The sequence below is a fragment of the Plantactinospora sp. CA-294935 genome, from assembly GCF_050936445.1.
Classification (GTDB): Bacteria; Actinomycetota; Actinomycetes; order Mycobacteriales; family Micromonosporaceae; genus Plantactinospora.
Genome location: NZ_JBNJMU010000001.1, coordinates 3,468,975 through 3,694,954 on the forward strand (window position 1 = coordinate 3,468,975; position 225,980 = coordinate 3,694,954).

Genomic DNA, 225,980 nt, shown 5'->3' on the forward strand with positions numbered 1-225,980 from the left:
GTTGCGCTGGGTCGCCAGCCGGAACGCGTACCGGTCGGCCCGGTGCGCCGCCGCGTGGTCGCCGACCCGGGCGTACGCCAGGCTGGAGAGCCGGGCGTGCTCGGCCGCGCCCAGCGTCTCGGCCGAGACCTGCACCGTCTCCAGCCGGGCCAGCGCCTCGGCCGGTCGACCGGCGGCGATGGCCAGGCACGCCCCGCCGAGCTGCCGCATGTCCCGGGTACGCGCGCTGTCCCCGCCGTTGCCGAGCAGCCAGTCGGGATCGAGTTCCGGTACGGCCGACCCGCCGGTGGCGGCGCCGAGGGCGGCCTGCCGGGCGAGCGCGTACCCGTACGCCGCCCGGCTGCTCGGCCGCAACTGGCCCGCGGTGCCGGCCCCGACGAACCGTTCCAGGTCTCCGCCGACGTCCCGGAGCACCCGCAGGCAGCCGTCGCTGTCCCCGTGGTGGTCCAGCGCGACCGCGTTGCGCAGCCGGATGCCGGGCGCGGCGAAGGTCTCCTCGGGAATGCCGGTGGCCAGCCCCAGATGGCGGGCCCGCTCGATGGCGCCGAGCGCGTAGCCGTGGAAGCCGAGGTAGGAGTAGGCCATCGCCAGGTCGTGCCAGCCCCAGGCGGTCTCCCGGTCGGGTTCGTGCACCGAACCGAGCGCCCGGGCGCCCCGGACCAGGTGGGTGACGCAGCGGTCCAGCGCGCCCTGGTTGTGCGCGGCCAGCGCGGCCAGCGCGTGCAGGTGCCCGTGCAGGTACGGCTCGGGCAGGTCCCGGGCGGCGTCGAAGGCCTGCTCCACCGCCCGGGTGTACTCCGCGGTACGGCCCAGGTTGAGGATCGCGGAGAGCCGCTGGAGCAACGCGTCGGCCCGGGAGTACGGGTCGTCGGTGGTGCTGATCACCTGCTCGAAGATCAGACAGGCCTCGGCGGATCGGCTGCTCTCCATGAGCGAACGGGCGTGTCTCAACTCCTCGGCCCGGTCACCGACCCGGTCGAGCCAACTCACGCACAACCTCCATCGCTTCGCCAGTCAGCCCCCGCTGAGCCGAGGAGCCGACCGGTCGCCCGGAGGCACGGTGCCCTCCGGGACGCTCGACCGGTCTGAGCATCCAGTCGATCCGGGGTGGAAACGCGCCCGCAACGCAATGATTCCCGGCCGACGTTTCATGATTATGTCGTGACGCGTATTCCCCGGCATCCCCACGAAGCGACAGAACGGACCCGACCATCGGTCGCGATCGCGGCCGCGACGTCCGCGCTGGCCCGGGCCGGCGTCGGGCCGGCCCGGACCGAGGCGGAACTTCTGTTGGCGTACGTCCTCGGCGTGTCGCGCGGTGCGCTGGCCGTGGCCGACCCGCTCACCGGCGAGCAACGGGACCGGCTGGCGGAGCTGGTCGAGCGGCGTACCCGGCACGAACCGCTACAGCACCTGCTCGGCTCGGCGGCGTTCCGGTATCTGGAGCTGGCGGTCGGCCCGGGAGTCTTCGTCCCCCGACCGGAGACGGAACTGCTGGCCGGTTGGGGCGTGGAGCAGGCCCGGCGGGTCGGGGCGGCGGGCGGCGGCGCCGACCCGGGCGGCGGCGGGCCGCTGGTGGTCGACCTGTGCAGCGGCAGCGGTGCGATCGCGCTCTCGGTCGCCGAGGAGGTGCCCGAGGCCCGGGTGGTCGCGGTCGAGCGGTCGGCGGCGGCGCTGGACTGGCTGCGCCGCAACGCCGCCGAGCGGGCCGGTGCCGGCGACCGGCCGATCGAGGTGGTGGCCGGGGATGTGGCCGACCCGGAGCTGCTGGCCGGGTACGCCGGCCGGGTGGACGTGCTGCTCTGCAATCCGCCGTACGTGCCGGACGGCACCCCTGTACCGCCGGACGTGGCCGGGCACGACCCGGCGGAGGCGGTCTTCGGCGGCCCGGACGGGCTGGCGGTGATCCGGTTGGTGCTGGACCGGGCTGCCCGGCTGTTGCGCCCGGGCGGGGCGTTCGGCGTCGAGCACGACGACACGCACGGCACCGCGGTCCCGGACCTGCTGCGCGCCGACGGCCGATTCGGCGACATCACGGACCATCCGGACCTCGTCGGACGGCCCCGGTTCGCCACCGCCCGCCGGGCCGACGCCCGCCGGTAACCGGCCGGAAGTCCCCGTGCCACGGTGGGCGCTCCGGCGTGGCAGACTGGCTCCTCGTGATGCTCTACGACTGCCGGTCACTGGCGGACCGTGACCGAGGCGTCGCCGCGGCCGTCGAGGCGGTCAAGAACGGCGAACTGGTCGTGATCCCGACCGACACGGTCTACGGGATCGGCGCGGACGCCTTCACCCCCTACGCGGTCAAGGCGCTGCTCAACGCGAAGGGCCGGGACCGGCAGCATCCGCCGCCGGTGCTGGTCGGCTCCCGGCGCACGCTGGACGGGCTGGTCTTCATGCTGCCGAGCACCGCCCGGGACCTGGCCGACGCGTTCTGGCCCGGCGCGCTGACGATCGTGGTCGAGCACTCGCCCAGCCTCCAGTGGGACATCGGCGACACCGGCGGCACCGTGGCGGTACGCATGCCGCTGCACCCGGTCGCCCTGGAGGTGCTCCGGGAGACCGGGCCGATGGCCGTCTCGTCGGCGAACAAGACCGGCCAGCCGGCGGCGGTGACCGCCGAGGAGGCCCGGGAACACCTCGGCTACGCGGTCCGGGCCTACCTGGAAGCGGGGCCGTGTCCGGAGCCGGTGCCGAGCACCATCGTCGATGTCACCGGCGAGGTGCCCCGGGTGCTGCGCCAGGGCGCGATCCCGCTGGAGAAGCTCCGCGACGTCGTACCGGACATTCAGGGCCAGGTGTTCTGAGTGCCGCCGTTCACGGTCCTGCACGTCTGCCTGGGCAACATCTGCCGGTCGCCGATGGCGGAGCGGCTGCTCGCGCTGGCCGTACGGGAACGGCTGGCCCGGCGGGCGGCGGACGCGGACGACGCCGACCGCCTGGTGCACAGCCACAGCGCCGGCACCGGCGGCTGGCACGCGGGTGAGGAGATGAACCCGCCGGCCGCCCGGCAGGTGCGTTCCCGGGGCGGGGACGTGGCGGATTTCGGCGCCCGCAAACTCCGCTCGGAGCACATCGACGCGGCCGACCTGGTGCTGACCGCAACCGCCGACCAGCAGGAGTACGTCGTGGCGCTGCGCCCCGACGCCGCCGACCGCACCTTCGTGCTCGGCGAGTTCGGCCGGCTGCTGCCCACCGTGGACGCCGCGGCCCTGCCTCCGGCCGACCCGAGCGACCCGGACGCGGTCTACGCCCGGGGCACCGCCCTGGTGGCCGCGGTGGCGGCGGCGCGCAGTGGCTCCTCCCCGCTGCCCGGCGACGACCTCGACGACCCGTGGGGCCGGGGCGACCAGTGTTTCAGCCGGGTCGCCGACGAGATCGAGGATGCCGTCCGGCCGCTCGCCGCCGTCCTGCTGCCCTGACCGGAGGAACCGCCGGCGAGGTGGGGAGATCTTCGCCAGGCGTACTCGACCGCCGTCACTCCGGCTTGTGAATCTGGCCCGGTTTGCCTTGAAACGGGTGCAGCGCCCGGAATGAGCCGTCAGGCTGACGGGGTCCCCGACCCGGCAGATTGTCCGGGTCGCGTCAATCGCTGTCTCGCCCGGGAGGTACGGCATGCTCCGGCAGCGGCTGAACCAGCTCTGGACCATGACCCTGGCCGGCATCCTGGCCGGGACGATCCTGGCCGCCGCCGCGCTACCGGCCTCGGTGCTCCTGGCGGTGGGGGTGAAGTCGATCGGCGCCCGCTACGAGGACCTGCCGCAGGACCTGCGTACCCCGCCGACCGCCCAGCGCTCCTACCTCTTCGCGGCCGACGGCCGTACCCCGATCACCTCGTTCTACGACGAGAACCGCACGAACGTGCCGCTGGCCCAGGTGGCCGAGGTGATGCGGCAGGCGACGGTGGCGGCCGAGGACGCCCGGTTCTACTCGCACGGCGGCGTGGACATCAAGGGCGTACTCCGGGCCGTGGTGGCGAACAAGGTGGGTGGCGAGGTGCGGCAGGGCGCCTCGACGCTGACCATGCAGTACGTCCGCAACGTGCTGAAGAGCGACCCCGACCTGACGCCGGAGCAGCGTGCGGAGGCGACCGAGACCAGTGCCGGCCGCAAGCTTCAGGAGATGCGGTACGCGCTCGCGCTGGAGCGCAGGCTCTCCAAGGACGAGATCCTCAGCCGATACCTGAACATCGCCTACTTCGGTGCCGGGGCGTACGGCGTCGCCGCCGCCAGCCAGCGGTACTTCTCCAAGTCGGCCCGGCAGCTGACGCTGGCCGAGGCCGCCCTGCTGGCCGGGTTGCTCCGCTCGCCGGAGACGGACAGCCCGATCGGCGGGGACGCCGACGCCGCCCTGACCCGCCGCGGCTATGTGCTGCGCCAGATGGCCGAGACCGGAGTGATCCCCGCCGAGACCGCCACCCGGGCCCAGTCGGAGCCGATCAGGCTGCGGCCCGGTGCCGAGCCGAACGACTGCGCCGGCATCCCGGACGGGCGCTCCGACTGGGGCTTCTTCTGCGACTACTTCCAGCAGTGGTGGAACGCGAACCCCGCGTTCGGGCTCACCGTCGACGAGCGGCAGCAGACTCTGCGCCGGGGCGGTTACCGGATCACCACCTCGCTCGACCCGGCCATCCAGGCCACCGCGCTGCGGCAGACCCTGACCGTGTACGACTACGCCGACCGCCGGGCCGCGCCGATGGCGGTGGTGCAGCCCGGCACCGGCCGGGTACTCGCGATGGCGGTGAACCGGCACTACCGGCTCGATCCCAACCCGCCGGGGCAGCGCAACTATCCGAACACCGTCAACCAGTTGATCGCCGGTGGCGGCGGCATCGACGGCTACCAGGCCGGGTCGACGTTCAAGATCTTCACCCTGCTCGCCGCGCTGGAGGAGGGGATGCCGCTCAGCTCGGGCTATCTGGCCCCGTCCCGGCTGCTGACCAGCTATCCGATCGACGGGCCGAACGCCTGCGGCGGCTACTGGTGCCCGGCCAACGCCAACCCGGGATGGATGGACGGCTACCGCACCATGTGGACCGGCTTCGGGCGCTCGGTCAACACCTACTTCGTGGCGCTGCAACAGCGGATCGGCGCGGACCGGGCGGTGCGGATGGCCGAGCGGCTGGGCATCGTGTTCCGGGCCGACGACGACGCCCGGCTGGCCACGTACGGGGCGGAGGGCTGGGGGGCGTTCACCCTCGGCGTGGCCGCCACCACCCCGCTGGACCTGGCGAACGCGTACGCGACGCTGGCGGCCGAGGGGAGGTACTGCAAGCCGCTGCCGGTGCTCTCGATCGTCGACTCCACCGGCCGGTCGCTGCCTGCCGCCGCGCCGAGCTGCGGAAAGATGCTCAGGGCGGAGGTGGCCCGGGCGGCGACCGACGCGGCCCGGTGCCCGGTCGGCGCCCAGTCGGCGTACGCCCAGTGCGACGGCGGCAGCGCCCCCGAGGTGGCGAGGATCCTCGGGGACCAGCCGGTGGCCGGCAAGACCGGCAGCGCGGAGGGGTACGCCACGGAGACCTTCGTCGGCTTCACCCCGCAGCTCGCGGCGGCGGCCATCGCCGCCAACCCGGACGACCCGAGCGACGCGGTCGGCCAGCCGGTGCAGCGGAAGGTCATCGAGGCGGTCGCCACCACCCTGGCCACGGCGCTTGCGGGCAAGCCGCGGCAGGACTTCACCCCGCCGGGTCGGGAGATCGCCTTCGGCGACGGCCCGGGCGACCTCGGCCCCACTCCGGCCGGGCCGGGCCCCGATCCGTTCGCCCCGGCGCCCGTCCCGACGCCGCCGGCCCCGGCTCCCACCGCCGTCGTCCCCCGGCCGACGCCACCGCCGCCGGTCCCACCCCGGCCCACTGCCACGGTGCCGGGACCGGTACGCCCGGTGCCGACCCCGTCCGGCCCGGTGGTGGTGCCCTAGCCGGGGAGGCCGTCCCCGGCCGGGTCCCGCGCTGACCCGCCGGTGCGCCGCGGCAGGTCGTCGGGCGGCGTCCCGGGTACCCCCATAGACTCGGACCCGGCCCAATGCCGAGCGCGACGAGAAGGTGCCGGGGTGAGCGAGCTAAGCGAGCGGGCGGGTCGGCTCGGTGCCGGGGAGCCGACGTTCTGGGGGCCGGACTTCGACGAGTTGGCCGGGACCGACCCGGAGATCGCCGAGGTGCTGCTGGACGAACTCGACCGGCTGCGCGGCGGGTTGCAGCTGATCGCCAGTGAGAACCTGACCTCCCCGGCGGTACTGGCGGCGCTCGGCTCCACCCTGACCAACAAGTACGCCGAGGGTTATCCGGGCCGGCGCTACTACGGCGGCTGCGCCGAGGTGGACCGGGCCGAGCAGATCGGCATCGACCGGGCCAAGGCGCTGTTCGGGGCCGAGCACGCCAACCTCCAGCCGCACTCCGGAGCGAGCGCCAACCTGGCCGCGTACGCCGCGTTGGTGCAGCCCGGCGACACGGTGCTGGCGATGGACCTGCCGCACGGCGGCCACCTGACCCACGGCAGCCGGGTCAACTTCTCCGGCAAGTGGTTCGCCCCGGTCGGTTACCAGGTACGCCGGGACACCGAACTGATCGACTACGACGAGGTACGCGAGCTGGCCCTCGCGCACCGGCCCAAGATGATCATCTGTGGTGCCACCGCGTACCCCCGGCTGATCGACTTCGCCCGGTTCCGGGAGATCGCCGACGAGGTCGACGCCTACCTCATGGTGGACGCGGCGCACTTCATCGGGCTGGTCGCCGGCCGGGCGATCCCGTCCCCGGTGCCGTACGCCGACGTGGTCTGCGCCACCACGCACAAGGTGCTGCGCGGGCCGCGGGGCGGCATGATCCTGTGCCGGGAGTCACTCGCCGAGCGGATCGACAAGGCGGTCTTCCCGTTCACCCAGGGCGGACCGTTGATGCATTCCGTGGCGGCCAAGGCGGTGGCGCTGCGCGAAGCGGCGTCTCCGGCCTTCCAGGCGTACGCTGCCCAGGTGGTTTCGAACGCGCAGGCGCTGGCCGCCGCCCTCGCGGCGGAGGGGATGCGCCCGGTCTCCGGTGGCACCGACACTCATCTCGCGCTGATCGACCTGCGCGAGGCCGGGATCACCGGCCGGGACGCCGAGGCGCGCTGCGACGCCGCCGCGATCACCCTGAACAAGAACGCCATCCCGTACGACCCGCAGAAGCCGATGATCGCCTCCGGCATCCGGGTCGGCACCCCGAGCGTCACCACCCAGGGCATGGGCGAGCCGGAGATGCGCCGGATCGGCGAACTGATCTCCCAGGCCGTCCGGACCGACCCGGCCGCGCCCGGCGGTACCGACGCCCTCGCCGCGATCGGCGCGGACGTCGCCGAGCTGGTGGCCGCGTTCCCGGCGTACCCCCGTGGCTGAGCGGGCGGAGCCGGTCGAGGTGGCGGACCGGCCGGCGGAGCCGGAGGTGGCCGCCGCGGGCGGGGCCGGCGGGTCGCCGTCGGCCGACGGGACCGGCACGGCGGACCGGCACTGGCGGCTGGCGCACCTGCCGGTGGTGCTCGGGGCGTCGGCGGGCCTGCTGGTCCTGGCCACCGTGCTCGGTGCCGTGCTGGGCGGCGGGATCGGCGCGGCCGGTGCGGCGGCCGGGGTCGGCCTGGTCACGCTGAGTTATCTGGCCTCCACGCTCGTGATCGCCTGGGCCGACTCGGTCCATCCCACCCTGGTGCTGCCGTTCGGCGTGGCGATGTACGTCGCCAAGTTCAGCGTGATCGGTGTGGTGATGGCCGGGGTCGCCGGCCGGGGCTGGGCCGGGCTGGAGCCGTTCGGCTGGGGAGTCCTCGCCGGGGTGGTGGCCTGGACCGGCGCGAACATCTGGTGGGTGGCCACCGTGCACGCCGTACGGACGCACCGGCCGCCTGAGGCGTGATCCGGGTCACCCGTCTCGGGTCGGACCTGCTCCAAGTCCCGTTGACGGGACGGCACAGGAAACTGTCAGTGATCGGTCATTTTCCCGGTGGCGGAACCGGAGTAGCGTGCCCACAGACGACGCGCCCGCCCAGACGCCCACACAACGAGGTTGTGCGGGGGGTGAGGCACAGCCTCGTATCCCCGGCTGATATCGTTCGGCCGTCATGACCGGTGACCAAACCCCCCAACCCCCCAGCGGCTCGGGCACTCCCGAAGCTGGTGAGGGTTGGACCGCGCTGGCATACCTCATCGGAGGTCTGGCGGTGTGGGGCTGCATCGGTTGGTTGGTCGACCAGTGGCTCGAAACAGGTGGCCTGGCCACCGGGATCGGGTTCCTGCTCGGCGGGGCCGGGGGCGTCTACCTGGTCATCCGCCGACTCGGCACCCCTAGCTAGGGAAGGGACGCGGTGATCGGAAAGTCGATCGTCCTCGCGGAGGACGGCAAGGTTCCGTTTCCACCCAGCGTGGAAGACTTCTTTCTGCCGAGCATCGTGCCGTGGGGCGGGCACAGTGTGTGGTTCACCAAGTTCACCGCACTCATATGGCTAGGTGCCGCCGCCACGATCATTTTCTTCCTGGTTACCTACCGGAAGCCGCAGCTGGTGCCGACCAAGAAGCAGTGGATCGCGGAGTCGATCTACGGTTTCGTCCGGAACAGCATCGCGGTCGACATGATCGGGCATCGGGGCGTGGCGTTCGCGCCGTACCTCGCCACGCTGTTCTGCTTCATCTTCATCAACAACCTGTGGCAGATCATTCCGTTCGTCCAGATCTCGCCGATGTCACACATCGCGTTTCCGGCGCTCCTGGCGATCATCAGTTACGTGATGTTCATCTGGGTGGGCATCCGGCACCACGGTTTCGGAAAGTTCTTCAAGCATTCACTGATGCCGCCGGCGCCGTGGTTCATGCAGCCGCTGCTGATCCCGATCGAACTCTTCTCGACGTTCATCGCCCGGCCGGTGTCGCTGGCGCTGCGGTTGTTCGCCAACCTGTTCGCCGGGCACATCATCCTGCTGGTCTTCACGATGGGCGGCTTCGTGCTGCTGAATTCGGAGTCGTTCTTCCTGAAGCCGATCTCGGTGCTCTCCTGGGCGGTTTCGATCGCGATCACCTTCCTGGAGGCGCTGGTCATCGTCCTGCAGGCCTACATCTTCACCGTGCTGACCGCCAGCTACGTGCAGGGCGCGCTCGCCGACGAACACTGACGCGTACCCGACGAACACCGACCCGCATACAACCGCACACCCGTTGTCGTCCCGCGTGAGTCCTCACGCGTGATTCCAGGAGGAACCAACCAATGTTGTCGTCGACCCTCGCCGCCGTTGAAATCACCGGCAACCTCAGCGCCATCGGCTACGGCCTCGCGGCCATCGGTCCGGGTATCGGTGTCGGCCTGGTCTTCAGCGCCTACATCCAGTCGACCGCCCGGCAGCCGGAGTCGTCCCGGATCACCCTGCCGTACGTCTGGATCGGCTTCGCCGTCATCGAGCTGCTGGCGCTGCTGGGCATCGCCTTCGGTTACGCCTTCAGCGTCTAGCCGTACTCCTCGAACCGGGAGGTTCTGATGCTTTACTGGGCTGCGGAGGGCGTTACCCACAACCCGATCCTGCCGGACTGGCGGGAGATCGTGATCGGGTCGATCGCCTTCGCCATCCTCTGCTTCATGCTGATGAAGTTCGTCTTCCCGCGGATGGAGCAGACCTTCCAGGCTCGGGTGGACGCCATCGAGGGCGGGATCAAGCGCGCCGAGGCCGCCCAGGCCGAGGCCAACCAGCTCCTCGAGCAGTACCGCGCACAGCTCGCCGAGGCGCGGACCGACGCGGCGAAGATCCGCGACGACGCCCGGGCCGACGCCGAGGGCATCCGGCAGGACGTCCTGGCCAAGGCCCGGGAGGAGTCGGACCGGATCATCCAGGCCGGCAAGGACCAGCTCGCCGCCGAGCGGGCCACCATCGTGCGCGAACTGCGCACCGAGGTGGGCACGATCGCGGTCGACCTGGCCAGCCGGATCGTCGGTGAGTCGCTGGCCGACGAGGCGCGGCGCAAGGGCACGGTCGAGCGGTTCCTGACCGACCTGGAAGGCGTCGGCGCCGGCAACGGCTCGGCCAACGGCTCCGCCGTACGGGCGAGCTGATGCAGGCCGCCAGCCGGGAGTCGTACGCCGCCGCACGGCAGCGTCTCGACGCGTACGCCGGCCAGACGGATGCGGAGCGGGTCGCCGCCACCGGTGACGAGATCGGGTCGGTCGCCAGCCTGCTGCGGCGCGAGCCGCGGCTGCGCCGGGCGCTCTCCGACCCGGCACGGGCCGGCGAGGACCGGGCCGCGCTGCTGGAGTCGGTGATCGGCGACAAGGTCGGCACGGACGCCAGGGAGCTGCTCGGCGTGCTGGTCTCCGGCCGCTGGTCGGCGCCGTCCCAGCTACTCGAGGGCACCGAGCGGCTCGGGGTGGAAGCGCTGCTGGCCAGCGCCGACCGGGCCGGCGACCTGGGCGAGGTGGAGGACGAGCTGTTCCGCTTCGGTCAGGTGGTCGCCGCCGACGCGGAGCTGAGCAACACGCTCTCCGACCCGATCGCGCCGGTGGCGCAGCGGGCCGAGCTGACCGGCGCGCTGCTGTCCGGCAAGGCCAGACCGGTGACGATCAAGCTGGTCGAGGTCGCGCTCGCCGGGTTCGGCGGGCGCTCCTTCTCCGGGGCACTGACCCGGCTGGTCGAGCTGGCCGCTGACCGGCGGGACCGTCAGGTGGCGTACGTCACCGTCGCGGCCCCGCTGGCCGAGGAGGAGGAGCTCCGGTTGGGGCACAAGCTCACCGAGCTATACGGTCGAGAGGTCACCGTCAAGCAGACGGTGGATCCGACCGTGCTGGGCGGGCTGCGCGTCCAGATCGGGTCCGATCTCTACGACGGCACGATCCTGCGCCGCCTCACCGACACCAGAAACGCGCTCGCGCGGGGCTGACCACCACCGACGCCTCCGCACAGCGCCGAGAAAGACATCCACGCCGTTCCGGTTAACCGGGCCCTGAATAGAGGAAGAAGAGGATGGCCGAGCTGACCATCTCGTCGGAGGAGATCCGCGGCGCGCTGGAGCGCTACGTCTCCTCCTATTCGCCCGACGTCTCCCGTGAGGAGGTCGGCACCGTCGCCGACGCCGGTGACGGCATCGCCCACGTCGAGGGCCTGCCCTCGACCATGACCAACGAGCTGCTGGAGTTCGAGGACGGCACCCTCGGGCTGGCACTCAACCTCGACGTCCGGGAGATCGGCGTCGTGGTGCTCGGCGACTACGCCGGGATCGAGGAGGGGCAGCGGGTCAAGCGGACCGGCCGGGTCCTCTCGGTGCCGGTCGGCGACGCGTTCCTCGGCCGGGTGGTCAACTCGCTCGGCCAGCCGATCGACGGCCTCGGCGACATCGCCAACGAGGGCTACCGCGAGCTGGAGCTGCAGGCGCCGAACGTGATGGCCCGGCAGAGCGTCAACGAGGCGTTGCAGACCGGCCTCAAGGCCATCGACGCGATGACCGCGATCGGCCGGGGCCAGCGGCAGCTCATCATCGGTGACCGGCGGACCGGCAAGACCACCGTCGCGCTGGACACCATCCTCAACCAGCGGGACAACTGGCGCTCCGGCGACCCGAAGCGGCAGGTCCGCTGCATCTACGTGGCGATCGGCCAGAAGGCCTCCACCATCGCCTCTGTCAAGGGCCTGCTGGAGGAGCAGGGCGCGATGGAATACACCACCATCGTCGCCTCGCCCGCCTCCGACCCGGCCGGCTTCAAGTACATCGCCCCGTACGCCGGCTCGGCCATCGGCCAGCACTGGATGTACGCCGGCAAGCACGTCCTGATCGTCTTCGACGACCTGACCAAGCAGGCCGAGGCGTACCGGGCGGTGTCGCTGCTGCTGCGTCGCCCGCCGGGCCGCGAGGCGTACCCGGGTGACGTCTTCTACCTGCACTCCCGGCTGCTGGAGCGCTGCGCGAAGCTCTCCGACGAGATGGGCGGCGGCTCGATGACCGGTCTGCCGATCATCGAGACCAAGGGCAACGACATCTCCGCGTTCATCCCGACCAACGTGATCTCGATCACCGACGGCCAGATCTTCCTGGAAACCGACCTGTTCAACCAGGGTGTCCGGCCGGCGATCAACGTGGGTACCTCGGTCTCCCGGGTCGGCGGCGCCGCCCAGGTGAAGCCGATGCGGAAGGTGGCCGGCCGGCTCCGGCTGGACCTGGCGCAGTACCGCGAGCTGGAGGCGTTCGCCGCGCTCGCCTCGGACCTGGACAAGGCGTCCCAGGACCAGCTCAGCCGGGGTGCGCGCCTGGTCGAGTTGCTGAAGCAGACCAACTACCAGCCGCTGCCGGTGCACGAGCAGGTGGTCTCGGTCTGGATCGGCACCGAGGGCAAGCTGGACGACGTCCCGATCGGCGAGGTCCGGCGCTTCGAGTCCGAGTTGCTGGAGTTCCTCCGCCACCAGTACAAGCCGACGTTGCAGTCGATCGCGGACAACAACTGGGACGACGACATCATCAACGCCCTGACCGAGGCCGTCGCCCGGTTTAAGCAGATGTTCCTCGGCAAGGAGGACGAGGTGCGGGTCAACGAGGCGCCGGCCGCGCCGATGGAGGGTGAGCAGGACCGCGAGACGGTCACCCGGTACCGCGACGGCGGCGAGTCGGCCCCGGCCGAGAAGCAGTAGGGCTGACCGGTGGCTGCCCAGGTACGCGTTCTTCGTCAACGGATCCGCTCGGCGAAGTCGATGAAGAAGATCACCAAGGCGATGGAGCTCGTCGCGACGAGCCGACTCGCCAAGGCCCAGTCCCGGGTCGCGGCGTCGCTGCCGTACGCCCAGGCCATCACCGGCGTGCTCACCGCGCTGGCGTCCAACGCGGCCATCGACCACCCGCTGCTCACCGCCCGGCCGAAGGTCCGCCGGGCCGGGGTGGTCGTGGTCACCAGCGACCGCGGCCTGGCCGGCGGTTACACCTCCAACGCGATCAAGGCGGCGGAGTCGCTGATCGCCCGGTTGAAGGCCGACGGCAAGGAGCCGGTGCTCTACGTCATCGGCCGCAAGGGTGTCGGCTTCTACCGGTTCCGGCAGCGGAAGGTGGAGGCGAGCTGGACGGGCTTCTCCGAGCAGCCGACCTTCGCCGACGCCAAGCAGGTGGGCGAGACGCTGATCAAGGCGTTCGTCTCCGGCGCGGACGACCTGGAGGGTGGCGATCCGGGGATCGACGGCGTGCTCGGCGTCGACGAACTGCACATCGTCTTCACCGAGTTCAAGTCGCTGATGTCGCAGACCCCGGTGGCCCGGATCATCGGGCCGATGGAGGTCGAGGACCGGCCGCGCTCCGAGGGGCTGCTGCCGGCGTACGAGTTCGAGCCGGAGGCGGACGCGCTGCTGGACGCGCTGCTGCCGAAATACATCAACACGCGGATCTACGCGGCGTTGCTCGAGTCGGCGGCCAGCGAGTCGGCGTCTCGTCGTCGGGCGATGAAGAGCGCGACGGACAACGCCGAGGAAATGATCGAAACCTACACGCGTGAGATGAACTCGGCCCGCCAGGCCGGGATCACCCAGGAGATCAGTGAGATCGTCGGCGGCGCCAACGCGCTGGCCGCGTCGGGAAGTGAAGTGTGATGACTGCTCCTTCAGAGACCAAGACCGCGACGGGCCGCGTGGTCCGGGTCATCGGCCCGGTCGTCGACGCCGAGTTCCCGCGCGACGCCATGCCGGACATCTTCAGCGCCATGCACGTCGACGTGACCCTCTCCGGGGGCACCAAGACCCTGACCCTGGAGGTCGCCCAGCACCTGGGCGACAACATGGTCCGGGCGATCTCGATGCAGCCGACCGACGGTCTGGTCCGGGGCACCGAGGTCCGGGACACCGGTTCCCCGATCACGGTGCCGGTCGGTGACGCGGTCAAGGGCCGGGTCTTCAACACCATCGGCGAGGTGCTCAACCTCAAGGAGGGCGAGACCTTCGAGGCGGCCGACCGGTGGCAGATCCACCGCAAGGCGCCGGCCTTCGCCGACCTGGAGCCGAAGACCGAGATGCTGGAGACCGGCATCAAGGTCATCGACCTGCTCGCCCCGTACGTCAAGGGTGGCAAGATCGGTCTGTTCGGCGGTGCCGGCGTGGGCAAGACGGTGCTCATCCAGGAGATGATCACCCGGGTCGCCAACAACTTCGGTGGTACCTCGGTCTTCGCCGGGGTGGGTGAGCGGACCCGTGAGGGCAACGACCTCATCCACGAGATGACCGAGTCCGGCGTCATCGACAAGACCGCGCTGGTCTACGGCCAGATGGACGAGCCGCCGGGCACCCGGCTCCGGGTGGCGCTCTCCGCGCTGACCATGGCGGAGTACTTCCGGGACGTGAACAAGCAGGAAGTGCTGCTCTTCATCGACAACATCTTCCGGTTCACCCAGGCCGGTTCGGAGGTCTCCACCCTGCTCGGCCGGATGCCGAGCGCGGTGGGCTACCAGCCGACCCTGGCCGACGAGATGGGCGAGCTCCAGGAGCGGATCACCTCGGTCCGGGGCCAGGCGATCACCTCGATGCAGGCGATCTACGTGCCGGCGGACGACTACACCGACCCGGCGCCGGCCACCACCTTCGCCCACCTGGACGCGACCACCAACCTGGAGCGGTCGATCTCCGACAAGGGCATCTACCCGGCGGTGGACCCGCTGGCGTCCTCGTCCCGGATCCTCGCGCCGGAGTTCGTCGGTGCCGAGCACTTCGCGGTCGCCTCCGAGGTGAAGCGGATCCTGCAGCGCTACAAGGACCTGCAGGACATCATCGCCATCCTCGGCATCGAGGAACTCTCCGAGGAGGACAAGCTCACCGTCGGTCGGGCCCGGCGGATCGAGCGGTTCCTCTCGCAGAACACCTACGCCGCCGAGGTCTTCACCGGCATCAAGGGCTCGTACGTGCCGGTCAAGGACACCGTCGAGGCGTTCAAGAAGATCAGCGAGGGTGAGTACGACCACTTCCCCGAGCAGGCCTTCTTCATGTGCGGTGGGCTCGACGACCTGGAGCGCAACGCCCGTGAGCTGATGAAGGACTAGTTCACCGGCGAGGACGCGTACGCCAGCCGCACCGGCAGTCGCCGGTGCGGCTCCGGCGTCTTCACCCGCTGTTCACCTGTACGCTCTGGTCGATTTGCTCGATCTTCATCCGGTTCCGGTGCTTTGGTAACCCGACTTTGCCGGGTACCGTCGTGGGCGGCCCGCAACCCCGGCTGACCGGCACGCCTCTGTCCAGTGGGCCCGTCCTGGTCACGGGGTGCTACGAACGGAGTGTCTGGTGGGTGAAGGCGGCAGCGGCGACGGTCGGTCAGGCGGCAGGACCCACCGGTTGGCCCGGCAGCGGCGGGGCGCCACGTCGGGTCACCCGGCCGCCGACGAGCCTGGCCCGGAGCGGCTGGGTCCCGGGCGGACGGGCTCGGGTCGGCGGCACGGAGGCAGGTCCAGGGCGCCGCGCTGGGCCCGGGTCTGCACCATGCTCGGTGCCCTTCTGGTGCTCGTCAGCGGCGCCGGGCTGGTCGGCTTCGAGGCGGTGCTCGCCCGCTACGAAGGAGCGGTGCAGGAGGCCGACCTCTTCGGCGACGAGGTGGCCGGCGCGGTGCCGGAGAAGAAGTCGGACATCAAGGGCCCGCTGAACGTGCTGCTGGTCGGGATCGACCCGCGGACGCCGGAGTGGGCGCCGTTGGCCGACTCGATCATGGTGCTGCACGTGAACGAGACGCTGGACTCGGCGTACCTCTTCTCGATGCCCCGAGACCTGCTGGTGGATATCCCGGCCTTCGCCAAGGCCGACTACGACGGCGGTACGGAGAAGCTGAACGCCGCGATGGCGCACGGCAGCAAGGTACCTGGCGGGGAGCTGCCGAGCGCGGCCCAGGGCTTCGAGCTGCTCTCCAGGACCGTCTCCGAGGTGACCGGCATCCAGCGGTTCGACGCCGGGGCGATCATCAACTTCAACGGCTTCCAGAAGATCGTCGACGCCATGGGCGGCGTCGACATGTACATCGACACGAACGTCAAGTCGGAGCACCGGCAGCCGAACGGCAAGATGCGCACGCTGAAGCCGGGTGGTGGCGGGTACACCGGGCCGCAGGCGCAGTACACGAAGGGCAACGCCCACCTCAAGGGCTGGCAGGCGCTGGACTACGTCCGGCAGCGGTACGGCCTGCCGAACGGCGACTACGACCGGCAGCGGCACCAGCAGCAGTTCGTCCGGGCCATGGCCGACCAGGCGCTGAGCAAGGACGTGGTGACCAACCCGATCAAGCTGGATTCGGTGCTCCGGGCGGCCGGCGAGTCGCTGATCTTCAACGGTCGCGGTCACGACCTGGTCGACTTCGCCTTCGCGCTGCGCGGGCTCCGGTCGGACTCGATTCAGATGATCAAGTTGCCGGGTGGTGGGGTGACCGAGGGCGGCTCCTACCGGGGCGAGAAGTTCCAGCCGATCGCGGACGAGTTCTTCGCCGCGATCAAGGCCGGCACCGTCGACAGCTTCGTCATCAACAACCCCGAACTACTGAACAAGGCGAAGTAGCCGCTCGGGGCCGGAGCCATCCGGGACGTCCGCGCTGGTGCGGCCGGGTCGCCGGGTACCGGCGGCACAGGCATCAGGATCCATGGCTAGTCTCTGCAACATTTCCGCCCCGTCGGCCCGTCCTTATTGACGGGCGCAAAATTCGCAGGGCGCGACGGATGGAGATGCAGTGAGCGAGGGTGGCAAGGGCGCTGGCCGGTCCACCAGGCGGACGGGTCGGTCGGAACGCGGCCGGGACGGCGGCGTCGGGCTGATCGGCGACGGTGGGGTGGGTGACCTGTCGGGCGGTGGACGGCCGATCATCCAGGGGCGGCGCAAGAAGTCGTCCGTGCCGACCTGGGCCCGGCTCTGCACGATCTTCGGCGCCGTGCTGGTGGTGCTCAGCGGCGGCGTGCTGGTCGGCCTGGAGGCGGTGCTGGCCCGGTTCGAGGGCGCGGTGACCGAGGAGGACCTCTTCGGCGACCAGGCCGCCGGTGCACCGGCCGCGGAGAAGAAGTCGGACATCAAGGGCCCGCTGAACATCCTGCTGGTCGGCATCGACCCGCGGAAGCCGGAGACCCCGCCGCTGGCTGACTCGATCATGGTGCTGCACGTGAACGAGACACTTGACTCGGCGTACCTCTTCTCGATGCCCCGGGACCTGCTGGTCGACATACCCCGGTTCGCCAAGGCCGACTTCCCGGGCGACCGGACGAAGCTGAACGCCGCGATGTCGTACGGCAGCAAGGTGCCCGGCCAGAAGCTGCCGAGCGCGGCCCAGGGCTTCGAACTGCTCTCCCTGACGGTCTCCAAGGTGACCGGGATCAAGCGGTTCGACGCGGGCGCGATCATCAACTTCGGCGGCTTCCTGAAGATCGTCGACGCCATGGGCGGCGTCACGATGTACATCGACCAGAACGTCAAGTCGGAGCACCGCCGCCCGGACGGTACGCACCGGACGCACAAATCCGTCGGGGAAGGCTACGTCGGCCCGCAGGCGCAGTACAAGAAGGGCACCCGGCATCTGGAGGGCTGGCAGGCCCTGGACTACGTCCGGCAGCGGTACCCGGAGAACGGGGTGACCGACGGCGACTACGGCCGGCAGCGGCACCAGCAGCAGTTCGTCCGGGCCATGGCCGACCAGGCGCTGAGCAAGGACGTGGTGACCAACCCGATCAAGCTGGACAAGGTGATCCAGGCGGCCGGCAAGTCGCTGATCTTCAGCGGCCGTGGGCACAAGCTGCTCGACTTCGGCTTCGCGTTGCGCAACCTGAGGTCGGACTCGATCCAGATGATCAAGCTGCCCGGGGGCGGTGTCGGCACCGGCAACAACTACAAGGGCGAGCAGTTCAAGCCGATCGCGCAGGAGTTTTTCGCCGCGATCAAGGCCGGCACGGTCGACAGCTTTGTGATCAATAATCCGGAGTTGCTGAACAAGGTCAAGTGAGCGGTACCGGTCGGAGCCACCCGGCTGGGAGCGGCGGCGGGAGCCGGACTAGACTTTCCACAATCCCGCCGCCGCAGCAAGGAGACAGCGTGGCACAGCTTCAGGTCGAACTCGTCGCCGTCGAGGAAAAGATCTGGACGGGCGAGGCCGAGATGGTCGTCGCACGGACGACCGAGGGTGAGCTCGGAGTGCTGCCGGGACACGCGCCGCTGCTCGGGCAGCTCGCCGAGCCCGGCCAGGTACGCATCAAGTTGGCCGGCGGCGAGCAGTTGACCTACGACGTGGACGGCGGCTTCCTCTCGGTGACCAGCTCAGGGGTAACGGTCCTGGCCGAGAGCGCCAGCCCGGTGACCGAGTCCTCGAGCCGCTGACCCGACACGTCGATGCTGGTCTTGCGTTGGATCGGAATCGGCGTCCTGGTGCTGCTCCTCACGGTTGCGGCACTCTTCGTTCGGCGGGCCCTGATGACCCGTTCCGGCGGCATCATCCGGCTCAGCGTGCGGGTCTCGACGATCCTCGACGGCCGCGGCTGGTCGCCGGGCTTCGCGCGGTTCGCCGAGTCCGAACTCCGCTGGTACCGGATGTTCAGCTTCGCGCTCCGGCCGAAGCGGGTACTCTACCGGCGCGGCCTCGCGGTGGAGCGCCGCCGGCTGCCCGAGGGGCAGGAACGGCTCATCATGCCCGCCGACTGGGTGATCCTGCGATGTGTCAGTCACCAGGCACCCGTGGAGATCGCGATGGCGAAGTCCACGGTCACCGGTTTTCTCTCCTGGCTTGAGTCCGCCCCTCCGGGGGCGGTTTCTCATCTGGTCCTCCGCGACTGAGCCGGATTCGCGGCGAGGCACCCGTCGGCCGGCGGCCGGTCACCGGTCGGTCCGGACACGACTCTGCGCCGGTGACCGGCGAAGTCGACCCTTCCGGCGGTCGCCAACCCGTCGTCGCCCGGCACGACTGCGCCCCGGTCGGCCGGATCGAGCGCGCGGCCGGGGCGGGGAGCGGACGGGAGATCAGGGGCGGCTCGGCTCCGGGCCGCGCGAGGCGGAGCGGGTTCCCGGGCGGACCGGTCCGGGGTGCCGACCGGGTCCGCCGCGCTCCTCGCCGGCCGGTTGCCGGATCGGCCGCCGGCAGTGGTAGACCACCGCGGGCGGCAGGTTGGCCCAGACCGTCCCGCCGACCACGACCTCCTCGAACAGTTCCCGGAGGTTCCGGTGCAGCCGCCGGGCCGGCGGCGACCAGCGGGCGTGCTGGTAGGCGAAGGTGGTGAAGACCCCGTCGTCGGCGAGCGCCGCGACGACGGCGGTGAGGATCTCCCGCTGCTTCTGCGCGCTGAACACGGCCCACGGCAGGCCGCTGACGATCACCTCGGCCGGCGGCAGGTTCCGCTCGGAGAGCAGCCCGGCCAGCGCTCCCGCGTCGGCCTGGAGCACGTCGACCGCCGGATGCTCCCGGGCCAGCCGGTCCGCGAAGGTCGAGTTGACCTCCACGGCGAGGTGTCGGCCCTGACCGGCCAGCCGGCGCTGGATCACCCGGGTGAACGCCCCGGTGCCGGGGCCGAGTTCGACCACCAGCGGCTGCCCGCTCCGGGGGATCGTCGCGGTGATCCGCTCGGCGAGCGGCGTTCCGCTGGGCGCGATGGCACCGACCGCCCGGGGGTCGCGGGCCAACTGGGCCAGAAACGAGATCATCTCGGTGGGCACGGACCGAAGCTAGGCGAACTGATCAATCTCGGATGTCATCCGGTCGGCCGGTGTACCCGGCCACTCGGAGGAGGCGCCGAGACCGGTGGCAGGAGTCGCAGCCGGAGTTGCGGCTCCGTATCGTTGCGGCGTGCGGGTGCGGCGGAGATGGTGGCCAGATGTGCTGATGGGCCTGGTCGGAGGCGCCTTCGGGCTGGCCAAGCTGGGCTGGCCCGTGGTGCGGAGCGAGCCGCTGCCACTGCTGCTGGCGGTGGCCGCCGGGCTGATCCTGGTGGCGGCCCGCCGGTGGCCCTGGCCGGTGCTGCTGGTCGAGTGCCTGCTGCTCAGCGTCGCCAACTGGACCACCCCGCTGGGCGGCGACGTCGCCCAGTTCGGCGCCCTGACCGCGCTCGGGATCATCGCGTACGCCGCGAACTGGCCGGCCACCGCCGTGGCGCTGGGGCTGGTGTACGCGGCGTCGCTGGTCCACCTGATCGGCCCCGACAGCGAGGGGCTGCTTCCCGGGCAGCAGGGGTTCGTCCAGCTCGCCGGCTTCTTCGGGATCTCCGTCGCCCCGGTCGCCCTGGCCCGCTACCTGGGCCGGGTGCGCCGGGTGGCCCAGTCGGCCGAGGAGCGCGCCCGGGAGGTCGAGGCGCAGCAGGAGGTGCAGACCCGGGCGGCCCGGCTGGCCGAGCGGGCGGCGATCGCCCGGGACCTGCACGACATCGTCGCGCACCACGTGGGGGCGATCGCGTTGCAGGCCGGCGCGGCGCAGTACGCGGCCCGGCGTACCGGCCGGGTGGACGACGCGGTGCAGGCGCTGGGGGAGTTGCGGGTCACCGCCGGCCAGGTGCTCGACGAACTGCGGGCGCTGCTGGAGGTGCTGCGCGACCCGGACGCGATCGTGGCGGGCGGACCGCCGATCGAGCCCGAGCAGTTGATCATGGATGCTGAGCAGCGGGTCCGGGCGGCCGGAGTGGCGGTCCGGATGAACCTGGCCGGCGACGTCGGCGAGGCGCCGCTGGTGGTGCGTACCACCGCCGCCCGGGTGGTGCAGGAGGGGCTGACCAACACGCTCAAGCACGCCGGACCGGGCGCGACCGCCTCGGTGGACATCCGGCCGGACGGTACCGGCCTGCTGGTCGAGGTGCTCGACACCGGCCCGGAGCAGCCCCGGCCGTCCCTGCTGCCGCCCTCCGGGCACGGGTTGGCCGGGATGCGGGAACGGGTCCGGCTGCTCGGCGGCACGCTGCTCGCCGGCCCCACCGGCAGCGGTGGCTGGCGGCTCGCCGCGCACCTGCCGATCCGGGAGAAGACGGCGGCGATCTGCGCGAAGCCGGCGACCCGGGCGATCGACGCGGAGCCGACCGGGCGGTCCCGGTGACCGTACGAGTCCTCGTCGTCGACGACCAGGCCCTGGTCCGGGCCGGCGTGACCCTGCTGCTCCGCACCGCCGGCGGGTTCGACATCGTCGGCGAGGCCGGCGACGGGCGGGAGGCGGTCCGGCTGGCCGAGCGGCTCCGCCCGGACGTGGTGCTGATGGACCTGCGGATGCCCCGGATGGACGGCATCGAGGCCACCCGCCGGATCCTCGACCAGCATCCGGCGACCCGGGTACTGGTGCTGACCACCTTCGCCGACGACGCCAACATCTACGGGGCGCTCGGCGCCGGGGCGATCGGCTACCTGGTCAAGGACGGCGCCCCGGAGGACCTGGTGGACGCGGTCGGCCGGGCCGCCCGGGGCGAGCCGCTGCTGGCGCCGGCCGTACTGGCCCGGATCGTGCACCGGGCGTTGCAGGCGCACACCGAGGACACCGAACGCGGCTCCGACGCCGTACGGCCGTCGGGGCACCGGCTGCTCAGCGGCCGGGAGCGCGAGGTGCTGGCCCTGGTCGGCGCCGGGCTCTCCAACGCCGAGATCGCCTCCCGGATGCATTTGGGGGTGACCACCGTCAAGACGCACGTCTCGGCGGCGATGGAGAAGCTCGGGCTGCGCAACCGGGTCCAGGCCGCGGTGGTCGCGCACCGGCTCGGTCTGGTCGACGACGACTTCCGGCCGATCGGCCTGGACGGACCCGGCCGGGACAGCACCACCCGCGACGACAGCAGTCCGGGTACCGTCCCGCCAGCGTTCCGGTGATCCCGACGGGGACTGACGCTAGGGGAGGGCCGCCGTGCACCGGCCAGTCGGCGGAGCCGGTGCGGCCCGCGGCACCACGCCGGCCGGCGGGCGCGTCAGGCACGGTGTAGGGGTGGATCCCAGCTTCGGGCTCGTCGACCGGCTCACCGGCCTGCCGCCGGGCTGGCTGTCCCTGGCCGCCGGGGCTCTGCTCGCCGCCGAGGTGGTCGGGCCGGCCGACCGGCCCGGTGGGGCGGCGGCCTGCCCCGGCGGGCCGGGAGGCGCCCGGCCGGTCAGCCGCCGGGGACGGGGACTGAGGAGGCACAGAGTTCCACCTCGAACCCGGACCCGTCGGTCAGGTAGCCGGCGTAGTTCTCCGGCCCGCCCGCGTACGGGTGGCGGTCGGCGAAGAGCAGCGACCAGCCGTACCCGGGGGCCAGCGCGACCAGCCGGTCCACGGCGGCTGGCGGGCCGGCGTGGAAGGCCAGGTGGTTGAGCCCCGGCGCGAGCCGGTCGTGCCGCCGGGACGACAGCGCGGGGGACTCCTCCAGCACCAGGTAGGTCGGGCCGTGCCGCCAGGAGCGGCCGGCCGGCCAGCTCTGGTACGGCGTCCAGGCCAGCTCGCCGAGGAGCCAGCCCCAGCTCGTGGTGGCCCGGTCGAGGTCCGGTACCCAGATCTCGACGTGGTGCAAGCCGCCAGGCGGGACGGGGGGCCGGTCGGGGATCACCCCGCTCGGCGCGTCGCCGGGACCGGTCGGGTCAGCGCTGGCCACCCGGCGCCCATAGCACATCTCCGGCCGGATTTGCGGTTCTTGCCAGGATGAACAGCAAATCCGAGAGGCGGTTGAGATACTTTGCCGGAAGAGTGCTGGTTCGATCTGGTTCGGAGCTGACCAGGGCCCATGCCGAGCGCTCGGCCCGCCGGGCGATCGTGCGTGCCACGTGCAGCAGGGCTGCTCCCGGAGTGCCGCCGGGCAGGACGAAGGAGTCGAGTTTGGCCAGTCGGGCGTTGTACCGGTCGCACCAGCCCTCCAGCCGCCGTACGTACTCCTCGGTGACCCGCAGCGGCGGGTACGCCGGCTCCGGCTCGACCGGGGTGGCGAGGTCGGCGCCGACGTCGAAGAGGTCGTTCTGGATCGTGCCGAGCACGGTGCGGAGATCCTCGTCGAGCTGCCCGAGGGCCAGCGCCACCCCGATCGCCGCGTTGCACTCGTCGACGTCGGCGTACGCGCCGATCCGCGGGTCGGTCTTGGCGACCTCTTCGTTGTTGCTCAGCCTGGTCGTGCCGGCGTCGCCGGTCCTGGTGTAGATGCGGGTGAGGTGGACGGCCATGACGAACAGCGTACGGACGTCGAGCCCGGCGACGCCGGCCCGGCCCGAGTCGGGAACCGGGCAGGGCTGGCCGGACGGCACCGGGCCGGGTGGGGCGGACGACTCTACGATTTGCGACGTGGACGTGATCAGAGTCAGTGGCGGCGCCCGGCTGGAGGGCCAGGTGCACGTCGTGGGTGCCAAGAATTCCGCGCTGAAACTGATGGCGGCGGCGCTGCTCGCCCCGGGGCGGAGCGTGATCACGAACGTACCCCGGATCACCGACATCGCGATCATGGCCGAGGTGCTGCGCCGGCTCGGCTGTGCGGTGTCGTTCGCCGACGACGAGGGTGAGGGTGCGGCGGGCGGGGACGGCGGCCCGCCCCGGTCCTGTTCGGTGACGATCGACGTGCCGACGGATCCCGGCACCGAGGCCGACTACGACCTGGTACGCCGGCTCCGCGCCTCGATCTGCGTGCTCGGCCCGCTGCTGGCCCGGCGCGGGTACGTCCGGGTGGCGCACCCCGGCGGCGACGCCATCGGCTCGCGCGGGCTGGACATGCACGTGGCCGGGCTGGCCCGGATGGGTGCGGAGATCTCCGGCGAGCACGGCTTCGTCATCGCCTCGGCACCCCGGGGGCTGCACGGCGCGACGATCTGGCTCGACTTCCCCAGCGTCGGCGCCACCGAAAACCTGGTGATGGCGGCGGTACTCGCCCGGGGCGTCACCGAGATCGACAACGCCGCCCGCGAGCCGGAGATCGTGGATATCTGCACCATGCTCACCCAGATGGGTGCCAAGATCGACGGTGCCGGCACTTCCATGCTGCGCATCGAGGGCGTCTCCGAGCTGCGCCCGGTCCGGCACGCCACGGTCGGCGACCGGATCGTCGCCGGCACCTGGGCCTTCGCGGCGGCGATGACCCGGGGCGACGTCACGGTGACCGGCGCGAGCCCGGCCTTCCTGGAGATCGCGCTCGACAAGCTGGTCTCGGCCGGGTGCCTGGTCGAGACCCGGACCGACGCGTTCCGGGTGCAACTGGACCGGCGGCCGTCGGCGGTGGACGTGGTGACCCTGCCGTTCCCGGGCTTCGCCACCGACCTGCTGCCGATGGCGATCGGGCTGGCCTCGGTCAGCGAGGGGGCCTCGCTGGTCACCGAGAACATCTTCGACGGCCGGTTCATGTTCGTGAACGAGATGGCCCGGCTGGGTGCGGACATCAAGACCGACGGGCACCACGCGGTGGTGCGCGGCCGGGAGCGGCTCTCCAGCGCCCCGGTGCGGGCCACCGACATCCGGGCCGGTGCGGGCCTGGTGATCGCCGGACTCTGCGCCGACGGGGTAACCGAGATCTCGCACGTGCACCACGTCGACCGGGGCTATCCGGACTTCATCGCCGACCTGCGGAGCCTGGGGGTCGAGGTGGAGCGGGCGACCGCTCCCGAAGAGCCGGCCTTCACGTTATGACCGGGCGGCGGCCGGCCAGTTCAGGAGGCGGATCGGGACTCCGGGTCCGAGTGCTCCGCGCAGGTGCCGGTCGTCGCGAACCGGCGCAGCGCGTCCGCGAGCTGCCCGAGGTCCAGCCCGTCGAGGTGGTCGACGACGTGCCGCCGGACGCTGGCCAGGTGGGTCGGGTAGGCCGCCTCCAGCCGGGCCAGCCCGGCGTCGGTGAGCACGGCGTTCCAGCCCCGGGCGTCCTCGGCACAGCGGATCCGCTCGATGAAGCCCTGCTGCTCCAGCCGGGTGACGATCCGGGTCATCCCGCTCAGCGAGAGGTCGCAGGCGGTGGCCAGCTCGTTCATCCGCATCCGGCGGTCGGGCGCCTCGGAGAGGTGCATCAGCGCGCCGTACTCGTTGATCGACAGGTGCTGCTCGCGGGTCAGGTCGGCGTCCAGGGCCCGCGGCACGACGATGATCGCCCGGCCCAGTGCCCGGACGACGGCTTCTTCCTCGCTGCTCAACGGAGGCAACGGGGCTGTCATGGAGAACACACTAGCACGGCGATTGCTTGACAAAGCAACTATCGAGTTATTTGCTTGACGCGGCAAGCACATGAGTGCTGCGCAATTCGGAGGGGAAAAACCGGCAATGACCAGAATTGGCATCATCCTGGGCAGCACTCGTCCCGGCCGCAACGGCGAGGCCGTGGCCCGCTGGGTGTACGACATCGCCCGGCAGCGCAGCGACGCCCAGTACGAGTTGGTCGACCTGCTCGACTACAAGCTGCCGCACCTCGACGAGGCGATCCCGCCGAGCATGGGCCAGTACGCGAACCCGCACACCCTGGAGTGGGCCGCCAAGATCGCCTCGTTCGACGGGTTCGTCATCGTGACCCCGGAGTACAACCACTCCACCTCGGGCGCCCTGAAGAACGCCATCGACTTCCTCTTCGCCGAGTGGAACAACAAGGCGGTCGGGTTCGTCAGCTACGGCTCGGTCGGCGGCGCCCGGGCGGTCGAGCACCTGCGCCTGATCGCCGGTGAGCTGATGATGGCCGACGTACGGGCCCAGGTGGCGCTCTCGCTGCACACCGACTTCGAGAACTACAGCGTCTTCACGCCCGGTCCGCACCAGGCGGACGCCCTCGGCGTCGTACTGGACCAGACCGTCGCCTGGAGCACCGCGCTCGCGCCGCTGCGCGCGAGCTGACCCGTCGCGGCCCCCGCGACGACCGCCGTCGGGCCGGCGGTACCCCGGACATGCCCCGGGGTACCGCCGGCCCGAACCTGTTACCGGCGGGTAGCGGTGGTCGGGTCGACCGTTAAGGTGCTCTGCGAGGACACAATCCAGCCGAAGGAGTGAGCACATGGCGGGTCGACTCGCGGTCATCGGGGCCGGTCTGATGGGTTCGGGCATCGCCCAGGTCGCGGCGCGGGCAGGCTGGCAGGTGACCCTGCGCGACCTGGACGACGCCGCCACCCGCCGCGGCCTGTCCGGCATCCGTATGTCGCTGGAGAAGTTCGCGGCCAAGGGCACGATCGAGGCCGACGAGGTCGAGGCGACGCTGCACCGGATCACCCCGACCACCGAGCTGGAGGCGGCGGCCGACGCCGACATCGTGGTCGAGGCGGTCTTCGAGCGGCTGGAGATCAAGCAGGAGGTGTTCCGGGCGCTGGACAAGATCTGTGCCCCCGGCGCGGTGCTGGCCACCAACACCTCGGCCATCCCGGTCACCCAGATCGCGGCGGCCACCGGCCGGCCGGAGTCGGTCGTCGGCACGCACTTCTTCTCACCGGTCCCGATGATGAAGCTCTGCGAACTGGTCCGGGGCTACAAGACCAGCGACGAGACGCTGGCCACCGCCCGGGCGTTCGCCGAGGAGATCGGCAAGACCTGCGTGGTGGTCAACCGGGACATCGCCGGATTCGTCACCACCCGGCTGATCACCGCCCTGGTGATGGAGGCGGTCAAGCTCGTCGAGTCCGGGGTGATCTCGCCGGAGGACCTGGACACCGCCTGCAAGCTCGGCTTCGGGCACGCCATGGGGCCGCTGGCCACCACCGACCTGACCGGCGCCGACGTGCTGCTGCACGCGACGAAGAACATCTACGCCGACACCGCCGACGAGAAGTTCTTCCCACCGGAGCTGCTGCAGCGGATGGTCACCGCCGGTGACCTGGGGCGGAAGACCGGAAAGGGCTTCTACTCGTACTGACCGGGCTGGTGCCCGACCGACCGCGCACCGGATCAGCCGTCGCGGCGGCTGGTCCAGCGGAAGGTGGTCAGGCAGAGCACCAGGCCGACGACGCACCAGAGGCCGAGCACCAGGGCGACCCGGCCCAGTTCGAAGGAGCCGGCCGGCTCCTGGGCGCCGAACGACTCGGGCAGGAAGACCGAGCGCAGGCCCTGGCACATCCACTTCAGCGGGAAGATCGCCGCGACCTGCTGCATCCAGCTCGGCAGGTCGGTGAAGACGAAGAAGACCCCGGAGATGAACTGGAGCACCAGAGCCACCGGGGTCACCGTGGCGGACGCGCCACGCCCGGTGCGGGGCAGCGAGGAGAAGGCGATGCCGCAGAGGGTGCAGGCGGTGATGCCGAGGGCGGAGATCCAGAGCAGGTCGAACCACTTACCGGCGGTCTGCGGCAGGGTGAGGTCGAAGAGCAGCGCAGCGACGGCCAGCAACAGCACGGTCTCGGCGAGGCCGATCACGGCGACCATGACGATCTTGCCGACGAAGTACACCCACTTCGGCATGGGGGTGCCGCGCAGCCGCTTCAGTACGCCACGGTCCCGCTCGATCGGGATCTGGATGGCCAGGCTCTGGAAGCCGACCGTCATCAGCCCGGTGGCGATCATGCCGGTCACGAAGTACTGCGTGAACCGGACCCCGCCGCCGATCTCGCCCTTGAAGATCGACGCGAAGATCAGGATCATCACCACCGGGAAGAGCATGGTGAAGACCACGGACTCGCGGCTGCGCAGGAACTGGCGTACCTCCAGCCGGCCCTGCCGCAGGCCGAGCGCGACCGGCCCGACCCGCCGGGCCGGCGCGGACTCCGGCGGCCTGCCGGCGGTCTCCGGTGCGGTGGTCGAGGTGCTCATCGGTGCCCGATCATCCGTAGGTAGACGTCCTCCAGGGTGGGCCGGGTCACGGTCAGCCCCGGCACCTCGCCGCCGAACCGCGCGGCCAGCTCCGCGACCAGCGCCGTCGGCGTCGCGCTCTCGACGCGTTCCACGGCGCCCTCCGGGGTACGCCAGGAGACCGTGGCCAGCGCCTCCGCCCGGTTGCCGAGTCGGGCCGGAGCGGCCACCTCGACCAGCCGCCCGCCGGTGATCACCGCGACCCGGTCGGCGAGCGCCTCGGCCTCGTCCAGGTAGTGCGTGGTCAGCACGATGGTGGTGCCGGCGGCGGCCAGGTCCCGGATCAGCTCCCAGAACTCGCGCCGGGCCTCCGGGTCGAAGCCGGTGGTCGGCTCGTCCAGGAAGAGCAGCTCGGGTCGGCCCACGATGCCGAGCGCCACGTCCAGCCGGCGCTTCTGCCCGCCGGAGAGGGTGTGGGTCCGCGCCGTCGCCTTGCCGGCCAGCCCGACCCGTTCGATTACCTTGTCCGGATCGTCCGGGTTGGGGTAGAAGCCGGCGAAGTGGTGCACCACCTCGGCCACCGTCAGGTCGTCGAACTCGCCGGTGCCCTGGAGCACGATGCCGACCCGGGACCGCCACTGCCCGTCCGCCCGGTCCGGATCGACGCCGAGCACGCTGACCTCGCCCGCGTCCCGGCGCCGGTATCCCTCCAGGATCTCGATCGTGGTGGTCTTGCCGGCACCGTTCGGGCCGAGCAGGGCGAAGACCTCGCCCCGGGACACGGCCAGGTCGACGCCGTCCACGGCGACCGTCCCGCCGTACGCCTTGCGCAACCCCCGTACGGAGATCGCGAGCTGCTCTGCCATGGGTCAACTATGCGTGACGGACCGGTCGTACCGGTCACCGGGTCGGGCGGCCCGCCGCTCCGTCCGGCGGCGCCGGCGCCGGCGTACCACCCAGACCACGAAGAGCGGCACGACCAGGAGGAAGAGCAGGACCAGCACCGGCAGCAGGATCGCCGACAGCGAGAAGACCACGCTGGTGGCGTCCTCGGCGGTGCTCGCCACCGGGGCACCGAAGCCGGCCGTACCGGCGTTGATCACCGGCCGGGCCGCCGCCTTGACCCCGTGCACGCCGAGCGCGATCAGCACGCCGATCACCACCGGCACCCACTGGTGAGAGCCGAAGAACTCGCCCGGGTCGCTGACCGTGACCGTCTCGGCCCCGGAACCCGCGCCGAAGGCGAGCCCGCCGGCGGTCGGCCGGACCACGGTCTGCACCACGTCGTTGACGTGGTCGACCACCGGCACCTTGTCGGCGACCACCTCGATGGCGAGCAGCACCACCAGGATCGCCAGTACCCAGCCGTTGGAGATCCACTGCCAGCCGCCGGGCAGGTTCACCACGTCGGTGTACCGGGCGAGCAGTCCCATGGTGAGCAGCGGAATGTACGCGTTGAGACCGGCCGATGCCGCGAGGCCGGTTCCGGTGAGGGCTTCCAGCACGGGTACCAGGATGGCACCGACGCGCCAGGACGGCGCGCCCGGCGGTACCGGACCCCTCCGCTACCCTCGTCGGGTGCGGTTGGTGATAGCGCGGTGCTCTGTGGACTACGTCGGACGACTCTCGGCGCACCTGCCGCTGGCGACCCGGTTGCTGATGGTGAAGGCGGACGGGTCGGTCTCGATCCACGCCGACGACCGGGCGTACAAGCCGCTGAACTGGATGAGCCCGCCGTGCCGGCTGGAGGAGGCCCCCGGGGTGTGGCGGGTCGTCAACAAGGCCGGCGAGGAGCTGCGGATCACCCTTGAGGAGATCTTCCAGGACACCTCGTACGAGCTGGGCGTCGACCCGGGGCTGCGCAAGGACGGTGTGGAGGCGCACCTCCAGGAACTGCTGGCCGCCGCCCCCACCGAGCTGGGTGACGGGTTCACGCTGATCCGGCGGGAGTACATGACCGCGATCGGTCCGGTCGACCTGCTCTGCCGGGACGGTGCCGGAGCCACCGTGGCGGTCGAGGTGAAACGGCGCGGTGAGATCGACGGGGTGGAACAGCTCACCCGCTATCTGGAGCTGCTCAACCGCGATCCGCTGCTCGCACCGGTCAGCGGGGTCTTCGCCGCCCAGGAGATCAAGCCGCAGGCCCGGGTGCTCGCCACCGACCGGGGCATCCGGTGCGTGGCGGTGAACTACGACCGGCTGCGCGGCATCGAGAAGGACGAGTTGACGCTCTTCTGACCGGTCAGGCGTGCGGGCCGACGGCCACCTCGCCGAGGGTGAGCCGGGCGGCGCCGTCCAGGATCTCGCCGATCCGCAGCACCTGTTCGTCGAGCTCGCGGAGCTGCCGGCTGCGCAGTTCCACCAGCGACTCCACGGTGACGTCGATCCGCCGGCCGGAGCGGCGGTGGTGCCAGACCCCGGCCACCAGGCCGTCGACCAGCAGCACCGGGTAGTTGCCGGCCTGGCCGCCGGCGAGCGCCCGGGCCGCGGCCGGGCCGGGGAAGACCTCCGTGCGGGGGAAGCAGTTCACCGGGTACGCGTCGAAGTACGGCAGCAGTCGCACCCCGTGCGGCGGCTCGGCCGGCACGTCGGTGTCGCCGGCCGGCACCCAGGCCGGAGAGCCCGCCATGCAGACCTCTTCCAGCTCTCCGCCGAGCGAGTCGAACAGCTCCGCCGCCCATCGCTTCGGCACCGCCAGCCACTGCGCGACGTGTGCCGGGGTGGCCGGTCCGTACGCGTACAGGTAGCGCCGGAGCACCTCGGCGAGGGCGGTACGGCTGTCGGCGGGCCGGAACCCGGGCAGCCACCGGGCCGGGTTCGTGTACGTCACCAGCCGGCCCCGGTTCGGGCCGAAGCACATCGCCCCGCGCCGGGTGGCCAGCGACATCGCCTCGACCCAGCGCGGCCACCAGCCCTGGAACGCCGCCATCGCCGGTTCTCCGGCCCACGGCCCGGTACGCGCGACCACCGCCTCGGTCAGTTCGTCGGTGGTCAGCTCCGCGTCCCGCAGCGCCTCGGCGATCGCCGCGACGACCTGCTCGGCCTGCTCCTCGGTGAGTAGTTGGAGCGGGCGTACCGGCAGCGCCGACAGGGCACCGGTCCAGATCGGCAGGTCGGCCGTGGCCAGCAGGTGCACGGTGAACCGGGGGCCGCGGGTCTTGACCAGGCGGCGCTCGTCCCAGAGTGCCGCCCGTACGTCGAGCCGGCTGGCCCCGGCGGTGCGCAGCCCGATCCCGAGTTCGGCGGCGGAGAGCACCTGGGCGTGCACTCCGCCGAGTCGGGCCACGACCTCGGCCGGGCCGGCTGCGGGCAGCGGCGTCGTCAGGCCCTGCCGGTCCAGGCGTCGGGCGCGGACCTGCGCGAACGAGAGCCGTCGCATCAGCGGAGCCGCGCGGGGCGGGTGTGCGACGGGTGGGTCTGGCAGGTCGTCATGCCGGGCACGCTAGCGGCTGTTCAGGTCAGTTCCTGACACCTGTTCGCCGGCCGTCGCGGCGGGAGGCTGTGGTGAACCCGGTCGCGAAGCTGAAGAAAACTTTCAGGAACATCAATTGACTGTGTGGATTTCCGCCGTAATAATTATCGTCAATATTGATCACCGTCGTTTCCCTTAACCCCCGAAGGGAGGACCGATCATGGTAGCTGTGACCGGAGAGGTGTCCTGGTTCTGTTGCGGCAGCGCCTGGGGTCCGTGCGCGTCGACCGGGCGGGGTGCCTGCGGCACCTGCACCTCCGGCAACTTCCAGCATGCCTGGCCGAACGCCTCGGCCGCCTGCCTCGCGATCACCCGGCCCGACGTATGCGGCACCAGCCTCGCACGCCGGACCTGCGGGTTCGTGCACTACACCACCAACCTCTGCAACGGAGCCCGGGTCGGCACCTCGATCGCCGACTGCGGACCGCAGACCGACCTGTTCTGCGGTGAGCGCGCCTGCTGCGGCTCGTCCTGCGGCACCAACCGGATCATCGACCTGACGCCGGCGGCGTACAGCGCGATCGCCAGCCTGTCCACCGGGCTCCGGCCCTGCTCTGTCGACTCGGTGTAGCGGAGGACTCCACGATGGCGACCACGATGGACCGTCGACGACTGCTCAGCACGGCCGTACTCGGCGGCGCCGGCATCGCCGGAGCCACCGCACTCGGCCCACTCGCCCCGGAGGCCGCCCTGGCCGCCGAACCGGTGAAGGTCTCGCCCGGCGAGCCGGACCCGAACTTCGCCGAGGGCCGGGTCACCTCGATCACCGGCACTGTGGTGCTGCTGGCCGGCTCGGACGGTGCGCTGCACCGGATCCAGGTCACCAACGGCACCAGCATCTGGAAGTTCCAGCCGACCACCTTCGACCGGCTCGAAAAGGGCGACGGCATGTACGTCCGGGGCGTACGGCTGCCCGACGGCACCCTCGCCGCAGACTCGCTCTGGGCCAACATCGTCAACCTGACCGCGCACATCGTCTCGGTGGGCCGCAACGTGCTGCACCTCGACCACCACGGCAGGCGGCTGGTCGGGCACGTCGTACCCGGCACCACCGCCGCGGTCTACAACGGCACCCCGGCCATCTCCGACGTCTCGCTACTCAAGGTCGGCGGGCACGTCCAGGTGATCGGCGCCTGGCACCCCGACACCAACGAGATCAGCATCGCCACGGTCTACGCCGCCAACTGACGGTGCGGGAAGGGTCCCTTCGCCAGCCGGAGGGGCCCTTCCCGACGCCTGGAACGAGAGGAGGGCATCATGCTCCAGTCCCTGGCGGCGCTCCAGTCCCTGCTGGTCGGCGTCGTGTTGATCTGGTCGGCCCGGATCAAGCTCGTCGACCGGCGGGCGGCCGAGCAGGCACGTACCTCTTCGCTCGGCACGCTGCTCGGCGCCGGGCGGGCGGTGCCGGCGTACCGGGTGCTCGGCGGAACCGAACTGCTGCTCGGCGTCCTGCTGGTGCTGCCACCGGCCCCGGTCGCCGAGCCGGTGGCGGCCGCCGCGCTGGCCGCCGGTTTCGTCGGTTATCTCGGGTACGCCCGCCGCGCCGCACCCGGCGCCTCGTGCGGCTGCCTGAGCGCCAAGGCCACCCCGGTCACCGGGCGCGGCATCGCCCGGGCCGGCCTGCTGGTGCTGGCCGGGCTCTTCGGTGTCGCGGCCGGTGGCACGTACTGGCTGCCGGCGCTGACCGGAGCCCCGGCCGCGTCGGCCGGGCTGCTGCTGGCCGAGGCGGCGCTGATCGTCGCGCTGTCGCCGGAGTTCGACGCGCACTGGCTGCTGCCGCTGCGCCGGCTCCGCGCCCGGCTCACCCATCCGCTGCGGGGCGGCTCCGGGGTGCCGCTGCTGGCCAGCGTGCAGCAACTCCAGCTCAGTGCCGCGTACCGGCAGGTCGCCGCACTGCTCACCTCGGACGTGCGGGAACACTGGCTGGAGGAGTCCTGGCGGATGGTCTGCTACTCGGCCCGCTACCAGGGCCGGCCGGCGACGGCGGTCTTCGCCGTACCGGCCGGGGAGGTGGCGCCGGACCGGGTCCGGGTTGCCGTGGTGGACGACTCGACCGGGGCCACCCTGGTCAGCCTGGCCGACCCGGCGTACGCGAGCTGACCCCGCCTCAGCCGCCGGTACGGACCGCGATCAGTGACTTGATCAGCCCGGCCAGCCGTTCGGCCCGGATCTGCGAGTGCGGGAAGTAGTGCCGCATCTGGGACCGGTCCACCAGTTCGGTCCAGAGCACCTGCTGGATCGCCGTCTCCCGGCAGTCCGGCCGGGTGTGTGCCAGCGGCCAGCGGCGGGCCAGCGCGATCCGCAGCCGGACCGGGGTGAACTGCATGCCCGGGGCGATCCAGTGCGGCTCGATCGGAAAGTACCGGTAGGGGGTCTGCACCCAGTGCGCGTCGGCGAGCGCGTGCACCGTCTCGGCGAACCGCAGCCGGCGTTCGTGCCCGCCGACGTGCTCCAGCACCGAGTTGGAGAAGACCAGGTCGTAGCGGCGGCTGGCGATGTGCCGGGGCAGCGCGCAGGCGTCGCCACGGTCCACCTCCGCCCAGTCCGGTACGTCGGCCGGGGCCTCCTCCAGGTTCACCACGTGTACGTGCTTCGGGCGTACTCCGGCCTGTGCCCAGGTGCTCACCCGGCCGCCCAGGTCGATGACGGACATCTGGGCCAGGTCCGGGAACGTCTCCGCGAGCCATCCGGCCCGGCGCGCGCGCCGCCGGCCACCCCAGGAGTTCTCGCTGTCGACCAGGCGGAATCGCAACGCGTGCAGCCCCATTGGGCGAACGGTACCGATGCGGGAGGCGGCCAGGGATGTCCTAGTCGTCCTTTTGTCCCTACGATCGGTCAGTCCAGGGTCACCGCCCGTACAGAATTTTGGCTGCCTTGACGATGCGCTCCACCTGGGCCGGAGTGCGCTCGAAGGTCATCGCCGGCAGCAGCGAGGGTCCGCGTCGTCTGGTCACCGCCTTGCTGCGGGCGAACTCGCGCAGGCCGTCGGCGCCGTGGATCCGGCCGAAGCCGGAGTCGCCGATCCCGCCGAACGGGAGTGTCGGCATCCCGACGAAGGTCAGGGTGGAGTTGATCGCGGTCATCCCGGAGCGCATCCGGCCGGCGATCTCGGCCGCGCGGCGCCGGCCGAAGACGGCGCCGCCGAGGCCGTACCGGACCGCGTTGGCGCGGTGCAGCGCCTCCTCGGCGTCGGTCACCCTGCTGATGGTGAGCGTCGGTCCGAAGGTCTCCTCCCGGACCGCGTCGGCCTCCTCGGGTACGTCGACCAGGATCGTCGGGTGCACGTACGGCGGCTTCACCGCCTCCGGTCCGCCGAGCACCGCCCGCCCGCCCCGGTCGATCGCGTCCTCGATGTGCCGGCGGATCGTGGCGATCTGGTCGGGCATGGTGATCGGGCCGAGGTCGGTGCCGTCGGGGCCGACGGTGAGCCGGCCGGCCTTCGCCACCACCCGTTCCACGAAGGCGTCGTAGACCGGGGCGGTGACGTAGGCGCGTTCGATGCCGATGCAGGTCTGGCCGGCGTTGGTGAGTGCGCCCCAGACGCAGGCTTCGGCGGCGGCGTCCAGGTCGGCGTCGTCGTCGACGATCACCGCGTCCTTGCCGCCGGCCTCGACGACGAGCGGGGTGAGGGTCTCGGCGCAGGCCGCCATCACCAACTTGGCGGTACGGGTGGAGCCGGTGAAGGCGATCTTGTCGACGCCGGACCGGCACAGCGCCGCACCGACGTCACCGAGGCCGTGCACGGCCTGTAACACCGGCTGCTCCGGGACGATCTCGGCGAAGGTGTCGACCAGCCACTGCCCGACCGCCGGGGTGTACTCGCTGGGCTTGAGCAGCACCGCGTTGCCGGCGGCGAGCGCGTAGCCGAAGGCGCCCAGCGGGGTCAGTACCGGATAGTTCCACGGCGCGATCATCCCGACCACGCCGTACGGCCGGTATTCGAGCCGGGCGGAGAACTCGGCCACCACCAGCCGGGACCGCATCCGGCGCGGGCCGAGCACCCGCTTGGCGTTCCGGGCCGCCCAGTCGAGATGGTCGATGGCGCTGAACGCCTCGACCACGGCGTCGGCGACCGGCTTGCCGGTCTCCAGGTGCGACAGCTCGGCGAGTTCGGTGATCCGGTTGGCCAGCAGCGCCCGCCAGCGCAGCAACCGGCTCCGCCGGCCGGCGGAGCCGAGCCCGGCCCACCACTGCGCCGCTTCCCGGGCCCGTGCGACGGCCCGAACGACGGCGTCGGCGTCGGCGACCGGGAACCGCCCCGCCAGCTCCCCGGTGGCCGGATTGGTGGAGACCAGCTCGCCGTCGGAGATTCCGGGTACGCCGGGAGCGTTCACGGTCGTCATGGCGGAAGTCTAGACCCGAAGATTACCCACGGGTAGGCATGCGGATCGCCGGGGCCCGATGTCCCATCGGCCGAACCGGCGAGCCCGGATCCACTCCCCGGCCAGCGCGACTCGAACCGGCAGGACGTGGAACCGGGCGGGGTCGGGTGGAAAGCTAGCCCGGGGGCCGACGTTGCCGCGTCGGTGGGGGGCGAAGCCGGATGGAGAAATCCATGTCCGACCAACTTGATCTGTTGCCGATACTGACCGTGACCAGTGGGCCACTGAGGGGTGCCAGCTTTCGGCTGCGTCCCGGGGTACGCCGGATCGGTCGGGAGGACGGCGTCGACGTACTGCTGGACGATCCCAAGGTCAGCCGCTGGCACGCCACCGTCGAACTCGCCGCCGGCCGGGTGCTGTTGACCGACACCGGGTCGACGAACGGGACCTGGCTCAACGACGAGCGACTCTCCGGACACACCGAGTTGCGGGACGGGGACCGGATCCGGCTCGGCAACCTGGAGCTGCGGTTCTTCGATCCCGGGGCCGCCGCCACCGACCAGTTGGGTACCTTCCGCCGCTTGCTGGCGCCACCCGCGCCAGCCCCGGTTCCCGCCCTGGCGGGCGGCCCGACCCCCCGCGCGCTCGCCGAGCCGACCCAGTTGATGGGTACGCCCGCGCGGAGGTCCCGGCGGATGCTGTTGATGATCGGCGGCTGTGTCGCCCTCGCCGGCGGTATGACCTGGGCCTACCTCGCCTTCCAGTGACCGCGGGCCGCCGGCCGGGGACACCTCGCCGTGCAGACTGTCGAGCTGGGTGCACAGACGGGGCGCCCATTCAGTGGCGTCCAGCCGGTGTCCGGCCTCGGGATATGGCGGGCGGCCACATGTCCGCGAGCGGTGGCGACTGGCATCATCGCTGCGATGGAGATCCGGCGACACGAGATTTCGGCGAACGGCATCCGGCAGCGGGTGCTGGTGGCGGGCCCGGAGGACGGCCGCCCGGTGCTGCTGATCCACGGCAACTGCTCCTCCGCCGACTTCTGGCAGCCGTTGGTCCGGCACCTGCCGACCGACCTCCGGCTGGTCGCCCCCGACCTCCGCGGCTACGGCGGCACCGAGGTCGCCCCGGTGGACGCGACCCGTGGGCTGGGCGTCTTCGCCGACGACGTCGCCGCGCTGCTCGACGGGCCGGCCCTGTTCGGCGCGGCGGGCGCCCGGCCGGTGCTGGTCGGGCACTCGCTGGGCGGGGGAGTGGCGATGCGGCTGCTGGTCGACCACCCCCACCGGGTGGCCGGGCTGCTGCTGGCGGCTCCGGTCTCGCCGTACGGCTTCGGCGGCACCCGGGACCTGGCCGGCACGCCGACCACGCCGGACTTCGCCGGCACCGGGGGCGGCACGGGAAACCAGGACTTCGTCGCCCGGCTGGCCGCCGGTGACCGGAGCGCCGACGAGCGGACCAGCCCGCGTACGGTCCTGCGCACCGCGTACGTCGCCGACCCGGCCAGCCTCGGCGCGGACGAGGAACTGCTGCTCGACTCGGTGCTCTCCACCGCGACCGGCGACGACAACTACCCCGGCACCATGGAGCGCAGCGACAACTGGCCGGGGATGGCGCCGGGGGACCGGGGCGTGCTGAACAGCCTGGCGCCGAAGCACTTCCGGATCGCCGACGAACTGGTCGCGGTGGCGGACAAGCCGCCGATCACCTGGGTACGCGGCGACTCCGACGTGATCGTCTCGGACACCTCCCTTTTCGACCTGGCCCAGCTCGGCGCGCTCGGCGTGCTGCCGGGTTGGCCGGGTGCGCAGGCGTGCCCGCCGCAGCCGATGATCGGGCAGACCCGCGCGGTGCTGGACCGGTACGCGGCGGCGGGCGGCAGTTACCGCGAGATCGTCTTCGCGAACTGCGGCCATTCGCCCAACATCGAGCGCCCCGTCGAGTTCGCCGCCGCCCTGCTGGACCTGCTGTAGGCGGGACCGGTGTCCGGGGCGTGACCGGTGTCCGGGGCGGGACCGGTGTCCGGCTTCCCGGCCGGCGGTACCGGCACCGGGCCGAGGCGCCCGGACGATCCGTGGCAGACTCGCCGCAGGTGACCTAGCGGCCGTTCAGCCGGCCGCCCGGGACAAAGCGGGAGGTCAAGGGGTGGCAGGCGAGACGACCGGTGCCGGCGGCACCATCTCCACCGTCGGCGTCGTCGGACTGGGCACGATGGGCGCCGGCATCGCGGAGGTCTTCGCCCGCGGCGGTCTCCGGGTGGTCGCCGTCGAGATCACCGCCGAGGCGCTCGAACACGGCCGGGCCACCCTCGCCCGCTCGACCGACCGGGCGGTGGAACGGGGCCGGCTGAGCGCCGCCGACCGGGACGGGCTGCTCGGCCGGATCACCTTCGCCGTCGGGCTACCCGCGCTGGCCGAGGTCGACCTGGTGGTCGAGGCGGTACCCGAGCGGCTCGACCTCAAGCGGCGGCTCTTCGCCGACCTGGACCGGATCTGCCGGCCGACCGCGATCCTGGCCAGCAACACCTCCTCGCTGAGCGTCACCGAGATCGCCGTCGCGACCGGCCGGCCGGACCGGGTGGTCGGGATGCACTTCTTCAACCCCGCGCCGGTGATGAAGCTGGTCGAGGTGGTCCGGACCGTGACCACCTCGACCGAGGTGGTCGGCGCGGTGCAGGCGCTCTGCGCCAGGCTGGGCAAGGTCGGGGTGACCATCGGCGACCGGGCCGGTTTCATCGCCAACGCCCTGCTCTTCGGCTACCTCAACCAGGCCGTCGCGATGGTCGAGTCGGGGTACGCCAGCCGTGCGGAGATCGACGCCGCGATGCGGCTCGGCTGCGGGCTGCCGATGGGGCCGCTGGCGCTGCTCGACCTGATCGGCCTGGACACGGCGTACGAGATCCTGGACACCATGTACCGGCGGGGTGGCCGGGACCGGCGGCACGCCCCGGTGCCGCTGCTGCGCCAGATGGTCACGGCGGGACTGCTCGGCCGCAAGTCCGGCCAGGGCTTCTACCGGTACGAGCGGCCCGGTTCGGCCGCCGTCGTACCCGACGGGCAGACCCCGCTGGCGGCGCCGCCCGACGGCGCCCGGCCGGTGCGCAGGGTCGGCGTGGTCGGTACGGCTGACGCCGTCACCGGGCTCGGCGAACTCTTCGGCCAGGCCGGCTACGACGTGCTGGTGGTGTCCCGGGACGCCGGGCGGACCGGCGGGCTGGCCGGGCTGGCCGACGCCGACCTGGTGGTGGAGGCGGTGGCCGACGAGCTTGCGGCCAAGCAGGCTCTCTTCGCCGAGCTGGCCGAGGTCTGCAAGCCGGAGGTGCTGCTCGCCACCACCACCGGCACGCTCCCGGTGATCGACATCGCGATGGCCGCCCGACGGCCGGCCGAGGTGGTCGGGCTGCACCTGATCGATCCGACCCGGGCCGGGGCGGTGGTGGAGATCGTGCGTACCGTCCGGTCTTCGGCGGAGGCGGTCGCCACCGCCCGGGCGGTCTGCGCCGGGTTGGGCCGGACCGGGGTGGTCTGCGGGGACCGGGCCGGGTTCGTGGTGCGGGCGCTGCTCTTCCCGTACCTGAACGACGCGGTGCGGATGCTGGAGGCGTCGTACGCCTCGGTGGACGACATCGACCACGCGATGACGCTCGGCTGCGGCTATCCGGCCGGCCCGTTCGAGGTGCTGGACAGGCTCGGCCCGGAGGTGGTGCTGCGGCTACAGCGGTCGCTCTACCGGGAGTCCCGGGAACCGGGGCTCGCCCCGGCGCCGCTGCTCGAGCAGTTGGTCACCGCCGGCCGGCGGTTCCGCGACCGAGCCGCCGGCTGACCGCTGGCGGCCGTGCCACCGGCCCGGGCGTCAGCGGGCGATCCGCAGGCTGACCGCCGCGTTGCTGGTCCGGCCCGAGTCGGTGAGCCGGTAGACGAACCGGTCGGTGCTGGCCTTGTGGTGCGGGTACGGCCGGTAGATGACGGTACGGCCGGTGGTGACCTGCACCGTGCCGTGTGCCGGACCGGTGACGATGCTGACCCGGGTGCCGTTGGTGGCGAAGTCGTTGGCGAGCACCGGGATCCCGGTCGCCCGGACCGCGCTGACCCGCGGGTTGTCCCGGACAGCCGTCGGTGCCCGCACGAAGGTGCCGGTGCCGGTGCCGATGAAGACGCTCCGCACCCCGGTCACCTCGCTGGTGGTGCGGACGTCGAGGATGCCGTCGCCGTTCACGTCCGCCACCGCCACCGTCCAGAAGTCGTCGCCGTAGGTGTCTCCCTGGAGGTCCACCACCGTTCCGTTGTCCAGCACCACGACCACCCCGGTGAAGTACGTGCCGCATCCCTCCGCGTACGCGAGGGTCACGTCCATCGCGCCGTCGGCGTCGAAGTCGGCGAGCTGGTACTGCGGCCGGCCGGAGCAGTACCGCACCGGGCCGGGCGTCAGGGTGCCGGTGCCGGTGTTGAGGTAGGTGGTGAAACCGTCGCCCTGGTCGGTCCACTCGTAGACGTCCTGCCGGCCGTCGCCGTTGAAGTCGGCCGTGCCGATGTAGCTGGGCTGGGTGATGGTGTCGAAGCCGGCCGAGATCGCGAAGCCGTCCAGCACCAGCAGGGTGTCGTCGATGGACGGCGGCGGCCCGGAGAACCAGGTCACCGCCAGCTCGTTCGCGGCGTCGCTGTCCAGGTCGAGGCCGACGCCCATGTCGGGGCAGTAGAGCGCCGACGTCAGGTAGCGGTAGGACCGGGCCGGGCCGTAGCCGCCGCCGGTTCGGCCGAGCTCGACCTGGACGGCGCAGTCGGAGGTGCCGGGCAGGGTGCCGAGGGCGTTCCGGTCGGCGCGGCCGTCCCCGTTCACGTCCGCGATGATCGGCTCGTCCTGCCAGCCGGCCTGGGCAGCCGGTGCGGCCAATCCGGTGGCGGCCACCATCGCAACGGCGAAGGTGCTGATGCGTCGGCCCCACATGGTGCCTCCTCGGACCTAGTTCCCCCGCCGTGCCTGGATGTTCTCAGCAGGAGATTAGGGTGCACACATCGTCATGTCGCGTGCGCTGACCGTAATCTGACAAGGTGTTTGGCGGGCCTGCCGCGGGGGTAGGAAAGCCGGCCCGGCGGTCCGAGCGACCGCCCCGGAGGCTCACGGAGTGATCCTGATCGACACCGCCGCGTCGCTGGTGCGGCCGTCCTGGCTGATCCGGTAGACGAACCGGTCGACCGGACCGGGATCCGGGCCCGGGCGGTACACGATCACCCGGCCGGCACCGATCTCGACGGTCCCGTTCGCGGGCGCGACGAGCACGCTCAGCCTGGCCCGCCGGCTGGCCCAGTCGTTGTGCAGTACCGAAATCCGGACCGAGCCGCCGGCAACGACCGTGACGACGTCCCGGGTCGCCAGCGGCGACCGGACGAAGGTGCCGTCGCCGGCGGCCAGGAAGGTACGCCGCTCCCCGCTGGGCCGGTGGTACGTCAGCACGTCCGGCACGCCGCTGTGATCGGCGTCCAGGACGTGCATCGTCCAACTCGACCGGTCGCCGGCGTCGCGCTGGAGGTCGACCACCCGGCCGTCGCCGTACACCACCACCACCCCGTGCGAGTCGTCCGCGCAGCCGTCCACGTACGCGATGGCGACGTCGGCGGCGCCGTCGGAGTCGAAGTCGGCGAGGCGAGGGGTCAGCGGGCCGGCGCAGTATCGCACCGGGCCGGGCGTGAGGGTCCCGGCGCCGGTGTTCAGGAAGCTGGCGAAGCCCTCGCCCTGGTCGGTCCAGAGATAGACGTCCCACCGCCGGTCACCGTCGAAGTCGGCCAGCCCGATGAAGTTGAGCTGCCGCAGCGCCGGCAGGGCGGCCACCACCCGGTAGTCCCGCAACACCAGCAGGTCGTGGCCGGACCGACCGGGGTTGCCCTCGTACCACCCCACCACCAATTCCGCCGGCCCGCGGGCGGCGTCCAGGTCGACCGCCACCCCCAGGTCAGGACAGGCGGTCGGGGCGCCGGCGCCGGGGAGCCGGTACTGGTGGCTGCGCACCGGCAGGTAACCGCCCTCCGGCCGGCCCGACTCGACCAGTACGGCGCAGGTGCGGGCCGCGGTGCCGAGCCGGGCGCGGTCGAGCAGGCCGTCGCCGTTCAGGTCGCCGTACAGCGGATCGTTCGGGCCGGCAGCCCCGGCGGGCGGCACCGCCGTGGCCATCGCGAGGATCGTCGCCGTGGCGGTTCCCGCCACGATCGGTCTTCTCCACATGGCGCTCCTCCGTGTGGGTCGAGGGGCCGGACGGCCAGGGCCTGCGCGGCCCGGTCAGTCGGTGATCCTCAGACTGACCGCGGCGTTGCTGGTCCGGCCGTCCTGGGTGAGGCGGTAGACGAACGTGTCGCTCGCGCCGTGCGTCGGGTCCGGGGTGTAGATGATCGTGCGATTCGTGGTGACCTTGACCGTGCCGTGCTGCGGCGGGGTCCAGATGGTCACCCTGGTGCGGTCGGTGGCGTAGTCGTTGGCCAGCACCTGGATGCCGGTCGCCTTGCTGCCGCTGACCGTGGGATAGTCGCGGATCGCCACCGGCGACCGGACGAAGGAGCCGTCGCCGAGGCTGATGAAGGTGCCGATCTCCCCGGTCAACTGGTTGTAGGTGGTCACGTCGACCAGGCCGTCGTGGTTGGCGTCGCCGGTCTCCAGCGTCCAACTCGCGAAGCCCAGCACGTCGGAGTGCAGGTGGAACAGGCTGCCGTCGTCGCGGACCACCACCACGCCGCTGAAATACGCGCCGCAGCCCTCGATGTACGCGATCACCACGTCCATCGCCGCGTTCCGGTTGAAGTCGGCAAGCTGGTGGTGCAGCGGGCCGGAACAGTGCCGGACCGGGCCGGGCACCAGGGTGCCGGCCCCGGTGGCGAGATAGCTGACGAACCCCTCGCCCTGGTCGGTCCACTCGTAGATGTCCTGCCGCCGGTCGCCGTCGAAGTCCGCGGTGCCGATGAAGCTGGGCTGGAAGATGGTGTTGAAGCCGCGGGTCACCCGGAAGTTGTCCAGCACCAGCAGGGTGTTGGGGACGGTCGTCGGCGGCCCGGCGAACCAGGTCACCGCGAGTTCGGCGGCGACGTCCGCGTCCAGGTCGAGCCCCACGCCCATGTCCGCGCAGTTGGGCTCCTCCGCCGGCAGGGTCAGATAGTCGTACGCCTGCGGCGCCGCGAACCCGCCGCCGGCCTGTCCCAGGCTGACCACGACCCGGCAGGTGGTCGCGGCTCCCACGGTGAGATCGAGTACCACCCGGTCCGGTCGGCCGTCACCGTTCACGTCGGCGACGACGGGCTCACCCGGGCCGCCCGCCCAGACGTGCGGCACCCGCATGCCCACGCCACCGGCCGTCGCCATGATCGCCACCGTTATCGCGGCGATCCCTCTACCCCTCATGGCACGCTCCTAAAGGCTCGCCAACCCACCCGGATCGGGCTATCCGCTCCACCGGATGTACACGACCGCGCTGCTGCGGCGGGTGCCCTCGGTGAGTTGGTACGTGAACCGGTCGGTCGCGCCATGGTTCGGCCGGGGTGTGTAGATGATCCGTCCGCGGCTGATGACCCGGGCGGTCCCGTATCTCGGCTGGACGGTGATGCTGACCTCGGCCTGGCTGGTGGCGAAGTCGTTGTCCCGTACGGTGATCGTCACCGCCCGGTTTCCGGTGAGCCGTACGACGTCACTGTTCGCCTTCGGCGACCGGACGAAGTGGCCGCCGCCGGTGCCGATGAAGTAGTCGATCGCCCCGGTCAGCCGGGAGGTGGTGCGGATGTCCGGGAACCGGTCCCCGTTCACGTTGACCACCCGGGTCGTCCAGGTGTCGATTCCGACCGGATCGTGCTGCAACTCCTGCGGCGTGCCGTCGTCGAGCACCACCGCCACCCCGCTGGCGAAGGTCGCCGAGAGACAGCGCTCGACGTAGCTGTTCACCAGGTCGGTCCGGCCGTCCAGGTCGAAGTCGCGTAGGTCGTACTCCAGCGGCCGGGCGCACCATCGCTCAGGGCCGTGCGTCAGCGTGCCGTCGCCGAGGTTGAGGTACGTCTCGATCCCCTGGCCCTGGTCGGTGACCGAGTAGACGTCCTCCCGCCCGTCGCCGTTGAAGTCGGCGGTGCCCAGATAGTAGGGCGCGAAGACCGCCTGGACCAGGCCGAACGACGGCTGGAACGCGGTGTTCAGCACCATCAGGTTGTACGGCACGGTCGGCGGCGGGCCCGGATACCAGGCCACCACCAGTTCCTCGCTCCGGTCCGCGTCGAGGTCCACGGCGACGCCGAGTTCGGGGCAGCGGGTGCCCATCCCGGAGCCGCCCGGGCGGAGATAGACGTACGCCACTGGCGGGCGGTAGTCGCCGGACGCGGTGCCGTACTCGACGATCACCGAGCAGTAGTCGGGCTGGACCAGACCGAGGGTGACCAGGTCGGTGAAGCCGTCGCCGTTGACGTCGCCGAGGACCTGCTCGCCCCGGCCGGCGGCCCAGGCCGGACTCGGCGCGGCGCCCACGACGCCGCCCACGGCGGCCACGACCACCATCACCACCACCATCGCGGTGCGTCTGCGCCACATGGTCCCTCCCTGATGCCTCGACGTTCGACCGGATCAGCTCGGGAACCGGATGGTCACGGTGGCGGTGCTCCGCTTGCCCTCTTCGCTGAGTTGGTAGCTGAAGTGGTCGGTGCGGCCGTGGTCGGCCCGGGGGCGGTAGACGATGCGGCGGTCGGATTGGATCTGGGTGGTGCCGTACCGGGGTGGGGTGGTGACGGTGATGTCGGCGTACCGGCTGGCGTGGTCGTTGCCGAGGACGTCGATGGCGAGGGGTCGGGTTTCGGTGAGGTCGACTCGGTCGGTGTTCGCGTCCGGTGAGGGGACCAGGGTGCCGGGGGCTTCGGTGCCCTGGTTGACGAAGTAGTCGACCTCGTCGGTGCCGTTCTCGGCGGTGCGGACGTCCAGCCAGCGGTCGCCGTCGGCGTCCACCACCCGGGCCGTCCAGGTCGTCCGCCCGACCGGATCGAGTTGCAGTTGCTGGACGGCGCCGCTGTGGTGGATCCGCACCACACCGCTGCTGCCGGTCGTGCCGGGCTCGCAGCCGTCGGTGTAGCTGACCAGCACGCCGTGCACGCCGTCCCGGTTCCAGTCGGTGAGCTGGACGGTCGGGGCGGTCACCGAGCAGTAGCTGATCGGGCCGGGGACGATCGTGGAGCCGTCGACGATCAGGTTGATCACTCCGCCCGGCCCCACCCCGTAGGGGCTCTCCCGGCCGTCCTGGCCGAACCGGCCGGCGCCGATGAACGTCGGACGGGTGATCGGCGAGGTGTAGAAGGTGCTGGGGACGAAGGCCGGCGGCTGGAGCACTATGCGGCTGAAGTCGACGGTGGCCGGCGGGCCACCCGTCCAGCCGATGTAGAGCTCGTCGACCGGGTCGTCGTCGACGTTCAGCGCGACGCCGATGTCCGGGCAGTTGGGCGTGCCGCCGCCGTTGGGGGTGAGGTAGGTGTAGGCGACCGGGGGCAGGTAGACGCCGGACGCGCTGCCGTACTCGACGATGGTCGAACAGAGGTTCGGGGCGATCCGGCCGAGGGTGGCCGAGTCCTGGAGACCGTCGCCGTTGAAGTCGCCGAGCAGTGCCTCGTCGCGCGTCCCGGCCCAGGACTCCGGGCCCGGCAGGGTCAGTGCCACGCCGGTGAGCATGACGGTGGTCAGGGCAAAACACTTGCTCCACATAGTGCTCCCCCTATGTAGTGCTATGGCGGACCAACCCGCATTTGGGACGCTAGACCGAGTTTGCCGGCATTGGCCGGTGCTGACCACGATCCGACACCGGACTGGCATGACGGAACCGCAGCTCAGGGGGTATGTCGTGATCAGCTCGGGAACCGGATGGTCACGGTGGCGGTGCTCCGCTTGCCCTCTTCGCTGAGTTGGTAGCTGAAGTGGTCGGTGCGGCCGTGGTCGGCCCGGGGGCGGTAGACGATGCGGCGGTCGGATTGGATCTGGGTGGTGCCGTACCGGGGTGGGGTGGTGACGGTGATGTCGGCGTACCGGCTGGCGTGGTCGTTGCCGAGGACGTCGATGGCGAGGGGTCGGGTTTCGGTGAGGTCGACTCGGTCGGTGTTCGCGTCCGGTGAGGGGACCAGGGTGCCGGGGGCTTCGGTGCCCTGGTTGACGAAGTAGTCGACCTCGTCGGTGCCGTTCTCGGCGGTGCGGACGTCCAGCCAGCGGTCGCCGTCGGCGTCCACCACCCGGGCCGTCCAGGTCGTCCGCCCGACCGGATCGAGTTGGAGCTGCTGGCTCTCGCCACGATCGCCGATCCGGATCACGCCGCTGCCGCCGTCCTGACAGCCGTCGGTGTACGTGACGATGCTGCTCGCGACCCCGTTCCGGTTGAAGTCGGTGGGCTGCACGACCGGCACGTCCACCGTGCAGAACCCGACCACCCCGGGCCGTACCGTGCTGCCGGAGACGACGAAGCTCTGCACGCCGCCCGGGCCGACGTCGTACGGGCTGAACCGGCCGTCGTCGCCGAAGGTCGCGCTCCCGATGTAACTGGGGCGGGTGATGGGCGAGGTGTGCCGGGCGGCGGGCGTGAAGCCGGGCGTCTGCAACACGATCCGGTTGAAGTCCAGGGCCGGCGGTGCACCCTGGCTCCAAGCGATCCAGAGCTCGTCCGCCGGGTCGTCGTCGAGGTTGGTGGCGACGCCGATGTCCGGGCAGTTCGGGGTGCCGCCGTTGGGCCGCAGGTAGGTGTAGGCGACCGGCGGCTGGTAGACCCCGGCGGCGGTGCCGTACTCGACGATGGTGGAGCAGAGGTCGGGGGCGACGATACCGAGGGTCGCCCGGTCCGGCAGGCCGTCGGCGTTGTAGTCGCCGGCCAGCTCGGCCCCGGGCTGGGCGGCCACCGCGACGGTGGGCGGCATGGCGACGGTCGTACCGGCGACGGCGACGGCGACGGCGACGGCGACGGCGAGGAAGAGTGCTGGCGTTCTGGTCCACATGACGATCTCCGGGTTGCTCTGCTCGGGTCAGTGAACTAGCTCCAGTCGTTGCACCAATCCCTCTGGACCGCACACGGCGCGGCTGGCGTACGCGCGCTTCTCGTCCCCCTTTCCGACCCCTCCGGGCGGCGTCCGGCCGGATCAGCTCGGGAACCGGATGTTCACCGCCGCGCTGCTCCGCTTCTCCTCCCGCCGCAGTTGGTAGCTGAACCGGTCGGTCCGCCCGTGGTCCGGATCCGGCCGGTAGAGGATGCGCCGGTCCGAGAGCACCTGCACGGTGCCGTACCGGGGCGGCACCGTCACCACCACGTCGGTGTCGGCGGCCACGTAGTCGTTGTCGAGTACGTCGATCGCCAGCGGCTTGACGCTGGTCAGGAAGACGGTGTCGGTGTTGGCGTCCGGCCCCTCGACGAAGCTGCCGTCGCCGCGCCCGATGAAGTGGCTGATTTCTCCGGTGGCCAGGTTCTCGGTGCGTACGTCCGGGAACCGGTCGCCGTTGGCGTCCAGGACCCGCGTCCGCCAGGTGGTCGAGCCGGCCGGATCGAGTTTCAGGTGCCGGGTCGTGCCGTCGTCGAGCACCACGACCACCCCGTTGGCCCCGTCGGCGCACCCGTCGGTGTACGCGAGCACCGCGTCCGTCGCCCGGTCCCCGTCCAGGTCTCGGAGCTGGAAGGCCGGGGCGCCCGCCGAACACCATCGTTCCGGGCCGAGCTGACCGACGCCGTTCACGATCACATAGGTGGCGAAGCCGCCGGCCCCCACCGAGTACGCCGTCTGCCGACCGTTGCCGATGAAGTCGGCGGTACCGAGATAGCTCGGAGTGATCGGCGAGCTGAAGGTGAGGATGGTCCGGAGGTTGTCGTCGATCACCAACCGGTTGTAGGTGAGCGAGGGCGGCGCACCGGTGCTCCAGCCGAGCCAGAGTTCGTCACCGGCGTCGCCGTCGGCGTCGAAGCCCACCCCGATGTCCGGGCAGGAGGTGCCGCGACTGTCCCCGGGCCGGGCGTAGACGGTGGCCACCGGCGGCAGGTAGACGCCCGGACTGCTGCCGTAGCGCACGATGACCGAGCAGAGGTTCGGCTCGACCGAGCCGAGTACCACGATGTCCTGGAGCCCGTCGACGTTGAAGTCGCCGGGGATCGATTCGCCCGGGCCGGCGGCCCGGGCGGGTGATGCCGTGACCGTGACGGCCAGCAGGACTATCCCGGCGGCGGTGACGATCCGTTCGCTCCACATAACTCCTCCTGCACCGGATCGATCAGCTATCCGACCGGTCCTATTTGCGGACGTTAACCCCGTTCGTGCGCTCGGTGGCGGTGCTGACCGTGATCCGACAGCCCGGCCGGCATGGAAGTATTCGCAGCTCAGGGCCGTTCCGATGGTCTGCCGCGACGGTCCTCGGGCCTTCCGGCGGCAGCGCGGAGCAGGTGTCCGCTGTCTGTGATCCGTGTGATCGGCCGTCGCTGTCCGCCGGCTTCCGTGGCCTCGTACCGGGCGGCCGGGCAACGCGGGGTAACCGAGGCCGCCATCTGCTGGCCCGGATCCGCGCCCCTCGTTATCGGGACCGATCACGCTGTCGATTGGTCACTAAATCATCACTGTGAGTAGTTTGTCGCGATGTCGTGCCCCGACGGCCACAGCCGACCGGGCGGGTGTGGCGTCCCGGGGCGCGCTCCCGCCCGCGCCGTAGGCTGGGGAACGTGAGTCCGCGTCGCAACCGTCCACGTCCCGACGACGCCCCGCCGCTGGACCGTACCCGGCTGGAGCGCGGGGTCGGCTCGGTGCAGACCTGGCGGGACGGCGAGTGGCAGGTACGCAACATCCCGGGCAGCGCCGCGACCAAGACGTACCGCTGCCCCGGCTGCGTCCAGGAGATCCGCCCCGGGGTGGCCCACCTGGTCGCCTGGCCGGTCGACGGTCAGGGCGACCTGACCGACCGCCGGCACTGGCACGCCGGCTGCTGGCGGGCCCGGGACCGGCGCGGCCCGGGGGTGGAACGCTCGCGCAGCGCCCCCCGCCACGGCTGACCCGCCGTGCACAACCCGTCCGTCCGGAACGGCTTACCGGGCCGATCCGAGGGATCTTCGTCACGCCGACCCGGGTTCGCTGCCCTGCCCGGCCGGACCGGGTAAGACTGATCCCTGTGAGTACAGCGATCCGCGCCGCCAGCATGCTGCCCGCCCGCCGGGAGGAGATCGAGCTGCACACCGCCGACGGCCTGCGGCTGGTCGGCGAGCTGGCGCTCCCCGCCGACCGGGACCCGGTCGCCACCCTGGTCTGCCTGCACCCGCTGCCCACCCACGGCGGGATGATGGACAGCCACGTGTTCCGCAAGGCCGCCTGGCGGCTGCCCGCGCTGGCCGACCTCGCGGTGCTCCGCTTCAACACCCGGGGCACCAGCAGCGTGCGCGGCACCAGCGAGGGGACCTTCGACGGCGGCGACGCCGAGCGGTACGACGTCGCGGCCGCGATCGAGTACGCCGAGTTCGCCGAGCTGCCGAACATCTGGTTGCTGGGCTGGTCGTTCGGCACCGACCTGACCCTGCGGCACGGCTGCGACCCGGGAATCGCCGGGGCGATCCTGCTCTCCCCGCCACTGCGCAGCAGCACCGAGGCCGACCTGGCCACCTGGGCCGAATCCGGCAAGCCGCTGACCGCGCTGGTCCCCGAGTTCGACGACTACCTGCGGCCGGACGAGGCCCGGCGGCGCTTCGCGGCGGTGCCGCAGGCCGAGGTGGTCGGCGTGCCGGGGGCCAAGCACCTCTGGGTCGGCGACGCCGAGACCGTACTCGACGAGGTGGTCCGGCGGGTCAACCCGGCGGTGTCGGTACCGCTGCCGTCGGAGTGGGACGGGCCGATGGAGACCGGCGACGCCAGCGCGTACGCCGACCGCACGGTGGCGGCCTTCGCCGACCTGCCGGTGCCGGGCGAGGTGCGGGACTGAACCGAGGGCTCAGCCGTCGGTGTCGGTGCTGCCGCGCGGGCCGGGCGGCACCGGCTCGGTGACCTCCACCGGGGGCAGTCCGGCCGCCGGTGGCCAACCGGCCAGCCAGGTGCGGCGCTGCCGCCAGACCTCCCGCCAGTAGCCGGCCCGGCCGGTCAGCCGGGCTGCGGTCGCCCGGGCGGCGATGCCGATCCGCAGCAGTGTCCGGCCCAGCGCCGCCCGGCCGGGTGTCCAGCGCAGCCGCTGGAAGGTGACCTGACCGCGCAGCAGCATCACCCGCTTGCCCGCGCTGGTCGAGGCGGCCCCGCCGACGTGCAGTACCCGGGCCGCCGGCACCAGCACCGGGCGGGCCCCGAGGGCGGTCGCCCGGAGGCAGAGGTCGAGATCCTCGCTGTACATGAAGTAGTCCGGGGTGAAGCCGTCGAGCTGCTCGAAGAGAGCCCGCCGGACCAGCAGCAGGCAGCCGGAGGCGGCCGGCACCCGGACCGGCGCGGACCGGTCCAGCCAGGGCAGCGCCTCCCGGTTGAACAGCCGGGACCGGGGGAAGAGCTTGGACAGTCCGGTGGCGAAGCAGGTGAGCGTCCAGAGCGAGGGCGGCCCGAAGACCGAGCGCCCGTCGTCGCTGCCGTCCGGCGCGAGGGTCCGCCCGACGTAGATGCCGTGCCCGGGCCGTGCCCGGGTGAAGGCGAGCAGTTCGCCGATGACGTTGCCGACCGGTTCGGTGTCCGGGTTCAGCAGCAGCAGCCAGTCGCCCCGGGCCCGGGCCGCGCCGACGTTGACCGCCCGGCCGAAGCCGACGTTGCGGGCCAGCCGCACCACCCGGGCCTCCGGGAAGTCCGCCGCGACCGCCGCCGCCGACCCGTCGGTCGAGGCGTTGTCGACCACGATCACCTCGTACGGCTCGGCCGGGCAGGCGGTGCGCAGCGTGGCCAGCGCGGTCAGGATCAGCTCGCGGGTCTGGTAGGAGACCACGACCACGCTCACCACCGGCGTCACGGCGCCGCTCCGGTCACGCCGTCGGCCTCGGCCGGTCCCGGGGCCCGGCTGGATTCGTCGCGTCCCCACCGGTCACGGACCGCCGGTCGCCGCGCCGCCCCGGCGGCCAGCAGGGTCAGCCCGACGTAGCAGACCCCGGCCGGCAGCAGCCACGGCCGGGGCAGCACCACGTCGACCAGCCAGGAGGTGCGGCGGGCCCGGCGTACCCCGTCGTCGGCGGCGCGCAGGCTGGCGTTGCCGGCCCGGACCCGGCCGAGCCGGCGCAGCAGGTCGGCGGTGCGCCGGGGCGTGGCCACCACGGTCGCCACCTCGGCCACCTCCCGCTTCTCCGCCTCGGTGAACTGCCCGTCCAGGAAGAGGTCGTCGGCGACCACGTCGGGAAACCGGCCGAACCGGGCCCGGCCGGCCGCCGACAGCGCGATCGCGCCCCGGCCGAAGAGCGCGTTCCGGTACGCCGGATGCCGCCCGTTGATCGCGTAGTAGGCGCGTACCAGCAGGGGCCGACCGGTGGTGTCCAGCCGGCGGCGCGGCGCGGCGGCCAGCGTCCCCGGCGCGGCGACCGCGGCGGCCAGCGCGCGGGCCCCGGCGGTGTCCAGTGTGATGTCGGCGTCGAGGTAGATCCGGGGAAAGCCGCGCACCGCCTCGTCGCCCGCGTTCAGTGCGGCCGGCTTGCCCGGCTCGGGAAGCTCCCGCACGACGACCCCGGGCACCGACCGGGCCACCGCCGCGGTGGTGTCGGTGCAACCGTTGGCCACCACGACCACCTCGAACTCGCCCGGCTCCGCGTCGGCGAGCAGGGTCCGCAGGGTCCGGCCGAGCACCGCCGCCTCGTCGTGTGCGGCCACGACCACGCTCGTCACCATGGCGCCCGCCCGGTCAGTGCGAGCCGGATCCGCCGGGTGGCGTTGCGGCGCCGCAGCCGCCAGCCCTGGTATTCCCGCAGGTCGAGCGGGGCGGCCTGGACCACCCGGGCGGAGTGCCGCATCTGCTGCGTCCACTCCGCCACCGTCGTCACCCCGGTACGCCGGGCCGACAGCGGTCGGCGGGCCATGAAGTCGGCGTCGGTGCGATAGATGGTGTGCGGGCTGCGCGGGTCGTCCATGTGGTCCTCGGGCAGGAACGGGTGGTACCAGCCGTTCAGCCAGCCGAGCCGGGCGGCCCGCAGGCACCAGGCGGTGAACGTCTCGTCGCCGCCCAGCGGGCCGACCTGGGCCAGCGTCTCGCGTTTCATCAGATAGCCGCTGCCCTGCACCCAGTGGTTGCGGAACAGTTGGTGCCCGTTCGGGTAGTCCGCCAGCTTCGCCGCCACCAGCGCCTGGTCGACGTCCTCGGCGGGAAACCGCCAGGTGCCGATCACCCCGAACCCCGGCACGTCCTGGTGCGCCCTGCGCAGGATGGTCAGCCAGTCCGGGTCGGGCAGGCAGTCGTCGTCCACCTTGCTCAGGTACGAGCCGGTCGCCTCGCTCCACAGCCAGTTGGTGGGCTCGGTCAGCCCGGCGTTGACCGGGCTCTGCCGGAACCGGTGCACCCGCGGGTGGTGCCGGAGTTCCTCGACCGCCTCCAGCGTCGGCTGATCGGTGCCGTTGTGCCAGAGCCACACCCGGGCGTCCGCCGGGCAGGTGTCGAGCAGGTGCGGCAGCGACAGCCGGACGTACTCCGGCCGGTCATACGTGATCATGAGGATGTCGATGCCACCGTCGCCGGTCATCGGACCGCCCACCTCCGCTCGGGTCGACGGAGGTGGCCGCTGCCCGCGCCCCGCTCCGTCATGCCTGCGCCGCCGCCGGCACCGGCTCGGCTTCGTCGGGTTGCCGGACCGGCCGGCCCGACTCGATCCGGTTGGTGCGTTCCGCCCTGGTCAGCCGCCACAGCGCCCCGGTCAGGCCGAGCAGCACGTGCACCGTGATGAAGAACGTCGTGAAGTACATCGAGTCGAAGGTGAACCCGGAGACGCCGGCCACCCCGATCGCCACCGCCAGCACCGCTGCCAGGTCCCGGTCCCGGTCCGTACGGGCGAATCGGCGTACCCGGCCGGCGACCACCACTCCGGAGAGGAAGAGGACGGCGAGCCCGGCCACCCCGATGATGCCGCCCTGGACCAGGGTGGTCAGCCACTGGTTGTCCAGCAGTTGGTAGAGCTCCGGCAGGAAGGTGCCGACCCCGCGCCCCAGCCAGGGACGCTCCCGGATGAACGGGGTCACGTAGTCGTAGTCCTCGATCCGGGCCTGCACGCTGGGATCGTTCTCCCCGGCCAGCAGCAACGACTTGATCGCGGCCAGCAGGCCGGGCCGGGCTACCTGGATCAGCGCCGTCAGGAAACAGCCCACCACCAGCACGTTGAAGGTGGTCCGCAGCGGCCAGACCAGGACGAAGAGCAGGATCGCGGCGCCCAGCGCGAGTACCCCGGTGCGGGACAGCGAGATCGGGATGACCGCGGCCTGGAACATCGCCAGCGCGCCGTAGATCTGCCGGTCCCGCCGGGTCGACGAGAACCGGGCGAAGTGGATCGCCACCACCAGGCCGATCACCATCAGCACGCTGAACTCGATGTAGTGCCCGGCGGTGCCGGCGACCCGGACCAGCCCGTCGCCGCCCCGGTCCCGGAACCCGACCACCTCCTTGTGGAACGTCAGCAGCGGCGGCAGCTTCATGTACGTGGTCAGGTCGATCCGGGTCACGAACTGGACCAGCGCGACGAAGGCCATGAAGCTGGCGCCCCAGCAGAACCAGCACAGCACCTTGTCGATGCGTTCCCGGGTCAGCACGCCGTCGGCGGCGGCGAGCAGGATGCCGGCCCCGGCGAGCGCCATCAGCAGGGTCCGCTCGGCGCCGTTCGCCTCCAGTACCGGCATCCCGCGGCCCTGCCCGGCGACGTACGACAGGAAGAGGGTGACCAGGTAGATCGCCATCGCCCAGCGCATCGGCTGCTGGCCCCGGGTGACCAGGGTGGGGTGCAGCCGGCTCAACGCCCACCAGACCAGCAGGCCGAACCCGACCATCAGCCCCGGCTTGCCCAGGTCGCTCAGTGGCGGGAAGACCAGCCGGAAGGGGAGCAGGTAGGCAAGCATGATCGACGCGATGACCGCGGCGGTGGCATCCGGGAAGTGGCGTACGGCGGGGGTAATGCCGTCGTACACCGTGTCGGACCGCCGCGCGGATAGATAGGTCGGCACGTCGCTCGTCTCGTCCGTGCGCCGTCAGCCGGCGCTCGTGGGCTTCCCGGGGATCATCGGCCGGGATCGTCCACGACGTTCCGGGCGGTGGTGGTGAGCAGGATCGTCTCCTCGCCGGTGGACGCGGCAGCCCGTCCGTTGCCGCCCTGCCCGGCCCCCCGGTCGTGCGGCAGGTGCGCGCCGGCCCGCTCGTTGACCGGCGGCCCCGGGTAGCGCTCGTCGGCGGGCGGTCCGGCGTGCCGGTCGTCGGCCGGGGAGCCGGGGTAGCGGTCGTCGACGGGCCGCGGGGCGACTACGCCGTCCGGGGCGTATGCGCCGCGCCGGGAGACGGGTTGGGTCGCCTCGCGGCCGGGACCCGGGGAGACCGGCGCGGCCCGGGCCACCGGGGCCGGCGAGACCGCCCCCGGCCGCGGCGCGCCGACCACCGCCTGGCCGGCATTCACCGCCGGGCCGGCGTTCCAGGTCATCGGGGTACGCGCGTCCCGGCGCTGGCCGAGCCGGGCGCTCGCCCGCCGGCGGGCCACCGCGTCGTAGACCACGGCGCCGACCGCGGCCAGCAGGATGCCGATCGCCGTGATCACGACCTGTGCCCGCAGCACGTTGGAGCGGGACTGCACGATGTTCAGCCCGGGGTCCAGCACCTCGGTGGTGATCTGTTCCCCCGGGTTGGGCCGGTACGGCGCCTGCTGCCCGGCGACCTCGTCGTGGATCAGTCGGGTCACCGCCTCGACGGTCTTCCGGGCGCTCTCCTGGCTCGTCGCCGTCACCGCCACGGTCAGGATCGAGCTGCGGGTCACCAGCCCGACCTCGTAGTCGGGGTCGCCGCCGGCCGCCGCGATCCGGCTCCGGGCGTCGTGCGCGGAGGTGGAGATCTGCACGGCCTGGGCCATCGCGTTCTCGCCGATCCGCAGCCACGGGTTGCCCGGCCGGGGTGTCGCGTTCGGCTCCGGGGCCGCCGCCGAGGTGGTCGGCGGGACGAGCAGGATCGCGACCTCGGTCTTGTATTCGGGCTGGATCGCCAGTCCGAATCCGAGAGCCGCGCCGAGCGTCACGACGACGATCGGAGCCGAGACGTACCACCGCCGAAACATGAGCTTCAGCAGGTCGAGAAGGTCCATCGGGCGGCCCTTTCGAAAGGCGCGGAAGTGCTGTGCGGATGGTCAGGTCGGCAGACGCGCGGCATCGGCCCCGTTACCGTGTGGAACTTCGTTGTAGTCGCTGAGCGACGGGCGGAGCAATCGATCCCAGAGTCGGATGTACGACTTCACCTGGTGGTCCCAGGCGAGTTCATCGACGAACCGCTGTCTCCCGGTCGCACTCATCGCCGCCCGGGCCTGCTCGTCACCGAGGAGTTGATCGATGGCCTTGGCGAACTCGTCCGGGCTGCCGGTCTCCACATAGCTCGCCGCCGCCTCGGCGGTACGCCGGGTCTCCAGCAGGTCGACCGCGACCACCGGTACGCCGCGGGCGACGTACTCCACCGTCTTGGCCATCGTGTACATCTCGGACATCCGGCTCGGCCGGTCCGGCTGGATGGCGATCGAGGCGGAGCAGAGCAGTGCGTCGACCTCCTCGGCCTCCAGCCAGCCGGTGAACCGGACGATGTCGTCCACGCCCCGTTCCGCGGCCAGCCGGCGCAGCTCCGGCATGCTCTCGCCGTCCCCGGCGACCACCAGTTCCCAGTCGTCGGTGCCGCGCAGCCCGGCCAGCCGCTCGGCGGCCAGTACGGTGGCTTCGACGTTGTCCTGCGGGTTGATCACGCCGACGTAGACCACCTTCTGCCGGGGACCGTCCGCGTCCCGGCCGTCGCCGTGCCGCACCTCCGCCAGGGCCGGGCCGTTGCGCACCACCACCACCTTCTCGGGTGGGCAGCCGCCCCGGCGCAGCGCCAACTCCCGGAACGACTCGTTGGTGGCGACCACGGCGGTCGCGGTACGCCAGGAGAGCCGCTCGAAGAGCCGGAGCATCCACAGCACACTCGGTCGGGGTCGCCCCGCCTTGCACTCGTAGAGTTCCGGGCTCAGGTCGTGGTGGTCGAAGACGAAGGGTCGGCCCAGGGCCCGCATCAGCAGTCCGACCACCCAGAAGACGTCCGGCGGGTTGCATGCCTGGACGGCGTCCACCCGGGTCCGCAGCATCAGCCCGAGCAGCCGGGTGGTGACGGCGATCAGTGCCCAGGCGAACTCGGCCGCGAAGGAGAGCACTCCCTTGCCCGCCAGCGGCTGGGGGAACGAATAGATCCCGGTGGCGGCGGTGCCGGGCAGCACCGTGAGTCGTCGTGGCCCCCGTGGGCAGATCACCGACGCCCGGTAGCCGGCCGCCTCCAGGGCCTGGCACTCCCGGATCACCCGGCGGTCCCGCTCGGCTGGCAGATTTACCACCACGATGACCACGTGGGGGCGTTGATCGGCCATCTCTAACTCCCATCCGCGCAGCTCGGACGACGTTTTCGATGGAAGGTCGCGGCGTACGCAATTACGCCGCGACCCGAATGAGCACGCTCTCGCACCGGGCTATCCCTTACCGGCCCGGTGCCTACCAAGACATTGCTCTACCAACCCGGCCCGGGCAAGGACCGTGGATTGGTGGTTGTGTCGAGTTACTTACAAGGTCGCGACCGATCGTACGATTGTTCCTTCACCCGCTCATCCGCGTACCGGGGCGCAACGGCACGTCACTGCCCTGATCAACACCAATTCAGCGGCGTCGGGGAGAACCGTCGGGAGAGCGCGGTTTACGTGATCTTCGTCCGGATTCGCGATTTGACGCGGCCGGGTGGCAGGTGTTGCGCCGAAAACTACTCTGTGCCGACAAAGGTGAGCCGCCGTTCACAGCCGGGTCCGGAACTGCCGCTCGCCCCAGGGAGAGGAGTGGGCCACCAGCCGGCCCTGGCCAACGGCACCTCGATCGTGTTCCGCCCGGACGGTTCGTAACCCTTGGTGCTCACTCAAGGTGAGCGCTGCCGTCCGCCGATTCTTGGCCGACAGGTCCGGGTGCCGGCTGTGCGAACGGTTGACCAGGGAAGATGATCGGTCGTTAAGGAGCGCCCGGTCGGTTAACCGCCCTGGTCAACCTCGCGACAGCCCGCTTCGCTACGGACGGTGATCCTGGAGCGCGGCAGTCGCCGACGGTTCGGCGGCGCCGTGGAGGGAGGCCGCCATGTCCCGAGCGGTACGGCGAACCTGGGCACTGAACCTGGCACTCGTGCTGGGCGTACCGGTCGTGGTCGGGCTGTCCCCGCTGGAACCCGAACCCGCGGCGGCGATCCCGCCCGGCTTCACCCAGCAGGTGGTCTTCACCGGGCTGACCCGCCCCACCAAGCTGGTCTTCGCCCCGGACGGCCGGGTCTTCGTCGCGGAGAAGAGCGGCATCGTCAAGGTCTTCGACAGCCTGGCGGACAACACCGCGACGGTCTTCGCCGACCTGCGCCCGAAGGTGTACGACTACGAGGACCTCGGCCTGATCGGCCTGGCCCTGCCGCCGAACTTCCCGACCGACCCGTACGTCTACCTCAGCTACACCTACGACGGCGTGGTCGGCGGGTCCGCGCCGACCTACCACGACGACTGCCGGACGGTCGGGACCTGCAAGGCCAGCGCCCGGGTCTCCCGGCTGCGGGCCGGCGGTGACGTGATGACCGGCAGCGAGCAGGTGCTGCTGCACGACTGGTGCCACCAGATCGAGAGCCACTCGATCGGTGACCTCGCGTTCGGCCCGGACGGGGCGCTCTACGTCGCCGGTGGCGACGGGGCGTCGGCGACCTTCACCGACTACGGGCAGGCGGGAAACCCGTCGAACCCGTGCGCGGACCCGCCCGCGCCGGCCGGGAGCGCGATGACGCCACCGAGCGCCGAGGGCGGCGGGCTGCGGTCCCAGGACATCCGTACCCAGGCCGACCCGACCGGGCTCTCCGGCACGCTGATCCGGATCTCACCGTCGGACGGGGCCGCGCTGCCGGACAACCCGCTGGCGGCCAGCACCGACCCGAACAACCGGCGGATCCTCGCGTACGGGCTGCGCAACCCGTACCGGTGGACGTTCCGGCCGGGCAGCAACGAGGTCTGGATCGGTGACGTCGGCTGGCGTACCTGGGAGGAGATCAACCGGGTGGTCGACCCGGCGGTCGGACCGGTCCGCAACTACGGCTGGCCGTGTTACGAGGGGAACGCGCCGCAGGGCGGCTACAACGCGGCCAACCTGTCGCTCTGCGAGACCCTCTACCCGCAGCCCGCCGGCACGGTCACCTCGCCGTACTACACCTACCAGCACAGCCAGCAGGTGGCGGCCGGCGACGGCTGCCCGACCGGCGGGTCGTCCCCGGCCGGGGTGGCGTTCTATCCGGGTGCCGGCGGCAGCTATCCGGCGGCGTACGCCGGGGCGCTGTTCTTCGCCGACTACTCCCGGGGCTGCATCTGGGCGATGCGGACCGGCACCAACGGGCTGCCCGACCCGGCCCGGATCGTGCCGTTCGCGATCGCCCCCGGCGTCGCGGACCTGCGGATCGGGCCGGAGAACGACCTGTACTACGTCGACCTGCTCGGCGGCACCGTACGCCGGTTCCACTACAGTTCCGGCAACCAGCCGCCGGACGCCGTCGCCGAGGCGACCCCGACCAGCGGAGAGGCGCCGCTGGCCGTCTCCTTCGACGCCGTCGGCTCGACCGATGCGGACCCGGGCGACATCCTCGAATACCAGTGGGACTTCACCGACGACGGCACCGTGGACGCGACCGGGCTGAACGTGACCCACCGGTACCCGTCGGTCGGCACCTATACCGCGCGGTTGCGGGTGGTCGACTTCGCCGGGCTCAGCGACACCGCGACGGTGCAGATCAGGGTCGGCACGAGTGCGCCGGTGCCGGTGATCGAACAGCCGACCGCCGCGCTGCGCTGGGCGACCGGCCAGACGGTCACGTTCAGCGGTGGGGCCACCGACCCGCAGCAGGGTGCGCTGCCGGCCTCGGCGCTGCGCTGGACACTGGTCAACATGCACTGCAGCACACCGGAGAACTGCCACAGCCATCCGGTGCGCGAGGTGGCCGGGGTCGCCTCCGGGACGTTCCTGGCCCCGGACCACGAGTACCCGTCCTATCTGGAGCTGACGCTGACCGCCAGGGACAGCGGCGGGCTGACCGGCAGCACCACGCTCCGGCTGGACCCGAAGACCGTGCAGCTCAAGCTCGCGACCAAGCCCTCCGGGCTGCGGGTCAACCTCAACGGCCGGAGTCTCACCACCCCGAACGCCGTGCAGGTGATCGTCGGTTCGACCAACACCCTCAGCGGGCCCGGGCCGCAGCGGCTCGGTCCGGGTACGTACACCTTCCAGAACTGGTCGGACGGGGGTGCCGCGACCCATGTGATCACCGCGCCGGCCGCCACCACCGCGACCTACACCGCCAACTACGACGGCGCGCCGGGTAGCTGCGCGGACGGCTTCGGCTACGCGTGCACCACACACTCCGGCCGGGCGTACCTGCCGGCCGGTCCGACCGAGCTGCCGCTGACCGGGGACAACGACACCGCATCGGTGGTGCTCCCGTTCCCGTTCCCGTACTACGGGCAGGCCCACTCCAGGGCGTGGGTGGACGTGAACGGCGTACTGTCCTTCGTGGACCCGCGCGGCTCCTGGCCGGCGAACCGGGCGCTGCCGTACGCCGGCACACCGAACGCGGCGCTCTATCCGTTCTGGGACGACCTGGTGATGCACCCGGAGTCGCGGGTCCGGACCGCCGTGCTGGGCGCCGCACCGGACCGGCAGTTCGTGGTCGAGTGGAAGGACGTGGGACTCTCCGGCGCACCCGCCGCACGGATCACCTTCCAGGCGGTGCTCTCCGAGTGGGGCCAGATCGCCTTCAACTACACCGCGCTGAACGCCGGACGCGAGTTGGGCAACTCGGCGACGATCGGCATCGAGAACCCGACCGGTACCGACGCGGTGCAGTACTCGGTCAACCAGTTGGTGCTGGCCAACGGCAAGGCGATCGTCTTCACCCCGCCGGCCGCGATCGTCGCCGCGTCGTCAGCCGACCAGGGCCTCACTCCGTTGATCAACTGACCATGCTCAGGTACCTACGTCCGGCCGCTGTTGATCTTCCACGTTACCTCCACACCGATGTGTTTGGATGCTCTCACTCGTCGATGGTTGGAGGGGTCGGGAATGAACGGCGGGGTCTGGCGTCGCACCGGGCTCATCGCGGCATTGGTGCTCGCGATGGTGTTGCCCACCGGCGGAGTGGCGCTCGCCGCCGCTCCGCTACCCATCATGGTGGTCGGCGACTCGATCACCCAGGGATCGTCGGGCGACATCACCTGGCGCTACCACCTGTACCAGCATCTGCTGAACGCCGGGGTCTCGTTCGACCTCGTCGGTGACCGCACGGACCTCTACAACAACATCACCAACCAGCACGGCGACCAGACCTACGCGTATCCGTTCGACCGGCACCATCACGCGCAGTGGGGACGGCCGGTGACGTCGGAGAAGGACACCATCCAGGCCGCTGTGTCGAGCACCGGAGCGCAGGTCGTCCTGGTCCTGCTGGGCATCAACGACCTGATCTGGTTCGCGCACAGCCCGGCCAGGGTCGCCGACGACATGCGCACCTTCGTCAGCAACGCGCGCGCGGCCAACCCCTCGGTCACCATCGTCATCGGGCACACCCTGTCCCGCTACGACATCTTCGAGAAGGTGTACCTCAACCAGGCCGACACGGCTGACCTCAACGCCCGGTATGACGCCCTTGCGGCGTCGATGTCGACCTCCGCCTCCAGGGTGGTGACCACCACCGACCCGGCCGGCTGGGATCCGGCGGTACACACCTGGGACGGCACGCACCCGAACTCAACCGGTGAGGCGCGGATCGCGGCGGCGTTCGCCAACGCGCTGAACCGCGTCGGCATCGGCCGCAGCTTCACCGGACCGACGAATGTGGCGTGGCCGTCGCCCGGTCCGGCGGTGAGCACCACGTCACTGAACCGGGCGGCCCGGCTCAACTGGTCGGCGACGCCGGGTGCCACCGGCTACCTGATCGAGCAGCGGATCGTCAAGCCGTCGAACGAGTCGACCTTCACCCGGCTGCCGTACCCCGTCGCGGACACCACATGGACCACGGAGGGCCTGGCCGGTGCGCAGGTCGACTACCGTCTCGTGCCGACCAAGGGGCTGATGACCGGCCAGCCGGGCAACCATTCGCGCGCCGTGTTCGGCGGTGTCGCGCCGGGGCACGTAACGCTGAATGGCTCGCCCGGCCCCACCGACAACGATTCTCAGTTGTGGTGGTCATCTACCGCGGAGGCCACCGGTTACTTCATCGAGGTGATCGACCTCGCGCGCAACCCTGCCAGCTGGACCCGGCTGCCCTGGGCGGTTTCCGCGACGTCGTTCAACCCCGGGCTGTTGTACCCCGGAAACTGGTACCGCTGGCGTGTCGTGCCGGTCAACGGGTTGTTGGAGGGGCCGGCCTCCGTGCCCATCGAGATACGCACCACCGGCGTGCCGCAGTACACCAGGTTCTTCGCGCTGGGCGACTCCTACTCGGCCGGGATCGGCAACCAGGACTCGAAGGCCGACCCGCAATGCGGAGTCTCGCCCAACACCTGGGCCTACCTGGCCAGGTCACCGTGGGACCCGCAGCCCGAACTGCTCGCCTGCTCCGGTGCCACGACCGTTGACGTGGACCTGTACCAGAAGGGCCTCATTCCGTGGCACGCCCCCGGCCCCACGCTGATCACCATGACGATCGGCGGCAACGACGCCGGGTTCGCACCGGAGTTGACCAACTGCATCCTGCTTCCGGTGCAGTGCACCCACCGGGAGCCGGCGCTCAACGCAACGGTCGACGCTCTCTACAACCCGCTGCGCCTGCTCTACCGGGACCTCCGGCTGCGGGCGCCGGGCGCCGACATCTTCGTGGCCGGCTATCCGCAGCTTGTTGCGCCAGGTCTGCCCTGCCCGCTCGCCATCAACGCGCCGCTCGACGACGACGAACGGCGGATGATCGTGCGACTCGGCGTGCGGTTGAACAATGTGATCCAGCAAGCCGCCTTCGACGCCGGCGTGGTGGCGTTCACCGGCGAGGTGACGGCCCGGTTCGCGGGCAACCAGCACGCCGCGTGCGGCAACGATCCGTGGATCAACGACCTCGTCTTCAGCTACCGGGAATCGTCGTTCCACCCGTTCGAGCCCGGGAATCTGGCGTACGCGCTGGCGCTCAACGACCGGCGTGTGCTGGTGAACACCCACGGCGCGGTGCGTCGCGTGCTCTGAGGTACGTGTGTAGCCGACGACACGGGTAGGGGGCCGGGACCTTCGAGCGGCGGGAGCAGGCCGAGACCATCCAACGGTGCCGAGGGTCTGCTGCTCATCTGCCGGTGGCGCCGCTCCCGGCGGTACGGCGGCGGGGGAGCCGGGCCAGCACCAGCCGGCGCAGCCGGGCGTCGGTGGCCCAGAGCAGCACCCCGGCGGCCAGCCCGGCCGTCCCGCCCAGCACCAGCAGCTCGACCACCGGTCCGGCGTCCAGGCCGGTCCGGGCCACCGCCAGCGGCACCAGTGCGGCGGCCACCGCGGCCAGGATCGCCGGCACCGTCGGGGCGAGGAAGGCCGCGATCGACGCCCTCGCGGCCCGGCGCACGGTGACCCAGACCGCGAGGGCGGTCACCACGACCTGCATCCCGACCCCGGCCAGCGCCACCGCGGTCGCCTCGGCCACGTCGCCGTACCCGGTGAAGAGGGTGCCGAGGCCGGCCAGCGTCGCCACCCCGAGTACGCCCCGGGTCCAGAGGATCGCGGCGAGCTTGCCCGGCTGGCCGATCGCCTGGAGCGCCGGACCGAGCAGCACACCGTACACGTTGACGGCGCCGAAGAGGCAGAGCAGCCGGAGCGGCACCTCGGTGCCGGCCCACTGCGGACCCAGCAGCGTGACCAGCGGATGGGCCGCCGCCGCCAGTACGCCGAGCACCGGCAGTCCGGCCAGCGCGCCGAGGTGCTGGAGCTGGCCCAGGTGTGCGGCCAGTGCGGCCCGGTCCCGCTGCAACCGGGACAGCGACGGCAGGGCCACCTGCTGGAGGGAGCGGACCGTCACGTCCACCAGCATGTCCGGCAGCCGGGCCGCCAGCCGGTAGATCCCGGTCGCCACCGGCCCGAAGAAGAGGCCGGTGAAGAGGACGTCCGCCTTGGAGCTGAGCATCAGGCCCAGCCCGGCGTTGGCCGAGTGGGCGGAGAAGACCAGCAGGTCCCTGATGCCGGCCAGCCGGGGCCGGCGGCTGGGCCGCCACGGGCAGACCCACCAGAGCACCACCAGACCGACCGCCGCGTTCACCAACTGCTGCGCCACCAGGGCCCAGATGCCCGCCCCGGCCAGCGCCAGCACCACCCCGACGACGCCGCTGAGCAGCGAGGCGAGCAGGGTACGGATGGCGACCGCGCGGAACCGCAGCTCCCGGCGCAGCACCGCCTCGGGCACGATGGAGAGCCCCTGCAACAGCACCAGCGGGGAGAGCGCGACGCAGATCGCGGTCAGCTCCGGAGCCCGGTTGACCATCGCCCAGAGTGGACTGGCGGCCGCGGTCAGCCCGCCGATCACCACCCCGGCCAGCACCAGCACCACGAACGCGCCGTCCAGGTGCTCGGGGGTGAGCCTGTCCCGCTGCACGATCGCGGAGACCAGCCCCTGCTGGATCAGCGTCTGCGCGACCGTGATGAAGACGGTGGCCATCGCCACCAGGCCGAACTCGCTCGGCCCGAGCAGCCGGGCGAGCAGGAAGGTGACCAGGATCGACGAACCGATCCGGCCGGCGGTGAGCACGTACGACCAGCCGATCGCCGAGCGCACCCGACCGGCGCTGCCCGACGGGGGCGATTCCGGGTCATCTGCCGGGGTGCTGGCTGGCTGTTCCGGAGCCGTCCGGGCGGGCTGGAGCGCGGCCACCCTAGGCGCTGCCCTTCGCCGCGCTGGTACGCCGACGGACCAACCGGCGGCGCAGCCGGCCGAGCCGGACCCGGACCCGGCGGGCCCACCAGGTGGCCAGGAACGCCACCGCCGAACTGAGCCGGGTGCCGAGCGGCTCGGAGCCGGTGGAGAGGGTCCGCAGCGTCTCGGCGAGCATCCGCAGCCGGGGCGCCCGGACCCGCTTGCCGCTCTGGGCGAACCAGGCCAGTGCCGAGGCCGGGGTGGCATCCCTGGCCTGCCGGGTGGAGGCGCCGTGCATCCGGCGCAGGAAGAGCGGCTCGGCGACCTCGTGGATCTCGCCGAGCCGGGCCACCTCGGCGATCAGCGTGTAGTCGGAGGAGAGGAACGGGCGGATCATCCCGGTCCGGCGCAGCGCCGACATCCGGAACACCCCGAAGTGCGCGTGGCAGAGGTTGATGTTCTTCGCCACCCCGGCCACCCGGCGCCACGGCCGCCGGTCGCGCAGGTCCAGCCGGTCGGCGTACGGACCGATCACCTCGCCCGCCTCGTCGATCAGCACCGTACGCGGATAGGCGAGTACGGCGTGCGGCCCGGCCGCGTCCAGCGCCGCCACGCAGGTGCGCAGGTACGCCGGCAGGCAGACGTCGTCGTACGCCACCCACTTGAACAGCTCGCCCCGGGCCAACTGCACCACCCGGGCGTAGTTGACGTGCCCGCCGAAGTTGCGCGGGTTGCGGTAGAGCCGGACCCGCGGGTCCTTCGCCGCGTACCGCTGGCAGATCTCCCAGGTCCGGTCGGTGGAGGCGTTGTCGCTGATGATGATCTCGAAGTCGGGGTAGTCCTGGGCGAGCAGGGCGTCGAGGCAGCCTTCGAGGTAGCGCTCGGCGTTGTAGAGGGGCACGCCCAGACTCACCCGCGGCGCTGGCTCCATCATCTCCTCCGCTCAGGCGACCAGCAGCTCGGCCTGCACGCCGAGCTGGCGCAGCGCGGCGTCGATCTCGTCCCGGTAGGCCGGATTGGTGATGATCACCGATCGGGTGCCGGAGCCGGCGAGGGTGGCCGGATCCCGCACCTCGTGCCCGGTCACCGGCAGGTAGCGGCCCCACTTGCGGGGGTTGACGTCCACCACCGCGGCGAGCCGGCGGTCCGGGTCGGCCAGGTGCAGGAACTGCACCCCGCGCGAACCGGCCCCCCAGAGCACCGGCCGGTCGCCGGCGGCCAGCAACCGGTCGATGGTGCCGCGCCAGCGCTTCCGCTCGGCTGCGTGCCGGTCGGCGAAGCCGGCGATCGAGCCGAGCTGGCGGTCCCGGTCGGCCCGGCCCGGCGACTCGGCCCCGGGCAGTTCGGCCCCGGGCAGCTCGGTGCCGGTCACCGGCGGTGCCGCGTTGACCGAGATCTCGACGTACCGGAACATGCCCGAGAAGAGCCGCCCGGTGGCGACCACCCGCCAGCCGGCCCGCTCGACGATCCGGCACAGCGAGTACCCGTCGAAGTAGGAGACGTGCGGGTAGATCACCTCCCAGCCGGCGGTGGCCAGGTCGTAACCGGCGTCCGGCACCTCCAGATAGCCGTACACCGGCCGGTCGCCGGCCAGCTCGCGGAGCCGGACCAGGAAGGCGTACGGGTCGTCCAGGTGCTCGAACCAGTGCCGGGAGGTGACCAGGTCGAACTCGGGGGTGTCGGCGTCCAGCGGCGCGTGCCCCCGGTGGAAGGTCGCGCCGGACGGGTCCGGGCCGGGTGTCCCGGCATACATCGCGTCGTAGCCGATGCCCCGGCAACCGGCGACGTGACACAGCTCGCGGAGGAACTCGCCCTGGCCGCAGCCGACGTCCAGCACCGTGCCGCCGCGCAGCGGGAACCGCCCGGCGAGGTGCTTGACCAGTTCCGCCGAGAAGACCCCGAACGCGGGCGAGTGGTGCAGGTTGGTGTCCATGGTGGTGTCGTAGACCAGAACGGCCGGGTCGAAGGCGAGGTTGCGCACGTACCCGCACTCCGGGCAGTACGCCAGCCACATCCGCCCGAGCGGGCTGGCCAGCGCCTCGGCCCGGCTGGCCCAGTGCACGCCGCAGTAGACCGGGATCTCGCCCAGGTCGGCGAAGGGCACCAGGTCGTGCCGCCCGCAGGCCGTGCACCGGTGCACCGGCTGCCGGCCGCCGGAGCCCTCGGCACCGGTCACCGAGCCCTCCAGCGCAGCTCGGCGTCGAGCCGGCCCGCCTCGGTGAGCGCCCGGATCCGGCGCAGCCGCTGGTGCCGCTCGCCCCGGAACACCTCGATGGTCAGCCCGTACCGCTGGTACGCCTCGACCAGCTCCTCGATCCCCTTGCGTACCGTCCAGCGGGGCCGGAAGCCCGGCACCTCGGCGGCGACCAGGTCACAGCTCACCCGGTAGTTGCGGGTGTCCGCCGACGCGCCCCCGGCGAAGGTCACCCGGGACCCCGGCACCACCTCGGCGACGAGTTCGGCGACGTCCCGGATCAGGTAGTTCTCGGCGGTGACCCCGATGTTGTACGCCCGGCCGTGCACCGTGGCCCGGTCCGCCTCCAGCAGGGCCAGGAAGGCCGCGCAGATGTCCTCGGCATGCACCAGGGGCCGCCAGGCGGAGCCGTCGGAGAGCAGCCGCACCTCACCGGTGAGCAGGGCGTGCGCGGTGAGGTCGTTGACCACCAGGTCGCCGCGGAGCCGGGGCGAGAAGCCGTACGCGGTGGAGTTGCGCAGGAACACCGGGGAGAAGTCGTCGTCGGCGAGCGCGGCGAGGTCCTGCTCGGCCCGGATCTTCGACTCGCCGTACGGGGTGACCGGCGCGAAGCCGGCGGTCTCGTCCAGCGGGCGGTCGTCGGTGCCCGCGCCGTAGAGGCTGCACGAGGAGGAGAAGAGGAACCGGGTCACCCCGGCCGCCTTGGCGGCCTCGGCCAGCCGCACCGTCGCCCGATGGTTGATCTCGTAGGTCAGCTCCGCGTTGAGGTTGCCGATCGGGTCGTTGCAGAGCGCGGCGAGGTGGCAGACCGCGTCGAACCCGGCGAGGTGCTCCGGCCGGACGTCCCGCAGGTCCATCGCGAGGGAGGGCACGGCCGCCGGTGCCGGGCCGAGCAGGCAGTCGGAGTAGTAATCGGTGTCCAGGCCCGTCACGTCGTGCCCGGCGGCCCCCAGCATCGGGGTGAGTACGCCGCCGAGGTAACCATGGTGGCCGGTCACGAGAACACGCACGGCAAAGCTCCCGTCGTCGACCGGGTGAGAAGGCGAGTTTATGGGTGCCCCCCTGGCCGGCCGGGCTATTGTCGGACTTTTTACTCAACCGCTCCCGCCGCGCCGGAGTGCTGGTTAGCGTGGCGCGCAGGCGGGCGGGCGCCGCGCCGGTATTCCGATCATATCGGGGTGGGTGGGGCATGACCGATGCCAAATGCCGGCTGTGTGCGGCGGTATTGACCGAAACGTTTGTCGACCTGGGCATGTCGCCGCTCTGCGAGAGCTATCTGAGCGCCGACCGACTCGATTCGGCCGAGACCTTCTATCCACTGCACGTCCGAATCTGCTCGAACTGTCTGCTCGTGCAACTTCCGGCGTACGTGTCCGGAGAGGAAATCTTTTCCGACTATGCCTATTTCTCGTCGTATTCCGACTCCTGGGTGGCGCACGCCAGGCGGTACGCGGACACGATGACCGAGGCGCTCGGTCTCGGGCCCGACAGCCTGGTGACCGAGGTGGCGAGCAACGACGGATATCTGCTCCAGCACTTCGTCGCCAGCGGCGTACCGGTGCTCGGGGTGGAGCCGGCCGGCAACGTCGCCGAGGTGGCCCGGCGCCGTGGCATCCGGACCGAGGTGCGGTTCCTGGGTGCGGAGACCGGTGCCGAGCTGGCGGAGCGCTACGGCCGGGCCGACCTGGTGGCCGCCAACAACGTCTACGCGCACGTGCCCGACCTGATCGGGTTCACCGCCGGGCTGGCCGCGCTGGTCAAGCCGACCGGGCTGGTCACCTGCGAGGTGCCGCACCTGCTGCGGCTGATCGAGCGCCGGCAGTACGACACCATCTACCACGAGCACTATCAGTACCTGACGCTGCGTACCGCGATGCGCGCGCTGGCCACCGCCGGCCTGATCGTGACCGACGTCGACGAACTGTCGTCGCACGGCGGTTCGCTGCGGGTGTACGCCCGGCCGGCCGCGGCGGCGGGGGAGCCGTCCGGCAACGTCAAGTCGGTGCTGGACGCCGAGACCGAGGCCGGGCTGCACACCGTCGCCGGGCACCTCGGCTTCGCCGACGCGGTCTTCGACATCAAGCGGGAACTGCTCGACTTCCTGCTCACCGCCCGGGCCCAGGGCCTGCGGGTGGTCGGCTACGGGGCACCGGGCAAGGGCAACACGCTGCTCAACCACTGCGGCATCCGCTCCGACCTGCTGGAATACACCGTGGACCGCAGCCCGCACAAGCAGGGAAAGTTCCTGCCCGGCACGCACATCCCGATCCACCCGCCGGAGCGGATCGCCGAGGACCGCCCCGACTACGTGCTCGTGCTCCCCTGGAACCTGCGCACCGAGATCTCCGCGCAGCTCGCCTACGTGCGGCACTGGGGCGGGCGACTCGTCTTCCCGATCCCCGCCCTGGAGGTGGTGTGATAACGCCTCCCCATGGCTGGGAGCCGGGGGATTTCTGGCTCGGACCGCACCCGAGCACCGTCTCGGAAGGAGGTGATCGCATGTCTTACGTCGTCGGCACCAGCACGGTCGCGTTCTGCCATGGTGAGGATTACCCTCGCGGCGTTCCGGTCGCGGCAGGCGGTGTGTCCGCAGGTGTCGCACCGGAAGACTCTGACCCCCAGCCCGAGGCGGTGCTTGGCTCTCGTACCGCACTGCGAGCAGGTCATCGTGGTGTAGGCGGGCGGTACCAGCATCACCTTCCGGCCCGCCCGCGTGCCACGGTTGATCAGTTCCCGCTTCGCGGCGCCGATCGCCGCGTCGGCGGCCTTGCGGGCCATCCGGGACCTGGCCAGGAATGTCGGCTTGAAGTCCTCGACGGCGATGGTCGCGTGGTTGTCGACGACCTTCTTTGCCCAGACCCGGGCGTCGTGGGCGTTCTGCCGGGCCGCCCTCCTTGCGACCCTCGCCGCCTGCCGCCTGGCCCGAAGGTACCCATTCGACGGCTTGACACCCTTCGCCCTGCGGCGGCGGGCCATCCGGCGCTGGAGTCTGGCCAGCTCGGCGGCGCACCGTTTCCGGTGGCCGAGGTACGGCAGGTCGTAGGCGGGGTCGGTAGTCGTCGCGGTCGTCGTGACGCCCCAGTCGACACCGATTGCGCCGTCGGCGTCGGGCGCGGGCGTGGTGTCGCGGTGGACGACGAAGGAGGCGTACCAGTGCCCGAGCGTGTCCTGGTAGACGCGGACGCTGGTCGGGTCAGACGGCAGTTCGCGGGACCAGACGACGGGAATGATGACGCCGCCGGGCAGCCGCAGCTCGCGGATCGAGAAGCCGCGGGTGGTGTATTCCAGGCTGGGCAACGTGTCTTTGCGCCGTTTCGGTCTCGGCCCGCCCCGTCCCTTCACTCTGAAGGAGTGCTGGAGGGCGAGGGCGTAGGTACGCAGCGTCTGCTGCTGGGCGACCTGGGACCCTTCCCGCAACCACGACGAGCGGGCCCGCGCCCCGGTCAGCAACTTCGACAACTTGCCGAAGGTCGGCCTACGCCCGGTCCTGTGCTGGTGGACGGCCTCGTTCCACAGCCAGCGGCACCGCCCCCACTCGGCCAGCAGCGTGGCCCGCGCGGTCGCGCCGGGACGCAACCGGTAGGTGTACCGCACTGTCTCGTCCACGCCGGCAAGCATCCCAGCCGCATCCGACAGGTTTTGCCCCGCAGAGGAGTCGACGCCGTGTCGAAAACCACCACCACGCCCGACCGCCCTGTCCTCCCCATGGCTAACGCCAGGGGTTTTTCGGGCGGGTCTTGATGAAGGTCGTCCTCTTCTGCGGCGGCCTGGGGATGCGGATGCGCGAGGACGCGGCCTCCGCGCCGAAACCGATGGCGATGATCGGGGACCGCCCGCTGCTCTGGCACGTGATGCGCTACTACGCCCACTTCGGGCACACCGACTTCATCCTCTGCCTCGGCTACGGCGCCGTCGCGGTCAAGGACTACTTCCTCCGGTACGACGAGACGCTCTCCAACGACTTCAGCCTCTCGATGGACGGCCGGGACGTGCGGCTGCACTCCGCCGACATCACCGACTGGAACATCACCTTCATCGACACCGGCCTCGGGGCGAGCATCGGCGAGCGGCTGATCCGGGTCCGCAGGTACGTCGAGGACGAGCCGATGTTCCTGGCCAACTACGCCGACACCCTGACCGACGCGCCGCTGCCGGAGATGGTCGACCGGTTCCGCCACACCGACGCGGTGGCCAGCCTGCTGGCCGTACCGGTGCAGTCGACCCACCACGTCATCGACATCGCCCCCGGCGACCAGGTCACCCGGGTACGCCCGATCCGCGAGCTGATGCAGTGGGAGAACGGCGGCTACTTCATCCTGCGCCCGGAGATCTTCGACGTGCTGCGCGAGGGGGAGGACCTGGTGCCGCAGGCGTTCGACCGGCTGCTGCCGGAGCAGCGGCTGATCGCCCAGCGCTACACCGGCTTCTGGCGGGCCGCCGACACCTTCAAGGACCGGGCCGAGTTGGAGCAGCTCTACCACTCGGCCCGCTGCCCGTGGATGCTCTGGGACGCCAACCGCAACCGGGGCCGCCGGCCGGCGACCCTGGAGCCGGTGCTCGCCGCCGCGGGCAGCGCCGGGGGAGCCCGCGAGCTGGGGCTGACCGGCCGATGATGCCGTTGCGTCTCTCCGCGGCCCGTTCGGTGGTGTTGCTCGGGGCACATCCGGACGACATCGAGATCGGCGCCGGCGGGCTGCTGCTCGCCCTCGGCGACGTACCCGGACTCCGGGTGCACTACGTACTGCTCACCGGTACCCCCGCCCGGCAGGCCGAGGCCCGGTCCGCGGCCGCGGCCTTCCTGCCCGGCGCCCGGCTCAGCTTCGCCCTGCACGACCTGCCGGACGGCCGGGTACCGGCCCGGTGGGGCGAGGCGAAGGAGATCGTGAACACCGCCGCCGCGACCCTGGACGCCGATCTGGTGCTGGCGCCCGGCCCGGACGACGCGCACCAGGACCACCACACACTCGCCGCGTTGGTGCCCACGTCGTTTCGGGACGCCACGGTGTTGTACTACGAGATCCCCAAGTGGGACGGGGACCTGGGCCGGCGCAACGTCTATCTGCCCCTGACCGAGGAGCGGGTGCGCCGCAAGGTCGAGCTGCTGCACGCGAGTTATCCGTCCCAGAAGGCCCGGGACTGGTGGGACGACGAGGTCTTCCTCGGGCTGTCCCGGCTGCGGGGGATGGAGTGCCGGTCCCGGTACGCCGAGGCGTTCCGGTGCGAGAAAGCGGTGATCGAGCAGTGACCGAAGCGACCGAGGCGACCGAGGCGAGCGAAGCGCCCGAGGCGAGCGGGACGACCGGGTCGGGCGCCCGGAGCAGGGCGTTGTCGGCCTGCCTGTTCGGGGTGCCGGGCGCGCACCTGAACCTGGGGGTCGGCGCGCTGCGGGCGGCCACCCTGGGCGGACTGCTGGCCCGGGAGCCGGGCGCGGACGTGACCGTCTTCGACGACGGCTGGGGGCAGCGCGCCGGGCACACCTTCGTGGCCGGCCGGCCGGTGCCGATCTCGCTGGCCGGTGCCCGGCACTCCCGCCGCTACCACCGGCCGGAGTCCTACCTCAACATGCGGATCAGCGCGGCGCTGGGCGGGCTCGGCAACGCCGGGCTGGCCCGGATCGACGCCGCCGACGTGGTACTCGACGTCAGCGGCGGGGACAGCTTCAGTGACATCTACGGTGAGCACCGGTTCCGCACCGTGGCCTGGCCGAAGCGGTTGGCGCTGCTCCGGCGCCGCCCGCTGGTGCTGCTGCCGCAGACGTACGGGCCGTTCCGGTCGACGCGGCTGCGCTCCGAGGCCGCGGCGCTGATCCGGGGCGCTCGGATGGCCTGGGCCCGGGATCCGGAGAGCTATGCGGCCCTGGCCGACCTGCTCGGGCCCGACCTCGACCCGTTGCGGCACCGGGAGGGCGTGGATGTGGCCTTCGCGCTGGAGCCGAGGGCGCCGGACGAACCGGCGTACCAGCGGTTGGCCGGGTGGTTCGAGGCGGATCCGGGGCCGGTGGCCGGGATCAACGTCAGCGGACTGATGTCCCGGCCGGAGGGCCGGGTCCAGTTCGGACTTGCCGGGGACACCTCCCGGGTCGCCAACCGGCTCTGCGAACGCCTGCTGGAGCAGTCGGACACCCGGGTGATCATCGTCCCGCACGTACTCACCCCGAACGGGGCCGACGACGACCGGGTGGCCAGCGAGCGGCTCTACGCCGCCCTCGCACCCCGGTACGGCGACCGGGTGGCGCTCGCCCCGTCCGGGCTGGACCCGCACCAGAGCAAGTGGGTGATCGGGCATACGAGCTGGTTCTGCGGGATGCGGATGCACTCCACGATCGCCGCGCTCTCCTCCGGGGTACCGGCGGCGGTGGTGGCGTACAGCGACAAGGCGCGGGGCGTCTTCGCCAGCGTGGGGCAGCGCCGGCACGTCGCCGACGCCCGCCGGCTCGCCGACGACGCGCTGCTCGACGCGCTCTGGACCTCCTGGACCGGCCGGGCCGAGACCGCAGCCGTGCTGGCTGTCCGGACCCCGGCCGCGGTCGGGCGGGCCGCCGCCCAGATGGACGAGTTCGTGGCGCTGGCCCGGGCCGAGCGGGACCGCCGAGCGCCGGCCGGGGTGTGCTGATGGTGCGGCCCCGCACCGTGCACGACGTGGCGTCCGGCAAGCTCTGCACCGGGTGCGGGGTCTGCGCGTACCTGGCGCCGGACGAGGTGCGGATGGTCGACGTGCTCGACCACGGCCGGCGACCGTTGCCGATCACCCCGGTCGGGGCGGCGGGCAAGGGCGCGGCGGCGGCGCTGGACTGCTGCCCGGGGGTGCGGCTGGCGCACGGCAGCAGCCGGCCGGCGCCGGGCGAGATCCCCGAACTGCGCGCGGCCTGGGGCCCGGTCCGGGCCATCTGGGAGGGGTACGCGGCGGACCCGCGGGTCCGGTACGCCGGCTCCAGCGGCGGCGTGGCGACCGCACTGGCCGGATACTGCCTGACCGGCGAGGGGATGGCCGGGGTGCTGCACATCGGCGCCCGGGCCGACGTGCCGTACCTGAACGAGACCCGGCTGTCCCGCACCTCCGCCGAACTGCTCGCCAACGCCGGCTCCCGGTACGCCCCGGCGAGCCCCTGCGACCGGCTGGACCTGGTCGAGTCGGCCGAGGCGCCGTGCGTCTTCGTCGGCAAGCCCTGCGACGTGGCAGCGGCCCGGATGGCCCGGCAGGTCCGGCCGGAGCTGGACCGGAAGCTCGGGCTGACCATCGCAATCTTCTGCGCCGGCACCCCTACCACCAGGGGCACCCTGGAGATGCTGGACCGGCTCGGGGTGGCCGACCCGACCCGGCTGGAGTCGGTGCACTACCGGGGCGCCGGCTGGCCCGGATCGGCCCGGGCCCGGCTCGCCGACGACCCGCCCCAGGTGCGCCGGGAACTGAGCTACGCCGAGTCCTGGGGCGAGATCCTGCAGAAGCACCGGCAGTGGCGCTGCTACCTCTGCGCCGACCACACCGGCGAGTTCGCCGACGTGGCGGTCGGCGATCCGTGGTACAGGCCGACCGGCGACGACCCGGGCCAGTCCCTGGTGCTGGCCCGCACCGAGCGCGGCGTACGGCTGGTCGAGGCGGCCATCGCGGCCGGGACGCTGGTGTTGACCCCGGTCGGCGCCGACATCCTGCCCGCCTCGCAGCCGAACCTGCTCCGGGCCCGGGGTGCGGTGTGGGGGCGCCTGCGCACGCTGCGGGCCGCCGGCCTGATGACGCCCCGGCTGCGCAACCTGCCGATGGCCGGGATCTGGTGGCGGCACCTGTCCACGGTCGAGAAGCTCCGCTCCACTCTCGGCACCCTGCGCCGGATCGGTCGCAAGCGGCTACGTGAACCGGCCGCGCTGGAGGCGTACCGGCCGCCGACCCGGGGCGGGTCGCCGGCTGTTCCGGCACCCGGGCCGGCCCCGTCGGCCGACTCCGCTCAGACCACCGGCTGACCGTTGTCGAAGTAGACGTTGGTGGGCCGGTCCCAGGTGACGCCGGGCCGGTTCCAGCCGGAGACCACCCCGTACCGGTAGTCGCGGCCGTACTTGTTGTTCCGGAACAGGATGTTGGAGCCGATCAGCCGGGGACTGATTCCGATCGAGTAGTTGCCGCCGTTGCAGTAGTTGTCCTCGAAGGTCAGGTTGGTCAGCGACGGGCTGGTCTCCGAGCCGATGGTGAGGCAGGAGTTGAACGGGTCCCGGGTCACCGGGTTGTACGACAGCAGGGTGTTGTGCCGGACGATGATGTTGTTGCCCCCGGTGCTCTGCAACACGTCGTTGTGCGAGCCGGCGACCCGGGCCAGGCTGTGCAGGTACGAGTCGAAGATCCTGGTGTTGTCGGCCAGCCGCGGGCCGTCGATCATGTTGTAGACGTTGCCCCGGCGCAGCGTGTAGTTGCCGCAGCAGATCGAGGCCGAGTTCTTCGCCATGCCGTTGATCTCGACGTCCTGGATCAACAGGTTGGTCGCCCCGGCCAGGGTCCGGATCGAGTACGTGGGGCTGTTGCAGGTGATCCGGGACCGCAGGATCTGCACGTTGGCGGCGGCGACGGTGACGCAGCCGACGATGTTCAGCCCGCTCACCACCTGCCCGGCGGTACGCAGGCTGAGCGATCCGGAGTTGCGCAGCGCCGTACCGGCCGGCACGCCGGTGTTGCCCGGCCCGGGCCAGTACGTGATCGGGGTGGGCGGCGCGCTGGCCGGCGCGTACGGCGGCCGCTGCGCCATCGCCCGTGAGTCGGGATCGGGGTCGGGGGGCGGAATCGGGCCCCCGGTCGGGCCGCTCGGCCCCTCGATCCGGTACGGCTTTCCGTCCTGCGAGGACTCGACGACGGTGGCCGGGTTGCCGTCGGTCTGCCGGAACGCCTGGCGGCAACCGTTGACCCGGACCCGTAACGCCGAGTATCCACCCGGCACCACGCCGTCGGTCCCGGCCGAGGTGCATCGGATCTCGGTGTCCTCGATCAGCGTGCCGACCACCCCGGGCCGGATCACGATGGCGGCGGCGCCGCCGGTGCGTACCTTCACCCGCCGGATGGTCACGTTGTCGGCCGCCACCTGGATCGGGCGGTCGACCGTCTGTCCCCAGAGGACGGTGCCGGGCCGGTCGAGCACCATCGGTGCGGCCCGGACCGGCTGCCCCGCGACGTTGAGCACGAGATAGCCGCTGGCGGCGAGGAGGGCGGCCGTGACGCCGAAGATCCCGATGACGGTCACGCGGCGCCGGTCGCGGTGTGGCTGGCGGACGGGATTCGCTGGCTCGATCGGAGGTCCGGCGTTGGTGTCGGTCACGGCTACCCCCCACGGGCGCGTCGCAGACGGTGGTGGCCCACAGCTCGTGCCGCAACGAGGGCCGCTCCACCGCCGATCCGGCCGGGTGCGCGCCGACTCCCCCCGAGCCGACACGATCGCTCGATCGAGACACCTTCCCAGGTCAGGAGGGGTGCGATTCCGATCGTCTCGATCTACTGGCCATGAATGAATACTACAAGCCGTGTTGAAGGGGTTACTATTCTCGATTCAGACGGATTACGGACAGAAGTTGCGGCTCAGCGGTGTTGCTGCCGGGGCAGCACCACCTCGCGGAGCACCAACTGGATCGCGGCCACCGCCGGGATCGCCACCAGCGCGCCGATCACCCCGAACAGGGCCACCCCGAGCAGCGCCGCGACGATCGCCGCCACGTCGTTGACCTGCACGGACCGGCGCATCACCCGGGGATAGACGAGGTAGTTCTCCACCTGCTGGTAAATCAGGAAGAAGACCACGCAGGCGATCCCGGTCGGCACGTCGGTGGCGAAGCCGACCAGGCTGATCACCACCGCTCCGATGGTCGCGCCGATCTGCGGGATGAGGTCGCAGATCGCCACCACCACGGCGAGCGCGAACGGGTACGCCAGGCCGACGACGATGGCGAAGACGAAGGTACTCACCCCGGCCAGCAGCGCGATGGCGAGTGCCCCCACCATGTAGGCGCCGACCTTGGCGAGGATCTCGTCGCCGATCAGCCGGACCCGGTCCCGCCGGGTGGCCGGGACCAGGCCGTAGCCGAGGTCGCGGAGCCGGTCGAAGGTGGCCATGAAGTAGATGGTCAGCACGATCACGGTGACGATGTTGAACACCGCGCCGAAGATGAACCCGGCGGCCCCGAAGACCCCGCCCAGGGCCCGGGTGATGTTCTCCGTGGTGGCCGCCGACTCGATCCTGCCCGCCAGGTCGTACTGGACGATCAGGTCGTTGACGGTGTCGTTGCGGCGCAGTTGGGTCACGTAGTCGGGCACCTGCCCGATCAACTCACCGGTCTGGCTGACGATCGGCGGGACCAGCGCGTACACCGCGCCGGTGATGACCGCGAGCAGGGTCAGGGTCACCGCCGCGACGGCGAGGCCACGGGGCAGCCCCCAGGACCGCAGCCGGACCACCGCCGGGTGCAGGCCGATCGCCAGGAAGAGCGCGATGAAGACCAGCACCAGCACCGAGCCCGCGTTGCGGACCGCGAGGAAGATCGCGTACGCCAGCAGCACGCCCAGCCCGCCGGTGAGCCCGACCAGGAACGGGCTGAGCCGCAACGGCTGGCCGGGCCGGCCGAACCGTCCACTGCCGGCGGACTCCGTCGTGCCGGAACCCGGAGCCGGGTCGCTGTCGGCCGGGTCGCTGTCGACCGGATCGGCGTCGATCGGGCCGGCGTCGGCCGGATTGGCGTCGGCCGGATTGGCGTCGATCGGGCCGGCGTCGGCCGAATCGGCGTCGGCCGGATTGGCATCGGCCAGGCCGGCATCGGCCAGATCCCCGTCGACCGGGCCGGCCGGCCGGGGCACGCGCTCCGGCGCGTCGCCGTCGCGCCGCTCGTCGTGCACCGATGGCTGCTCGCTGCCCACCCCGACCTCCCCCGACTGATCGTCTCGGCGAAGGTTAACGGGCCGGAGCAACGGCCGCGACGGGACGGGCCGGCCCCGGTCCGGTTAGTCGGAGTCGACGGTGACCTTGTTCGACTTGGTCCCCTGGTCCTCGACCGTCGGCTTGCCGCTGCGCTTCCCGGAGTCGCCGGTGCTGGTGATCCGGGTCGGCATCGGCTCCCGGCCGCCGGTGCCGGGCACCGCGGCCACGGTCGGCTCGCCGTCGATGCTGCCGCCGTCGGCTCCGCCGGTCACCGGCTCGGTCACCCGGGTCGCCCCGGACTTCCCACCGCCTGTCGATCCGGCGTGCTGGTCGGCGGCAACCTGCTCGGCGGCGGCCTCGACGATCTGCTGCATGTCCGCCTCGGCCTGCGCCAACTGCTGCTCGGCCTGCTGGGCCGACTGCTCCGTACCGGTCAACCGGTCCTGTTCACCGGCGAGCTGGTCCCGCGCGGCGGCCAACTGCCGCTGGATCCGGTCGGACTCCTGGCGGGAGGCAACCGTCTCCTGGCGGATGTCGGCGAGCGCCTGCTGCGCCTCGGCGATCTCCTGCATCACCTCGGCCAACTGCTGCCGGCCGGCGGCCGCCTCCTGCTGGGTACTCGCCAGGTGCTGCTGCGTGGTGGCCAGGTGCTGCTGCGCGGTCGCCATGTACTCCTCGAACTGGCGGCGGGACGTCGCGGCCTGCTCGTCGGCCTGCCGCTGCAACTCGGAGAGGCGCTCCTCGGCCTCCCGCCGGATCACCACGGCGTGCTCGTCGGCCTCCTGGCGCACCCGCTCGGCGTACTCGTCGGCCTCCAGGCGGACCCGGTCGGCGCCGCCCTCGATCTCCGCCCGGCGGGTCTCGTACGACTCCTCCAGCTCCGCCCGGCGCTGCTCGAACTGCTGCTCCAGCTCGGCCTGTCGCTCCTGGAACTGCTGCTCCAGCTCGGACTTGCGCTGGTTGAACTCGCGGTCGGCCCCGGCCCGGTAGGCGGCGAGTTCCTCCTCCAGCGCGGCCCGGCCGGCGGCGAGTTCCTGCTCGGCCGCGCTCCGCAGGGCAGCGATCTCCGCCTCCGCGGCGGTACGGCGCCGGTTCATCTCCTGCTCGACACCGGCCCGCCAGGCGCCCAGTTCCTGCTGCGTCTCCGCCCGCACCTTCTGGGCGTAGTCCTCGACCTCGGCTCGGGACTTGCGGACGTACTCCGCCGTCTCCTCGTTGATCCGGGTCGCCTCCTGCTGGGCCTTGGCGTGCGCCGCCTGCCCGGCCTCGCGGAGCTGGGTGGCCTCGTGCTTGGCCTTGGCGTGCAATCCCTGGCCGGCCTCGCGCAGCCGGGTGGCCTCCTGCTTGGCGATCTCGATCATGCGGTCGGCCTCCTGGCTCGCCGCATCGGTGAGCCGCTGCGCCTCCTGCTGGGCCTTGACGTGCGCCGCCTGGCCGGCCTCGCGCAGCCGGGTCGCCTCCTGCTGCGCGGCGTCGCGCAGCCGGTTGGCCTCGTGCTGGGCCGCGTGCCGCAGCCGCGCGGACTCCTGGCGGGCCCGCTCGACGACCTGCTGGCTCTCCCGCTCGGTCCGCTCGGTCAACTCCCGGGCCTGCTGGTTGGTCAGCTCGGTGAGCCGGTTCGCCTCCTGCTCGGCGGTGTCCCGGAGCTGCTTCGCCTCCTGTACGGCCTTGGCGTGCGCCGCCTGGCTGGCCTCGCGCAGCCGGTTCGCCTCCTCGGCGGCCCGGTTGCGCAGCTCGGAACCCTCCTGCTTGGCCTTCTCCAACGCGGCCTGCGCGGCCTCGCGGAGCCGGGTGGCCTCCTCGGCGGCGGCGGTGACGGCGGCGTCCGCCTCGGCCCGGCGGGCCGTGTTGACCTTCTCCTCCTCGGCGCGGCGGGCGGCGAGCGCGAGTTCGAAGTCGCGCAGCGCGTCGGCGGCCTGCGCCCGGGCGTCCTCGAGCACCTGCTCCGCCTCGGCCCGGCGGGCCTCGATCTCCTGGAGCGTGTCCCGGTGGATGATCTCGGCCTGTTCCTCGGCGAGCGTCAGGATCTGTTCGACCACCGGACCGAGGTGCCGGAACGACGCCCGGTCGACCACGCCGACCTGCCGGCGTACCGCCGCGAGGTCGCGTTGCAGCACCTCGACCTGCCCGGCCAGATTGTGGATCTGGGTGTACGCGTGCTCACGCTGCGCCGCCAAAGTGGCGATCTCGTTTTCGGCGCGAGCGACGTATCGGTCCACCTGCCCCTTGTCGTAGCCCCGAAAGGCCGGCTCGAAGCTCGGCTCCGTAGCCACGTCCCCGTTCAGGGCAAACAGTTCCTCGCCGTGCGACATACTCCCATCCTCACACGCGGTGGCTGGTTCTGCGGCGATACCCGGCGGGGCTGATGGGACGAAGCTCACTGGTGGTGACATTGCCCGACCTATCGGACCGTACGCCGGGCAGCACTCGGGGCCGTACCGGAACGTCCGGTACGGCCCCGGCCGTGCTGCTGCCCCGCAGTCCGACCCGCGAGCGTCCTCGGGTCAGCTCGCCGCGTCGGCGGGAACCCGCTCCTCCGCCTCGGCCTTCTCGGCGGTGGCCGCCGCCTTCGGCGCCTCGGGCTTGGCGGCCGCCCCACCCACACCCGGCACGATGCCGGCCAGGCCGGAGAGCATCTGGCCGAGCTGCGAGGTGACGGCGTCCTTCTGCCGGGTGAGGTCCTCGACCTCGCGGCGGGCCGCCTGCGTGGTCAGGTCGGCCTCGGTACGCGCCTCGGTGAGCAGGCGGTGCGCCTCGGCGCGGGCCTCGTTGAGGGTCTTGTCGGCGAGCGCCTTCGCCTTGTCGATGGTCTCGTTGGCGTTCCGCTCCGACTCCACCCGGCGGGCCTCGGCGCGCTGCTCGATCTCCTTGGCGCGGTCCTGTGCGGCCCGGGCCCGCTGCTCGGCCTCGGCGACCAGCTTCTGGGTCTGGGCGACCTGGGCGGCGTGCCGCTCCGACTCCTCGCGCTCGGCCTTCTCCCGGCGCTCGGCGAGCTGGAGCTCCAGCGCCTGGAGGTCCTTGTCACGCTTGTCCCGGGCGTCGGTGAGCAGCTTGGTCGCCTCGGCGCGCTTCTCCTCGGCCTCCCGGGCCGCCTTGGCGCGCTGCTGGGTGATCTCCCGCTCGGCGGTGGCCCGAAGGGTGGCGACCTCCCGCTCGACGGTGGACTTCAGCTCGGCGACCTCGTGCGCGGTCACCGTACGAAGCTGCTTGGTCTCCCGCTCGGCGTCGGCACGGAGGGTGTCCGCCTCCCGGCGGGCCTGCACCCGGACCTCGGCGGCCTCCCGCTCGGCGGCGGTGCGTACGCTGCCCGCCTCCCGCTCGGCGGAGGCCTTCATCGCGGCGGCCTCGGCACGGGCCTTGTCGGTGATCTCCCGCGCCTCCAGCCGGGCGGCCGAGAGGATGCCCTCCGACTCGCGCTTGGCCTCGCCACGGTGGTCGTTCGCCTGCTCCTCGGCGAGGCGCAGGATCTGCTCGACCCGGGTGCCCAGGCCGGAGAGGGTGGGGCGGTTGTTCTCCTCGAGCTGCTTGTTGGTGTCGGTGAGCTTCTGCTCGACCGACGTGAGCCGCTGCTCGGCCTGGCGGAGCCGACGCTGTGCGTCGTTCATCCGCTGCTCGGCCTCGGCACGGGCCTGCTCGGACTGGTTCAGAGCGGCGTTCAACCGGCCCAGGTGGCTGTTGACCTGCTCACGGTCGTAGCCACGCAGGGCAACCGTGAAGTCTGGCTGCGAGTTCGCGTTGTCGAAGAACGCGAGAGGGGAGGACTGCTGCTGGGGCATTGGGACATACTTGCAGACTTACCGGGGTGCTTCGCAAGGCCCGAGCCGTACTATCGCGCCCAGTTCACAAGGTCAACTCAACTCGCCGTACGACGATTTCTGTTTGCCGGTTCTACCGTCCCCGAAGGACCTCCCGGCAGTGGTGTCGGGGCCGGTTCCGCACCCCGGTGGTGCGGACGGGATCCGGTGTGGTCATCGGCCCGCCAGCCGGGCCACGATCGGGGCGGCGGCGTCCAGGTTGCCGCCGAGGTGCAGATAGCTGACCCCGTACCGGTCGCGGAGCGCGAGGAGCTTGTCGACGCACTCGTCCACGCTGCCGTGCAGCACCGCCGGCGAGTTGGTCAGCGCGGCCGGGTCGACTCCTCGGGCGTGACTGGACGAGGCGCGGTGCGCGACGCCCCGGTGCACCACCCGCACGTCGAACATCCGGGACTGGAACTCCAGGTCGGCAGGGTCCCGCCCGGCGGCCGTCGCGGCGTCCCGGGCCCAGGCCACCTTCCGGGCGAAGCGCTCCGGACTCAGCTCGGCGACCGCGGCCAGCGGGTCGACGTCCGGGGCGAGCCGCGGGTTGATCCCGACGATGTCGGCGCACCGGCCGGCGAGTTCGAGGACCCGCCGGCTGCCGCCGCCGACCAGTAGCGGGGGATGGGGGCGCTGCACCGGCTCCGGCAGCCCGAGCAGTCCGCTGATCCGGTAGTGCCGGCCGGTGAAGTCGACCGGCCTGTCGCCGAAGAGCCGGAGCAGGATCTCGATCGACTCGGCGAGCCGCCCGACGCGTACCGCCGGGGGGTCGAACGGCAGCCCGGCCGCGTCGTGGTCGTCGCGCAGCCAGCCGGCGCCGAGGCCGATCTCCACCCGGCCGCCGGAGAAGACGTCGAGGTTGGCCAGCGCCTTGTGCAGGAGTACCGGATGCCGGAAGTCGTTGCAGAAGACCATGCCCAGCACCCGGAGCCGGGTGGTGGCCTCGGCGGCCACCGTCATCGCCACCAGCGGGTCCATCGCCCAGCCGCCGGTGAAGTGGTCGGAGACCGAGACGGAGTCGAAACCGAGCTCCTCGATCCGGCGGATCTCGTCGCGCCACCGCGCCGCCGGCCGGTCCAGCCCGGGCATCGCGGCGGTGAACCGGAACGGGCGTACCCGGACGGGAGCGGCTCCGGCCGGGACGGCGGACGACCCGGTACGCGGGGCCGGCGTCGCCGGGGCGGCGGGCGCGAGGGGCTGCGCGGGCGGCATCGCCCGACTCTATGTGCCGCCGGACGCCGCATCCGGCCTTTCCGGCCGGGTACCGGGGCGAAGTCGGATTGTCGACACGGGCCCCGGCCCGACCGGACGGCGCATTCCGGGTCGCCGGCTCGCGGCCTACCGTGACCGCTGCGCACACCCGGCGTGATCCGCTGGGCACAGACCTACCGGGAGCTACCGCAGGAGGCCGCAGTGACGGTGCTGCACTTCGACTCGCCGATGTCCGACGACGAGCGTCGGGAACGGCTCTTCGCCGGGGACCTGTTCGTCTACTCGCCGACGCCGCACTCGATGGCGCTGGTCGCCTTCGCCCGGCAGATGACCGAGACCGCGTTCGCGCCGCACTTCCCGCCGGAGGCCCAGCACCACCTGGCCGGTCCGGACTACGTCTCGGTGCTGGCCGAGCTGAAGCCCAGCTTCATCAACCACCCGCGCAGCGCCGAACTCGTCCGGGGGCTCCTCGCGGACCTCGGCGCCGACCCGGTGCAGACCTACTTCGACGTGCCCCGGCTGCGCTCGATGACCAGCGAATACCTCAACGCGGGGCTGACGCTGCAGTTCGAGTCGCATCGGGACACCTGGTTCTCCGCGCCGCTGTCCCAGCTCAACTTCTGGATCCCGGTGTACGAGGTGACCGAGGCCAACGTGATGGCCTTCCACCCGAGATACTTCGACACCGGGGTGCGGAACAGTTCCCGGGACTACAACTACGCGCAGTGGGTGGCGCACGGCCGGACCGCCGCCGCCGCCCAGGTGCACGCCGAGACCCGCAGGCAGCCCGGGCTGGAGCAGGAGCTGGAGCGGGAGCCCGACCTGCGGGTGATCACGCCGCCCGGCGGGGTGCTGGTCTTCTCCGGCGCCCAGCTACACACCACCGTGCCGAACACCTCCGGCCGGACCCGGTTCTCCATCGACTTCCGCGCGGTGAACCTGCACGACGTGCGGGCCCGGGCCGGTGCCCGCAACGTCGACTCGGAGTGCACCGGCACCACCCTGGGCGACTTCCGCCGGGCCACCGACCTGGCGCCGCTGCCGGCCGAGCTGGTCGAGGCGTACGACACCGTGCCGGCCTGAGCCGGTGCCGGCCGCCCGACCCGGGTCAGGTGGCAGCGGGTTCGACCAGTTCCACCAGTACGCCGCCGGCGTCCCGGGGATGCACGAAGTTGACCCGGGAGCCGGCGGTACCGCGTTTCGGCGTCTCGTAGAGCACCCGTACGCCCCGGTCGCGCAGGGCCGCGCAGGCGGCGTCGACGTCCGCCACCCGGTACGCGACCTGTTGCACCCCCGGCCCGCTGCGGTCCAGGAACTTCGCGATGGTGGAGTCCGGGGTCAGCGGGGCCAGCAGTTGCACGCAACCGCCGGCCGGCGTCGGGCCGACCCGGAGCATCGCCTCCCGGACCCCCTGCTCGGGGTTGGTCTCGGTGTGCACGCAGCGCATCCCGAAGACCCGCTGGTAGAACTCGATCGCCGCGTCCAGGTCCGGCACGGCCACCCCGACATGATCGATGCCGAGCAGTCCGATGCCTGTGAGATAGTCGGCAGCGGGGGCATCCGGGTTGTCGTCGTCCACCAGGCTAGTCTGACCTAACTGACGTTAAGGCGCTTGGCCAGGTCCCCCCGGAGGCGACAGTTCCCATGGCATCCGTGATCGTCAACGGCGCCCGTACCCCGATGGGTCGGCTGCTCGGCAACCTCAAGGACTTCCCGGCGACCAAGCTCGGCGGCATCGCCATCCGGGCCGCCCTGGAGCGCTCCGGAGTCCCCGCCGACCAGGTGCAGTACGTGATCATGGGGCAGGTGCTCCAGGCCGGCGCCGGACAGATCCCGGCCCGGCAGGCGGCGGTGGAGGCGGGCATCCCGATGTCCGTACCGGCGCTCACGATCAACAAGGTCTGCCTCTCCGGCCTGGACGCGATCGCGCTGGCCGACCAGCTCATCCGGGCCGGCGAGTTCGACATCGTGGTGGCCGGCGGCATGGAGTCGATGACCAACGCCCCGCACCTGCTGCTCGGTCAGCGGGCCGGCTACAAGTACGGCGACGTGACCGTGCGGGACCACATGGCGCTGGACGGCCTGACCGACCCGTGGGACTGCTGCGCGATGGGCGAGTCCACCGAGCGGCACAACGCCCGGCACGCGATCAGCCGGGCCGAGCAGGACGCCTTCGCCGCGGCCAGCCACCAGCGGGCCGCCGCCGCGCAGAAGAACGGCGCGTTCGCCGAGGAGATCGTCCCGGTGACGGTGCCGCAGCGCAGGGGCGACCCGTTGGTGATCAGCGAGGACGAGGGCGTACGCCCGGACACCACCGCCGAGTCGCTGGCCCGGCTGCGCCCGGCGTTCACCCCGGACGGGACGATCACGGCCGGCACTTCCTCGCCGATCTCCGACGGTGCCTGCGCGGTGCTGGTGATGAGCAAGGCGAAGGCGAAGGAGCTGGGACTGACCTGGCTGGCCGAGATCGGCGCGCACGGCAACGTCGCCGGTCCGGACAACTCGCTGCACTCGCAACCGGCGAACGCCATCGCGCACGCGCTGCGCAAGGCCGGGCTCGGCGTCGGCGACCTCGACCTGATCGAGATCAACGAGGCGTTCGCGCAGGTGGGCATCAAGTCGACCCGGGACCTCGGTGTCTCCGACGAGATCGTCAACGTCAACGGCGGCGCGATCGCGCTTGGCCACCCGATCGGGATGTCCGGGGCCCGCCTGGTGCTCACCCTGGCGATGGAGCTGCGCCGCCGGGGCGGCGGTACGGGCGCGGCGGCGCTCTGCGGCGGCGGTGGCCAGGGCGACGCGCTGATCGTGCACGTCCCGGGACAGGCCGGCGGGCGGGAGTGACCGCAGCGTCGGCCGGGGACCGGCCCGCGCCGCAACCGGCCGGGTCGCAGCAGTCGGGGCCGGATCCGGCGGGACAGCGGCCGGCGGAGCCGCGCCGGGCGGGACAGCGGCCGGCGGAGCCGCGCCGGGCGGGGCAGCAGCCGGCCGGCCCGGCCGGGTCGGTGCGGCGCAGCCGGGACGTGCCGATGCTGGTGGATCGAGCCCGACAGGAGGATCCCCGGGCGGTGGCCCGGCTGATCACCCTGGTCGAGTCCGGTGACGAACTGCTGCCGCAGGTCGCGGCGGCACTCGCGCCGTACACCGGGCGGGCCCAGGTGATCGGGCTGACCGGGTCGCCCGGGGTGGGGAAGTCGACCACCACCAACGAACTGGTCCGGGCGCTCCGGGCCCGGGACCACCGGGTCGGGGTGCTCGCGGTCGATCCGTCCAGCCCGTTCACCGGTGGGGCGATCCTCGGCGACCGGGTCCGGATGCAGGACCACGCCACCGACCCCGGCGTCTACATCCGGTCCATGTCCAGCCGGGGACACCTGGGCGGGCTGGCGGCGGCCACCCCGCAGGCGGTCCGGGTGCTGGAGGGGGCCGGCTGCGACGTCGTACTGGTGGAGACCGTCGGCGTCGGCCAGGCCGAGGTGGAGGTGGCCTCGCTGGCCGACACCACCCTGGTGCTGCTGGCGCCGGGGATGGGCGACGCGATCCAGGCGGTCAAGGCCGGCATCCTGGAGATCGCCGACGTGTTCGTGGTCAACAAGGCCGACCGGGACGGCGCCGACGCCACCGTGCGGGACATCAACGGCATGATCGCGCTGGGCGAGCGCGGCCCCGGGCAGTGGCGCCCGCGCGTGGTGCGCGCGGTGGCGGCCCGGGGCGAGGGGATCGACGACCTGGTCACCGCGGTGGAGAAGCACCACGGCTGGCTGGTCGAGCACGGCGAGCTGCGCCGCCGACGGGAGGCGCGGGCCGCCGCCGAGGTCGAGGCGATCGCGCTGGGCACCCTCCGGGACCGGATCGGCTCGCTCCGCGCGGGTACGTCGCTCGCGGCGCTCGCCGCCCGGGTGGCCGACGGCTCGCTCGACCCGTACGCGGCAGCCGGTGAGCTGCTGGACCAGCTCGGCCGGGCCACCGGCTGACGGCACTGGCGGTCAGGGGTGCAGGACGGCACCCTTCAGCACCTTGTCGACGGCGTTCTTCGGCCCGTGCACGGCCAGCCCCACCAGGTCGAGACGGTCCCGCCCGACCGCCCGGACGGCGGCCCGGTTGTCCCGGTCGTTGCCGGTGCCGAAGAGCTGCTCGGTGAAGACGGCGACCCGCATCCCCCGGTCGACGGCCCGCCGGTGCGCGCCGACCAGGACGTCCCGGCCGCCGGTGAAGACCAGCACCGGCTGGCGGAACATCGGTAGGTAGCGGGTGCCGTCGGCGTCCAGGTAGTCGGCGCCGAGCAACTCCGGCTCCGCCCCGGCGACACCGCTGGTCAGGAACGCCGTGACGTTGAGCCGTTGCCAGGTCGCGAGGTCGTCCCGGAGCAGTATGGCGATCTTGGTGTCGAAGCGGACCCGGGCCGGCTCCGGTCCGGCCGTCGGGACGGCTGCGGTCATCGAGGATCCTCCTTGGTCGGTCGGTCGGACCGATCCTGTCCCGGTTCCGGCGGCCGGTCTTGTACGTTCCTCGCACCCGCCCGGCACGGTCGCCGCCGGTCGGGTACCCGGTCGCCGTGCGCCACGCCACCCGTCGGCGGCTCGCGGGCCAGACTCGACAGAGCCGAGAATGTGTCAGGTCCGCCGCTGGTTCGCCCACGGCGGATAGGCTCCGTCAACGCCGACGGCGCCGTGCAGGCCGTCGAGACCAGGGGAGAGAGACGAGAATGACCGAGGTTCAGAACGATTCCGGCCAGGCCCCGGAGACCGCACCGGCGGCGGCGCCGAGGGGCGGCACCGAAGTGTCCGAAGAGGTCATCGAGAAGATCGCCGGTACGGCGGCCCGCTCGGTGCCCGGCGTCGCCGATCTCGGTGGCGACGTCGCCCGGTTCTTCAACAGCGTGCTGGACAAGGTCGGCCTGGACGAGGTGGGTGACGCCGGGCGGGGCGTCTCGGCCGAGGTGAAGGGGACCAGCGCGACCATCAAGATCGTGCTGGTGATCGAGGCCGGTCACGTCGTACAGGAGGTGACCGAGGCGGTCCGGGCGAAGGTCATCGAGGCGGTGGAGAAGTACGGCCTGACGGTCGCCGAGGTGAACGTCAAGGTGGACGACATCGAGCTGAACAACCCGCCGGCCGCCGGAGCCTGACCGCGGTGGTGGCCCGGCCGCGATTGCCGTGATCGGGGATCTTCCGCCCGGAAACCGTACCGCCCCCGGCTGGAAGGTCCCTCGATCGCGGGTTACCGCAGCCCCGATCGCGGGCTACCTTAGCGATCGTTCAGGGTCCCCTCTACACTCGGGCTCAGTCGAGGAGCGCGAGGAGGCCCCCTGCGATGAACGCCGAGGAGATCGCCGCCGGTCGAGCCCGCTGGCAGGCCCGGTACGACGCGGCACGCAAGCGGGAGGCGGACTTCACCACCCTCTCCGGGATGCCCGTCGACCCGGTCTACGGCCCACCCGAGGGGAGCGCCGACCCACGGTTCGCCCGGATCGGCTGGCCCGGCGAATACCCCTACACCCGGGGGTTGTATCCGACCGGTTACCGGGGACGGACCTGGACGATCCGGCAGTTCGCCGGCTTCGGCAACGCCCGGCAGACCAACGAGCGCTACCGGATGATCCTCGGCGCGGGCGGCGGCGGGCTCTCCGTCGCCTTCGACATGCCGACCCTGATGGGCCGGGACTCCGACGACCCGCAGGCGCTCGGTGAGGTCGGGCACTGCGGCGTCGCCGTCGACTCCGCCGCCGACATGGAGACCCTGTTCGACGGCATCGACCTGGCCGCCGTCACCACCTCGATGACCATCTCCGGGCCGGCGGTGCCGGTCTTCTGCATGTACCTCGTCGCCGCCGAGCGGCAGGGCGCGGACATCTCCACACTGGACGGCACCCTCCAGACGGACATCTTCAAGGAGTACATCGCGCAGAAGGAGTGGCTCTTCGACCCCGAGCCGCACCTGCGGCTGATCGGCGACCTGATGGAGTACTGCGCCCGGGAGATCCCGCGCTACAAGCCGCTGTCGGTCTCCGGCTACCACATCCGGGAGGCCGGGTCGACCGCCGCGCAGGAGTTGGCGTACACCCTGGCGGACGGGTTCGGCTACGTCGAGCTGGGGCTGAGCCGAGGGCTCGACGTCAACGTCTTCGCGCCCGGGCTGAGCTTCTTCTTCGACTCGCACGTCGACTTCTTCGAGGAGATCGCCAAGTTCCGGGCCGCCCGCCGGATCTGGGCCCGCTGGCTGCGCGAGGTGTACGGCGCCACCGACGAGCGGGCGCTCTGGCTGCGCTTCCACACCCAGACCGCCGGGGTGTCGCTGACCGCGCAGCAGCCGGTCAACAACGTGGTGCGTACCGCCGTCGAGGCGCTGGCCGCGGTGCTCGGCGGCACCAACTCGCTGCACACCAACGCGCTGGACGAGACCCTCGCGCTGCCCACCGACTCGTCGGCGGAGATCGCGTTGCGTACCCAGCAGGTGCTGATGGAGGAGACCGGGGTCGTGAACGTGGCCGACCCGCTCGGCGGCTCCTGGTACGTGGAGGCGCTGACCGACAAGATCGAGGCGGAGGCGGAGGAGATCTTCGCCCGGATCCGGCAGCTCGGCGGCGACGGCCCGCACCCGATCGGCCCGATGACCTCCGGCATCCTGCGCGGCATCGAGGACGGCTGGTTCACCGGCCAGATCGCCGAGTCGGCCTTCGTCTACCAGCAGGCGCTGGAGAAGGGCGACAAGAAGATCGTCGGCGTCAACTGCCACACCGGTACGGTCGCCAAGGAGCTGGAGATCCTGCGGGTATCCCACGAGGTGGAGCTGGAGCAGCGACGGATGCTCGCCGACCGCAAGGCCGGCCGGGACGCGCGCGCGGTCACCGAGGCGCTGACCCGGATGGTCGAGGTCGCCCGGACCGGCGGGAACCTGATCCCGCCGATGCTGGCCGCCGTACGCGCCGAGGCCACCCTCGGGGAGATCTGCGACGCGCTCCGCGCCGAGTGGGGTGTCTACCGCGAACCGGCCCGGTTCTGATTCGCCGGGTTGGCATCTGTCGGGCAGCGGCGGTTGGGCGGGGTTCGCGACGCCGCGTGCGAGACTAGGGAACCATGAGCGACCCACGGATCACCTCGTCGATCTTCACCCGCGGCGCGGTCGACCTCGGCGCGCTGCGCGCCGCACAGACACCCGCGAAGCCGGCGGCAGCAGCCACCCCGTCGGCCGGTCCCGGCGTCCCCGGCGGGACGCCGCCGAGCACACCTCCCGGGAGCGGGGGTGGAGTCGCGGTGATCGACGTCACCGAAGCCACGTTCCAGTCCGAGGTGCTGGAACGCTCCCTCACCACCCCAGTGGTGATCGACTTCTGGGCCGAGTGGTGCGAGCCCTGCAAGCAGCTCTCCCCGGTGCTGGAACGGCTGGCCGTCGAGGGCGCCGGTGCCTGGGTGCTGGCCAAGGTCGACGTCGACGCCAACCAGCGGCTCGCGCAGATGTTCCGGGTGCAGAGCATCCCGATGGTCTACGCGGTGGTGGGCGGCCAGCCGGTCGACGCCTTCGCCGGAGTGGTGCCCGAGGCGCAGTTGCGGCAGTGGATCGGCGCCGTGCTCAAGGCCGGCGGGGTCTCGGTGGAGGCACCGGAGGACCCCCGGCTCAGCGAGGCCGACGAGGCACTGATCAGCGGCGACCTGGACGCGGCCGAGCGGGCATACAAGAAAATCCTCTCGGACGCGCCGTCGGACACGGCGGCCGAGGCCGGTCTGGCGCACGTCGCGCTGTCCCGCCGGGTGAGCGGTGCGGACCCGGCGGCGGCGCTGGCCGCGGCCGCGGCGGGCCCCGACGACGTACCGGCACAGTTGCTCGCCGCCGACATCGAGGTGCTCAGCGGTCAGGCCGAGCAGGCGTACGCCCGGCTGGTCGACCTGGTCCGTCGGACGGCCGGCGATGACCGGGAGGCGGCCCGGCAGCACCTGGTGTCCCTGTTCACCATCGCCGGTCCGGACGATCCTGCGGTGGCCAGCGCCAGGAGGGCGCTCTCACGTGCGCTCTTCTAGACAATAGGCAGTACGAGCGCGCGTGCCGGCCTGGCAGCCGCGATACCGGACGGGAGCACAGTATGCGCCGGATCGCCGTCCTGGACGCCCCGTCCAACCTGGGCCTGCGTCCGCCGACCCCCACGTCGGTGCCGGGCTGCGCCAAGGCACCGGGCGCGCTGCGTGACCACGACCTGATCGCCCGGCTCGCGGCCCGGGACGCCGGCTGTCTCACCCCGCCCCGGTACGACCCGGGCGACTGGCGTCCCGGGGACGGGGTGTGCCACGCCGGCTCGATCGCGCACTACTCGATGGAGTTGGCCGAGCGGATCGGCGGCATCATCGACCAGGGCGAGTTCCCGCTGGTGCTCGGCGGGGACTGCTCGATCCTGCTCGGCTCGGCGCTCGCCATGCACCGGCTGGGCGAGTCGGTCGGCGGCCGGATCGGGCTGGTCTTCGTGGACGGCCACTCCGACTTCCGGCACCCGGGCAACGCCTCCTACGTGGGTGCGGCGGCAGGTGAGGACCTGGCCCTGGTCACCGGGCGGGGCCAGGCCGACCTGGCGGCGATCGAGGGGCGCCGGCCGTACTTCCGGGACATCGACGTGGTGGTGCTCGGCATCCGCGCCCACGACGAGTACCGGCTCGACCTCCAGGCGGCCGGTATCGTCACCCGGCCGGTGCCGGCGCTGCGGGTCGAGGGGGCGTCCCGGACCGCCCAGTGGGCGCACGACCAGTTGACCGACTGCGCCGGCTACTGGGTCCATGTCGACGTCGACGTGCTCGATCCGGCCGTGATGCCGGCGGTGGACGCGCCGGACCCGGGTGGGATCGCCTTCGCCGAGCTGGAACTGCTGCTGGCCGGGCTGGTCGACACCCCGCACTGCCTGGGAGTGGAGATCACCGTCTTCGACCCTGACTACGACCCGGAGGGGGGCTACGCGGCCGAGATCGTCGACACGCTGGTCGCCGGCCTGGCCCCGGTCGCCGCGCCCGAGGCGGTGCCGCCCCGGCTGCCCCCGGGCCGACCGACCACCCCCGGCCTGGGCCCGACCGTCCCGGGGCCTCGTACCGTTTCCCCCGTCATGCCGACGGTGCCTTCCCCCACCCTGCCGACGGCCCCGGCCACCGCCCGCCGGGGAGTACCGGCGGTGGAATTTCCCGCCTTCTCCCGACCCTCCCCGGCCGCGACGGCGCTCGGCGCGGTGCCGGTACCGGAGGCGGCCGAGCCTGCCGAGTCACCGGTTGCCGGGTCGGCCGGTGCGCCTCTCGGTGAGTCGGATGGTCCGCCGGACGCGCGGGCGGGACGGGACGAGTTCGGCACCGACCTCGAGCCGGAGGATCGTGCGGCGGTTCGATCGGCTGCGGAACCCATGCAGAGTGCCGGGTCGAACGGCGCCAACCGACGCCGGTCTGAGGTACCCGATCTGTCCGCTCGCTGGTCGGAGCCGGTCGGCCCACCCGCCTCGGCCGGTCCGGGCCGGCTCCGCCGCAACCCGTCACCTCCGGTCGAGGAGTCGGCCGCCGAGGCTCCGCCGAGCCCTGGTCCGGCCGACGATGAGCCCGCAGCGCCGGGTGAGGCGCCGATCCGTGACCCAGGGCCGGGGTCGGCGGCGGAGATTGCCTGAGGTCGGCGGCTCACCATTGGCCGGCCAGATGGCCGGTGGCCGGCCAGATGGCCGGTTACCTCGCCGGCCCGTCGATGGGCGGTGAGCGCCGGGCCGGGCTTACCCGGCGGTCCGACTGTCGAGTTGGGTGCACAGACGGGGCATCGGAACGCTGCTGGTCACAGTGGTGCCAGCCGGCTGAGTCGGCTGATCTCACCGTGTGCCGCCCGCCGGACGGTGGCGGCGGCCGGTTGACAGGAGCTGGCTATGCTAACTAGCTTCTAGGCTATGGAAGATAGCAAGTCGCCCTGTCCAGGGAAAGCGTCGCCCTGTCCAGGGAAAGCTTGGCACAGGTCGCGCGGTGCCTAGGGTCGGACTCTCCACGACGGCCGTGGTCAGCGCCGCGATCCAGGTGATCGACGAGCAGGGCGTCGATGCCCTGACCCTGGCGGCTGTCGCCGCACGCACCGGAGTCGCCCCGCCCTCGCTCTACAAGCACGTCGCCGGCCTCGCCGAGCTGCGCACCCTGGTCGGGATCCGGGTGATCACCGAGATGACCGACCGGTCCGTGGCGGCCGTGCTGGGCCGCAGCGGCGACGAGGCGGTGGCGGTGCTGCTGCGCACCTACCGCGACTACGTCCGGGAGCACCCGGCCCGGTACGCCGCGATGCCGCCCGATCCCCTGCACGATCCGGCCATGGTCGAGGCCGGTACCCGGATGTTGCAGGTCTTCCTCGCCACGCTGCGCGAGTACGGGCTCACCGACTCGGCGGCGATCCACGCCACCCGGTGCGGTCGGGCCATCGCGCACGGATTCGCCTCGCTGGAGGCCAGCGGTGGCTTCGGGCTGTCGGAAGACCTGGACGAGACGTACGAGCAACTGATCGCGATGTACGTCGGCAGTCTGCCGCGCCGCTGACTTTTGGCTGATCGCGCCCGGGGCAACCGGGGCAGCGGAGCCGATCGGGTTCCGGTAATGTGCGCGAACGTTCATCTTTCCTGAGAATGTCCTGAGAGGAATAGACCATGTCCACAACCGCCGCCGGTCCGGCCGTCGGGCAGAAGTCCTGGCTCGTCGCGGTGCTGCTCTGCCTCTTCCTCGGCACCATCGGCGTGCACCGGTTCTACGTCGGCAAGATCGGCACCGGCATCCTGATGATCCTGACGTTCGGCGGCTTCGGCATCTGGACGCTGATCGACCTGATCATGATCCTGGTCGGCAAGTTCAACGACAAGCAGGGTCTGGCGCTCGCCCGCTGAGGCGACCCGCACCGACGGCCGGGGCGGTCCGGGAGAGATCCCGTCGACCGCCCCGGCCAGCGCGTTTCGTGGGCCGCGCGGCTGCTCAGCCGAGGCTGCGGAGGAATTTCTCGGCGATCGGCACGGCGGTCGCCGTACTCGACCCGCCCTTCTCGACGAAGACGGCGAACGCGACGTCCCCCTGCCAGCCCACGAACCAGGCGTGGGTGTGCGCCGGGTTGTCGTCGTACTCGGCGGTGCCGGTCTTGCCGTACACCGGGTCGCCCGGTACGTCGGCCAGCGCGCTGCCGGTCCCCTTGGTGACCACCTCGCGCATCATCGTGCGAAGCGGCTCGACCGAGCCGGCCTTCAGTTGCGGGCCGGGCGGCGCGGGCTCACCCGGTGCCGGCTCCAGCACCAGCTTCGGCTGTTGCCACTGGCCACGGGCGACCCCGGCGGTCGCCGCGGCCATCGCCAGCGGGCTGACCACGGTGGTGCCCTGGCCGAAGGCGGCCGCCGCCCGCTCGGCCGCCGACCCGCCCGCCGACACCTTGCCGCTGAACGCGTCGATCCCGAGCTTCCAGTCGGCCTCCAGCCCCAGGCTCCGGCCGGCGTTCGCCAGCCCGTCCGGCCCCAGTTTCGGGGCCAGCGCGGCGAACGCGGTGTTGCAGGAGCGGGCGAAGTCGGTCCGGAACGGCACCGTGCCGAGGGCGAAGTTGTCGGAGTTCTTGAACGAACGGCCGTCCACGGTGAACGTCTTCGGGCAGGCGACCGGCCCGTCCAGGCTGACCGCCCCGATGTCGAGCAGGCCGAGCGCGCTGACCATCTTGAAGGTCGAGCCCGGCGGGACCTGGGCGGTGAAGGCCAGGTTCTCGGCGCTGCCGCCGTTCGCCGCGGCGAGTACCGCGCCGTCGCTGATTCGTACCGCGACCAGGGCGGCCCGCTGCCGGGACCCGCGCACGGCGTCGTCGGCGGCGTTCTGCGTCGGCACGTCGAGGGTGGTCTTCAGGGGTACGCCGGCCTGCGGCTCGCGCCGGAACACCTCGGTACCGGTTGGCGTGACCGTACCGTCCGGGCGCTTGCTGGCGATGATCACGCTCAGTCCGACCCCGCCACGCAACTGCTTGTCGTACCGACCCTGTAGGCCGCCGTGGCCGACCAGGTCACCGGACTCGAAGAGCCCGGGGTTGGCGGCCATGTCGTCGGCCAGCACCGGGTCGACCGAGCCGAGCAGTGCCCGGGCGAAGTCCCGGGTCGGCGCGAGTTCCCGCTGCTCGTCGCGGAACTTCGTGCCCGGCAGGTCGTAGATGCGCGGTTTGATCTGGAGGTACGCCTCCCGACGCAGGGTCACCACGTCGACGAAGGCGTCCGGTTTCGCCTCCCGCATCCGGGTCGGCAGGTCGGTCAGGTCGACCGGCGGGGTGATCGGCGGCCGGATCGCCTTGAACGCCGCGTCGAGCTGCCGCACCAGGCCGGGTACGTCGGTCACCTCGCTGGGCTGTACACCGACGAGTACCACCGGCCGGGGCGCCACGATGGGCTTGCCGGCCCCGTCGGTCACCGCCGCGCGCGTGGCGGGAAGCCGGCGCACGGCCAGCTCGTCTCCGCGGGTCAGGCGGGGCTCGACGACCTTCGGTTCCCAGATCACCTGCCACTCGTCGTCCTCACCACGCTTGAGGTGGATCTCCGACGGGTACGTCCAGTGCGTGTCACCAGGCAGCGTCCAGTCGACCCGTACCGTCGCGGTCGCGGTGTCTTCTGTGATCTTCGCCTCGCCCTCCCGGCGGAGCTTCGGCGGCGTCTCGGCCAGTTCGCCGGAGAGCTGCTTGATCTCCTCGGCCACCTCGTCGGCCGGTACCCGATCACCCGCCGGGTTGCGGAATCCGACCTTGTTGAGATCGCCACCGAGCCAACCGGTCAGGAACGTGTCGACCGCGCGGTCCGGGCCGTCCGAGTCCGAGCATCCGGCCAGGGCCCCGGCGGCGAGCAGCACGCCGGTCAGCACGGCGGCCGTCCCCCGACGGGTGGTTTGTCGGGACAGCGGGCGTTGGGACGGGTTCGGGAAGCGCATGCCGCGATTACCTTCCAGGTCGGCGCACCGCCGGAGGTTCCTCCGGCAGCAGACCGACGGTAGTACGCGGTGCCGAATCGCGGCTGCCCCGGTGCTGTCCGCGAGGTTCGCGCCACGCCCGCTTCGGGCGATGCGGTGCTGGTCAGAGCAGATATGGCCGTCCGCTTCGGTCGGGATCGCGGGTCCGGCGGGGCGGATCGGGTGATGGCCGAGCGTGCGTGGGTACTCCGACGCGGGCGTGTCGGGCGTCCGCAACGGATGAAAGGACAGATCCCAGATCCGACATCCGGCCGCCGGTCCACCGGCAGAGAGGCTTATCGGTAGGGCCTAGTCTGGGGCGGAGAGTGACCCACGGCGTGGTGGGTCGAGGGGAGTGGCACGATGGACCGGCGTCCGGCGATCACACCGGAACCCGTTCTCCGGCCGGCGAATGCCAGCCGAGACGACAGCTACGACGCGGCGATCGACGACGACGGGGCGGGCTCTCGACTCGCCTCCGGCGCGACCGGCGTGCCGGGGGCCAGCATCGACACTCTCTACGATCTCGGACTGCCCCCGGAGGCCCTCGTCGACGACGTCGAGGACGCGGATCTGGACGAACCGGTACCGAACGCCGAGCGGCTGGTCGCCCAGGCGGTGGCGCTGGCCGGCGACGACCACGACGCGGCCACGCTCGTCGACCGGTTCTGGCGGTTCGCCCCGGACGAGGAGCTGATCGGCTTCACCCCGGCGGAGATGCTCGCCGCCGCGAAGGCGCACCGGGAACTCGCCCAGCAGCGGGTGCCGGGCGAACTCAAGCTGAGGATCCACGAGCCGGACGAGGAGCAGCAGCACACCGTAATTGAGATAGTTACGGACGATATGCCGTTTTTGGTGGACTCCATCACGGCGCTGCTGACCGGGCACCACCTCGACGTGCACATGCTGGTGCACCCGCTGGTGGTGGTCCGCCGTGAGCCACTCGGCAGGTTGACCGAGGTCGCCGCCGACGTCGAACCGGACGACGCGATCGACGGTGACATCGTCGAGAGTTGGATGCGGATCGAGATCGATCCGGTACGCGGCGCGGCGGACCGGGACCGATTGCGCGCCGAGTTGCAGCGGGTGCTCACCGACGTACGCGAGGCGGTGGAGGACTGGCCCAAGATGCGGCAGCGCGCCCTCTCTCTCGCCGACGAGCTGGCCGCCGCACGGACCTCGGAGAACCGCCCACCCGTACCCGAAAAGGACATCACCGACTCGGTGGAGCTGCTCCGCTGGCTGGCGCACGAGCACTTCACCTTCCTCGGCTACCGCGAGTACCGGCTGGTCGACGCCGACGAGGGGAGCGCGAGGAGTGAGCTTGCGAGCCCCGCAGTCGCGACCGAAGACAGGCACGGTCCGGCGCTGGAGGCGATCCTCGGCACCGGGCTGGGCATTCTGCGCCAGGACTCCACCACGCCCCGGGCCCTCTCCTCGATGACCCCCGAGGCGCACCAGAAGGTGACCGAGAAGCGCCTGCTCATCATCACCAAGGCCAACTCCCGGGCCACGGTGCACCGGTCGGCCTATCTGGACTACATCGGTTTCAAGGTGTTCGACGAGCGCGGCGAGGTGGTGGGTGAGCGCCGTTTCCTGGGCCTGCTCGCCACCGCGGCGTACCGGACCAGCGTCCGCGAACTGCCGGTGGTCCGGCGCAAGGTCGCCGAGGTGCTGGACCGGTCCGGGCTCAGCCCGCGCAGCCACTCCGGCAAGGACCTGTTGCAGATCCTGGAGACCTATCCCCGGGACGAGCTCTTCCAGATCAAGACCGACGACCTCTACCACGCCGTCGTCGGGGTGCTCCGGATGGCGGGCCGCCGCCAGCTCCGGGTCTTCCTGCGCCGCGACGGGTACGGCCGGTTCATCTCCTGCCTGATCTACCTGCCCCGGGACCGGTTCACCACGCAGAACCGGCTGCGCATGCAGGAGATCCTGCTCCGCGAGCTGAACGGGATCGGGGTGGACTACACCACCCGGGTCACCGAGTCGATGCTGGCCCGGGTGCACTTCATCGTCCGGACCGATCCGGCCAGCCCACCCGGCGAGGTGGACGCCGACCTGCTCGCCGAGGAACTCGCCGACGCGACCCGGCTCTGGGACGACGACTACCGGCTGGTGCTGGAGCGCAAGCTCGGTGACGAGCAGGCCAAACGGCTCTTCACCCGGTACGCCGACGCGTTCCCGGAGGGCTACAAGGACGGGCACACCCCGTACGAGGCGATGAAGGACCTCGCCAAGCTCGAACTGCTGGAGGAGCCGGGCCAGCTTGAGATGCACATGTTCCGCAAGCAGCAGCCGGTCCGGCCGGGCGGCCCCGCCCCGGCCACCGCGGTCGAGGACGTCCGGTTCAAGGTCTACCGGTACGGCGAGCCGATGGTGCTCTCCGCGGTGCTTCCGGTGCTGCACTCCCTCGGCGTACGGGTAGTCGACGAGCACCCGTACGAGGTGGACCGGATCGACGGCCGGATCTACCTCTACGACTTCGGCCTGGAGCTGCCGGACGGCGCCCGGGACCTGGCCGAGGTACGTCCGCACGTGGAGAACGCCTTCTCCGCCACCTGGCGCGGTGAGGCCGAGGTCGACGGCTTCAACGAGCTGGTGCTGCGCGGTGGCCTCACCTGGCGGCAGGTGGTGGTGCTGCGGGCGTACGCGAAGTACCTGCGGCAGGCCGGCACGGTCTTCTCGCAGGACTACATGGAGTCCACCTTCATCGCGTACCCGCAGGTCGCCGCCTCGCTGGTGGAACTCTTCGAGGTGCGGTTCTCGCCGACGATCGGGCTGGGCGCGGAGGAGCGCAACCTGCGCGGCAAGGAACTGGTCACCTCGATCAACCAGCAGCTCGACGACGTGAGCAGCCTGGACCAGGACCGGATCCTCCGGTCGTACCTGACGCTGATCCAGGCGACCCTGCGGACCAGCTTCTACCAGCGGCGCACCGACGGGCGACCCAAGTCGTACGTCGCGTTCAAGCTCGACCCGCAGATGGTGCCGGACCTGCCGGCGCCCCGGCCGAAGTACGAGATCTTCGTCTACTCGCCGCGCTTCGAGGGCGTACACCTGCGGTTCGGGCCGGTGGCCCGGGGCGGTATCCGCTGGTCGGACCGGCGGGAGGACTTCCGGACCGAGGTGCTCGGCCTGGTCAAGGCGCAGATGGTGAAGAACGCCGTGATCGTGCCGGTCGGCGCCAAGGGCGGCTTCGTGCTCAAGCAGAAGCCGGGCGACCGGGACGAGGCGGTCGCCTGCTACCAGGGCTTCATCTCGGCCATGCTGGACGTGACCGACAACCTGGTCGGCGGGCAGGTCGTGCCGCCGTCCGACGTGGTCCGGCACGACGCCGACGACCCCTACCTGGTGGTGGCGGCCGACAAGGGCACGGCCAGTTTCTCCGACACCGCCAACGAGATCTCGGTACGCAACGGCTTCTGGCTGGCCGACGCGTTCGCCTCCGGTGGCTCCGCCGGCTACGACCACAAGAAGATGGGGATCACCGCCCGGGGTGCCTGGGAGTCGGTGAAGCGGCACTTCCGGGACATGGGGATCGACACCCAGACCCAGGACTTCACGGTGGTCGGCGTCGGCGACATGTCCGGGGACGTCTTCGGCAACGGGATGCTGCTCTCCGAGCACATCAAGCTGGTGGCCGCATTCGACCACCGGCACATCGTGCTGGACCCGGACCCCGACCCGGCCACCTCCTACGCGGAGCGCCGCCGGCTCTTCGACCAGTCGCGTTCCTCCTGGGCGGACTACAACGCGGAACTGCTCTCCGAAGGCGGCGGGATCTATCCGCGTACCGCGAAGTCGATCCCGATCAGCCCGCAGGTCCGTGCGGTACTCGACCTCGGCGACGGCGTCGAGTCGATGTCGCCGCAGGAGCTGATGAAGGCGATCCTCTCCGCCCCGGTCGACCTGTTCTGGAACGGCGGGATCGGCACCTACGTCAAGGCGTCGTCGGAGTCGAACGCCGAGGTCGGGGACAAGTCCAACGACGCGATCCGGGTGGACGGCCGGGACCTGCGCTGCCGGGTGGTCGGCGAGGGCGGCAACCTGGGCTTCACCCAGGTCGGCCGGATCGAGTACGCCCTGGCCGGCGGCCGGATCTTCACCGACTTCATCGACAACGCGGCCGGGGTGGACACCTCGGACCACGAGGTGAACATCAAGATTCTGCTCGGTGCGGCGGTGGCCGACGGCGAGCTGAGCGTGCCGGACCGGGACGCGCTGCTGGCCGAGATGACCGACGAGGTCGCCCAGCTCGTGCTCCGGGACAACTACGATCAGGCCCGGGCGATCGGCAACGCGCTGGCCCAGGCGGCCTCGCTGCTGCCGGTGCACCGCCGGATGATCTCCGACTTCGAGCGGGCCGGTCACCTCAACCGGGAGCTGGAGGCGTTGCCGCCGGACGAGGAGCTGGCGACCCGCACCGACACCGGACTGACCGCGCCGGAGTTCGCGGTGCTGCTGGCGTACGTCAAGATCGTGCTGGAGCGGGAGATCCTGGCCGACCGGTTGCCGGACGAGGAGTGGACCTTCGAGGTGCTCTCCAACTACTTCCCGACCCCGCTGCGCGAGCGGTACGCCGACCGGATGCCGGAGCATCGGCTGCACCGGGACATCGTCACCACCATGCTGGTCAACGAGGCGGTGAACCGGGGCGGCATCTCGTTCATCTACCGGGTGGTGGAGGAGACCGGCGCCACCCCGGCCGACGTGATCCGGGCGTACGTGGTGGTCCGCGAGGTGTTCGGGCTGCGGGAGATCTGGGCCGACATCGAGGCGCTGGACAACAGGGTGCCGACCGAGGTGCAGACCGCGGTCTACCTGGACACCCGGCGGCTGCTCGACCGGGCCGTCCGGTGGCTGGTCACCAACCGCCGTTCGCCGATCGACGTGCCGGCCGAGACGGCTCGGCTGCGCGACGGGGTCTCCCGGCTCCTGCCCGAACTGGGCAACCTGTTCTACGGCAGCGAGCGCGAGGCGCTGGAGGCGCACGTCGAGATGTGCGTGCGGCGCGGCCTCTCCCGGGACCTGGCCGAGCGTGCCACCCGGTTGATGTACAGCTTCGGCCTGCTCGACGTGGTGGAGACGGCGAAGGCGACCGGGCGGGACGTCGGCGAGGTGGCGGCGGTCTACTTCGTGCTCTCCGACCGGTTCCGGGTCGACTCGCTGCTGTCGAAGATCTCGCTGCTGCCCCGGGAGGACCGCTGGCAGACGCTGGCCCGGATGGCGCTGCGCTACGACCTCTACGCCGCGCTGGCCGCGCTCACCGCCGAGGTGCTGGGCGGGACCTCCGCCGACCTGCCGCCGGACGAGCGGGTGCAGGAGTGGGAACGGTCGAACTCGATCTCGATCGGCCGTACCCGCAAGGCGATGGGGGAGTTCGACGAGTCCCGGGCCGACCTGGCCGCGCTCTCCGTACTGCTGCGGCAGATCCGTACCCTGGTCCGAACCTCGGCGGCCGGCTGACCGGACAGCCGCGTCGGCGGCGTACGGGGCCGTCGGTCCGAGTACGCCGCCGCCCCGGCCGGTCGCCGGGACGGCAGGAGGCTCGGTCAGGGAATCCGGGTGGCGGAGACGATCACGTTGTTGCGGTAGCTGCGTTTCTTGCGGTCGAAGGTGCCGCCGCAGGTCACAAGCTGGAGCTGGGCGGTGTCCGCCGCGCCGTAGACCAGTTCGGACGGAAACGACGTCTTCGGGTACGACTTCACCGCGTCCACCGCGAACCGGACGACCTTGCCGTCCTTCCGGGTGACCTCGACCCGGTCGCCCCGCTTGAGCGCGCCGAGCCGGAAGAAGACCGCCGGGCCCGTCACCGCCGAGTCGACGTGCCCGACCAAGACCGCGTTACCGAACTCGCCGGGGCTGGCCCCCGCGTTGTACCAGCCGGCGAGCTTGGCCTGCTTGAGCGGCGGCACCTGCACGGTCCCGTCGTCGTTCACTCCGACCGACATGATCTTCGCGTTCACCTTGATCTTCGGAATGGTGATCCTGACCGGCTCCGAGCGCGGCAGTTCCGCCGGCTGGGGCGGCTCGGCGGTCGGGGTGCCCGGCTGGCCGGACGGTGCGCCCGGGACCGGTGACGACGACGGCAGCGGTTCCGGAGTCCACTCGGGCTGCGGCGTCGCCTCGCCGGCCTCGGTCTGGGCGGGCTGCGGCGGCTGCGCCGGCGCCGGGTTCAGGCCGGCGGTGAGCAGGGCGGTCCCGCTGAGTGCGAGCAGGACGACCAGGGTGACGCCGGCGGCACGCCACGGTTTCCCGTGCCGGCCGCCGGCGCGCCTGGTCGGCACGTCAGGCGAGTGAGCCATCGGTACGACGCCGGCGGATCATCAGGAAGCCACCGATCGCGGCCGCCCCCAGCAGGCCGGCTCCGGCAGCCGCCCGGCCCGAGTCGGTGCTGGCACCGCCGTCACCGCCGGGCACGGAACCGCGGGGCAGCACCACGATCTTGCCCGTTCCGTTGCACGCCCCCCAGGCCCGGTAGTGCCCGGGCTTGGTCTTGTGCGGCACCTTCGCCCAGGCCCAGTACTTGGCCTCGCCGTCGTTCGTGGCCTGGCCGCCCTCGCCGCCGGGCTGCTCGTCGCCCGCCTCCGGCTGGCCACCCTCGGGCAGCGGGGGCTGCCCACCCTCAGGCAGCGGTGGCTGCCCGTCGTCCGGCGGGAGCGGTGGCTGTCCGCCGTTCGGCGGGAGCGGTGGCTGTCCGCCGTTCGGCGGGAGCGGTGGCTGCTCGCCGTTCGGCGGGAGCGGTGGCTGGCCGTCGTCGTCCGGCTGACCGTCGTCCGCGGGCGGGCGCTGCCTCTCCGGTACCCGGTCGCCATCCTTCGTGACGGGCTTGAGCCAGAGCTTGCCGGTGATCTTCGACGAGACCCAGGCCCTCTCCACCGAGTGCTCGCACTTCAAGATGATTTTGAACTTGTGTCCCGGCTTCACCCCCTTCGGCACCGTGTAGATGTGGCCCTTGTTCTCCCGCTCGTGTGGGGCGTCGTCCGCCAGAGCGGTTCCGGGCGCGCAGACCAGCAGGGACGCGGCACCGATGCCGGCGCCGGCCATCACCTTTCCCAGCAACTTCCTACTCATGACTCGTAGTCACTCCTTCCCCGTTGGTTTGCTCGGCGGCCAGCCGAGCCAGAACCGACGCTAGCTAGTTTGTGAGGTGATGTCGCGATTATGGGTGTTCTTTCCGAAAGCTCGCTTATGAGTGGTAGAGAGTGCTTCACGTCAAAGATGTCCGCATCGCCGGGCGGGCACCTGCCCAACGTGACGGGGGACAGCGGCGCACCGCTGTCCCCCGAGGCCCGGACCTGCCGGGCGAGCGCCGTCCCGGCTACCCGGCGAGCCGGGCGAACGCGATTACGTTGTCCGGATAGGAGCCGACCCGCTCGTCGAAATCCCCGCCACAGGTCACCAGGCGCAACCCCGGCTCGTCGGTCGGGCCGTAGACGAGTTCGGTGGGAAAGGCCGTCTTCGGGTACGACTTCACGCCGTCCACCACGAAGGTGACCAGGCTGCCGTCCTTCCGGATCACTTCGATGGCGTCCCCCGGCAGCAGGGCGCCGAGCTGGAAGAAGACCGCCGGTCCGATCTCCTTCGAGTCGACGTGGCCGACGATCACGGAGTTGCCGGCCTCACCCGGGGTCGGACCCGGTTGGTACCAGCCGGCCAGCTCCGCTTTGGCCAGCGGTGGTACCTGCACCATGCCGTCCGGGGTGAGCCCCACCGGCATGATCGTCGCGTCCACGCCGATCTTCGGAATCGTGATCTTGATCGGTTCCGACCTGGCCAGTACCGGTGTGGCGCTGGTGCCGCCTTCCGGTGCCGGCGTGGCTGACGGTGAGGTACCCAGATCCGAGCCGGTCGCCGCCCGGTCCAGGTGGTTCGGTGCGGCACCGGCGCTCGGCTGCGGCGCCGAGGTCGGTTCCGGCGCGTTGAGAGCGGCCCCGATCAGGCCGGCGCCGACCAGGGCCAGGAGGGCGACGAGGACGGTGCCGGCGACCCGCCACGGTTTCCCGTGGCGGCCGCCGGCACCGCTCGCCGTCGCGTCAGGCCGCCGACTCATCGGTACGGCGCTGCCGCATCAGCACCAGTCCGCCGAGTCCGGCCAGCCCGAGCATCCCGACACCCGCGACCGCGAGGTTGTCGCCGCTGCCCGAGGCCGCCCCACCGTCACCGCCGTCGACCCAGCCCTTCGGCAGGATGATCAGCTCACCCTCGCCGCACGAGCCCTTGAGTTCGTACGATCCCGGCTTGGCGTCCCAAGGGATGGTGACGCTGTTCCAGTACTCGTGGCCGGCCTTCCTGTCGGTCCAGCCGTCCTTCTCGTGCGTCCAGCCGTCCTTGCCGTCCTCGGCCTTCCCGCTCTCTTCCCAGCCGTGCTTGCTCGGCTCGGCCTTCTCCCAGCCGTGCCTGGGGTCCTCGGCCTTCTTGTTCTCTTCCGAGTTGTGCTTGCCTGGCTCGGCCTTCTCCCAGTCGTGTCCGGAGTCGTAGGCCTTCTTGTTCTCTTCCGAGTTGTGCTTGCCTGGCTCGGCCTTCTCCCAGTCGTGTCCGGAGTCGTAGGCCTTCTTGCTCTCTTCCCAGCCGTGCCCACCGTCGTCCCGCGCCATCCCGCCGGTACCGCCCGGCGCCGCCGGTGCCGGTTGCCCGTTCGGCGGCTGGTAACCCTCGGCGGGCTGCTGAGGCGGGCCGCCCACCGAGGGGGACGGTACCGAGTCGGCCGACGGGCCAGGTGCCGCCGGTGCCCTCTCGGCGGTCGACGGAGCGGATTCGGCACGGGGAGCCCCGTTCTCCGTCGGGGCCGCCCCCTGCTTGTGCTCCTTGTAGCGGCGGTACTCCTGGTACTCCTGGTACTCCTTGTACCTCTGGAACTCCTGGTACTCGCTCTCCTTCTTGTAGTCCTCTCCGCCCTGGTGGCCGCCTGAGTCCTCGGACTTGTCGGCGTATCCGCCGTCCTCGGCCTTCTTGTCGTCCTCCCAGCCGCCCTTGCTGTCTTCGGCCTTCTTGCTGTCTTCGGCCTTCTTGCCGTCCTCCCAGCCGCCCTTGCTGTCTTCGGGCTTCTTGCTGTCTTCGGGCTTCCTGCTCTCCTCGGGCTTTTCGGCGGGCTTGTAGTCGTCCTTGTGGTCTTTGGGCTTCAGATCCACCTTTCCGGTGATCTTCGACCACAACCAGGCGTGCTTCTGCGCCTCGGGGCAGACCTCGACGAACTCGACCTTGTCCCCGGGCTTCGCCGCATGCGGTTTCGCGAAGACCCGACCAGAGCTGTCCTGCTGGTACCCCTCCGGGTGGTAGCCGCCGTCCGCGAGGGCGGCCGAGGGGGAGAAAACGAGTAGCGAAGCGCCGCCGAGGGCGGCTCCAGCGATCATCTTGCCGAGGAACTTCTTGGACATGACTTTCGTCATCCTTCCCTCTTGCCTCAGCTCGCCGGGAGACGAGCCATGACCGAGATTAACGAATTTGTGAGCTTTCATCGGATTTTTTCGGCTTTTACCCGAACGGGTGGGGAAGGCATCCGGAGGCGCTGCCTGGGAAGCTCTGGTGGGTACCGGACGGCGCGCACCTGGCTGCGTCCGCTAGGCGGGACAGCGCCGATTCCGCTACCGGGTCCTCGCTCGGGGGTAACGGGTGCCGAGCGGCGGTTGTGCCGTGATCGGGCCGGTCCGGGGGATCGGGTGCAGTCCATCCGGTTCGTGCCCGCCCGCCGTCGGGCCCGCGATGCCTCCCGACCGGTCACGCTTCCGCTGTGCACGGGTCCGTCGGTCGCCCGGGGCGGCCGGTCGACCCGTTCACCGCATAGCGGGCACGGCAGATCCCGGCGCCGGTCATCGCACCGGGTAGACCGGCTCCCGAGCCGGGACCGGGGGCGGGGGTGCGGGGTAGGATCCGGTCCGGAGTCGGTCCACTGTGCCTGGCCGGCCGTGCCACCGCAGGTCGCGGCCGACGACGGGCGACGGCCGGCGCGAGCAGGGAATCGTCATCCATCACTGTCGGGGTGTTGTGGTGGAAGCGCTCCCATGCAAGAATTCATCCACTGTGCTGGGGGAGCCACACCGCGCAGCAGACGCCGAGGGCAGCCGGTTCACCGGACGGCGTCAACACGGCCGCTGACCGCGGTCGGCACCACCACCAGTTGCGCCCGTCCGGGTCGGGCATACCGCAGTCCCCCATGGCGTCCACGGACGTACCCACCTGACGCGAGTCCGTGTTACCGCCGCGCCGGTCCGCCTGACGTGACCGGCTGGCCCAAGGAGATCAGTGGCATGAATTTACGGAGTAGATTGTCCGTCCGGCAGAAAGCCGTCGCGGTGGCCGGTGCGAGCGCTTTGGTCGCCGCCGGTCTGGTCACCATCCCGGCTTCGGTGGCCCAGGCGGCCCCCGGGTGCAGCGTCACCTACAGCACCAACCAGTGGCAGGGTGGTTTCAGCGCCAACATCACCATCCGGAACGTCGGTGACGCGATCAACGGCTGGACCCTCCGCTTCAGCTTCGCGGACGCGAACCAGCGGGTGACCCAGGGCTGGTCGGCCAACTGGACCCAGTCGGGCACCCAGGTGACCGCGACGAACGTGTCGTGGAACGGCAACCTGGCCACCGGCGCCTCCACCGGCATCGGGTTCAACGGTTCCTGGAACGGCAGCAACCCGGCGCCGACGTCCTTCAGCGTCAACGGGACGGCCTGCAACGGCACCACGCCGACCGACCCGCCGACCGGCAACCCGACCAACCCGCCGACCGGCAACCCGACCAGCAACCCCGCGGCGCGGGTGGACAACCCGTACGCGGGTGCCAGCGGCTACGTGAACCCGGAGTGGAAGGCCAAGGCGGAGAGCGTCTCCGGCGGCAACCGGATCTCCAACACCCCGACGGGCGTCTGGCTGGACCGGATCGCCGCGATCGAAGGCACCCCGGATAGCAGCTCGAACGGCCCGATGGGCCTGCGGGACCACCTGGACGAGGCGCTGGCGCAGGGTGCCGGCTACATCCAGGTCGTCATCTACAACCTGCCCGGCCGGGACTGTGCGGCGCTGGCCTCGAACGGCGAGCTCAAGGCCGACGAGCTGCCCAAGTACAAGACGGAGTACATCGACCCGATCGCGGCGATCATGGCTGACTCGAAGTACAGCAGCCTCCGGATCATCACGATCATCGAGATCGACTCGCTGCCGAACCTGGTCACCAACGTGGCGCCGCGGGAGACCGCGACGGCGCAGTGCGACACCATGAAGGCGAACGGCAACTATGTCAAGGGTGTCGGCTACGCCCTGGCCAAGCTCGGTGCGGTCCCGAACGTCTACAACTACATCGACGCCGGTCACCACGGCTGGATCGGGTGGGACGACAACTTCCGGGCCTCCGCGCAGATCTTCGCCGAGGCCGCCCGCGCCGAGGGCAGCACCCAGGCCAACGTGCACGGCTTCATCGCCAACACCGCCAACTACTCGGCCACGCTGGAGCCCTACCTCAACGTGACCGAGCAGAACCGGCTCTCGAAGTGGATCGACTACAACCGGTACGTGGACGAGCAGCGGTTCGCCCAGGCTCTCCGCACCGAGCTGGTCTCGCAGGGCTTCTCCAGCGGCATCGGCATGCTGATCGACACCTCGCGTAACGGTTGGGGCGGCTCGGACCGGCCCACCGGCCCGGTCACCTCGGGCACCGTCGACGAGCAGGTCGACGGTTCCCGGATCGACCAGCGGATCCACCTCGGCAACTGGTGCAACCAGAGCGGCGCCGGCCTCGGCGAGCGGCCGCGGGCAGCTCCGGCCAGCGGGATCGACGCGTACGTCTGGATCAAGCCTCCGGGCGAGTCGGACGGCTCCAGCACCGAGATCGAGAACGACGAGGGCAAGGGCTTCGACCGGATGTGCGACCCGACGTACACCGGTAACCCGCGTAACCAGAACAACATGAGCGGCGCGCTCTCGGGCGCCCCGATCTCGGGTGCCTGGTTCCCGGCGCAGCTCACCGAGCTCATGCAGAACGCCTACCCGGCGCTCTGATCGGCTGGTAGCAACTGGGGCAGCAACACAGCGACACCACAGGGCGGTCCCCGTCCGGCGCGTCACACGCCGGGCGGGGACCGCCGGTGCTGCTCCGGCCGGCTGCTCCGGCCGGCTGCTCCGGTCAGGGCACCGTCTTCTCCACCGCGGCCGCCGTACCCTCCCGGTCCAGTTCCTCGCTGGCCCGCCGCACGTTCTCCGGGGTCGGGTCGCGGCCCTGCGCCATCGCCAGGTCCTCCGGGTCCCACGGCTGTTCGGCCCCGGTACGCGTGTCGCCCGCGCTGCCCGCGCCCTGCCCGTGCGGATCGCCGAGCAGGTCGTCGGTGGGCGGAAAGTCGCCGGGGACGTCCTCCGGGTCCACGAAGTCCGGGTTCTCGGCCCTCGGTCCGCCGTCGGAGGCGAGCTGCGGTACGGCGGTGTCGTCCTCGATCGCGGCGGCCACCTCCGGGCTCTCCTCCAGCGGCCGGTTGCGGGTCGGATCGCGCTCCGTCATGTTTGCTGCCCTCCTGTCCGGATGCGACGTGCGGCTGACCGGTCCTCCGGTTCGACTACCCCGGACGACCCGCGCCATGCCTTTCCCCACCCGTCACCACCCACCCCGGTCCGGTCCGGGCCCGGCGGCACGACGTCACTCCCGGTCGATCGGGCGCAGCCACTGCCAGAGCAGGAAGCCCAGCCCGAGTGCCAGCATGGCCAGTCCGGCCCAGAGGTTGATCCGGATGCCCTGGGCCTTCTCCACCGCCGACGCGCCGTCGAAGACGCCGACCAGTCCGACGATCACGCCGTACGCGACGAACAGCCCGCCGATCACCCGGCGGATGTCGAACAGCCGGGCGGCCGCCGACTGGCGCTCCTGCTCGGCGGAGTCCGGCGGCGCTCCGCCCGGCGGCCGGTTCTGGTCTTCCATCGCCTCGTCCCTTCTCGCTGTCGGCGTCGACCGTCCCGGTTGGACGCCTGCGGTGCGGCCCCTCAGAGCACCGGCAGGTAGAGCAGTGCGGAGAGGGCCAGCGCGATCCCGCCGAGCAGCAGCGGCGAGCGGTACCAGCGGGCGTCGCCGGCCAGCAGGGCCTGCCGGCCGTCCGTGCCGGCGAGCCCGTACACCAGGCCGCGAAGCTCGTCGTCGGGCTTGCGGGAGGTCAGCGGGGTGAGGATCGCCGCGACGATCGCGACCAGCACGAACGCGACGCCGGCACCCCAGAAGCTCTCCTCCAGGTCGGAGTCGAACGGCAGCACCCCGGCCTTGTAGAGCAGGTAGGTGGCGAGCGCGCCGAGGGTGCCGGTCAGCAACGACCAGAACCCGGCCCAGGCGGTCATCCGCTTCCAGAACATGCCGATGATGAAGGTCGCGAAGAGCGGCGCGTTGAACAGCGAGAAGAGCACCTGGATGTAGTTCATGATGTTGTTGAACCCGGCCGCGATGAACGCGGTGCCGATCCCGACCAGCACCCCGGCGACGGTGGCGATCCGGCCCACCCGCAGGTAGTACCCGTCCGGCCGGTCCTTCCGGACGTACGCCTGCCAGATGTCGTAGGTGAAGACGGTGTTGAAGCCGCTGACGTTGGCCGCCATGCCGGCCATGAACGAGGCCAGCAGGCCGGTCACCGCCACCCCGAGCACGCCGGTCGGCAGCAGGTCGCGCATCAGCAGCGGGATCGCGTTGTTGTAGGTCAGGTCGCCGGTCTCGGCGCCGAGACCGTTGACGGTGACCACCGCGACCAGGCCGGGGATCACCGTGACCAGCGGGATCACCATCTTCGGGTACGCCGCGATGATCGGCGTACGCCGGGCCGCGCTCATGTCCTTCGCCGAGATCGCCCGCTGTACCTCGGCGAAGTTGGTGGTCCAGTAGCCGAACGAGAGCACGAAGCCGAGCCCGAAGACGATGCCGATCCAGCTCGCGCCCAGCGGGTTGGCGGTGCTGCCGGTGTCCGCCCAGGTGTGCAGTCCGGCCTCGCCCAGGTCCGAGCCGCGCACGGCGTCCCACAGCCCGTCGATCCCGCCGACCTTGGCCAGCCCGATCACGGTGATCGGGACCAGGCCGGCGAGGATCACGAAGAACTGGAGCACCTCGTTGTAGATCGCCGAGGAGAGCCCGCCGATGGTGATGTAGGCCAGCACGATCAGCGCGCCGACCACGATGGAGAGCCAGAGCGGCCAGCCGAGCAGGGCCTGCATGATCAGGGCGAGCGCGTAGAGGTTGACCCCGGCGATCAGCACCTGGGCGACCGCGAAGCTGAGCGCGTTGAACAGGTGGGCGGGCCGGTTGAAGCGCAACCGGAGGTACTCCGGCACGCTGCGTACCTTGGAGCCGTAGTAGAAGGGCATCATCACGATGCCGAGGAAGACCATCGCCGGTACGGCGCCGATCCAGTAGTAGTGCAGCGTCATCAGGCCGTACTGGGCGCCGTTGGCGGCCATGCCGATGATCTCCAGCGCCCCGAGGTTGGCCGAGACGAAGGCGAGCCCGGTCACCCAGGCCGGCAGCGACCGGCCGGAGAGGAAGAAGTCCACGCTGGTCCGGATCGCCCGGCGGGCCGCGATGCCGACACCGAGCACGGTGCCGAAGTACAGCGCCAGGATCAGATAGTCGAGGGCGTTCATGTCCAGCCGCAGGCCGCTGTCCACACCGTCACCTTCGTCCGTACGCTCGGTCCGTCCGTTACCCGGTGCACACCTTCCGCCGGGGGCGAGGGGCCTACTACCCGAGGTGAAGAGTTTTCACGCCTCTGCCCGGTGGTGACTCCGGATCGCCGACGGCTCCCCGGCGCCCACCGTCGTCGGCGGGCATCGGGGAGCCGTCAGGGGGCCGGGCTACCGGCCGAGCAACCGGTCCAGGAAGTCCCGGTGCCGGCGTACCACCATCCGCAACCGCTCGGTGTCGGTCCCGCCGTCGTCCTGCCAGCCGGCGAGTTCGTCACGCTGTCGGGACAGGGCGGCGGTGACCGCCTCCACGGACTCCCGTACCAGCCGGTGGGCCTCCTCGGTGGCACCCGGCGGGTCGTCGACGAACCGGAGTTGCACCTCCCGCCAGCGGTCCCGGAAGCCCTGCACCGCCTCCTGGTCGAGGATCGCGACGATCGGCTCGGCCGGCGCGGCACCGGGCGGCAGCCCGCCGTCCGCTGTCCCGCCGGAATCCGTCGTGGCGGTCTCGCCTGTCGTGGCCGTCTCGTCCCGTCCACCGGCCTGCGCCGGGGCGCGGGTTCCGCCGGTCAGCGCGTCGGGATTGCCCGCGCTGAGCACGTCCGGGTTCACCGGGTGTGCCACCCCGACCGCCGAGCCCTCCGGCACGGGCCGGCCCAGCGGGTCGACCGGCGGATCGGGCTCGACACCGCCGGACGCCGGCGCGCCGGTCCGGGTGGCGGTGGCGGCGTCGGCCGCACCGAGGCTTCGGTCCGGTACCCCCTGCCGGGCGACCCCCTCAGCCCGTTCGTCGCCAACCCCCTCGGCCCGTTCGTCGCCGACCCCGTCGATCCGGTCGTCGGCCGGCCCGTCCCCGGCGCGGACCGTGTCCTCGTTGCGGGGGTCGCGGTGACTGCCGGCCAGCGCGGCGGCCGCCGCCGCGCCGCCGACGGTGGCGGCACCGAAGCTGGTGGGCAGCGGCGCCGGCTCGTGGAACTCCGGTGTGCCGGAGTCGTCCCGGGCGTCGCCGCGCTCCTCGTCGGCGTCGCCGGCCCGCTCCGGCCCGTCGATCCGGGCGGTGCCGTCCGGATCGACGGCCGCGTCCTTGCCGGTGGTGTCCGCCCCGGCCGCGTCCTTGCCGGTGGTGTCCGCTCCGGCGGTGGCGTAGACCGTCCCGGTGGGCTCGGCGGCCGGTTCGTCGGGGCCGCCGGCGGCGTCCGCCTGACTGGCGTCGGCCAGGTCACCCCGGTCACCGGTGCTTCCGGTGTCGTTGTCGGGGTCTCCGGTGCGGCCCGTCGCTGAGCGTTCGGGCAGCGCGTCGTCGTCCAGCGCCGCGTCCTCGGCCCGGTCGTCCGCCGACCGGCTCTCGCCGCGCCGGTCGTCCCGGGCGCGTGCGGCGGCGGCCGGGTCGGACGAGAAGGCCGGTCCCGAGCCGCTGGTGGCGAGGTCGTTGTCGTACGAGCCCCGCTCGTCGAGCGCGTCGGGACCCTGGTCGCCGGTGCCCTCCGGATACCGGCTCCGCCGATCCTCGGTCTCGCCGGCCTCGGCCCGACCCGGGCCGGTCGCCGTTACCGGCGCGGAGCGGGTCACGTCGGCGTCGCCGTTGTCGGTCTGCTGTTGACGCATGGCAGAGTGCCTCCTCACCGGCTCGGTACGTCCTGCGGGGTGTCCGGACGGGTCCCGTCCGAGGGCTGGCGTACGGGCTCCTCGCCGAGCAGGTCGGCGAAGAGTTCCCGGTAGTGCACGACGGCCTGGCGGAGCTGCTCGGTGCTGGCCTCGCCGCGCTCGTTGCGGAGCTGGATCTCGTGCGCGTCCCGGTAGTGGGTCAGGGTGCGGGCGTGCTCGACGGAGAGGTGGGCGAGCTGGTCGTCGTACTCGCCGATCGGATAGCCGCGCTCGGCGATCAGCCGGGTGACCAGTTCGTCCGCCGCCCCCACCGCCTCGGCCGGGGAGTCGACGAACCGGGCCTGGATCTCCTCCCAGTCGGCCGCGTAGCGCTGGCGGGACTCGGCGGAGAGCGGAGTGAGCGTCAACTCCGCGTGCCGGCGTTCGCGCTCCCGCAGTTCGTGCTCGGCGGCGGACCGGCTCTGCTGCTCGGCGACCACCCGGTCGTACTCCGGGCCGAACCGGCTGCGCAGGGCGCGGCGGCGGCTGGCCACCCAGATGGCCGGTACGGCTGCCGCGACGGCGAGGACCACTAGGACGATGAGGACGACTTCTATGGGCGACATGGCTCCTCCTTCGTCTCCTGGTATTCCCGCTGTGCCCTGATCACCAATCCAGATCGGGCACACTTTCGTGCCGGCCGGCGGGAACCGGCTCGCAGCGGTAGGAACCGCCCGTAGGGGGCCTGAGCGGGAAAACTGTCCGGAACGGCCGGGCGGGGACGCTTGTCCGGCTCGCCGCCGAGCACGCCGAGCACGCCGAGCACGCCGAGCACGCCGAGCACGCTGAGCACGCTGAGCGCTCCGAGCGCTCCGGGCACGTCGGGCACGTCGGGCACGCCGGGCACGCCGGGCGCTCCGAGCACGTCGGGCACGTCGGGCACGTCGGGCCGGCGGTCGGCTGTGGCCCGCCGCGCACCCCGTGCGGACCCCTCCGGTGTCGAGATCGCTTGCCGGGACGGATCTGGCTGCCCGCCGGTTGGCCCGGACTGTCGCCCCGCGCCCCGCCCGGGGCGCATTTCCCGACTGCCACCGAGCCTGCCGACCGCCTAGACTGCCCGCATGACGCACCGACATTAATTTCCCGCCGGAGGCCGGCCCGGCCCGCGCTGCCGGGGCCCGCCCGGGACGTCCGTGACCCGATTTCCGAGTCCGGATCGTCCCCGTGGGAAGGCCTCATGCCCGTCATCTCGTCACCCGCGCCGACAGCTCGCGCGCGTCGGTTGACCACCACTTTCTACCTTTACGCGTTCCTGGACGACTTCGTCCTGCTCTACCCGGTGTACGCGCTGCTCTTCACCGACACCGGGCTCTCCGTCGCGCAGATCTCCTCGCTCTTCGTCATCTGGTCGCTGACCGGGATCGTCCTCGAGATCCCGTCCGGGGTCTGGGCCGACGCCGTGTCCCGGCGGCTGCTGCTCGGCGCTGCCCCGCTGCTCGGCGCCGTCGGCTTCGGGCTCTGGGTCGCGGCACCCTCCTACTGGGTCTTCGCGCTCGGCTTCGTGCTCTGGGGCGCACGGGGTGCGCTCCAGTCCGGCGCCTCCGAGGCCCTGCTCTACGACGAACTCGACCGGCTCGGCCTGGCCGACCGGTACGGGCGGGTGATCGGCCGGGCCAGCACCGTGAGCCTGCTCGGCGCGCTGCTGGCCATCGCGGTCGCCACCCCGGTCTTCGCGGTCGGCGGCTACCCCGCGGTCGGGGTCGCCAGCGTGCTGGCCAGCCTGCTCTGTGCGGCCGTGGGGCTGGCACTGCCGGAACACCGGGCACCGGCACCGACCGCTCTCCGGCCCGCCGGGCCGGAGACCGTGGACCCCGGGTCCGGTGGAGGGCTCGGCGGCAGCGCCGGGGCATCCGGTGACCTCGTACGGCTCACCCCGGCACCGGTCGCCGAGACCGGGGCGCCCGGCCAGCTCGCGATCCTGCGGGTGGCGCTGGCCGAGGCCCGGAACAGCCCGCCGGTACGCCGGGCCCTGCTGCTCCTGCCGGCGATGGTCGGCATCTGGGGCGGACTGGAGGAGTACGTGCCGCTGTTGGCCGGCGACGTCGCTCCGGCGGCCGGCGTGCCGCTGCTGGTGTTGCTGGTCTGGGCCGGGGTGATGCTGGGCGGGCTGCTCACCCCGCTCGGGCAGCGGCTGACGGCGCGACGGTTCGCCGGCACGGTCGGGGCGGCCTCGATCGCCCTGGCCGTGGGTGCGCTGACCGGCCGACCGGCGGGCTTCGTACTGGTGGCGGCGGCGTTCTGCGCCCTGCAGATGGCCAGCCTGGTGGCCGACGTACGCCTCCAGGAGAGCATCGGTGGGCCGGCGAGGGCCACGGTGACCTCGCTGGCCGGGCTCGGCACCGAACTGGTCACCATCGGGGTGTACGGCGGGTACGCCCTCGCCTCGACGGTCGCCGGGCACGGTGTGGTCTTCGGACTGCTCGCCCTGCCGTACCTGGCGCTGGCGGTCGGGCTGCGCCGGGCCGGAGCGGGGCGGCACCGGCGGTAGCCGGTCGGCCGGTGGCCGGGTGGGCCGCGCCGCCGCCGGTGACGCCCGGGATCGCCGTCCCGGAGTGATATATCCGGCAGGAATTGCTGGTGGGGGTGGGTCGGTCCGATCGGCCCATCCCCGGTCACCGCAATGGCCATCCCGGTTGTCGGGGCGGCCGACCCGGCCCCGGCCCTGGCCCGGCCGTCGCCGCCACGGCGGCCGTACGGGCGCGTTTCCGGCGGTCACCCGGCGGATCTGATCGGCATGTCTGGATGGGATCGGCGGCGCCCCTGGCCGACCCCATCGATGGGTGTCGAGATCAATTGAGGAAGACAGTCATCAATCTATTTTCCAGATTGGATCAACTAGAAGCCCCTCGTGCGGTAGTGCACACGGCGTGGATTACGTATCCTGCCGAAGGCACGCGCGCCCGTGACCCTCGGACTCTGGCCGGAGCCGCCGGGCCGCCGGTGCGGGTGTCGACCCTGACATATCCCCTTCCGGCGAGGTCTGATGAAAACCCAGAACTGGCCGATCCGCTCGAAGATCGTCGCGCTGGTCGCCGTGCCGATCCTCGCGTTGTCGGCGCTCTGGATCTTCGCGACCACGCTCACCATCGGGCCCGCGTCGAGTCTGCTCGCCGCGCAGACCCTGCTGGACGAGGTCGGGCGGCCCGGCGAGGCGTTGGTGGTGGAGTTGCAGCAGGAGCGCCGGATCTCGGTCCGGCAACTGGTCGACCCGACCGCCACCACGGCCCTCGCCGACCAGCGGACCCGTACCGACCGGGCGATAGCCGAGTTCCGGCGCCGGACCTCCGACGCCGACCTGCGGGACACCACCGGCGCGCTGCTCGACGCCCGGATCGACCAGTTGCTCACCGCGATCGACGCGTTGCGGTCCGGACGGGTCTTCATCGACCGGCGCACCGTCGACGCCAGCGGAGCGCTCGGCCTCTACAGCGGCGTGATCGATGCCGCGTTCCGGACGTTCTCCGCACTGAACACGCTGCCGGACGACACGCTCTCCCGGGAGGCGCGGAGCCTGACCGAACTCGGCCGGGCCCGCGAGGTGATGGCCCAGGCCGACGCGCTGCTCGCCGGGGCGTTCACCGCGGGGCGCTTCGCGCCGGGCGAGCACGCCCAGTTCGTCCAGATCGTCGGCACCCAGCGGTTCCTCTACTCGACCGCGACGGCGGAGCTGCCGGACGCCGACCGGGTGGCGTACCAGCAGCTCACCGAAGGGGACGGGTACGTCCGGCTGCGCCGGTTGGAGGACGACCTGATCAGCCGGGGTGGCGGCAGCACGCTGCCGGTCGACGCCCGGACATGGCAGAGCAGCTACGACTCCGTCCAGCGGCAACTGCGCGACTTCGAGCTGAGTGGTGCCGAATCGCTCACCGAGCGCAGTCGGCCGGTGGCTGCCGGCATCCTGCTCCGGTTGGGGCTCGCCGGCCTGCTCGGCTTCGTCGCCGTACTTCTCTCGGCGATCATCGCGTGGCGGATCGGCCGGTCCCTGGTCCGGCGGCTGACCAGCCTGCGCGCCGCCGCGCTGAACATGGCCGACGAACGGCTGCCCGACGTCGTCGGGCGGCTACGCAGGGGCGAGGAGGTGGACGTCGAGGCCGAGGCGCCACCGCTCGACTACGGGCAGGACGAGATCGGCCAGCTCGGCCAGGCGTTCAGCGAGGTGCAGCGCACCGCCATCGCATCGGCGATCGACGAGGCCGCGCTGCGCAGCGGTCTGCGGGACGTCTTCCTCAACATCGCCCGGCGCAGCCAGACCCTGCTGCACCGCCAGCTCGCGCTGCTGGACCGGATGGAGCGGCGGGCGGCCCAGCCGGACGAGCTGGAGGACCTCTTCCGGCTCGACCACATGGCCACCCGGATGCGGCGGCACGCCGAGGACCTCGTCGTGCTCGCCGGAGCGGCGCCGGGCCGGGGCTGGCGCAACCCGGTCTCCATCGTGGACGTGATCCGGGGCGCGATCTCCGAGGTCGAGGACTACGCCCGGGTCGACCTGGCCAACGTGGCACCGGCGGCCACTGCCGGCCGGGCGGTCGGCGACGTCATCCACCTGCTCGCCGAGCTGATCGAGAACGCGACGTCGTTCTCGCCGCCGCACACCCGGGTACAGGTCACCGGGCAGGTGGTCTCGAACGGGTACGCGATCGAGATCGAGGACCGGGGCCTGGGGATGGCCACCGAGGCGATCGAGCAGGCCAACCGCCGACTGGCCGACCCGCCGGACTTCGACCCGGCGAACAGCGCCCGGCTCGGGCTGTTCGTGGTCGCCCTGCTCGGCGCCCGGCACGGCGTACGGGTCCAGTTGCGTTCCTCCCCGTTCGGCGGCGTCACGGCGGTCGTGCTCATTCCCGGTGACCTCGTGGTACCCGACACCTCCACCTCCACCTCGACCGGTGACCGGGGCGACGGGTCCGGTGCGGAGCCGGACGCTACGACCCGGCGCACCGGCCCCGCCGGCCGGATCGCCGGTGGCGCGGACGGCTCGGAGACGATCGAAGTGCCGGCACGGTCCGGGCGGACCGCCCGGGTCTCCGCCGACGGCGACGAGCCGCCCGTGGAACCTGGCTCGACCACCGGGCTCGGGCCGCGGCGCAAGGCGGGCGCGGCCCTGGCGGCGCTGGTCGCCGCCAGCCGCCCGGAGACACCACAGCCGACCCCGGCGGCCGACGGCGCAGCGGAGCCGACGGCCGTCCGGACCGCGCCGGAGGCGCCTACCTCCGACCAGGCCGACTCCAGCGCCGACCCGGGCGCCGTCGATGACGGGCCGGAGGTCGCCCGGCGGTCCGGAGCACGGGCGCCGAAGGCCGGTACGCTGCGGCGGCGCGGCGTCGATCCGACCGCCGCGAACCCCACCGCGACCAGCACGACTCCGGCGACCGCCATCCCGACCGGCGCGGGCACGACGTCGCCGACCGCCGCCCCGGCCAGCACGACGCCGGCCGGGCCGGTGCCGCGTCCGGCGATGGACGACGACACCGTCGTCCTCCCGGTGGTACCGGCCACTGGCGGCGCGGTACCGGCCACTGGCGGCGCGGTACCGGCCACTGGCGGCGCGGTACCGGCCACTGGCGGCGCGGTACCGGCCACTGGCGGCGCGGTACCGGCCACTGGCGGCCCGGCACGCCCGGCCGCCGGCCCGGTCGGCGCGGACGGCCTGCCCCGGCGGATCCGGCAGAAGAGCCTCGCGCCGCAACTGCGCAACGGACCCGTGGCCGGCCCGGACCGGTCCGCGGGTTCCACCGCTGCTGCCGGCGCAACCGCCGACGGGGAGCCGGACGAGCCGCAGCCGCGTACCGCGGAGCAGGTCCGGGCGGTGATGGCCGCGTTGCAGTCCGGCACGGCGCGGGGACGGCGGGACGCCGAGGACCTGACGCGGCCCGGCGACACCTCCGAAGCCACCTCCCGGGTCACCGATCCGGGTGTCACGAATTCTGAAGGGGACGGGTGAGTGGTGCACACGACGAAGCCGGGTGCGGACCTCAGTTGGCTGCTCGACGACCTCGTGGAGCGCGTACCGTCCGCGCAGCAGGCCGTACTGCTCTCCGCGGACGGCCTGCTGATGGCCGCGTCGCAGGACCTGGGCCAGGAGGCCGCCGAACACATGGCGGCGATGGCGGCCGGCTTCCAGTCTCTGGCGAAGGGGGCCAGCCGGCACTTCCAGGCGGGGCCGGTCCGGCAGACCGTGATCGAGATGGAGTCCGCCTTCCTCTTCGTCACCGCCGCCGGTCAGGGCGCCTGTCTCGCCGTACTGGCCAGTGCCGCGTCGGACATCGGCGTCATCGCGTACGAGATGGCGATGCTGGTGACCCGGGTGGGGCAGAACCTGTCCGCGCCGAGCCGAACATCCCGGGCGCCGGCAGATGCGGAGTGACGCGCCCGGACCGCACCACGACTGGCTGGACGACGACGCCGGGCCGGTGGTCCGGCCGTACACGATGACCGGTGGTCGGGTCCAGCCGTCGGCGGGCCGGTTCGACCTGATGGCGTTCGTGGTGGCCGGGCCGCCGGACGAGGACGGCGACGACGGCCCGCAGCCGCAACCCGAACAGCGGGCGATCATCGCGCGGGCGCAGCAGCCGATCACCGTCGCCGACCTCGCCGCCGACCTCAACCTGCCGGTGGGTGTGGTCCGGGTCCTCCTCGGCGACCTGCTCACCAGCGGCCGGATCCTGATGTACGACCCACCCACCTCGCGCCAGTTCCCCGACGACGACATCCTCAAGGCGGTGGTCAATGGACTCCGGGCTCTCTGATCAGGGGACGGCGAAGCGGCGGATCCCGCTCGCCCTGAAGATCCTGATCGCCGGTGGCTTCGGGGTCGGCAAGACGACCCTGGTGGGCGCGGTGAGCGAGATCCGTCCGTTGCAGACCGAGGAGGTGCTCACCGACGCCGGGGCCGGCACCGACGACCTCTACGGCGTGGAGGGCAAGCAGACCACCACCGTCGCGATGGACTTCGGTCGGATCACCATCAACTCCGATCTCCAGGTCTATCTCTTCGGCACTCCGGGGCAGGACCGGTTCTGGTTCCTCTGGGACGAGTTGGCGTTCGGCGCGCTCGGCGCGGTGGTGCTCGCCGACACCCGCCGGCTCGCCGACTGCTTCCCGTCGGTCGACTACTTCGAACGCCGGGGCATCCCGTTCGTGGTCGGGGTGAACTGCTTCGACGGGGCCAAGCGGTTCAGCGTCGATGCGGTGCGCGGCGCGCTCGACCTGGACCCGGACGTGCCGGTCGTGCTCTGCGACGCGCGCAGCCGGCAGTCCGGCAAGGTCGTGCTGGTCACCCTGGTGGAGCACGTCGCCGCCCGCCGCGCCGAGCGGGTCTCGGCGAACTGACCACCCGGCCCCGCCGGTCGCCGGCCGGTGTCGGTCGGTGGCGGGCGGTCCGGGGCCGCGTTGCCGCGCGCCGTGCCGGCCGGGACCGCCGGCCGGGGTTCAGCCGGTGACCACCAGCACGTCCAGCCGGCGCGGCCCGTGCACGCCCTCCACCCGGTCGAGTTCGATATCGCTGGTGGCCGACGGCCCGGAGACCATGGTGATCGGCCGGGTCGGGTCGGTGAGCCGGGTGAGCGCCTCCGGCACCCCGCCGACCACCTGCGCGGCGTGGACCACGCAGAGGTGGTGGTCGGGTACCAGGCTGAGCAGCCGGCGCCCCTGGTCCGGTCCGCCGTCCAGCAGCAGCGTGCCGGTCTGCGCGATCGCCACCGCGCAGCCGGTGACCACGGCCACGCCCGGCGCGTCGAGGTCGGCCACCGTCAGCGGGTCCGGGTCGCCGTCCCGGCGGGTCCGGCCGAGGTACGCCGACAGCCACTCGGCCGGCGCCTGCGGCGGTACGACCACGGTCGGCACCTCGCCCAGCAGCTCGGCGAGCGCTCCGGGCAGCTCCTGCGGCCCGCAGCGGCGGACCGTGGCCCGGTAGTCGACCAGCCGGTCGACCAGCAGCTCGATCAGCTCCCCGTCCGGCGCCGTCCCCGTCGCGGTGCCGGGCGGTGGTGCGGTGCGGTAGTCCCGGGGGACCGGCACCACTCCGCTGGGCCGGACCGCCCGGATCCGGGCCAGGATCTCCTCCCGGGCCGAGCCGGGTACGGTCACCACCGGTCCTCCTTCTCGTTCGTGCGGCCCCGCCCGGCCCACCAGTCCCGGAACGTCTGGCTGGCCGGCAGCGGGGCGTCCCGGCTGGCGGTCCAGGCCGACAACGGCCACGGCAGCCGGCGTACCTGCCCGCGTGCGCCGGCGACCAGGCGCAGCGGGGCGGCACCGCGCCGGGCGGCCCGGAGCGCGGCAGCGTACCGGCGGCGGTCCCGCATCACCCAGGACAGCGCCCGCATCGCGGTGCGTTCCGCCGACGGCCGGCCCCGGCGCGCGTCCACGCCCCGCTGCCGCAGGTGCACGAGTACCTCGGGGATGTCGATCCGGACCGGGCAGGCGTCGAAGCAGGCGCCGCAGAGCGTCGAGGCGTACGGCAGGGTGCGGTTCGCGCCCGAGTCCGGCCCGGTCAGCTGCGGGGAGAGGATCGCGCCGATCGGGCCCGGATAGACCGACCCGTACGCGTGCCCGCCGACCCGCTCGTAGACCGGGCAGACGTTCAGGCAGGCGGAGCAGCGGATGCAGCGCAGCGCCTGCCGGCCCACCGGATCGGCCAGCGTCTCGGTACGCCCGTTGTCGACCAGCACGATGTGCAGGTCGTTCGGCCCGTCCCCCGGGGTGACCCCGGTCCAGAGCGAGGTGTACGGGTTCATCCGCTCCCCGGTCGAGGAGCGGGGCAACAGTTGCAGGAAGACCTCCAGGTCGCGGAAGGTCGGCAGCAGCTTCTCCACACCCACCACGGAGATCAGCGTCTCGGGCAGGGTCAGGCACATCCGGCCGTTGCCCTCGGACTCCACCACCACCAGAGTGCCGGTCTCGGCGACCGCGAAGTTGGCGCCGGAGATCGCCACCCTGGCGCTGAGGAACTTCGCCCGCAGGTGCCGGCGGGCCGCCTCGGCGAGCGCGGGCGGGTCGTCGGTGAGCGCGTCGAGGTCGACCCCGGGCATCCGGCTGGCGAAGATGTCCCGGATCTGCCGCCGGTTGTAGTGGATCGCCGGTACCAGGATGTGCGACGGGGTGTCGTCGGCGAGCTGCACGATCAGCTCGGCCAGGTCGGTCTCGACCGCCGCGATGCCGGCCTCGGCGAGCGCCTCGTTGAGGCCGATCTCCTGGGTGGCCATCGACTTGACCTTGACCACCTCGGTGCTGCCGGTCCGCCGGACCAGCTCGGTGACCACCGCGCACGCCTCGGCCGAGTCCCGGGCCCAGTGCACGGTGGCCCCGGCGGCGGTGGCGGCCGCCTCGAACTGTTCCAGCAGTTCCGGCAGGCGGGCCAGCACGTCGTCCTTGATCGCCGCGCCGGAGCGGCGCAGCGCCTCCCAGTCCGGCACCTCGCCGACCACCCGGAGCCGCTTGTCCCGGATGGTGTGGGTGGCCCGGCGCAGGTTGGCCCGGAGCTGCCCATCGGCCAGTTCGCGCCGGGCCGCCGTCGGAAACGGCAGCGGCGCGACGATGTTCCCGGTACCCGCGGTCATCCCCGCTCCTCGTTCGGTCCGGCGCCGCCGGGTGTCGACGGCGCCCGCTGCGGCCCGGTACCCCGCCGACCGCGCCCGGGCGCCGACCCGGCCCGCCCGGTCACGGCCGCTCCCCGGTGCTCGCCAGGATCTCCGCGTAGTGGATGGCGCGGGGGCCGCCCGGCCCGGTGCCGTCACGCCGGGACAGGCCGCCGCCGATGTGCGCCAGGCAGGAGTTGTCCGCCGCCGCCACGTACGCCGCCCCGGTGTCGCAGACCGCCGCGCACTTGTCGGCCAGCATCGCGGCGGAGACGTCGGCGTTCTTCACCGCGAAGGTGCCGCCGAAGCCGCAGCACTCCTCGGCACCGGCCAGCGCCACCAGGTCGAGGCCGCGTACCGCGCGCAGCAGCCGCAGCGGCCGGTCACCGAGCCGCAGCATCCGCAGGCCGTGGCAGGTCGGGTGGTAGGTCACCCGGTGCGGGAAGGCGGCACCGACGTCGGTCACCCCGAGCACGTCGACCAGCAGCTCGGAGAGTTCGTAGACCCGGGGCGCGAGGTCGGCGACCGCCGCCGCCAGGCCCGGGTCCGGACCGGCGAGCCGGGGGTACGACTCCCGCACCATCGCCACGCACGAACCGGACGGGGCCACCACGGCGTCGTACCGGCCGAAGGTGTCGACGAAGCCCCGCACCAGGGGCAGTGCCTCGGCCCGGTAGCCGCTGTTGGCGTGCATCTGCCCGCAGCAGGACTGCTCCACCGGGAACTCGACGGTGTGGCCGAGCCGCTCCAGTACGCGTACCACGGCCCGGCCGGTGGCCGGGTAGACCAGGTCGTTGACGCAGGTCACGAAGAGAGCTATCCGCATCGGGTTCCTTCGAAGAACGGCAGGTGCCGGTCGGCGGCGGCGAGCAGGTGGTCGCGGATGGCGGCGCCGGCGGCGTCCGGGTCGCCGGTGCCGACGGCGTCGACGATCCGCAGGTGCTCCCGGGCGCTGGTCCCGTAATGCGCGGTGGGGAAGTGCAGCCGGAACAGGTGCAGGTGGGCGCGGAGCCGGACCACCGCCGAGTGCAGCATCCGGTTGCCGGAGCGTTCGGCGAGCAGGTGGTGGAAGCGCGCGTCCTGCGCGGTGAAGGCGGCGATCGCGGCGAAGCCCTCGGTGCCGGGTACCTGGTCGGGCAGCTCGGCCTCGCGGCGGAGTTCGGCCAGCTCGCCGGCCGGCCCGCCGGACCCGTCGCCGTCACCGTCCCCGCCGTCGATGGGTCGCCGGGCGAACCGTTCGGCCACCCGCCGCGCCGAGGCGGTCTCCAGGATCAGTCGCATCTCCACCAGCTCGTCGAACTCGGCCCGGGTGAGCAGCGGTGCGGCGGTGTAACCGGCCAGCGGCCGTTTCCGGACCAGCCCGTCGGACTCCAGTCGGGCCAGGGCCTCGCGGACCGGGGTCGGCGACACCTCCAGCCGGCGGGCCAGCGCGTCGATGTTGATCCGCTCGCCGGGGGCCACGGCGTGGTCCATCACGAGGGTCCGCACCGACTCGTACACGTCGTCGGCGAGGGTGGTCCGGCGGGCTGGCCGGAGCAGGCCGTTCATGATCGAAGATCCTATAGGAAACCGTCGGCGGCCGGAAGATCGTCGAGCCCGGCCGGACGTGATCGTCGCTCCGGCGGAGGCGGGTTCTGGTTTGATCGTGCCGGAGCGGCGTGACCGGGTGCGGTCGGCCGGGAACGGGAGCGGGCATGTCCGACGGCGCGGGGATCGTCTACATCGGCTGCTACACCGGGCAGAGCGGCGGCCGTGGTACGGGCATCGTGGCCGCCCGCCGGGACGCCGCCACCGGCGGGCTCGACGTACTCGGCGTGGTGGCGAGCACGCCGTCGCCGTCCTTCCTGGCCCGGCATCCCCGGCTACCCGTGCTCTACGCGGTCAACGAGCTGCCGGAGGGCACGGTCAGCGCCTGGACGATCCACTCCGGCGGTGCGCTGACCCCGCTCGCGGTCCGGTCCACCGGTGGCGCCGAGCCGTGTCACCTCGCCGTCGACCCGGGCGGGGAGTTCCTCTTCGTGGCGAACTACGGCAGCGGCAGTGTCGCCGTACACCCGTTGGACCCGACCGGGGCGCCGGGTGACCGGACCGACCTGGTCAGGCACGACGGGCGCGGGCCCGTACCGGACCGCCAGGCCGGGCCGCACGCGCACATGGTCTCGCCCGACCCGGCCGGTACCGGGCTGCTCGCGGTCGACCTCGGCACCGACTCGCTCTACCGGTACGACCGCGACCCGCAGGGGCGGCTGCACCCCACCGGCCGGATACCGACCCGGCCCGGCACCGGCCCCCGGCACCTGGCCCGGCACCCGGACGGGCGGCGCTGCTTCCTCGTCGGCGAGCTGGACGCCTCCGTCACCGCGTACGCCTTCGACGACCACGGCCGGCCGGTCGAGCGGGCCCGGGTCGCGGCCAGCCGGCGGCCGGGCCACGTCCAGCCCTCGGAGATCGCGGTCGGCCCGGACGGCCGGTTCCTCTACCTGGCCAACCGGGGCGTCGGCACGGTCGCGGTGTTCGCGCTGGACGGCGAGTCGCCCCGCTATCTGGCGGAGGTCTCCGGCATCGGCGACTGGCCCCGGCACCTCGCCTTGCTCGGCGGGCACCTCTACATCGCGGAGGAGCGGGCCGACGCGGTGGCGGTCTTTCCGGTCGACCCCGACTCCGGGCTCCCGGCGGCGTCGCCCGGCCGGGTCGCGGTGCCGAGTCCGACGTGTGTACTCGGCGACCAATCCTTAATTTTGGGATAAATATCTATAAGATCTTTTTGGCGCGTGGTGGGCCGATGAGGCCCCGTTGGCCGGTATTCTCTACGTTCTGAGTCCGCTCGGCTACCTGAAGTGAACGCTTTTCAGAAAGTCTTTGCTGCCTCGGTAACATTCGGCCGTTCGCCCCTGGCACGACTTCGCAGAAGCCCTCAAGATGGTCAGGTGCCTGGCCGCCATCGCATGCGTAGAAATATCCGAGGGGCGGGCGCCATCGCCAGCGCGATGGCGCTCGTTCTTGTCGCGGTTGGAGGGTGGTATGGCTATCAGCAGTGGGCAGGCTCCGACTGCTCGGGCGAGCTGAAGCTCACCGTCGCCGCGGCGCCCGAGATCGCCCCCGCCGTCGAGAAGGCTGCGGCCGACCTGAGCGCCGACGAGACCGAGGTCGACGGCCTCTGCGTCGCCGTCGAGGTCACCGCCAGCGAGTCCGTGGACGTGGCTGCGGCCGTCGCCGGGCAGCACGGTGTGTCGCTGTCCGGGGTCGGACAGGCCAGCGGCAGCGCCGTACTGCCCAACGTCTGGCTGCCCGACTCCTCCACCTGGCTGCTGCGGCTGCGCCAGCAGGCTCCGGCGTTCGCGCCGCAGAACAACACCTCGGTGGCGCGCAGCCCCGTGGTGGTGGCCATGCCGGAGCCGCTCGCCGCCACGGTGGGCTGGCCGCAGAAGAAGCTCGGCTGGAAGGACCTGCTCGGCAGGATCACCACCGGTACCCAGCTCAAGACCGGCCTCGTCGAGCCGAGCCGGGACGCGGCCGGGCTGTCCGGGCTGCTCTCGCTGGCCATCGCGGCCCAGTCCGGCGGCGGGGTCCGGGCCCAGCAGGCGACCACGGCCGCCCTGCGGGCGCTGGCCACCGGCGCCTCGGCGGTCCGCGAGGAGCTGATCGCCCGCTTCCCCCGGGCGACCGACCAGACGTCCATCGCCCGCGGGCTGGGTGCCGCGGCACTCTCCGAAGAGGACGTCATCGAGTTCAACGCGACGAAGCCGCCGGTTCCGCTCGCCGCCCTCTACCTGGAGCCCGCGCCGATCTCGCTCGACTACCCGTACGCGGTGATGCCTGGCACCGAGCCGGCCAAGGGTGCGGCGGCGGAGAAGCTCTTCGCCGCGCTGGACACCGGGGCGTTCCGCCGCCAGTTGGCCGCGCAGGGGCTCCGGGCCCCGGACGGCACCTGGGCGGACGGCTTCGCGCCGCCCCGGGGCGCGCCGAGCCCGGCGGGCACCCAGCCGACGCCGACCACCCCGGCACCCAACCCGGGTGGCACCGCCGGTGGCGGTGACGGTGCGACGATCGAGCGGGTGCTCTCCAGCTGGGCCGTCGCCACCCAGTCCGGCCGGATGCTGGCGATCATCGACATCTCCGGCTCGATGTTCGAGAAGGTGCCGACCGCCAACAACGCCACCCGGATGCAGGTGACCCTGGAGGCGGCCAAGCGCGGCCTCGCGCTCTTCGACGACTCCTGGGCACTCGGCCTCTGGGTCTTCTCCACCGAGCTGAACGGCTCCCGCGACTACCGTTCGCTGGTGCCGATCGGCCCGATGTCCGCCCAGCGCGAGCGGCTGGAGAGCCAACTCGCCGGCATCACACCCAAGCGGGGCGGTGACACCGGCCTCTTCGACTCGATCCTCGCCGGCTACAAGGCCGTGCAGGAAGACTGGCAGCCCGGCCGGGTCAACTCGGTGGTGATGCTCACCGACGGCAAGAACGAGGACGCCAACGGGATCAGCCAGGCGCAACTGCTCGCCGAGCTGAAGCGGATCAACGACCCCGACCGTCCGGTCCAGGTGATCATCATCGGTATCAGTGCCGAGGTCAGCAAGGCCGAACTGGACTCGATCCCCAAGGTGACCGGCGGGGCCGCCTTCGTCACCGAGGACCCGGCGAAGATCGGCGACATCTTCCTCCAGGCGATCGCCCGCCGGCCGACCGCTCCGCGCTGACACCCGCCCCGGTCGGGCCCGCCGGCCGGGACCCCGCTCGACCGCGCCCGCCGTACCGGCCACCCGTGCCGGTACGGCGGGCGTCGCGCTGTCCGGTCGGCGTCGGAGTTCTGCGGCACGCCCGGAGGGCGCCGCCGAGACCTGGTCGACCGCGTCGCGTCCCGGCGCCAGCCCCGGGTACGTGAGCAGCCGGAGCACCGGCGACGCAAACAAGTGACAGTAATCCGTCGGAAGCTCTCGGTGATGCCCCCGGTAGGTGAAGATGTCGGGGTGCCTCCGGGCCGCTCCGTCAGGGCAGCGAGCGGCTGATCGGGTGCCCCCTGGAGCGAGGGAGGGCCGGTGACGTCGGCGACATTGCTGAGCCCTACCACCATGCCTCCGGAGCCGACCTCGGGGGCACCGGCATCGTCGTACCGGACGCGGCAGCGCGGCTACATCCGCGAACTGCTCGTGCTCGACACCGCCATCCTGGTGCTGGCGGTGATCGGCGGCTACTTCGCCCGGTTCGGTGGCGACGAGCCGCGCGGTTCCGACATCCCGTACGTGATCGTCGGCCCCGCCCTGGTGGTCGCCTGGCTGGTCTCGCTCAAGGCGTTGCGCTGCTACGACCACCGGGTGCTCGGCTACGGCGCTGACGAGTACCGCCGGGTCACCTCCGCCAGTCTGCGGCTCGCCGGTGGAGTCGCGATCGCCGGCTATCTCGCCGACGTCGGGGTCTCCCGGGGGTTCCTCGGCATCTCGTTCGCGGTCGGCACGGTCGGGCTGGTGATCGCCCGGTTCGCCGCCCGGAAACGACTGCACTGGTCCCGGTCCCGAGGGGCCGGCTGGTCCAGGCGGGTGCTGGCGGTCGGCGACACCGCGCACGTACTGGAGCTGGTGCACACGCTGCGCCGCGAGCCGTACGCCGGCTACCAGGTGGTCGGCGCCTGCATCCCGGACGCGCTGCTCGCGCCGGTGCCGCAGCGCCTCGGTGACGTGCCGGTGCTCGGCTCGTTCCGGGCGATCGTCGACGCCGCCGTGGCGATCAACGCCGACACGGTCGCGGTGACCGCCTCCAACGAGCTGACCGCCACCCGGCTGCGCCGGCTCGGCTGGCAGTTGGAGGGCACCGGGATCGACCTGGTGCTCGCCCCGGCGCTGACCGACGTCGCCGGGCCGCGGATCCACACCCAGCCGGTCGCCGGCCTGCCCCTGATCCACGTCGAGGCGCCCGAGTTCCGGGGTGCCCGGAAGGTCGTCAAGGCCTTCGTGGACCGGGCACTGGCGGCCACGGTGCTCGCGGTCGCCCTGCCGCTGCTCGCCGTCATCGCGCTCGCCATCAAGCTGGACAGCCGGGGGCCGGTGATCTTCCGGCAGATCCGGGTCGGCCAGGGCGGCCGGGAGTTCGGGGTGTACAAGTTCCGGACCATGGTGGTGAACGCGGACGCGCTCCTGGCCGAGCTGGCCACCAAGAACGAGACCGACGGCCTGATGTTCAAGATGCGGGTGGATCCCCGGGTCACCCGGGTCGGCCGGATCCTGCGCAAGTGGTCCCTGGACGAGCTACCGCAGCTCGCCAACGTGCTGTTCGGGCACATGAGCCTGGTCGGGCCGCGCCCGCCGCTGCCGTCCGAGGTGGCCCGCTACGACGGCGACGTCGCCCGCCGGCTGCTGGTGAAGCCGGGCATGACCGGTCTCTGGCAGATCAGCGGCCGATCCGACCTGAGCTGGGAGGACGGCATCCGGCTCGACCTCTACTACGTGGAGAACTGGTCGCTCGCCGCCGACCTGACCATCCTGTGGAAGACCTTCGGGGCGGTGGTCCGGACCCGGGGCGCGTACTGACCCCGGGGCCGGGACCTCCCCGCCCCGCCGGTGACCCGGGTCAGCTCCCGTACCAGTCCAGGCAGACCACCACGGCGTCGTCCACCAGATCGCTGCCGACGAACGCCCGCAGGTCGCCGAGGAGCGACCGTACCGCCTCGAGCGGTGCCATCGACCTGGTCCGCCGGACGGAGCGGTAGAGCGCGGTGTCGCCGTACCGGGCGGTCCGGGAGGAGGCGTCGAGGACGCCGTCGCTGACCACGAAGAGCCGGTCGCCGGGCGCCAACCGGAAACTCTGCGACTGGTAGATGGTGCCGTCGAACATGCCGAGCGGGAACTGGTCGTCCAGCGGCTGCTCCAGCACCTCGCCCTCGCGCAGCACGAGCAGCCGGGGCGAGCCGGCGTCCACCGCCGTCACCACCCCGGTGCGCAGGTCCAGCTCCAGCAGCAGTGCGGAGAGGTGCTGGATGCCCTGGTGGTAGGCGTAGATCGCCTGGTCGGCCAGGGCCGCCTGGTCGGCGAGGTCGAGGCCGGCGCGCCGGGCGTTGCGCAGCGCGTTGGTGCCGAGACAGGTGAGCATCGAGGCGGTCACCCCCTCGCCCATCCCGTTCATCGTGGAGAGCCAGAGCCGCTGGCCGTCGTCGGCCCAGTCGAAGCTGTCGCCGCGCACCGCGTACGCCGGTTCGAGCTGACCGGCCAGGCTGAACGAGGGACGGATCCGGCTCCGGCCGGGGAGCAGTTCCCACTGCATCTCGGCGGCCAGGGTCAGCCGGCGGGTCCGGGCGCCGACCGCGTACTTGTCGGTGCCGGGCCGTACCGCGACCAGCTCGTGCGCCAGCGCCGTGGCCGCCTGTGCCAACTCGTCGTGCCGGTCCGGGTCCTCCGGTGCCGGGGTGAGCCGGAGGACGCCGAGCCGCTCGCCGCGCACCGTGACCGGGAGATACACCACCCCGTCCTGGAGCACCTCGGTCTGGTGGTCGAAGCACCGCCAGGCCGGGGTGCCGGCCCCGACCACCGGGTCGCCACCGTGCAGCGGCACCAGGGCGGCCAGCCGGTAGTCGACCTGGAGCAGCTCGGTCTCCGTCGTCCCGTACACCCTGGTCAGCTCGGTGCCGAGCCGCTCGACGACGAGATCCGCCGGGGCCTCGGCCAGGGTACGGCGGATGTCGACCGGTCGGCCTGTCATCCCCGGCCCGCCGCTCGGGAGGCCGTACCGGCGTACCGTTCCCGGCGGTCCGGACGGGCTGTGCGGGCGCGCACCGGTGCGGTCAGTCGGGTGGCGGCGGTAGTGTCAGGATCACCATGGCTGAATCCGGCGGTCCTGGCGGACCGGATCCGACCCTCGCCACCGCGGTGGACACCGCCGCGGCGGCGTTGCTGTCGGTCTGGGACGCTGCCCGGGAACGGACGAGCGGGCGACTCTCCAGCTCTCAGTTGCGGGCCCTGATGGTGGTCGAGCAGTTCGACGGGATCAACCTGCGGGGACTGGCCGGGATCCTCGGCATGCTGCTCTCCTCGGCGAGCCGGCTCTGCGACCGGCTCGTCGCGGCCGGGCTGCTCGAACGCGAGCCGGGCCGGGCGGATCGCCGGGAGATCTCGCTGCATCTCACCACGGTCGGTCAGAAGCTGCTCGTGGAGATCCGCGCCGACCGCCGGGAACGGCTGGCCGAGACGCTCGCCGGGATGAGTCCCGCGGGCCGGCAGGCGCTGCTGCGTGGGCTCATCGAATTCGACCGGGCGTTCCGGGCCAACGTCGAGCCGACCGAACGATCGGCCTGAGCCGGCCGCCGGCTGCCCGTCGGCGCGGTTCGGGCGCCGGGCGGCGGCAGAGCCGGCGGCCCGGCCGCCGGGTCGTCGAGGTGTGCGCATCGGCGCTGGCACTCCTGTCGGCACAGAGTGGACCTGGTCAACCTCTGTTGCGGGCCGTGCTGGCCGAAGCCGGCAGTCGGGCGCACGCGCCACGCTGTTCGGGTTGACGAGGGTCCAATGGTTGATGATCGGAATAGTTGTCTGGGGGCAACAATAGCGAGCGGTCCTCGGCCGCGTCGCCGCGGTCGCCCTGGTTGCCGTGGCCGATCCCATGGTGCCCGCCGGGAGCCGGCTCGCCGGGCCGGAACCGGTGACGAGTGCCCCGATCGGTCCCCGCGCGCGGCTACCGGCCGGCCCGGCCGAGCCACCGGGCGGGCTGCTCCAGCACGGTACGGACGACCGAGCCGGCGGCGCCGAGCGCGGCCGCGTCCCCGCCGAGCAGGGCGGCCCGGACGGTCACCGGTGACCAGGCGGCGGTCAGCACCCGCTGGCGGATCTCGGCCTCCACCGTCGGGGCCAGCCAGCGGGCCAGCGGTGCGTAGACGCCGCCGAGCACCACCGTGTCCACGTCCAGCAGGTTGATCACCCCGGCGACGGCGACCCCGAGTGCGGTCGCCGCCTCGACCAGTGCCCGGTTGGCGGTCGGATCCTCCCGGGCGGCCGCCTCGACCAGTCGGGCGACCGCCGCGCCCGGGGTCGGGATCGCCGGTGGATCCCGATTCGGGTCGGTGCCGACGGTGGCCGGGTCGGTGCCGACGGCGGCCGGGCCGGTGTCGACGGCGGCCGGGCCGGTGTCGACGGCGGGTGGGTCGGCCAGGCGGGCGGCGGTCAGGATGGCTTCCTGGCCGGCGTACTGCTCCAGGCAGCCGCGGCCGCCGCACCGACAGGGCCGGCCCTCCGGGTGTACGGGCACGTGGCCGAGTTCGCCGCTCCAGCCCCGGGCACCCCGGAACAGGGTGCCGTGCAGCACGATCCCGGCGCCGATGCCGACCTCGCCGGAGATGTAGATGAAGTTGCCGCAGTCCGGCGGGCCGGCGTGCAGCTCGCCGAGCGCGGCGAGGTTGGCCTCGTTGTCCACCCCCAACCCGCGCCCGCCGAGCACCGGATGCCCGCCGAGCAGCGCCGGCACGTCCACATCCCGCCAGCCGAGGTTCGGCGCGAGCCGGACCAGCCCGGTGGCGGTGACCAGGCCGGGCACCGCGAGCGCCGTACCGGCCAGGGCCAGGTCCTGCCGGTCCGCCTCGGCGCCGGCCTCGGTGATCAGCTCGCCGACCAGTGCCAGGGCCTCGGCGGGGGGCACCGGCCGGAGGTCGACCCGGCGTACCGCGCGGTGCCGTACCGTCCCGGCGAGGTCGACCAGGACGGCGGCCAGGTAGTCGACGTTGATCTCCAGGCCGAGGCCGGCCGGGCCGTGACCGGCGAGCGTGAGGCCGACGGCGGGCCGGCCGGCGCCGGACCGGGGCATCGGGGCGACCTCGGTGAGCAGCCGTCCGGTGATCAGGTCGTCGACCAGTGCGGAGACGGTGGCCCGGGTCAGGCCGGTGGCGGTGGCCAGGTCGGCCCGGGACGGCGGGCGCTCGGCGGTGGCGATCTGCCGCAGCACCAGGGCCAGGTTGTGCTCGCGCAGGCTCGCCTGGCGGACGGCGGTTACCGTCGCGCCGACCGGCACCGCCGCGGGTTGCGCCACGGTATTGACAATGCCATACCGCGATCAAATAATTCAACCGATAAACAAATCGGCCGGGTTGCCGGGGCGTCAACCCGGGATGTCGGCCCAGCCCCTCACCTCAACGTCGAGTCGGTTCCCCTGGAGGTCAGCCATGGCAGCCCAACCAACCCCTGCCGACAAGTTCTCCTTCGGCCTCTGGACGGTCGGCTGGACCGCCCGGGATCCGTTCGGAGAGGCCACCCGGGAGGCCCTGGACCCGGTCGAGGCGGTCAACCGGCTCGCCGAGCTGGGCGCGTACGGGATCACCTTCCACGACGACGACCTGATCCCGTTCGGCTCCGACGACGCCACCCGGGAGCAGCACATCTCCCGGTTCCGCAAGGCGCTGGAGGAGACCGGTCTGGTGGTGCCGATGGTCACCACCAACCTCTTCGCCCACCCGGTCTTCAAGGACGGCGGCTTCACCAGCAACGACCGGGACGTACGCCGGTTCGCGCTGCGCAAGGTGCTGCGCAACATCGACCTCGCCGCCGAACTGGGCGCGCACACCTTCGTGATGTGGGGCGGCCGGGAAGGCTCGGAGTACGACGCCGCCAAGGACATCCGGGCGGCGCTGGACCGCTACCGCGAGGCGGTCAACCTGCTCGCCCAGTACGTCATCGACCGGGGCTACGGGCTGAAGTTCGCGATCGAGCCGAAGCCGAACGAGCCGCGCGGCGACATCCTGCTGCCGACTGTCGGGCACGCGCTCGCCTTCATCAACGAGCTGGAGCACCCGGAGCTGGTCGGGCTGAACCCCGAGGTCGGGCACGAGCAGATGGCCGGGCTCAACTACATGCACGGGATCGCGCAGGCACTCTGGGCCGGCAAGCTGTTCCACCTGGACCTGAACGGGCAGCGGGGGATCAAGTACGACCAGGACCTGGTCTTCGGCCACGGTGACCTGCTGAACGCGTTCGCGCTGGTGGACCTGCTGGAGAACGGCGGGCCGCAGGGCGGGCCGGCCTACACCGGGCCCCGGCACTTCGACTACAAGCCGTCGCGCACCGAGGACTACACCGGGGTGTGGGCGTCGGCGGCGGCGAACATGCGGACGTACCTGCTGCTCAAGGAGCGGGCGGCGGCGTTCCGGGCCGACCCGGAGGTGCAGGAGGCGCTGGCCGCCAGCAAGGTGGCGGAGCTGTCGACGCCGACGTTGAACCCGGGCGAGACGTACTCGGATCTGTTGGCGGACCGGAGTGCGTTCGAGGACTTCGACGTGGACGGGGTGGCGGCGCGGGGGTTCGGGTTCGTGCGGCTGAACCAGCTTGCGGTGGAGCATCTGCTCGGGGCTCGCTGATTCTTGTCCGCCCGCCGTCCGTCGTGGGTGGGATCGGGCCTTCTGGCTCGCTGCCCGCCGTGGCTGGGGTTGGGGCCGGATCGCCCGCTCTGGGCGGTCAGGCCCGATCCCGACGCGGGCGATCCGGCCCCAACCCCTGACCCGGTCGGGGTGCGTGACCAGGCTTGCGCTCCCGATCGGGTACGACCGACCGCCCGGTGCTGCTGCCCCGCGACAGCGTTGAGACCGGGACCGCGACACCGTTACGTGAGCCCAGAGACGTGAGCCCAGAAGGAGGGCGTGAGATGGCGCTCGTTGCCGGGGTCGACTCGTCGACCCAGTCGTGCAAGGTGGTGATCCGGGACAGCGAGACCGGCGCCCTGGTCCGCAGTGGCCGGGCGGCGCATCCGGACGGGACCGAGGTCGATCCCCGGGCCTGGTGGGAGGCGTTGCAGTCGGCGATCGCCGAGGCCGGGGGGCTCGACGACGTGGCGGCGGTGGCCGTCGCCGGGCAGCAGCACGGGATGGTCTGCCTCGACGAGGCGGGCGAGGTCGTCCGGCCCGCGCTGCTCTGGAACGACACCCGGTCGGCGGGGGCGGCGGACGAGCTGGTCGAGGAGCTGGGCGGCGGTGAGACAGGGCGGCGGGCCTGGGCGGAGGCGGTCGGCAGCGTACCGGTGGCGAGTTTCACCGTCACCAAGCTGCGCTGGCTGGCCCGGCACGAGCCGGAGAACGCGGCGCGGGTGGCCGCGGTCTGCCTGCCGCACGACTGGTTGACCTGGCGGCTGGGCGGCGCGGCCGGGCTGGGAGCACTGCGTACCGACCGGGGGGACGCGAGCGGGACCGGATACTGGTCGCCGGCGGTCGGTGAATACCGGCCGGACCTGCTGGAGCGGGCGCTCGGGCGCGCGGTGGCGGTGCCAACCGTGTTGGGGCCGGCGGAGGTGGCCGGGCGGTTGCCGAGCGGCGCACTCCTGGGTCCGGGGACCGGGGACAACGCGGCCGCCGCACTGGGGGTCGGCGCGGTCGCCGGGGACGTGGTCGTCTCGATCGGTACCTCGGGGACGGTGTTCAGCGTCGCGGACACTCCGGCGGCGGACTCGTCGGGTGCGGTGGCCGGGTTCGCGGACGCGACCGGGCGGTTCCTGCCGCTGGTCTGCACCCTGAACGCGGCCCGGGTGCTGGACGCGGCGGCGGCGATGCTCGGGGTCGGCCTGGACGAGTTGGCCAAACTGGCGTTGAGCACGCCGGCCGGTGCCGACGGGCTGGTGATGGTGCCGTACCTGGAGGGCGAGCGGACGCCGAACCGGCCGCTGGCGACGGGCGCGGTGCACGGGCTGACCCTGCGGACGTCGACCCCGGGGCATCTGGCCCGGGCCGCCGTGGAGGGCATGCTCTGCGCACTGGCGGACGGGCTGGACGCGCTGCTCGCCGAGGGAGCGACGGCGAACCGGATCATCCTGGTGGGTGGCGGGGCCCGCTCCGAGGCGGTACGCCGGATCGCGCCGGAGGTCTTCGGGTGCCCGGTGCTGGTGCCGGAGCCGGGGGAGTACGTCGCCGACGGGGCGGCCCGGCAGGCCGCCTGGGTAGTCCAGGGTGGGGCGGAGCCGCCCGTCTGGTCGGCCGGCGAGTCCCAGGAGTACGTGGGCAACGCCGTCCCGCGCATCCGTGAGCAGTACGCCCGCGCCCGTGATTCGGTCCTGGATCGGCCGGTGGACTAGGGATCTCCGCGCGGCAGCTCTTCGTTCCGTCGATACACCGCTCCATAGGCATTCAAGTTTGCCTATGGAGCGGTGTATCGATGTTTGGCACACTGCCTGTGGCCGGAGTTCCGGCCGGATCTGTGTGCGAGCGTGAGAGGACTGTCGATGGACGCGCCGGCGGCCGGCGAGCTGCGGGAGGAGTCGGGGGAGCGGACGGAGTCCGAGGAGCCGGCCGACGAACCTCGGGTGCGGCCGGGGCGGGTGGAGCCGGATGCGCCGCCGGGGCGGTCCGGTGGTCGGGTCGCGGCGGTGCTGGACTGGGTGCTGATCGGGGCCGGGATGCTGCTGTTGGCGGTCTATCCCCGGCCGCCGATGATGGGGGACGGGCTGGTCCGGTACCAGGCGTTGCTCCAGTTGCTGGAGCAGCGGCAGATGCCGGAGACGGCGTACTCGTTGATCGGCCCGCTGTTCGCGGCTCCGCTGTGGATGGTCGGCCGGTGGTACGGCGACCCGCAGCCCGTGCTGGCGCAATACAATCTGCTGCTCTTCGGGTTCGGGCTGGTGGCGCTCCAGCTGCTGCTGCGCGACCGGATGGACCGCCGGCTGCTCCGGCGGTTCCTGCTGGTGCTGGTCGCCGGGAGCATGGCCGCCGCGCACGTCCAGGACTTCTACGGCGAGATGTTCACGGCGACGACGGTCGGGGTCGGGCTGCTCGCCGCGACACTGCCCGGGACGGGCCGGCCGACCCGGCTCGCCGGCTGGGCCGCGGTGGTGCTCGGGGTCGCCAACACGCCCGCGTCGGTGGTGGCGCTCGGTCTCGTCGTCGGGGTGCTCTGCTTCCGGGAGCGGCGGTTGCGCTACCTGTCGGTGCTGCTGGCGGCCGGGGTGCTGATCGCCGGTGAGGCGTGGCTGCGCCTCGGCGACCCGCTGCACCGGGCGTACGCGAACAACGGCGGCGGGCAGACCGTGATGCCGTACTCGGGCGAGCCGGGATTCTCCTATCCGCTGCTGCTCGGGGTGGTGGCGATCCTCTTCTCGTTCGGCAAGGGGCTGCTCTGGTTCACGCCGGGGCTGTTCCTGCCGGCTCGGCGGTGGTTGGCGGAGCGGGCCGGCCGGTGGGTGGCCGGAGTCTGGCTGTTGTGGCTGGTCTTCGTGGCCGGCCTGGTGCTGGTCTACGCCTCCTGGTGGGCCTGGTACGGCGGCCTGTACTGGGGGCCGAGGTTCTTCCTGCTCGCCATCCTGCCGGCCGGCCTGGCGCTCGCCGTACGGCTGGGAGCGGTGGAGGCGGGGCCCTGGGCCAACCTCGCCACCCTCGCCGTAGCAGTGCTCTCGGTCTGGGGTGCCGCCAACAGCCTGCTGTACGCCCAGCTCTGGCCGTGGACCTGTTACGACAACAACTACTACCTGGAGTCGCTCTGCCACTTCACGCCGGAGTTCAGTCCGCTGTGGTACCCGCTGGTGGAGCGCCCGGCCCTGACCGGGGTGCAGCGGGTCGCGCTCGCCGGTTACGCCGTGGTGCTGCTCTGGCTGGTCGCGCCGGTGCTCGGCCGGCTTGCCCGGCAGGCGGCTGCGGCGGTCCGGAGCGACCGGTGGGTCTGGTCGCCGCGCGACTGGCGCTGGTAGCCCGGGCGGTTCCCGGAGTACCCCGCTGCCGTCCGGTCGGCAGGTGATCGTGCGGAGCGGGTCGGTCGGTGCGGGTCGGTCGGTGCGGGAGCGCCAACAACAGACACGGTGGGTAGTCGGATCGCGGCGAGGTGTGTAGCTTCCTTACGGGCTGGTGAAACTGTCCGAGGAGGCCGCTCATGGAGGAGACCGAACGCGTCCGGCGCGCGGCGGTGTGCCGGGACGCATTCGAGTTGTTGCTGACCGGTGAGCCGGAGTCGGCCGCCGCCCAGCTCAAGGGACTGACGGAGGCGGCACCCGGCGCGCCGTACCGGACCGAGGCGGCGTTCCTCCTCGCGTTGGCGAAGGCGGTGCCGTACACGCACCGGCAGTTGGCCGACGGCGTGGAGGCGCTGCGGATCGCCGCCGAGGGGGACCACCCGATCTACAGCCCGGCGGCGAAACTGCTGCTCGCCGGGCATGCCACCCGGGTCGAGGACTACGAGTTGGCAAACCGGTTCTGGAACCAGCTCGCCGGGCCGTACCGGCTGGGGTACAGCGCGGTGGCGTGGTTCCACATCGCCCTCAACCACGAACGGGCGGGTGAGCCCGACCGGGCCCGGGACGCCATGGCCAAGGCGCGGTCCACCAGCGATCCGCAGTACGCCCCGAAGGCGATGAGCTGGATGATCACCTACTACAACAACCGGGGCCGGCATGACCGGGTGGAGGCGCTGGCCGAGATCGCGTTCGACTTTCCGGACGATCCACTGGGGCTGGACCGGTACATGCAGCGGAACCAGCACGTGGTGATCGGCCGGCAGAAGCTGCTCGACCTGGCCGAGCCGGCCGGGGTGCTGGCCGGTGCCCAGATGCTCGCCCAGGCCAACGGCATCGAACACGACCCGCTGCCGGTCGCGCTCGCGGGCGACCTCCAGTTCCAGCCCACCCCGATGGCCGGCGTCGACCTGCCGTGGTTCGAGCCGTACCTGCGGCACCAGCCCGGCACCGAGGCGCTCTACACCGCGGCGCACCAGGCGCTCGCGTACGCCGACTATGTCTGCACCCAGGCCGCCATCCAGTACCTCGAACGGAACAACGGGCCGGCGAACACGTTCCGCAACATGGTGCAGTACCCCACCAGGTTCCCGTGGGGACCGGTGATGCACGAGAGCATCCGGCAGCGCCTGCTCAACGTGCTGCACGCGCCCGACCACTTCATCCCGACCGACTGGGCGACCGTGCGCGACCGGGACTGACCGGGCCCGGACCGCCGGGTACCCGCGCCTGACGACACGAAGATCGTTTTACCGGGCGGAAATCGATCCGTATCGTAGCGTCAACATCAGAACCGTGTGCTTCCAAGATCCCCCTCACGCCCCGGGTGTCCGTGGGTCGCCCGGGCGTGGCCTCATGGAAGGGCGTGCAGGTGCATCAATCCGCTGTGCCGATCCGGCCGCGATCCGCGTTCCGGCTCGTCGTACTCGCCACCGTCCTGCTCAGCATCGCCGCACTGGTCGCCACCTCGCTCGGCGTACCGTCCGAGGCGACCGGGCGGCACCGGCCGTTCCCGTTCGACCTCGAACGGGCCGGTATTCCGCAGATCCGCGAGGCGCTGGCCGCCCGGCGGATCACCTCCGAGGAACTCGTCCAGGCGTACCTGGAGCGGATCCGGACGCTGAACACCAACGGCCCGGGCCTGAACGCCGTCCGGGTGGTCGCCCGGGACGCGGTCGCGCAGGCGAAGCAGGCCGACCAGGAGCGTCGCAAGGGCCGGGCGAAGGGACCGATGCACGGCATCCCGGTGCTGATCAAGGACAACATCGACCTGTCGGGGCTGCCCACCACCGCCGGGGCGATGGCCCTGGCGAAGTCGTACCCGGCGAAGGACGCCTTCCTGGTCACCCGGCTGAAAGCGGCCGGGGCGATCATCCTGGGCAAGACGAACCTGACCGAGTTCGCCAACTTCACCACCAACGGGATGCCGTCCGGCTACAGCGGACTCGGCGGCCAGGTGCTCAACCCGTACGACGTCAGCCAGACCCCGAGCGGGTCCAGTTCGGGTTCCGGCTCGGCCGCGGCGGCGGCGCTGGCCACCGTCACCATCGGTACCGAAACCTCCGGCTCGATCCTCAGCCCCTCGGCGGCGAACTCGCTGGTCGGGGTGAAACCGACGGTGGGTCTGGTCAGCCGGACCGGGGTGGTGCCGATCGCCGCCAGCCAGGACACCGCCGGCCCGATGACCCGGACCGTCTACGACGCCGCCGCGCTGCTCAGCGCGCTGACCGGGATCGACCCGGAGGACCCGGTCACGGAGACCAGTTCGGGCGTGGTCGGCACCGACTACACCCGGACGCTCTCGACGGCCGCGTTGCAGGGCAAGCGGGTCGGCGTCGCCAGCAGCCCGACCGGCAACCAGGGGGTGCTGTTCACCGAGGCGCTGGACGTGCTGCGGGCCCGGGGCGCCACGGTCGTACCGGTCACGGTCAACACCGGCGGCCTGCCGCCGAGCATCCTGAGCTACGAGTTCAAGCGGGACCTGAACGCCTACCTGGCCCGGCTGCCCCGCAGCGCACCGATGGACACCCTCGACGACGTGGTGACGTGGAACCTGGCGCACGTCGACGAGGGCACGATCAAGTTCGGCCAGACCCAGCTCGTCGCCTCGAACGAGGTCGACCTGGCCGATCCGGTGGCGAAGGCGGCGTACGAGACAAACCGGGACACCGGGATCGCCGGGGCGCGAGAGCGGATCGACTCGGTGCTGGCCGCCGAGAACCTTGACGCGATCGTCTTCGTCGGCAGCGGGTCGGCCGGGATCGGCGCCCGGGCCCAGTACCCGTCGGTCGCGGTCCCGATCGGGTACGACCCGGCGAACGGCCGCCCGGTCGGGATGTCCTTCCTGGGTACCGCCTACACCGAGGCCCAACTGCTGGCCCTGGCGTACGACTACGAGCAGGCGGCGCGGAAGTGGCGCCCGCCCTCGCAGGTCAACCCGTCGCTGTTCCGTTGCGCCGACTTCGGTGACCGCGACCCGAGTTGCGCGCCTTGACGTCCCCTCCGGATGACCGTCCCCTCTGAAAGACAGGGCGTTAGTCAGGGCGTTTGGGCTAGTGCCGAACGCGGATCTGAGCTGAGATGACGAAGCCCCCGGACCCGGATATTCCCCGGGCCGGGGGCGTTTCGTCGACTTGGGGCCGGCTGCGGCCGGGCCCTGGTGGGCGGTTCCGCGACGTCACGGTCCAGGGTGGAGGGCAGACGGAAAGCCATTACGGCGGCCCGCCTCACCATGCCGGGGGCGTGGCCCGCAAGATCCGCCCTAATGGTGGGTCATCTTTCCGTCAACGGGGGCGGTCGCTCGCACAGGACACGAGCACCGCCCCCTTTTCCGTTCTTTACCGGAACGGGAGGACAAAAGAATGAGACAGGTACGAGGAACCAGACTCCGCCATCGACGGGCCTGGGTGGCGCTTCTGCCGGTATTGCTGGTGTGGACACCGATGGATCTGCCCCGACTCGGATCCCAGCGTGTGCTCCTACTACCCCCGGCGGGGTAGTAGGAGCACACGATCGGCGGGTGCCGACACCGCACCCGCCGAGGGTGCGTCCCTGACGGGCGCCGAGAGCCGCCGGGCGGTCCGGGTCGCCACGACCGATGTCAGGATTGCCCGGGAAGCACGGGCCGGGCACGAAGAAGCGCCGCCACCCCCGCCCCCGGGACCCCCGCGGCCGGAGGAGTCACAACGCCCGTGGATGGATTTCCCCGACCGCCGCAACGCGGCCCGGCACGACGGGTGGAACGGGCCGACCCGGGCGCACCTGGCCAACGGCCGAGCGGGCGGCCTGACTCCAGCCCAGCGGCACCGAGCCCAGCGGCACCGAGCCCAGCAGCACCGAGCCCAGCAGCACCGAGCCCAGCGGCACCGAGCCCGGCATGCCGAGCGGGTGTAGACCCATGATCGGGCCATGGGTGCGGTGGGAACGGCACATCGCCCGACGGCGGGTACGTGAGAGCCAGGCGGCCGGGCAGCACGTCCCCACGGACACGTACGCCTGCCGAGAACGCGAACACGACTGACCCTGCGCGCCGGCCCGCCTGGCACTACTGATCGGCTTCGACGGTGACCGGACAGGGCTCATGATGTACCTCGCCGCACACCTCGCCCGCGCCCTGGAGGCGCTGCCCGACCGGCATCCCGCACTGATTGTCGGCCAGATCATCTACTGGGTGCCCCGGCGTCGTTGGCGCCGGTCCGGCAGCCCCCGAAACGTCGGCACCGGCCTCCGCTTCCCCGCGCATGACCCGGGGCCGGCACCGACACGGAAGCACCCCGGGGCCGCCGTTATCCCTTCGGAGCGGCCTCGGGGTGCGACCCGGACAGGGTGACGGGGTTGGTCGCTGTCGGAGCCGACGGCGGTTCGACCGGCAGCGGCGGCTTCGACCGGGCCAGTCGCGATGTTTCGGCAGGCCAGCCCGGTGTGACGATTCGTCGGCTCGGCGACTGGGTAGCAGGACCAGGACAGCCAAGCATCCCCCCCACGAGGAGGCGTGTCATGGGTATCGGCACCAGCATCTTCCTGATCGCGCTCGGAGCGATCCTCACCTTCGCGCTGAACGTCAGCCTCGGCGGCCTGGACCTCGACGTGGTCGGCTGGATCCTGATGGCGGCCGGCGTACTGGGTCTGATCATGACCACGGTGATCTGGAACAACCGGCGCCGCTCGGTCGTGACCACCACGGAGCCGACCGAGTACCGCCACGTCACCACCACCGAACCGACCGAGTACCGCCGGGTCGAGGAGCGGCGGGACGTGCTGCCGCCCCGGTGACCGGCGGCCTCGCGGGTCCGGTGGCCGGGCCCGGGTCCGCCCCGATCGGCCCGACCTCGGTCGACCGTCATGTCGACGGAGCCGCGACACGAATACGAACGGCGACGGGCCGGCTGGGGTGCGGCATCGGTGGCTGGGGACACCGGGCGCACGCCCCACCCCAGCCGGCTACTCGGATAGCGCCGCCGGCCCGGTGCGCGTCACAGCCTCCGGCGTAGCCTCGTCCGGACAGCCTCCGGGCGGGGCTCGTTCGTCCGGCTCGGTGTCACCGGCCGGCGGAGGACCGGGCGGCCCTGGCGGCGGCCCGCGATCTCGGGGCCGACGGCCGGCGGGCCACCGCCCGGGGAGCCGGTGCTGCCGGTCGCGGCTGACCACGCCAGCTCCGGATCAGCAGCGCGAGCCGTTTCGGGCGGTCCTGGTCGCTCAGCACCCAACAGATGGCGCCCACCGCCATCGCGCTGACCGCGAAGAGCGCGAGCAGCACCGGCCAGTCCACCAGCGACAGGCCGGTGACGAGCCCGCCGCCCGCCGCGACCGCGCCCGCCCGGCGTAGCGGCACGGCTACTCCGCCTCGACCCGCGGCTGCCGCAGCGCGCGCCGGAGCGCGAACATCGACAGCAGCAGGCGGGTGGCGTAACCGAGCTGGTGCAGGCCGCTCAGCCTGCTCAGTTCGGCCCGGAACTCCTCCTGGTAGCGGGGGCGTTCCGGGGCTGGCAGGGCCTGCACGACGAGGCCGATCAGGCGCGTCGCGGCGGCGCCGGTCCGGGCGGCGATCCGGCGGCGGACCCCGCCGGGCAGCGCCGGGGAAGGCGGAATCCGGGCGGCCACGGCAGCGGCTGCCGCCGGCCTCGCCGCCCGGACGGCCTCGTTGCCGAGGCGCCATCCCCGCAGGTAGTTGCTGGTGTTCCGGGCAATGGCCGAGGCTTCCCGGACGGCCGGAACGAGGGGCTGGTCCGCCCATGGCGCATAGGGGCCGGGGTCGAGACCCGGCACCCGGCGCGGCAGCGGCCAGTCCGACGTCGCACGGTGCGGCTGCGGGCCGGTCCGGGGCCCGTCGGCCGCGCGCAGGCCGGCCAGGACCCGCAGCACCACCTCGTCGGCGGTGTCGGCGTGCCGCAGGGCGTTGCCGACCGTGATCTCGTACGCCTCCGCCGGCTGCTCCGGCCCGGTCACGACTGCCCTCCGGCGAGTCCGGGCCGGAGGGTGCCGGGCTTGGCCACCCGCGCGTCCGCCTGGGCCAGTGCCCGGTGAGCCTGGACGGCCCCGTCGGAGGTGAGGGAGTAATACCGGCGGCGCGGCCGACCGGCCTCGCGCGGGTCCAGATCCTCCCAACGGGATCGCAGCCAGCCGAGACTCTCCAGCCGGGCCAGGATCGGATGGATGGTGCCGCTGGCCAGCCCGGCGGCGGCGCAGAGTTCCAAGCCGTAGAACTCGCGCGACGGATGCTCCAACAGGGTACGCAGCACCGCCCGGGTGGGCAGCGTCATCCGGGGGGTGGGCATGCTCGTACTCTACCAAGCCCTAGCTAGAGTTCAACCTAGTGTTTGCGCGGGTACGCCCACCCGGCGCCACCGTCACCTCGCCGTTACCTGATCCTGGTTGAGTGCCGGAGATGACGATCGGTGGCCAGCGAGTCGCCCGAGGTGGGGGCCCGGTCCACCGGTTCTACAGCGTGGCGGTCTTCGTGGTGCTCGCCTCGCTGGACAACGTCGCGATCGGGCTGGTGCCACCGCTCTACGGCTCCATCGCCCCGGCACTCGACGTCCCGGTCGGCGCGATCGGCGCGGTCACCGCGACGAGTTTTCTGGTCAGCGCGGTGGCCGCGGTCGGCTGGGCGTACGTCGGGGACCGGGCCAACCGTAAGCCGCTGCTCATGGTCGGCACGCTGCTCTGGGCCGCCGGGACGGCCGGCAGCGCCGTCGCCCCGACCTACCTGGCGTTCTTCGGCGCGCAACTACTGGCCGCGATCGGGCTCGGCGCGGTGGGTTCGGTCGGCTTCTCCGTGGTCACCGACCTGGTCAGTCCGCGCCGCCGGGGCGTGGTGCTGAGCTTCTGGGGACTCTCCCAGGGCATCGGCACCCTGGCCGGCACCCTGGTCGGCGGCGTGCTCGGCGCGCAGGACTGGCGGCGTCCGTTCCTGCTGCTCAGCGTCGCCGGCCTGGTGGCGACCGTGGCCTACCTGCTCACCTACGACATCCGGCGCGGCCAGAGCGAGCCGGAGCTGACCGGCGCGCTGGCGGTCGGCGCGGACTACGACTACCGGATCAGCCGGGCCGACCTGCCCGGAATCCTGCGCCGCCGGACGAACCGGTGGCTGGTGTTGCAGGGGCTCACCGCGCAGGTGGCCTTCGGCTCGCTGGTCTGGCTGCCCGCGCTGTTCCGGGAGCGGGCCGAGGCCCAGGGGTACTCGTCGGCCACCGCGACCGTGGTGGGCAGCATCTTCGCCGTACTCTTCCAGCTCGGCGGGGTGCTCTCCATCGTCGGTGGGCTGGTCGGCGACGCCATGCAACGGCGTACCCCTCGGGGCCGGGCAATGGTCGCGGCGATCGGGGTGCTGGCCGCGGTGCCGTTCTACGCGGTGCTCTTCTTCGTGCCGATCCGGATCGACGTGCCGGACGGCGCCGGTGCCGGTGCGGTGGCCGCGGCCGTGCTCGGCAGCGTCCTCACCGAGCCGACGGTCGGGCTCAGCCTGCTCACCGCCCTGTTCGCGCTCGGCCTCACCTCGGCCAACTCGCCGAACTGGTTCGCGCTGATCGCCGACGTCAACCCGCCGGAACACCGGGGTACGGTCTACAGCCTCGGCAACCTCGTCAACGGGGTGGGTCGGGCGGCCGGCAACGGGCTGATCGGGGTGGCCGCCTCGGCGCTGCGCGCGGCGTTCCCGCCACCGCTGAACTTCGCCGTCGGGCTCGCCGCCTTCCAACTCTTCTTCCTGCCCACCGGGATCATGTACTGGCTCGCCTCGCGCAGCGCCCCCGAGGACATCCGCCGGGTGCACGAGCTGCTCACCGTACGGGCCGAAGAGGTAGCCCCGGACGACCGGCGCGTCGGCTCGGCACCGCCGCCCACGGGCCGGTCGGCATGAGCCGGCCGACCGGTGGCCTCCGCACGGCGCCGGGCCGGCCGGGGATCCCCGCCCGGCCGGCCCGGTCCGCCGGCTAGTGAACCTTTTTCGACCTTCCCTTGCGGTCCGGCGGACCGCAGGGGTCGGACGCGGTGCGTGAGCGCCGCGCGGTTCAGGTTGAAAAGGTTCAGTGGTTGTATTCGCCGTAGTAGAAGCCGATCGGATGCCGGGAGTCCCATTCGAGTTGGCAGTCGCTCTTGTACGGCCAGTCGTTCAGCCCCCGGTGGATGTAGCACGCGTCCAGGCTGGAGAACGGCCCGTACTCGACGTACATCATCGGGCTGACCGAGGCGGTTCCCCGGCCGTCGGTGGCGGCGCTGGCCGGCGAGCTGGCCGCGAGGCCGCCCAGGACGAGGCCGCCGGCCAGGGCGGTGGTCAGGGCGAGCCGGCGCAGTCGGGTGATCATATGTTCCCCCCAGGTCCCACGGGTGTGTCGACCGCTCCAGTAGACCTGCACCGGCTGTCAGATCGCTTTCACCGCCCGGTCGCCGCCGCCGACCTCTATCGGGTACCGGCCTCCTCGGCGACCCGGATCCAGACCGTGACGTCGGTCGGCACCCGGCCGTCGGCGTCGAGCGGACCGCTGGCGTGCACCAGCTCGGCACCGGCCGGCAGTTCGACCGGGGCGGCGCCGAAGTTGGTCAGCACCCGCAGCTCGCCGTTGCGGAAGTAGAGCACGTCGTCCGGGCTGGTCAGCCAGTACACCGTGCCGGAGCCGAGCCGCAGCTCCCGGCGCAGCCGCAGGCTGGTCCGGTACAGCTCGTACGTCGAGCCGACCACCCCGCGCTGCCGGTCCAGGGCGTACTCGGCCCAGAGCGGAGGCTGCGGCAACCAGCTCGCGTCCCCCGGTCCGAAGCCGTACGACGGGGCGTCCGCCTCCCACGGGATGGGCACCCGGCAGCCGTCCCGGCCCCGCTCGGCGTGCCCGCTCCGCTCCCAGGTCGGGTCCTGCCGGGCCTCGTCCGGCAGCGTGGTGTGCTCCGGCAGCCCCAGCTCCTCTCCCTGAAAGAGGTAGGCCGAGCCGGGCAGCGAGAGCATCAGCAGGGTGGCCGCCCGGGCCCGCCGCAGCCCGACGACGCCGTCCGGCTGCGGGTCGTCGATGCCGATCCCGCGGGGCCGGGGCGTGCCGACCGGCAGCCCGAGCCGGCTGGCGTGCCGCAGCACGTCGTGGTTGGAGAGCACCCAGGTGGTGGGGGCGCCGACCGCCTCGTTGGCGGCCAGCGAACGGGTGATCACCGCGTACTGGATCGGGGCGGTCCAGGCCGCCTCCAGGTATTCGAAGTTGAACGCCTGGTGCATCTCGTCCGGCCGGACGTACGCGGCCAGCCGCTCCGCCGACTGCACCCACGCCTCGGCGACCAGGATCCGCTCGCCCGGATACCCGTCCAGTACCCGCCGCCAGTCCTGGTAGATCTCGTGTACCCCGTCCTGGTCCCACATCGGCGGCCGGGGGCCCTCGGTGCCCTCGCCGGTGACCGGCTCCACCGGCGGATGCCAGTCGGCCAGGTCGGCCTGCTTGACCAACCCGTTCGCCACGTCCACCCGGAACCCGTCCACCCCCCGGTCCAGCCAGTACCGCAGGATGGCGCGGAACTCGGCGCGCACCTCGGGCAGGTCCCAGTTGAGGTCCGGCTGGCCACGGTCGAAGAGGTGCAGATACCACTGCCCGGGGCTGCCGTCCGGTTCGGTCACCCGGGTCCAGGCCGGGCCGCCGAAGACGCTCTGCCAGTCGTTCGGCGGTTCGGTACCGCCGGGGCCGCGACCGTCCCGAAAGATGTAACGCTGCCGCTGGGGGCTGCCCGGCTCGGCCGCCAGCGCGGCGGTGAACCACGGATGCGCCGAGGAGGTGTGGTTGGGTACGAGGTCGACGATGAACCGCAGGCCACGGGCGTGGGTCTCGGCGATCAGCCGATCGAGGTCCGCCAGGGTGCCGAAGAGCGGGTCCACCCCACGGTAGTCGGCCACGTCGTAGCCGGCGTCGGCCTGCGGGGAGGGATAGAACGGCGACAGCCACACCGCGTCCACGTCCAACTCGACGAGGTGGTCCAGCCGGGCCGTTATCCCGGGCAGGTCGCCGACACCGTCGCCGTCGGAGTCGGCGAAGGAGCGCGGATAGATCTGGTAGATGACCGCGTCCCGCCACCACGGCCCGGCCCGGGTCGGCCCGTCGCCCGGGGCCGGCTCGGCGGCGGTGACGGAGGACATCGTCTCGGTGCTGTTCAGGGTGCTCTCCCATCGGTCACGACGCGCGGGCGGGCCCGGCGTACGGATCCGGTCGGTCGAGGTCCAGTCTTCCGGACGATCGAGGCCCCGTCCTGCTGAGGATCGCGACCCTCGTCCCCTCCGGGGGATCGAGGTCCGGTCTTGCCGAGTCTTCCGGGGGGATCGAGGTTCAGTTCTCCCGAGCCGGACCGGTCGAGTCGCGTACGACGAGTTGGGCGGGCAGGATCACCGGGTCCGGCTCCTCCCCGGTCCGGGCCCGGCCGGCCAGCGGGCCCAGCAGGACACCGGCGGCGAGCCGGCCCTGTTCGGCCGCGGGCTGGGCCACGGTGGTCAGGCCGAACGCGCCGGCCAGGTCGTGGTCGTCGATGCCGATCACGCTGACCTGCTGCGGCACCCGCACCCCGGCCATCCGCAGCGCGATCAGCACACCCATCGCCAGCTCGTCACCGTTCGCGAAGATCGCCGTGGGCAGCTCGCCCTGCGCGATCAGCCGTTCGGTGGCCGCCCGGCCCCCCTCGGCGTCCGCCCGGACCTCGATGTCGAGCCGGGGATCGGGGCTGATGCCGGCGGCTCCGAGCGCCTCCCGGTAGCCGCGATGCCGCTCCAGATGGGCGGAATGCCCGAACTCCTCGTCCGGGTCGCCCCAGACGCAGGCGATCCGCCGGTGCCCGAGGCTCAGCAGGTGCTCGGTGGCGGTCCGGCCGGCCGCCTGGTCGTCGATCCGGATGCTCGGCCAGCCCGGCACCACCGTGCCGGAGCTGACCGTGACGCCCGGCAGCGCCAGGCTGGCGATCGTGGCCAGGTCGTCGGCGCGCATCGGCGTCGCCACCAGCATCACCGCGTCGACCCGCTTGGGCAGGTTGGACTTGTGCAGCAGGCGCGTCCGGGCGTGCTCCCGGCCGCCGATGTTGTAGAGCAGCAGGTCGTACCCGGCGGCGTGCAGGACCTCCTCGGCGGCCTCCACCACGGCACCGACGAACCAGGGGGTGATCCGGGGGACGATCACGGCGACGGTGCCGGTCTTGCCGCCGGCCAGCCGGGAGGCGCTGGGCGACACGGTGTAGTCGAGTTGCTCGGCGGCGAGCAGTACCCGGATCCGGGTCGTTTCGGAGACCGTCGGCAACCCACGCAGCGCCCGGGAGACGGTGGCGGTGGAGACCCCCGCCAACCGGGCCACGTCGTCGATGGTGGTCACAGTGCCATCCTGATCCGGCCGTACCGCCGGCCACGGCTGCCGGGCCCGGATCCCGGCCGCCGGGCGGTCCGCCCGCCCGGCAGCCGTCGACCCGCGACGGCCGGTCAGCCCTTGACGCCGCCGGCGAGCAGGCCACGCACGAAGTAGCGCTGGAGGGACAGGAACACGATCAGCGGTACGACGATCGAGATGAACGCGCCCGAGGTGAGCCGCTGCCACTCGTTGGCCCGGGTACCGGCCAACTCGGCCAGGCGTACGGTCAGCGGTGCCGTCTCGCTGCCGCCACCGGCGAAGATCAGCGCCACCAGCAGGTCGTTCCAGACCCAGAGGAACTGGAAGATGCCGAACGCGGCCAGCGCCGGCACGATCAGCGGCAGCACGATGGAGCGGAAGATCTTCGGATGGGTGGCGCCGTCCACCCGGGCCGCCTCCATCAGGTCCTTCGGTAGCTGCGAGATGAAGTTGTGCAGCAGGAAGACGGCGACCGGCAACGCGAAGCAGGTGTGTGCGAACCAGACCTGGACGAACTTCTCCTCGTCGTCGAGGTTCCACGCCGGCATCAGCTCGACGCCGCCCAGGCTGACCCCCTCGGAGAAGAAGCTGAGCAGCGGTACCAGCGCCATCTGCAACGGCACGATCTGCAGGGCGAAGACGGCGATGTAGATCCAGTCCCGCCCCTTGAAGTTGATCCAGGCCAGCGCGTACGCGGCCAGCGCGGCGAAGGCCAGCGGGAAGAGCACCGACGGGATCGTGATCACCAGCGAGTTGATGAAGTAGCCGGCGAGCTGCCCGGAGGAGGCCGAGCGGCCGAAGAGCACCTCCTGGTAGTTCTCCAGCGTGAACTGCGGGTTGGTGAACGCGGTCCACCAGCCGGTGGTCTTGATCTCGTCCTCCGGCCGGAACGACGAGACGAACAGGCCGAAGGTGGGTACCGTCCAGAGCACCGCGATCAGGATCGACGCGCCGGTGGCGATCGGGCTGTTGAGCCGGCGGCGTACCCGGCCGGCCCGGGTGACCGGCGGGGTGGCCACGGACTGCGTACCGGCCAGCGCGGGAGGAGTCGTGGTGGTCATCTCAAACCTCCCGTTGCTTGCGCAGGTTGCGGACCTGGTAGATCACGATCGGGATCACCAGGACGAAGAGGAAGACGGCCAGCGCCGACCCCTGGCCGGTCTGGCCGAACCGGAACGCCTGGTTGTACATCTCGTTGGCGATCACGCCGGTGTCGAAGTTGCCGTTGGTGGTGGTCCGGACGATGTCGAAGACCTTGAGCGTGGCGATCGAGACCGTGACCACCACGACGATCAGGGCCGGCCGGATGCTCGGCAGGGTGATCTGCCAGAACATCTGCCAGGGGTTCACCCCGTCCAGCCGGGCCGCCTCGACGACGTCGGCCGGGATCGCCTTGATCGCGGCCGAGAGCACCACCATCGCGAAGCCGGCCTGGATCCAGATCATGATCACGATCAGCAGCAGGGTGTTCAGCGGGGGGTTGTTGAGCCACTGCTGCGGCTCGCCGCCGAGCATCACCCAGACCTGGTTGAGCAGGCCGATCTGGTCGTACTCGCCGGAGCGGTAGGCGTAGACGAACTTCCAGATGATGCTGGCGCCGACGAACGAGATCGCCATCGGCATGAAGATCAGTGCCTTGGCCGCCGCCTCGAACCGGGCCCGGTCGACCAGGACGGCGTAGAGCAGCCCGATGGTGGTGGCCACCAGCGGCACCAGGACCACCCAGATCAGGGTGTTGGTGAGGATGCCGAGGATCTCGTCCTGGGCGAACATCCACCGGTAGTTGGCCAGCCCGACCCAGTTGTTGCTGCCACCGTCCATGAAGGACAGGATGGTGGTCCGGACGGCCGGTACGACCAGGCCGATCGCGAGCAGTGCCAGGGTGGGCAGCAGGAAGAAGAGCGCGAGCGCGCCCTCCGGGCGGTTCACCACCGACCGGCGGCGCGGCCGGGGACCGGCGGCGACCGCCGGGCCCTGCGCCGAGGCCGCGACCAGGGCCGCCTCGCGGCGCCGGGCGAACCAGTTGGGTACGACGTCGAGCAGCACGAGCAGTCCGCCGACCACGACCGCGAAGGCGATCAGGCCGTAGAGCAGCATCAGCAGCTTTGGTGCCTCGTCGGCGAAATCCATCAGCGCCTCCAACGCCAAGACGTTCGGGAAGCCGAACGGTCCGGCCCGCAGTGGCGCGGGCCGGACCGTCGGGGTGTCACTTCGGCCAGGAGCCTTCGACGAAGTCGAGGGTGCTCTTGGTGTCCTTGCCGTTGACCCAGTCGATCATGCCCTTCCAGAGGGTGCCGGAGCCGACGGCGGCGGGCATCAGGTCGGAGCCGTCGAACCGGAAGACCGCGCTCTTGTCGAGCAGGACCTCCATCGAGAGCTTGTCGACCGCCTGCTGGACCTTGCTGACGTCGAGCTTGTTGTTCGGCGTGATCCAGTTGCCCAGTCCGGCCCGGGAGTTGGCGTACTCGCCGGTCATCAGGTACTGCCGGACGGCCTGTACCGCCGGGCCGTCGGTGAAGGCCACGGTGAACTCGCCGCCGCCGAGTACCGGCTTGCCCTTGGCCGGGTCGACCGCCGGGAAGTAGAAGGCGTAGATGTCGCCGTCCGGGCCGATCTTGGTGCCCTCCGGCAGGTAGTTGGCGTAGAAGTTCGCCTGCCGGTGCATCGAGCACTGGCCCTGGAGGATCGGCAGGCCACCCTCCTGGAACGGGGTGGTGGTCAGGCTCTTCACGTCACCGTAGCCGCCGTTGACGTACTTCGGGTTCTTCAGGACCTGCCCCGCCTGGTCGACGGCCTGGAGCACCCGGGGGTCGTTGAACGGGATGCCGTGGGTGGTCCACTGGTCGTAGACCTCCGGCGTCTGCGTACGCAGCATCAGGTCTTCGATCCAGTCGGTCGCCGGCCATCCGGTGGCGTCGCCCGACTCCAGCCCGACGCACCAGGGCTTCTGGTTCTTCGCCGCGATCTTGTCGCTGAGCTCCATCAACTGCTGCCAGGTGGTCGGCACCTGGTAGCCGTTCTCGGCGAACGCCTTCGGCGAGTACCAGACGAAGGACTTCACGTTGGCGCCGAGCGGGGTGCCGTAGAGCTGCCCGCCGACGGTGGCGTACTTCAGCCAGTCGGCCGGGTAGTTGGCCTCGGCCAGGGTCTTCTGCTCCGCCGTCATCGGCTTGAGCTTGTTGGCCTGGGCGAACCGGGCGAGCAGCCCGGGCTGCGGGATGAAGGCCAGGTCGGGCGGGTTACCACCGTCGACCTGCACCTGGAGCTGGGCCTCGAACTCGCCGCTGCCGTCGTAGTCGATCTCGATGCCGGTGCAGTCCTCGAACTGCTTCCACGACTGCCGCAGCAGGTCGGCCTCGGCGTCCCGGATCGACGCGTAGATGGAAACGCTCTCGCCGTCGTGACCCTGGTAGGCCGAGTACGGTGCGCACTCCGCCGAGTCGGGGTCGAGCCCGCTCTCACTGTCGCCGGAACAGGCGGTGGCGCCAAGTGCCAGGGCCAACACACTGGCGATCGCGAAGGCCTGGCGTGGTCTGGACTGGACCGCCATGCCGTCCTCCTTTCGTGCCGGCGTCCGGTTGCCTGTGGCTTCCGAGCCGGCCTGTGGGCGTCACCACATGTAAGCGCTTGCAGCCAAGGTCGTCCAGACCCGCTGAGCCACGAGGCCGTAACGATTCGGAAACCCGGCCTCTACCGCCGGGCCGACCGGACGCCGCCGGCTACTCGGACGCCGGGGCCGCCGGTACGGCCTCGGGCTCGTCGAGGATCGCGGCGAAGCGCTGCTCGGCCAGGTCGAGTTGGCCGAGGATGTGTGCCCGCGCCTCGGCGGAAAGCGGGGTGTCCGGCCGGGTGACCAGGTCACGGAAGAGCGGCACCAGGGGCCGGTATTTCCGGGCCGAGCGGTGCACCTTGTCGCCGGTGGTGTGGATGACCCCCACACCGTTGTCGGTGAAGTCGGACACCTTGATCACCCGGGCCCAGGGTTCCCGGTCCAGGCTCACCGCCAGGTGCGCGCGGTACTGCTCGTCCCGGTCGCGGCCGGGGTCGTACTCCGGGTTGGTGACCGCCGCGATCAGCCGGGCGACCCGGGGGTTGAACCGCCGGGCCGCCTCGGCCAGCGCCGCCTCGGTGGCCGCCGGCCCGGTCGTCCCGGCGGGCAGGCCGGCGAGTTCCGCCGGGTGGTCCTCCACCGCGTCGTGCAGCAGCGCCGCCACGATCACGTCGACGTCGGTCACCGAGTAGTAGCAGATGATCCGGATGGCCACCCGGAGCAGGTGGTTGAGGTAGGGCTCGCGTACCCGGCGGTCGTCGCGGTGCAGCGTGCCGGCGAGGTCCAGCGCCGCCGCCAGTCGGGTCTGCTCCGCCGGGGTGAAGCGTTCGGCCTCCAGCCGGAACCGGTCCCGCAGGCCGGCTTCGCCGTAGACCTCGGTCACGGCGTGCAGCGGCATGCTCTTCAGGTACGTCGGCGAGGCCATGTCGTCCAGGTATACCGGATCGGCCCCGTTTGCGGGTCCTCCCGGGGCCCGGTTCCGCTCTTCCACTGGCTGAAGTTTTCTGCCACGCTCAATTCATACATGGAAAAGTTTCGCCATGGGAGGTCATCGTGCGCTTCCGCCTGTCCGCTTCCGTCGGTGCCGGCCTGCTGCTGGCCGCCGCGGTGCTGGTGCCGGCCTCGCCGGCCGCCGCCGCACCCACCTTCAAGGTCCCGTTCCCCTGCGGCCAGTCCTGGTCCGGGCAGACCCGCACCAACCACAGCCCGGCGTACGCCGTCGACTTCAACCGCACCGACGACCAGGGCGACCCGGTGGTGGCCAGCGCCCCCGGCACCGTCGACGTCGTCGCCGACCTCGGCGGCAGCAGCTACGGGAAGTACGTCCGGATCAACCACGGCAGCGGGTACACGACCTACTACGCCCACCTGAACAGCTTCAACACGGCCGTCGGGCGGACCGTCGGCTACGGCACCGTCATCGGGTACGTCGGCACCACCGGCGGCTCCACCGGCCCGCACCTGCACTACGAGCAGCGGCTCAACGGCTCCGACATCCAGGTGCGGTTCAACGGCACGCTGGCGCTCTACTGGGGCACCCGCACCTACACCAGCGACAACGCCTGCTCCGGCGGCGGCACCGGATCCGGCACGGTGAACACCGCGGGCAGCCCGCTGACCGTCCGGTCCGGCCCCGGCACCGGTTACTCCTCGGTCGGCACGGTCGCCGACGGGGCGGGGGTCACCATCTACTGCCAGACCACCGGCACGACGGTGACCGGCACCTACGGCACCAGCAACATCTGGGACCGGATCGGGACCGGCCGGTTCATCTCCGACGCGTACGTCCTCACCGGTTACGACGGCTTCATCCCCGGCGTGCCACGGTGTTGAGCGCCGGCCGCCGGTAGGCCGGCGAAGACAGATCGCCGGGACGCCGGGCCCGGGTCGTCCAGGGGGAGAGAGGGAGACCCGGGCGCGGCGCCCCGGCTTGCCTGTCGGGGGTTCTTCGGTACGGACAGGGATTCTTCGGCGATGCAGGGCCGGCGCTGCGCCAACGTCGGCCTCGCGTCAGTTGAAGAGGCTTACACCGCCGGGGCCGACGAGCAGTCCGACGATGATCAGCACGACGCCCCAGAGGATCTGCCGCCGGAACAGTGCCAGCACACCGGCGACCACCAGTACAACCGCGAGGATCCAGAGCAAGAATTCCATGGCTCAGGAACTACCCCCGGCGCTGATCGCGGAAACCTTGCCCGCGGTGGCTCCGGCAAAGGGCGGGTGCAGGTGGAACACGCTGTACGCCTGCTTGATCACCGGGTGCGCGACGTTGCGGACGCGTACCCCGCCCGGGGTGGTGCCCCGCTCGCTGCCGGCGTGCGCGTGACCGTGCAGCGCCAGCTCGGTCGGCGCCGAGTCGATGGCCTGACCGAGCAGGTACGAGCCGAGGAACGGATAGATCTCCGGCGGCTCCCCGGCCAGGGTGTCGGGCACCGGGGAGTAGTGGGTCAGCGCCACCCGTAGGTCGCAGTCCATCTCGCGCAACGCCTCGCCGAGCTGGTCGGCGATGGCGCTGGTGGTCCGGACGAAGGCCTTCATCTCCGGTTCGCCGAACTCGCTGGCGCACCGGCCGGCGAAGCCGCCGCCGAAGCCCTTCGCACCGGCGATGCCGAGCCGCACCCCGGAACACTCCAGCACCACGTTGGTGCCCTCCAGCACCAGGATGCCGGCGTCCTCCAGCACCCGGATCACCGTCGGTACCTCGTCGCAGTGGTGGTCGTGGTTGCCGAGCACCGCGACCACCGGTACGCCGAGGTTGCCGAATTCGGTCGCCACGCAGCGGGCCTCGGACTCGGTGCCGTGCCTGGTCAGGTCACCGGCCAGCAGCAGGACGTCGGCGCGCTCCGGCAACTGTTCCAGGGCCGGCCGGAACCGCCCGACCACGTCCCGGTCCAGGTGCACGTCGCCGACCGCCGCGATCCGGATCACCATGTCGTCGCCTCCCTCACCGCAGCTCCTCCACCTCGGTCGGCGCCTGGGTACGGATCAGTCCGATGTCCACCGTCACCGGCACCTCGGGGAAGTGCTCCAGCACCAGGCGGAGGATCTCCTCGCGGCGCTGCGCGCTCTCCACCTCGCCGCAGAGCACCACCGAGTGGTCCCGGCGGGTCACCGTGATGCCCTGTTCGGCGATTTCGGTGCGTTCGGTGAGCAGGCGCTGGATAGCCGCCTCCAGATAGTCGTCGGGCGGCTCGGTGCCCGCCGTGCCGCGCTGGTTCATGTCGCCACCTCGCTCCGCTCGTCCATGCCGGTCATTCCCTTCTCCTCCCCGGTCGAGGAGGAGTAGCGCTTCTGCTCGCCGGCCGGGTAGCGCTTTTCCTCGCCGGCCGGCGAGTAGGGCACCACGTCCAGCCGGTCCAGCAGCACCAGGAAGGCCTCGGCGTACGGGGAGTGCGCCGTCTCCTTGCGTACCCGGTCCCAGTCGATCTGTTCCCGGAGCGAGCGGGCCAGCGGCAGCCCACGGGCGAAGTCGCAGTAGTGCTGCGAGAAGCTGAGCAGCTTGTGCACCATCAGATGGGTGGCCGACAGCACCGGCATGTGGATGGCGTCGACCGGGCGTACCACGGTGTCCCGGAAGGTCTCGTCGGTGACCGGGGTCTCGATCGGCCGGTGTATCAGGTCCACCATCCGGTCGTTGTCCCAGACCTTGACCAGCCAGTCCTCCGGGGGGCGTTCGGCGGTGAAGCCGGCCTCGACGAGCGCCTCCAGGGCGCGCTCGGTGTCCTGCTCGCGGATGAGGAAGTCGACGTCGTGGTCACTGGAGTGGCCGCCGTGCGCGTACACCGCGAAGCTGCCACCCAGCGCGAAGGGGATCTCGGACTGCTTGAGGACGGCGGCGACCCGCTTGAGGGTGGCAAGGAGGGTCTCGTCGCCGCTGTGATCCATCGGGTCTCCCGGGTCGGTGATCATTGGGCATCTGGTCAACGGGGTGGAGATTTACCGGTACCCGGCACTTCGTTCCTTCACACCTGGGTCGGGATCCGGTGGCGGTGGCCCGGGGCCGGAAGCGGCACCGCCGAGCGGGAACCGGACGTACCGGCACGGAGAGCGTGGCCAGGCCGGCGGGACGGGCCGGCCGGAACGGCTCATCCCGCACAGCCCGGACGGCGGCGGCTTTGTCGGGCCGGGGGGCTGCGCGGGCCGGGTACCGTTGCTGAGCGTGGCCCGAACTCTTCAGGAGCGGCGGAACGGGGGACGGCTGCGGGCCGTGGCCCTGGTCGGAATCGACGGCTCGGGCAAGACCACCCAGGCACACCGGCTGGCGGACGCGTTGACCGAGGCCGGCATACCGGCGACGTACTGGCAGAACGCCGGCGGGCGGCGGTGGTTCGGCCGGTTGGCCCGCAAACTGGGCCGGCGGGACGCCCAGCGCCTGCTAGGCCGGGACGGGATGCTGCTGGCCGAGTCGGCGCTGCGCTGGCTGGCCATCGCGCGGGCACTGCTCCGCTCCCGGCTCCGCTCCCGGGTCGCCGTGATGGACCGCTACTCGGTCTGCCAGTACGCCAGCATCCGGGCGCACGGCGGCGGGCGTCGCTGGGAGACCCTCGCCCGGCTGCTGTACCGGATCTTCCCCCCGCCCGACATCACCATCCTGCTCGCGGTGGACCCGGGTGAGGCGTACCGGCGGATCGAGGCTCGGGGCACCGACCACGAGAACATCACCTACCTGGCCGCCGGAGCGGCGGCGTACCGCTCGCTGCCGGAGTTCGCCGGGTTCGTGGTGGTGGACGCCAACCGCTCCCCGGACGAGGTGACCCGGGCGATCCAGGCCGGTGTGCGGGATTGGCTGCCGGCCGACCGCCGACCGCCCGGGTTCGGCAGCCCGCCACCGGTACCGTCCGGCGGATCCGGCCCCGTGCCGGCCGTCGCGGACTCCGGGTCCACCGGCCCCGGGCGGGCCCCGGAAGCGGCACCGGCCGTCGGTGCTCCGGACCCAGCCGAAACCGACCCGACCGGCTCGGCCGGCACCCGCTCACCCGGCCCGACCGGCTCACCGGACCCGGCGGGCGCACTCGACCCGACCGGTTCGCGGGGTGCCCAGGATCCGCTGGGTACGCCGGATCCGGCCACCCGGTCGTCCGGACCGGACGGGGTCGAGCCGGCCGGGGCCGGGTCGGTCAGGCCCGGCCGTACACCGGTACCGTCGCACCGCTCGTCGGCGCCGACTCGTCACTGGCCAGGAAGCGGATCACCCCGGCGATCTCCGCCGGGGCCACCCAGCGGGAGTGGTCCGCGCTGGGCTGCGCCGCCCGGTTGGCCGGCGTGTCGATGATGCTCGGCAGCACCGTGTTGCACCGCACGCCCGACTGCCGGTATTCCACGGCTACCGCCGAGGCGAAGGCGAGTACCGCCGCCTTCGCGGTGACGTAGCCGGCGGCACCGGGGAACGGGGCGAGCGCCGCCCGGGAGGAGACGCAGACCACCGATCCGCCGCCGGCCTCCAGGAGGTACGGCAGCGCGCTGCGGGTGACCAGGTAGGTCGGGCGCAGGTTGCGGACGATCATCTGTTCGAAGTCGGCGACCGGGGTCTCGTGCACCAGGCCGCCGGCCGCGTACCCGCCGGCCAGGTTCACCACCGCCCGCAACGGCGCCTCGGCGGTACCGCCGGCCACCTCGACCGCTGCCGCGACCTGTTCCGGATCGGTGAGGTCCGCCGCTACCCGCAGCACCCCGTCACCCGCCTCGCCGGGGAGGGCCGCCAGTTCCGCCCCGCCGGCCGGCCGTACGGGTACGACCACCCGCCACCCGGACGAGACGAACGCGGCGGTGACCGCCCCGCCGAGCCCGCCCGCTCCACCGCTGACGAGCACAGTGCGATCCGCCATGCCTGCCACGCTACCGGCAGCACCGGGCGCGTCGCCGGCACATCGCCCCCGAGCCACGCCGGTAGCCATCCGCGGGACGGACGGTCCGATCTGGACAACCCGATCGGCCCCACCACCCGGCGGCACCCGAGGTCGGCGACGCCTCCGGCCGGCTGCCCTGGCAGTGGGTCGAGCCAAGCGGGCCGGTGCCCGGACCCGAGCCGCCCGTTCGGCCGGCCGCGCCGCCCGTCGTACGGTGGGAAGTGGTCCCGTGGTCGTCGGGCACCGGTTTTCCGCCCGGCCCGCCGGCCCGCCGCCGGGGCCACTCCGGTAGCCTATCGATGGATGACTATTCATCCGGATGCCGTCCAGCGTTGCGGGCTCGGTGACCCTGTCGAGACGAAGGTGTGGTGGGAATGGCACGCTCGGCTGGCCGGACCGGCCGCAATTTCCCACCCGTTGGGCGTACTTTCGCAGGTGTAGCGCGTCACGGTTGACGCTCCCGCCTCCGTGAAAGTAAGTTTCATCCGTGGTGAAGACTGCGAAGGTTTCTGCGAGTCACGAGACGAGTGGGCTGATTGTCCATATCAGCGGCCTGCTCCCGTCGCTGTCGCCCGCCGAGCAACGGGTCGCCAGACTCGTCGTGGCAGATCCCGCCGACGCCGCTCGCCGGACCATCACAGACCTCGCGACCGCCGCCGAGACCTCCGAGGCCACCGTCATCCGGTTCTGCCGGTCGGTCGGCATGGACGGCTACCCGCAACTGCGGATCCGGCTCGCCGCCGAGGCGGCCCGCCGGGTGGAGCCGCCGGACGCCCGGGTCGTCGGCGGCGACATCCCGCCCGGCGCCGACCTGGCACAGATCATCGCGACCATCGCCTTCAGTGACGCCCGGGCGGTCGAGGAGACCGCGGAGCAGCTCGACGCGGCGGTCTGCGAGCAGGTGGTCGAGGCGATCAGCGGCGCCGGCCGGGTCGACATCTACGGCGCCGCGGCGAGCGGTTTCGTCGCCTCCGACTTCCAGCAGAAACTGCACCGGATCGGCCGGACCGCGTTCTACTTCCCGGACGTGCACACCGCGCTCACCTCGGCGGCCCTGCTCGGCAAGGGCGACGTGGCGATGGGCATCTCGCACACCGGCACGACGCTGGACGCGATCGAGGTGCTGGAGCAGGCGCGGGCCCGGGGGGCGACCACGGTCGCGCTGACCAACTTCCCACGGTCGCCGATCACCGACGTCGCGGACTACGTGCTCACCACGGCGGCCCGGGAGACGACGTACCGGTCCGGCGCGATGGCCAGCCGGCTCGCCCAGTTGACGGTGGTCGACTGCCTCTTCGTCGGGGTCGCGGCGCGCAACCGGGCCAGAGCCAAGAAGGCACTTGAGGTCACCGCCGAAGCGGTGCTCGCGCACCGGGTCAAGGGGAGGCGGGCATGAGAAGCGGGCGGACCGGCCGGTCCGGCGCGACGGTGTCGCACTGCGGCGCCGTGCGCGGCGAGGCGACGGTATGAGTCACGGGCGCTGGCCGCGGCGAGGCGGCGGCGGTGCGAGTCCCGGGCTCTGCGGTGGTCGAGGCGCTGGGGGACGGATATGACGGCCGGACGGGTCGAGCCCGGTGCGCTATCTGCCGCCACCCCGCGTCCGGATTCCGACGCGGGGTCCTCTTACCCGCCGACCGGGCCCGGCCACCGGCCGGAGGACGGCGGCGGGCGGCCCGGAGATCCCGGCCCGACGGCGGGCGTGGCCGAGGGGCGGGAGCCGCGGGCGGTGGTCCGGGTCAGTTCCCCGACCGAGCTGCGCAACCCGCGCAGTCTCGACCTGGACGTGATGTCCGTCCGGGACGTCCTGAAGGTGATCAACGAGGACGACCGGCGGGTACCGGCCGCCGTGGCCAAGGTGCTGGACGAGATCGCGGTGGCGGTCGAGTTGGCCGTGACGGCGCTGCGGTCCGGGCGCCGGGTGCACTACTTCGGCGCGGGCACCTCGGGGCGGCTCGGTGTGCTCGACGCCGCCGAGCTGGCGCCCACCTTCAACGCCCCGGACCGGTGGTTCTGCGCCCACCTGGCGGGTGGGCCGGACGCGATGTGGCGGGCCGTCGAGGATGCCGAGGACGACGAGGCCGGCGGTGCCGAGGAGGCGCGGTCCTGCGTACGCCCGGGTGACCTGGTGGTCGGCCTGGCCGCCAGCGGGCGTACCCCGTACGTGCTCGGGGCGCTGCGCGCGGCGACCGACCTGGGCGCGGACACCGCACTCATCTGTGCCGATCCGGGCGCTGCGGCGGCCCGGTCGGTGACCGTGTTCATCGGGGTCGAGACCGGCCCGGAGGTGGTTACCGGTTCGACGCGGATGAAGGCCGCGACCGCGCAGAAACTGGTGCTGAACGGGTTTTCCACCGCCGTGATGGTGCGGCTGGGGCGGGTCTACTCAAACCTGATGATCGACATGGTCGCCACCAATGCGAAACTGCGGGGACGGATGATCTCGATCCTCGTGGAGGCGACCGGCTGTGCCGAGGAGGTCGCGCAGCACGCGTTGACCGAGGCCGACGGTGACCTGAAGGCCGCCCTGGTGTCGCTGCTGTCCGGTGCCGCCCCGGCCGACGCCCGGGCCGCGCTGGACCGCTCGGCGAACCAGGTACGCGGCGCGATCGCCCTGCTCGCCGGCTGACTCCCGGGCGTCTGCCGACTCCCCGGGAGTCCGGTTCCGGCCGGCCCGGCCCGGGCCTGGCGGAGGGCGGCGCCGGGAGTGTCGAGGACCCGACGTACCGGCCCCGGGACTGTCTCCGGGCTCCGGATTGTTGGGCAGGCGGAGGGGTAACCCTGGGGCGGCGGGATGAACCGACTGGCCGCGCCGTGCGTATATCGAAGCGTGACGAGTATCGCAGCAACCTGGTGACGTGGATCGCTGTGTGTCGTTGTGCGGCGATGATGCGATAGCCGGTGGAGAGCCGTCGCAGGCCCCGTAGCTGCGGTGTCGCCGGCTCCGACATGCCCCGATCGAGACGACTGACAGCAAACGTCGATCGTGCTTTCAGCAACTACTCAGGCATTCGTGACACTTTCGACTCACCAGATGGAATCCCTAACGCGTCTCAACTGTTGTGTAGGTGTCAGCACCGCGGGGCACAGCGGAAGTTACGGGGAGGGCTGATGAACGTGGGGATGGCAGGAGCAGGAACCCGGGCCACCGGGAGGAACGACGAGGGGACCGTGGGGAACGTGGAGAAGAAGATCGTGATGCGGACCGACGAGGTCGCCGAGGAGCGCGACCTGGTCGGCGTGTACCTGCACGAGATCTCCCGCACACCGCTGCTCGACGCCGCCGCCGAGGTCGACCTCTCCAAGGCCATCGAGGCTGGCCTCTACGCTGAGCACCTGATCGACTCCGAGAAGCTCCCGGCCGGCGTCAGCCGCGCGGAACTGGAGCGGCTGGTGGTCGAGGGGGAGCGGGCGAAGGACCTCTTCATCCGGGCCAACCTCCGGCTGGTCGTCTCCATCGCCCGCCGGTACGTCCGTTCCGGGATGCCGATGCTGGACCTGATCCAGGAGGGCAACACCGGTCTGGTCCGGGCGGTCGAGAAGTTCGACTACGAGCGGGGCTACAAGTTCTCGACGTACGCGACCTGGTGGATCCGGCAGGCGATCAGCCGGGCGATCGCCCAGCAGGAGCGCACCGTACGGCTGCCCGTGCACCTGGTCGAGGACGTCAACCGGATGCGCAACGTGGCCCGCCAGCTCACCCGTGAGCTGGGCAGCGACCCGGAGCCGGAGCAGATCGCGGCGGCGCTGGGCGTGCCGGTGGAGCGGGTGCACGAGCTGGTCCGCTGGTCGCAGGACACCGTCTCGCTGGACACGCCGGTCGGTGACGACGGGGACACCAACCTCGGTGACCTGGTCGCGGACAGCGACGCCCCGTCGCCGGAGGAGATCGTGCTCACCGGCCTGGAGCGGCAGCGCATCGAGGGCCTGTTGAACCACCTCGACGACCGGTCGGCCGGGATCATGCGGGCCCGGTACGGCCTGGAGGACGGCCGCGAGCACTCGCTGACCGAGGTCGCCTCCCGCTTCTCGCTCTCCCGGGAGCGGATCCGGCAGCTCGAGATCCAGGCACTGGGCCGGCTGCGCGAGCTGGCCCGGGCCGAGGGGCTACAGGCGGCCTGAGCGAGCAGGGCTGACTCCCGGCGGCAGGCCGCGGGTCGGCAACTTCGACGAACCGGTGAGCGGCCGGCGTCCGACTCCGGACGCCGGCCGCTCGTCGTGGTACCCGGGACCGGACGCCGGGTGCCTGCGGAGCGCCGTACCAACATCAACCATTAGGGTGACCGGCACCACGACAGTGAGTTCCGCTCGCGTCGGGAGGCGCGCCGCCGGCGGACGGTGGCGTGCCCACCACCGACGGAGGAATCCGGGGAGGACTCCGTGCCGATCAGTCCGACCGCCCGGCGTCGCCGGCTCGGCATCGAGCTGCGTCGCCTGCGCGAACGGGAGCAGCTCACCCTTCTCCAGGTCGCACAGCGGATGAAGTGCTCCGATGCCAAGATCTCCCGGATCGAGGCGGGCAAGCACTCCACCCGGACCCGCGACGTCCTCGCCCTGCTCGACATCTACCGGGTGGCCGACGAGCGTACCCGCGAGGTGCTGGCGACCCTGGCCAAGCAGTCGACCCAGCGCGGCTGGTGGGTCACCTACGGCGGCGCGATCCCGGACTGGTTCGAGGTGTACGTCGGACTGGAGTCCGAGGCGACCGAGATCCGTACCGTGGAGACCCATCTGGTGCCCGGGCTGTTGCAGACCGAGGCGTACGCCGCCGCGCTGATCCGGTCCACCCAGCCGCTCGCGCCGGCCGAGGAGTTGACCCGGCAGGTGGAGCTCCGGCTGGCCCGGCAACGGCGGTTGCAGGAGCACGACCCGATGCGGCTGCGGGTGGTGCTCGGCGAGGCGGTACTGCGCTGCCGGGTCGGCGACGAAGCGATCATGCGCGACCAACTCGGCCATCTGGCGGTGCTGGCCGAACGGTCCCACGTCGAGCTGCGGGTGGTCCGGTTCAGCAGTCCGGCGTACACCGCCTTCGGCCGGCCGTTCGCGATCCTCGGCTTTCCCGAGCCCACCGATCCGGGCCTCGTCTACACCGAACATCGGACCGGCGCGCTCTACATCGACGAGCCGGCCCAGATCGCCTCCTTCGCGCTTGCCTTCGACCACCTGGTTGCGGCAGCGTTGTCGCGGAAAGAATCGGCGCGGCTGCTCAGGGAGACGGCGGCCTTCTGGACGTGAGGGAGGACCGGACGGGATGCGGCCGGACGAAAGCATGCTGACCTGGCAAAAGAGCAGCCGATCTGGCGGTGAGGGCGGCAACTGTGTCGAAGTGGCCCGGCTCGTCGCCGGCGTCGCTGTACGTGACTCCAAGGACACGGCCGGCCCGGTACTCCGGTTCGTGCCGACCGCCTGGGTGGCCTTCCTCACCGTCCTCGGCTCCGACGGCCGGGTCCCCGGCTGACCCGGTGATCCCCGGCCGCTGATCACCCCGGCGGCCCGCTCCTCAGACCAGCGCGGGCACCAGGACGCCGGCCAGCAGCGCCGCCAGGACGGCGACCAGCAGCAGCAGGCTCCGGGGGTTGCCGAAGTTGAGGGTCCAGCCGACGCCGATCCGCTTCTGCACCAGGATCGCCGGGTCGTCGCGGTTGACGTAGCAGAGGCCGGCCAGCCGCCAGTGCCGGTCGTCGTCGGGGTGCGCGGCGTCGGGGCGTTCGGCCGGCGGGGCCGGGACGGTGGCGATCCGGCTGCCGCCCTGGCCGGCGCGTACCGCCACGACGATCACGTAGACGGTGCCGAGCAGGGCGGAGAGCAGCATCGCGACGGTGGCCAGCGGACCGGGTGCCCGTCCCTGCCACATCGGCAGGACGGCGCAGAGGATGGTGAGGTTTCCGCAGGTGGCGAGCACCAGCAGGGCCCGGGAGATGCGCCGGAGGAAGAGCCGGTGCTGGCTGGCCGAGCGCTTCGGAGCGGAGGGCTCCAGATCGGCCCGGCTCCGGTACGACCAGGCGAGCAGGGCGATCAGCAGGACCGTGGTGGCCAGTTCGATCGCCACCGGTACGCCGACCACCCACGGCGACTTCGCCTGCCAGGCCACCACGGTGGAACCGTTGGTGCGGGTCGGTACCCGATCCGGCATCTCCGGGTAGGCGGCGATCCCGGCGGCGAGCGTGACCAGCGGGACCAGCAGCGCGGGCAGCATCCACGGCCAGGGCAGCCGCTCCGGCCCGGTACGCAGCGACGTGTCCACCGTGATCCGCTGAGTGACCCCGGTGTACCAGCCGTCCTCGGCCTTGACCCGCTGGATCGCCCGGCGGGCCCGCAGATAGAAGAGCGCGACCAGCAGCATCAGTGCCACCATCGGGGCCAGGCCGACCAGCGCGACGGTGTCGTCGTCGCCGTTCCCGGCCACGGCCAGCGTGAGGGCGACGCCGGCCAGCAGTCCGACCAGTCCACTCGCGGCGACCCTGCTCCGGAAGGTGCGGATCTGACCGGCGATCGCCGCGTCACCGGCCCGCTGGGCGGGCACCCGTACCCCGAACGGCAGGGTCGGTCGCTGGACCGAGGGCATCATCCAGGCGGAACCGGCGACGGTGAGCAGCGCGACGTTGACCAAGGCGACCGTCATCATCGCGACTCCTCCTGGCTCTCGCCGAACGTGGTCAGGACGGTGCGGCAGATGTCGAGCACCTCTTCCCGGCTCAGGCCGTGCGCGGTCGCCTCGGCCAGCAGGGTGGTGGCCCGGGCGGTCCAGTCGGCGACGAACTCCGGTGCCGGCGGTCCCGAGTTGCCGTCCCGGAGCACTACTGCGCCGGACTTCCGGTTGATCCGCAGCAGGCGCTGCTGGCGCAGCAGGTCGTAGCCCTTGTTGACGGTGTGGAAGTTGATGCCGAAGTCGGTGGCCAGGGCCCGGGTGGAGGGCAGCGGACTGCCCTCCCGGAGCGCACCGGTGGCGATCGCCTCGACCACCCGGTCGCGCAACTGCTGGTAGATCGGGACCTCGCTGTTCGGGTCCACCTCGATTATCACGCCGGCCGCCCTCCTGTTCCACAAGTTATAGAACAGTTCGTCATCCACTGCAAGCTCGCCGCGTTTCGGTGGCGCTCAGTCCTCGTCTCCCTGCCGTCGCGCTCGACTGGCGCTCGCTCTCGGTCCGAGTATCTGCTATACAACTTATAGAACAGATAGTTGTCCTGGCCAGAAGCGGCGCCCCGGCGGCAGCGACTGGCGGAGGGCGCGACGTTCGGTCGGACCTGACCGACCACGACGAGGAAACGCGGGTGGAGCAGATGGCGACGATGAGGATCTCCGGCGACGCGGTGGCCTTCGAGTTCACCGGCCTGGAACGACTCTGGCTCGGTCGACGGGCCCTGACCGTGCCACTGCGCGCGGTACGGCGGGTGGCGTACGTCGAGCGGCCGCTCCGGCTCGCCGCCGGCGCCCGCCGAGGGCTGGTGGTCACCGGCATTGCCAAGATCGGGGTCTGGGGCCTGTTCGGCGGCCCGCGCCAGTTGGTGTACGCCCGCCGTGGCATGCCCGGCCTGCACCTGCGGCTCGATCGGAGCACGGTGGACGGCGCCTTCGACGAGGTGGTCTTCGCCACCCCGGACGCGGGCCGGCTCGCCGCCGCCGTGCAGCGTCACATCACCGGCGCCGGGGACCGGGCATGAGCCGGGCGGGCGTCCCGGTCGAGGTGTCCCGGCTGACCAAGCGGTTCGGCAGGGTCATCGCGGTACGCGAGCTGAGCTTCACCATCCGGCCCGGGGCGATCACCGGCTTTCTCGGGCCGAACGGCGCGGGCAAGACGACGACGATGCGGATGATCCTCGGCCTGGTCAGGCCGACCTCCGGTACGGCGACGATCGGCGGCCGGCGTTACCGGGAGCTGGACCGGCCCTCCGGCACGGTCGGCGCGGTCTTCGACGCCTCGGCCTTCCACCCCGGACACACCGCCCGGGACCACCTGCGGACGTACGCCGCGATGGGCGGCTACCCGGACGGTCGGGTCGAGGAACTACTGCGGCTGCTCGGGCTGGCCGACGCGGCCCACCGCCGGACCCGGACCTTCTCGACCGGCATGCGGCAGCGGCTGAACCTCGCCACCGCGCTGCTCGGCGATCCGCCGGTGCTGCTGCTCGACGAGCCCGGCAACGGGCTCGACCCGGAGGGCATCGCCTGGCTGCGGGACTTCCTCCGCGAGCTGGCCGGGCAGGGCCGGACCGTGCTGATCTCCAGCCACGTACTGAGCGAGGTCCAGCAGATGGTGGACGACGTCGTGGTGATCCGTGGCGGACGGCAGGTGGTGGCCGGCCGGCTCGCCGACCTCGTCGGCGCGTCGGGAAGCCTCGAACAACTCTTCCTCCGGCTCACCTCGACCGCGCCGGACACCGCCGGCGCCGGTGACCGTGCCGATGCCGGGCAGGGGATCCGATGAACCGCCTGGTCCGGGCCGAGTTCCGTCGCCTGCTGGCCACCCGGCTCTGGCTGGTGGCGCTGCTGATCGCCGTGCTCTGCGGCGCCGGTCTGATCGGCCTGCTGACCCTGCTCGGGCCGGAGAACTTCGACCCACCGATGCCGGGGCTCGACACCGGGACCGGGGTACGGGCGGTCCTCGGCATGGTCGGCTACACCATGTTCGTTCCGGCGGTGCTGGGCACCCTGGCGGTCAGTGCGGAGTACCGGCACCGGACCGTCGACTTCACCTTTCTGTTCGCGCCCCGGCGCTGGCAGGTGCTGGTGGCGAAGCTGGTCGCGTACGGCGTCGCCGGACTGGCGTACGGGCTGGTGCTCACCGGCTCCGGCGCGGCGGTGTTCTTCACCGCTGCGGCGGCCCGGGGCGTCACCCCGGGGCTGTCCACCGGGTCGATCCTGGAATTGTTCGCCCGGCTGGCCGTCTCGATGGCGGTGTACACGCTGCTGGGAGTCGGGATCGGCGCGCTGGTCGGCAACCAGGTGGCGGCGGTGGCCGTGGTCGTCGGCTACTTCTACCTGCTCGAACCCCTGCTCGCGATCGTCCCCGGGGTGAGCCGGCTGTATCCGTACCTGCCGGCCGGGGCGACCGCCTCGCTCACCGGGTTCAGCTACGTCGTCGACGCGGCGGCCGAAGGGCTGGGTACCGCACCGGTCCAGCTCGCGTCACCGCTGGGCGGCGGGCTGCTGCTCGCCGGCTACGCGGCGGTGGCCGCGGTGCTCGCCGTCGCCGTACCCCTGCGGCGGGACGTCACCTGAGCCGTGCCAATGGCGGTCGAGGGCGCGCGGGCGTCGAGGGGCTCAGCCGTCGAAGCGGGCGACCAGGTCGCCGATCCGCGCCGACGGTGAGGCGTCGCAGAGCTGGTCCACCGCCGTCATCACCAGCGGACTGTCCACTCCGGAAATGCCCTTGGCCAGCCCGATCTGGCGGATCGCGGCGACCCGCTCCTCGGGCGGCGCCTGCTGGTATTCCCGGCAGGTCGAGTCGGCGGTCAGCCCACCGGCGTCGGTGAGCCCGTCGAGCACCGCACGGACGACCAGGCCGCCGACCACCAGCAACAGCACGACCGCGCCGAGCGCGATCCACGGACCGTAGCGGCGCGGCCGTCGACCACCGGCCGATCCGGGTACGGCGTCAGCCGCCGCCCCGACCGGCTCCCCGGTCTCCGGCCACGTCGCCGTGCCGGCGGCCGTCCGATTCGCCGGGACCGGCGCACCGGCCTCGGCCGGCAGGGCCTCGACGGCGGCGGCCAGCTCGGCGGCGTACCCGGGATCCTCGGTGGCGGCGGTGCTCAGCAGGCGCTTGACCAGTGAGTTGTTCCGGGGCGCCCGGACCAGGTCGGCCAGCGCCTCCGACTCGTCGAGGGTACGCAGCCGCTCCGCCACCAGGTCGTAGAGCCGGCGCCCCGGTCCTGCCGGGCCCGGCTCACCGGCCGAGGCGACCTCGGGCAGGTACGGGGCGAGGCGGTCGAGCACCGCAGCGGCGAGTGTGCCGGCCTCCGACGGGGTCATCCCGGCAGGTTAGCGTCTGACCGGGTGCGGCGCCGGTTCGGGCACGACCTCGGCTCGCGCACCGCTCCCGGGAGGAGGCCGAACCGTTCCCGCACCCCGCCTTCACAAGAACCGCACAGACTCCTCCTAGGCTCACCCAACGTGATCAAACTCGGCGGAGCGGGCGGCCTGACCCCACTCGCGGAGGCGGTGGTCGACCTCGACGCGATCGCGCACAACGCCCGTACCCTGTCCGGACGGACCGGCGCGGAGCTGCTCGCGGTGGTCAAGGCGGACGGGTTCGGGCACGGCGCCCTGCCGGTGGCCCGGACGGTGCTGGCGGCCGGCGCGCGGTGGCTGGGCGTGACCTCCCGGGCCGAGGCGCTGGCCCTGCGGGCCGGCCGCGTCGACGCACCGGTGCTGTGCTGGCTGCACGCCGAGGACGAGGACTTCGCCCCGGTCGTCGCGGCCCGGATCGACCTGTCGGTGCCCTCGGTGGCACACCTGCGCGGGATCGCCGCCGGGGCGGCCCGGGCCGGCGTACGGGCCGAGGTGCACCTCAAGGTCGACACCGGGCTCTCCCGCAACGGTGCGAGCGACGAGGAATGGCCCGAGCTGGTACGCCTGGCGCGCGGCTTCGAGAGCGTCGGGCGGATCCGGGTTCGCGGGCTCTGGTCCCATCTGGCCGGCGGGGAGTTGCCGGCCGACCCCCGGGACACCGCGCAGCTACGGCGGTTCGGTCGCGCCCTGGCACTGGCCCGGACCGCCGGGCTCGCACCCGAGCTGGTGCACCTGGCGAACTCGGCCGCCCTGGTCGGCCGGCCGGAGACGCACTTCGACCTGGTCCGGGCCGGCATCGCGGTCTACGGCGTGGAGCCGCTGCCGGGGCTGGCCGTCGGACTGCGGCCGGCGATGACCCTGCGGTCCCGGGTCATCCTCACCAGGCGGGTCGCGGCGGGCACCGGCATCTCCTACGGGCACGACTACGTCACGGCCGCCCCGACGACCCTGGCGCTGGTGCCGGTCGGCTACGCGGACGGGATCCCCCGGGCCGCCGCCGGAGCGGCCCAGGTGTGGATAGGGGGCCGCCGGTGCCGGGTCGCCGGTCGGGTGACCATGGACCAGATCGTCGTCGACGTCGGCGACCTGCCGGTACGTACCGGCGACGAGGTGCTGGTCTTCGGGCCCGGTGACCGGGGCGAGCCGACGGTCGTCGAGTGGGCCGGTTGGGCCGGTACCAACCCGCACGAGATCTTCACCGGCATCGGGTCCCGGGTCGGCCGGCGCTACCTGCCGGTGCGGGCCGAGCGGCACAGCGGACGGGAGCGGGTCAATGTCTGAGTCGACGATCAGGATCGCGGTGCTCTACGGCGGGCGCAGCGGGGAACACCGGGTCTCCCGCCAGTCGGCGGCGAGCGTACTGGAGAACCTGGATCCGGCGCGCTACCGGCCGGAACCGGTGTTGATCACCCGGACCGGGCAGTGGGTCTTCGGCACCGGAGCGCCGGTCAGCGTCTTCGAGGCGGTCGACCGGCTGCGTACGGTCGACGTGATCTTCCCAGCCCTGCACGGCCCGTACGGCGAGGACGGCACCCTCCAGTCGGTGCTGGAGCTGACCGGCGTGCCGTACGTCGGCAACGGCGTACTGGCCAGCGCCGCCGGGATGGACAAGGAGTTCACCAAGAAGCTGCTCGCCGCCGAGGGGATCCCGGTCGCCGACGCGGTGGTGTCCCGGCCGACCGACCCGGACGGCGTGCCGCCGGAGGCGGAGCTGCGCCGGCTCGGTCTGCCGGTCTTCGTCAAGCCCGCCCGGGCCGGCTCCAGCCTCGGCGTGACCCGGGTGACCGACTGGGCCGAGCTGCCGGCCGCCCTGGAGTGGGCCCGGTCCAGCGACCCGAAGGTACTGGTCGAGGCGGCGGTCCCCGGGCGCGAAATCGACCTGGCGGTACTCGAACGGCCCGACGGCCGGATCGAGGTCGGTCCGCCGCTGGAGATCCGGGTCCCGGGCGACCGGTCGTTCTTCGACTACGACGCCAAGTACGACGACCCGGGCACGGTCTTCGAGATTCCGGCCCGGCTGGACGCCGCGGTCACGGCCGCACTTTCCGACCTGGCGCTACGCGCGTTCCGGGCGCTCGGCTGCGCCGGGCTGGCCCGGATCGACTTCTTCCTCCGCGACGGGGTGGCACCGGTACTGAACGAGGTCAACACGTTCCCCGGCTTCACCCCGGTCTCGCAGTATCCCCGGATCTGGCAGGCCGCCGGGCTGGACTATCCGGAGCTGCTGGACGTGCTGGTCCAGAACGCGTTCGCGCGCCGGACCGACCGGTCCGGCGCGCGAACGACCCGGGTCTGCTAGCGGACGCGTCCGTAGCCGTACGGGCTCATCATGTCGACGCTGGCGAGCTTGACGGTCTCGCCCGCCTGCGGTGCGTGGATCACCTTGCCGCTGCCCACGAAGAGCGCCACATGGCCGAGTCCACTGTAGAAGACGAGGTCGCCGGGTTTCAGTTCACCACGGCTGATGTGTGCCACCTTGTCCCACTGCATCGCGGCGTTGTGCGGCAGTGACTTGCCGGCGGCCCGCCAGGCGGCCAGGGTCAGCCCGGAGCAGTCGTAGCCGTTCGGGCCCTCGGCCGCCCAGACGTACGGCGTGCCGATCGCGTCGTAGGCGTACCGGACGGCGACACCCGCCTTGCCGGAGACCGCCGGGACGCTGCCGGTGTACCTGCTGCCGGACGAGGTCGCCGACCCGTACGCCTCGCGGCGCATCTCGTAGAGCTTGGCCAGCTCGCCCTCGATCCGCTTCTTGCCGGCGGCCAGTTGTTTCGCCTGCGCGGTCTGCCGGGCCAGCGTGGCGTCGAGCCGGGCCTTCTCCTCGGCGTACTGGCGCTGGGTCGCGTCGAACCCGGCGATCTGCCGGTCCCGGTCCCGGGCCAACTGCTCCAGCGCACCGAGCCGGCCCACCAGGGCGCTGGCGTCGCCCCGGTTCAGCAGCGCGCTCGCCGTGCTCAAGCCACCGAGCTTGTACGCCCGGGTGGCGAGCTCGGCCACCTCGGCCCGGCTCTGCTCCGCCTGCTGTTGCAGCGGTCCTATCCGGGCGCTGAGCGTGGCCGCGGCGGCCTTGCTCTCCTTGATCTCCTCGTTGAGTTTGTTGTACGACTCGACGACCTTCTCCAGTTCGGCGGAGGCCTTGTTGATCCGCTGCGTGAGCTCGCTGGCCGAGGGTTCGGCCCGGGCCGCCGACATCGGGGCGAGAAGCGCCGCCGAGAGGCCGGCCGCGACGAGGGTACGCAGCAGGATCCGCACCGAAGACAACGTGTGCAGAACCCTTCTTCCTCGCGCCGCCGGGACGGAACGGGCGGCGCTCTTACGCCACCGCGAGTGCTGCCTGCGGCGGCACCGGACCGGCGCCACCCGGAGGATGACTGACGACCGGGCCAGCCGGTTCAACGTAGCCCGGGCCCGGGATTACCGACAGTGGCCGGCGGGTGAGATGCGGCAGTGGCGAGCGATAACCCGAATGTCGTGATCACGAATCGTGCCGACGCATGCTCCAGGAGTGATATTGGCTGGCGGCGGACGTGTTGCCCCGGCACTCCCTGATCCTTCGCCCGATAGGTCGGTCTTGGCGGATAGCGGTTCTGGCTGAGTATGGGCAAACCACCATGCAATCGGGCAGAGGGCGACGAGCGGGCCGGGTGCCGCCTGGAAATCAGCCAGGTGGCTGTCTGCGTCCCTTCCACTTGCTGGTGTGCCCTTCGCACAATGAATGCAGGGAGCCGACAGGCTCTCCGGGGGCCCGGCGCAGCAGTACCCGGCGTAGTCGCCAGCAGGGGGGCGAGGTCGCGTGCAATGAACCAGCCATAGTTCCCGGGCCTTCGCGTGCGCCCAGACCGCCCGCAAGACGATCGGCATCCGGCTGCCACCAGATGCCGATCTCTACGAACCATCCACACCAGCCCGCCTCAGGAGCCGTTGGAGGCAAGAATGGAGCCTACTCGCCCTCCCGTCCACCTGCCAGACGCGTCATTCGAAGTATCTGGACTGGCCCGCCCCCGTCCGGTCGACCTCTACCGGGCACCCGGCGTGCGGATCACCAACGAGGCCTTCATCGTCGCCGGCCGCAAGTTCTCGATCTCCGGACTCACCCACCTGCAAACCGCCCGCGGGCCGCACGACCGACTGACGCTGCGCGCGGTGATGGTCACCGCCGCGGTACTGGTCGGCATCGGCGTCGCGCTGGGCTACACCGGTGACCTCTACCGGCTCCCCGCAACCACGTACGCCGGGCTCGGGCTCGCGGCGTTCGTGCCGGTCGGTCTCGCCCTGATGGGCCACCGGTGGCGGCCGCCGGCGTACGAGCTGTGGGGGCGGTACAAGGGGGAGACGGTGCTGCTGTTCAGCTCCGACCACGAGCGGCAGTTCGGTCAGGTGACCCGGGCGCTGATCCGGGCCCGGGAAGCCGCTCGGCTGGGCGGGCTGGCGTTCCCGCCGGCCTCGGACACCCCGTACGAGCCGATGCCCTAGGGAGTGCGTCCAAGGCGGGCCCGCCGGACCATCGCCGGTCCGGCGGTGCCGCCCCGGCTGGCCGACGACCGGCCGATCCGGACCGGCGTGCGCGGCGGAGGAGCGCCCGTCAGTCGGTCAGGGCGGCGGCGATCTCCGAGATCCGGCGCAGCGAGTCGGCCGGGGTCAGGGCCGCCTCGCGGAGCCCGGTGAAGGTCCGCAGGTGCGCGGTCACCGCCTCGGGGTCGTCGAGTACGTCCTCCAGGCCGGTGCTCTCCAGATAGACGACGTCGGCGTCCTCCCCGGCGGCGAAGCGTACGATCACGAACTGCCCGAGCGGGGTGTAGACGGTGGAGGTGAACGGCAGCACCTGGACGGTGATCCGGCCGGAGTCGGCGAGGCCGACCAGGTGCAGGAGCTGTTCCCGGATGACGGCCGGACCGCCGGTCTGCCGGTGCAGTGCCGCTTCGTCGAATACCACGACAATGTTCGGCGGATCGGCGCGGCCGAGCATTTCCCGCTGGCGACGCAACCGCAACGTGACGGAGGCCTGTGCCTCCTCGGGATCGTCCAGTTTGGGAATTACCGTCTTCAGAACCGCCTGCGCGTACGCCTCTGTCTGGAGTAGTCCGGGCATGCCGACGGACTGGTAGAAATAGAGTTCCGAGGACTCCGCCTCCAGCCCGATGTACGAATAATAGGCGGGCCGCAGTGCGTCACGATATTGCGACCACCAGGCGCGTTGCCGGGACACCCGGGCCAGTTGCACCAGTTCGGCGACCTGTTCCGGATCGCGCACCTGATAGTGATTGAGCAACGCCTTGACGTCGTTGGTGGAAATCGAGACGTATCCCGCCTCTATCCGGATCAGCTTGGAGAGCGACCAGTCCATCGCGACGGCCACCTGCTCCTGGGTGAACCCGGCAGCCTCCCGGGCCCGTCGGATCGCCGAGCGGAGCTTGCGGCGACCCACGGTCGGGCCGTACGCCGTTGTCATCGGGAACGCTCCCTTCAAACGGCGCCCCGGCGGCCGAGCGAGGGTCGATTCGGCTCATTCTGATCCCGGCAACCTGCCACCTGGCTACCGGCTACCTGCCAGATCGCCAGACTTTTGTGCAGGCTACACGGGCACGCTGCGTTCCACCAGCGTCCCTGCTTGCCGCGACGACGCCATCACCGGTTGTGTCCATTGTCGACGGGTACATCATAATCGGAATATTGCGGGCTGTGCGGAATGCGGTGGCGAGGGTAGCCTCTCTCCCTGTCGCGGCACCTGCCGCTACGCTATTAGGTGCCGGGGAGGGCGCATGTCACAGACTGGTTCCGCCGAGCTCGACTGGCGGAAGAGCACCCGATGCGAATCGCAGCATTGTGTCGAGGTGGCTCAGGTCGGGGGCGGTGCCGCCGTCCGCGACTCGGTCGATCCGGAGCAGTCGCTGCTGTTCGGTGCGGGTGCCTGGCGGGCATTCGTGGACGGTCTCCGCAACGCGTGAAATCCGACCCCGACGGCGTGATTCATTCACGTCCCGGCCTATCGGGCACCGCTGAGCATGGTGCTTGACCTCGCATATCGCGAGACATTCAAATGAATGAGCTCATTGCTGGAACGGGGCGGCTCGCGGTCGGCGACCGCCCCGGCGCGGCGGTTCAGCCGGCCACCGGCTCCGGCTGGCGCACCTGGCGGGTGACCGCCCGCTCGGCGAAGAACGAGACGAACGGGATCGTCCCGGCGAGCATGACCAGCACCATCCGGCTCAGCGGCCAGCGCGCCCGGCGCCCCAGGTCGAAGGTGGCCAGCAGGTACACCATGTAGAGGAAGCCGTGCGCCGGGCCGACCGTCTCGACGACCACGGGGTCGTTCCAGAGGTACTTGAGCGGCATGCCCACCACGACGAGCGCGATCAACACGACGCCGACCACGTAAGCGACCACACGGTAGCGGGTCAGGGCTGCGCCCACGGTTCATCCTTCCTGCTGCCGGCCCAGGCCGGGATAGTCGGCGGGGCGAGCGCCCGGATTGGCGTTCAGCCATCCGAGGTAGTGGTTGTATTCGGTCAGAGCCGGGTCCTCCGGACCCTCGGCGGCCAGCCGTGGCCGGGCCGTGCGCACCGGTCGGCGTACCCCCGGAGTGCTCGGCCGGGCCGGCGGAGCGGCCGGCTCGGCGGCCGGTGGCCGGCCACCGCGCAGCGTGTAGCGCGCCTCACGCACCCAGAGGAAGACGACGAACCCGGCGAAGATCGGCCACTCGAAGGCGTACGCCCAGCTCAGGGTGTTGCCCGCCAGGGCCCGGCTGATCTGCCACCAGCCGAGGGCCAGGAAGCCGACGACCAGTGCGACGGTGAGCACGTGACGCAGGATCCACGCCGGTGTGCACAGCCGTTTCATGCCCACGAGCGTACCGGGCGGGTCGGTCCCGTCTCCGACGCGGCGTCGTAGTGTCGCGCGGCCGGTCGGGGTTTGGCGCTACCCGGTTTGGGCAACCGTCTAGTCGTCCACCCAAACGAGTTATCGGGGGCGACGATGTCCGAATCAGTACGCCACGACGAGTTCTCCCCGGCCGACGTCGGGTCGCCGATCGACGCCAGTCCCGAACAGCGGATCGGCCAGTGGGACGGTGACCCGGTCCGGCGCGGCGGCACGGCCAGCGACTTTGTGGCCGCCGAGGAGGAGGTCCTCGGCATCGACCCGGTCGAGCTGAGCGACGAGGACCTGTTGCGGGAGATGCACAGCCTGCACCGGACCAGGCTGGACACGCTCCGGCACGCCGCCGACACCGCGCTCGGCCATCACCTGCGGCGGACCGCCGAACTGGAGACCGAGTACCTGACCCGGCATCCGGGCCGGGAGGTCGACCCGAGCCGCCTGCGGGACGGCGCGTGGTGACGGCCCGTGCCGAGCGGGGCATCTCCGCCCCACCGGAGGTGGTGTTCAGCACCGCCACCGACCCGGACCGGGTCTCGGCCTGGCTGCCCGCTCCGCTGCGCCAGGACGGCGTGCCGGGAGCGGAACTGACCGCCGCCGACCTGCGGGCCCGGTGGCGCAGCACCGGGCGCCCCGACTGGTCGGCTCAGTTGCAGGTGTCACCGATCGACGCCGGTGGAGCCACGGTACGACTCGAACTGGAGGCCGATCCGCCGGAGCGGCGGCTGCACGAGATCGCGGACGAGTCACTGGCCAGCCTCGCCCGGGAGGTCGACGACAACCTCACCCCGGGGTGAGCGTGCCGGTGCCCCGGGATGGACGGCAGGCGGCAGCGGACGGCAGGCGGCAGCGGACGGCAGGCGGCAGCGGACGGCAGGCGGCAGCGGCAGGCGGAACGCGGAACGAGGCGGGATGAACGTACGGAACAGGGTGGCGCGACTTCGGCAGGCGTACGCGCCCGACGAGCACCGGCCGCTCGGCGGCTACCTCGCGGCGATGGGCACCTACGCCGGAGCGGCACTGGCGCTGGCCGCCGCGGCGAAGACGACCGGGCGGCGGGCTCCGGACCGCCCGACCACCTCCGACGTCGTACTGCTGTCGGTGGCCACCCACAAGCTCAGTCGGCTGCTCTCCAAGGACGCCGTGACCAGCCCGCTGCGCGCGCCGTTCACCCGGTACGACCGGCCGATCGGCAGCGGCGAGGTGATGGAGCAGGTACGCGACCAGGGCAGCTCGACCAAGCATGCCGTCGGCGAACTGCTCAGTTGCCCGTTCTGTCTGGCCGTCTGGGTCGCCACCGGGCTGACCGGCGGCCTGGTGCTCGCACCCCGGCTGACCCGGCTGGTGGCGACGGCTCTCACCGCCGTCGCCGCCTCGGACTTCCTCCAGATGGGCTACGCCGTCGCGCAGCGCGCCGCCTCCCGGCCGTAAGCTGCGCCTCCACCCAGGCGCCGCCTCCGGCCGTAAGCTGCGCCTCCGCCTCCGCCCAGGCGCCGCCTCCCGGCCGTAAGCTGGGTGCGCCTCCGCCCAGCTCAGCGCTGCATGCCGGACCAGCCCCGGGGCGACTCCGGTTCCCGTTCGGTGTCGCTGCCGGTGATGATCTCCTCGTCCACCGCCGTCTTGTCGTGTTCGGCGGTGAAGTCGGGGTCGTCCCGCGGCTCGGTGTCGCCGGGTGCCTGGCCCAGCGGGGCCAGGCGGGCCCGCTGCGGCCGGTCGTCCTCGGTCATGGGTTCTCCCTCCTCGCCGTCCGGGGTCAGCCGGCCGTACCGCCGAGCAGGTCGGCGACCTCGTCGACCGCGTACTCGCCCTGTGGGAGCGCGGTGATCCTGGTCAGCAGTTCGGCGGACACCTCGGCGGCGACCGCCCGTCGCTGGATCTCCGACTGGGTGAGCCGCTCCTGACCGGCGTACAGGTCGTCGAGGAGCGCGTCGAGTTCCGGACTGGCCGAGTCGTCCCGGGGTGGTTGGTCGGTCACGGAGATCAGCTACCCGGTGCCGAATCGGCCAAACCCGCCCGGATGACGGCCGGCCGTCCGGTTCGCCGTACCACCCCGGCCGCCGTGCGGCGGTGACTCGTACTCGGGACGAACGGGTGACGTCCGTCACGGTAAAGGACGGAACACCGGGCCCGGATCCGAGGTTGACTACGAGTGTCGGTGTGTCCAGTGTCCCCGGGCCTCACCTAATTGCCTTCGCGGAATACCGTCCGGCTGGAGCCGCGTCGTGCCACTCGCCGAGAGGCGACCTGCACACCGACACCCGCGCCGCCCATGGCCTCGCCATGGGCGGCGTATCCATTTCGGGTCCGACCCTCAGGACGCCGCGGCCGGGACCCGGGGAGACCGGCGCCGCCCCGGCCACCGGGCCTCGCCGGGATGGCAACCCCGAGCGGAACTGGGCCGAGCCCGCAGTTCGGCCGAGTCGCCCGGCGGGGGACGTCAGCCGCGTCGGCCGCCCGGGACGCCTCCGGAGATGCCGCCTCCGGTCGAGGTCTGACCGCCGCCGGGACCGCCCCGACCGGGACCGTTCGTCGAGGACTGGCCGTTGCTGACCCGGAGCATCACCACGCCGCCGGAAACGGTCCGGCCGTCCGGATCGGTGCCGGCGACCGTACCGTCCGGGCAGTTCGAGGCCACCCGGTTCGGGTCGACCTCCACCGTGAACCCGGCGTCGCGCAGCGCGGCGGTGGCGTCGTCGACCGAGCGGCAGGTGACCGACGGCACCGACTTCTGGTCTCCGTACACCAGCTTCTCGTCCGGCTTGGGGAAGTCCTTCTTCGGCTTCCCCTTCATCGCGTCGGCCAGCGTCTCGTAGACGGCCGGGTTCACGATGTCGTGGTCCATGTTGGTGGTGGTCTCCGGCCAGTCCGGGTTGGCCATGATGCCGGCGACCGCGAGCGTCGTGGTCATGGCCACCAGGGAGGCGGTCCGCTCGCTGTCCGTGGTACCGGTCTTGCCCGCCACCGGGTGGTCCACCACCCGGTGCGCGTCCGCCTCCGTCGCGCCACGGCACCTGCCGTACGCGGACTGGTCGCCGACCGGGCACCGCGCCGCGTCGATGGCCGCCCGGGCCACCTCGGGTTCCACCGCCTTGTCACAGCGCGGCGAGGCGATGTCGAGCGCCTTGCCGGCGCGGTCCTTGACCTCCTGCACCGGGATCGGCTCGCAGTGCCTGCCGTCGGCGGCCAGCGTGGCGTACGAGTTGGCCAGGTCCAGTGGGGTGGTCGCCGAGACACCGAGGGTGAACGATCCCCAGCCGTCGGCCTGGGCCGGGTCGTTGGCCATCGCCGCCTCGCCCGGCTGCCGGAACCGGATGCCGAGCCGCTGCGCCGCGTCGACGACCTTGGCCGCCCCGACCCGCTCCTCCAGCGGTACGAAGTAGGTGTTGACGGAGCGGCCGAACGCGCTCCACATGTCGTGCATGCCGGCCATGCTCTCGTTGTCGTTACCCGGGCACCACCGCTCGGTGCCGGCGCAGGCCGAGTCGGTGCCGCGCTCCGCCGAGTACTTCGACGGATAGCGCTGCGGGGCGTTGTAGCTGTGGCTGAGCGGGTAGCCCTGCTCCAGCGCGGCCACCATGGTGAACATCTTGAACGTCGATCCGGCCTGGTATCCGGCGACGTCACCGCCACCGGTCAGCAGCGGGTTGGTGGTACGCGGATAGGTGGCCCGCATCCCGGCGTCCGCCTGCTTCGGGTTGCTGGAGACCGGGTTCTTCGGCTTCGCCGGGTCGTCCAGCCCGAACGTCCGGTTGGTGGCCAGTGCGCGCACCCGGCCGGTGCCCGGCTCGACGGCCGCCACCATCAGGGCGTCCTTCCGCCCCGTGGGCAGGTACTGCTGCACGTTTTTGTAGGCGGCCTTCTGCACGGCCGGGTCGAGGGTGGTGACGATCCGGTAACCGCCGCCCTTGAGCCGCCGTTCCCGGTCGTACGAGGTGCTGCCGAACGCCTCCTGATCCATCCACCACCGGTAGAAAGAGTCGCAGAAGAAGCCCCAGTCGTTGTGTACCGAGCTGGTGCAGCCGTTGGCCGGCCGCTGCCCCTTGACCTTGAGCGGGGTGGCCAGCGCCGCCGCCTTCTCCTGCTCGGTGATCGCGCCGGTCTCCTTCATCTGCCCGATCACCCAGTCGCGGCGGTCCACCGTCCGGCCGTAGCCGGGCCCCGCGCTGTCCAGCGCGTCGTAGTAGCTCGGCGACTTGACCAGACCGGCGATCATCGCCGCCTCCGGCACGGTCAGGTTCTTCGGCTCCTTGCCGAAGTAGAACCGGCTCGCCGCCGCCACCCCGTACGTCCCGTGGCCGAACGGCGCCATGTTCAGGTAGCGCTCCAGGATCTGGTCCTTGGTCAGCTTGTTCTCCAGCGCCGCCGCCTGGCGCATCTCGCGCACCTTCCGGACGTTGGTGTCCTCGCTGGCCGCCACCACGTCGTTCGGGTCGGTCGCACCGTAGGTGATCGACATCCGGACGAGCTGCATGGTCAGCGTCGAGGCGCCCTGCCGGGAGTTGCCGGTGAAGTTCGAGATCAGGGCCCGCATGAAGCCCTTGACGTCGACCCCGTTGTGCCGGTAGAACGCGTGGTCCTCGGCGGCGATCATCGCGTTCCGCATCGCCGGGGAGATCTCGGCCAACGGGACGTCCTGGCGGTTCTCGTCGTAGAAGGTCGCCATCAGCGTCTTGTTGTCGGCGGCGAAGACCTGGGTCGCCTCCGGCACCTGCGGCACGGTCAGCTCGGTGGGCAGGTCCTGGAACGAGTCGGCGCCGGCCTTCGCCGCGAGCCCGGACATGGCCACCGCCGGGAACGCCGCCCCGGCGACCACCACCCCGGCGAGCAGGGCACAGATGAGCAGCGTGGCAGCCTTCGTCAGGCTACGTCGGCGGAGTTTCGGCATGATCGCGTGAACCTCTGGGTCTGGCGGGCAGGTCGCGGGCGGGCGGCCGGCGCGAGCACAACCGTACGCGCGCTTTTCGCCCTATTGATCCAGACGCCGCACCGAACCGCACGGTTGCGTCGCGGTAGATCTTCCAACTGACTGCTACGTCACACCGGGCATCTCGGCGGCGGCCCCGAGCGGCCGCCGCCGATCCGGACAGGTCAGCCCAACGTGGTACCCGCCGGTGCCGCCACCCGCCGGGCCCGGACCGCTGCCGCCAGATCCGCCAGCACCTCCTCGGTCTCCGGCCAGCCGAGGCAGGCGTCGGTGATCGACTGCCCGTACTCCAGCGGCCGGGTCGGGTCCAGGTCCTGCCGGCCGGGTACCAGGAACGACTCCAGCATCACCCCGACGATGCCGCGCTGGCCGTCGGCCATCTGCCGGGCCACGTCGGCGGCGACAACCGGCTGCCGGCGGTGGTCCTTGCCGCTGTTGTCGTGGCTCGCGTCGATCACCAGCCGCTCGGGCAGCCCGGCCGCCCGGAGCAGCGAGAGCGACGCCGCCACCGACTCGGCGTCGTAGTTGGGCTCGCCCCGGCCGCCGCGCAGCACCAGGTGGCAGTCCGCGTTGCCCCGGGTGTGCATGATCGCCGGAGCCCCGGAGACGTCGATGCCGGGGAAGACGTGCGGCACCCCGGCGGCCCGGATCGCGTCGACCGCCGTACCCACGCTGCCGTCCGGGCGGTTCTTCATCCCGATCGGCATGGAGAGGCCGGACGAGAGCTGCCGGTGCACCTGGCTCTCCACCGTACGGGCCCCGATGGCACCCCAGGCCACCGTGTCGGCGATGTACTGCGGGGTGATCGGGTCCAGGAACTCGCAGCCGACCGGCAGCCCCAGGCGGAGTACGTCCAGCAGCAGCGCGCGGGCGGCCCGCAGCCCGGCGTTCACGTCGCCCGAACCGTCCAGTCCCGGGTCGTTGATCAGGCCCTTCCAGCCGACGGTGGAGCGGGGTTTCTCGAAGTAGACCCGCATCACCACCAGCAGGTCGTCGGCGTGCTCGGCCGCCGCCACCCGCAGCCGTTGCGCGTAGTCCAGGGCCGCCGCCGGATCGTGTACCGAGCAGGGGCCGACGACGACCAGCAGCCGATCGTCCTCCCGGTCGAGCACCCGGGCGACCGATCGTCGGCCGTCCAGTACGGCGCTGGCCAACGGCTCGTCGAGGGGCAGTTCGTGGTGCAGCAGCGCCGGGGTGGTCAGCGGCACGATCCGGTCGATGCGCTGGTCGCTGACCCGACCCATCCCAGTGGTGGTCATCGTCGAGGCTCCCTCTCTGCCGACCGCCACCCCGGGGCCGGCGCCCGGGAGCCGAGCCGGCCGTTTCCACGAAAAAAGCAGGGACGATGTCCCTGCTTCAGCCGGCTCTTGCTGGATGGTGACGTCAGGTCATGGCTGAGTCACCGGCTCCGGAGCCGGCTGACTAAACCATCGATACGAACGCGCCACGGAGAGAACCATACCCGACGACGGTCCGTGCCGGACCGGGTGTCCAACTCCTGGTACGCGCGGAATCACGCCTTGGTACGGCGAAGCGGACGCGCCACCGTAAACCGGTCAGTCCTTGTCCTCAGGTTGGGCCGGACGGGGTGGGGTGGCGGGGTCAGGCGGTCGCGGACTGCTTGGCGAAGCGGACGAACGCCTGCCACCGGCCGGGAGCGAACGCCAGCGTGCCGCCCTCGCGGTCCTTCGTGTCGCGGACGAGGACTACGCCGGACAGGTTGTCGGCGACCTCCACACACGCGCCGCCCGACCCGTTGCTCCGGCTGGACTTGCGCCACTCGGCGCCGGTCTGGTCACTCATCGCGCATCTCCTTGCCGATCATCGCTATCAGGTCGGCCGACCGGGCCGGATCGAGTGCCGCCTCTTCGATCGCCCTCCATGCCTTAGCGTACGCCGCAACTTCCGCCGGCTTGTCGAGGTAAAGCGCGCCGGTCAGGGACTCGCTGTAGACCGTGGTGGGTTCGGGAGTCCTGATGCCGAGCGGGGGGAACTCCAGGATGATGAACTGCCCGCCGGTCAGGGCGAAGCTCGGCGCGGCGGATCGCGGGACGACTCGAATGCTCGCCACTCCGGCCGCCGCCTGGTTGTGCAGGTGGGCGAGTTGGCGTGGCATCTCCGGGGCCTTCCGGCGTAGCACCCCCTCGTCCACGATGACCTCCAGGCGCGGTGGCTCGGGCTTCTTCCGGGTGAGGATTTTCTGGCGCTCCATCCGGACCTCGACCAGGCGCCCGACTTCGCGGGGCGGAAGGTCCGGATGCGACCGCAGCAGGAACTCGGCGTACTCCCTCGTCTGTAGCAGGCCGGGTAGTGCGGCGGGTTCCCAGTGCCGGAGGCGGGAGGCTGCGGCTTCCAGGCCGACGTACAGCTCGAACCAGGCCGGCAGGGTGTCGCCGTAGGCGTGCCACCATCCCTTCGCCTTGGTCTGGGCGGCCAGCTTCTTCAGCGCCTCGGTCATCTCGCCGGAGATGCCGTAGAGCCGGCACATCGCCTCGACGTCACGTGCCTTGACGGCGGCCTGGCCGCCCTCGATCCGGTACATCGTGGAGCGCGACCATTCGAGGTCGGCGCCGGCGGCCTCCAGAGACAGCCCGGCCTGTTCGCGAGCCTGCCTCAGGAACCGGCCCAGTTGCCTGCGCGGTATGGACGATCCCACGTCCGTCATCGCCGGACCTCCTGTCTCAGATTGAAGCAATCAGTCGATCGATTCTGGGACTGTTTCCGGTGGATTGTGAAGAAGGAACGACTAGCGAGCGATGCGTCAGCTTAGACCGTTGCATGTCCCTTGTGGGGGCACCGAGAGTGGCAGCAGCAGGACCGCTCGGTGACCGCCAAGCGCCCGGGTGGAACTCGCACCGGGAGCCGGTCTCAGCTCCCCCCACTGAGATCGGCTCCCGCCAACTACCCGAGGAGGTACGTGATGAGGAGACTCCACCGGTTGCCGACCGACGTCCTGGTCGGCCCACGGGCACGACATCGGCGGGACTGGCGTCGCCTCTGGCGCTACTGCCGGTGCGGCTTCCGCTGGCGGTGCCCGGACTCGGTCGAACCGGTCCCGATGCCGTACGCGCCGAAGGTGCCGCCGCTCACTCCGGCCACGTACCGGACGGCCGCCCGCGCCTCGGCACCCGTGGTCGTCGCGGCGGACGGCCCGCCGCCGGTCGCCCGGCCCCGGGTCCGGAACACCCGCGATCTACTGTGGAACTCGCGATCCGGACGACATGGGATCGGCCGGGTTGGTGCGCCGACACCCGGACAGGCCGCGCGGGCACGCCGAGCCGAGGAAGCCCGATCGGCGCTGCCATGATCGGCCGCGAGGAGCGTTGGCGGCGGCACGTCCCGGCGCATCCGTCGTACCGGTGCCGGGCCTGCGGCCTCGACTGGCCCTGCCAGGACGCGCGGCTGGCGCTGCTGACCGGCTTCCGGGGTAATCGGGTCGGCCTGATGGTGTATCTCGGTACCCACCTCGCCCGCGCCCTGCGAGAACTGCCCGACGCACACCCCGCGCTGCTCGCCGACCGGTTCCTCCACTGGGTACCGCGCCGCCGCTGACCGACCCTGGCGTACGCCCCGGCCCTGCCGTGGCAGTCGCGGTGCCTCGACCTGGACATCAGAGGCGCTACAACTCTCCGGTAGCGCCTCTGATGTCCAGGTCAGCGTTCACCCGCCGGCTCGTAGTTCGGCGACGCTGGCGCCGAGGCCCGATCGTCCGAGTCGGTCGAGTACGTCGTCGACACCGCCAGGTGGATTCCGCCATGAGCCGACGGTCTGTTGGACGGCGGCGTACACCACGCGTCGGTCCAGGCTCATCCGGTCCCGGACGAACTCGTCCGGAGACTTGGGGTCGAGGTCCCGGGCGGGGAACTCCTCGCCCGCCCCAGCGGTCTCGCGACCACCGGCCGGCGACACCGCCCTAGCGCAGGTAGGTGATGAGTTCCGCCCGCCACTGCGCGAATCGTTCGCGCATCCCACGGATGTGAGCGGAGTCGGCGCCGTAGGCGGCGAAACGCCGGTCCGGATAGCGTTCCAACATGGCGAACAGGTCCGCCAGGACCCGTCGGTCGAACCCCGCGTCGGACTGTTCGGCCAACTCGCACAGTCGCATCCGGCTGTAGCGACCGGTGGTGACGGCCGCGTCGATGTCCAGAAAGTCCCGAGGTTCGGCCCGTGTGTACAGCGCGGACATCTTGCCCGCGACGACATCGTCGGCGTGCAGGACCGGACCCACGTCCGTCATCACCGGCGGCAACGCACGCCAGTTGGCCGCCAGTTCGACCTTGTACGGCTGCTCCGGGTGAGCGGGATGCGTTACTGCGAGCCGGGCGAACGTGTCGAACCGCTGCGTCACCTCGACCGAATACCCGCCGTCGCGGTAACCGTCGATGACGGCGTCCACAGCGGCAGCGAATTCATCCCGTCGCTCCCACGCCGTGAACAGGTCGATGTCTTCGGTGGGGCGGTCCAGGATGCCGTGGGCCTGTACGGCGAAGCCGCCGGCCAACGCAAATCCGTAACGGGCAGCGCACCGCAGCCCGATCTCCGCCAGTCGGAGTTGTGCCGGGTCCACCCCTACCCGGCCATCGACTGGGGCGGCGTGGTCAGTTCGGGAAAGCGTGCCTGCCACAGCGCCCGCAGTCGAGCGGGGAGCCAGAGGCTCGGCCACAGCCGCCGCAACGTCGGACCGTCCAACCACCGGCACAGGTCCGTGACGGAATTGGCCTGGTTCAGCACCGTCTGGTACATCAGTTGGAGGTCACCGGGATCGTCCAGGTCGTACGTGCGGTCGCCAGACCAGTCGAGCGACCGGTCGAGGGTCACCACCGAGCCGACGGGACCGCGCAGGTCGGTGAGGTTCGTGGCGACGACGAAATGCCGCTGGTCCACGTACCGCGACCCCGGCGGCGCACCGTCACCTCGGACCATTCCTCCACCTCCTGACCTCGATCGTACGTCTGAACCGACGCTGTCATCGACGGACAGGGTTTGCCGCGCCGCGGACGAGGCACGGGTGTGCGCGGGGCCCCTCCTATCCGGAAGATCCGATAGGAAGGGCCCCGCACACCTCGTCAGAGGACCAGGAGCGTCCCGCTGGTCAGGTTGATCTCCTGCGTGGCCAGGCCGGTCCAGTCGGAGGAGAGGAGCAGCCGGTCGCCCTCGGTCAGGGTGACCGCGACGCTGTCCCTACCGCCGAGCTTGTCACGGTCGGTGCCGGTGATCCGGAGGGTGAGTCCGGTGGCCACCGTGACCGGGCGGCGGGAGTCGGTGACGTCGTACAGGCCGGCTCGGGTGCGCAGGTCGAGGCGGTCGGTGCCGCCGCTGGACCGTACGCCGAACGAGTCGAGCCCGAAGCCCCGGATCTCGTACCTCCGACCCTCGGACCGGAACGACAGGACCGTCGTACCGGTGCCGCCGAGCCGGGTCTGCGCGACCAGGACGCTGAGGTCCACCCGGGACTTCGGATCCACCGGGTACGCCCCGGCCGACCTGGTCGGGGTCACCGAGCCGCCGCCGAGCACCACCCGGGTGTCGGACCGGGCCACCTCGACCCACGCCTTCGTGCTGCCCGCGTAGTTGCCGCCGAGCGTGACGGTCACCTCGTGACCGCCGGTCGGCAGACTCGCCGTGCAACTCGCCAGCGAGGCGAAGTCGCCGGTGCCGAGCGGTGCCGGTACGTCGGTGCAGAGCGTCCGGCCACCGGCGGCGAAGGTCACCGTGGCGGTCGAGACGTCACCCGGCCACGGCTCGGCCCCGGTGTCCGGCGAGATCTCCCGAAGGGTGGCCTGGAGCAGCACCTCCGCGTTCCGGCCCGACCCGGAGACCAGGGTGTCCCCGGTGTACGCCAGCTCCGCCGCCTCCGGCTCCACCCGGACCAGGAACGAGACGGTCCCGGTCAGCCCGTGCTGGTCGGTGACGGTCACCGTCACCGGATAGTCGCCCGGGGCCGCCCGGTTGTTGCCGACGACGCCCCAGACGGCGGGCTCGCCGTTGCCGTCCGGTTCCTCCGGCGTCCTGGCGCCGAGCAGCAGGCCGGCGGGGAGCCCGGTCGCGGTCGCGGTGAGCTGCCCCGGGCCGCCGTCCGGGTCGGTGGCCGTGACCCGCACCTCCGGCAGGATCGGGTCGCTGTACTGGACCGTCACCACCTCACCCGGCCCGCTCAAGGTCACCTTCGGGGTGGCCCGGAGCGCGAAGTCGGCATCGTTGAGGTCGAAGAAGACGTTGCCGACCGCCTCGATCCTGATCCGGGCCGCCTTGGCGCCGACGTTCGGCAGGGTCACCGTCTCGGTGCCGTCGTTGGCGGTCCGCTCCGCGAGGACGTACCCGAAGGTCTTGCCGCCGTCGACGGAGAGCGAGATCTTCACCTCGCTGACCCCGATCGGCGCGGCGTCGGTGCCGGCGACGTCCCAGCTCACCGGCAGGTCCGTGCCGCCGACCAGGGTGTCGGCGGTGGCCTGCGAGGTGACCAGGAACGGCCCGGCGGCCGGCGCCAGGGTCAGCGCGGTGTCGGCGCTGCCGATCCCGCCCGCGCCCGGGTGCCCGTCCCGGGCGGTGAGCCGGAAGTGCAGGGTCCGGTCACCGGTGAAGCCGACCCAGTCGGCGGTGGGCAGGAACTCCGAGTAGCAGTCCACGATCTCCGGCGGCACGTTGCTCGCCCCGCCGCTTACCGGTGGCGGCGGCGCGGCCGGGCAGGTGCCGGTCTTCGCGTTGGTGTTGTTCGCGGCGATCTGGGCCAGGTCCGGGAAGACCCGGGTCGGGTCGGTGGTGACGGCGTTCAGCCCGGGGGAGTGGTATTCCAGGGTGTCGGTCGGGCCGACGATCGCCGCCGTGCCGAACTGCCGGAACAGCGGGCCGTTGGTCTTGGTGTTGCTGACCAGCGCGGTCCCGGCGGTGCTGCCGCCACTGAGGCCGCCCCGGTCGTTCTGCTCCCAGAGGTACGTCACCGTGTCGCCGTCCGCGTCGGTGGCGCTGCCGGTCAGCGCGAACGGGGTACGGACCGGAATCGTGTACGCGGCTGGCGCGGTGACCACCGGTGCGGAGTTGCCGGTCTGCTCGACCCGCCAGCCGCCGTTGTCGATCGGGCCGCCCTTGACCGTCTCGCCGACGAACCCGGACGTGCCGGTGGCGTTGGTGACGGTGAGCGCACCGACGTCGACGGCCGCGACCGGGCCACCGGCGAAGGTGACCTGGAACCCGGTGTCGTCCAGCAGGCCGGTGCCGCCGAACGGCGCGACGGCGACGATCGCGCCGGCCGGCCAGCCCGGGATCGCCTCGATCGCCGCCCTGATCCCGGCCGCGCTGTAGTTGCCGCCCCGGACGATCGGCGCCGACTCGGCACCGCCGTAGCGCAGCGTGAACGAGTCGCCGTCGGTGTCGAACTCGCGCAGCGAGACGTTCTGCACCTCGTTGACCGCCGGCCGGGCCGAGCCGACGTACGTGGTGATCTCGGTGTAGCTGCGCTGCGACCAGTACGGGTCGCTGTGCGGTTGCAGGTTGTCCTGCTGGCAGATGCCGGCGTACGCCATGATCGACGAACCGCTGCCCGGCTCGTACGAGTTGGTGGCGCTGCGGTTGCCGCCGGAGCAGTTCCACTGGGTGCCGTTGAAGGTGTGGTTGCCGGCGAACTGGTGGCCGATCTCGTGCGCGACGTAGTCGACCGCGAAGAAGTCGCCGACCGGGGTCGGCAGGCCGGTGCAGCCGCGCGCCTTGTTCGCCCCGCCGACCACGCCCAGCCCGGCGATGCCGCCGCCGTTCACGCCGAGCCCGATGTGCCCCACGTCGTAGTTGGACGCCCCGACGAGCTGGCCGAGCACGATGTTGTTGCGGCTCAGCGTGCCACTGCCGCAGGAGGAGATCTGCGCCGCCGTGTAGCAGGGCGCCGCCCCGCACGGCCCGTCCGGTCCGGTCGCCTCGGCCGGTGTGTTCAGGTTGGTCTTGTCGGTCTCGTCGACCAGCACCAGCCGGATCGCGGTCTCGTCTTCGTAGATCTGGGTCACCCGGTTCACCAGGGTCACCTTGGCGGCCGTCACGTTCGCCGCACCGAAATAGCTGGCGTAGGACGGGTCGGTCACCAGGGCGAGCCGGTACGTCCGCAGTGTCACGTCCCCGCCGGCCGCGCCCGGGGCCGCCCCGAGCTCGTCGGCGTGCGCCTCGGCGGCGTGCGCCACGTCCTCCCGCTCGACGAACGGCCCGTCCGGGTTCGTGGCGTCCTTCACGTAGTAGCTGGCGTACCGGGCCTGGTCCTGCCGGCTGTACGGGTCGACGTACCAGACGCCGCGCTCGGACCGGACGGAGGCGTGGAAGCCCAGCGGGGTGAGGTCGGCTCGGACGGTCGCGGTCGGATCGTCCAGCCCCCTGCCGGCGTACGTGCGGATCTCCGGGTGCCGGGCGGCCAGGCCGGGCGCCATCACCGGCGAGTCGACCAGCGTGAACCGCTGGAACGTGCCGTCCGGTGCGGGCAGCGCCACCACCAGGGACTGGGCCGGGGCGGTGCCGCCGCGCTCCTCGGGAGCCCGGTCCAGGGCGGCGGCGAGGCTCGCCCGGTCCAGGGCGTACCCGGTGAACCGGCTGACCCGGACGTCGGTGGGCCCGGCGGCCCGGGCGGCGCTGGAGCCGTCGGCGAGCCGGGTCCACGGATTGGCCGGCTGGCCCGGCGCGGAGCTGGCCGGGGCGGGGGTGGCCAGCATCGGCAGTACGCCGGCGGCGAGGGCGGCCACCGCGAGGGTGGCCAGGCGTCGGCGGGGTGCCGCCCGACCGCGGGTGGCGGCGGATAACGAGGGGGTCGTCAACTCTGTCTCCTTGGGACTACTCCGGCGCCGGTCGGTCGCGCGGGCGTTCCTGCCACCCGGCCAAGTCCATCGAGCAGTTGCGGGGGTGATCGCACGATAGGCGCCCGGACCCGGCGGTGAACAGCCTCCGGCGGGGTTGTCCGCGTCGGGGCGGGTCGATCGGATAGCGTCGTGGCCATGCCCGAGACCGGTTATCCCTGGCCGATCGAGACCACCCGGCTGGACAACGGCCTGCGCGTGGTCGTCAGCGAGGATCGCACCGCCCCCGTCGTCGCGGTCAACCTCTGGTACGACGTCGGCTCACGGCACGAGCCCGACGGCCAGACCGGCTTCGCCCACCTGTTCGAACACCTGATGTTCGAGGGTTCGGTCAACGTGGCCAAGACCGAGCACATGCAGTTGGTGCAGGGCTCCGGCGGCTCGCTGAACGCGACCACCAACCCGGACCGGACCAACTACTTCGAGACGCTGCCCTCGGAGCACCTGGAACTCGCGCTCTGGCTGGAGGCGGACCGGATGGGCGGCCTGGTGCCGGCGCTGACCCAGGAGACCCTGGACAACCAGCGCGAGGTGGTGAAGAACGAGCGGCGGCAGCGCTACGAGAACGTCCCGTACGGGGACGCCTGGCTGCGCCTGCTGCCGCTGCTCTATCCGCCCGGCCACCCGTACCACCACGCCACCATCGGCTCGATGGCCGATCTGAACGCCGCCGACCTGGCCACCTTCCAGGCGTTCCACACCACCTACTACGCGCCGAACAACGCGGTGCTGACAGTGGCCGGGGACGCCTCGGCCGCGGAGGTCTTCGCGCTGGCCGAGCGCTACTTCGGCAGGCTGGTGCCGCAGTCGGACATCCCACCGGCCCCGGACGGCCACGTGCTGCCGACCATCGGAGCCCCGGTCCGGGAGACCGTCACCGCCGACGTACCCGCGCCGAGGGTCTATCTGGCGCACCGGACCCACCCGTTCGGCGGCCCCGGCTACGACACGGTGACGGTGCTGGCCACGCTGCTCGGCAGCGGCCGGGGCAGCCGGCTCTACCAGCGGCTCGCCGACGGGGCCCGGCTCGCCCAGCCGGACAGTGTGGGCGCGTTCGGCGTCGACCTGGCGTACGCGCCGGCTCCGCTGCTCGTCACCGCCACCGCCCGGGACGGGGTGACCGCCGAGGAGTTGGAGGCCGGGCTCGTCGAGGTGCTCGACGGGCTGGCCGACGGGGTGACCGGGGCCGAACTCGACCGGGCCAAGGCGCTGCTCACCACCGGCTGGTGGCGGCAGCTCGCCAGCGTGGACGGCCGGGCCGACCTGCTCGGCCGGCACGCCACCCAGCTCGGCGACCCGGCCCGGGCGGCCGACCGGCTGCCGGGCTGGCTCTCGGTCACCGCGGAGCAGGTGAGCGGGCTCGCCGCCGAGCTGCTCCGGCCCGAGGACCGGGCGACCCTGACCTACCTGCCGGAGACCCAGGAAGAGGCGTCATGACCGAGCCGGGACCCACCCTGATCACGGAACGGCCGCCGACCGGGGCCGCCCGGCCGTACACCTTTCCCCGAGTGGTCCGCAAGGCGGTGGCCGGTGGCAGGGTCGTCGCCGCCCACCTGCCGGGGCACCACCTCGCCGTCGCGGTGCTGCTGCTCGACGGCGGCGCCGGGCGCGAGCCGCTCGGCCGGGAGGGCCTCTCCGGGGTACTCGCGAAGGCGCTGGAGGAGGGGACCACCCGGCGCGACTCCACGGCGTACGCGCTCGCGCTGGAGGGGCTCGGCACCGAGCTGACCATCAGCACCGACTGGGACGCGTTCCAGGTCAGCGTGCAGGTCCCGGTCGAGCGGCTGCCGGCCGCGGTGGAGCTGCTGGCCGAGGCCGTCCGGACGCCGCGGCTCGACCCGGCGGACATCACCCGGGTACGCGACGACGAGGTCACCGCGCTGCGGATGTACTGGGCGAACCCGGGGCCACGGGCCGACGCCGCGCTCCGCGCCGACCTGTTCGGGGCCGACCAGCGGCCCGGCCGCCCGATGGACGGCGACCCCGACTCGGTGGCCGCGGTCACCGTCGACGACGTCACGTCGTTCCACGCCGCCTGGCTGACCCGGTTCGGCACCCTGCTGGTCGTCGGCGACCTCGACCGGATCGACCTCGACGTGCTCGGCACCACCGCGTTCGCCGGTGCGGACGGTGCGGTGCAACCGGCCGGCCCGCCGCTGGAGGTGCCGGTACGCGACGAGCGGCGGATCATCCTGGTCGACCGGCCCGGCTCGGTCCAGTCCACGCTGCGGCTCGGGCACCCCGCTCCGCACCGGGCACACCCGGACTACGTGCCGATGACGCTGGCCGCCACGGTACTCGGCGGCGCGTTCACCTCCCGGCTGAACCACCTGATCCGGGAGGTACGCGGCTACACGTACGGGATCCGGTCCGAGTTCGGCCACTCGCGGCGGTTCGGGCGGTTCGTGGTCAGCTCCGGGGTGCAGACCGCGGTGACCGCGCCGGCCCTGGTGGACGCGGTGGGCGAAATCACCCGTACCCGGGACGCCGGGGTGACCGAGCCGGAGCTGGCGGTCGCCCGGGCCTGGCGGGCCGGGCAGCTCTCGGTGGAGTTGCAGACGCCCCGGGCCATCGCCAGCGCGCTCGCCACGCTGGTCGTGCACGACCTGCCGGACGACTACCACGCGACGCTGCGCGAGCAGTTGCTGTCGACCGCCGAGCCGGCGGTGTCGGCGGCGGCGGCGACGCACCTGCACCCGCAGGGGCTGACCCTGGTGATCGAGGGCGACGCGGCGCTGATCCGGGACGAGCTGGTCGCCAGCGGGCTCGGCGAGGTGGTCGACGCCGCCGGCTGACGCCCCGCGTCGGCCGCCCGGATGCTGGGCGGTGCGGTAATCGGCTTGCCGGGCCGCCGGAGCGGCTGGGTAGCCTCGCGGTATGAGGATCGGCATTGTGGGGGCCACCGGGCAGGTCGGTGGCGTGATGCGGCGGATACTCGCCGACCGCCAGTTTCCGGTGGACGAGCTGCGGCTGTTCGCCTCGGCCCGGTCGGCGGGGCGCAGCCTGCCCTGGCGGGACGGCGAGGTCACCGTCGAGGACGCCGAGACCGCCGACTACGCGGGGCTGGACATCGCGCTCTTCTCGGCTGGAAAGGGTACGAGCAAGGCACTCGCCCCCCGGGTCGCCGAGGCCGGCGCGGTGGTGATCGACAACTCGTCGGCCTGGCGGATGGATCCCGAGGTGCCGCTGGTGGTCGCCGAGGTCAACCCGCACGCCGCCGCCGTACGCCCCCGGGGCATCATCGCCAACCCCAACTGCACCACCATGGCGGCGATGCCGGTGCTGCGCCCGCTGCACGCCGAGGCCGGACTGCTCAGCCTGGTGGTGGCGACCTACCAGGCGGTCTCCGGCTCCGGGCTGGCCGGCGTCGCCGAGCTGGACGAGCAGGTCCGCAAGGTCGCCGACGGTGCCGCCGCGCTCGCCTTCGACGGCCGGGCCGTCGAGTTCCCGGCCCCCCGGCAGTACGTCCAGCCGATCGCCTTCAACGTGCTGCCGCTGGCCGGCTCGATCGTCGACGACGGGTCGGCGGAGACCGACGAGGAGCAGAAGCTCCGCAACGAGAGCCGCAAGATCCTGGAGATCCCCGAGCTGAAGGTCTCCGGCACCTGCGTCCGGGTGCCGGTGTTCACCGGGCACTCGTTGCAGGTCAACGCCAGGTTCGCCGGGCCGCTCCGCCCGGAGCGAGCCCGCGAGTTGCTGGCCGGGGCGCCCGGGGTGGCGCTGGCGGACGTACCCACCCCGCTGCTGGCGGCCGGGCAGGACCCGACGTACGTCGGCCGGTTCCGGGTCGACGAGACCGTCGAGCACGGGCTGTCGTTCTTCTGCTCCAACGACAACCTGCGCAAGGGTGCGGCGCTGAACGCCGTACAGATCGCCGAACTGGTGGCCGGCGAGTCGCGGTGACGTCCGGCTCCGCCGGCCGAGTAGGGTTGGAGCGATCTTGCTCGGGAGGTGGGCGTGACGGACGGCCGGACGGAACAGGCGCTGCTCGGCATCATCCGGGACGGGTCGCTCGGCGTGCTGGCGACGATCAAGCGGGACGGCCGGCCGCAACTGTCCAACGTCAACTACACCTTCGACCCGGAACGCCGGCTGATCCGGGTCTCCGTCACCGACGACCGGGCCAAGACCGCCAACCTGCGGCGCGATCCCCGGGCGAGCTTCCAGGTCAGCACCCCGGACGGCTGGGCGTACGCGGTCGTCGAGGGCACCGCCGAGCTGACCCCGGTGGCGGCCGAGCCGGCCGATCCGACGGTCGAGGAACTCGTCGACGTCTACCGGGCGGTCCAGGGCGAGCACCCGGACTGGGACGACTACCGCCGGGCGATGGTCGCGGACCGCCGACTGGTGCTGCGGCTCCCGGTCGAGCGCGTGTACGGCGCACCGCCGCGCGGCTAGCCGACTCTGGCCGGCACCGGCGCCCGGGGGTCGTCGCCGATCGCACACCGAGGCCCGGGCCCGGCACGTCGAGGGGTAGTTCGATGAGAATCTGCGTCACCGGAGCCAGTGGCAAGGCCGGTCGGGCCACCGTGGCACACCTGCTGGCGTACGGCCACGAGGTGGTCGCCACCGACGTCGAGCCGGCGCCGGCCGACCTCGGGGTGCCGCTGCTCCGGGCCGACCTGACCGACTACGGGCAGGCGGTCGAGGTGCTGCACGGCACCGAGGCGGTGGTGCACCTGGCGAACATCCCCGCCCCGGGGCTGCGGACTCCGGCGCTGACGCTGAGCGCCAACACCACGATGAACTCCAACGTCTTTCTCGGCGCGGCCCAGCTCGGCCTCAGCCGGGTGGTCTGGGCGTCCAGCGAGACCACGCTCGGGCTGCCGTTCGACACCCCGCCCCGGTACGCGCCGGTGGACGAGGCGCACTTCCCGGTGCCGACCACGACGTACGCGCTCTCCAAGGTGGTCAGCGAGAGCCTGGCCGAGCACATCGCCGGCTGGTCCGGCATCCCGTTCGTCGGGCTGCGGCTCTCCAACATCTTCCTGCCGGAGGACTACCGGCGGGTGCCGTCGTTCTGGGCCGATCCGCAGAGCCGGAAGTGGAACCTCTGGGGCTACATCGACGTACGCGACGTGGCCGAGGCGTGCCGGCTCGGCCTCGAAGCGCCGGTCGCCGGAGCCCGGAACGTGATCATCGCGGCGGACGACACCATCATGGACCGGCCCTCGGTCGAGCTGCTCGCCGAGGTCTTCCCGGAGGTGCCGCTGAGCCGGGAGGTCGGCGAGTTCGAGACCCTGCTCGCCATCGACGGGGCCCGGGACCTGCTCGGCTTCGTACCCCGGTACTCGTGGCGCGACCACGTCACCGGAGCCGACCGGCCCTGACCGGCCCGGTTCTCGGTACCGACAAATCGCCTAGACGCGTTGTCAGGGTCATCCGCCGCGCCGGCCGGTGTCGGGGATACCTGCCAGGTCCCTCTCTGCGGTGTTACGTCGAGGTCTGCCCGGGTAGACCGGGTCCGGCCGACCTTGAGAGGGGAGCAGGATGACGACCGTCGGAGAGTTCATGACGACCCGCTTGGTGACCATGGACGGCGGCGACACGCTCACCGCTGCCGCCCAGGAGATGCGGGACAGCGCCATCGGCGACGTGATCGTGACCAACGGGGACAACGTGATAGGCATCGTCACAGACCGCGACATCACGGTGCGCGGGGTGGCCGAAGAGTTGAACCCGTCGAGCGCCACGCTGAGCCAGATCCTCACCCAGGACGTGGTGACCGTGACGCAGTACGACGACGCGGTCGCCGCCGCAGACCTGATGCGGACGTACGGCGTACGGCGGTTGCCGGTGGTCGAGGACGGCCGACTGATCGGCTTGGTCTCCCTCGGCGACCTCGCGGTCGAGCGGGAGCCGCAGTCCGTGCTCGCCGACATCAGTGCCGATGAACCGAACAACTGAGACTGGCCCGACGGGCCCGGGCGACAACGGCGTCCCCGGGCTCGTCGGGCTACGCCGGGCCGTCGAACCGTACCCGGAGGTCGTCGGGCCCGGGTGACGGCGCCGGCTCCGGCAGCCGACCGGGCCACCGGAGGACGTCTCTCGGGCAGGCGAGGGAGGGCAGGGCGATGGATCCGACCACGGAGTTCTTCGAAGGGCTCAACCACCGGCCACCGGACCCGCTGCTGGGCAAGATCCGGGGAACGGTCCGCTTCGAACTCGAGTCGGGCGCGGACGTCGACACCTGGCTGCTGGTGCTCAGTGCCGGCAGCGTGAGCGCCACCCAGACGGACCGTACGGCGGACTGCACGGTCCGGACCGACCGGGAGTTCTTCAACCGGGTCGCCGCCGGCGAGGCGAACCCGCTCGCCGCGTTGCTGCGTAACCGGGTCACCGTGGAGGGGAAGCTGGCCCTGTACGGCTACCTGAACCACCTGGTGCCCGGTCCGCCGGGCGCGCACGAACCTCAGGAATGGGTACGGCAGCGGGGGCAGCGGCGATGAAACCACTGGTCAGCATCCTCGACGGGAACACCTTCGTGGTCAGCGACAACCGGGGCGACATCGACCCGTCGCCGACCTTCCCCACCGGACTGTTCTCGTTCGACACCCGGTTCCTGTCGAAGTGGGAACTGACCGTTGACGGAAACCGGCTCAACGTGCTCTCCGTCGATGACCTCCAGTACTTCGAGTCGCAGTTCTTCCTGGTCCCGGGCGAGCCGACGCACTACGTGGACGCCAAGCTGTCGATCATTCGGCACCGGACGATCGGCGGCAGCTTCGTCGAGGAGCTGACCGTGCTCAACCACCAGGACCAGGCGGTCGAACTGACGGTCCGGATCAACGCGGCGAGCGACTTCGCCGACCTGTTCGAGATCAAGGACGTCAGGGAGAAGGTCGGCGGCACCACCGTGCTGGTGGAGCAGGACCGGCTGCGACTCTGCTACCAGCGGGAGACCTTCCGGCGCGAGGCGGTCATCACCTCGACCGCGCCGGCCGAGTTCGACCACGACGGGCTGACCTTCGCGTTGCGGATCGGGGCGCACCAGCAGTGGCAGACCCGGTTGCGGGTGGAGACGCTGGTGGAGGGGGCCGGCGGCCGGGACATCCGGCTCAGCATCCAGCGGCACCGGAGCCGCTCCCCGCAGGAGCTGCGCCAGGACCTGGACGCCTGGTTGGACCGGGCGCCGAAGCTCACCAGCGACAGCGAGGCGCTGACCGAGACGTACCGGCGCAGCCTGGTCGACCTGGCCGCGCTGCGGTACACGCCACTGGTCGCCGGGCCGCCGTTGCCGGCCGCCGGCCTGCCCTGGTTCATGACCATGTTCGGCCGGGACAGTCTGATCACCTGCCTCCAGTCCCTGCCGTTCACCCCGGAACTCACCGGACCGACGCTGCGCTACCTGGCCCTGTCCCAGGGGGTCAGCCTGGACGACTTCCGGGAGCGCGAGCCCGGGAAGATGCTGCACGAGATCCGGTACGGCGAGTCGACGGCGTTCGAGGAGCAGCCGCACTCGCCCTACTACGGCTCGGCCGACTCGACCCCGCTCTTCGTGATCCTGCTGGACGAGTACGAGCGGTGGACCGGGGACACCGAGCTGGTCGAGACGCTGGAGCACGAGGCCCGGGCGGCGCTGAACTGGATCGACCGGTACGGCGACCTGATGGGCAACGGCTACATCTGGTTCGAGCGGCGCAACCTGCGCAACGGGCTGGAGAACCAGTGCTGGAAGGACTCCTGGGACGCCATCTCGTACTCCGACGGGCGGCTGCCGGCGTACCCGCGGGCCACCTGCGAGCTACAGGGCTACGCGTACGACGCCAAGATGCGCGGCGCCCGGCTGGCCCGGCTCTGCTGGCGCGACCCCGTCTACGCCGACCAGTTGGAGCGGGAGGCGGCGGAGCTGAAGCAGCGGTTCAACCGGGACTTCTGGGTTTCCGACGGCGAATACTACGCGTTGGCGCTGGACACCGAGGGCGGCCAGGTGGACGCGCTCTCGTCGAACATGGGGCACCTGCTGTGGAGCGGGATCGTCGACGAGGACCGGGCCGGGAAGGTGGCCGAGCATCTGGTCGGGCCCCGGCTCTTCTCCGGTTGGGGGGTGCGGACCCTGGCCGAGGGGGAGGGCCGGTACAACCCGATCGGCTACCACGTCGGCACGGTCTGGCCGTTCGACAACTCGCTGATCGCCTGGGGTCTGCGCCGGTACGGCTTCCGGCACGAGGCGGGCCAGATCGCCGAGGCGATGATCGACGCGGGGCGGTACTTCGACGGCCGCCTCCCGGAGGCGTTCGCCGGCTACGACCGGGCGCTGACGAAGTATCCGGTCCAGTACCCGACGGCGTGTAGCCCGCAGGCCTGGTCGACCGGTACCCCGATGCTGCTGATCCGGACCCTGCTGGGCCTGGATCCGCACGGCGAGCACCTGGTCGTCGACCCGGCCCTGCCGGCGGGGATGGGCCGGATGGAACTGCTGGACATCCCGGGCCGATGGGGCCTGATCGACGCCTTCGGCCGGGGCCGGGCGGAGCACAGCCGGACACCACCGAGGCTGATGGAGTGACCGGGATGCCCGCGGCACCCGCGGGTGCCGGACGAGTCCGGGAGGGAGGCGTCATCCGATGGCGGATCCGACCGCCGAGTTCTTCAGCCGGATCGAGGAGCGCGGGCCGGACCTGCTGCCGGCCAAGGCCAGGGGAACGCTCCGGTTCGACCTCGACCGGGACGGCCAGGTCGGTCACTGGTTCGTCGCGATCAACCGGGGCAACGTGCTGGTGTCGCACGAGGAGCGGGAGGCGGACTGTGTGGTCGCCACCGAGAAGGAGTTGTTCGACAAGCTCGCCACCGGTGAGGTGCAGGTGCTCGCCGCGTACAACCGGAACGACCTGACCGTGCGGGGTAACCTGCCGCTGCTGCTGGTCTTCCGCCGTGCCTTTCCCTCGCCGCCGGGCACCCGGGACCCCCGGGAGCGGATCCGGGAGCGGTTCGCCGGTCGCGGCCGCGTCAGCTACCGGGAGCGCCGGCCGTGAAGGACCTGGTCAGCATCCTGGACGGCAACACGTTCATGCTCAGCGACTCCCGGGGCGACGTCGACCCGTCTCCGGAGGTACCGTCCGGGCTCTTCGCCTGGGACACCCGGTTCCTCTCCAAGTGGGTGCTCACCATCGACGGCGAGCGGCTGCACGAGCTCTCCATCGACGACCTCCAGTACTTCGAGTGCCGGTTCTTCCTGGTGCCCGGCGAGCCGACCCACTACGTGGACGCGAAGACCTCGGTGATCCGGCAGCGGTCGCTCGGCGGGGTGTTCGAGGAACAGTTGACCGTGCTCAACCACCGGGACGAGTCGGTGGTGCTGACGCTGCGCATGGAGATCGACTCCGACTTCGCGGACGTCTTCGACGCCCGGGAGGCCCGGCCCCTGCTGGGGCGGACGGCGAAGTTCGTCGAGCAGGGTCGGCTGCGGCTGCACCACCAGCGGGACCGGCACATCGCCGAGACGATCGTCACCAGCAGCGAGCCGGCCGAGATCGACGCCGAGGGCCTGACCTTCCGGATCGAACTCGACGCGCACGGGCAGTGGTCCACGACCATCCGGGCGATCGGCACCATCCAGGGCGCGGGCGGCCGGGACGTCCGGGAGAACCTGCGCGGTTACCAGGAGGTGCGGCCGGAGAAGGGGCGCGAGCTGCGGGAGTGGCTGGACCGGGCGCCGAAGCTCACCTGCGACTCCGAGACCCTGGAGGACGCGTACCAGCGGAGCCTGATCGACCTCGCCGCGTTGCAGTACGTCGGGCTGGCCAGCCCGATGAAGCTGATGGCGACCGGGCTGCCCTGGTACATGACGGTGTTCGGTCGGCACAGCCTGGTCACCGGCTTCCAGACGCTGCCGTTCATGCCGCAGATCGCCCGCAGCGCGCTGTGGATGCTCGCCCTGCTCCAGGGCGGTCGGGTGGACGACTTCCGGGACGAGGAGCCGGGCAAGATCATGCACGAGATCCGGTACGGCGAGCCGGGCGGCTTCGAGGACACCCCGTACACCACCTACTACGGCTCGGCGGACTGCACGCCGCTGTTCGTGGTCCTGCTCGACGAGTACGAGCGGTGGACCGCGGACGCCGACACGGTGCGGCTGCTGGAGTACGAGGCCAGGTCGGCGCTCGCCTGGATCGACACGTACGGCAACCTGATGGACGACGGCTACGTCTGGTACGAGCGCCGCAGCCCCGGCGGACTGGAAAACCAGGGCTGGAAGGACTCCCGGGGCGCCATCATGTACGCCGACGGCCGGCTGCCCGGCAGCCCCCGGGCGACCTGCGAACTACAGGGCTACGCGTACGACGCCAAGGTCCGGGGGGCCCGGCTGGCCCGTACCTTCTGGAACGACCCGGCGTACGCGGACCGGCTGGAGCGGGAGGCGGCCGACCTGCGCAGCCGGTTCAACCGGGACTTCTGGGTCGCCGATCGGGGCTACTACGCGCTCGCGCTCGACGCCGAGGGCGGCCAGGTCGACGCCCTCGCCTCGAACATGGGTCACCTGCTCTGGAGCGGCATCGTGGACGACTCCCGGGCCGGGCAGGTGGCCGAGCAACTGCTCAGCCGGCCACTCTTCTCCGGGTGGGGTATCCGGACGCTCGCCTACGACCAGGCCGGCTACAACCCGGTCGGCTACCACACCGGCGCGGTCTGGCCGTCGGACAACTCGCTGATCGCGCTGGGGCTGCGCCGGTACGGCTTCGCCGACCAGGCGGCCCGGCTGGCGGTGACGATGGTCGAGGCGTCCCGGTATTTCGGCGGCCGGATGCCGGAGGCGTTCGCCGGTTACGACCGCCGGCTCACCAGGTATCCGGTGCAGTACCCCCGGGCGTGCAGCCCGCACAGCTCGTCGGCGGGCACGATACTGGTGCTGCTGCGTACCCTGCTCGGCCTGCGGCCGCACCACGACCACCTGACGATCGACCCGGCGATCCCGGAGCGGCTCGGCCGGATCGAGCTGATCGGCATTCCGGGACGGTGGGGCCGGACCGACGCGTTCGGCCGGGGCCGGGTGCGGTTGGAACCCGAGTGAACCTTTCTCCACCTCCCCTTGCGCTCCGCGGTGGGTGCAGGTGAGGTCGGGGCCGCACGCGCCGCGCTGTACAGGTGGAAAAAGGTCAGTGACCGGCCACCGTGGACAGTGGTCGGCGACCGGCGGAATGGAAATGCGGGTGGTGGAAGGCGAACCGCCGTGATAGCGATATGCGATGGCGGATCCTGACATGGTGGAGGGGGCCGCGTTGGCCCGGGTGTTGCGCCAGGCCGGCGGCGCCGAAATCCTGAACATCCTGGGCGTACGGCTGTCCGGCTCGGATTTGGTCACCCTGCTGCTGGCCGCGTTCCGGACCCGGGCGGGCTTCCTGACCCCGGCCGACGTACTGCGCCGGTACACCGAGGACCGCTTCGTCGCACCGGCGCAGGCCGGGTTCCGCAGGCTGCGCCGGGCCGAGGACCTGCTGCTCTCCGCCGTCCCGGACCGGTACGAACTGCTCACCCTCGCCCCGGTCGCACCGCTGGGCACCCATTCCGTGGTCGCCGGGGTGAACCAGAACAACGTGCTCGCCACGGTCCGGGGCAGTGAGGTGGCGGCCGACCCCACCAACGGGCTGGCGCTGGAGGCGGCCGTCCGTCGCCGGGAACTGCTCGCCCGGGACGGCCGGTCGGCCCCGCCGGTGCGGCTGGCGACCCTGCAACGGGTGATCCGGGCCCAGCGTTTCGCCGGGGCCGGCCGGTTCGCCCACTTCAGCCTCCTCGCCCTGGTCACCGCCGGTCGGGACACCGGCAGCCTGGCGTTCGAGCGGCGTAGCTGCGGTGAGCAGTTGCGGATCCTCTGCGCGGCGCTGGAGGCGGCCGGGGTGGAGACGATCGAGATCGCCCTCACCGTGCTCGACCCGGCGGCGGCGCCGATCGCGGAGGCGGCCCGGGCCGCCCTGGCCGACCACCCGAAGATCCTGGTACGCGACGACCCGGACCGCTCCGGCGGCCGGCGCTACTACAGCGGATGGTGCTTCAAGATCGGAGCGGTGCTCGACGGTGAGCGGATCGAACTCGGCGACGGCGGTTTCGTCGACTGGACCCGCCGGTTGCTCGGCAACCACAAGGAGCGGCTGCTGATCAGCGCGATCAGCGTCGACCGGCTGGCCCTGTTCCTCGACCCGCCCGCCCCGGGCCCCGAGCACTGAGCGGGCCGCACCGCGCGGTGCCGCGCCGGACGAGTTCGGGACGGCAGCCGGGCCCCGTTCCTGTGTCGGGCGGCTCGGCTTACGTTCCTGTGTCGGGCGGCTCGGCTTACGTTCCTGTGTCGGGCGGCTCGGCTCACGTTCCTGCGTTGGGCCGCCCGGCTCACGCCCCGGCCGGAGTGGCCGCCGGTCGTCGGGCGGCCAGGGCGAGGACCAGCCAGGCGAGTCCGATCGTCAGCGGGGCGATGGCGAATCCGGCGGTGGCACTGCCGGTGCCGTCCAGCAGTGGACCGGTCGCCACCGCGCCGAGCGCGCTGCCCACCGAGAAGGCGGTGGCGGCCCAGGCGAACGCCTCGGCGGCGGTACCGGCCGGCGCGATCCCGTCGATCCCGACGAAGGTGATGGTGAGCAGCGGCGGCAGGGCCAGCCCGCTGACCGCCATCAGCGCCAGCATGGCCGGCGGGTCGGGGGTGAGCAGCAGCAGCAGGTAGCCGAGCGCCAGCGCCGCCGCCGCGCGGGGCAGCGTGCCGTACCGGCGGGCGGTGCCGGACCGGACGTAGAGCAGACCGCCGGTCAGCGCCCCGAGCGCCTGGGCGGCGAGCAGCCAGCCGGCCCAGGACCGTCCGCCGGACGCTTCGGCGTAACCGGTCGCCGCCACCGCCACACTGCCGACGCCGGCACCGATCAGCACCAGCGCGCCGAGGATCACCCGTAGCGGGCCGGAGCGGAGCGGGCCGGCCCAGTGCCGTACCGCCGGCACCCCCCGCCAGCCACGGACCACCGGGGCGGTGCCGAACCAGACGGTGCCGGCGGCCTGGCAGAGCGCGGCGGTGGCCAACCCGCCGGCCGGGCCGAACGCGGCGACGGCGCCGAGGGTGAGCACCGGCCCGACCACGAAGATCAGCTCCTGGGTCGCGGTGTCCAGGGTGTACGCGGTGTGGATCCGCTCCTCCGGCAACAGGTCCCGCCACAGCACCCGCAGGCACGCCTCGAACGGCGGCGCACCGAGCCCGGCCAGCGCGGCGGCGCCGACCGTCAGCGGCCTGGCCAGCGGCGCCGCGACCAGCGCGAAGCCGGCGGTGGAGACGGCGACCGCCAGCCAGAGCACCGGCGGCTGCCGCCAGCGGTCGGCGAGCCGGGCCAGCATCGGCTGCCCGACCGCCATCCCGGCGGTGTACGCCCCGACCAGCAGCCCGGCCAGGGTCAGCGTCATCGTCTCCCGGGCGAAGACCAGCAGGGCCAGCGGTGCCGCGCCGAGCGGGATCCGGCCGAGCAGGCTGGCCGCGAGTACCCGGGCGGTCTGCGGGGTTCTCAGGACGGTGAGTGCGGAGGTGTCGACGGTCGAGGACACGATGGATCGCTCCCGGAGGGGGTGGAGGTGACGGGCCGGTGGACTTGGCGGAACCGGCCGGTCAGGGAGCGAAGTCGGCGCGCTCGTGGTCGTTGCCGTAGAGCGGCAGGTCAGGAGTGATCCAGGTCGCGTACGCGGCAGCGGCCGCCTCCAGCGGGATCACCCGGACAACTCTACGGCGCCAGCGGGCTCATTCGAACCTCAGGTGCCGGCGCTGGCGCAGCCGGATTCCGGAGGCGGTCGCCACCACGGCGGTGAGCGCCAGGGTCAGGGCAACGCCGTGTACCAGGCCGCGGGCCAGGTAGCCGCTGTCGGTGTGGTCGATCGCGTACGTACCGATCTCGCGGCTGAACCAGAACGGCAGCGCCCGGGCGGCGGTGTCGGCCGGGTCCATCACCATCTGGAGCCCGACCACGATCAGCAGCACCAGGGTGCCCTCCAACTCGCGGGGGAGGATCGCGCTCAGCGCCAGCCCGAAGGGGACGGCGGTGGCCACCGTCAACGCCATGATCAACGCGATGGCGCCGTACCGGACGTCGTCCTGGTCGAAGCGGACCAGCAGGAAGTACGGCACCGACAGCACGGCACCGACCGTCCAGAGCGCCAGCAGCCGGCCCAGATGCAGGTGGTGCGCCCGATAGCCGGAGAGCCGCAGCCGGGGCTCGATGCCCCGGGCCGCGCTGCCGGCGAAGAGCGCGGCGGTGCTCAGCGCCCAGCTCAGCCCGAGGCAGACGAACCGGATCGACTGGCCGGCGTGGTCGTCCCGGCGGCTCAGGTAGAAGGCCAGCGGAAACACCAGCAGGATCAGCAGTACGCCCCGGCGGCGGACCACCTCGCGCAGGGCCAGCTCCGCCACCGTCCAGATCTTGGTCATGCCGACATCTCCCGGGCCGGGGTCAGGTCGAGCACGGTGTCGACCCGGTCGAGTTGGTTGAGCAGGTGGGTCACCACGACGATGGCCCGGCCGTCCGCGCGCCAGCGCCAGAGCTGCTGCCAGAAGTCCAGATAGGTGCCCCGGTCGAAGCCCTGGTAGGGCTCGTCGAGCAGCAGCACGTCCGGTTCGCCGAGCGCGGCCATCACCAGGTTGAGCTTCTGCCGGGTACCGCCGGAGAGGTGCCGGGCCTGGGTCCGGCCCGCCGGCTCCCAGTCCAGCGCGGCGGCGTGCGCCCGACCGGCCGCCCGGGCCTCGGCCCGGCGCAGCCCGCGCCCGGCGCCGACCAGCACGAAGTGCTCCTCCGGATAGAGGAAGTCGGCGGTGCCGCCGGACTGCGGGCAGAAGCCGAGGGTGCCGTGCACCCGGACCTGGCCGGAGTCGGGGCTGAGCAGGCCGGCGCAGATCCGCAGGAAGGTGCTCTTGCCGGCGCCGTTCGCCCCCACCACGGCGGCGATCTCGCCGGCCCGGACGGTCAGGTCCACGCCGGTCAGCACCGGGCGCCGGCGGTAGCGCTTGGTGATGCCGCGTACCTCCAACCGGACCGGTCCGGGAGGCTGCGGCGAGCGGCCCGGCGTGCCCACCCGGGCCACCCCGACGCCGCCGTTGGCCCGCGGTGCGCCGACGCTCTCCGCGACGGCCGTCGCGTACGTCGCGGGCGGGCCGAAGACCTGCAACGGCGGCTCGCCGCTGTCCCGCAGGTGCGTGGCGGCTTCGGCGACGACGTGCCGGGCGAGGTCCGGATCGAGGCCGTGCCGGTGCAGCTCACCAGCGAGCGCCTGAAGCCATCCGTCGGAGTTCAACGTGTCTGCACCTCCCGCAGGACCGTCCCCACCCCACGGGCGAAGGCGTCCCAGTCGACGGCGGTCCGGCGTAACGTCTCGGCGCCGGCCGGAGTGATCCGGTAGTACTTGCGGGCCGGGCCGGCGGCGCCCTCCCGCCACTGCGCGCTCACCAGGCCGGTCCGTTGCAGCCGGAGCAGCACCGGATAGAGGGTGCCGCCCTGGATCGGGCCGATGCCGCTCGCGTCCAGCGACTGGGCCAACTCGTATCCGTAGGACTCCCGGCGGTGCAGCAGGGCGAGAACGCACAGGTCGAGCACCCCGCGCAGCCACTGGCCACGGCGCTCCTGATCCACGGCGAAGAAGGTAGCACAGTCAGCTAGCTGGCACAGCAACCTAGTTACCGACGGTACGCTGCCCGAGGTTCACGGGTGCGGGAAACGGGGGGAACGATGATCCTGCGGACCGAGGAACTGGACGTCGGCTACCGCGACCAGGTGCTGCTCCGGGGACTGCGGCTCGCCGTCGACGCCGGAGACGTGCTCGCGGTCACCGGACCGAACGGCGCCGGCAAGTCCACCCTGCTGCGCTGCCTCGCCGGGCTGCTCCGCCCGCTCGCCGGTCGGGTACTCGTCGAGGGCGCACCGGCCGACGAACGCTCTCCGGCGTTCCGGCGTACCGTGGCGAGCCTGCTGGAGAACGCCGCCTGGTATCCGAACCTGACCGCCGGCGAGCACCTCGAACTGGTCCGGCTCGCCAACCGGCCGGTACCGCCCGGCTGGTTCCCCGCCGACGAACTCGCCGCCCGGCTCGGCGTCACCCGCTTCGCCTCGGTGCTGCCGGGACGGCTCTCCACCGGCCAGCGCCAACGGCTGGCCCTCGCCCTGGTGCTGGCCCGACCCAGCCGCCTGCTCCTGCTCGACGAGCCCGAACGGCACCTCGACGAGGCGGGCCGGACGGCCCTCGGCGGCCTGCTGCGGGAGTACGCCCGCCGGGCCGGAGCAGTCGTGCTGGCCAGCCACGACCCGGTGCTGATCGCGGCGGCCGGAGCCGAGCCGCTGACCGTACCGGCCCGGCATGCCTGACCCGGTGACCGCGCTCCCCGCCGCCCCGGTCCGGGCCTGGCTGCGCGCCCGGGCCCGGGCCGGGACGCGCCCCGGCGGGTACGCCGAGCGGGCGTACCTCTGGCTGCTCGCCGTGCTGATCGGCGGCGCCGTACTGGCCGGCAACGCACCCCGGCTCGTCGCCCTGCTCACCCAGGGCCGGCCGGTCACCCCGGCGCCGGGCATCCTGCTCGCCGTCGGCCTGCTCTGGTACGCCGCCGTCCTGCTCGGGGCGGCGCGGCTCGGACCGCTGGCCGCCGCACCGGCCCGACTCGGCTGGCTGCTGCCCAGCCCGACCAGCCGGCGTGGCCTGCTCCGGCCGACCGCGTTCGCGGTGCTCGCCCTGGCCACCGCCGCCGGGCTGCTGCACGCCGGGTTCGTGGCCTGGGCGTCGGTGACCCCGACGGAGTTGCCGGTGCTGCTGGCCGGCGGGATCGCCGGCCTGGCCGTCGGCGGGCTCGCCACCCTCGCCCAGACCTTCACCGACGGGCCGTCCGTGCTGCTGGAACGCTCCGCACTGCTGCTCGGCGCCGTCGCGGCCGCGCTGACCGTGCTCGCCCCGTCGGGGCAGTTCACCGCCGCCGCGGCCCTCGGCCCGTGGGCCTGGCCGCAGGCGGCGGCCGACGGCATGTCGCCCGGCGCGCTGGTCACCGTCGGCGTCGCGGCCGTCGGCGTCGCGGCCGTGGCGCTGCTCCGCCTCGATCGGGTACGCCTGACCAGCCTCGCCGCCGGCGGCACCCTCGCGCAGACCGTCTCCACCGGTGTCGTCACGCTCGACCTCGGCACCGCAGCCCGGGCCGTCGAGGAGCGCCGGTGGGCCGGCCGCTCGCCCCGGCGTACCGGCCTGCCCCGGTTGCCGGGCCGGTTCGCCGTACTCGCGCACGACGTCGCGGCGCTGCGCCGGTCGCCGGGGCGGCTGGCGGTGGCCGCCGCCGCGCTGCTGCCGGCGGCACTGCTCGCCGGGATCGCCGGCCCGGGTCCGGTACTCGCCGGCACCTGGCTGCTCTGCGGATTCGTCGCGCTCGGCGCGGTGACCGGCAACGCCCGCCGGGACCGGGACCTGCCCGCCCTGGGCCGGCTGCTCGGCCTCTCCGGCCGGGCGCTGCTGACCGGCCGGCTGGTGCTGCCGGTCGTCGTCGGCGCGGGCTGGGCCGCCGGGTCGCTGGCGCTGGTCGCCGGTGACCTGCCCGGTGCCGGCCCGGCCTGGCCGCTGCTCGGTGCGGTGGCCGGTCCCGGGCTCGCTGTCGGCGCGCTCCGGGCCGCCCGCCGTGGCGCGGTCCGGCACGACCTGCCGCCGCTGGTCACCCCGATGGGCATGGTGCCGACCGGCCCGCTGCACCGACTGGTCACCGGGGTCGACCTCGGGCTGCTGTGCACCCTGCCCGTGCTGCTGGCCCTCGGCACCGGCGATCCGGCCGGTGTCCTGCCGGCGCAGACACTCGCCTCGCTGCTCGGCGTCGCGGGCTTCGTCGCGGTGGCCGGCGCGGACCGGCGGCGCGGCGCTCACTGACGATTGCCATCCGGGACGGCACGGCGCCGACGCCCCGGCTCCACCTGCGGTTACGACGGACCGCGAGGGACGGCTGAGAAAGGGTTCACTAGGCTGACCGCATGCGGGTGCTCTTCGCGTCGGCGCCGTTGCTCGGACACGTGTTCCCGATGGTGCCGCTCGCCGAGGCGTTCCGGGACGCCGGTCACGAGGTGCTGCTCGCCACCGGCGGTGACGGACTCGCCGTACGCCGGACCGGGCTGCCAATCGAGGACATCGCCCCCGGGTTCCGGTTCGACCGGATCGCCCGGCGCACCATGCTGCGCCACCCGTTGGTCGCCCGGGCGGAACTGGCCGGCCGGGCCGGCACCCGGGGTGTGGGGCTGCTCTTCGGCGCGGCCAACGAGCAGATGATCGACGGACTGGTCACTCTGGCCGACCGCTGGCAGCCGGACCTCGTCGTGCACGAACCGCTGGCCGTGGCCGGGGCGCTCGCCGCCGCCCGCCGGGCGGTGCCGGCGGTACTGCACGAGAACTCGCTCTTCGACGGCGCCGAGCTGGTCCGGGTGACCGCGGCCCGGCTGGTCCGGGCACAGCAGCGCAGCGGCATCGGCAGCCTGCGTCCGAGCGCCGCCACCCTGACCGTCGCCCCGCCCAGCGTGGTCGGCGAGCGGGCCGGCTGGGCGCTGCGCGGCGTACCCGCCACCGGGGTCGGCGAACTGCCGGAGTGGCTCCGGGAGCCGGGCGGGCGGCCGAGGATCCTGGTCAGCCGCAGCACGGTGGCCGGCCCGGGCGGGGGAGCGCTGATGACCGCCGTGGTCCGGGCCGCTGCCGGGGTGGACGCGGAGTTCGTGCTGGTCCGCCCCGACCGGCGGGTGCTGCGGCACGGGCCGCTGCCGGAGAACGTCCGTACCGTCGAGTGGATCCCGATCAACGCGGCGCTGCCGCACTGTGCCGGGGTGGTGCACCACGGAGGGGCGGGTTCGGTGCTCGGCACGTTCGCCGCGGGCGTACCGCAGCTCGTGGTGCCCGGCCCGGGCGACCGCCGGCACAACGCCGAGCTGGTGGCGGCCCGGGGTGTCGGACTGGCCGTACCCGAACGGGCGATCACCGGAGCCGAGCTGGCCCGACTGGTCGGCGACCCGCGTCTCGGCTCGGCCGCCGACGAGGTACGCCGGGAGATGGCCGCGATGCCGGCACCGGCGGAACTGGTACCCCGGCTCGAAGCCCTGCTCGGCTGAGCGCCGGCCCGGCGCGCGCTCGCCGGGGCGTCCCTGCCCAACCGGGCCGAACTACGCCCGGCCCGGCAGCGCCGCGCCCGTTGCCCGGTCGGACGGTCAGCCGGGCAGGTTGGCGTCGAGGAAGGCCGCGATCACGGCGCGGATGTCGGGCCGGTCGAGCGGCAGGGCGTGTCCGCCGTGTGTGACCAGCGAGTGCACCGGGTGGCCGGCCCGGAGCAGTGCCGAAGTCAGCGCGACCGCCTGGCCGACCGGTACGGAGGCGTCCGCGACACCGTGCGCCAGCAGCACCGGTACCCGGTTGCCGACGTGGCTGTGCGGAATCGCGTCCACGGTCGCCGGGTCGCCGGCCGTGGGCCGGTGTCCCAGCAGCGCCTCCCACGGGTTGTCCCCGCGACGTGCCCGGAGGAACTCCTCGTCCAGCGGATCGATCGGCGCCCAGAAGGCGAGTACGCCGTCGACGTCGTCAGGCTCGGCCACACCGCGCAACCCGAGGTGCAGTGCGAGGTGGCCACCGGCGGAGTCGCCGGCCACCAGGAACGGCAGCCCGGCCGCCCGGGCCCGGGCCAGCGGCTCCCGCGCCGCCGCCCGTACGTCGGCTAGCTGGGCCGGCCAGGTGGCCTCGGAACTCAACCGGTAGCGGCCCTGCACCACCGTCAGCCCGTGCCCGGCCAGCGCCGCGCCGTCCTCGTCCGACCAGCCGCGCCAGCCGCCGCCCGGCAGCCACAACACGACGCCCCGCTCCGACATCGGCCAAGCATGGCCGCCGGACCCCCGGCCGGGCCAGCCGAAAGCGGCGACTCCGCTGACGGCGTAACGCCGTCGGCTCCAGTCGTCGGCTCCGGTCGTCGGCTCCGGTCGTCGGCTCCGGTCGTCGGCCGCCACGGGCCTGGACAGCGGGAAGCCGGCGTGACCAGGGCCGCTCCGGCTCGACGAGCGGTTCCGGGCGACCCGAGGTAGTTTGGGGTTCGTGCTATCCGTCGCGCTGGTCCGCCCCGTGTGGTGGATTGCGTGCCGGTCGGTGCGGTTCGTGACCGCCCTGGTGTTGATGGGCCTGCTGCTGGGTGCCGGTGGTGCCCGGACCGGGCTTTCCGACCCCGCCCTCGCGGCGGGCGGGGCACGACCCGCCGCAGAGTCGATTGTGGAGGATGTCCGGGCCGCCGGGGCCGAGGCGCCGACAACCGCCCCGGCCGTGTGGATCGGGCAACGTGCCGAGGCCGACGGCGGGCAACATCCCGAGGCCGACGGGGCGTCCGGTGCCGCCGACGAGCCGCCCGTCGCGGTGGCCGAGCAGCCCTCGGAGGCGCTCAAGGGTGCCGTGGCGACCGACGAGCGGTCCGTCGCGACCGGCTCGGTGGTGCCGACGCTACTGGTCCGGGCCGACGTGCTCGCTGGGCAGCCCGACCGGCCGGTGGTCGGTCCGGCGGCCGGGGTGTGGCCGGCCGGCAACGCGTACGCCCGGGTGGTCGGGCCGCGCGCACCGCCGCTCGACTGAGGACCGGTCGCGCTCGACCGCTTCCGGTCCGGTCCCGTCGACTTCCTCGTCCGCATCGTCCACCCGTGAGGTGCCGTAATGGAAAATTTGCTGTTCGACTTCCTGATCGAGGTGACCCGGTCCACCACCCTCTGGCTCGTACTGCTCGGGCTCGCGCTGGCCGCCGGCATCTGGCTGGTCGTGCGTCCGCAGGCGGCCACCACCGACCGTCGGGACGAATCCGGTTACGACGTGGCGGTCCGGGATGCCGAGGGACGCCGGCAACGGCTGGTGGCCCGGGCGACGGAGCTGCACCGGTACGCCGAGGAGGTGGCGGTCGCCGCCGAGCGGTCGGCCGTGACCGCCCAGCGGCGCCGGGACGAGTGGCTGGCGGCGCAGGAGGCGGTCGAGGCGGCCTGGCAGGCGTACGAGACGGCGGACGCCGCAGCCCGCCGGGTCACCGCCGCCGCCGTACTGCCCGAGCCGCGCACCCCGCGCACCCCGGCCGAGTACGCCGACCGGGAGCGCTTCCTGCACCGTGCCGCGATGGTGGCCTGCACCCGGCAGGAGCTGACGGTACTGCAACTGAGCGACGCGCTGGCCAACCGGAACGGCTGGGACCCGCGCCGGCACCCGGCCGAACAGGAGATCGTGCTCCGGCGGGCGGCCCGGGACAGTCTGCTCGCCGCGCACCGGGCGGCGGAGGAGCGGGAACGGGCCGCCTGGCGAGACGCCGAGGTGGCCGCCGCGGCGGCTCGCAGCCTGCGGGAGGAGGCGTTCGCCGCCGCCAGCCGTGCGGCTCAGCTCCGGCGCTGGCTGCCGTCGCCGGCCGGCAAGGCTCGCGGGTCGGCGCGCCAGGAGGCCCGGCAGCGGGGTACGGCCCGGCGGTGGCGCGCGGCCCGGGCCGGCTGACCTTCGGCGGGCCGCCGGAGGGTCGGCCCGGGATCGGGCCCGGGCCGACGTCGAAGGGGCCTCGGTGACCACATAGGAGTCCGTCGCCGTCGGGATCGGACGTTCTTCCGGGTGGTCGGGTACGGCGTCTCTTCCGGGTGGTCGGGTACGGCGTCGTCCCACCGCACCGGCCGCCGCACTCGCCGGGTGCAGGGTTGCCCGTAGAAACCACCGGTCGTCGTCATGGCCGGGCTTTGATCACCCCGGTTAGGGTGACGGTATGCCGTTGGTGCCGCGGGGATATGTGCCCGGCCGGAGCGCGCTGATCTGGTCAGGCACCGATCACGGGTGGCGCCAGGCGAACCTGTCCTCCAGATTCGGGCGGCTGGTACCGCGGGTCCTGGCGGCGCCGCTACTGCTGATCGGCCCGTTCCTGGTGTGCGCCGCCGCGTTCCTTGCCACTGGCGAGCCCACCGGCAACCGGTGGATCATGGCCGTCGCCGGGGTCGCGGTCACCGTGTCGTGTGTCAAGCTGGTCCTGCATGAGGCGCGGCTGGCTGACCGGGCCCGCCGGGATCAGCGCCGGCTGGAGGCGATCGGCGTCCCCGCGACTGCCGAGATCACAGCGGTGCGGCCCACCTCGCTGGGCGAGGAGAGCGGGATCGAGCTGAGCCTGCTGATCAGTGGGTTCGGGTTCGAACCGTTCGAATCCGTCTCGTCGTGCAAGGACCACCCGGACCTGAGGGTCGGGGCGCGACTCAACGCCGTGGTCGACCCGACCGACAGGCTGTACGCGATCGTGCCCTGAACCCCAGAGCGCCGGGTGTCTTCAGCTCGCCGGGACACTCGACGAACTGATCTCTGACCAGCGTCGGACCTGACACCGATCCGACATCGGACCTCAGACTCCGTCACGCCTATGAGGCCTCTACAGGGGGCCCGGGGGAGTCGGCCGTCAGGTGGACGGCTTGGTCGGCGCGACGTTGCGGAACCGCTCGTGCGCCGACTGCCGGCTGATGCCGAGCGCGTTGCCGATCTCGGCCCAGGAGAGCCCGGCCTCCCGGGCCGCCGCCACGGCCCGTTCGATCAGCGGCCGTTGCCAGCGTTCCACCTCGGCGAGGATGCCCAGCGCCTGCAACGGCCAGGTCGTGGCCAGCTCGGCGACGTTGTCCCGGAGGGTGTCGGAGCGGTTCAGCAGCCAGTCGGGCGGGGTGGCGGCCAGGATCGGCCTGACGTGTCCGCTCCACTCGGAGGTCGCCATCCAGCGTCCCTCGTCGGCGGCCGGATAGTCGCCGGTGCCGACCCAGCCGCAGGAGCAGCGGGCCCGGTAACCGACCGTGCCGGCGGGCTCGGTGGCGGCGGTGCTCACCGCCCCGTCCGGCAACCGGAACCCGATCAGGTTCGCGTGCCCCGGGACCATCTCCTCCGCCATCTCGCAAGCATATGTCTGTCAGGTTTCCCTGACTGATGATGTCAGGATACCCTGACACAATTGCTCGGGCGGGTCGCCGTCCGGGCTCGACCCCCCGAAGGGAAGAGTGCGATGTCCGTGGTCAGCGGCACCGTGGCAGCGGGTTACGAGCCGGTCCGGGAGGCGTTCCTGGCGAACTTCGAGACCCGGTCGGAGATCGGCGCGGCCGTCAGCGTCTACCGGCACGGCCGGGAGGTGGTCCGGCTCTGGGGTGGGACCGCCGATCCGACCACCGGTCGACCCTGGCGGGCGGAGACTCTCCAGGTGGTCTACTCCACCACCAAGAGCGTGCCGGCGGCCTGCGCGCACCTGCTGGTCCAACGGGGACAGCTCGACCTCGCCGCCCCGGTCGCCGAATACTGGCCGGAGTTCGGGGCGGCCGGCAAGGACGGCATCCCGGTCCGCTGGCTGCTCTCCCACCAGGCAGGGCTGCCCGTGCTCGACCGTCCGGTCCCCCGGGCGGAGGCGCTGGCCTGGCAACCGGTCGTCGAGGCGCTGGCCGCCCAGGCGCCGGTCTGGGAGCCGGGCACGGCGCACGGCTACCACTCGCTGACCTACGGCTGGCTGGTCGGTGAGGTGGTGCGCCGGGTCTCCGGCCGCAGTCTGGGCACGTACTTCGCGGACGAGATCGGCAAGCCGCTCGGCCTGGACTTCTGGATCGGTCTGCCCGCCTCGGAGACACACCGGGTCAGCCGGCTGGTCGAGCAGCCGGCCACCGCTCCGGCCCCCGAGACGGTGCCCGAGCAGATGCGCGAGGTCCTCGCCACGTACACCGATCCGGCCTCGCTGCTGGTCCGGTCGGTGTCGGTGACCGACCCGCCGCTCGACCTCGCCGACCCGGCGACCTGGGCGGCCGAGATACCGGCCGTCAACGGCATCTGCACCGCGTCGTCACTGGCCCGGTTCTACGCCGGTCTGATCGGCGAGGTCGACGGGATCCGGATCCTCGACGCGGCCACTCTGGCCGCCGCCACCGCCGAGCAGGCCAGCGGCGTCGACCGGGTGCTGATGGTGCCGACCCGACCCGCGCTCGGCTTCGGCCTGCCCCTGCCGGACCAGTCCTGGTGGTCGCCCACCGCCTTCGGCTTTCCCGGTCACGGTGGCTCGCTCGGCTACGCCGACCCGGCCAGTGGCATCGCCTTCGGGTACGTGATGAACGGCCTGCGCGTCACGATGACCCCGGACCCCCGGACGGCCAGCCTGGTCGAGGCGGTCCGGGCAGTGGCGTCCCGCCAACCGGACTGAGCACGGCCGGTGGTACCGAGCACGGCCGGCGTACCCGATCCCGACCCGGCGCGGCGCGGACCCGGCGGCTCAGTCCCGGGTCCGTCGCCGCCAGCCGGTGCCGGGGTGCCACGACTCGATCACGAGATGGTCGGCGGGCGTGCCGACGTACGTCAGCACCAGTTCGGTGATGTCGATCCGGAAGAACCCGGCGCCCTCGTGCGGGTTGTCGGCCGGTGGCGGGATCGCGACGACCCGGCCGGCCAGCTTGGCGTCGCCCGGCCAGCTCTCCGGCGCGTCCGCGGGTGGCTCGATGGTCGGGCTGTGTACGGCGATCCGTGGGTCCCGCCGCACGTCGAGCAGCTTCATCGAGCCGCCCATCATGCCGAGCGTGACCTCGCCGTCGCCGAACTCGAGTTCCGAGGCGCTGATCCGGGGCGAGCCGTCCCGGCGAAGCGTGGCAATGGTCTTGTTGGTGCCGGCCGAGAAGCGTTCCCGGACCCGCGCCGCGAAGTCCGGTGCGTCCCGTTCGATCTCCCGCCAGCTCGCCACATGATCCTCCGGGGTCCGGCCGGCCCGTTCTCCGTGCGGGCCGGAGGTCCGGCCGAGGCACGCCTCGGCCACGGCCTCCAACCTACCGCCGACCGGCCGATCCGCGGCCGACCGTTTCGTGGCCGATCCGCCGCCCACCGTTCGTGGCGGATCCGCCGTCGACCGTTCGTGGCGGATCCGCGGCCGACTGTTCGTGGCCGATCCGCGGCCGACCGTTTCGTGGCTGATCTGCCGTCGACCGTTTTCGCGGACCGGTCGTGCCGATCACGGCGAGGACCCTGGGGATGATCACCCGGATCGGAGTGTCGGATAATCAGGACTCCCGGAGATCGCGAAGGCAGATCATGACCACCGAGAACGACTGGCTGACCCGGCGGACCGGTGTGCTGCCGACCGCCCCGCCGACCGAGCGGCTCAGCCCGAAGAGCGTGCTGGACGAGGCGACCCGGCCGACCGCACCCGAGCCGCCGCCGGAGGTCACCTTCACCCATCAGGGCCGGTACGCCGGCCGGCACCTGGTCGACGTGCACGACCACTACCGGGCGGAACTGCGCCAGGTACGCGACATCCTCCGGCAGGTCAAGGAGGGCACCTCCCAGATCGGCGACGCCCGCGACCAGCTCAACGTGATGACGATCCGGGCCAACGACTGGACCCTGGGCGGGGTCTGCCAGGCGCAGTGCCGCGCGGTGGCGACCCACCACACTATGGAGAGCCAGGGCATCTTCCCGCACCTGCGGCGCAGCCAGCCGGATCTGGCGGCCGTACTCGACCGGTTGCACGAGGAGCACCTGGCGATCCACGAGGTGCTGGAGGGGGTCGACGCGGCGCTGGTGCACCTGGCCCGCAACCCCACCGACTACGGCCCGATCACCGAGGCGATCGACCTGCTCACCGACACCCTGCTGTCGCACTTCGCGTACGAGGAGTCGCAGTTGATCGGCCCGCTCGCCCGGCACGGCTTCTATCCGGGACAGGTGTGAGCCGTCCGGCAAAGGCTGACCAGGCGTCCGGCGGTCAGCTCCGGCCGGTGAGGTAGGCCAGCACCGCGACCACCCGGCGGTTGGTGTCCTCGGTCGGCGGCAGGTCGAGCTTGGCCAGGATGTTGCCGACGTGCTTGCCGACGGCCGCCTCGGAGACCACCAGCACCCGGGCGATCGCGGCGTTGGAGCGCCCCTCGGCGACCAGCGCCAGCACCTCCCGCTCCCAGGCGGAGAGCCGGGCCAGCGGGTCGCGCCGCCGGCGCAGCAGTTGGCGTACCACATCGGGGTCGACCACCGTGCCGCCGGCCACCACCTGGCGGAGCGCGCCGACGAACTCCGGCACGTCGACCACCCGGTCCTTGAGCAGGTAGCCGACCCCGCGACCGCCGTCGGAGTCGAGCAGGTCGGCGGCGTAGCTCTGCGTGACGTACTGGCTCGGCGCCACCACGGCCAGTCCCGGGTGGGCGCGGCGCAGCCGTACCGCCGCCCGCAGCCCCTCGTCGCCGCCCTCCGACACGCCCGCCGGTAGCACCGGCACGCTCCGACGGATCCGTTCCCGTCAAGGCTGACTTGACGAACGATTCTGTCAAGGATAGCTTGACGGCATGGACAGATTCGTGGAGACCGCGCTCGCCGTCGACATCGCCCCCGCCGCCGTCGCGGCCGCCAACGCCGCCGTCAACGAGGCGAGCCGGCAGGCCGACCTGTTGATCGGTGGCCGTCCGGCACCCGGCAGTCCGGAGTGGGCGGCGGAGCAGGAGGGGTCGGCCGGGCGGCAGCGCGAGATCGCGTCCCAACTGCTGCATTTCCGGATCGTCCTGGCCTCCGGTGTCGATCCGTTCGCCAGTGTCGTCGGCCTGCGTCGGTGGGGAGTGACCTGGGAGTTGATCGCGCGGGCGGCGGGGGTCACCCGACAGGCGGCACACGAGCGCTGGGGTCGGCGGGTGCTGGAGGTCCTGGATCCGTACGGGACCGGCGAGCTCGGCGGGCCGGTCGCCGACGACGAGGCAGATCTGCGGGGTACCGGCGGGGGCAGCTCATAACCCCATAGGGGTTATAGTGGGGTCGGCCCACGGTGCCGACGAAGAGGAGTCCGGCGATGCCGAAGATCAACGTCTATCTCCCCGACGAGCTGGCCGAGGCGGTGCGGGTCGCCGCAATTCCCGTCTCGGCGGTCTGCCAGCGCGCCCTCGAACAGGCCGTACGCCGGGTGACCGCGATCCGGGAGACCGCCCTCGGCGATCTTGACGACGCCGACCTGGCCGCCCGGCTGCCGAACTTCACCCCCCGGGCCCGCGCGGCGGTGCTGCTCGCGGTCGACCGGTCCCGGGGGGACGGGGCGGCGGCGGTCGGCAGCGCACACCTGCTCGGCGGGATGCTGGCCGAGGGGACCAACCTGGCCCTGCACGTGCTGCGGGCCGAGGAGATCGAGCCGGACCGGCTGCTCCAGGAGCTCACCGCCCGGCCCGTCGCCGAGCCGGGCGGTGACCCCGACGACACCCTGCACTTCAGCGGGCCGGCGGCGAACGCCCTGGAGTTGGCCGTGACCGAGGCGACCGCGTTCGGCCACAACTACGTCGGCTGCGAGCACCTGCTGCTCGGGCTGATCGCCGAGCCCGACGGCGTCGGCGGACAACTGCTCCGGTCGCTCGGCGCCGAGCTGCGGCTGACCCGCCGGGCCGTGGTGGCGGCCCTGGCCGGCTACGTCCACCTGCGGGCCCAGACCCCGCCGCAGGCCGACCCGGCCGGCGCCGCCGGACCGTCACCCGAGGTCGCCGCGCTGCTGGCCGCCGCGGTACGCCGGGAACTCCAGCCGATCGTCGCCCGGCTCGAACGGCTGGAGGAGCGGGCCGGCGGGACCGACGCCGACTGACCGGCCGCCGAGATGCGCAGGATCGTGCCGGCGGTCGTCGCGATGCTGACGTTCCTGCTGGTGCTCGGGTTGCCGTTGCTGACCGACCTGCCCTAGCACGGGCCCGGACCGGAGGGATCGGACATGACCAGGCGGGTGCTGCTGCTCGCGACCAAGGACACCATCGCCTACTCGACCAGCCCCGGACGGGAGCGCGTCGCGTCCGGGGCGGAACTGCTCGACGCGATCCCGCCGGACCGGCTCGCCGCCGACGTGGTGGTCGAGGACGTGCTCGCCGAGCCGAGCTGGGACACCAGCCCGGGCACCATGCTCGGGCTGGCCCGGCGGGCCCGGTCCGCCATCCTGGCGGACGGATTCGACGGCGTGGTGGTCAGCCACGGCACCGACACCCTGGAGGAGACCGCCTACCTCGCCGACCTACTGGCCGGCCCGGCCGCCCAGCGTGGCGCGATCGTGTTCACCGGCGCGCAACGGCAGCTCGACGAGCTTTCCGCCGACGGCCCGCGCAACCTGGCGTCGTCCATCGCCGTCGCGGCTGATCCGCTGCTGCGCGGGGCGGGCGCGGTGGTCTGCGTGGACGACGAACTGCACGCGGCCCGCTGGGTGAGCATGGTCGACGCCACCACGGTCCGGGCGTTCTCCTCGACCCCGTTCGCGCCGCTCGGCCGGGTCGTCGGGGAGCGGGTCGAGGCGATCGGCCCGGCACCGCCCCGGCCCGCCGAGGCGTACGGTGAGCCGGAGTCGGACGTGGCGCTGCTGAAGACGTACCCGGGAATGGACTCCGGGCTGCTCACCGCGGTGGTGGACGCGGGTGCCCGGGGTGTCGTACTGGAGGGGACCGGGCCGGGCAACGTCCCGGCCGGCCTGTTCGCCGCGATCGCCGAGTTGACCGGGTGGGACGTCCCGGTGGTGGTCGCCTCCCGAAGCCGTACCCGGACGATCGGACTGGCGGAGTTGCCGCCACCCGCCGGGTTGGCCGCCCGGGTCGGCGCGATCGGGGCCCGGGGTCTGCCCGCCGGCAAGGCGCGGGTCGCGCTGATGGTGGCCCTCGGCGACGGCGGTGGGGTGACGGCGGCCCGGGACTGGTTCGACCGGCTGGCCCCACCGCCCGGTGGGTGAGCCGGCGGCGGCCCGGGTCACTCCACTCTGGCCGGACGACGAGGCCGAACCGGCCCGACGCCGGGACGGTGCCATCGGTCGATGTTCGCGTAGGCTGCGGCGATGACCGGCACCAATCCGCAGGCGGCCCGGAGCGGGCGTGGCAGGGTGCTCACCGTTGCCAAGATCGCCCGGTTGGCCGGGGTCTCCGCCCCGACGGTCTCCCGGGTCATCAACGGACAGACCGGGGTGGCGCTGGAGACCCGGAAGCGGGTCGAGGCGATCCTGCGGGAGCACGGCTACCGCCGGCCGGGTGGGTCGACCTCGGTGGCCATCGTGGAGCTGGTCTTCCACGCGCTGGAGAGCCTCTGGGCACTGGAGATTATCCGGGGTGTCGAGAAGGTGGCCCGGGAGCACGACCTGGCCGTCGTACTCACCGAGATGCAGGGCCGGCTGACTCCGGGGCGGGCCTGGACCGAGCAGGTGCTGACCCGGCGGCCGATCGGGGTGATCGCGGTCTTCTCCGAGCTGACCGTCGCGCAGCAGTCACAGCTCGCCACCCGGTCGATCCCGCTCGTCGTGCTGGATCCGACGGGGGAGCCGCTGCACCAGACCCCGTCGGTCGGTGCGACGAACTGGAACGGCGGGCTGGCCGCCACCCGGCACCTGCTGGACCTCGGGCACCGGCGGATCGCCATGTTGAGCGGGCCGCCGGAGTGGCCGTGCTGCCGGGCCCGGCTCGACGGTTACCGGGCGGCGATGGACGCGGCGGGCGTACCGGTCGATCCCGACCTGGTGCGGATCAGCACCCTGTACGTCGAGGGCGGCCTCGCCGACGGCCGCGAGTTGCTGGCGCTGCCCGACCCGCCCACCGCGATCTTCACCGCCAACGATCTCCAGGCACTCGGGGTCTACGAGGCGGCCCGCCGGGCCGGGGTACGGATCCCGGACGAGCTGAGTGTCGTCGGCTTCGACGACCTCTCGTTCACCCGCTGGTCCGGGCCGCCGATGACGACGATCCGCCAGCCGCTGGAGCAGATGGGGGTGACCGCCGCCCGCATGATCATCGACCTCGCGGCGGGCCAGTTCCTGGACCAGCACCGGGTCGAGCTGGCCACCGAACTCGTCGTACGGGAGAGCACCGCCCCGCCGGCACGCGGCTGAACCCGCGCGGCTCCACGCCGGGAGTTCGGTTTCGCCGGCCCTACACCGTCGTCACGAACTCATGTCAGTCTATGTCTTGTGCGGTGAAACATTCCCATCGATACTTTGGGATGTTTCAACTGGCAGGACGCCCCGGATCGCCGTCCGTGATCGCGCCTCGCCGGGTCGAGAGAGGATCAGGATGGGACGACTCGTACGCGCACTCGCCGTCGCGGGCAGTGCGGTGGTGCTGGCCGCCGGCCTGGTGAGCCTGACGGTGGCCGCCCCGGCCTCGGCGGCGGCGCTGACCGAGGTGACCAACTTCGGCACCAACCCCAGCAACCTGCGGATGCACCTCTACGTGCCGGACCGGTTGGCGACGCGTCCCGCGATCCTGGTCGCGGTGCACTACTGCACGGGTACCGGCCCCGCGTTCTACTCCGGCACCCAGTTCGCCTCGCTGGCGGACCGGTACGGCTACATCGTCATCTACCCCTCGGCGACCCGCAGCGGCCAGTGCTTCGACGTCTACTCGCCGCAGGCGCTGCGTCGCGACGGCGGCAGCGACCCCGTCTCGATCATGTCGATGGTCCGGTACGTCCAACAGCGCTACAGCACCGGACAGGTCTTCGCCACCGGTGTCTCCTCCGGCGCCATGATGACCAACGTGCTGCTCGGCAACTATCCGGACGTCTTCGCCGCCGGGGCCGCGTTCGCCGGTGTGCCGCACAGTTGCTTCGCCACCACCGGCGGCTCCACCTGGAACAGCGAGTGCGCCAACGGTCAGGTCATCCGCACCGCCCAGCAGTGGGGCGACCTGGTCCGGGCCGCGTACCCCGGCTACACCGGCGCCCGGCCCCGGATGCAGTTGTGGCACGGCACCAACGACGAGACGCTGCGCTACCCGAACTTCGGTGAAGAAATCAAGCAGTGGACCAACGTGCACGGACTGAGCCAGACGCCGACCTTCACCGACACGCCGCAGTCCGGCCACACCCGTACCCGCTATGGCGGCAGCGGCCCGACGGCACCGGTCGAGGCGATCAGCATGCAGGGGGTACCGCACAACCTGCCGGTGAACGCGGCCGAGGCGATCCGGTTCTTCGGGCTGGACAGCACCACTCCGCCCACCGCCACGCCGACCGGGACCCCGACGGCCGTACCGACCACCACGCCGCCGCCGACCCAACCGCCTACCGAGCCGCCGGCCGGTGGCTGCGCGGTCAGCTACACGGTGAACGCCTGGAACGCCGGGCTGACCGCCGCGATCAGCATCACCAACCGGGGCACCTCCGCCATCAACGGCTGGACGCTCTCCTTCACCCTGCCGGCCGGGCAGACCATCACCTCGGGGTGGAACGCGTCCTACAGTCCGGCCAGCGGTGCGGTGACCGCCCGCAACGCCAGTTACAACGGCACCATCGCGCCGAACGCGTCGGTCGGGATCGGCTTCCAGGCCAGCCACACCGGCAACACCGGCAGGCCGGCGTCGGTCAGTCTCAACGGGACGGCCTGCACGTTGAGCTGACCCGGTTCCGTACCCGATCGACCCCTAGTCGTTATCGAAGCGCGACGGGCCGCGCGAGGGAGAGGCGGGTTGCCGGCGGAGGATCCCCCGCCGGCAACCCGCCGGCCCCTCTTCTCCGGTCCGGTCAGGCCGGTGTCGTCGGGGCGCCGGACGCCGGGCCGTCGTCGGACGCCGGGCTGCCGGCCGGGCCGGCCGTCGCCGCGAGGGTACGCAGCGCCTCGACCAGTTGCGCTCCGGAGGGCGCTCGTTCCGGGTCGAGCAGCCACTGCCGCCGTACGGCCCGGCCGAGTTCTGCCTGCGCGCCGTCACCGACGCGGCCCGGCCAGCCTGGCGCCGGGAGCCGGCCCGACACCGCACCGGAGCCCGCCGTACTGCCACCCGGACGGCGATCGACGCGCCGCGTGGACGGCGACGCGTCGATCGCCGTGTTCACGGCCAGTCTTCCAGGAGTAGCGCCATGACCTCGTGTCGGGCGACCGGGTCCAGGCTGCCGTCCCGCCCCGGATGTCGCGCGGTGACACGCTCTGCCAGAGTGTCGCGCCATGGGCGGACTACTCGACGACGAGACACTGGCATCGTCGGCCGTGGTGGCGAACTCGGCGATGAACCGGGAGCGCCAACTCGACGGCGTCAACAGCTACACCCGGGAACTCGGATTCCACCCGCTGGACTGGCTCGTCGCCCGGGTCCAGCCCGGCGACCCGGCCGAGCCGGGCGTCCCGCCGGTGGGCTGGCTCGACCTGTGCTGCGGCAGCGGCCGGGCACTCGGCCAGGCCGCGCGGCGGCTGCACCGGGCCGGCCTGGCCGACCGGGTGGCGATCACCGGGGTCGACCTGGTCGACTTCTTCGACGCCGACGCCGACGCCGACGCCGACGCCGACGCCGACGCCGACGCCGACGCCGACGCCGACGCCGACGCCGACGCCGACGCCGACGCCCGCGACCCGGAGCGCGGGCGGGACGACCGGAGCCCGGTCAGCGTCGGCGCACCCCACCTGGTCTGCGCCCCGATCGGCACCTGGACGCCGCCGCGCCGCTACGACCTGATCACCTGCGTGCACGGGCTGCACTACGTCGGCGACAAGCTCGGCATGCTGGCCCGGATCGCCGGCTGGCTCGTCGACGACGGCCGGTTCGTCGCCGACCTCGACCTGAGCAGCGTGCGGCTGGCCGACGGGAGGGCCGCCGGTCGCCGGCTGAGCAACCTGCTGCGGTCGGCCGGGTTCGCCGTCGACCCGAGACGGCGGCGGATCAGTCGCACCGGGCCGGTGGCGCTTTCGTTGCCGTACCGCTATCTCGGTGCCGACGACCGCGCGGGCCCCAACTACACCGGCCAGCCCGCCGTCGTCTCCTACTACGTGCCGGCCTGATCGATCGGCGCAGGCCGCGCTCGGTCGGCCTCGGGGGCGCGGGCCCTGCTCAGTCCGCCTCGGCGGCGCGGCGGGCGCGGGCCCGGCGCTTGCCCTCGTGCATCGCCTGCACCCGGGCGATCGGGATGGTGTGCCCCTCGGCGACCAGGTCGGCGGGGAGCCGCTGCGGTTGCGGCATCCGCTCCGTCCACGGGTCGTGCCCGTCCAGCAGGCGCGGCACCGTACGCAGGGTGAAGTCGGCCGGGGTGACCCGGTCCAGTTCCTCCCACGGCACCGGGAACGACACCGGCACCCCCGGCCGGAGCCGAGGACTGTACGCCGAGACCACCGTCGCGCCGCCGGACCGGGTCGAGTCGACGAAGACCCGGCCGCCCCGGTCCTCCCGGATGAAGGCGGTGGTCGCCAGTGCGGGATCCAGCCGTTCCGCCCGGGCCGCCAGTGCCCGGGTCGCGGCGGCCACGTCCTCGATCGGCGCTTCCGGGTCGACCGGTACGAAGATGTGCACCCCCTTCGCCCCGCTGGTCTTCACCACCCCGGACAACCCCGCCTCGGCCAGTACCTGCCGGACTAGCTGGGCGGCGCCCACGACCAGCGGAAAGGTGTCCGGGGCCGGTGGATCGAGGTCCAGCACCAGATGGGTGGCGCGGTCCCGCCGCTGCGCCGTGACGAGGGTGGGGTGGTATTCGACGGCCCGCTGGTTGCCGAACCACAGCAGGGTGCGCCGGTCGTTGCAGAGGGCGTACGACACCTCGCGGCGGGACGCCTCCGCCCACAGGGTGACCGTCGAGACCCACGCCGGGGTGTAGCGCGGCACGTTCTTCTGCATGAACGGCGGCTGGCCCCGGAGCACCCGGATCACCGAGAGCGGCCGGTCCCGCAACTGGCCGATCAGCGGGTCGCGGACCTCGTCGAGGTAGTCCACCAGGTCCCGCTTGGTCGCGTCCGCCCCGTCGAACAGGGGCTGGTCGAGGTTGGTCAGGGAGACCCCGTCCCGTACCTCGTCGGCTCTGCCCGTCATCGAACCACTCTCCAGGGGTGCCGCCGTACGGTCAACTCCGCCGGGCCGGGCGCCGCCCGCGAGCCGGACATGATGGCCGTGGTGTGGGGCGCGATGGCCGTGGTGTGGGGCGCGGACGGCACCCCGTCAGCCGAGCACCAGCCGGACGCTGTGTCCGGACTCGTCGTGCCGATAGGCGATCGTCCCGAGCAGGCCGGTCAGCTCGCCGGTCCCGGTCCCCGGCACGATGTGTCCGAAGGTACGCGGAGTCTCGGCGTCCAGCCCGCCGTGCTGGAAGACCACAGTCCCGTGCCGCCCGTCGATGCTGCCGGTGAAGCGCTCCGACGCCACGTACCCCCGGTTCGCGGCGGTCAGCAACTCGGTGACGCTGGTCCCCTCGATCACGCCCCGGAAGGTCTTCCGCACGGTCACCCGGGCCAGGGTGCCGCCCTCGGCGGGCTCGTCGTAGGGCCGCTCGTCCCATCCGGTCACCTCGAACTCGGCGGTGAACTCGGTGCCGGGGGCGAGGGTGGTGTCCGTCTGTCGCGTCATGCCGGAATCGTAGGTCGGGCCCCGGACAGCGGATTGGATATTTGCGTCACGGCTTCCGGGCCCGCGGTGACTCCGGGCCGACCTCGGCGACCGTGCCGACGCCCGGCCGGTCGTACCCTGGGTCGGATGGAGCGCGATCTCGACGACCGGCGGGGAGTGCTGCGTACCGCGCCGCACGGTGTCGAGCCGCTGCGACGGCGTGCGCCCGCCCCGGAACTGCTCCCGTACGTCGCCTGGTACTGGTCGGTCTGCTGGGACCTGCGCGGCCGGCCCGCCCACCGGCAGTCGACCCTGCCGCACCCTTCGGCACATCTGACCGTCGAGGAGGGCCGGGCCTGGCTGTACGGGCCGCCCCGCCGCCGGTTCGACCGGCTCCTCGCCGGGCAGGGGCGGGTGGTCGGCGTCCGCTTCACCGCCGGTGGTCTCGCCGCGTTCCTGGGCCGCCCGGCGGCGGAGGGGCCGGTTCCGGCTTCGCTGCTTCCGGGCCTCGACGCCGCACATCTGGCCGCCGCTGTCACCGCCGCCGCAGACCTCGACGCGGCCGGCCCGCTGCTGGACCGGGCGCTGACGGCGATCATGCCGGGCCGGCCGGACCCGGCGGTGTTGACCGTGGAACAGGCGGTCCGGCTCGCTGGGGAGGACCGGTCGATCCTCCGGGTGACCGACCTGGCCGAGCGCCTCGGCCTGCGGGTCCGCGCCCTGCAACGCCTCTTCGCCGACCAGGTCGGAGTCAGCCCCGGCTGGGTCATCCGGCGCTGCCGCCTCCAGGAGGCAGCCCTGCGGGCCACTGACGGCGGCCCGATCGACTGGGCGGGTCTCGCCGCCGATCTCGGCTACTACGACCAGGCCCACCTGATCCGGGAGTTCACGGCCGCTGTCGGAACACCACCCGCCCGGTACGCCGAGGGCGTGGACAGCGGGCCCGACGCGCACCCTTCCCGCTAGCCGGAGACCGCTCCGGACCGCCCCGACAGCCTGAGGCCATCCGCACCGCGGCGGGTCTCAGAACTCGTGGTACATGACGTGCAGGCCGACCCGGCCCAGGGTCGGATGGGCGAAGGCGCCCGGCACCGTACCCACCACGGCGAACCCGTGCCGCCGGTACAGCGCGACGGCCCGCTCGTTGGACTCGGCGACGGCGTTGAACTGCATGCCGGCGTACCCGCGCCGCTTCGCCCAGTCCAGGGCGTACCGGCACAGCGTCGTACCCACGCCCCGGCCCCGGGCGTCGGCGGCGACCATGAAGCTGGCGGTCGAGACGTGGCCGCCCGGACCGGGCCGGTTCGGGCCCATCTTCGCCGTACCGATCAGCCGGTCGTCCTCGACGGCCACCACGGTCAGCCCCGGCGCCGACTCGACCCAGATGTCGTACGCCTGCTCCGCGGTCATCCGAGGGTCGTAGGTGAAGGTCTCCTCGGCCCGTACGACCTCTCGGACGATCGGCCACACCCGGGGCCAGTCGGCCGCGGTGAACTCGCGGATCTGCACGCCGTGACGCTAACCGTGCAATCCGGGGGCGGACAACCGGGATACGAACCCGGTCGGTGCGGCCCGGCCGGGTGGGATCCCGCCGGCCCGCCTGGGTCAACCGGTCGTACCGGCGGACTCGGAGACCCGGCCGGTGCCACTGACCACCCGGTCGATGAAGCCGTAGTCCCTGGCCTCGGTCGCGGTGAACCAGCGGTCCCGGTCGGCGTCCCGGACGATCTGGTCGTACGTCTGCCCGGTGTGCTGGGCGATCATCTCCAGCAGCATCTGCTTGGTGTGCAGCATCTGCTCGGCCTGGATCGCGATGTCGGCCGCCGTACCGCCCATCCCGCCGGACGGCTGGTGCATGATGATCCGCGCGTGTGGCAGCGCGTACCGCTTGCCCGGGGTACCCGCGCAGAGCAGGAACTGCCCCATCGACCCGGCCATCCCCATCGCCACGGTCGAGACGTCGTTGTCGATGAACTGCATGGTGTCGTAGATCGCCATTCCGGCGTAGACCGAGCCACCCGGCGAATTGATCCAGAGGTTGATGTCCCGCTCCGCGTCCTCGGCCGCGAGCAGCAGTAGTTGAGCGCAGATCCGGTTGGCCACCTCGTCGGTGACCTCACTGCCGAGGAAGATGATGCGCTCCCTCAACAGCCGGCTGTAGACCGAGTCGTCGAGGGTGCCGTGCGGCTGCTCTCCGCCGCGAGCCTGTGGGGTGTGCAGGTCAGTCATGCCAGCAACCTAGTGACGGCTACCAGGAAGAATCGACGCCTTACGCTGTCAGCGCACGGCTTCAGCCGTCGGCGGAATTGCGGTCTGGCGGACCGCAAGGTCGGACGCGGTGCGTAAGCGCCGCGCGGTTCAGGTTGAGAAGGTTCATTGCTGCAGATTTCCGGTGGCGGCTGATCCGGGAGCATCGGCATCGGCGGCGCTCGGTGGTTTGTCGCGGGACAGGTCGGCATAGACCGTGACTTGGTGCGCCAGGAACAGCAGCATGAGAATCTCCATCGCCACCGCAGCCGTCGACAAGATCGATAAATTGCCGTGCATGCACCGAATGATGACGGCGATCATTCCGGGCAGACAGAACGTCGTCAGGTCGATGGCCAGTTGGAATATCTTCCGACTGCGACGACGCCGATCGGAGCGGTGGCTGCCCTCCCACTGGAAGACCGGTTGGCCGGCACCGACCAGGGCTCCCAGGCGTGGCCCGAGATCGGTCCGGATGTACCGCCCGATCGCGGAGACCTTCTCGTCGTTGACCAGGTACGTCCAGCCGAGCACCACGCAGACCGGAGGCAGCAGCAGGAGGAGGTCCACACTCTCCACCTGGTACGTCCCGACAACCACGCCCGCGATCGAGACAAGGGTCGCGTACATGAGATTGTCGCGGGTGCCGATCCGGTGGTTCTGCTCCTCCTTGAGTCGGTCGTACTCCTGCGCCAGTAGTACGCCGAGACTGACCTCGTCCCACCTCAACCCGTTCAGCTCCGACCTGGCCGAGATCAACACGAGCGCCTCCGATAACGGTGGGATTCCAGTATCCCGTAGCGGCCGGCTCGGGTACAGCGACGAAATTTCGGCAGAAGTTGCAATCCGGCTCGGTGGTCAACGATGTCGGTTGCCAAGGTCGATTGTGATCCGCTTTTCCGGGTTTGCGTTCCGAAGGTGGAACGCGATTCGGCTGCCGGGCCTTCGTCGTTGCCGGACGGACGGCTCCGCCGTCCCGGTGAGCGCGTCGGAGGGCGGTGAGCGCGGCGAGGCAGCGGTGCCGGGCGACCGGACGTCAGACCGGCCCGGACGGCGGCGGTGGCTCGGGCCGGCCGTGGGCCCGTAGGAGGTGCGCCCGGCAGGATTCGAACCTGCGACCAACTGCTTAGAAGGCAGCTGCTCTATCCGCTGAGCTACGGGCGCGGGCGTGGTCGTGTGCCCCAGCAGGCTACCGCTGCCGGGACAACGGTCGGCGAGGACGTGACGATCTGGCCTGCACATACTAGGTTTCAAAGCGTGCAGTTGACGAGCACAATGTTTCTGCCGCTGCTGGTGTCGACCGAAGACACCAGGTACGGCGAGAACCACCTGCTCGAAGACTTCACCGAGGACCTCGACGTCGGCTACTCGTTCGGACCGCCGTACGGTAATCGCCTTGTCACCTGGGATGACCTGGACGAGCTTGAGGTCAGCCAGGCCGAGCTGCGGCAGGTGGCCGTCGACAATCTCTACCGGCTGTTGCCGCGGTTGCGGATCGACGGGCAGCCACCCGCGCCGATGCTCTCGTTCGGCGGGCTGGAATCCACCGTGCTGCTCGCCGCCGAGGTCTGGGAGGACCTGGAGCGGTCCGTGCCGGGCGAGCTGGTCGTCGGCGTACCGGCCAGGGACGTGGTGATCGTCACTGGTACGGCGTCCCGGCCTGGCATGGCGAAGGTGCGGCGGGCGGTGGACCGGATCTTCTTCGCGGGCGACCAGAATCTGCTCAGTCGCGAGCTGCTGGTGTGGCGGCAGGGCGGCTGGTCGGCATATCGGACGACGCCGGAGGCCGAGCCAGAGCCGGATCGGTGGGAGGAGCCGGCTGCGGAGCCGGGTCGCCGGGGGAATCCGGAGCGGGACCGTGACCTCCGGGCGGGTCCGGAGCGGTTTCGGGAGGCTCCGCGTGAGGGTCCGGAGCGGTTCCGGGAGACTTCGCGTGAGGGTCCGGAGCGGTTCCAGGAGCCGGGGCGCTGGCGGGGCGCGGCCCCGGAACCGGAACCTGAGCCGGACCGGTGGCGGAGCGGTCGCCGAGCGGAGGAGCCGGGTCCGGGTCCCGGGCGGTGGCGAGGTGACTCTCGGCCGGAACCGGAGTCCGCGCCCGAGCCGGACCGCCGGCGGGACGACCCCCGGCCGGGATCAGGGGCCGGTCGGGCCCGGTGGCATGGTGGTCCTCGGCCGGAGCCGGAGCCGGAGTTGGACTCGGAACCCGAGCCGGACCGGTGGCGGGGCGCGTCGGGCTCGGAGCCGGGCCCGTACCGTCTGCCTCGGCAGCGGTCGGGTGACGGAGGGACGACAGACTGGCCGGAGCGGCCGCCGGTGCGGGGCTCGAAGCGACGTAAGCCGAGGCCCAGCGGGCCAACTCGGTGAACACCTGCTGACGTACGGCCAGCCCGGACAGGGTGAGGTCGTGCAGAGCGCCGTCGAAGCGGATGAGCGTCACGTGCCGACCCAGCTTCGGCGCCCAGCGGGCGATGTGCTCGACGTCGAGTACGGCGTCCGACAGCGCGGCGGCCTCGTGCCAGGCCCGCCCCCGGAAACTCCGGTCCGAGATGCTCACCAGGATCGGCACCGGGATCTCCAGCCCGGCCTGCAGTTGCCGCTGCGCCCGCCGGATCGCGGCGAGCCAGCCGACCCGGATCGGGAAGCCGTCGACCGGCTTCCAGGTGAGGTCGTAGGTCCACTCGCCCCGGTGTTCAGCGTGCAGGCTGTGGCCGTACACGGCGGAGAGCCGGCGGGGGACGGTCCGGTACGGCATCCGATGGCTGACCCGCGCGAGCATCGCCAGGGCCGGCCGGCGGACCAGCCAGGGCATGTTGAGGTCGAAGAACGGGCTGTTCAGGAATAGTCCGTCGACGATTCCGGCGGATCGGCGCGCGTGCGCCCAGAGCGCGGTGACCAGGCCACCGGTCGAGTGTCCGTTGACCAGCAGCGTCCGGTTGCCGTCCGTCTCGCGGATGATCCGGGCCGCCGCGTCGAGTTCCGGGAAGTACTCCGTCACGTCGTGGCAGAAGTTCGGTGTCTGGTGCGGCAGCAGGCTGCGCCCATGTTTGCGCAGGTCGATCGCGTAAAAGTTCCAGCCGTGCTCGACGAAGAAGTCCGCCAGATGGGTCTGGAAGAAGTAGTCGACGAAGCCGTGTACGTAGAGCACGGCCCGATCACTCGGCCGGCTGGCCCGGCGCCGGACCAGGGTGGCCAGCACGGGCCCCTCCTCGTCGCGACCCAGGTCGATCGTCTGCCGCTCGTAGGGCGGTCCGAGCAGGTCCGGTTCCACCTCTCCGACGCTACTCGGCAATACCAGACCAGTCCTTGATCAGGGCGTTTTCCACAGGGCACGCGGTTGTCCACAGTCGGCCC

At 72.1% G+C, this 225,980-nt stretch carries 209 protein-coding genes, 1 tRNA gene and 6 pseudogenes (1 of these 216 only partly in view); 111 read left to right on the top strand and 105 right to left on the bottom strand.

Annotated elements, in window-relative coordinates:
* On the bottom strand, positions 1-990 hold the 5' portion of the coding sequence (locus ACQEVC_RS15525) for a GGDEF domain-containing protein (RefSeq protein WP_432877689.1). It extends 564 nt beyond the left edge of the window; the window shows 990 of its 1,554 coding nt (coding positions 1-990); it begins with the start codon at positions 988-990; the stop codon falls past the left edge of the window.
* A gap of 171 nt (positions 991-1,161) precedes the next feature.
* Here ACQEVC_RS15525 and prmC point away from each other — a divergent pair, with 171 nt between their 5' ends.
* From prmC to ACQEVC_RS15615, 18 genes are all read left to right on the top strand, one after another.
* On the top strand, positions 1,162-2,103 hold the full coding sequence (gene prmC, locus ACQEVC_RS15530) for a peptide chain release factor N(5)-glutamine methyltransferase (RefSeq protein WP_432877692.1): 942 nt from the start codon (positions 1,162-1,164) through the stop codon (positions 2,101-2,103).
* 59 nt (positions 2,104-2,162) lie between these two features.
* Positions 2,163-2,807: an L-threonylcarbamoyladenylate synthase gene (locus ACQEVC_RS15535; protein WP_203857566.1), complete on the top strand. Its 645-nt coding sequence runs from the start codon at positions 2,163-2,165 to the stop codon at positions 2,805-2,807.
* Positions 2,808-3,422, top strand: coding sequence for a phosphotyrosine protein phosphatase (locus ACQEVC_RS15540; RefSeq protein ID WP_432877694.1), 615 nt, complete (start codon positions 2,808-2,810; stop codon positions 3,420-3,422).
* Between the two features lie 193 nt (positions 3,423-3,615).
* The gene (locus tag ACQEVC_RS15545) at positions 3,616-5,916 is read left to right on the top strand and encodes a transglycosylase domain-containing protein (protein ID WP_432877697.1); all 2,301 of its coding nucleotides are present in this window, start codon (positions 3,616-3,618) and stop codon (positions 5,914-5,916) included.
* Between the two features lie 132 nt (positions 5,917-6,048).
* Positions 6,049-7,368: a serine hydroxymethyltransferase gene (gene glyA, locus ACQEVC_RS15550; protein WP_432877700.1), complete on the top strand. Its 1,320-nt coding sequence runs from the start codon at positions 6,049-6,051 to the stop codon at positions 7,366-7,368.
* Positions 7,369-7,414: 46 nt separating this feature from the next.
* Positions 7,415-7,876: a hypothetical protein gene (locus ACQEVC_RS15555; RefSeq protein WP_432891423.1), complete on the top strand. Its 462-nt coding sequence runs from the start codon at positions 7,415-7,417 to the stop codon at positions 7,874-7,876.
* A gap of 205 nt (positions 7,877-8,081) precedes the next feature.
* Positions 8,082-8,312 carry an AtpZ/AtpI family protein gene (locus ACQEVC_RS15560; RefSeq protein WP_432877703.1) on the top strand — a complete coding sequence of 77 codons (231 nt, stop codon included), beginning with the start codon at positions 8,082-8,084 and terminating at the stop codon, positions 8,310-8,312.
* 12 nt (positions 8,313-8,324) lie between these two features.
* Positions 8,325-9,125, top strand: a complete 801-nt coding sequence (gene atpB, locus ACQEVC_RS15565; RefSeq protein ID WP_432877706.1) for a F0F1 ATP synthase subunit A — start codon at positions 8,325-8,327, stop codon at positions 9,123-9,125.
* Positions 9,126-9,217: 92 nt separating this feature from the next.
* A complete protein-coding gene (locus ACQEVC_RS15570; protein ID WP_318394766.1) occupies positions 9,218-9,457 on the top strand; it encodes a F0F1 ATP synthase subunit C in 240 nt (79 codons plus the stop codon).
* A 27-nt stretch (positions 9,458-9,484) separates the two neighbouring features.
* Positions 9,485-10,054, top strand: a complete 570-nt coding sequence (locus tag ACQEVC_RS15575; RefSeq protein ID WP_432877708.1) for a F0F1 ATP synthase subunit B — start codon at positions 9,485-9,487, stop codon at positions 10,052-10,054.
* On the top strand, positions 10,054-10,875 hold the full coding sequence (locus ACQEVC_RS15580) for a F0F1 ATP synthase subunit delta (protein WP_432877711.1): 822 nt from the start codon (positions 10,054-10,056) through the stop codon (positions 10,873-10,875). The genes ACQEVC_RS15575 and ACQEVC_RS15580 overlap by 1 nt, the downstream gene beginning before the upstream one ends.
* A gap of 83 nt (positions 10,876-10,958) precedes the next feature.
* Positions 10,959-12,614, top strand: coding sequence for a F0F1 ATP synthase subunit alpha (gene atpA / locus ACQEVC_RS15585; protein ID WP_432877713.1), 1,656 nt, complete (start codon positions 10,959-10,961; stop codon positions 12,612-12,614).
* Between the two features lie 9 nt (positions 12,615-12,623).
* Entirely contained in the window at positions 12,624-13,556 is a 933-nt protein-coding gene (locus ACQEVC_RS15590) for a F0F1 ATP synthase subunit gamma (protein WP_432877715.1), read from the top strand.
* Positions 13,556-14,992, top strand: coding sequence for a F0F1 ATP synthase subunit beta (gene atpD, locus ACQEVC_RS15595; protein WP_432877718.1), 1,437 nt, complete (start codon positions 13,556-13,558; stop codon positions 14,990-14,992). Before ACQEVC_RS15590 ends, atpD begins: the two co-directional genes overlap by 1 nt.
* Before the next feature lie 355 nt (positions 14,993-15,347).
* The gene (locus ACQEVC_RS15600; protein ID WP_432891426.1) at positions 15,348-16,484 is read left to right on the top strand and encodes an LCP family protein; all 1,137 of its coding nucleotides are present in this window, start codon (positions 15,348-15,350) and stop codon (positions 16,482-16,484) included.
* A 298-nt stretch (positions 16,485-16,782) separates the two neighbouring features.
* Entirely contained in the window at positions 16,783-17,910 is a 1,128-nt protein-coding gene (locus ACQEVC_RS15605) for an LCP family protein (RefSeq protein ID WP_432891429.1), read from the top strand.
* Positions 17,911-17,999: 89 nt separating this feature from the next.
* On the top strand, positions 18,000-18,281 hold the full coding sequence (locus tag ACQEVC_RS15610; protein ID WP_432877720.1) for a F0F1 ATP synthase subunit epsilon: 282 nt from the start codon (positions 18,000-18,002) through the stop codon (positions 18,279-18,281).
* Between the two features lie 12 nt (positions 18,282-18,293).
* Positions 18,294-18,734: a DUF2550 domain-containing protein gene (locus ACQEVC_RS15615; protein WP_432877723.1), complete on the top strand. Its 441-nt coding sequence runs from the start codon at positions 18,294-18,296 to the stop codon at positions 18,732-18,734.
* 183 nt (positions 18,735-18,917) lie between these two features.
* Here ACQEVC_RS15615 and ACQEVC_RS15620 read toward each other — a convergent pair whose 3' ends face one another.
* The gene (locus tag ACQEVC_RS15620; RefSeq protein WP_432877726.1) at positions 18,918-19,607 is read right to left on the bottom strand and encodes a class I SAM-dependent methyltransferase; all 690 of its coding nucleotides are present in this window, start codon (positions 19,605-19,607) and stop codon (positions 18,918-18,920) included.
* Positions 19,608-19,773: 166 nt separating this feature from the next.
* Here ACQEVC_RS15620 and ACQEVC_RS15625 point away from each other — a divergent pair, with 166 nt between their 5' ends.
* Together ACQEVC_RS15625 and ACQEVC_RS15630 are read left to right on the top strand one after the other, a co-directional pair.
* Entirely contained in the window at positions 19,774-20,970 is a 1,197-nt protein-coding gene (locus ACQEVC_RS15625; RefSeq protein WP_432877728.1) for a sensor histidine kinase, read from the top strand.
* The gene (locus ACQEVC_RS15630; RefSeq protein ID WP_432877731.1) at positions 20,967-21,728 is read left to right on the top strand and encodes a response regulator; all 762 of its coding nucleotides are present in this window, start codon (positions 20,967-20,969) and stop codon (positions 21,726-21,728) included. The genes ACQEVC_RS15625 and ACQEVC_RS15630 overlap by 4 nt, the downstream gene beginning before the upstream one ends.
* Before the next feature lie 272 nt (positions 21,729-22,000).
* On the opposite strand, the gene ACQEVC_RS15635 is transcribed toward ACQEVC_RS15630, so the two are convergent.
* On the bottom strand, positions 22,001-22,432 hold the full coding sequence (locus tag ACQEVC_RS15635; protein ID WP_432891432.1) for a VOC family protein: 432 nt from the start codon (positions 22,430-22,432) through the stop codon (positions 22,001-22,003).
* Positions 22,433-22,466: 34 nt separating this feature from the next.
* Entirely contained in the window at positions 22,467-23,039 is a 573-nt protein-coding gene (locus tag ACQEVC_RS15640; RefSeq protein WP_432877734.1) for a cob(I)yrinic acid a,c-diamide adenosyltransferase, read from the bottom strand.
* Here ACQEVC_RS15640 and murA point away from each other — a divergent pair.
* Positions 23,038-24,486 (top strand): UDP-N-acetylglucosamine 1-carboxyvinyltransferase, encoded by a 1,449-nt coding sequence (gene murA / locus ACQEVC_RS15645; protein ID WP_432877736.1) that lies wholly within the window; start codon positions 23,038-23,040, stop codon positions 24,484-24,486. The two genes, ACQEVC_RS15640 and murA, sit on opposite strands and share 2 nt — an antisense overlap.
* Positions 24,487-24,506: 20 nt before the next feature.
* Here murA and ACQEVC_RS15650 read toward each other — a convergent pair whose 3' ends face one another.
* Positions 24,507-25,001, bottom strand: coding sequence for a MarR family winged helix-turn-helix transcriptional regulator (locus tag ACQEVC_RS15650; protein ID WP_432877739.1), 495 nt, complete (start codon positions 24,999-25,001; stop codon positions 24,507-24,509).
* Positions 25,002-25,107: 106 nt separating this feature from the next.
* Between ACQEVC_RS15650 and ACQEVC_RS15655 the strand changes: the two genes are divergently transcribed.
* A complete protein-coding gene (locus tag ACQEVC_RS15655; protein WP_432877741.1) occupies positions 25,108-25,668 on the top strand; it encodes an NADPH-dependent FMN reductase in 561 nt (186 codons plus the stop codon).
* Positions 25,669-25,825: 157 nt separating this feature from the next.
* Complete coding sequence (locus ACQEVC_RS15660; RefSeq protein ID WP_432877744.1) at positions 25,826-26,674, top strand: 3-hydroxyacyl-CoA dehydrogenase family protein; 849 nt, start codon at positions 25,826-25,828, stop codon at positions 26,672-26,674.
* A 32-nt stretch (positions 26,675-26,706) separates the two neighbouring features.
* Here ACQEVC_RS15660 and ACQEVC_RS15665 read toward each other — a convergent pair whose 3' ends face one another.
* The 3 genes from ACQEVC_RS15665 to ACQEVC_RS15675 are packed head-to-tail and all read right to left on the bottom strand — an operon-like array spanning position 26,707 to position 29,048.
* The gene (locus tag ACQEVC_RS15665) at positions 26,707-27,564 is read right to left on the bottom strand and encodes an ABC transporter permease (protein ID WP_318394781.1); all 858 of its coding nucleotides are present in this window, start codon (positions 27,562-27,564) and stop codon (positions 26,707-26,709) included.
* The gene (locus tag ACQEVC_RS15670) at positions 27,561-28,409 is read right to left on the bottom strand and encodes an ABC transporter ATP-binding protein (RefSeq protein WP_432877748.1); all 849 of its coding nucleotides are present in this window, start codon (positions 28,407-28,409) and stop codon (positions 27,561-27,563) included. The genes ACQEVC_RS15665 and ACQEVC_RS15670 overlap by 4 nt, the downstream gene beginning before the upstream one ends.
* A gap of 3 nt (positions 28,410-28,412) precedes the next feature.
* A complete protein-coding gene (locus ACQEVC_RS15675) occupies positions 28,413-29,048 on the bottom strand; it encodes a DUF4126 domain-containing protein (protein WP_432877751.1) in 636 nt (211 codons plus the stop codon).
* 73 nt (positions 29,049-29,121) lie between these two features.
* Here ACQEVC_RS15675 and nucS point away from each other — a divergent pair, with 73 nt between their 5' ends.
* Entirely contained in the window at positions 29,122-29,781 is a 660-nt protein-coding gene (gene nucS / locus ACQEVC_RS15680) for an endonuclease NucS (RefSeq protein WP_318394784.1), read from the top strand.
* A 4-nt stretch (positions 29,782-29,785) separates the two neighbouring features.
* Here the strand turns inward: nucS and ACQEVC_RS15685 are convergent, their stop codons facing one another.
* Positions 29,786-30,922 (bottom strand): winged helix DNA-binding domain-containing protein, encoded by a 1,137-nt coding sequence (locus ACQEVC_RS15685; RefSeq protein ID WP_432877754.1) that lies wholly within the window; start codon positions 30,920-30,922, stop codon positions 29,786-29,788.
* Positions 30,923-31,001: 79 nt separating this feature from the next.
* A complete protein-coding gene (locus ACQEVC_RS15690) occupies positions 31,002-31,139 on the bottom strand; it encodes a hypothetical protein (protein ID WP_432877757.1) in 138 nt (45 codons plus the stop codon).
* A 45-nt stretch (positions 31,140-31,184) separates the two neighbouring features.
* Here ACQEVC_RS15690 and ACQEVC_RS15695 point away from each other — a divergent pair, with 45 nt between their 5' ends.
* From ACQEVC_RS15695 to ACQEVC_RS15705, 3 genes are all read left to right on the top strand, one after another.
* Positions 31,185-31,586, top strand: a complete 402-nt coding sequence (locus ACQEVC_RS15695) for a hypothetical protein (protein ID WP_412102695.1) — start codon at positions 31,185-31,187, stop codon at positions 31,584-31,586.
* A gap of 14 nt (positions 31,587-31,600) precedes the next feature.
* Positions 31,601-32,203 (top strand): cell wall protein, encoded by a 603-nt coding sequence (locus tag ACQEVC_RS15700; RefSeq protein WP_432877759.1) that lies wholly within the window; start codon positions 31,601-31,603, stop codon positions 32,201-32,203.
* A 69-nt stretch (positions 32,204-32,272) separates the two neighbouring features.
* Entirely contained in the window at positions 32,273-33,115 is an 843-nt protein-coding gene (locus ACQEVC_RS15705) for a MauE/DoxX family redox-associated membrane protein (protein ID WP_432877762.1), read from the top strand.
* 7 nt (positions 33,116-33,122) lie between these two features.
* On the opposite strand, the gene ACQEVC_RS15710 is transcribed toward ACQEVC_RS15705, so the two are convergent.
* Both ACQEVC_RS15710 and ACQEVC_RS15715 read right to left on the bottom strand, forming a co-directional pair.
* Positions 33,123-33,782: a class I SAM-dependent methyltransferase gene (locus ACQEVC_RS15710; RefSeq protein WP_432877765.1), complete on the bottom strand. Its 660-nt coding sequence runs from the start codon at positions 33,780-33,782 to the stop codon at positions 33,123-33,125.
* Positions 33,783-33,861: 79 nt separating this feature from the next.
* Entirely contained in the window at positions 33,862-35,358 is a 1,497-nt protein-coding gene (locus ACQEVC_RS15715; protein ID WP_432877768.1) for an aldehyde dehydrogenase family protein, read from the bottom strand.
* A gap of 212 nt (positions 35,359-35,570) precedes the next feature.
* Between ACQEVC_RS15715 and ACQEVC_RS15720 the strand changes: the two genes are divergently transcribed.
* The 3 genes from ACQEVC_RS15720 to ACQEVC_RS15730 all read left to right on the top strand — a co-directional run bounded on the left by ACQEVC_RS15720 (position 35,571) and on the right by ACQEVC_RS15730 (position 39,159).
* On the top strand, positions 35,571-36,104 hold the full coding sequence (locus ACQEVC_RS15720; RefSeq protein WP_432877770.1) for an FHA domain-containing protein: 534 nt from the start codon (positions 35,571-35,573) through the stop codon (positions 36,102-36,104).
* A gap of 156 nt (positions 36,105-36,260) precedes the next feature.
* A complete protein-coding gene (locus tag ACQEVC_RS15725) occupies positions 36,261-37,310 on the top strand; it encodes an alpha/beta fold hydrolase (protein ID WP_432877772.1) in 1,050 nt (349 codons plus the stop codon).
* Between the two features lie 172 nt (positions 37,311-37,482).
* Positions 37,483-39,159 (top strand): 3-hydroxyacyl-CoA dehydrogenase family protein, encoded by a 1,677-nt coding sequence (locus ACQEVC_RS15730; RefSeq protein WP_432877774.1) that lies wholly within the window; start codon positions 37,483-37,485, stop codon positions 39,157-39,159.
* 30 nt (positions 39,160-39,189) lie between these two features.
* Here the strand turns inward: ACQEVC_RS15730 and ACQEVC_RS15735 are convergent, their stop codons facing one another.
* The 7 genes from ACQEVC_RS15735 to ACQEVC_RS15765 all read right to left on the bottom strand — a co-directional run bounded on the left by ACQEVC_RS15735 (position 39,190) and on the right by ACQEVC_RS15765 (position 47,546).
* On the bottom strand, positions 39,190-40,281 hold the full coding sequence (locus ACQEVC_RS15735; protein WP_432877776.1) for an FG-GAP-like repeat-containing protein: 1,092 nt from the start codon (positions 40,279-40,281) through the stop codon (positions 39,190-39,192).
* A gap of 171 nt (positions 40,282-40,452) precedes the next feature.
* On the bottom strand, positions 40,453-41,553 hold the full coding sequence (locus ACQEVC_RS15740; RefSeq protein ID WP_432877779.1) for an Ig-like domain-containing protein: 1,101 nt from the start codon (positions 41,551-41,553) through the stop codon (positions 40,453-40,455).
* Between the two features lie 54 nt (positions 41,554-41,607).
* Positions 41,608-42,717, bottom strand: a complete 1,110-nt coding sequence (locus tag ACQEVC_RS15745; protein WP_432877782.1) for an Ig-like domain-containing protein — start codon at positions 42,715-42,717, stop codon at positions 41,608-41,610.
* 39 nt (positions 42,718-42,756) lie between these two features.
* Positions 42,757-43,884: an FG-GAP-like repeat-containing protein gene (locus tag ACQEVC_RS15750; RefSeq protein ID WP_432877786.1), complete on the bottom strand. Its 1,128-nt coding sequence runs from the start codon at positions 43,882-43,884 to the stop codon at positions 42,757-42,759.
* Between the two features lie 33 nt (positions 43,885-43,917).
* Positions 43,918-45,039, bottom strand: coding sequence for an Ig-like domain-containing protein (locus ACQEVC_RS15755; RefSeq protein WP_432877788.1), 1,122 nt, complete (start codon positions 45,037-45,039; stop codon positions 43,918-43,920).
* Between the two features lie 140 nt (positions 45,040-45,179).
* Complete coding sequence (locus tag ACQEVC_RS15760; protein WP_432877790.1) at positions 45,180-46,310, bottom strand: Ig-like domain-containing protein; 1,131 nt, start codon at positions 46,308-46,310, stop codon at positions 45,180-45,182.
* A gap of 141 nt (positions 46,311-46,451) precedes the next feature.
* Positions 46,452-47,546 (bottom strand): Ig-like domain-containing protein, encoded by a 1,095-nt coding sequence (locus ACQEVC_RS15765; RefSeq protein ID WP_432877792.1) that lies wholly within the window; start codon positions 47,544-47,546, stop codon positions 46,452-46,454.
* Between the two features lie 509 nt (positions 47,547-48,055).
* On the opposite strand from ACQEVC_RS15765, the gene ACQEVC_RS15770 reads away from it, so the two are divergent.
* Positions 48,056-48,337 carry a hypothetical protein gene (locus ACQEVC_RS15770; protein WP_412102702.1) on the top strand — a complete coding sequence of 94 codons (282 nt, stop codon included), beginning with the start codon at positions 48,056-48,058 and terminating at the stop codon, positions 48,335-48,337.
* A gap of 116 nt (positions 48,338-48,453) precedes the next feature.
* Positions 48,454-49,254, top strand: a complete 801-nt coding sequence (locus tag ACQEVC_RS15775; protein WP_432877795.1) for an alpha/beta hydrolase — start codon at positions 48,454-48,456, stop codon at positions 49,252-49,254.
* A gap of 9 nt (positions 49,255-49,263) precedes the next feature.
* Here the strand turns inward: ACQEVC_RS15775 and ACQEVC_RS15780 are convergent, their stop codons facing one another.
* The 6 genes from ACQEVC_RS15780 to ACQEVC_RS15805 are packed head-to-tail and all read right to left on the bottom strand — an operon-like array spanning position 49,264 to position 55,837.
* Positions 49,264-50,250, bottom strand: coding sequence for a glycosyltransferase family 2 protein (locus ACQEVC_RS15780; RefSeq protein WP_432877798.1), 987 nt, complete (start codon positions 50,248-50,250; stop codon positions 49,264-49,266).
* The gene (locus tag ACQEVC_RS15785; RefSeq protein WP_432877800.1) at positions 50,247-51,113 is read right to left on the bottom strand and encodes a glycosyltransferase; all 867 of its coding nucleotides are present in this window, start codon (positions 51,111-51,113) and stop codon (positions 50,247-50,249) included. The genes ACQEVC_RS15780 and ACQEVC_RS15785 overlap by 4 nt, the downstream gene beginning before the upstream one ends.
* Positions 51,107-51,958: a glycosyltransferase family 2 protein gene (locus tag ACQEVC_RS15790; protein ID WP_432877803.1), complete on the bottom strand. Its 852-nt coding sequence runs from the start codon at positions 51,956-51,958 to the stop codon at positions 51,107-51,109. The genes ACQEVC_RS15785 and ACQEVC_RS15790 overlap by 7 nt, the downstream gene beginning before the upstream one ends.
* A 58-nt stretch (positions 51,959-52,016) precedes the next feature.
* Entirely contained in the window at positions 52,017-53,423 is a 1,407-nt protein-coding gene (locus ACQEVC_RS15795; protein WP_432877805.1) for an O-antigen ligase family protein, read from the bottom strand.
* A gap of 53 nt (positions 53,424-53,476) precedes the next feature.
* A complete protein-coding gene (locus ACQEVC_RS15800) occupies positions 53,477-54,541 on the bottom strand; it encodes a hypothetical protein (RefSeq protein WP_432877807.1) in 1,065 nt (354 codons plus the stop codon).
* A 42-nt stretch (positions 54,542-54,583) separates the two neighbouring features.
* On the bottom strand, positions 54,584-55,837 hold the full coding sequence (locus ACQEVC_RS15805; RefSeq protein ID WP_432877810.1) for a glycosyltransferase family 4 protein: 1,254 nt from the start codon (positions 55,835-55,837) through the stop codon (positions 54,584-54,586).
* A 745-nt stretch (positions 55,838-56,582) separates the two neighbouring features.
* Between ACQEVC_RS15805 and ACQEVC_RS15810 the strand changes: the two genes are divergently transcribed.
* On the top strand, positions 56,583-59,477 hold the full coding sequence (locus ACQEVC_RS15810) for a PQQ-dependent sugar dehydrogenase (protein WP_432877813.1): 2,895 nt from the start codon (positions 56,583-56,585) through the stop codon (positions 59,475-59,477).
* A gap of 102 nt (positions 59,478-59,579) precedes the next feature.
* Positions 59,580-61,688, top strand: a complete 2,109-nt coding sequence (locus tag ACQEVC_RS15815) for a GDSL-type esterase/lipase family protein (protein WP_432877816.1) — start codon at positions 59,580-59,582, stop codon at positions 61,686-61,688.
* Positions 61,689-61,782: 94 nt separating this feature from the next.
* On the opposite strand, the gene ACQEVC_RS15820 is transcribed toward ACQEVC_RS15815, so the two are convergent.
* From ACQEVC_RS15820 to ACQEVC_RS15835, 4 genes are all read right to left on the bottom strand, one after another.
* Positions 61,783-63,252, bottom strand: coding sequence for a lipopolysaccharide biosynthesis protein (locus tag ACQEVC_RS15820; protein ID WP_432877818.1), 1,470 nt, complete (start codon positions 63,250-63,252; stop codon positions 61,783-61,785).
* A 97-nt stretch (positions 63,253-63,349) separates the two neighbouring features.
* Positions 63,350-64,243, bottom strand: coding sequence for a glycosyltransferase family 2 protein (locus ACQEVC_RS15825; RefSeq protein ID WP_432877821.1), 894 nt, complete (start codon positions 64,241-64,243; stop codon positions 63,350-63,352).
* Positions 64,244-64,273: 30 nt separating this feature from the next.
* Positions 64,274-65,506, bottom strand: a complete 1,233-nt coding sequence (locus tag ACQEVC_RS15830) for a methyltransferase domain-containing protein (protein WP_432877824.1) — start codon at positions 65,504-65,506, stop codon at positions 64,274-64,276.
* Positions 65,503-66,534 carry an NAD-dependent epimerase/dehydratase family protein gene (locus ACQEVC_RS15835; protein WP_432877826.1) on the bottom strand — a complete coding sequence of 344 codons (1,032 nt, stop codon included), beginning with the start codon at positions 66,532-66,534 and terminating at the stop codon, positions 65,503-65,505. Before ACQEVC_RS15835 ends, ACQEVC_RS15830 begins: the two co-directional genes overlap by 4 nt.
* 179 nt (positions 66,535-66,713) lie before the next feature.
* Here ACQEVC_RS15835 and ACQEVC_RS15840 point away from each other — a divergent pair, with 179 nt between their 5' ends.
* Complete coding sequence (locus ACQEVC_RS15840; RefSeq protein ID WP_432877829.1) at positions 66,714-67,943, top strand: methyltransferase domain-containing protein; 1,230 nt, start codon at positions 66,714-66,716, stop codon at positions 67,941-67,943.
* Here ACQEVC_RS15840 and ACQEVC_RS15845 read toward each other — a convergent pair.
* Positions 67,883-69,130, bottom strand: a complete 1,248-nt coding sequence (locus tag ACQEVC_RS15845) for an RNA-guided endonuclease InsQ/TnpB family protein (RefSeq protein ID WP_432877832.1) — start codon at positions 69,128-69,130, stop codon at positions 67,883-67,885. The two genes, ACQEVC_RS15840 and ACQEVC_RS15845, sit on opposite strands and share 61 nt — an antisense overlap.
* 134 nt (positions 69,131-69,264) lie before the next feature.
* On the opposite strand from ACQEVC_RS15845, the gene ACQEVC_RS15850 reads away from it, so the two are divergent.
* From ACQEVC_RS15850 to ACQEVC_RS15865, 4 genes are read left to right on the top strand one after another with little or no spacing between them, the layout of a single operon-like run.
* Positions 69,265-70,137, top strand: a complete 873-nt coding sequence (locus ACQEVC_RS15850) for a glucose-1-phosphate cytidylyltransferase (RefSeq protein ID WP_432877835.1) — start codon at positions 69,265-69,267, stop codon at positions 70,135-70,137.
* Entirely contained in the window at positions 70,134-70,769 is a 636-nt protein-coding gene (locus ACQEVC_RS15855; RefSeq protein ID WP_432877838.1) for a PIG-L deacetylase family protein, read from the top strand. Before ACQEVC_RS15850 ends, ACQEVC_RS15855 begins: the two co-directional genes overlap by 4 nt.
* A complete protein-coding gene (locus ACQEVC_RS15860; protein ID WP_432877840.1) occupies positions 70,766-72,136 on the top strand; it encodes a polysaccharide pyruvyl transferase family protein in 1,371 nt (456 codons plus the stop codon). The genes ACQEVC_RS15855 and ACQEVC_RS15860 overlap by 4 nt, the downstream gene beginning before the upstream one ends.
* Positions 72,136-73,479, top strand: coding sequence for a Coenzyme F420 hydrogenase/dehydrogenase, beta subunit C-terminal domain (locus ACQEVC_RS15865; protein WP_432877843.1), 1,344 nt, complete (start codon positions 72,136-72,138; stop codon positions 73,477-73,479). Before ACQEVC_RS15860 ends, ACQEVC_RS15865 begins: the two co-directional genes overlap by 1 nt.
* Here ACQEVC_RS15865 and ACQEVC_RS15870 read toward each other — a convergent pair.
* The 5 genes from ACQEVC_RS15870 to ACQEVC_RS15890 form a co-directional block, all read right to left on the bottom strand.
* A complete protein-coding gene (locus tag ACQEVC_RS15870; protein ID WP_432877845.1) occupies positions 73,464-74,741 on the bottom strand; it encodes a hypothetical protein in 1,278 nt (425 codons plus the stop codon). The two genes, ACQEVC_RS15865 and ACQEVC_RS15870, sit on opposite strands and share 16 nt — an antisense overlap.
* Before the next feature lie 332 nt (positions 74,742-75,073).
* Entirely contained in the window at positions 75,074-76,201 is a 1,128-nt protein-coding gene (locus ACQEVC_RS15875; protein WP_432891435.1) for an AI-2E family transporter, read from the bottom strand.
* A 285-nt stretch (positions 76,202-76,486) separates the two neighbouring features.
* The gene (locus ACQEVC_RS15880; protein WP_432877848.1) at positions 76,487-78,715 is read right to left on the bottom strand and encodes a hypothetical protein; all 2,229 of its coding nucleotides are present in this window, start codon (positions 78,713-78,715) and stop codon (positions 76,487-76,489) included.
* A gap of 192 nt (positions 78,716-78,907) precedes the next feature.
* Positions 78,908-80,179, bottom strand: a complete 1,272-nt coding sequence (locus ACQEVC_RS15885) for a cell division protein DivIVA (RefSeq protein WP_432877851.1) — start codon at positions 80,177-80,179, stop codon at positions 78,908-78,910.
* A 192-nt stretch (positions 80,180-80,371) separates the two neighbouring features.
* Complete coding sequence (locus ACQEVC_RS15890; protein WP_432877853.1) at positions 80,372-81,412, bottom strand: TIGR03621 family F420-dependent LLM class oxidoreductase; 1,041 nt, start codon at positions 81,410-81,412, stop codon at positions 80,372-80,374.
* 201 nt (positions 81,413-81,613) lie between these two features.
* Here ACQEVC_RS15890 and ACQEVC_RS15895 point away from each other — a divergent pair, with 201 nt between their 5' ends.
* Positions 81,614-82,495, top strand: a complete 882-nt coding sequence (locus tag ACQEVC_RS15895) for a hypothetical protein (RefSeq protein ID WP_432877855.1) — start codon at positions 81,614-81,616, stop codon at positions 82,493-82,495.
* Positions 82,496-82,520: 25 nt separating this feature from the next.
* Here the strand turns inward: ACQEVC_RS15895 and mce are convergent, their stop codons facing one another.
* Positions 82,521-82,991: a methylmalonyl-CoA epimerase gene (gene mce / locus ACQEVC_RS15900; RefSeq protein ID WP_432877858.1), complete on the bottom strand. Its 471-nt coding sequence runs from the start codon at positions 82,989-82,991 to the stop codon at positions 82,521-82,523.
* A 65-nt stretch (positions 82,992-83,056) separates the two neighbouring features.
* On the opposite strand from mce, the gene ACQEVC_RS15905 reads away from it, so the two are divergent.
* On the top strand, positions 83,057-84,256 hold the full coding sequence (locus ACQEVC_RS15905; protein ID WP_432877861.1) for an acetyl-CoA C-acetyltransferase: 1,200 nt from the start codon (positions 83,057-83,059) through the stop codon (positions 84,254-84,256).
* 185 nt (positions 84,257-84,441) lie between these two features.
* On the top strand, positions 84,442-85,386 hold the full coding sequence (gene meaB / locus ACQEVC_RS15910; RefSeq protein ID WP_432891438.1) for a methylmalonyl Co-A mutase-associated GTPase MeaB: 945 nt from the start codon (positions 84,442-84,444) through the stop codon (positions 85,384-85,386).
* 12 nt (positions 85,387-85,398) lie between these two features.
* On the opposite strand, the gene ACQEVC_RS15915 is transcribed toward meaB, so the two are convergent.
* Positions 85,399-85,851, bottom strand: coding sequence for a DUF2000 family protein (locus ACQEVC_RS15915; protein ID WP_432877864.1), 453 nt, complete (start codon positions 85,849-85,851; stop codon positions 85,399-85,401).
* A 266-nt stretch (positions 85,852-86,117) separates the two neighbouring features.
* Here ACQEVC_RS15915 and ACQEVC_RS15920 point away from each other — a divergent pair, with 266 nt between their 5' ends.
* From ACQEVC_RS15920 to ACQEVC_RS15945, 6 genes and pseudogenes are all read left to right on the top strand, one after another.
* Positions 86,118-86,540, top strand: coding sequence for an Asp23/Gls24 family envelope stress response protein (locus ACQEVC_RS15920; protein WP_432877867.1), 423 nt, complete (start codon positions 86,118-86,120; stop codon positions 86,538-86,540).
* 185 nt (positions 86,541-86,725) lie between these two features.
* Positions 86,726-88,414, top strand: coding sequence for an acyl-CoA mutase large subunit family protein (locus tag ACQEVC_RS15925; protein WP_432877870.1), 1,689 nt, complete (start codon positions 86,726-86,728; stop codon positions 88,412-88,414).
* A 74-nt stretch (positions 88,415-88,488) separates the two neighbouring features.
* Complete coding sequence (locus ACQEVC_RS15930; RefSeq protein WP_432877872.1) at positions 88,489-89,427, top strand: tetratricopeptide repeat protein; 939 nt, start codon at positions 88,489-88,491, stop codon at positions 89,425-89,427.
* Between the two features lie 62 nt (positions 89,428-89,489).
* A pseudogene (locus tag ACQEVC_RS15935) lies at positions 89,490-90,426 on the top strand (arginase family protein); the annotation flags it as partial.
* 948 nt (positions 90,427-91,374) lie between these two features.
* Positions 91,375-91,932 (top strand): TetR/AcrR family transcriptional regulator, encoded by a 558-nt coding sequence (locus tag ACQEVC_RS15940; protein ID WP_432877875.1) that lies wholly within the window; start codon positions 91,375-91,377, stop codon positions 91,930-91,932.
* A 107-nt stretch (positions 91,933-92,039) separates the two neighbouring features.
* Positions 92,040-92,273: a TM2 domain-containing protein gene (locus ACQEVC_RS15945; RefSeq protein ID WP_318394832.1), complete on the top strand. Its 234-nt coding sequence runs from the start codon at positions 92,040-92,042 to the stop codon at positions 92,271-92,273.
* A gap of 85 nt (positions 92,274-92,358) precedes the next feature.
* Here the strand turns inward: ACQEVC_RS15945 and ACQEVC_RS15950 are convergent, their stop codons facing one another.
* Positions 92,359-94,323: a penicillin-binding transpeptidase domain-containing protein gene (locus ACQEVC_RS15950; RefSeq protein WP_432877878.1), complete on the bottom strand. Its 1,965-nt coding sequence runs from the start codon at positions 94,321-94,323 to the stop codon at positions 92,359-92,361.
* Between the two features lie 381 nt (positions 94,324-94,704).
* On the opposite strand from ACQEVC_RS15950, the gene ACQEVC_RS15955 reads away from it, so the two are divergent.
* On the top strand, positions 94,705-99,810 hold the full coding sequence (locus ACQEVC_RS15955; RefSeq protein ID WP_432877881.1) for an NAD-glutamate dehydrogenase: 5,106 nt from the start codon (positions 94,705-94,707) through the stop codon (positions 99,808-99,810).
* An 86-nt stretch (positions 99,811-99,896) separates the two neighbouring features.
* Here ACQEVC_RS15955 and ACQEVC_RS15960 read toward each other — a convergent pair whose 3' ends face one another.
* The 4 genes from ACQEVC_RS15960 to ACQEVC_RS15975 all read right to left on the bottom strand — a co-directional run bounded on the left by ACQEVC_RS15960 (position 99,897) and on the right by ACQEVC_RS15975 (position 103,802).
* Positions 99,897-100,631 (bottom strand): class F sortase, encoded by a 735-nt coding sequence (locus ACQEVC_RS15960; protein WP_432891441.1) that lies wholly within the window; start codon positions 100,629-100,631, stop codon positions 99,897-99,899.
* Between the two features lies 1 nt (position 100,632).
* Entirely contained in the window at positions 100,633-101,418 is a 786-nt protein-coding gene (locus tag ACQEVC_RS15965) for a hypothetical protein (protein ID WP_432877884.1), read from the bottom strand.
* Positions 101,419-101,665: 247 nt separating this feature from the next.
* Entirely contained in the window at positions 101,666-102,397 is a 732-nt protein-coding gene (locus ACQEVC_RS15970; RefSeq protein WP_432877886.1) for a class F sortase, read from the bottom strand.
* Positions 102,381-103,802: a hypothetical protein gene (locus ACQEVC_RS15975; RefSeq protein WP_432877889.1), complete on the bottom strand. Its 1,422-nt coding sequence runs from the start codon at positions 103,800-103,802 to the stop codon at positions 102,381-102,383. The genes ACQEVC_RS15970 and ACQEVC_RS15975 overlap by 17 nt, the downstream gene beginning before the upstream one ends.
* 789 nt (positions 103,803-104,591) lie before the next feature.
* On the opposite strand from ACQEVC_RS15975, the gene ACQEVC_RS15980 reads away from it, so the two are divergent.
* The gene (locus tag ACQEVC_RS15980; RefSeq protein WP_432877891.1) at positions 104,592-106,331 is read left to right on the top strand and encodes a glycoside hydrolase family 6 protein; all 1,740 of its coding nucleotides are present in this window, start codon (positions 104,592-104,594) and stop codon (positions 106,329-106,331) included.
* 124 nt (positions 106,332-106,455) lie between these two features.
* On the opposite strand, the gene ACQEVC_RS15985 is transcribed toward ACQEVC_RS15980, so the two are convergent.
* The 6 genes from ACQEVC_RS15985 to ACQEVC_RS16010 all read right to left on the bottom strand — a co-directional run bounded on the left by ACQEVC_RS15985 (position 106,456) and on the right by ACQEVC_RS16010 (position 111,489).
* A complete protein-coding gene (locus ACQEVC_RS15985; RefSeq protein ID WP_346260544.1) occupies positions 106,456-106,824 on the bottom strand; it encodes a hypothetical protein in 369 nt (122 codons plus the stop codon).
* Positions 106,825-106,959: 135 nt separating this feature from the next.
* On the bottom strand, positions 106,960-107,238 hold the full coding sequence (locus ACQEVC_RS15990; protein ID WP_432877894.1) for a hypothetical protein: 279 nt from the start codon (positions 107,236-107,238) through the stop codon (positions 106,960-106,962).
* Between the two features lie 62 nt (positions 107,239-107,300).
* Positions 107,301-108,932, bottom strand: a complete 1,632-nt coding sequence (locus ACQEVC_RS15995) for a sodium:solute symporter family protein (protein ID WP_432891444.1) — start codon at positions 108,930-108,932, stop codon at positions 107,301-107,303.
* A 210-nt stretch (positions 108,933-109,142) separates the two neighbouring features.
* Complete coding sequence (locus ACQEVC_RS16000; RefSeq protein WP_432877897.1) at positions 109,143-110,576, bottom strand: hypothetical protein; 1,434 nt, start codon at positions 110,574-110,576, stop codon at positions 109,143-109,145.
* Positions 110,577-110,590: 14 nt separating this feature from the next.
* Positions 110,591-111,181, bottom strand: a complete 591-nt coding sequence (locus tag ACQEVC_RS16005; RefSeq protein WP_432877899.1) for a hypothetical protein — start codon at positions 111,179-111,181, stop codon at positions 110,591-110,593.
* Positions 111,169-111,489: a hypothetical protein gene (locus ACQEVC_RS16010; protein ID WP_432877902.1), complete on the bottom strand. Its 321-nt coding sequence runs from the start codon at positions 111,487-111,489 to the stop codon at positions 111,169-111,171. The genes ACQEVC_RS16005 and ACQEVC_RS16010 overlap by 13 nt, the downstream gene beginning before the upstream one ends.
* Positions 111,490-111,792: 303 nt before the next feature.
* Between ACQEVC_RS16010 and ACQEVC_RS16015 the strand changes: the two genes are divergently transcribed.
* The 5 genes from ACQEVC_RS16015 (at position 111,793) to ACQEVC_RS16035 (ending at position 117,944) form a co-directional block, all read left to right on the top strand.
* Complete coding sequence (locus ACQEVC_RS16015; RefSeq protein WP_432877905.1) at positions 111,793-113,103, top strand: MFS transporter; 1,311 nt, start codon at positions 111,793-111,795, stop codon at positions 113,101-113,103.
* 495 nt (positions 113,104-113,598) lie between these two features.
* A complete protein-coding gene (locus tag ACQEVC_RS16020) occupies positions 113,599-116,556 on the top strand; it encodes a nitrate- and nitrite sensing domain-containing protein (protein ID WP_432877908.1) in 2,958 nt (985 codons plus the stop codon).
* Positions 116,557-116,979 (top strand): roadblock/LC7 domain-containing protein, encoded by a 423-nt coding sequence (locus ACQEVC_RS16025; protein ID WP_432877910.1) that lies wholly within the window; start codon positions 116,557-116,559, stop codon positions 116,977-116,979.
* Positions 116,969-117,361, top strand: coding sequence for a DUF742 domain-containing protein (locus ACQEVC_RS16030; protein ID WP_432877913.1), 393 nt, complete (start codon positions 116,969-116,971; stop codon positions 117,359-117,361). The genes ACQEVC_RS16025 and ACQEVC_RS16030 overlap by 11 nt, the downstream gene beginning before the upstream one ends.
* Positions 117,342-117,944 carry a GTP-binding protein gene (locus ACQEVC_RS16035; protein WP_432877915.1) on the top strand — a complete coding sequence of 201 codons (603 nt, stop codon included), beginning with the start codon at positions 117,342-117,344 and terminating at the stop codon, positions 117,942-117,944. The genes ACQEVC_RS16030 and ACQEVC_RS16035 overlap by 20 nt, the downstream gene beginning before the upstream one ends.
* A gap of 99 nt (positions 117,945-118,043) precedes the next feature.
* Here ACQEVC_RS16035 and ACQEVC_RS16040 read toward each other — a convergent pair whose 3' ends face one another.
* The 4 genes from ACQEVC_RS16040 to ACQEVC_RS16055 form a co-directional block, all read right to left on the bottom strand.
* Positions 118,044-118,703 (bottom strand): LutC/YkgG family protein, encoded by a 660-nt coding sequence (locus ACQEVC_RS16040; RefSeq protein ID WP_432877917.1) that lies wholly within the window; start codon positions 118,701-118,703, stop codon positions 118,044-118,046.
* Positions 118,697-120,169 (bottom strand): lactate utilization protein B, encoded by a 1,473-nt coding sequence (locus ACQEVC_RS16045; protein WP_432877920.1) that lies wholly within the window; start codon positions 120,167-120,169, stop codon positions 118,697-118,699. Before ACQEVC_RS16045 ends, ACQEVC_RS16040 begins: the two co-directional genes overlap by 7 nt.
* A 100-nt stretch (positions 120,170-120,269) precedes the next feature.
* Entirely contained in the window at positions 120,270-121,013 is a 744-nt protein-coding gene (locus ACQEVC_RS16050) for a (Fe-S)-binding protein (protein ID WP_432877923.1), read from the bottom strand.
* Entirely contained in the window at positions 121,004-121,735 is a 732-nt protein-coding gene (locus ACQEVC_RS16055) for a GntR family transcriptional regulator (protein ID WP_432877925.1), read from the bottom strand. Before ACQEVC_RS16055 ends, ACQEVC_RS16050 begins: the two co-directional genes overlap by 10 nt.
* Before the next feature lie 146 nt (positions 121,736-121,881).
* On the opposite strand from ACQEVC_RS16055, the gene ACQEVC_RS16060 reads away from it, so the two are divergent.
* The 3 genes from ACQEVC_RS16060 to ACQEVC_RS16070 all read left to right on the top strand — a co-directional run bounded on the left by ACQEVC_RS16060 (position 121,882) and on the right by ACQEVC_RS16070 (position 126,708).
* Positions 121,882-122,934 carry a lactonase family protein gene (locus ACQEVC_RS16060; protein WP_432877927.1) on the top strand — a complete coding sequence of 351 codons (1,053 nt, stop codon included), beginning with the start codon at positions 121,882-121,884 and terminating at the stop codon, positions 122,932-122,934.
* A 240-nt stretch (positions 122,935-123,174) separates the two neighbouring features.
* A complete protein-coding gene (locus ACQEVC_RS16065; protein WP_432877930.1) occupies positions 123,175-124,884 on the top strand; it encodes a substrate-binding domain-containing protein in 1,710 nt (569 codons plus the stop codon).
* Between the two features lie 339 nt (positions 124,885-125,223).
* Positions 125,224-126,708, top strand: coding sequence for a sugar transferase (locus ACQEVC_RS16070; RefSeq protein WP_432877932.1), 1,485 nt, complete (start codon positions 125,224-125,226; stop codon positions 126,706-126,708).
* Positions 126,709-126,748: 40 nt separating this feature from the next.
* On the opposite strand, the gene ACQEVC_RS16075 is transcribed toward ACQEVC_RS16070, so the two are convergent.
* Positions 126,749-127,873, bottom strand: a complete 1,125-nt coding sequence (locus ACQEVC_RS16075) for a PP2C family protein-serine/threonine phosphatase (RefSeq protein WP_432877935.1) — start codon at positions 127,871-127,873, stop codon at positions 126,749-126,751.
* A 116-nt stretch (positions 127,874-127,989) separates the two neighbouring features.
* Between ACQEVC_RS16075 and ACQEVC_RS16080 the strand changes: the two genes are divergently transcribed.
* Positions 127,990-128,466 (top strand): MarR family winged helix-turn-helix transcriptional regulator, encoded by a 477-nt coding sequence (locus ACQEVC_RS16080; protein ID WP_346260528.1) that lies wholly within the window; start codon positions 127,990-127,992, stop codon positions 128,464-128,466.
* Between the two features lie 373 nt (positions 128,467-128,839).
* Here ACQEVC_RS16080 and ACQEVC_RS16085 read toward each other — a convergent pair whose 3' ends face one another.
* A complete protein-coding gene (locus ACQEVC_RS16085) occupies positions 128,840-130,183 on the bottom strand; it encodes an ROK family protein (protein ID WP_432877938.1) in 1,344 nt (447 codons plus the stop codon).
* 133 nt (positions 130,184-130,316) lie between these two features.
* Here ACQEVC_RS16085 and xylA point away from each other — a divergent pair, with 133 nt between their 5' ends.
* The 5 genes from xylA (at position 130,317) to ACQEVC_RS16110 (ending at position 137,840) form a co-directional block, all read left to right on the top strand.
* Positions 130,317-131,504: a xylose isomerase gene (gene xylA / locus ACQEVC_RS16090; protein ID WP_432877941.1), complete on the top strand. Its 1,188-nt coding sequence runs from the start codon at positions 130,317-130,319 to the stop codon at positions 131,502-131,504.
* 284 nt (positions 131,505-131,788) lie between these two features.
* Entirely contained in the window at positions 131,789-133,204 is a 1,416-nt protein-coding gene (gene xylB / locus ACQEVC_RS16095; RefSeq protein WP_432877943.1) for a xylulokinase, read from the top strand.
* Between the two features lie 147 nt (positions 133,205-133,351).
* Positions 133,352-134,809 (top strand): hypothetical protein, encoded by a 1,458-nt coding sequence (locus ACQEVC_RS16100; protein ID WP_432877946.1) that lies wholly within the window; start codon positions 133,352-133,354, stop codon positions 134,807-134,809.
* A gap of 179 nt (positions 134,810-134,988) precedes the next feature.
* Positions 134,989-136,047, top strand: a complete 1,059-nt coding sequence (locus tag ACQEVC_RS16105) for a hypothetical protein (protein WP_432877948.1) — start codon at positions 134,989-134,991, stop codon at positions 136,045-136,047.
* Positions 136,048-136,217: 170 nt separating this feature from the next.
* Positions 136,218-137,840, top strand: a complete 1,623-nt coding sequence (locus tag ACQEVC_RS16110; RefSeq protein ID WP_432877951.1) for an amidase family protein — start codon at positions 136,218-136,220, stop codon at positions 137,838-137,840.
* A gap of 686 nt (positions 137,841-138,526) precedes the next feature.
* Here the strand turns inward: ACQEVC_RS16110 and ACQEVC_RS16115 are convergent.
* A complete protein-coding gene (locus tag ACQEVC_RS16115; protein WP_432877953.1) occupies positions 138,527-138,745 on the bottom strand; it encodes a hypothetical protein in 219 nt (72 codons plus the stop codon).
* A 597-nt stretch (positions 138,746-139,342) separates the two neighbouring features.
* On the opposite strand from ACQEVC_RS16115, the gene ACQEVC_RS16120 reads away from it, so the two are divergent.
* The gene (locus tag ACQEVC_RS16120; protein ID WP_432877955.1) at positions 139,343-139,618 is read left to right on the top strand and encodes a DUF6458 family protein; all 276 of its coding nucleotides are present in this window, start codon (positions 139,343-139,345) and stop codon (positions 139,616-139,618) included.
* Positions 139,619-139,883: 265 nt separating this feature from the next.
* Here ACQEVC_RS16120 and ACQEVC_RS16125 read toward each other — a convergent pair whose 3' ends face one another.
* From ACQEVC_RS16125 to ACQEVC_RS16135, 3 genes are read right to left on the bottom strand one after another with little or no spacing between them, the layout of a single operon-like run.
* Entirely contained in the window at positions 139,884-140,177 is a 294-nt protein-coding gene (locus ACQEVC_RS16125) for a hypothetical protein (RefSeq protein WP_432877958.1), read from the bottom strand.
* 2 nt (positions 140,178-140,179) lie between these two features.
* Positions 140,180-140,791, bottom strand: a complete 612-nt coding sequence (locus ACQEVC_RS16130) for a hypothetical protein (protein WP_432877960.1) — start codon at positions 140,789-140,791, stop codon at positions 140,180-140,182.
* A complete protein-coding gene (locus ACQEVC_RS16135) occupies positions 140,788-141,120 on the bottom strand; it encodes a PadR family transcriptional regulator (protein WP_432877963.1) in 333 nt (110 codons plus the stop codon). Before ACQEVC_RS16135 ends, ACQEVC_RS16130 begins: the two co-directional genes overlap by 4 nt.
* A 110-nt stretch (positions 141,121-141,230) precedes the next feature.
* Here ACQEVC_RS16135 and ACQEVC_RS16140 point away from each other — a divergent pair, with 110 nt between their 5' ends.
* Positions 141,231-142,703: an MFS transporter gene (locus tag ACQEVC_RS16140; protein WP_432877965.1), complete on the top strand. Its 1,473-nt coding sequence runs from the start codon at positions 141,231-141,233 to the stop codon at positions 142,701-142,703.
* Positions 142,704-142,869: 166 nt separating this feature from the next.
* Here ACQEVC_RS16140 and ACQEVC_RS16145 read toward each other — a convergent pair whose 3' ends face one another.
* From ACQEVC_RS16145 to ACQEVC_RS16175, 7 genes are all read right to left on the bottom strand, one after another.
* Positions 142,870-143,148, bottom strand: a complete 279-nt coding sequence (locus ACQEVC_RS16145; protein WP_432877968.1) for a hypothetical protein — start codon at positions 143,146-143,148, stop codon at positions 142,870-142,872.
* Positions 143,149-143,243: 95 nt separating this feature from the next.
* Complete coding sequence (locus ACQEVC_RS16150; RefSeq protein ID WP_432877971.1) at positions 143,244-144,947, bottom strand: glycoside hydrolase family 13 protein; 1,704 nt, start codon at positions 144,945-144,947, stop codon at positions 143,244-143,246.
* Between the two features lie 187 nt (positions 144,948-145,134).
* Positions 145,135-146,160 (bottom strand): LacI family DNA-binding transcriptional regulator, encoded by a 1,026-nt coding sequence (locus tag ACQEVC_RS16155; protein ID WP_432877974.1) that lies wholly within the window; start codon positions 146,158-146,160, stop codon positions 145,135-145,137.
* A 104-nt stretch (positions 146,161-146,264) separates the two neighbouring features.
* Complete coding sequence (locus ACQEVC_RS16160) at positions 146,265-147,233, bottom strand: carbohydrate ABC transporter permease (protein ID WP_432877977.1); 969 nt, start codon at positions 147,231-147,233, stop codon at positions 146,265-146,267.
* 1 nt (position 147,234) lies between these two features.
* Positions 147,235-148,302: a carbohydrate ABC transporter permease gene (locus tag ACQEVC_RS16165; protein WP_432877979.1), complete on the bottom strand. Its 1,068-nt coding sequence runs from the start codon at positions 148,300-148,302 to the stop codon at positions 147,235-147,237.
* 76 nt (positions 148,303-148,378) lie between these two features.
* The gene (locus tag ACQEVC_RS16170; RefSeq protein WP_432877982.1) at positions 148,379-149,722 is read right to left on the bottom strand and encodes an ABC transporter substrate-binding protein; all 1,344 of its coding nucleotides are present in this window, start codon (positions 149,720-149,722) and stop codon (positions 148,379-148,381) included.
* A gap of 169 nt (positions 149,723-149,891) precedes the next feature.
* Positions 149,892-150,647 (bottom strand): HD domain-containing protein, encoded by a 756-nt coding sequence (locus ACQEVC_RS16175; protein WP_432877984.1) that lies wholly within the window; start codon positions 150,645-150,647, stop codon positions 149,892-149,894.
* A gap of 128 nt (positions 150,648-150,775) precedes the next feature.
* On the opposite strand from ACQEVC_RS16175, the gene ACQEVC_RS16180 reads away from it, so the two are divergent.
* Positions 150,776-151,555 (top strand): peptidoglycan DD-metalloendopeptidase family protein, encoded by a 780-nt coding sequence (locus tag ACQEVC_RS16180; RefSeq protein ID WP_432877986.1) that lies wholly within the window; start codon positions 150,776-150,778, stop codon positions 151,553-151,555.
* Between the two features lie 177 nt (positions 151,556-151,732).
* Here the strand turns inward: ACQEVC_RS16180 and ACQEVC_RS16185 are convergent, their stop codons facing one another.
* The 4 genes and pseudogenes from ACQEVC_RS16185 to ACQEVC_RS16200 form a co-directional block, all read right to left on the bottom strand.
* On the bottom strand, positions 151,733-151,876 hold the full coding sequence (locus ACQEVC_RS16185) for a GPGG-motif small membrane protein (RefSeq protein WP_318394880.1): 144 nt from the start codon (positions 151,874-151,876) through the stop codon (positions 151,733-151,735).
* A 3-nt stretch (positions 151,877-151,879) separates the two neighbouring features.
* Complete coding sequence (locus tag ACQEVC_RS16190) at positions 151,880-152,653, bottom strand: metallophosphoesterase family protein (RefSeq protein ID WP_432877990.1); 774 nt, start codon at positions 152,651-152,653, stop codon at positions 151,880-151,882.
* Between the two features lie 13 nt (positions 152,654-152,666).
* A complete protein-coding gene (locus tag ACQEVC_RS16195) occupies positions 152,667-152,942 on the bottom strand; it encodes a hypothetical protein (protein ID WP_432877993.1) in 276 nt (91 codons plus the stop codon).
* Positions 152,943-153,025: 83 nt separating this feature from the next.
* Positions 153,026-153,607: pseudogene (locus ACQEVC_RS16200) on the bottom strand (nucleotidyltransferase); the annotation flags it as partial.
* Positions 153,608-153,881: 274 nt separating this feature from the next.
* Between ACQEVC_RS16200 and ACQEVC_RS16205 the strand changes: the two are divergent.
* A pseudogene (locus tag ACQEVC_RS16205) lies at positions 153,882-154,508 on the top strand (dTMP kinase); the annotation flags it as partial.
* Between the two features lie 331 nt (positions 154,509-154,839).
* Here the strand turns inward: ACQEVC_RS16205 and ACQEVC_RS16210 are convergent.
* A complete protein-coding gene (locus ACQEVC_RS16210; protein WP_432877995.1) occupies positions 154,840-155,547 on the bottom strand; it encodes an SDR family NAD(P)-dependent oxidoreductase in 708 nt (235 codons plus the stop codon).
* 508 nt (positions 155,548-156,055) lie between these two features.
* Here ACQEVC_RS16210 and ACQEVC_RS16215 point away from each other — a divergent pair.
* The 5 genes from ACQEVC_RS16215 to ACQEVC_RS16235 all read left to right on the top strand — a co-directional run bounded on the left by ACQEVC_RS16215 (position 156,056) and on the right by ACQEVC_RS16235 (position 161,023).
* Positions 156,056-156,964 (top strand): MurR/RpiR family transcriptional regulator, encoded by a 909-nt coding sequence (locus ACQEVC_RS16215; protein WP_318394884.1) that lies wholly within the window; start codon positions 156,056-156,058, stop codon positions 156,962-156,964.
* Positions 156,965-157,294: 330 nt separating this feature from the next.
* Positions 157,295-158,194, top strand: coding sequence for an N-acetylmuramic acid 6-phosphate etherase (locus tag ACQEVC_RS16220; protein WP_432877998.1), 900 nt, complete (start codon positions 157,295-157,297; stop codon positions 158,192-158,194).
* Between the two features lie 494 nt (positions 158,195-158,688).
* The gene (locus ACQEVC_RS16225; protein WP_412102704.1) at positions 158,689-159,687 is read left to right on the top strand and encodes a sigma-70 family RNA polymerase sigma factor; all 999 of its coding nucleotides are present in this window, start codon (positions 158,689-158,691) and stop codon (positions 159,685-159,687) included.
* Between the two features lie 258 nt (positions 159,688-159,945).
* Positions 159,946-160,800 (top strand): helix-turn-helix domain-containing protein, encoded by an 855-nt coding sequence (locus tag ACQEVC_RS16230; protein WP_432878002.1) that lies wholly within the window; start codon positions 159,946-159,948, stop codon positions 160,798-160,800.
* A gap of 16 nt (positions 160,801-160,816) precedes the next feature.
* A complete protein-coding gene (locus ACQEVC_RS16235) occupies positions 160,817-161,023 on the top strand; it encodes a DUF397 domain-containing protein (protein WP_432878005.1) in 207 nt (68 codons plus the stop codon).
* 42 nt (positions 161,024-161,065) lie between these two features.
* Here the strand turns inward: ACQEVC_RS16235 and ACQEVC_RS16240 are convergent, their stop codons facing one another.
* Entirely contained in the window at positions 161,066-162,190 is a 1,125-nt protein-coding gene (locus tag ACQEVC_RS16240) for a DUF1648 domain-containing protein (protein WP_432878008.1), read from the bottom strand.
* A complete protein-coding gene (locus ACQEVC_RS16245) occupies positions 162,187-162,588 on the bottom strand; it encodes a GntR family transcriptional regulator (protein WP_432878010.1) in 402 nt (133 codons plus the stop codon). The genes ACQEVC_RS16240 and ACQEVC_RS16245 overlap by 4 nt, the downstream gene beginning before the upstream one ends.
* Positions 162,589-162,848: 260 nt before the next feature.
* On the opposite strand from ACQEVC_RS16245, the gene ACQEVC_RS16250 reads away from it, so the two are divergent.
* The 3 genes from ACQEVC_RS16250 to ACQEVC_RS16260 are packed head-to-tail and all read left to right on the top strand — an operon-like array spanning position 162,849 to position 164,787.
* Positions 162,849-163,229: a hypothetical protein gene (locus ACQEVC_RS16250; protein WP_432878012.1), complete on the top strand. Its 381-nt coding sequence runs from the start codon at positions 162,849-162,851 to the stop codon at positions 163,227-163,229.
* Positions 163,226-163,993, top strand: coding sequence for an ABC transporter ATP-binding protein (locus ACQEVC_RS16255; RefSeq protein ID WP_432878015.1), 768 nt, complete (start codon positions 163,226-163,228; stop codon positions 163,991-163,993). The genes ACQEVC_RS16250 and ACQEVC_RS16255 overlap by 4 nt, the downstream gene beginning before the upstream one ends.
* A complete protein-coding gene (locus tag ACQEVC_RS16260; protein WP_432878018.1) occupies positions 163,990-164,787 on the top strand; it encodes an ABC transporter permease in 798 nt (265 codons plus the stop codon). Before ACQEVC_RS16255 ends, ACQEVC_RS16260 begins: the two co-directional genes overlap by 4 nt.
* 42 nt (positions 164,788-164,829) lie before the next feature.
* On the opposite strand, the gene ACQEVC_RS16265 is transcribed toward ACQEVC_RS16260, so the two are convergent.
* Positions 164,830-165,540 carry a hypothetical protein gene (locus tag ACQEVC_RS16265; RefSeq protein WP_432878020.1) on the bottom strand — a complete coding sequence of 237 codons (711 nt, stop codon included), beginning with the start codon at positions 165,538-165,540 and terminating at the stop codon, positions 164,830-164,832.
* Between the two features lie 141 nt (positions 165,541-165,681).
* On the opposite strand from ACQEVC_RS16265, the gene alr reads away from it, so the two are divergent.
* Together alr and ACQEVC_RS16275 are read left to right on the top strand one after the other, a co-directional pair.
* Positions 165,682-166,860: an alanine racemase gene (alr, locus tag ACQEVC_RS16270; protein WP_432878023.1), complete on the top strand. Its 1,179-nt coding sequence runs from the start codon at positions 165,682-165,684 to the stop codon at positions 166,858-166,860.
* A complete protein-coding gene (locus ACQEVC_RS16275; RefSeq protein WP_432878026.1) occupies positions 166,853-167,878 on the top strand; it encodes a D-alanine--D-alanine ligase family protein in 1,026 nt (341 codons plus the stop codon). The genes alr and ACQEVC_RS16275 overlap by 8 nt, the downstream gene beginning before the upstream one ends.
* Here the strand turns inward: ACQEVC_RS16275 and ACQEVC_RS16280 are convergent.
* Complete coding sequence (locus tag ACQEVC_RS16280) at positions 167,875-168,837, bottom strand: NlpC/P60 family protein (protein ID WP_432878029.1); 963 nt, start codon at positions 168,835-168,837, stop codon at positions 167,875-167,877. The genes ACQEVC_RS16275 and ACQEVC_RS16280 overlap by 4 nt on opposite strands.
* Before the next feature lie 771 nt (positions 168,838-169,608).
* Here ACQEVC_RS16280 and ACQEVC_RS16285 point away from each other — a divergent pair.
* Positions 169,609-170,049 (top strand): DUF6232 family protein, encoded by a 441-nt coding sequence (locus tag ACQEVC_RS16285; RefSeq protein ID WP_432878031.1) that lies wholly within the window; start codon positions 169,609-169,611, stop codon positions 170,047-170,049.
* Positions 170,050-170,158: 109 nt separating this feature from the next.
* On the opposite strand, the gene ACQEVC_RS16290 is transcribed toward ACQEVC_RS16285, so the two are convergent.
* Positions 170,159-171,025: a helix-turn-helix domain-containing protein gene (locus ACQEVC_RS16290; protein WP_432878034.1), complete on the bottom strand. Its 867-nt coding sequence runs from the start codon at positions 171,023-171,025 to the stop codon at positions 170,159-170,161.
* A 310-nt stretch (positions 171,026-171,335) separates the two neighbouring features.
* Here ACQEVC_RS16290 and ACQEVC_RS16295 point away from each other — a divergent pair, with 310 nt between their 5' ends.
* Positions 171,336-171,521, top strand: coding sequence for a DUF397 domain-containing protein (locus tag ACQEVC_RS16295; protein WP_346260485.1), 186 nt, complete (start codon positions 171,336-171,338; stop codon positions 171,519-171,521).
* 154 nt (positions 171,522-171,675) lie between these two features.
* On the opposite strand, the gene ACQEVC_RS16300 is transcribed toward ACQEVC_RS16295, so the two are convergent.
* Complete coding sequence (locus tag ACQEVC_RS16300; protein ID WP_318394898.1) at positions 171,676-171,987, bottom strand: DUF3817 domain-containing protein; 312 nt, start codon at positions 171,985-171,987, stop codon at positions 171,676-171,678.
* A gap of 3 nt (positions 171,988-171,990) precedes the next feature.
* The gene (locus tag ACQEVC_RS16305) at positions 171,991-172,413 is read right to left on the bottom strand and encodes a hypothetical protein (RefSeq protein WP_432878037.1); all 423 of its coding nucleotides are present in this window, start codon (positions 172,411-172,413) and stop codon (positions 171,991-171,993) included.
* Between the two features lie 135 nt (positions 172,414-172,548).
* Between ACQEVC_RS16305 and ACQEVC_RS16310 the strand changes: the two genes are divergently transcribed.
* From ACQEVC_RS16310 to ACQEVC_RS16320, 3 genes are all read left to right on the top strand, one after another.
* Positions 172,549-172,911: a DUF6158 family protein gene (locus tag ACQEVC_RS16310; RefSeq protein WP_432878040.1), complete on the top strand. Its 363-nt coding sequence runs from the start codon at positions 172,549-172,551 to the stop codon at positions 172,909-172,911.
* On the top strand, positions 172,908-173,246 hold the full coding sequence (locus ACQEVC_RS16315) for a hypothetical protein (RefSeq protein WP_432891446.1): 339 nt from the start codon (positions 172,908-172,910) through the stop codon (positions 173,244-173,246). Before ACQEVC_RS16310 ends, ACQEVC_RS16315 begins: the two co-directional genes overlap by 4 nt.
* 115 nt (positions 173,247-173,361) lie before the next feature.
* The gene (locus tag ACQEVC_RS16320; RefSeq protein ID WP_432878042.1) at positions 173,362-173,880 is read left to right on the top strand and encodes a DUF1360 domain-containing protein; all 519 of its coding nucleotides are present in this window, start codon (positions 173,362-173,364) and stop codon (positions 173,878-173,880) included.
* 101 nt (positions 173,881-173,981) lie between these two features.
* On the opposite strand, the gene ACQEVC_RS16325 is transcribed toward ACQEVC_RS16320, so the two are convergent.
* The 7 genes from ACQEVC_RS16325 to ACQEVC_RS16355 all read right to left on the bottom strand — a co-directional run bounded on the left by ACQEVC_RS16325 (position 173,982) and on the right by ACQEVC_RS16355 (position 180,559).
* Positions 173,982-174,176: a hypothetical protein gene (locus ACQEVC_RS16325; RefSeq protein WP_432878045.1), complete on the bottom strand. Its 195-nt coding sequence runs from the start codon at positions 174,174-174,176 to the stop codon at positions 173,982-173,984.
* A 26-nt stretch (positions 174,177-174,202) separates the two neighbouring features.
* Positions 174,203-174,433 (bottom strand): hypothetical protein, encoded by a 231-nt coding sequence (locus ACQEVC_RS16330; protein ID WP_412102705.1) that lies wholly within the window; start codon positions 174,431-174,433, stop codon positions 174,203-174,205.
* Between the two features lie 453 nt (positions 174,434-174,886).
* Complete coding sequence (locus ACQEVC_RS16335; RefSeq protein ID WP_432878047.1) at positions 174,887-177,334, bottom strand: penicillin-binding protein; 2,448 nt, start codon at positions 177,332-177,334, stop codon at positions 174,887-174,889.
* A gap of 203 nt (positions 177,335-177,537) precedes the next feature.
* Positions 177,538-178,632, bottom strand: coding sequence for a 3-deoxy-7-phosphoheptulonate synthase (locus ACQEVC_RS16340; protein ID WP_432878050.1), 1,095 nt, complete (start codon positions 178,630-178,632; stop codon positions 177,538-177,540).
* A 343-nt stretch (positions 178,633-178,975) separates the two neighbouring features.
* Positions 178,976-179,176: a DUF397 domain-containing protein gene (locus ACQEVC_RS16345; protein ID WP_432878053.1), complete on the bottom strand. Its 201-nt coding sequence runs from the start codon at positions 179,174-179,176 to the stop codon at positions 178,976-178,978.
* Positions 179,169-180,038: a helix-turn-helix domain-containing protein gene (locus tag ACQEVC_RS16350; RefSeq protein ID WP_432878056.1), complete on the bottom strand. Its 870-nt coding sequence runs from the start codon at positions 180,036-180,038 to the stop codon at positions 179,169-179,171. The genes ACQEVC_RS16345 and ACQEVC_RS16350 overlap by 8 nt, the downstream gene beginning before the upstream one ends.
* 338 nt (positions 180,039-180,376) lie before the next feature.
* Positions 180,377-180,559 carry a hypothetical protein gene (locus tag ACQEVC_RS16355; RefSeq protein WP_432878058.1) on the bottom strand — a complete coding sequence of 61 codons (183 nt, stop codon included), beginning with the start codon at positions 180,557-180,559 and terminating at the stop codon, positions 180,377-180,379.
* Between the two features lie 117 nt (positions 180,560-180,676).
* Here ACQEVC_RS16355 and ACQEVC_RS16360 point away from each other — a divergent pair, with 117 nt between their 5' ends.
* A complete protein-coding gene (locus ACQEVC_RS16360) occupies positions 180,677-180,925 on the top strand; it encodes a flavin reductase (RefSeq protein ID WP_432878061.1) in 249 nt (82 codons plus the stop codon).
* A 108-nt stretch (positions 180,926-181,033) separates the two neighbouring features.
* Here the strand turns inward: ACQEVC_RS16360 and ACQEVC_RS16365 are convergent, their stop codons facing one another.
* The 4 genes from ACQEVC_RS16365 to ACQEVC_RS16380 all read right to left on the bottom strand — a co-directional run bounded on the left by ACQEVC_RS16365 (position 181,034) and on the right by ACQEVC_RS16380 (position 186,156).
* Positions 181,034-181,282, bottom strand: a complete 249-nt coding sequence (locus ACQEVC_RS16365) for a hypothetical protein (RefSeq protein ID WP_432878064.1) — start codon at positions 181,280-181,282, stop codon at positions 181,034-181,036.
* 4 nt (positions 181,283-181,286) lie between these two features.
* A complete protein-coding gene (locus ACQEVC_RS16370; protein WP_432891449.1) occupies positions 181,287-181,940 on the bottom strand; it encodes a nucleotidyl transferase AbiEii/AbiGii toxin family protein in 654 nt (217 codons plus the stop codon).
* Between the two features lie 2 nt (positions 181,941-181,942).
* Entirely contained in the window at positions 181,943-182,296 is a 354-nt protein-coding gene (locus tag ACQEVC_RS16375) for a hypothetical protein (RefSeq protein ID WP_432878067.1), read from the bottom strand.
* Positions 182,297-182,439: 143 nt separating this feature from the next.
* Positions 182,440-186,156, bottom strand: coding sequence for a M12 family metallo-peptidase (locus ACQEVC_RS16380; RefSeq protein ID WP_432878069.1), 3,717 nt, complete (start codon positions 186,154-186,156; stop codon positions 182,440-182,442).
* A 177-nt stretch (positions 186,157-186,333) separates the two neighbouring features.
* Between ACQEVC_RS16380 and ACQEVC_RS16385 the strand changes: the two genes are divergently transcribed.
* The 11 genes from ACQEVC_RS16385 (at position 186,334) to ACQEVC_RS16435 (ending at position 198,356) form a co-directional block, all read left to right on the top strand.
* Positions 186,334-187,632, top strand: coding sequence for a M16 family metallopeptidase (locus ACQEVC_RS16385; protein ID WP_432878071.1), 1,299 nt, complete (start codon positions 186,334-186,336; stop codon positions 187,630-187,632).
* Positions 187,629-188,990, top strand: coding sequence for a M16 family metallopeptidase (locus ACQEVC_RS16390; protein WP_432878074.1), 1,362 nt, complete (start codon positions 187,629-187,631; stop codon positions 188,988-188,990). The genes ACQEVC_RS16385 and ACQEVC_RS16390 overlap by 4 nt, the downstream gene beginning before the upstream one ends.
* Before the next feature lie 82 nt (positions 188,991-189,072).
* Positions 189,073-190,098, top strand: a complete 1,026-nt coding sequence (locus ACQEVC_RS16395) for an aspartate-semialdehyde dehydrogenase (protein ID WP_432878077.1) — start codon at positions 189,073-189,075, stop codon at positions 190,096-190,098.
* 54 nt (positions 190,099-190,152) lie between these two features.
* Positions 190,153-190,593 carry a PPOX class F420-dependent oxidoreductase gene (locus tag ACQEVC_RS16400; RefSeq protein ID WP_432878079.1) on the top strand — a complete coding sequence of 147 codons (441 nt, stop codon included), beginning with the start codon at positions 190,153-190,155 and terminating at the stop codon, positions 190,591-190,593.
* A gap of 83 nt (positions 190,594-190,676) precedes the next feature.
* Positions 190,677-191,525, top strand: a complete 849-nt coding sequence (locus ACQEVC_RS16405; RefSeq protein ID WP_432878081.1) for an NAD-dependent epimerase/dehydratase family protein — start codon at positions 190,677-190,679, stop codon at positions 191,523-191,525.
* A gap of 160 nt (positions 191,526-191,685) precedes the next feature.
* Positions 191,686-192,102 carry a CBS domain-containing protein gene (locus tag ACQEVC_RS16410; protein WP_318394913.1) on the top strand — a complete coding sequence of 139 codons (417 nt, stop codon included), beginning with the start codon at positions 191,686-191,688 and terminating at the stop codon, positions 192,100-192,102.
* A 167-nt stretch (positions 192,103-192,269) separates the two neighbouring features.
* Entirely contained in the window at positions 192,270-192,644 is a 375-nt protein-coding gene (locus ACQEVC_RS16415; RefSeq protein ID WP_318394914.1) for an SCP2 sterol-binding domain-containing protein, read from the top strand.
* Entirely contained in the window at positions 192,641-194,704 is a 2,064-nt protein-coding gene (locus ACQEVC_RS16420) for an amylo-alpha-1,6-glucosidase (RefSeq protein WP_432878087.1), read from the top strand. Before ACQEVC_RS16415 ends, ACQEVC_RS16420 begins: the two co-directional genes overlap by 4 nt.
* Positions 194,705-194,762: 58 nt before the next feature.
* On the top strand, positions 194,763-195,170 hold the full coding sequence (locus ACQEVC_RS16425) for an SCP2 sterol-binding domain-containing protein (protein ID WP_432878090.1): 408 nt from the start codon (positions 194,763-194,765) through the stop codon (positions 195,168-195,170).
* 35 nt (positions 195,171-195,205) lie between these two features.
* Positions 195,206-197,206, top strand: coding sequence for an amylo-alpha-1,6-glucosidase (locus ACQEVC_RS16430; RefSeq protein ID WP_432891452.1), 2,001 nt, complete (start codon positions 195,206-195,208; stop codon positions 197,204-197,206).
* 175 nt (positions 197,207-197,381) lie between these two features.
* Entirely contained in the window at positions 197,382-198,356 is a 975-nt protein-coding gene (locus ACQEVC_RS16435; RefSeq protein ID WP_432878093.1) for a hypothetical protein, read from the top strand.
* 160 nt (positions 198,357-198,516) lie between these two features.
* On the opposite strand, the gene ACQEVC_RS16440 is transcribed toward ACQEVC_RS16435, so the two are convergent.
* The 4 genes from ACQEVC_RS16440 to ACQEVC_RS16455 form a co-directional block, all read right to left on the bottom strand.
* Positions 198,517-199,704, bottom strand: a complete 1,188-nt coding sequence (locus ACQEVC_RS16440) for an MFS transporter (RefSeq protein WP_432878095.1) — start codon at positions 199,702-199,704, stop codon at positions 198,517-198,519.
* A 190-nt stretch (positions 199,705-199,894) separates the two neighbouring features.
* Positions 199,895-200,578 (bottom strand): ABC transporter permease, encoded by a 684-nt coding sequence (locus tag ACQEVC_RS16445; RefSeq protein WP_432878098.1) that lies wholly within the window; start codon positions 200,576-200,578, stop codon positions 199,895-199,897.
* On the bottom strand, positions 200,575-201,438 hold the full coding sequence (locus ACQEVC_RS16450; RefSeq protein WP_432878101.1) for an ATP-binding cassette domain-containing protein: 864 nt from the start codon (positions 201,436-201,438) through the stop codon (positions 200,575-200,577). The genes ACQEVC_RS16445 and ACQEVC_RS16450 overlap by 4 nt, the downstream gene beginning before the upstream one ends.
* Positions 201,435-201,773: a PadR family transcriptional regulator gene (locus ACQEVC_RS16455; protein ID WP_318394922.1), complete on the bottom strand. Its 339-nt coding sequence runs from the start codon at positions 201,771-201,773 to the stop codon at positions 201,435-201,437. The genes ACQEVC_RS16450 and ACQEVC_RS16455 overlap by 4 nt, the downstream gene beginning before the upstream one ends.
* A 159-nt stretch (positions 201,774-201,932) precedes the next feature.
* On the opposite strand from ACQEVC_RS16455, the pseudogene ACQEVC_RS16460 reads away from it, so the two are divergent.
* The 4 genes and pseudogenes from ACQEVC_RS16460 to ACQEVC_RS16475 all read left to right on the top strand — a co-directional run.
* Positions 201,933-202,286 (top strand): annotated as a pseudogene (locus ACQEVC_RS16460) (ABC transporter ATP-binding protein); the annotation flags it as partial.
* 18 nt (positions 202,287-202,304) lie between these two features.
* Positions 202,305-202,502, top strand: coding sequence for an AAA family ATPase (locus ACQEVC_RS16465; RefSeq protein ID WP_432891454.1), 198 nt, complete (start codon positions 202,305-202,307; stop codon positions 202,500-202,502).
* Positions 202,495-204,030, top strand: a complete 1,536-nt coding sequence (locus ACQEVC_RS16470) for a DUF6297 family protein (protein ID WP_432878105.1) — start codon at positions 202,495-202,497, stop codon at positions 204,028-204,030. The genes ACQEVC_RS16465 and ACQEVC_RS16470 overlap by 8 nt, the downstream gene beginning before the upstream one ends.
* A 101-nt stretch (positions 204,031-204,131) precedes the next feature.
* On the top strand, positions 204,132-205,250 hold the full coding sequence (locus ACQEVC_RS16475; RefSeq protein WP_432878108.1) for a nucleotide disphospho-sugar-binding domain-containing protein: 1,119 nt from the start codon (positions 204,132-204,134) through the stop codon (positions 205,248-205,250).
* 96 nt (positions 205,251-205,346) lie between these two features.
* On the opposite strand, the gene ACQEVC_RS16480 is transcribed toward ACQEVC_RS16475, so the two are convergent.
* Positions 205,347-205,997: an alpha/beta hydrolase fold domain-containing protein gene (locus ACQEVC_RS16480; protein ID WP_432878110.1), complete on the bottom strand. Its 651-nt coding sequence runs from the start codon at positions 205,995-205,997 to the stop codon at positions 205,347-205,349.
* Positions 205,998-206,268: 271 nt separating this feature from the next.
* Here ACQEVC_RS16480 and ACQEVC_RS16485 point away from each other — a divergent pair, with 271 nt between their 5' ends.
* From ACQEVC_RS16485 to ACQEVC_RS16495, 3 genes are all read left to right on the top strand, one after another.
* Complete coding sequence (locus tag ACQEVC_RS16485; RefSeq protein WP_432878113.1) at positions 206,269-206,742, top strand: hypothetical protein; 474 nt, start codon at positions 206,269-206,271, stop codon at positions 206,740-206,742.
* Between the two features lie 78 nt (positions 206,743-206,820).
* A complete protein-coding gene (locus ACQEVC_RS16490) occupies positions 206,821-207,633 on the top strand; it encodes a hypothetical protein (protein ID WP_432878116.1) in 813 nt (270 codons plus the stop codon).
* A gap of 259 nt (positions 207,634-207,892) precedes the next feature.
* Positions 207,893-208,420: a hypothetical protein gene (locus ACQEVC_RS16495; protein ID WP_432878117.1), complete on the top strand. Its 528-nt coding sequence runs from the start codon at positions 207,893-207,895 to the stop codon at positions 208,418-208,420.
* A 147-nt stretch (positions 208,421-208,567) separates the two neighbouring features.
* Here the strand turns inward: ACQEVC_RS16495 and ACQEVC_RS16500 are convergent, their stop codons facing one another.
* Entirely contained in the window at positions 208,568-209,044 is a 477-nt protein-coding gene (locus tag ACQEVC_RS16500) for a hypothetical protein (RefSeq protein ID WP_432878120.1), read from the bottom strand.
* A 111-nt stretch (positions 209,045-209,155) separates the two neighbouring features.
* Here ACQEVC_RS16500 and ACQEVC_RS16505 point away from each other — a divergent pair, with 111 nt between their 5' ends.
* Complete coding sequence (locus ACQEVC_RS16505; protein WP_432878122.1) at positions 209,156-210,328, top strand: serine hydrolase domain-containing protein; 1,173 nt, start codon at positions 209,156-209,158, stop codon at positions 210,326-210,328.
* Between the two features lie 69 nt (positions 210,329-210,397).
* On the opposite strand, the gene ACQEVC_RS16510 is transcribed toward ACQEVC_RS16505, so the two are convergent.
* The gene (locus ACQEVC_RS16510; RefSeq protein WP_432878125.1) at positions 210,398-210,931 is read right to left on the bottom strand and encodes a pyridoxamine 5'-phosphate oxidase family protein; all 534 of its coding nucleotides are present in this window, start codon (positions 210,929-210,931) and stop codon (positions 210,398-210,400) included.
* Between the two features lie 272 nt (positions 210,932-211,203).
* On the opposite strand from ACQEVC_RS16510, the gene ACQEVC_RS16515 reads away from it, so the two are divergent.
* Positions 211,204-211,842: a hemerythrin domain-containing protein gene (locus ACQEVC_RS16515; protein WP_432878127.1), complete on the top strand. Its 639-nt coding sequence runs from the start codon at positions 211,204-211,206 to the stop codon at positions 211,840-211,842.
* 34 nt (positions 211,843-211,876) lie between these two features.
* On the opposite strand, the pseudogene ACQEVC_RS16520 reads toward ACQEVC_RS16515, so the two are convergent.
* Positions 211,877-212,344, bottom strand: a pseudogene (locus ACQEVC_RS16520) (response regulator transcription factor); the annotation flags it as partial.
* 103 nt (positions 212,345-212,447) lie between these two features.
* Between ACQEVC_RS16520 and ACQEVC_RS16525 the strand changes: the two are divergent.
* The 5 genes from ACQEVC_RS16525 (at position 212,448) to ACQEVC_RS16545 (ending at position 217,484) form a co-directional block, all read left to right on the top strand.
* Positions 212,448-212,885: a hypothetical protein gene (locus tag ACQEVC_RS16525; RefSeq protein WP_432878129.1), complete on the top strand. Its 438-nt coding sequence runs from the start codon at positions 212,448-212,450 to the stop codon at positions 212,883-212,885.
* A 56-nt stretch (positions 212,886-212,941) separates the two neighbouring features.
* A complete protein-coding gene (locus ACQEVC_RS16530; protein ID WP_432878131.1) occupies positions 212,942-213,715 on the top strand; it encodes a Clp protease N-terminal domain-containing protein in 774 nt (257 codons plus the stop codon).
* 123 nt (positions 213,716-213,838) lie between these two features.
* The gene (locus ACQEVC_RS16535) at positions 213,839-214,834 is read left to right on the top strand and encodes an asparaginase (protein ID WP_432878134.1); all 996 of its coding nucleotides are present in this window, start codon (positions 213,839-213,841) and stop codon (positions 214,832-214,834) included.
* Between the two features lie 102 nt (positions 214,835-214,936).
* Positions 214,937-215,977, top strand: coding sequence for a LacI family DNA-binding transcriptional regulator (locus ACQEVC_RS16540; RefSeq protein ID WP_432878136.1), 1,041 nt, complete (start codon positions 214,937-214,939; stop codon positions 215,975-215,977).
* Positions 215,978-216,158: 181 nt separating this feature from the next.
* A complete protein-coding gene (locus ACQEVC_RS16545) occupies positions 216,159-217,484 on the top strand; it encodes an extracellular catalytic domain type 1 short-chain-length polyhydroxyalkanoate depolymerase (protein ID WP_432878139.1) in 1,326 nt (441 codons plus the stop codon).
* 124 nt (positions 217,485-217,608) lie between these two features.
* On the opposite strand, the gene ACQEVC_RS16550 is transcribed toward ACQEVC_RS16545, so the two are convergent.
* Entirely contained in the window at positions 217,609-217,917 is a 309-nt protein-coding gene (locus ACQEVC_RS16550; RefSeq protein WP_432878142.1) for a hypothetical protein, read from the bottom strand.
* Positions 217,918-218,026: 109 nt separating this feature from the next.
* Here ACQEVC_RS16550 and ACQEVC_RS16555 point away from each other — a divergent pair, with 109 nt between their 5' ends.
* A complete protein-coding gene (locus ACQEVC_RS16555; RefSeq protein ID WP_432878144.1) occupies positions 218,027-218,854 on the top strand; it encodes a class I SAM-dependent methyltransferase in 828 nt (275 codons plus the stop codon).
* Between the two features lie 49 nt (positions 218,855-218,903).
* On the opposite strand, the gene ACQEVC_RS16560 is transcribed toward ACQEVC_RS16555, so the two are convergent.
* Together ACQEVC_RS16560 and ACQEVC_RS16565 are read right to left on the bottom strand one after the other, a co-directional pair.
* Positions 218,904-219,872 (bottom strand): DNA polymerase domain-containing protein, encoded by a 969-nt coding sequence (locus ACQEVC_RS16560; RefSeq protein ID WP_432878146.1) that lies wholly within the window; start codon positions 219,870-219,872, stop codon positions 218,904-218,906.
* Positions 219,873-219,998: 126 nt separating this feature from the next.
* Positions 219,999-220,403: a DUF3224 domain-containing protein gene (locus tag ACQEVC_RS16565; protein WP_432878148.1), complete on the bottom strand. Its 405-nt coding sequence runs from the start codon at positions 220,401-220,403 to the stop codon at positions 219,999-220,001.
* Positions 220,404-220,529: 126 nt separating this feature from the next.
* On the opposite strand from ACQEVC_RS16565, the gene ACQEVC_RS16570 reads away from it, so the two are divergent.
* A complete protein-coding gene (locus ACQEVC_RS16570) occupies positions 220,530-221,348 on the top strand; it encodes a DUF6597 domain-containing transcriptional factor (protein ID WP_432878150.1) in 819 nt (272 codons plus the stop codon).
* A gap of 57 nt (positions 221,349-221,405) precedes the next feature.
* Here the strand turns inward: ACQEVC_RS16570 and ACQEVC_RS16575 are convergent, their stop codons facing one another.
* From ACQEVC_RS16575 to ACQEVC_RS16600, 6 genes and pseudogenes are all read right to left on the bottom strand, one after another.
* Complete coding sequence (locus tag ACQEVC_RS16575; protein ID WP_432878153.1) at positions 221,406-221,891, bottom strand: N-acetyltransferase family protein; 486 nt, start codon at positions 221,889-221,891, stop codon at positions 221,406-221,408.
* Positions 221,892-221,987: 96 nt separating this feature from the next.
* On the bottom strand, positions 221,988-222,611 hold the full coding sequence (locus ACQEVC_RS16580) for a ClpP family protease (protein ID WP_432878155.1): 624 nt from the start codon (positions 222,609-222,611) through the stop codon (positions 221,988-221,990).
* Between the two features lie 144 nt (positions 222,612-222,755).
* Positions 222,756-223,391, bottom strand: a complete 636-nt coding sequence (locus ACQEVC_RS16585; RefSeq protein ID WP_432878158.1) for a hypothetical protein — start codon at positions 223,389-223,391, stop codon at positions 222,756-222,758.
* A gap of 329 nt (positions 223,392-223,720) precedes the next feature.
* Positions 223,721-223,793: transfer RNA gene (locus tag ACQEVC_RS16590), tRNA-Arg, on the bottom strand.
* 305 nt (positions 223,794-224,098) lie between these two features.
* Complete coding sequence (locus ACQEVC_RS16595; RefSeq protein WP_318394947.1) at positions 224,099-224,272, bottom strand: hypothetical protein; 174 nt, start codon at positions 224,270-224,272, stop codon at positions 224,099-224,101.
* Positions 224,273-224,871: 599 nt separating this feature from the next.
* Positions 224,872-225,897, bottom strand: a pseudogene (locus ACQEVC_RS16600) (alpha/beta hydrolase); the annotation flags it as partial.
* Positions 225,898-225,980 lie beyond the last annotated feature (83 nt).

What these genes read in the sequence shown, in the direction of transcription:
- ACQEVC_RS16195 (WP_432877993.1), bottom strand. Translation starts at nt 152,942, where the DNA reads ATGAACCAGCGCGGCACGGCGGGCACCGAGCCGCCCGACGACTATCTG.
- ACQEVC_RS16170 (WP_432877982.1), bottom strand. Translation starts at nt 149,722, where the DNA reads ATGGCGGTCCAGTCCAGACCACGCCAGGCCTTCGCGATCGCCAGTGTG.
- ACQEVC_RS15755 (WP_432877788.1), bottom strand. Translation starts at nt 45,039, where the DNA reads ATGTGGAGCAAGTGTTTTGCCCTGACCACCGTCATGCTCACCGGCGTG.
- ACQEVC_RS15810 (WP_432877813.1), top strand. Translation starts at nt 56,583, where the DNA reads ATGTCCCGAGCGGTACGGCGAACCTGGGCACTGAACCTGGCACTCGTG.
- ACQEVC_RS16580 (WP_432878155.1), bottom strand. Translation starts at nt 222,611, where the DNA reads ATGACTGACCTGCACACCCCACAGGCTCGCGGCGGAGAGCAGCCGCAC.
- ACQEVC_RS15930 (WP_432877872.1), top strand. Translation starts at nt 88,489, where the DNA reads ATGAGCGACCCACGGATCACCTCGTCGATCTTCACCCGCGGCGCGGTC.
- ACQEVC_RS15700 (WP_432877759.1), top strand. Translation starts at nt 31,601, where the DNA reads ATGGCGACCACGATGGACCGTCGACGACTGCTCAGCACGGCCGTACTC.
- ACQEVC_RS16350 (WP_432878056.1), bottom strand. Translation starts at nt 180,038, where the DNA reads ATGACGGACGTGGGATCGTCCATACCGCGCAGGCAACTGGGCCGGTTC.
- ACQEVC_RS16505 (WP_432878122.1), top strand. Translation starts at nt 209,156, where the DNA reads ATGTCCGTGGTCAGCGGCACCGTGGCAGCGGGTTACGAGCCGGTCCGG.
- ACQEVC_RS16390 (WP_432878074.1), top strand. Translation starts at nt 187,629, where the DNA reads ATGACCGAGCCGGGACCCACCCTGATCACGGAACGGCCGCCGACCGGG.
- ACQEVC_RS15660 (WP_432877744.1), top strand. Translation starts at nt 25,826, where the DNA reads ATGGCGGGTCGACTCGCGGTCATCGGGGCCGGTCTGATGGGTTCGGGC.
- ACQEVC_RS16310 (WP_432878040.1), top strand. Translation starts at nt 172,549, where the DNA reads ATGTCCGAATCAGTACGCCACGACGAGTTCTCCCCGGCCGACGTCGGG.
- ACQEVC_RS16260 (WP_432878018.1), top strand. Translation starts at nt 163,990, where the DNA reads ATGAACCGCCTGGTCCGGGCCGAGTTCCGTCGCCTGCTGGCCACCCGG.
- ACQEVC_RS16530 (WP_432878131.1), top strand. Translation starts at nt 212,942, where the DNA reads ATGCCGAAGATCAACGTCTATCTCCCCGACGAGCTGGCCGAGGCGGTG.
- ACQEVC_RS16080 (WP_346260528.1), top strand. Translation starts at nt 127,990, where the DNA reads ATGGCTGAATCCGGCGGTCCTGGCGGACCGGATCCGACCCTCGCCACC.
- ACQEVC_RS16210 (WP_432877995.1), bottom strand. Translation starts at nt 155,547, where the DNA reads ATGGCGGATCGCACTGTGCTCGTCAGCGGTGGAGCGGGCGGGCTCGGC.
- ACQEVC_RS16225 (WP_412102704.1), top strand. Translation starts at nt 158,689, where the DNA reads ATGGCAGGAGCAGGAACCCGGGCCACCGGGAGGAACGACGAGGGGACC.
- ACQEVC_RS15705 (WP_432877762.1), top strand. Translation starts at nt 32,273, where the DNA reads ATGCTCCAGTCCCTGGCGGCGCTCCAGTCCCTGCTGGTCGGCGTCGTG.
- ACQEVC_RS16105 (WP_432877948.1), top strand. Translation starts at nt 134,989, where the DNA reads ATGGAGGAGACCGAACGCGTCCGGCGCGCGGCGGTGTGCCGGGACGCA.
- ACQEVC_RS16035 (WP_432877915.1), top strand. Translation starts at nt 117,342, where the DNA reads ATGGACTCCGGGCTCTCTGATCAGGGGACGGCGAAGCGGCGGATCCCG.
- ACQEVC_RS15950 (WP_432877878.1), bottom strand. Translation starts at nt 94,323, where the DNA reads ATGCGCTTCCCGAACCCGTCCCAACGCCCGCTGTCCCGACAAACCACC.
- ACQEVC_RS15955 (WP_432877881.1), top strand. Translation starts at nt 94,705, where the DNA reads ATGGACCGGCGTCCGGCGATCACACCGGAACCCGTTCTCCGGCCGGCG.
- ACQEVC_RS15945 (WP_318394832.1), top strand. Translation starts at nt 92,040, where the DNA reads ATGTCCACAACCGCCGCCGGTCCGGCCGTCGGGCAGAAGTCCTGGCTC.
- ACQEVC_RS15905 (WP_432877861.1), top strand. Translation starts at nt 83,057, where the DNA reads ATGGCATCCGTGATCGTCAACGGCGCCCGTACCCCGATGGGTCGGCTG.
- ACQEVC_RS16175 (WP_432877984.1), bottom strand. Translation starts at nt 150,647, where the DNA reads ATGGCCTCGCCGACGTACCTGAAGAGCATGCCGCTGCACGCCGTGACC.
- ACQEVC_RS15720 (WP_432877770.1), top strand. Translation starts at nt 35,571, where the DNA reads ATGTCCGACCAACTTGATCTGTTGCCGATACTGACCGTGACCAGTGGG.
- ACQEVC_RS15840 (WP_432877829.1), top strand. Translation starts at nt 66,714, where the DNA reads ATGACCGATGCCAAATGCCGGCTGTGTGCGGCGGTATTGACCGAAACG.
- ACQEVC_RS15915 (WP_432877864.1), bottom strand. Translation starts at nt 85,851, where the DNA reads ATGACCGCAGCCGTCCCGACGGCCGGACCGGAGCCGGCCCGGGTCCGC.
- ACQEVC_RS16445 (WP_432878098.1), bottom strand. Translation starts at nt 200,578, where the DNA reads ATGACCAAGATCTGGACGGTGGCGGAGCTGGCCCTGCGCGAGGTGGTC.
- ACQEVC_RS15615 (WP_432877723.1), top strand. Translation starts at nt 18,294, where the DNA reads ATGCTGGTCTTGCGTTGGATCGGAATCGGCGTCCTGGTGCTGCTCCTC.
- ACQEVC_RS15750 (WP_432877786.1), bottom strand. Translation starts at nt 43,884, where the DNA reads ATGTGGCGCAGACGCACCGCGATGGTGGTGGTGATGGTGGTCGTGGCC.
- ACQEVC_RS16060 (WP_432877927.1), top strand. Translation starts at nt 121,882, where the DNA reads ATGTCCGACGGCGCGGGGATCGTCTACATCGGCTGCTACACCGGGCAG.
- ACQEVC_RS15975 (WP_432877889.1), bottom strand. Translation starts at nt 103,802, where the DNA reads ATGAAAGCTCACAAATTCGTTAATCTCGGTCATGGCTCGTCTCCCGGC.
- ACQEVC_RS16030 (WP_432877913.1), top strand. Translation starts at nt 116,969, where the DNA reads ATGCGGAGTGACGCGCCCGGACCGCACCACGACTGGCTGGACGACGAC.
- xylB (WP_432877943.1), top strand. Translation starts at nt 131,789, where the DNA reads ATGGCGCTCGTTGCCGGGGTCGACTCGTCGACCCAGTCGTGCAAGGTG.
- ACQEVC_RS15535 (WP_203857566.1), top strand. Translation starts at nt 2,163, where the DNA reads ATGCTCTACGACTGCCGGTCACTGGCGGACCGTGACCGAGGCGTCGCC.
- ACQEVC_RS15575 (WP_432877708.1), top strand. Translation starts at nt 9,485, where the DNA reads ATGCTTTACTGGGCTGCGGAGGGCGTTACCCACAACCCGATCCTGCCG.
- ACQEVC_RS15995 (WP_432891444.1), bottom strand. Translation starts at nt 108,932, where the DNA reads ATGAACGCCCTCGACTATCTGATCCTGGCGCTGTACTTCGGCACCGTG.
- ACQEVC_RS16235 (WP_432878005.1), top strand. Translation starts at nt 160,817, where the DNA reads ATGCGGCCGGACGAAAGCATGCTGACCTGGCAAAAGAGCAGCCGATCT.
- ACQEVC_RS16500 (WP_432878120.1), bottom strand. Translation starts at nt 209,044, where the DNA reads ATGGCGGAGGAGATGGTCCCGGGGCACGCGAACCTGATCGGGTTCCGG.
- ACQEVC_RS16360 (WP_432878061.1), top strand. Translation starts at nt 180,677, where the DNA reads ATGATCGGCCGCGAGGAGCGTTGGCGGCGGCACGTCCCGGCGCATCCG.
- ACQEVC_RS15580 (WP_432877711.1), top strand. Translation starts at nt 10,054, where the DNA reads ATGCAGGCCGCCAGCCGGGAGTCGTACGCCGCCGCACGGCAGCGTCTC.
- ACQEVC_RS16265 (WP_432878020.1), bottom strand. Translation starts at nt 165,540, where the DNA reads ATGACCCCGTCGGAGGCCGGCACACTCGCCGCTGCGGTGCTCGACCGC.
- ACQEVC_RS15805 (WP_432877810.1), bottom strand. Translation starts at nt 55,837, where the DNA reads ATGGCCGATCAACGCCCCCACGTGGTCATCGTGGTGGTAAATCTGCCA.
- atpD (WP_432877718.1), top strand. Translation starts at nt 13,556, where the DNA reads ATGACTGCTCCTTCAGAGACCAAGACCGCGACGGGCCGCGTGGTCCGG.
- meaB (WP_432891438.1), top strand. Translation starts at nt 84,442, where the DNA reads ATGCTGGTGGATCGAGCCCGACAGGAGGATCCCCGGGCGGTGGCCCGG.
- ACQEVC_RS16420 (WP_432878087.1), top strand. Translation starts at nt 192,641, where the DNA reads ATGAAACCACTGGTCAGCATCCTCGACGGGAACACCTTCGTGGTCAGC.
- ACQEVC_RS16150 (WP_432877971.1), bottom strand. Translation starts at nt 144,947, where the DNA reads ATGTCCTCCGTCACCGCCGCCGAGCCGGCCCCGGGCGACGGGCCGACC.
- ACQEVC_RS15800 (WP_432877807.1), bottom strand. Translation starts at nt 54,541, where the DNA reads ATGGACCTTCTCGACCTGCTGAAGCTCATGTTTCGGCGGTGGTACGTC.
- ACQEVC_RS15655 (WP_432877741.1), top strand. Translation starts at nt 25,108, where the DNA reads ATGACCAGAATTGGCATCATCCTGGGCAGCACTCGTCCCGGCCGCAAC.
- ACQEVC_RS15570 (WP_318394766.1), top strand. Translation starts at nt 9,218, where the DNA reads ATGTTGTCGTCGACCCTCGCCGCCGTTGAAATCACCGGCAACCTCAGC.
- ACQEVC_RS15710 (WP_432877765.1), bottom strand. Translation starts at nt 33,782, where the DNA reads ATGGGGCTGCACGCGTTGCGATTCCGCCTGGTCGACAGCGAGAACTCC.
- atpA (WP_432877713.1), top strand. Translation starts at nt 10,959, where the DNA reads ATGGCCGAGCTGACCATCTCGTCGGAGGAGATCCGCGGCGCGCTGGAG.
- ACQEVC_RS16495 (WP_432878117.1), top strand. Translation starts at nt 207,893, where the DNA reads ATGCCGTTGGTGCCGCGGGGATATGTGCCCGGCCGGAGCGCGCTGATC.
- ACQEVC_RS15850 (WP_432877835.1), top strand. Translation starts at nt 69,265, where the DNA reads ATGAAGGTCGTCCTCTTCTGCGGCGGCCTGGGGATGCGGATGCGCGAG.
- ACQEVC_RS15985 (WP_346260544.1), bottom strand. Translation starts at nt 106,824, where the DNA reads ATGACGGAGCGCGATCCGACCCGCAACCGGCCGCTGGAGGAGAGCCCG.
- ACQEVC_RS16075 (WP_432877935.1), bottom strand. Translation starts at nt 127,873, where the DNA reads ATGACAGGCCGACCGGTCGACATCCGCCGTACCCTGGCCGAGGCCCCG.
- ACQEVC_RS15735 (WP_432877776.1), bottom strand. Translation starts at nt 40,281, where the DNA reads ATGTGGGGCCGACGCATCAGCACCTTCGCCGTTGCGATGGTGGCCGCC.
- ACQEVC_RS15560 (WP_432877703.1), top strand. Translation starts at nt 8,082, where the DNA reads ATGACCGGTGACCAAACCCCCCAACCCCCCAGCGGCTCGGGCACTCCC.
- ACQEVC_RS15865 (WP_432877843.1), top strand. Translation starts at nt 72,136, where the DNA reads ATGGTGCGGCCCCGCACCGTGCACGACGTGGCGTCCGGCAAGCTCTGC.
- ACQEVC_RS16385 (WP_432878071.1), top strand. Translation starts at nt 186,334, where the DNA reads ATGCCCGAGACCGGTTATCCCTGGCCGATCGAGACCACCCGGCTGGAC.
- ACQEVC_RS16375 (WP_432878067.1), bottom strand. Translation starts at nt 182,296, where the DNA reads ATGGTCCGAGGTGACGGTGCGCCGCCGGGGTCGCGGTACGTGGACCAG.
- ACQEVC_RS15745 (WP_432877782.1), bottom strand. Translation starts at nt 42,717, where the DNA reads ATGAGGGGTAGAGGGATCGCCGCGATAACGGTGGCGATCATGGCGACG.
- ACQEVC_RS16005 (WP_432877899.1), bottom strand. Translation starts at nt 111,181, where the DNA reads ATGTCGCCCATAGAAGTCGTCCTCATCGTCCTAGTGGTCCTCGCCGTC.
- ACQEVC_RS15765 (WP_432877792.1), bottom strand. Translation starts at nt 47,546, where the DNA reads ATGTGGAGCGAACGGATCGTCACCGCCGCCGGGATAGTCCTGCTGGCC.
- ACQEVC_RS16345 (WP_432878053.1), bottom strand. Translation starts at nt 179,176, where the DNA reads ATGAGTGACCAGACCGGCGCCGAGTGGCGCAAGTCCAGCCGGAGCAAC.
- ACQEVC_RS16405 (WP_432878081.1), top strand. Translation starts at nt 190,677, where the DNA reads ATGAGAATCTGCGTCACCGGAGCCAGTGGCAAGGCCGGTCGGGCCACC.
- ACQEVC_RS15740 (WP_432877779.1), bottom strand. Translation starts at nt 41,553, where the DNA reads ATGTGGAGAAGACCGATCGTGGCGGGAACCGCCACGGCGACGATCCTC.
- ACQEVC_RS16435 (WP_432878093.1), top strand. Translation starts at nt 197,382, where the DNA reads ATGGCGGATCCTGACATGGTGGAGGGGGCCGCGTTGGCCCGGGTGTTG.
- ACQEVC_RS16250 (WP_432878012.1), top strand. Translation starts at nt 162,849, where the DNA reads ATGGCGACGATGAGGATCTCCGGCGACGCGGTGGCCTTCGAGTTCACC.
- ACQEVC_RS16335 (WP_432878047.1), bottom strand. Translation starts at nt 177,334, where the DNA reads ATGCCGAAACTCCGCCGACGTAGCCTGACGAAGGCTGCCACGCTGCTC.
- ACQEVC_RS15890 (WP_432877853.1), bottom strand. Translation starts at nt 81,412, where the DNA reads ATGCCGCCCGCGCAGCCCCTCGCGCCCGCCGCCCCGGCGACGCCGGCC.
- ACQEVC_RS15665 (WP_318394781.1), bottom strand. Translation starts at nt 27,564, where the DNA reads ATGAGCACCTCGACCACCGCACCGGAGACCGCCGGCAGGCCGCCGGAG.
- ACQEVC_RS15855 (WP_432877838.1), top strand. Translation starts at nt 70,134, where the DNA reads ATGATGCCGTTGCGTCTCTCCGCGGCCCGTTCGGTGGTGTTGCTCGGG.
- ACQEVC_RS16395 (WP_432878077.1), top strand. Translation starts at nt 189,073, where the DNA reads ATGAGGATCGGCATTGTGGGGGCCACCGGGCAGGTCGGTGGCGTGATG.
- ACQEVC_RS16475 (WP_432878108.1), top strand. Translation starts at nt 204,132, where the DNA reads ATGCGGGTGCTCTTCGCGTCGGCGCCGTTGCTCGGACACGTGTTCCCG.
- ACQEVC_RS16340 (WP_432878050.1), bottom strand. Translation starts at nt 178,632, where the DNA reads ATGACCACCACTGGGATGGGTCGGGTCAGCGACCAGCGCATCGACCGG.
- ACQEVC_RS16320 (WP_432878042.1), top strand. Translation starts at nt 173,362, where the DNA reads ATGAACGTACGGAACAGGGTGGCGCGACTTCGGCAGGCGTACGCGCCC.
- ACQEVC_RS16055 (WP_432877925.1), bottom strand. Translation starts at nt 121,735, where the DNA reads ATGAACGGCCTGCTCCGGCCAGCCCGCCGGACCACCCTCGCCGACGAC.
- ACQEVC_RS15925 (WP_432877870.1), top strand. Translation starts at nt 86,726, where the DNA reads ATGAACGCCGAGGAGATCGCCGCCGGTCGAGCCCGCTGGCAGGCCCGG.
- ACQEVC_RS16560 (WP_432878146.1), bottom strand. Translation starts at nt 219,872, where the DNA reads ATGACGGGCAGAGCCGACGAGGTACGGGACGGGGTCTCCCTGACCAAC.
- ACQEVC_RS15725 (WP_432877772.1), top strand. Translation starts at nt 36,261, where the DNA reads ATGGAGATCCGGCGACACGAGATTTCGGCGAACGGCATCCGGCAGCGG.
- ACQEVC_RS16410 (WP_318394913.1), top strand. Translation starts at nt 191,686, where the DNA reads ATGACGACCGTCGGAGAGTTCATGACGACCCGCTTGGTGACCATGGAC.
- ACQEVC_RS16545 (WP_432878139.1), top strand. Translation starts at nt 216,159, where the DNA reads ATGGGACGACTCGTACGCGCACTCGCCGTCGCGGGCAGTGCGGTGGTG.
- ACQEVC_RS16470 (WP_432878105.1), top strand. Translation starts at nt 202,495, where the DNA reads ATGCCTGACCCGGTGACCGCGCTCCCCGCCGCCCCGGTCCGGGCCTGG.
- ACQEVC_RS16525 (WP_432878129.1), top strand. Translation starts at nt 212,448, where the DNA reads ATGGACAGATTCGTGGAGACCGCGCTCGCCGTCGACATCGCCCCCGCC.
- ACQEVC_RS16565 (WP_432878148.1), bottom strand. Translation starts at nt 220,403, where the DNA reads ATGACGCGACAGACGGACACCACCCTCGCCCCCGGCACCGAGTTCACC.
- ACQEVC_RS15970 (WP_432877886.1), bottom strand. Translation starts at nt 102,397, where the DNA reads ATGAGTCGGCGGCCTGACGCGACGGCGAGCGGTGCCGGCGGCCGCCAC.
- ACQEVC_RS15685 (WP_432877754.1), bottom strand. Translation starts at nt 30,922, where the DNA reads ATGCGACGGCTCTCGTTCGCGCAGGTCCGCGCCCGACGCCTGGACCGG.
- ACQEVC_RS15790 (WP_432877803.1), bottom strand. Translation starts at nt 51,958, where the DNA reads ATGACCGGCGACGGTGGCATCGACATCCTCATGATCACGTATGACCGG.
- ACQEVC_RS15880 (WP_432877848.1), bottom strand. Translation starts at nt 78,715, where the DNA reads ATGTCGCACGGCGAGGAACTGTTTGCCCTGAACGGGGACGTGGCTACG.
- ACQEVC_RS16165 (WP_432877979.1), bottom strand. Translation starts at nt 148,302, where the DNA reads ATGGATTTCGCCGACGAGGCACCAAAGCTGCTGATGCTGCTCTACGGC.
- ACQEVC_RS16050 (WP_432877923.1), bottom strand. Translation starts at nt 121,013, where the DNA reads ATGCGGATAGCTCTCTTCGTGACCTGCGTCAACGACCTGGTCTACCCG.
- ACQEVC_RS16290 (WP_432878034.1), bottom strand. Translation starts at nt 171,025, where the DNA reads ATGACAACGGCGTACGGCCCGACCGTGGGTCGCCGCAAGCTCCGCTCG.
- murA (WP_432877736.1), top strand. Translation starts at nt 23,038, where the DNA reads ATGACGAACAGCGTACGGACGTCGAGCCCGGCGACGCCGGCCCGGCCC.
- ACQEVC_RS16015 (WP_432877905.1), top strand. Translation starts at nt 111,793, where the DNA reads ATGCCCGTCATCTCGTCACCCGCGCCGACAGCTCGCGCGCGTCGGTTG.
- ACQEVC_RS16415 (WP_318394914.1), top strand. Translation starts at nt 192,270, where the DNA reads ATGGATCCGACCACGGAGTTCTTCGAAGGGCTCAACCACCGGCCACCG.
- ACQEVC_RS16160 (WP_432877977.1), bottom strand. Translation starts at nt 147,233, where the DNA reads ATGACCACCACGACTCCTCCCGCGCTGGCCGGTACGCAGTCCGTGGCC.
- xylA (WP_432877941.1), top strand. Translation starts at nt 130,317, where the DNA reads ATGGCAGCCCAACCAACCCCTGCCGACAAGTTCTCCTTCGGCCTCTGG.
- ACQEVC_RS16295 (WP_346260485.1), top strand. Translation starts at nt 171,336, where the DNA reads ATGTCACAGACTGGTTCCGCCGAGCTCGACTGGCGGAAGAGCACCCGA.
- ACQEVC_RS16100 (WP_432877946.1), top strand. Translation starts at nt 133,352, where the DNA reads ATGGACGCGCCGGCGGCCGGCGAGCTGCGGGAGGAGTCGGGGGAGCGG.
- ACQEVC_RS16430 (WP_432891452.1), top strand. Translation starts at nt 195,206, where the DNA reads ATGCTCAGCGACTCCCGGGGCGACGTCGACCCGTCTCCGGAGGTACCG.
- ACQEVC_RS16190 (WP_432877990.1), bottom strand. Translation starts at nt 152,653, where the DNA reads ATGGTGATCCGGATCGCGGCGGTCGGCGACGTGCACCTGGACCGGGAC.
- ACQEVC_RS16020 (WP_432877908.1), top strand. Translation starts at nt 113,599, where the DNA reads ATGAAAACCCAGAACTGGCCGATCCGCTCGAAGATCGTCGCGCTGGTC.
- ACQEVC_RS15965 (WP_432877884.1), bottom strand. Translation starts at nt 101,418, where the DNA reads ATGAGTAGGAAGTTGCTGGGAAAGGTGATGGCCGGCGCCGGCATCGGT.
- ACQEVC_RS15760 (WP_432877790.1), bottom strand. Translation starts at nt 46,310, where the DNA reads ATGTGGACCAGAACGCCAGCACTCTTCCTCGCCGTCGCCGTCGCCGTC.
- ACQEVC_RS16045 (WP_432877920.1), bottom strand. Translation starts at nt 120,169, where the DNA reads ATGACCGCGGGTACCGGGAACATCGTCGCGCCGCTGCCGTTTCCGACG.
- ACQEVC_RS15785 (WP_432877800.1), bottom strand. Translation starts at nt 51,113, where the DNA reads ATGGTGACGAGCGTGGTCGTGGCCGCACACGACGAGGCGGCGGTGCTC.
- ACQEVC_RS15715 (WP_432877768.1), bottom strand. Translation starts at nt 35,358, where the DNA reads ATGACGACCGTGAACGCTCCCGGCGTACCCGGAATCTCCGACGGCGAG.
- ACQEVC_RS16555 (WP_432878144.1), top strand. Translation starts at nt 218,027, where the DNA reads ATGGGCGGACTACTCGACGACGAGACACTGGCATCGTCGGCCGTGGTG.
- ACQEVC_RS16480 (WP_432878110.1), bottom strand. Translation starts at nt 205,997, where the DNA reads ATGTCGGAGCGGGGCGTCGTGTTGTGGCTGCCGGGCGGCGGCTGGCGC.
- ACQEVC_RS16135 (WP_432877963.1), bottom strand. Translation starts at nt 141,120, where the DNA reads ATGCCCACCCCCCGGATGACGCTGCCCACCCGGGCGGTGCTGCGTACC.
- ACQEVC_RS16275 (WP_432878026.1), top strand. Translation starts at nt 166,853, where the DNA reads ATGTCTGAGTCGACGATCAGGATCGCGGTGCTCTACGGCGGGCGCAGC.
- ACQEVC_RS16570 (WP_432878150.1), top strand. Translation starts at nt 220,530, where the DNA reads ATGGAGCGCGATCTCGACGACCGGCGGGGAGTGCTGCGTACCGCGCCG.
- ACQEVC_RS16145 (WP_432877968.1), bottom strand. Translation starts at nt 143,148, where the DNA reads ATGATCACCCGACTGCGCCGGCTCGCCCTGACCACCGCCCTGGCCGGC.
- ACQEVC_RS16115 (WP_432877953.1), bottom strand. Translation starts at nt 138,745, where the DNA reads ATGGGTCTACACCCGCTCGGCATGCCGGGCTCGGTGCCGCTGGGCTCG.
- ACQEVC_RS16535 (WP_432878134.1), top strand. Translation starts at nt 213,839, where the DNA reads ATGACCAGGCGGGTGCTGCTGCTCGCGACCAAGGACACCATCGCCTAC.
- ACQEVC_RS15815 (WP_432877816.1), top strand. Translation starts at nt 59,580, where the DNA reads ATGAACGGCGGGGTCTGGCGTCGCACCGGGCTCATCGCGGCATTGGTG.
- ACQEVC_RS15545 (WP_432877697.1), top strand. Translation starts at nt 3,616, where the DNA reads ATGCTCCGGCAGCGGCTGAACCAGCTCTGGACCATGACCCTGGCCGGC.
- ACQEVC_RS16305 (WP_432878037.1), bottom strand. Translation starts at nt 172,413, where the DNA reads ATGAAACGGCTGTGCACACCGGCGTGGATCCTGCGTCACGTGCTCACC.
- ACQEVC_RS15980 (WP_432877891.1), top strand. Translation starts at nt 104,592, where the DNA reads ATGAATTTACGGAGTAGATTGTCCGTCCGGCAGAAAGCCGTCGCGGTG.
- ACQEVC_RS16240 (WP_432878008.1), bottom strand. Translation starts at nt 162,190, where the DNA reads ATGATGACGGTCGCCTTGGTCAACGTCGCGCTGCTCACCGTCGCCGGT.
- ACQEVC_RS15625 (WP_432877728.1), top strand. Translation starts at nt 19,774, where the DNA reads ATGGGCCTGGTCGGAGGCGCCTTCGGGCTGGCCAAGCTGGGCTGGCCC.
- ACQEVC_RS16425 (WP_432878090.1), top strand. Translation starts at nt 194,763, where the DNA reads ATGGCGGATCCGACCGCCGAGTTCTTCAGCCGGATCGAGGAGCGCGGG.
- ACQEVC_RS15920 (WP_432877867.1), top strand. Translation starts at nt 86,118, where the DNA reads ATGACCGAGGTTCAGAACGATTCCGGCCAGGCCCCGGAGACCGCACCG.
- ACQEVC_RS15650 (WP_432877739.1), bottom strand. Translation starts at nt 25,001, where the DNA reads ATGACAGCCCCGTTGCCTCCGTTGAGCAGCGAGGAAGAAGCCGTCGTC.
- ACQEVC_RS16490 (WP_432878116.1), top strand. Translation starts at nt 206,821, where the DNA reads ATGGAAAATTTGCTGTTCGACTTCCTGATCGAGGTGACCCGGTCCACC.
- ACQEVC_RS15640 (WP_432877734.1), bottom strand. Translation starts at nt 23,039, where the DNA reads ATGGCCGTCCACCTCACCCGCATCTACACCAGGACCGGCGACGCCGGC.
- ACQEVC_RS16120 (WP_432877955.1), top strand. Translation starts at nt 139,343, where the DNA reads ATGGGTATCGGCACCAGCATCTTCCTGATCGCGCTCGGAGCGATCCTC.
- ACQEVC_RS16000 (WP_432877897.1), bottom strand. Translation starts at nt 110,576, where the DNA reads ATGCGTCAACAGCAGACCGACAACGGCGACGCCGACGTGACCCGCTCC.
- ACQEVC_RS16540 (WP_432878136.1), top strand. Translation starts at nt 214,937, where the DNA reads ATGACCGGCACCAATCCGCAGGCGGCCCGGAGCGGGCGTGGCAGGGTG.
- ACQEVC_RS16185 (WP_318394880.1), bottom strand. Translation starts at nt 151,876, where the DNA reads ATGGAATTCTTGCTCTGGATCCTCGCGGTTGTACTGGTGGTCGCCGGT.
- ACQEVC_RS15990 (WP_432877894.1), bottom strand. Translation starts at nt 107,238, where the DNA reads ATGGAAGACCAGAACCGGCCGCCGGGCGGAGCGCCGCCGGACTCCGCC.
- ACQEVC_RS16065 (WP_432877930.1), top strand. Translation starts at nt 123,175, where the DNA reads ATGGCGCTCGTTCTTGTCGCGGTTGGAGGGTGGTATGGCTATCAGCAG.
- ACQEVC_RS16255 (WP_432878015.1), top strand. Translation starts at nt 163,226, where the DNA reads ATGAGCCGGGCGGGCGTCCCGGTCGAGGTGTCCCGGCTGACCAAGCGG.
- ACQEVC_RS15670 (WP_432877748.1), bottom strand. Translation starts at nt 28,409, where the DNA reads ATGGCAGAGCAGCTCGCGATCTCCGTACGGGGGTTGCGCAAGGCGTAC.
- ACQEVC_RS16325 (WP_432878045.1), bottom strand. Translation starts at nt 174,176, where the DNA reads ATGACCGAGGACGACCGGCCGCAGCGGGCCCGCCTGGCCCCGCTGGGC.
- ACQEVC_RS16515 (WP_432878127.1), top strand. Translation starts at nt 211,204, where the DNA reads ATGACCACCGAGAACGACTGGCTGACCCGGCGGACCGGTGTGCTGCCG.
- ACQEVC_RS16140 (WP_432877965.1), top strand. Translation starts at nt 141,231, where the DNA reads ATGACGATCGGTGGCCAGCGAGTCGCCCGAGGTGGGGGCCCGGTCCAC.
- ACQEVC_RS15885 (WP_432877851.1), bottom strand. Translation starts at nt 80,179, where the DNA reads ATGCCCCAGCAGCAGTCCTCCCCTCTCGCGTTCTTCGACAACGCGAAC.